This window comes from Mycobacterium sp. OTB74, assembly GCF_029892685.1.
Taxonomy (GTDB): Bacteria; Actinomycetota; Actinomycetes; order Mycobacteriales; family Mycobacteriaceae; genus Mycobacterium.
On record NZ_JARXVD010000001.1, the window covers coordinates 286,001 to 514,975 of the forward strand.

Genomic DNA, 228,975 nt, shown 5'->3' on the forward strand with positions numbered 1-228,975 from the left:
TCTGTTCTTCCCGACGCGCGCAAGGGGCTGTCGCGACGCTGCCGGGCGGGTTACAAGCCGATGCTAAACCCGTCAAAGCGATCGGGGGCTGACTCTGTGAAGGTCTGTCCCGCTGGTCGGTACCCTCATACTTCGTGGACCTCGACCGTCAAGCCAACATAGCCGCCCTCGACAGCACTCTGACCACCGTCGAACGGGTGCTCGATGTCGACGGTCTGCGCGCCCGTATCGCCAAACTCGAAGAAGAGGCATCCGACCCGCAGCTGTGGGACGACCAGGCCAACGCGCAGAAGGTCACCAGCAGCCTGTCGCATGCCCAGGGTGAGCTGCGCCGCGTCGAAGAACTGCGGCAACGCGTCGAGGACCTGCCGGTGCTCTACGAACTGGCTGATGAAGAAGAGGGCGACGCCAAGTCCGAAGCCGTCTCTGATGCCGACGCCGAACTGGCCAGGCTGCGTGAAGACATCGAGGCACTCGAGGTGCGCACCCTGCTGTCGGGCGAGTACGACGAGCGCGAGGCCGTGGTCACCATCCGATCCGGCGCCGGTGGCGTCGACGCCGCGGACTGGGCCGAGATGCTGATGCGGATGTACATCCGCTGGGCGGAGAAGCACGGTTACCCGGTCGAGGTGTTCGACACGTCCTACGCCGAAGAAGCCGGCATCAAGAGCGCGACGTTCGCGGTGCATGCGCCGTTCGCCTACGGCACGTTGTCGGTCGAGCAGGGCACGCACCGGCTGGTACGGATCAGCCCGTTCGACAACCAGAGCCGTCGGCAGACCTCATTCGCGGACGTCGAGGTGCTGCCGGTGGTGGAGACGACCGACTCCATCGACATTCCCGAAGGCGACATCCGGGTTGACGTCTACCGGTCGAGTGGTCCGGGTGGGCAGTCGGTGAACACCACCGACTCCGCCGTCCGGCTGACCCACATTCCGACGGGTATCGTCGTCACCTGTCAGAACGAGAAATCGCAGCTACAGAACAAGGTTTCGGCGATGCGGGTGCTCAGCGCCAAGCTGCTGGAACGTAAGCGCCAGGAGGAGCGCGCCGAGATGGACGCACTCAAAGGCGACGGCGGCAGTTCCTGGGGCAATCAGATGCGCTCCTATGTGTTGCACCCCTATCAAATGGTGAAGGATTTGCGCACCGAGTACGAGGTCGGAAACCCCGCAGCAGTGCTCGACGGCGAGATCGACGGCTTCTTGGAAGCCGGAATCCGTTGGCGCAACAGGAAAGATGAATAGCATCTATCAAGCAGCGTCGGAACAGGCGCAATCGTTCGGCTGGTGGGCCCAGAGTTGGCACAGCTTCTGGCGGGGCTCGATCGGCGAGTGGATCATCACTCGCGGTCTGCGGATCGTGATGCTGGTGATCGCCGCGATGCTGATCGCCCGATTCGTGAATTGGGGTGCACACCGGATCACCAGCCGGATCGACGAGCGGTTCCAGGAGAGCGACGCGCTGGTGCGTTCGGAGACCACCAAGCACCGTCAGGCCGTGGCCTCGGTGATCTCATGGGTGACCATCGCGCTGGTCTCGGTGATCGTGCTGGTCGATATCACCGAGATCCTGGCGGTCCCGATCGGTTCGCTGGTGGCGCCGGCGGCGGTGCTGGGTGCGGCCTTCGGTTTCGGTGCCCAGCGCATCGTGCAGGACCTGTTGGCGGGCTTCTTCATCATCACCGAGAAGCAGTACGGCTTCGGTGACTTGGTGGCGCTGACCGTCGGTGGTATCGCCGCCCCCGCCGAGGGCACTGTCGAGGACGTCACGCTGCGGGTCACCACGCTGCGCTCCAGCGACGGCGAGGTCTACACCATCCCGAACGGGCAGATCGTCAAGACCGTCAACCTGTCCAAGGACTGGGCCCGCGCGGTGGTCGACATCCCAGTGCCCGCCACCGCGGATCTGGCGAAGGTCAACGACGTGCTGCATGTGGTGTGCGACCGAGCGATGGCGGACCGGCAAATGCGCCCGCTGCTGCTCGACCAGCCACAACTGATGGGTGTGGAGTCCATCGAGCTGGACACCGTGAACCTACGGATGGTCGCCCGGACCTTGCCGGGTAAGCAGTTCGAGGTCGGCCGCCGGCTGCGGGTCATGGTCGTTGCTGCGTTGAGTCGGGTCGGCATCGCCAGCCCGGAACACGATGGGCCAGGCGTAGAGGCCATGGTGCATCCGGCCACTGCGGTCGGAGCCGAGGAGCAGACACAGGGCGCCGGGCGGAGCGCAGATGGCTAATACGTCGCAATTCCGCGCGCAGCTCAAGGCCGGCGAGCACCGCGGCTGGCCCGCGTACCTGTTCGGCGGCCGGGTACGGACCTCGACGATCGGCTTGATCATCGTCTTCTTCGCGGCCTACTGGCTGCACCAGACCTACGCGCCACCGCCTCCGCCGCCTCCACCTGCAGTGGTGCCGCCCGGTTTCGTCCCGGACCCCGCCTACACCTGGGTGCCGCGCACCGACGTGCCGACCACCACGCACCGGCCGACGCCGACCACGACGACCGAGACCACCGAGACGACAGAGACTCCGACAACGACGAGCGAGACACCGACGACGACGTCGGTCACCCCAACGACCACGACCGCGTCAGAGCCGCCGACCACAACGGTGATCACCCCGCCGGGATTGCCACCGATCACGCTGCCGGTGTTCCCGGGCCTGGCGCCGCCGCCCGGCCCGGTGACGACAACCGTCGTCGGGCCCGGAGCGACGCCGACACCGGGCCCGCCGCACTAGCTTGAGCCCGGGGTACTCCGGCGTCCCGCTAGACTGGCGTGCCGTGATGATCACCCTCGACCACGTGAGCAAGAACTACAAGTCCTCGGCGCGCCCTGCGTTGGACAACATCTCGCTCAAGATCGACAAAGGTGAATTCGTCTTCTTGATCGGGCCGTCGGGGTCGGGGAAATCGACGTTCATGCGGCTGCTACTAGCCGAGGAGCACCCGTCCTCGGGCGACATCTGGGTTTCCAAGTTCCATGTGAACAAGCTGTCGAACCGGCACATCCCGAGCCTGCGTCAGGTGTTGGGTTGCGTGTTCCAGGACTTCCGGCTGCTGCAGCAGAAGACGGTCTTCGAGAACGTCGCGTTCGCCCTCGAGGTGATCGGCAAGCGGCCGGACACCATCAACCGGGTGGTGCCCGACGTGCTGGAGATGGTCGGCCTGTCCGGCAAGGCCAACCGGTTGCCCGGTGAGTTGTCCGGCGGTGAGCAGCAGCGAGTGGCGATCGCCCGTGCCTTCGTCAACCGGCCGCTGGTGCTGTTGGCCGATGAGCCCACCGGAAACCTGGACCCGGAGACAAGTAGCGACATCATGGACCTGCTGGAGCGGATCAACCGCACCGGCACGACGGTGTTGATGGCTACCCACGACCACCACATCGTCGACTCGATGCGTCAGCGCGTCATCGAGCTTGAACTCGGCCGCCTGATCCGCGATGAGCAGCGCGGTGTTTACGGAATGGATCGCTAAGTGCGCTTCGGCTTTCTCGTCAGCGAAGTCCTGCAGGGGTTTCGCCGCAACGTCACCATGACGGTCGCCATGATTCTGACGACCGCCATCTCCATAGGCCTGTTCGGCGGCGGCCTACTAGTTGTCCGGCTTGCCGACAGTTCCAAGAAGATTTATTTGGACCGGGTGGAGAGCCAGGTCTTCCTTACCAGTGACATCTCGGCGAACGATGCCAACTGTGACGGCGATCTGTGTAAATCGCTGCGCAAGGTGATCGACGACCGCAAGGACGTCCGGTCGGTGACTTTCCTGAACCGCGACCAGGCCTACGACGACGCCATCACAAAAATCCCGCAGTTCAAGGATTTCGCGAGTAAGGACGCGTTTCCGGCGTCGTTCATCGTCAAGCTCAACAATCCCGAGCAGCACAAAGACTTTGACCAGGCCATGCGCGGCCGCCCGGGCGTGCTCAACGTGCTCAACCAGAAGGACCTCGTCGACCGGTTGTTCGCGATACTCAACGGCTTGAGCAGCGTTGCCTTCGCCGTGGCGTCGGTTCAGGCTATCGCCGCGACCCTGCTGATAGCCAACATGGTCCTGGTCGCCGCCCGCACCAGGCGCACAGAGATCAGCATCATGCGATTGGTGGGTGCAAGTCGTTGGTACACCCAGCTGCCATTCTTGGTGGAGGCGATGCTGGCGGCAATCATCGGTGTGGTGATCGCCGTCGTCGGGCTGATCGTGGTTCGGGCACTGTTCCTGGAGAAGGCGCTCGACCAGTTCTACCGGGCCAACCTGATCGCCCGAATCGACTACATGGACATCCTGTATATCGCGCCGTGGCTGTTGTTGGTGGGCATGGGTATTGCCGGTATCACCGGTTACATCACCCTGCGCCTGTACGTTCGGCGATAGCCGAGGGAAGAGCAACGTGGCCAACAAGAAGGGTGCCGAGAAGGACAAGTCGGGCAACAACCAGGTTGTCGCGACGAATCGCAAAGCACGGCACAACTATTCGATCATCGACACCTACGAAGCGGGTATCGCACTGGTCGGCACCGAGGTGAAGAGTCTGCGCGAGGGCCTGGCGTCGCTGGCCGATGCGTTTGCCACCGTGGACGACGGCGAGGTCTGGCTGCGCAACCTGCACATCGCCGAGTACCACCACGGCACCTGGACCAATCACGCCCCGCGGCGCAATCGCAAATTGTTGTTGCACCGCAAGCAGATCGACATGCTGGTCGGCAAACTGCGGGACGGCAACTTCACCCTGGTGCCGCTGAAACTGTATTTCTCCGACGGCAAGGTCAAGGTCGAGTTGGCGTTGGCGCGCGGTAAGGAAGCGCGAGACAAACGCCAGGACCTGGCCAAGCGCGATGCCCAGCGTGAGGTGGTACGCGAATTGGGCCGGCGCGCCAAAGGCATGCGCTGACGGGGGTTCTGCTGGCGCTGTTGTCAGCCTTCGGCTACGGCATCAGCGATTTCGTGGGCGGTATCGCCTCGCGGCGAGTGGCCTCACTGCGCGTGGTGCTCATCTCGTACCCCGTGGCCATGGCGCGCTGGTGACCCGGAACTTTGTTGCCTCGCGGGGTTTTCCGCTGAAGATGGCGTTGACCGCCGCAAACGTGGCGATGCTGTTGGCCTTGCAGGCGTCGATGTTGTCGCTCGCGAGCGTGCTGATCTCGTTGTACCCAGCAGCGACCGTCGCATTGGCCATGGTGGTGCTCAAGGAACGCGTGACCGCGTGGCAGGTCGTGGGAATGGTGCTGGCCTTGGGCGCCGTCGCGATGATCGCTGCTGGGTAGTTATTGCTCGCTAGGGAACTAGAGCTGGTTGATCCGGATCAAGTTGCCGGCGGGATCACGAAATGCGCAGTCGCGCACGCCGTAGTCCTGGTCGGTGGGTTCCTGCAGGACCTCGGCGCCCGTGGCTTCGAGTCGGGCGAACAGGGCGTCCAGGTCATCGGTGGCCAGGGTGACGGCGCCGTAGGACCCCTTGGCAATCAGGTCCAGGATGACGCGGCGCTCGTCGTCGGTGACGCCGGGGTCTGCGGCGGGCGGGTGCAGCACGATCGACGTGCCGGGCTGCCCGGGCGGCCCGACGGTGATCCAGCGCATGTCTTGGTAGCCAACGTCTTTGCGGACCTCGAACCCGAGCGCATCGCGGTAGAACTTCAGCGCGGCATCGGCGTCGGTGTGTGGCAGGAACGTGTAGTGAATCGAAATGTCCATATCGGCAACGCTAGTGGCCGTCAGTGTGGCGGCGCTTCTTGATTCCTGATCGGTCTGGTCACCTGCTTGGCAAGGCATGGTGGTATCCCCGCCGCCGCCTGGGAGTGGTCCCGGCGGTAGACGCTGGGCGCCACTCCGACCAGTTCGGTGAAGCGGGTGCTGAAGGTGCCCAGCGACGAAAAGCCAACCGCGAAACAGACATCCGTGACGCTGAGGTCGCCGCGGCGCAGCAGCGTCATGGCTCGTTCGATGCGTCGGGTCATCAGGTAGGAGTACGGCGATTCGCCGTAGACGCGCTTGAATTCACGGCTCAGGTGGCCGGCGGACATGTGTGCGCCACGGGCCAAGGCGTCGACGTTGAGCGGTTTGGCGTACTCTCGGTCGATCCGGTCGCGAACCTTGCGTAGCGTCACGATGTCTCGGAGTCGTTGCGCCTCGGCCGGATCGTCTGCCATGGCGTCATCGTCGCACGCCGGTCATGAACCGCTTCGCAGATTCTCTAGCGCGCAGCGGTTCGCCGCCGTACGGTCAGTACAGTGAGCAGCTCAACGCGCCCCGTCACTGTCCTGGAAAAATCCGACGTTCTGCCCGGTTTATTCGGAGTATGGGACGACTTGGACCGAGTGTTATCCACCATTTCTGACGCCGAGCTGCTGACGACGCAGACCGAGTTACCCGGTTGGCGGGTAAGGGATGTCGTGGCGCACATCATCGGAACCGAGCTGCTGCTCAAGGGCGAATCGGTGCCGGAGGTCGATATCGACGTCTCCAAGCTGGACCACGTGCACAACCCCGTCGGTGTGATGAACGAGTGCTGGATCCGCGAGTTGGGTGAGCTCTCCGGGGCCGATCTGTTGGAGAAGTTCCGCAGTGTCACCGATGAACGTCGCGCCGAGCTGACGGCCATGTCGGATGAGGAGTGGAACGCCCCGACCATGACGCCCGCCGGCCAGGACAGCACCGGCCGATTCATGCGGATCCGGACGTTCGACTGTTGGATGCACGAACAGGACATCCGAGAAGTGGTTGCGCGGCCGGCTTCCGACGCTGCGCTGCAGACACCGGCTTCGCAGCTGTCGCTCGACGAGATCGAGGCGAGCATGGGGTTCGTGGTCGCCAGGCGTGGGGGAGCGCCGAGTGGTTCCCGGGTGGCATTCGAACTGACCGGACCGTTGGAGCGAACCATCCGGGTGGCCGTCGACGGCAAAGCGGCCGTGGTGTCGGACTTCGGCAACGCAGAACCGACTGCGACCATCAGGCTGGACGGCTGGCAGTTCACCCGCTTGTGCGGTGGACGTCCGATGGGTGCGGTGCGGCCGATCGACATCGAGTACACCGGTGACGCGCAGCTGGGGCAGCGGATCATCGAGCACCTCGGTTACGTCATCTGACCTGGCCAGATGACGCGCGCCGATACTCGGTGGAACTTGTCGGTGGCAACTCCTATTATGGAGAGTCCTGCCGATGGTCGGCAGGGGTGAGCGAAGTTCACAGACAAGGGGCTGAACGGTTTCGACTTCGCGCATCGAATCAAGGGAAGCGTGCCGGTGCAGGCAAGAGACCACCGTAAGCGTCGTTGTAACCAATTAAGCGCCGATTCTCATCAGCGCGACTACGCCCTCGCTGCCTAAGTAGCGACTGCGTGTCTGTCAGACCGGGAGTGCCCTCGGCCCGGACCCTGGCATCGACTAGAGGGACCCACCCACGGGTTCGGTCGCGGGACCCGTGGGGACATCAAACAGCGACTGGGATCGTCATCTCGGCTAGTTTGCGTGACCGGGAGATCCAAGTAGAGGCATAGCGAACTGCGCACGGAGAAGTCTTGAGGGAATGCCGTAGGACCCGGGTTCGATTCCCGGCAGCTCCACCAGTAAAGGCTCAGGCCAGGGAAAAGTTTCCCGAGCCTGAGCCTTTTTATATCAACACAAACAGAAGAATGGATGTGAACCTGGCGCGACCTCGTCGCGAGTATCTGCGTGCTACCGGGGGGCCGTCGGCGTTGATGCTCCGTACATCTCGTTGATCAGACCTTTGGCGATGAGTGTGGCCGGTGCGCGACCATCGGCGGTCGGGTCGAGGTTTGCCCAGACTACGATCGTCACTTTGTTTTGGGGGTCGGCGCCGGCGAAGGTATTGAAGCCTGGAACTTCACCGGTATGTCCATACAGCGCACCGTATTTCGCGATCGCAAGTCCGTATTGCGGCGCATCAGGTTGTGTCAGATCGGTCGATTGCAGGCTGGCTATCCGCTGGGCTTGCATGTCGGGATCGATTAGTTTCCCGTCGGCCAACGCCTCAACCCAGGCAGCCAGGTCCTGCGCGGTGGAGATGCCGGCACCGGCCGCCCAGGCCCATGATGGGTTCAGGGATGTTTGATCATTGGGTTGCAATGTCCCGGCCTTTGCTGCTGCCTGCATATCGGGAGGTACGGCGGCTGGTGACCCCATTGTCAGCACGTTGTTGCCATACATGTATCCCTGGGGATGTGGGTCTGGGATGGCGTTTGAGGTCCTGGCTGGGAATAGCGTGTCTTTGAGCCCGAATGGGGTGAACAACCTATCGTGGAACGCCTGTGACAGCGGCTTAGCGTCAAGTTTCTCGGCGATGAGCCCTAGCAATATCGTGTTGGTGTTCGAATAGTGGTAGCCCGTTCCGGGTGGGAAGTACGGCTGATGGCTGAAGGCCAGCGTGAGCAGTTCGTCGGGGGTCCACACCTTCTGCGGATTGCTGTCGCCCATTTCGTTTAGTTCGCGTGTCTCGGTGTAGTTATAAAGTCCGCTGCGCATGTTCAACAACTCGGCGATGGTGATGTGGTCACCATTGGGCACATCGGGACGAAATTTCGAGACGGGGTCATCGAGGCTCAGCTTGCCCTCATGGGTCTGCTGCAGGATCACGGTGCCCGTCCACGTCTTGGTGATCGAACCAATCCGAACGTGATCCGCCAACGACACCGGAACTTTGCCACCCACTGTGGTGGTGCCGTACGTCGTGCTGATCTGACCGGCGGGTGAGCGCACCAACGCGACCGCTCCTGGGACGAGCATTTCCCGGGCCATCGACGCGACCCGCATCGCCAACCGCATCTCATCCATGGGTGTAAAGCCAGCGGTCGAGCCGGCCGACGAAGACCGGCTCGGCGACGGCGCTGCGGTGCACGCGCCGACAAGTAAGGCAGCACCAAAAATTGCGGTGACAGTCTGAAGCCGTGGACGTCGAGGCCGGCCGGGTGAAATCAGGGCAGAATTGCTCACTACCGACCTCCTGGGTGTGCGGGCATCCGTCGCTGCGACGCCTCCAGCGGTCCGTCGCGCACGCTACAGGTCTCGTAATTCATCGGGGTGCACTGACTAGACAGAGAAAATGCCTAGACCCATGGCCTGAAATCCGAAGGGGCCCGGCACTCCACAATGTCGAAGGCGGCTGCTGCCGCTGCGCCCCGCAACGCAAATGCCGAAACATGCGGCTACCGAAAGGGCCGATCAGTGATCCTGACCTCGGGTTGCTTTTGTCGTTGCGCTCCGCTGGTCCACGCACGATGTAGACGTAGCGGGCTTGGGCAGTGAGGGTCTCGTTGACCTTGTTGCCCAACTGTTCCGGCACAACCGCTATCTTCATTCAATATTGAACGGGTTGCTGGGCATTCCGGTGGAGTCGTCGATGATGCGCAACGTGATGGCGGCGCCCATAACATCTGTGTTCGTCGTCGACTTATTCCATCTTGTTCCTCAGTCCTGGTGCAATGACCTTGCGTCCGGCGTAGATCGGAGGTTTGCATGGGTGGCTTCGGGGTATTGGGCCTATGGCTGACGCTGGCCGTGACAATCGTCGTGGCGATAGCGACAGCCCTCGGTTTTCTGTGGCTGGCGAAACGTACGTTGGGCAAGGACGTCGACCCGGCGCACAACCCGTCGTTGTCGCCGTTCCTTACAGTCGTAGGTCTTGTATTCGGCGCCTTGCTCGGGTTTACCGTGGTGGTTGCGTGGGAACAATTTTCCTCGGCCGATGCCAACGTCGCGCACGAGGCGTCGACACTGACGACCATGTACCGGCAGACCGTCGCGATGCCGGAGCCGCAGCGGACGCAGCTGCGCCAGCAGCTCCGCAAGTACGCTGAGGCGGTAGCGGGTCCAGAGTGGTCTGCTCAAGAGACCGGTGACCGCGCGGACCATACGGCAAGATCAGCCATCACCAATATTTACCGCCTCTTCGGGAGTCGGCCGGCCGGCGTGTCGAGCCCTGTCGATGGAGAGTTTCTCGGTCAGCTGACCGTGCTGGCCACGGACAGGAATCAGCGTGCCCTAGACCAAAAACCGCGAATTCCGGGACTGTTGTGGGCAGGTCTCATCGTCGGTGGCGCACTAGCCATTGCCATCGCGGGCTTCATCCAGTTCAGAAGCCAACGTGGACACGTAATCTTGACAAGCGGGGTCGCCCTCCTGCTGGGATTGCTGCTATTCATCGTCTACTGGCTTGATCATCCGTTCGGGACCCAAATCGGAGTCACGCCAGCGCCATTCCATCAGGCTATCGAGGTGTTCGACATCATCGACCAAGGGACGTAGCTCCTCCGACTTGGCGAAATCGCTGACGTCACCCACCCCGCGGCGTAATCATCGGAAATGGTGCGCGCGCTTAGGCTGTCACGACCGCATGCAGGGGCTGGCGATCATCTGTCCGATCGCCGGAACCTCGGCCGACGCTCGGGCTCGACTAAAACCTCTGTGACGGTTGGTGACTCAGTTGGCTACCGCCACATTCTGCAAAATTGTTGCGGCAGCAAAACCTCCGCTCGAACACGCGCTCCGACGGTGAGATTGACCTCCCACCTCGGTGGGCTCGAAGGCCCGGTCTTGGGCGGCTAATTCAAGCAGGCAGCGGGCTTTCTTAGGCGAACATGGACGCGCTCGGGGACACTCGCCGCACCGAAACCGGTTGCACCGCAAATGCCGCGCCACTGCACGGGTCAAGACGGTGGTGTATAACCTCGCCGGAAATAGGCTGTGCCAGAAGGCACGACCGATAGTCTCACAGCGAGCGGCCGGACTCAGCACCGATTGAGGAAGCGGAAGAGATGCGCGTAGTTGTCATCGGAGGAGGTCCTGCTGGTGTCACCGCGGCCCTGCACGCGGCCGAGCTGGGCGCCCACGTCACGCTCATCGAGCACGGACGGGTCGGCGGCACCGTGCTCAACAGTGGGCCGGCCCCGGTGCGCACGCTAGCCCGTGCGGCGCGGCTGGTGAGGGATTGGAATTCCTGGGAGATGTTCGGGCTGCGCGGGCCACGGCCTGAGGTCGATATCGCCGCCATCCTGGCGAACGCCGAACGGGTAGCCGACTACGCCTACGAACGTAAACGGATTGCCGACCACATCCGCTCCGGTGGAGTCGACCTCATCGAAGAGGCCGGCGCGGCCCGGTTCATCGACGCACACACGATCGCTGTGGACGATGGCCGTACGTGGACTGCGGATCGGGTGATCATCGCCGTCGGCGGCAAGGCCGGGAGGCTGCCGATACCGGGAGCTGAGCTCGGCCTGACCTACGAAGACCTCCGCGCCCTGACCGCGCTGCCAGATAAGGTCTGCGTGATCGGGGCGGCCGACACGGGCTGCCAACTCACATCGATCCTGGCGGACTTCGGTTGTGAAGTCACGCTTTTCGAGTACGCCTCCCGGATCGTGCAACGAGCCGACATCGATGTCTCGGTCGGGCTCCAACAGGCTTTCGAGGCGCGCGGTATCGACGTCGTCACCGGCGCGGCCGTGCGGCAAATCGAGGCCCTTCAGCCAGGTGTGCGCATCCACTACCGATTCGGCGACGAATCCAGAACGCTCGACGTGGACGCGGCGTTCTTCGCCGTCGGATGGCCCGGCAATGCCGACCTCGTCGACGCGACCGCTGCCGGGCTGGTAACCGAGCGGGGCTACGTGACGGTCGACGCCAGCCAGGCCACGAACGTGCCGCACATCTTCGCTGCCGGCGATGTCGATGGGAACAGCATGGTGGTCAGCAGCGCAATCCTCGAAGGGCGCGTAGCCGCCGAGAACGCGGTGATCGGCACCGGTCGCCGTACCGTCCATGAGATCGTCCCCGGCGGCAGCTTCACCGATCCCGAGTACGGCAGCGTCGGGCTTACCGAAGAGCAGGCCCGCGCTCGCTGCGATTGCACCGTGGCGGTAGCCCGCTACGAGGATCTGCTGCGCCCCGTCGCCGACGGGCAGCCGGAAGGCTTTTGCAAGCTGATCGTCGAGACCGAGGGCCGGCAGATCCTCGGCGCTCACGTGCTCGGTGAGTACTCAGCCGAGGTGATCCAGATGGTCGCGGCTTGCATGGCGGCAGGCATGCGCATCGAGGAAGTCGCCGAACTCCAGTTTGCTTTTCCGACCTTCACCGAGGGCGTCAGTCAGGCAGCCCAAATGGTGGTGAACCAGCTCGGTGTCCGTCCGATGCGTCGGCTCTGGAGCAGCCTTGCGGCGGAGGCTCCAGGCGGTGTCGGTCCGGGGACGGACCCGCAAGGATGAAACGTGGTCGCCGCTAGGTGGGAGAGTCGGCCGGCGGTGGCGTTGGAATCGGCTCGAGCGGGTTGCCCGCCGGGATCGACGAACAATTCTGCGTCGCCGGCTCGTCGGCGAAGCGCTGCTTGATCCAGGCAATCGAATTGAGCAGCCAGATCGGGACGCTCGTGATGTGGCTGAGCGCGTCGTATTGCTCGTAGTGGACAATCGTGCCCTGCGCGCAGTAGTTGCGGGCCAGTGTGCGTACGTCACCGGCGATCATCACTCCGTCACCTTCGCCGATGCCGGGCTGGTCACCAGGAGTCCACTCGAGCTCACCATTGGCGCCTTGGCCGATGAATAACGGGATCGTCGGCGTACCGCCGGTGCCCATGATCAGCTTGTTTGCGACCGCGACGAAGAGTGGCAGGCTTTCGGGAGTCGGGTAATCCGGGCTGGCGAGGTCGGCCCAAGTGAGGCCCCAGTGCTGGCCCAGGACGGTGACGATCGATGCGGTCTGCATGTCGTGGTAAAGCTGCACTCCCATCGGGCTGAGATAGGGCGTGAAATCGACCTCGAACGCCCGGCCGATGCCGACGATCGCCATCGCCATGACACCGGCCCAGAAGTTGGTGCCCTCGATGTAGTGGAGGTTATGGACAGGGTCGACGAGCACGCCGCCCATAGCCGCGCCGATCATGCGCGCGTTGGCGTCGGGCGCGTACGTCGGGGCCAACTCGGCGGCCCACTCGGTGGCGATCGCACCGCCGGAATATCCGAGCAGCGCGACCTTTGCATCGCCCGGAAGCCCGAGGGTGGGCGAGTTGAACGCGGCGCGGACCGAGTCCAGCGTGTTCATCCCGTACTCGGGGCCCGCGCCGAAGTCTGCGCGCTGGCCCTCTGTATCGGGGACGATCACCGTGTAGCCGTCGGCGAGAAAGGGGCCGAAGACCGCCAGCTCGACGTTGGGGACGACTCCGCCGAGTGTCAATCCGCCCGAAATCGCATAGGACGGCTGGTCATTGCGGTCGAGCGAGTCATATGCGGACTGGTACGAGATAACCTTCGTCTTGTCGGCTTGGCTCAGCGGCTGAATGACTGAGGTGACATTGACGGTCGGGTTGCCCGCCTGGCTGGTCGACCGGTAGAGCAGCTGCGTGGCCTTCAGAGACGTTGGGACGCCCAACATGTGGTAAGAGATGCTGCGACTCTGGAGCATGGTTCCCGCGGGGATGCTCGCCAGCGGGGTGCTGCCGGTGTAGGAGTAGAACGGGTCATTTTCCGGCTGCAACGCGGGCACGGGCCTGCTTAGGGCGGTACTCTGATCCGCGTTCCAACCTGATGGCGGCTGTGTTGCAGTCATGGTTTCCCCTAACCGTGAGCGCTTTTGCCTTCCGGGAAACCGTAACAACGGTGACGTTGGACCACTACGCCTTCGAACGTGAGCCTGGCGCATTCAGTGCAGCCTTGGATCCCGGAATTTTGACACCGTCTGGACCAGAGAATGAACCGCGCGTAACGAGCAGGACTGAACCTTTCGGCACTCCACCAGAGATGAAAGCAGGTCAGGGATGAAAATCCCAGACCTGCTTTCGAATATTTCGTTGGGCGTAACCATTTGTCGAGCAGATATTGGCGCTTGCGTTAACGGCCATGCTGACCGCGCTGTGCGCTCGATACAGCTAACACAAGGTTCGTACTTGGTAGCTAGGCGAGTTAGATTGAGGAATGTTTTCTTGCCGCATATGGAGCTCTCAGGCGGATAGTGCGTGGTCAGCCGGTCGTTGGGTGAAGCTCAGCGCTTCGGCACTGTTTGCAGCCAGCGTCCCACTCGTTGCTCCGAGTGCCCCGCCGATTGCGTCAGCCACCGACTGCCCCGACGCCGAGGTCATCTTTGCTCGCGGCACCGATGAGCCGGCTGGCCTCGGTCGTGTCGGCGATGCCTTCGTCGACTCGTTGCGCAAGCAGACCGGCAATATGAACATCCAGACCTACGCGGTGAACTACAAAGCCACCAAGCTGCAGCTACACGGTGGCGACGGAGCCAAAGACACGATTTCCCACATCAAATCCACGGCATCCTCCTGCCCCAACACTCAGATCGTCTTGGGTGGCTACTCGCAGGGCGCGAGCGTGATCGACATCGTGGCCGGCATTCCTCTGGGCGGCATCAAGTGGGGCGATTCGCTGCCGCCTGAGTACGCGAAGAACGTCTCGGCGGTCGCTACCTTCGGCGACGTGGCCACCCGCGCCGACGGATCGCTGCCCGCCCAGAGTGCACTGCTCGGTGCCAAGGCGATCGACCTGTGTAATCCCAACGACCCGATCTGTCACGCGGGCCCGGGCAACGAATGGAGCGGGCACACCGAGGGCTACGTCCCCGTGTACACCACCCAGGCTGCGGCTTTCGCTGCGGCCAAGTTGCTGGCCGGGTCCGGTCAGACGGTGCCCGGGTATGGGCCGTCATTGGGATACAACCCCGCGTCGCCGGGGTACGGCTCCACGTCGCCCGGGTATGGACCCGTGTCGCCTGGGTATGGCTCATCGTCGCCGGCCTATGGGTTGCAGCCACCCGGATCCGGCTCGGTCGCACCGGGGTATGACTCCACGACGCCGGGTTACGGCTTGCAGCCGCCCGGGTACGGTCTGCAGCCGCCCGGGTACGGTCTGCAGCCACCCGGATCTGGCTCGTCGGCACCGGGACCTTCCTCATCGTTCCCCGACTACGGATTGGTCTCAGCGGTCCACTGACGACGTGAAGTAAGGCCGGCGTCACTCGGTTTGCACGGTCATCTCGTTAGCCGCGGGTGAAGCCGTCGGCGAATTCACAAGTAAATCGACCGATATACCCGAGACCGGCGGGCAGATATCTGCATCCGCAAAAATCTGGGAAGGTCAATTTACACAGAGCCCCTCAACGGAAACCCCATTTTTACACTCGACGGCGGATGTGTAGCGTTTGCGAGCTGCACGGTAGTCACCTCGGAGGCGCGGGCGGCCAAATACTCCAACCGCTAACGGCGCTGGGAACCCGCTGTGCTTTTTATGTCAGTGCGCTGAATCTGAATTTTCTGCCGTTGCGGTCAATTTCAATTGTTGGTGAACTACCGTTGACGTAACTTCACCGATTAGGTGAACAACAGGTTCTGCGAAATTGGGAGTGACCATGAACGTGGTCGGTCGTGCAGTACATGAAGTGCGTCAGGCAGTCGGGAAGGTCGCCGAAATGACGACCATGGCGGCGGGCGCTGTTGGCGGCGCCGCAGTCAACGGCGCGGTCGGTGGGGTCGCCGGGGCGGTGTCCGGAATACGGCAGGGAGCCGTCAACGGTAGCCATTCGACTCCGGCGGCAGCCCTGACGCTGGGTGCGCTCGGCGTCGCCGGAGTGGTGGAGTGGCCGATCGTGCTGGTGGGCGGCGGGTCTGCACTGCTGCTGCGGCAGCTGCTCAAGTCGTCGGACGGCGGGGCATCGGGTAACGGCGACAAGCCCGCCAAGGCCAAGCCCGTCGCTGCCAAGGCGGCGCCGAGAGTCGCGACAAAGCCCACGCCTGCGAAGTCCGCGACGGCCCGAGCCACCAAGGCGGCGCCCCCGCGGAAATCCGCGGCCAAGCGACCGTCGACGCGACAACCGCGGCGTAGTACCTAGCCGTGATATCCGCCGCCTCCCTGTCGCGATCGTTGACGTTCCGTGCCGTCGCAATGGGGGTCAACGCGGCGACGGCCGTGACGACGGCGGGGGTATCGCTGGCCACCGCACCCATCCGCGATGGCGCCCGTATTCTCAATCGGGAAATCTCCTCGGCGGCCCTGGGGCGGCGCTGCTGGAGCAACGGCAGCCGGGCCTGGATCGAGGTCCGTGGACTCAGCGACTCTCAGGGTTCTCCCTTAGGCGAAGCAGTGCTTGACGCGGTTCGCGCGCGGCCCGGCGTGACGTTCGCGGCGCTCAACTATCCGGTGTCGCGCGTGGTCGTCAGGATGAATTCCGGCGCCACTTCGCTGCGCACCCTGTGCGACGTCATCGCCGCGGCGGAGAAGGAATGCGCCGAGCCCGAGTCGCGCCGTCGGCCGCAGCCGGTCAGTCTGCCCGGTGACGGGCTGGCCGCGGTACAGCCACTGGCAGCCGTTGCCGCCAATGCCGTGGGTCTGGGTGTCGCGCTGGCCGGGCGTGCGCTGGTATGGACGGGCTTGCCCGCCAGCATCGCCGGTGCGGTGATGGCAGTCGACTATCAACCGAAGGTTCGCGGGCTGCTCGAAGAACGGTTAGGCAGGCCCACTGCCGACACGGTCTTGGCACTGGCGACGGCCGCGGTGTATACCGTGACGCTCGCGCCACCGTCGTTGGCGGTGGATCTTGTGCTGAACATCTTGAGGACGGCCGAGGTCCGTGCCAATGCGCTGACCTGGAATCACAAGGAGCCGGAGCTGTTTCGGCATGCGGAGTCCACGCCGGTGTATGCCCCGTCGAGGCCGGTGCCGCTTCCCGACGGTGTTGTGGAACGCCATGCCAACCGCACCGCGTGGGCGCAGGCACTGGGCGCCGGGGCGCTCGGATTGTTGACAATGAACCCCACTGTCGCCGGTACCGCGGCCATGGTCGCCACGCCGAAAGCTGCACGCATGGCTCGTGAATCGTTCGCCGCCACGCTGAGTCGAGGTTTGGCCGATCACCATGGCGCAGTGGTGCTGGGCCCAGCGGAACTCCGGCGGCTGGACCGCGTCGATGCACTGCTTATCGACCCACGTGTGCTGTGTACGGATCAGTTGCGGTTGACCAGTATTCGCGGTGTCGAGGATCGCGACCGCACGGCCGCATGGGATTACGCGCAACAGCGGTTGGCTGACGACGGCCAAGTCCCCGGCTGGCGGCGAGTCGGGTTGCAACACAACGGTGCTGAGGTGCTGTTGGAGTATGAGCATCACCGGATGGCTTCGGCGGTGGTCGCCGCGGCGCGTCAGTGTGGGCTGACCGTGGTCTCGGTCGACGCTGACGATCTCGGTGAATTCCGTTCGGCTCTGGACGAAATCCTGCCCGTGAACGGATCGATCGATGACGCGCTTGCCCACGCGACGACAACGTTGCAGGAGGGTGGCCACACCGTGGCGGTGGTGTCAACCGCTGCAGTGCACGCACTTTCGTCAGCCGACCTGGCTCTCGGGGTGATGCCGCACAGCGATCGTGACCCGCCACCGTGGTGTGCGCACGTGTTGCTCGACGATCTGACGGCGGTGTGGCGGGTGCTGCACGCCATTCCGGCTGCCCGGACCGCCAGCCGCCGCGGCGTCGAAATAGCCACTGGTGCCTCGGCATTGGGCGCGCTGCTGATGGTTCCCGGGGTCCGCGGCGTCGGTCCGGGCGCGGTGACGACCGGGGCGGCATCTGGCTTGCTGACCGGCTATTGGCTCGCGCGCGGCGCGTTGCGTACCGCCATTCCGGTGCCTGCGCCGGTCTATGAGTGGCATGCGATGTCGGCGGATCAGGTGCGTCGGATGCTGCCGCGATCCGACATCGCCGACCGGTTGCCGACGCCCAACGTCGGAATGATCGCTACCGGCGCTGCATTTGCGCGCTGGGCGACCGGTGTCGCGACGGCCCCGGCACGCGCAGCCTGGCAGTTCGGAGGTGCCGTTCGCGCCGAGCTTGCCGACCCGCTGACCCCGGTGCTGGCGGGCGGTGCCGGTGCGAGCGCCGTGCTGGGATCACCCGTCGATGCCGTGATGGTCGGTTCGGTGGTCGGCGGTAACGCTGTCTTGGCGGCTGTTCAGCGGCTGCACGCAGAGCGTCTGCTCAATCGGTTACTTGCCGAACAGATTCCGCCGGCCCGGGTGATGACTGCCGACCGAGCAGACATGCACAGAGCCGTCACCGTCGCGGCCTCGTTACTGCGCCCCGGCGACCTGATTGAGGTGGGCGCCGACGAGATCGTCCCCGCTGATTGCCGGTTGGTTGAGGCGACCGATCTCGAAGTGGACGAGTCGGCGCTGACCGGCGAGTCGCTGCCGGTGGACAAACAGGTCGCGGCCACACCCGGCGCTGAGCTCGCCGAACGTCAGTGCATGCTGTACGCCGGTACTACGGTGATGACCGGAAAGGCCGTGGCGGTCGTGACCGCCGTCGGCGCCGACACCCAGGCGCGGCGTGCTGCCAGCCTGGTCGCACAGACCGCGCAGTCGGTCGGTTTGCAGCACCAGCTGAGTCAGTTGACCGACAAGGCATGGCCGGTCAGCCTCGTTGGTGGCGCGCTCGTCACCGGGCTGGGGTTGTTGCGGCTTACCGGTATTCGCGAGGCGGTGGCCAGCGGTGTCGCGGTCGCTGTCGCCGCTGTCCCCGAAGGGCTGCCGTTGGTGGCGACACTGGCCCAGCAGGCGTCGGCGCGCCGACTCACCAACGAAGGTGTGCTGGTTCGCAGCCCACGTTCGGTGGAGGCGCTGGGGCGTGTTGAGGTCATCTGCTTCGACAAGACGGGCACGTTGAGCCAGAACCGGCTGCGGGTGACGCAGGTGGTGCCCGCCGCTGAGTCGACGCGGGCAGATCTTCTGTACTGCGCTGCCCGGGCGACACCCATTGCACAGGACGGTGTTCACGTCCATGCGACGGACATGGCTGTCGTGGAGGCGGCAGCTGAATATGCTGCCAATGATCTTCCGGAAGCGTTGGCGCATCTGCCATTCCGACCCGGACGACCGTTCTCGGCATCGGTGGTCGGTGACGAGCTGACCGTCAAAGGGGCGCCGGAGGTGGTGCTCACGGCGTGCCGCGAGGCGGACCCCTCGGGCGAACAGGATGTTGCCGCGTTGGCATCCCGCGGGCTGCGGGTGATCGCGGTGGCGCGCCGTCAGCTGTCGCAGAGTCAGGTGCGAGCGGTGCGTGACGACTCAGACGTCATCGCCGAATTATGCAGTGAGGGATTGAGTTTCGTCGGACTGGTAGGAATCTCGGACGTACCTAGGCCGGATGCGCCGGAACTACTCGCCGAGTTGGTCGGCCAGGGACTTTCAGTGCGGCTGATAACCGGCGATCACCCCATCACCGCTGCTGCGATCGCCACCGAACTGGGTATGTCTGTCACAGCACAGGAGGTTTTGTGTGGGGCGGAGTGGGAAGCATTGTCGCGCAAGGGGCAGGAGGAGGCCGTCGCGACGCGGGTGGTGTTCGCCCGGATGTCGCCCGAAAACAAGGTCCAGGTGGTTCAGACACTCGAACGCATAGGCCACGTGTGCGCCATGGTCGGCGATGGCGCCAACGATGCGGCAGCGATCCGTGCGGCGACCGTCGGCATCGGCGTGGTGGCACACGGCAGCGATCCCGCTCATATGGCGGCCGATGTGGTGTTGGTGGACGGCCGGATTCGCTCGCTGCTGGATGCGCTGGCCGAAGGCCGCCAGCTGTGGCAGCGGGTGCAGTCGGCGGTGGCAGTGCTGCTCGGTGGCAATGCCGGTGAGGTTATGTTCGCGATCATCGGTAGTGCACTGACGGGACGTTCACCGCTGAACGCACGTCAGTTGCTGATGGTGAACATGCTCACCGACGCGCTGCCCGCGGCGGCCCTGGCGGTAAGCCCGCCGCGCGGCCCCACCCCGGCCGATCGGCATGGCTTGGACCAGCAATCACTGTGGCGCACAGTCGGCATTCGTGGGGTGATCACCGCCGGCGCGGCCGTTGTTGCCTGGCTGCTTGCTCGCTTCACCGGGCGGCGGCAACGCGCTTCGACCGTCGCGCTGGTTGCTTTGGTGGCAACCCAATTGGGGCAGACGCTGCTGGATTCGCGTGGCTGGCTGGTGTTGCTCACCGCACTGGGCTCGGTCGGCGTGATGGCGGCACTGATCAGCATCCCCGGAGTCAGCCAGCTACTCGGCTGCACTCCATTGGGGCCGATCGGATGGGCTCAGGCACTCGGTACGGCAGCGATTGCGACGGCGTTGGCCGCGGTCGCGCCCGAGCGGATTGCGCGCTGGACCACCGATGGGCCGGAAGGTGATGATCAGTCGACGGATCAGTCGACGATTTCCAGCAGCCCGAAGCGGAACAACACCGCATACAACTCGCGTAGCGGAACGGTCAGGAGGTCCGCCGCTAACCCGGTCAGCGGGTCGGTGGAGACACCGTCGATCCTCGACACGTCACCCACTGTGACGGTGTGACTCGGCTGGGCGGAAAACCGACAGTAACGGAAAGGCAACTTATGGTTGAAAAGTCAAACACGGCAACCAAGTCGAAGCGGCCCGTTTCGCACCGCGAGGCGGTGGAGAGGGTGCACCGAGCGGAGAGCTTCGCCGTCGAGCTTCCGCTGGTCGGGAGGGTACCCGTGCCGAGGCCGGATCAGCTCGCCTATATGGGAGGTTTGGCCGCACTGGTTGCCCTCGAACTCATCGAGTGGCCGGTGGCTGTGGCGGTCGCGGCAGGTCACCTCCTGGCCAGCAGCCACCACAACAAGGTGCTGGAAGAACTCGGCGAGGCCTTCGAGGCCGTAGAGGAGTAGGCGCTCTCAGAACACGTAGCGAAGGACGCCCAGATCGCTGCGGTCGGCGAGCGACGGCAACCACCCCATCACTTTGATCGAAGCGCGCAATGTCAGGGGCATCTGCTTGACGTAGGGGGAGTGGGTCAACATCAGGCGCTCGGCCAGCTTCAGCCGCGGATGCCAGCGCTCCGGCTCCCGTGGATCGTCAAACGCGGTGCCGCTGGTGATATCGAGATTCAGATCGCGGATGGCACGTACCCGCGGCATCAGGTTGCGAGCGAGCGTGGTGTACCCGTTCATGAGCAACTCGCCGGACGGCGATTGTGCGACCACCCGGTGCACCAGCTGAGCGGACTGCTCAGCGTGCAGGAATGGGAAGAACCCGTCGCCGACCATCGCCACCGGGCGCCCGCCCGGAATGACATCCAGCCAAATGTCACCGGTGGCGTCCGAAGCGACGTCGAGGTGGTGCGCCGCGACCGCCCGTAATGGTGTCAGTCGGCGGCGCAACGCGTGCAGAGCGGGGAAATCGAGGTCGAGCCAGGTTGCTGTCGCCGGTGGATCGACTCGCTGGGCTCGGTCGTCGAGGCCGCTGCCCAGTTCGATCACCACCCCATCGGGGTTGCGGGACAGGAAGTCCCGACAGAGGTCATCGAGCAATCGACCCCGGGTCGCGACGGTGTACGCCTCTTTGTACGGCAGCCCTAGCTCATCCCAATCGACCGCGAGGGTGTCACGCACCATCACCGACCAGGTGTCGCCGAGGATCGGCGTCTTCCACTCGGCGTCCCGCGCCCGCGAGATGACCGGCAGCAGCGCTGATCGTTCCAGCCCGGTGAGAGGAGGCAGTTCGATACAGACCACAAGGCGCCTATCTGGGCGGGCGTGTCAGGGCAGCACTGTGTGCAGCAGCATCACGTTGTATGCCGACCACAGCGACAGATTGAAGTACAGGTCCCGACCGGTCGACCACGGATGTAGGTACGGCGCGTACACACCGCCGGGGAACTGCATGGCGGAGACGACCAGCTGTTGGGGTCCCCACGGACCCTGCGGCGTCGGCGCAGTGCGGAACACGACGTCGGACAGGTTGTTGCAGTACATCAACAGGTACTGCTTGAGATAGGTGTTGTACTGCACCGACATCTCGCCGACCGGGCCGGGGAAGATGGGTGTCGCGGCAGCCGGATTGCCGGGTACCCAGGTCTGGCTGTCGCCGTTCCAGTATTGGTATTTGCTCATGTCCGGCAGGAAGTTCGGGGTGACCCGCGAGACGAAGGCAGAGCCGCTACGTCCTGGCGGGGTCCCGTACGAGTAGATGAACCCGTCATTGCCCTTCAGGAAGGCGCCCTGCTGGAAGTTCTCGTTGCCGGGCTGGTACGGAACTTGTGGCACGTTGTCCGGCGCCATCGGACGCACGCTGGTGGGGTACACGCCCCAGTTCTGGCCGTTGTCGTTGGAGACGGCGACGGCTGAGTAGTTGGCGGTCCACGAACCGGCGTTGTCCCAGCTCTTGATCGACATGAAGCTGGCGTATTGCGTTCTGCCGACCGAGATTCCGGACGTCGGAATGATGCCCTTCTCCGGCTGGGCCCATCGGATGGTCGGGATGACCTGCTTGGCCAGATTGGGTTGCCATTCGGGTGAACCGGAATACGGGTCGCTGACCGATCCGTTGGGCACGCTTATGCCGTGCGAAAGTGCGCGGTCGCTGGTGCGCAACAACGTGTTGTAGCGCCACTGCTGTTTGGCTGCGGTGCAGTAACCGTAGGTATCTCCGAACATCATCATCACCTGGTGATTTGCCGGATCGCCGTTGTCCCACATGATGCCGAGGTCGGTGCCGGAGATGCCGAACCGCTGCAGGGTGCTACCGCCGGCGGCCTGGTCGCCGGTTGTCCAGCCGACCAGTGATGTTGTCCCGGCATCGATTTCAGGTGCCGGTGGCGCGGCAGGCTGGGCTGGAGCGGCCGCCGGTTGGCCTGCTTGTGCTTGCGGCTGAGTGGGGTTGGGTTTTCCGGGGATGACCGCGGCCTGCTGCTTGAGGGTGCCCTGCGCGATGGCGCTGATGATGGACCGGGACAGCTTGCCCAGGTTGGGCAGCGGTGCCCGGTCATTGGCGTTGCTGGGGCGGTGGCCCATTGGGGGAGGCATGGAGGCGTCGGCGTTGGCGCCCTGGCATGGGTCGGCGGCTACGCGTGGCGCGACATCGATTGCCCCGCCGAGAACAACGGCAGCAACCATTGCCACTGAAGCGATTCGAGGACGCGGTGACACGGTCACACCTTTCTGGCAGCGGACCTCACTGAGAATTTCGGCGAGGGACTTTTGTGACCATAGTTTTTACTGAGGTAGATGTGACTATTGGTTCGATGAAAGGTATCGATCTGTAACCGCGTCGCGACTGTTTGCATGCGTGTCGTTATGAAATTGCGGCATTTCTGGATCGCCGCTACGGGTGCCCGATGAGAAGTGTTGACGCTCAACAACATCGGTGACTACAGAGTACGGCCCCGGTCGGATATCCGACCGGGGCCGTAATTGAGGCGGGCTTGTCAGGCGCAGCGCAGCGGGTGGAACATGTCGAAAAGTGGTCCGGCACAAGGGCCTACCCAGTTCGGCGGCGGCGCCCAACCAGCAGGTGGCGCCCAGCCGGCCGGCGGGTACCAACCGGGAGGCGGCATCCATCCAGGTGCGGGATAGCCGTCACGCCAGCCGTCGCCCCATTCTGGGTGGTGCCAGCCGGGGTGCCAGTAATCCTGGCTGATTCCGGCATGGTCGACGCCGGCAACAGCCGGTGCTGCTGATGCGACGGCGGGTAAGGCCAATGCGCCGATGGCGGCTGCGCCGGCCGCTGCCAACCCGAGGTTGCGCAGTGAGAGTGGCGATTTCATGGTGACCCTTCCATATCGTTGCCTATAACGGTTATTGCAGGACTGGTGCAACGCAACTCACGGTAAAAGTCGCAGATAAGAATCACTCCAGTCGCAGCTACAAAGAAGCTGTGAACGAGCGGGTCGAGATATCAATAGCTGCAATCGATCTCAATATCGACGCCAGGCATAGGCAAAACGACGCTAGAGCAGCTAATATTCTCGGGAAAATGAGTCCCTGCGGCAGGTGCAGCCAGCCGCAGCAGGGTGTGCTGCCAGGGCGCATTCGGTGGTCGGCTGCGGGCCTATCTGAGGCGAGTGCAGCGATGCCCCTGACGCCTTAGGGTTGGCCCATGACCGTCGCCGCGCGTGAACGTGCCGCACTCGTTGAAACCCTGCGTTCTGTCGGGCCTGACGCACCTACTCTGTGTGCGGGCTGGACTGCCCGGGACCTGGCCGCACATCTGGTGGTCCGGGAACGGCGACTCGATGCCGCACCCGGCATCCTGGTGCCACAGTTGGCCGGCTACACCGCCAAGGTGCAGGCCCAAGTGACTTCATCCACCCAGTGGCAGGAACTGGTGGATACGGTCGCCGCCGGCCCGCCGCTGTATTCGCCGTTCAAGTTGCTCGACCCGTTGATCAACGTGGGCGAGATGTTCATCCACAACGAGGATGTCCGCCGGGCGCAGTCGAACTGGGAACCGAGGGTTCTCGACGACGAAACGGTGTCTGCACTCGCCCGACAGGTGTCGAACATGGCGAGGATGACGATGAGGAAGCCACCGGCGCAGGTGGTGCTGGCTACGACCTCGGGAAAGATGTTGGCCACGGTCGGGCACGGCACGCCGGTGACAGTTTCGGGTGACCCCGGGGAACTACTGCTGTTCGCTGCTGGGCGTGAACCGGCACGAGTCAGCTTCACCGGTGATGACGGGGCCGTCAACGACGTGCTTCGCAGCCACCGGGGAATCTGACGCCGGGGAATCTGACAGGGTCTGCGTCAGAAGTTGTTGCAGGTGTAGGTCACCTGGGTGATCAGCCCGCTGTACTGCGCTGCCAGCGGGCTGGCCTCGGCCTGCTGGATCATCTGCCGGCGGGCCTCGGGCCCGGCGGCGATCAGCTGGCGCAGCCAGGCGGTGGCGAACGCATTGGCCTGGAATGCGTTAGCGGCGGCCGGGTCCTGGGCGTTCAGTGCGCCCATCACCTGGGGGTAAGTACAGGTCGAGTTGACGATCGCGTTCACGTCGGGCACTGCCGACGCGAGTCCGCCGCTAGCCATCAACGCCACCAGCGCTCCGCTGGCGCCGACGATCATCCGGGCTGCCAAGGCCATATGCGGTTCCTCTCAAGAGCTGCACCATGCGAACGCTGCACCATGCGAACTAAGTCTGTTGGGTCAACGGTATCAGTCGATACGAAGTACTGGCCGTCGACAGGTCTGCCTTGCGCCCTGTCGACGTACAGACAATTCGCAGTAACAGATCAGCTTTCGCGATGTCAGCCGGCGGTACCGTGGCGGCCAAGACTGGTGAGAGTTGAGGAGCTGGACATGGACGTCGACACCGTCGACCGGCAGTACGCCGCGCTGCAGCAACAGGCTCAGCAGACTGCGTCGCTGATCCAGGCGTTGGCCAGCAAACTATCTGCAGCCGCCGCGGCGGGGGATGTCAACGCGCGAGAGTGGCAGCTGGACCTCAGGGAGATCGCATTAGCGGTCCGCGACGAGGAGGGCGCCACCGGGGCGGTGTTCCAAGCCATTCACGCGCTGGTCGACAACCATGTCCAGGCTGCGCCCGAACCCCAGTACCAGCAACCGGCGTATCAGCCGCCGGCTCCTCAGTATCAGCAGCCGGCCTACGCCCAGCCGCAGTACCAACCGCAGTACGAGCCCCAGTACCAGGCTCAACCGGCCGGCGGCACGCTGCAACGATTCCTGGGCGGCAACTTCGGTCAGGCGATCGTGCGGGGCGCCGGCTTCGGTATCGGCGACGACATCGTCAACAGCATCTTCGACAGGCTCTGAACCGCCGGAAGCGTGTTCGGGCGTCGTTGGTTGGCCGCCGGCTGCCCGGCAGTTCAGCTGCGACGGGCCTGCCGGAACGGGATGTCACGGTCGATCTCTGGTTCCTTCGCTAGCCCCAGCACTCGCTCGCCGATGATGTTGCGCTGAATCTGGTCGGTTCCACCGCCGATCGAGGTGAAGAAGGCGTTGAGCGTCAGGAAGTTGATGTCATCGGCCTCGGGGTTGTCGGGTCCGGCCAGCAGTGCCTGCGCACCGATGATCTCGGTCTTCAGCCGAGCTTCGGAGTGCAGGATGCCCGACATGGCCAGCTTGCCGAGCGACATGATCGAACTCGACGTGCCTTGGGCAGTAGCCGCTTTCGCGCGGGCGTTGTTGAGCCTGTTGAGCTCGCGCAGGGCCAGCACCGTGGCCAGCGATTGCCGGATGGCTGGGTCGTCCAGCCTCCCGTGCTCGCGGGCGAGTTCGATCAGACTGTCGGCCTTCGACTTATTGCGTGAGGACCGTCCACCGTCGCCCATGATGGACCGCTCGTACGCCAGCGCCGTTTGCAACACCCGCCAACCGTTGCCCTCGCCGCCGATCAGATTGGCGTTCGGCACCTCGGCATCGGTGATGAACACCTCGTTGAAGTGCGATTCGCCGGTGATCTGTACCAACGGCCGGACCTCGATGCCGGGCTGACGCATCGGGATCAGAAAGAAGCTGAGCCCCTTGTGTTTTGGCACGTCCCAATCGGTTCGGGCGATCAGCAGTGCGTACTCGGAGGTCTGAGCGCCGGACGTCCAGACCTTCTGCCCGTTGACAACCCAGCGATCGCCATCGCGTACCGCGGTCGTCCGCACCGCCGCCAGATCCGAACCCGCCCCAGGTTCGCTGTAGAGCAGGCAGGCGCGCGCTCGTTCGGTCAGAAAATCATGCAGCACAGCGGTTTTGAGCTCATCGGTGCCGAACTTCAATACCGTGTTGGCCGGGATGCTGTACTTGTCCTGCCGCGCACCGGGTGCCTTCATCGCAGAGAATTCCTTGGCGATGATGGCGGCCAGATCATTCGGATAGCCGCGGCCGAACCATTCAGTGGGATACGTCGGGGCCGCGTATCCGGCGTCCACGACCCGCTCCAACCAGGCGATGCGCTCCGGTGAACTCACCCACGGATCAACGGTTTTCGGTAGTCCGGTCCAGTTATGGGCCAGCCACTCACGGACTTCGGTGCGCAACTGCTCGGCGCTCGGCGTGGTCTCGGGCGTGGTCACTGTCAGGCTTCCTTTGAGGTCAGGTAACGCTCGCGGTGTGCGGCCGCTCCGCCGAACAATTGCATGGCAGTGCGGGCTCGACGCAGATACAGATGCGCGGGGTGTTCCCAGGTGAAGGCGATGCCGCCGTGCATCTGTACCGCCTGCATGGCGGCGGTCTGGAATGCCTCGGCACAGGCGAAGCCGGCGAGAGCGACGGCACCACTGGCGGTTTCGGGGTTGACGGCCAACTGGTCCGCGGCGTGTTCGGAGGCCGATGTCGCCGATTCGACTTCCAGCAGCAGGTCGGCGGCCATGTGCTTGAGCGCTTGGAAGCTGCCGATCGGCCGGCCGAACTGGATTCGGGTCTTGAGGTATTCGACGGTGATGTCGAAGATCTGTCGCGCGCCGCCGACTTGCTCGCCGGCCAGCGCGACCACCGCAAAGTCAAGGGCATGTTGGACGGCCGGCCACCCACCGGTGCCGATGCGCCGGGCCGGAGTGTTCTCGAAGCTGTACGTCGAAAGCGGCACCGTCGGGTCGAAAACCGTTGCCGCCGTGCGGGTGAAGCCTGCGGCATCCGGGGCGACCTCGAAGACTCCGTAGCCGTCGGGTGTGCAGGCGACGACCAGGATCACGTCGGCGACCTGCCCGTGGGTGACGAAGCAGGCCCTGCCGCTGAGCGTCCCGTCGGCTGCAGCGTGCACGTCGATACCGTCGGGAGCCCAGGTTCCCCGCGGCCCGGTGAATGCGACGGTGCCGATCGATGAGCCGTCGGCCAGGCCCGGCAGCAGCCGCTGTTTGTCCTCCTCGGTACCGGCGGCCTGGATGAGTGTGACGGCTGCGACGGCACTGGAGATGAACGGTGACGGCAGTAGTGCGGCCCCGATTTCCTGTGCGACGGCTTCCATTTCGAGCGGGCCGAGGCCCGCGCCGCCGAGGTCGGCCTCGACAAGCATGCCTGCGACGCCTTGTTCGGCGAGTTGTCGCCAGAGCGCGGGATCGAAGTCGTCGGCGCTGTCCATTACTCGTCGGACGTCCTGCTCGGTGCATCCTGCCTGCAGTAGCTCGCGGACCGCCGTTCGGAGCTCGGTTCGTTCCGCAGCGCTGATCGCCATGCTGGACCGCCTAGTCGCTCGAAGGTGTATTTCTGGCGATTCTGGCACTCGGCGGTGGCCGGTTACCGAGGCGGTCTATAGATAGGCAAAGCTATCCTAACTATCTGCGCTATGGTTACTCCTGAAATGACCGAGATTGATCAGGCACCGGTGTTGCCGCGCGAGTTGACGGAGCTGTCGGCGCAGGTACGCGCCGTGGGCGAGCCGCCGACGCCACGGCTGAGCGAACCGTACGGCCTTCGCCGCGCCGACCCTGAGCGAGATGCCGCGCTGCTGTCCGAGTGGATGAACCGCCCACATCTGGCGCAGGCGTGGGAATGTGACTGGCCCACCGAGCGGTGGCAACGGCATCTTCGGGCACAGATCGAGGGCACCTACTCCCGGCCGTTCATCGTGACCCTGGACGGGCAGGACTTCGGGTACATCGAACTATATTGGGCAGCGAAAGATTCGATAGCCACTCGGTACGACGCCGATCCGTACGACGTCGGATTGCACGCCGCCATCGTCGACACCGAACACCTCAACCGTGGCACCGCACCGGCAGTGCTGGCACAGTTGATGGTCAGTCTCTTCAGCGCCGAGTCGCTGTGCCGGCGCATCATGATCGACCCCGACCACCGCAATGTGCAGGCCCGCCGCGCCGCTGAGCGGTCGGGCTTTGTATTCCTGGGCGAGCACGACATGGCGAACCGACGCATGGCGCTGTACGCCTTCCTCCGTCCGGATGTCTGATCTGACGGTCAGGTGAAGCGGCCCAGCGTGGTACCGCCATCGCGGTCGCCGCCGTCGACCGAAATCAGTGCGGGTACGCGCTCACAGGTAACTGTTCCGTACTCCGAGGTGATCTCGTCGACGATGTCGAATGCCGCGGCGATGTTGGCCGGGGTATCGACCACGATGGTCGTCACCGGAACCTGCCTTCCGACTTGGAAGAGCTTGTCGCCGTGGGGTTCTCGGCCGTCGCGGAAACCCCAGATGGCGCGCAGCACGGTGACGCCGCGGCTCCGCGGGATGGCGTGAAGGCGCCGGACGATCTCGCGGTGTACGGGTTTGCCGTCGTGCAGTGTGTCCTCGGTCGTGTGGATCATCAGTTTCTGCCACAGCGCCGCGCCGTCTTCGTCGTGCGTAGGAACTGCTCCGGGGCGGGTCAGCAGCCTGCCACCGAGCTTGCACAACTCGACCCGCTCGACCGTCACCAGCGCGCCGGGCAGCAAGTCTGTCAGTTGTGGCAGCACCGCGCTCGCCCGCTGGTGATCACCGACCGCGATGATCATCACCGGGACCTCGATGTTGCGGCTGAAGAACCGGGCCCTTTCCCGCCGGCCGCCGACGGTGCCGTCAACGCCGAGATAGGCTGCTGCACAGGAAAATCCACTGTCGTGCAGCAAGTCGCACACGGCGATGTGGGCGGGCCTTCCATCGAGCCGGAGTTGCCGGGCCAGGTATATGCTGAGCTTGGCCGTCTCCGGAACTGTTGCCGCGGTGGCCAATTGGGCGCGTTCGAGGGTTATCAGCCCGTGCGAGGTCAGGGCGGCGGCCCGTTGTGCCAGCCCCGCGATCTTCTCGGCCTCATCCACCGCGGCAACAGCCACCGGCAGATCCTCCGACTGGCTGAGCGATTGGTCGGTGCGAAGTCGGTGCCGCGGACCGAAACCGGCGATCCCGCGTAACACCACACTGGTGGCCACTTGCTCCGCAGCGTATAGGTCGAGCAGTTCGTCCGCCACGAAGCGGCCGTCTCGCTGCTGACGCTCACCGAAATACGTTGTCAGTTTGAGGTAGTCCTTGACATGGTTATCGGGCACAGGCCGCTCCCATCCACAGCCCCAGGGCCGCGGCGGCCAGACCCAGCGCCACGCTCACTGCGAGGTTCGCGAATGCGAACAAGACCTGCCGCTCCTCGCCCAAGCGCTGGGTTTCCAGCATCCATGTCGAGAACGTCGTGTATGCACCGACGAACGCCGTGCCGGCCAACAGGGCGGCGGTCGGATTCAGCGCCAGCCCGCCGAGGAAACCGAGAAGCCAAGCACCACTGATGTTTACCGCCATGGTCCCGAAGGGGAAGGCGCTGCCGGCATGCTTGGCCACCGTGCGGTCGACCAGGAATCGCAGCACCGAACCGACACCACCGATGACGGCAACACCCAACCAGTTCACTGCCGTCATGCGCGTACCCGCACCCGGCGCACCAGCACCGTTGCCAGATACATCGCCGCCAGACCGGCGGCGATGCTGGCCAACGTGTATCCGGCGGCCAGTCCGTATGCGCCGTGCTGCAGCATCCTGACGGTCTCAACGTGCATGGTGCTGAACGTGGTCAGACCCCCGCAGATGCCGGTACCCAGGAACGGTCGGCGGTAGCTCGACACCGGAAGCCGCTCAAGCAGCCGGGTGTTGAAGTAGCCCAGCATGAATGCGCCGACGATGTTGACGGTAAACGTAGGCCAGGGCCATTGCTGCGGATGAGGCGCGGCGAGTACAGCCAGCAGGGCACGCGCTACGGTGCCGATGGCACCTCCGGCGAACACGGCGGCCAATTCGCGGTTGTCGTGGCCGAACATGAGGCAAAACTATCGTGTCCGGTTTTCGACACACCGGCACCCGGCCGCAATCGGTAGCACAATCGACGCCATGGCGCCCAACCCCCGAGCCGGACAACCCGCGCAACCTTCGGACCTCATCGACGTCGCGCAGGTGGTCACCGCGTATTACACGGTGGTACCGGATCCCGACAACGTCGACCAGCAAGTGGTGTTCGGCACGTCGGGCCATCGCGGGTCCAGCCTCGATGCGGCGTTCAACGAAGCGCACATCCTGGCCACCACCCAGGCCATTGCCGAATACCGTGCAGGGCAGGGCACCACGGGGCCGCTGTTCATCGGTCGCGATACCCACGCCTTGTCGGAGCCGGCCTGGGTATCGGCGCTGGAGGTGCTGGCCGCCAACGACGTGGTGGTGATGATCGATGCCGCCGATCGTTACACCCCGACACCCGCGGTCAGCCACGCCATCCTGACGTTCAATCAGGGCCGGGGCAGCGGTGGTCCGTCCTCCTCGCGTGCGGGTGATCTGGCTGATGGCATCGTGGTCACCCCGTCGCACAACCCGCCGCGGGACGGTGGCTTCAAATACAACCCACCCAATGGCGGCCCGGCCGACACCGACGCCACCGGCGCAATTGCCAAGCGTGCCAACGAGATTCTGCGTGGCGGTTTGCAGGCCGTGAAGCGGATGCCGTTGGCGCGGGCGCTGGGTACCACGCAGCGCCACGACTATCTCAATGCCTACATCGATGACCTGCCGAATGTTGTTGACCTGCACGCTATTCAGGCCGAAGGAGTGCGCATCGGCGCCGATCCGCTCGGTGGGGCCAGCGTCGACTATTGGGGCGCCATCGCCGAGCGGTACAAGCTGAATCTGACTGTGGTGAACCCGCTGGTCGATGCCACGTGGCGGTTCATGACCCTGGACACCGACGGCAAAATCCGGATGGACTGCAGCTCACCGAACGCGATGGCATCGCTCATCGCCAATCGCGAGCGCTACCAGATCGCCACCGGCAACGATGCCGACTCCGACCGGCACGGCATCGTCACCCCGGACGGTGGGCTGATGAACCCCAACCACTACCTGGCAGTGGCTATCGACTACCTGTACACCCATCGGCCGTCCTGGCCTGGGGAGACAGCGGTCGGCAAAACCGCGGTCAGCAGCTCGATCATCGACCGCGTCGTGGCGGGGTTGGGCCGCGAGCTCGTCGAGGTGCCGGTCGGATTCAAGTGGTTCGTCGACGGATTGGTCAGTGGCTCAATCGGGTTCGGTGGCGAGGAAAGCGCCGGGGCTTCATTCCTGCGGACCGACGGCACCACCTGGACCACCGACAAGGACGGAATCATCCTGGCCTTGCTGGCTTCGGAGATCCTGGCCGTCACCGGTTCCACGCCCTCGCAGCGGTACGCCGAGCTGGCAGAAAAATACGGTGCCCCGACGTATGCGCGCATCGATGCCCCGGCCACCCGGGAGCAGAAGGCGCGGCTGGCGAAGCTGTCCGCTGATCAGGTCACCGCGACTGAACTGGCGGGGGAGCCCATCACGGCAAAGCTCACCACGGCACCCGGTAACAACGCACCACTCGGCGGGCTGAAGGTGACGACCGCCAACGCGTGGTTCGCGGCGCGCCCGTCGGGCACTGAAGACGTCTACAAAATTTATGCCGAGTCGTTCAACGGTCCCGAGCACCTGGCACAGGTGCAGGAAGCTGCTCGTGAGGTGGTGAATACAGTGATCGCGTGAGTGCGATCACAGAAGACGGTCGTTCGGCCCCCGTTCGGCTTCCCACCGAGATCTGGGTGCTTGCCGGCGCCAACGTCGTCATCGCCCTGGGTTACGGCGTGGTGGCGCCGGTGCTTCCGCAGTACGCACGCAACTTCGGCGTCAGCATCAGTGCGGCCACGTTCGTCATCACCGCGTTCTCCCTGATGCGACTGATCTTCGCCCCGCCAAGCGGCATGCTGGTTCAGCGGTTGGGGGAGCGGCGGGTGTATTTGAGCGGCCTGCTGATCGTCGCGTTGTCGACGCTGGCCTGCACCTTCTCCGAGAGCTATTGGCAACTGCTGGTGTTCCGCTCGCTCGGCGGCGCCGGTTCGGCGATGTTCACGGTGTCCTCACTGGGCTTGATGATCCGGATCTCACCGCCCGATGCCCGTGGCCGGGTGTCCGGGTTGTTCTCCAGTGCCTTTCTGATCGGCGGTGTCGGCGGGCCGGTGCTGGGCAGCGTCACCGCCGGCTTCGGATTGGCGGTGCCTTTCGCTATCTACGGGGCGGCCCTGCTGGTCGCTGCGGGCGTGGTCCTGGTGAGCCTGCGAAATTCGGCACTGGCCGCGCCCGAAGAGGCGACCGGGCCGGTGGTATCGGTGCGCACCGCACTGCGCAACCGGGCATACCAGGCCGCGCTGTTCTCGAACTTCGCATCGGGCTGGGCAGCCCTGGGCGTGCGGGTGGCTCTGGTGCCGTTGTTCCTGGTCGACGTGCTGCACCGCGGCATCGGGATGGCGGGCCTGGTGCTGGCGACCTTTGCGGTGGGCAACGTGTGTGCGGTGATCCCTAGCGGGCACCTGTCCGACCGGGTCGGCCGGCGCATGCTGCTGATCGTCGGCCTGACGGTTTCGGCGGTCACTACGGTGCTCTTGGGGTTGACCACCTCGTTGCCGCTGTTCTTGGTCGTCGCCTTCGTCACCGGCGTGGCGTCGGGCATCTTCATTTCCCCGCAACAGGCCGCGGTGGCCGACATCATCGGCAACAAGGCCCGGGGCGGGACCGCGGTGGCAACCTTCCAGATGATGGCTGACCTGGGGGTGATCGTTGGATCGATGGCGTCCGGCCAGATCGCTCAGCATCTGTCGTTCAGGACCGCCTTCATGGTCAGCGGAGCGATCCTGCTGGTAGCGGCATTGGGCTGGCTGATAGCCCCGGAAACCAGGGTCTCTGAGGATGAGGAGGACACGCCGATCTGCCCACTCGGCCACGAACCGGTCGAAGGGTCGCTGTAACCGGCTCTATCCGAGACCGTGACCAGCGATTTTGTTCCTGTGGGGCCATTGGTGTAGCTTCGACAGGCACCACTTGAGGGGCTATGGCGCAGCTGGTAGCGCACCACACTGGCAGTGTGGGGGTCAGGGGTTCGAGTCCCCTTAGCTCCACCAGACCGGTCTTACTCGAACCGTTGGCCAAAAAAATGCCAGCGAGTCCGGGTGGGACCGCTTTGTTGTTCTTGGTCGTATTTGAAGAGGCGAAATCCGTTGCCTTGCTCGTTTCTGCGGCGACAGCCACCATCGCCTGCTTCGCCTCGGCGAATAATGGCTTGAGTTCGTTGTGGACGACCTCACAATCGTCGATGTACAGCTTTTCGAAGAACGTGTCGTTGAGATTGGCGCGAATCTGACGGTTTCCGTTCAGGTAGAGCTGGTGGATGTCCGTGACGAGGCGAAGGGCATCTCGCAGGACGCCTGCCCCAATCGATAGGTGGTCGGAAGACGTCGTGAGTCCGGCCTCGACGCGGGCGCGGCCAATCTTGATCTCATTGAGTTTGGCCCGGATCTTCGCGACCGGCATTGTGCCGTCGGCGGCGAGGTCGATGAGTCGGGCTTCTTTCTCGTTGAGTTCGTTCATTCGTCGATTCAGCGCAGCGTGCGCCTCTCGCTCGCTGCCTTGTGCGTCGGTGAGTGCGGCGTCGAGTTTTTCCTGACATTCGGTGACGAACTCTTCGCCCGGTTGAAACGTGAAGTAGTGGTCGATGACGGCCTGCTCGACCCTCGCGACGGCGATGTGTGGCAGATCGCAGAGGGTGGCCTCGGGGGAGAGCCTGTCGAACCACTGCCAGAACGGTACCGACATCGCTGACACCCTCAGCTCCCGCGATCTGCTGATCCAGGACATTGCTGCGCTGGACAGCGCCGACCGGCGGGCAATCGCTCTGCAGTACTTAACCTTTGAGCAATTGGTGCTGGACTCTGACGCGGAGCTGCTCGATCGTGGGGTGCGGGGGACTGCGCTCTATCGGCTGGAGTTGCCGCCGCGTCTGGCCCGCGACCGCAAGCCAGGTCACGGTGGCTACGACTACTTCATCCACATGCGCGACGCCAGTCGTCCCGAACGTGAGTTCGTCGAATGGGTCGATCCCGAAATCGGAAAGCAGCGCCATGCCGAGCTTTGTCAGGCGTGGGCGTTCGGCATCAGCTTGGATGAGTGGTTATCGATCGAGCAGGAAGGCTGATCTGTAGGGGAGGGTGTCTCCTCCAGTAGGCCCCAGCCCATCTATGGTGTATACCTGCCATTGGCCATGAGGGGCTCAACGCTTCTCTCAACGACCATTTTCTCGGGGGTTCTCATTGGGCAACGTGCTTAAGGCTGCATCGATTACTTGTCGATCGCGTCGCCTCGCTTTTCTGGCCAGCATTATGGTGCTAATTGTGTGTGTAAGTTTGCAAACCATGCCTAAAGCGCAAGCTGAAACACGACTGCAGGTGCAATGGACGAGAATCGGAATATTCCCGCAGAGTGCGCCAGCAATGGGCTCAGGCCAGGTTGGAGCGGCACTTGCTGATGGGGACTGGGCGACTGTTGTTTGTGAAGCGCAAGGCCAGGCCGTCGGGAATGGCGACAAAGTAATAGACATATGGGATCGATTAGGCAATGGCGCATGGTTGCCTAACGCATTTCTGAAGACGAATGCTGACGGATGGACACCGGGCATTCCTCGATGTAGCGATTTTCTAAATCGAGCCGCTGTGGCGGCGCCGGATCGTGCGGCTAATCCTGGCGACGTCCAGAAGGCGGTCTCGTCTCCTTGTGGAGAATATGTTGAGTCGTGGCACTGGATGAACCAGGGGGGCGTGAAACGGCTGGCAGTAACTCCCACGACGTGTGGGTTCTTTACAGCTTTCGCTAACGTCCAAGCGTCGTTTGATGAGATGTATCACAAGGCCAATCTCAACTGGGGCGGGGATCAGTACTGGAGTGCGTGGAATCAATGGGCGTGCCATGCAAGTTTCTGGTGGTCAAAAATGCGCACTGAATGGCACCTTGAACCCAGTCGGCCGAATGTTGGGTTCTGGCCGACGGTTTTCGCTGAATGCAACCCATGATATATTAGGAATATTGATGAGTATTCCCCCAATTCTGCCGTTGCTGGCGATAATTGTATTTATTATCACTGTTCATTCGCGCAAGCGTCAGAGGCGAAAGCTGATTACGTCACTAGCGTGCGCCGGACTTATTATCGCTATTTTCTCAATTGTCGCTATCAACGCAGTTGCTGAGTCCAGAGATCGCGATCCAAATATCCACGGTCTATCTCTTTCGGGCATAATTTTGATGTTCTTGTTCGTAGTCAGCAGCCGTAATTTCCTTGCGGAGCCGCAAGAGTTAACGTGTAGTTTTTTGTTCTGCCCTGTTCGACACTCCCCCTTCCAATCCTGGCGCCCGAGTTCTGGCAACGCTCGCCGGCACCTTTTCCATGGCGTAGTCGAGGAACGTCTCCAGGTCGCCCATGGCCACGTCGGCATCATTAGGGAGTTCGATCCGCACCCGCTTCTCCCGCCATATGGTTTGCGTTCTCTAAATCAGAAAGCAGTAACGGGCAGGTGACCCGCTGCGTAAGCCCGGGCCGTGGTGTCGGGGCCAGCTCGTACCCTCATCTTCATGACTTACCCCGACGGCATGAATCGAGCGGCCCGCCGGAGAGCCGCCAGGGAAGCCCGCCGCAACGGCACACCGGTCCCGGCGCGACCGGCCCAGCAGCCGGCGCTTCGCCGCGAGCCAGGCTTCATGACGATCGAGCACGGACCCGACCGCAAGAACATCTCTTGCCGGAAGATCACCGAGACGGTGGTGGACCGGTCCGCCGACACAGTCACGCTCAACTCCATAGCGGTTGAGGACACGATCCACCCCGTTGCGCTTGCGTTCGAGCCTCCATACATCGACCTGACCGCGGACGGTGGCGCCAAGGGGTTCCGGTACGTGTGGGAGAAGCTCACCTACGCCTTCGCCCTTCCGGACCCGGCCGTGTTTCCCGCGCTGCCCGACCTGGACAACACCGACCGGGCAGCCCTCACCTCCTACGTGGCAGGGTGTCGCAAACTCGCCGGTTACAGCGCAATGGCACACGGTGGCGGATTCAAGATGCAGAGCACCAACGGGAACTGGACCGTCACGCCGGACTTCCCCGATGACGAGCTGGTCGTAGCGGCCGCTGCACGGTTCCGCCAGCTGAACAACCAGGGTGAGCCCACCGCATTCACCACCGCCTCGGATCTCGTCATCAAGGCGGCGAAGGCCCACGATGTTGCCCTGGTGCCGGTGGTGGCCGCGTGGCGGAAGGCCCGCGCTGCACTCCTGAACCGGACGATCGCCACAATCATCTGCGACATGGCTCTCAAGAAACCGCGGCCCGACGACTTCCCAATCAGCTGCCAGAACCTTCGCCCCGAGGACTTGTTCAACACCTACTTCTACGGGGACTTCCTCCATGTCGGGGACAATGCCGGCGACCTCATCGACATCAACTCCGATGACGGGAACGCGGCCTATCACATGTTCGGGTTCCTCACCTCGATGTCGGCGCTTGCGCACTTGTACTTCGGGTTCTCGGTGCTCGTCGAGCACGCGCTGGGGACCGCGGCGGCGACGGTGGAATAGCCGTGGCCCTGCAACTCGTCGACCTCCGCCGCGGGCCCACCGACGGTCGCTGGTGGGCGACGCCGTTCGACTGGGACGTCGCCTACGAGAACGAACACTGGTGGAACCGACAGCTCGGAGAGGACCCCTGGTTAGTCCAGGTGCTGGAGAACGGCGTCGAGGTGGCGCGGGTCGAACTCGATGACCCGGGTGGTATCAATCCGGCTTACCGGGAGGTAACGGAGCTTGGAGACGAGCGCCTGGAGATCCAGTTCATCGAGGTGGCTACCGCCGCGCGAGGCCGCGGTGTCGGACCGCGGGTGGTGCACGCACTCGCCGAGCGCCACCGGGGCCGGCGATTGTTCGCGTACAGCGAGGCCGACCGATTCTGGACGCAGCTCGGATGGGAGCCGTTTTACGACCCGAGTCCGGGGCCTGCAGGTCGCACTCTGTTCATCCAGCCCGCGCAGTGATGTTGGCGTCCCAAGTGATCACGGTTGCGTCGTGTCACCGCCGGGTTCGACGTACCAGCGCGGCTCTTGATCTGGTTGGAGCATCAAGGAATTCGTGCGTACCGCACGCCGTCACCGAACGGTGAAGATTAAGCACGGCAATCAGACTCTGACCGCCGCCGACCCCTGCCCGAGGACCTACGCGCAGCCCTTATGAAGATCCGCGCTGTCGGCGCGCACTAATTTGAGCCAAGTCGGACTAACGCGGATTGTTGGTCATTTCAATTACGCTGCTAACCGTGTTAGAGCGCCTTTCCTTTGAGGTTGGAAAGGTTGCATTGACCTGCATGGATAGCCAAGAAGTCGTGTATAACTGAAAACGATTATCAATAATATGGGGGAATCTCGCCTGTGGCTCTGAAGAAATCCGACCTCTACAGCTCACTCTGGAAGTCCTGCGACGAGCTACGTGGCGGCATGGATGCCAGCCAGTACAAGGACTACATCCTGACGATGTTGTTCGTGAAGTACGTCTCGGACAAAGCCAAGGCCGATCCGGACAGTCTGATCGACGTCCCCAAGGGCGGCTCGTTCGATGACATGCTCGCCGCCAAGGGCGATAAGGAGATCGGCGATCGGTTCAACAAAATCATCGCCGCGCTGGCCGAGGCGAACGGCCTGCAGAAGGTCATCGACCTGGCCGACTTCAACGACGAGGAGAAGCTTGGCAAGGGCAAGGAGATGCAGGACCGGCTGTCTGCACTCGTGACCATCTTCGCCGACCTCGACTTCCGCGGCTCACGGGCTGAGGGCGATGACCTGCTTGGCGACGCCTACGAGTACCTGATGCGCCACTTCGCGACCGAGTCGGGCAAGAGCAAGGGGCAGTTCTATACGCCGGCTGAGGTATCGCGGATCCTGGCCAAGGTTGTCGGCATCAGGGATGAGACACGCCCAGAAACAGCACATAACCACCTGTGGATCGGGCTCGCTTCTCCTCAAGGCAGCTGATGAAGCGCCCCGCGGCATCACCATCTATGGGCAAGAAAAGGACAACGCCACCTGGGCTCTGTCCAAGATGAACATGATCCTGCATGGCAATGAGGTTGCCGACATTCGCAAGGGCGACACCATCACCAGTCCGCAGTTCACCAAGAACGACCAGCTGCAGACGTTCGACTTCGCAGTGATGAACCCGCCCTTTTCGGTCAAGTCGTGGACCAACGGGCTAGACAAAGAGTACGGCCGCTTCGAGTTTGGCCGCCCGCCCGAGAAGAACGGCGACTACGCCTTCTTGCTGCATGTCATCAAGTCGCTGAAAAGTACCGGCAAGGCGGCCGTCATCTTGCCGCACGGCGTGCTGTTTCGCGGTGGCGCCGAAGCGACCATTCGCAAGGAACTGCTCAAGCGGGGCTACATCAAGGGCATCATCGGCCTGCCGCCGAACCTCTTCTACGGCACCGGCATCCCGGCTTGCATCGTGGTCATCGACAAGGAGAACGCCGCCGGTCGCACGGGCGTGTTCATGATCGACGCCTCGAAAGGCTTCATAAAGGACGGGCCAAAGAACCGTCTCCGCAGCCAGGACATCCACAAGATCGTCGACGTCTTCACCAAACAGACTGACATCGAGCGTTACTCGCGCATGGTGCCGCTCAAAGAGATCGCCGACGCGAAGAGCGACTACAACCTCAACATCCCGCGCTACATTGACTCGTCAGAGCCCGAAGACCTGCAGGACCTCAGCGCCCATCTGCACGGCGGCATCCCCGACCATGACCTCGACGCGCTCGACGCCTACTGGCAGGCCTTCCCGAGTCTGCGCACCACATTGTTCACCCCGAATCGCCCCGGCTACAGCGATCTCGCCGTCGATATCGCGAGCGTTCAGCAGAAGGTGCTCGACTCTGCCAAGTTCAAGACGTTTGCGGCCAAAGTTGATGCAGTAGTTGACGAGTGGTTTGCCGCTCACCGGCCACAATGGGCCGCGATCGACCAAGACACCAAACCAACCGAGTTGATTGGTGGGATCGGCGAGGATCTTCTCGCGCGGTTCAAGTCGATACCGCTGCTAGACGAGTACGACGTGTACGAGCAGCTGATGACGTACTGGCACGGCGTCATGCACGACGACGTCTTCCTCATCATGAATGACGGCTGGCTCGATGCAGCCAAGCCGCGTAAGACCATTGAAGACAAAGACCGCAAGCTCACTGAGACACCCGACCTCGTCGTTGGCTCTGGCCGTAGCGCCGCCAAGTACAAGATGGATCTGATCCCGCCGTCGCTGATGGTGTCCACGTACTACTACGACACCGCTGAGGAGATCAACAAGCTGACGGCCGCCGCGGAGGAAGCCACGCGCGCTGTCGAGGAGTACGTCGAGGAACACGCTGTCGAGGACGGCTTACTGGTCGAGGCAATGGATGGCGACAAGATTAGCAAGGCGCTCGCCTCGGCACGGCTGAAAGTGGCCAAGAAAGAAGGCACGGACCCTGACGAGATCAGGGCACTTGAGCATCTGATCGGCCTTTACGACGCTGAGGCCGAGGCCAAGAAGGCCGTCAAAGAACTCCAGGCGGAACTAGACGAGACAGTGCTGAAGGAGTACGGCAACCTTACTGCGGATGACGTGAAATCGCTTGTACTCCACGAGAAGTGGTATCGCGCAATCTCCGCCGGCATTAACAATGAGGTCGCTTCCCTTACGCATGAGCTCGTGGCACGAATTCGGGAGCTGGGTCAGCGCTACGCCGAAAGGGTCAGCGATCTCAATGCGGAAATGGTCCAGATTGAGGCACGAGTTGCCGCGCATCTAGCTGACATGGGAGTGGAGGCATGACGTCCACGATCCCCTCCGATTGGCGCGTCGAACCGCTAGCGGCGGTATCCGAGCGAATCATGGTTGGGATCGCAAGCGCAGCCACTCATGCCTATAGGTCGACCGGTGTCCCGATGCTTCGCAATCAAAACATCAAGTCGGGCCGCCTCGATGACTCTGATGTGCTCTTCATCGATCCCGGATACGAAAAGGGATTCCGTAGCAAGCGACTACAGCCGGGTGACCTAATAACTGCCCGAACTGGTTACCCAGGAGCAACCTGTGTTGTGCCGAAGCATTACGAAGCTGCACAGAGCTTTACGACTCTTATCACGCGGCCGAACTCAAAGCTGGTCGACAGCGACTACCTCTGCTACTACATCAATTCCGAACAGGGACAATCCTTCGTCACGCAGAGCCAGATCGGAGGGGCTCAGCAAAATATCAACGCTGGCGCATTTCGGCTAATGCCCATTTGGTTACCTCCGCTCGATGAGCAACGAGCAATCGCCGACGCACTCATCGATGTCGACAGTCTAATCACCACCCTCGAGCGCCGAATCGTCAAGATGGAGGATATCAAGCAGGGCGTAGTGCAGCAGCTCCTCACCGGCAGAACTCGCCTACCAGGATTCACTCAGCCGTGGATTCAGGCATCGCTCGGATCGCTCGGCAGCTTTCTCAAGGGCCGCGGCGTTAAGCGCGAAGACGTCCGCGACAGTGGAATTCCGTGCATCCGTTACGGAGAGCTCTATACCGAATTCGACGATTATACCTCTGCTGCAAAATCTTTCGTTGAGCCAGGCGTGGCAGCGGCGGCGGTACCGTTGCGATGTGGCGACCTACTCTTTGCCGGCTCAGGGGAAACTCGTGACGAAATTGGCAAGTGCGTGGCTTACATTGGCCCTATTCCTGCCGTTGCCGGCGGCGACATCGTCATCTTGAGGGGTTCCGAATTCAATCCTACGTACCTCGCGCTGCTCGCCAACACACCTGAAGTCGCCAATCAAAAGTCTCGTGCGGGGCAAGGGGATGCTGTTGTGCATATCAGTAGCCGTGCGCTCGCTGCTATTCAGGTGGCCCTCCCGCCTCGGCCAGAACAGGACGCAATCGCGAGGGTCATCGTCGACACCGACCACGACATTCGATCGCTCGGAAGCCGAGTACATAAGGCCCGTGCGGTGAAGGATGGCATGATGCAACAGCTTCTCAGCGGCCGCACGCGCCTGCCAGTCAACGAGGCAGCATCATGAGCAGCATCACTCCACACTACCGGTCGATCAAGGAACTGCTGCAGACCCGCTCGTTCGCGATCGATGAGTATCAGCGCGAATACAAGTGGGAGCGCAAGAACATCGAGGAACTGCTCTCTGACCTCCAAGCGAAGTTCGAAACATTCTATCGGGATGGCGATTCCCCGAAAGCGGCGAGTACTTACGGGGATTACTTCCTCGGCTCGATCATTGTCACGAAGCGCGGGAACAAGAGCTACCTCGTCGATGGCCAGCAGCGGGTGACCTCGCTGACGCTGCTGCTCATTTACCTTTATCGCGAAGCGAAGGCCCAAGGCCTCGACGTCACATCGACTATCGAACCGTTGATCTTCTCCGATGACTACGGGGAGCGAAAGTTCAACCTCGACATCCCCGAACGAGTCCCTGTCATACGAGCACTCTTCAACGGCGACGACTACAACGCAGACGGCAAAGAGGAGTCGATTCAGACGATTGTCGCGCGGTATCGGGACATCCAGGGCCTCGACTTGGTCGCCGAACTCGATGGTGGGCTTGCGACTTTCATCTACTGGCTCATCGGTAATGTGGGGCTCATCGAGATCGCGACCGAGACGGACGCACATGCGTACTCGATCTTCGAGACGATGAACGACCGCGGTAAGCCACTGAGCCCGGTTGACATGCTCAAGGCGTACCTGCTTGGCCCTATCGAGGACAGCGCGGAGCGGGCTGAAGCGAATCGCATCTGGAAGAAGACCGTCTTCGACCTGATTTCGTGGAAGTCGGAAACAGACATCGAGCGTGATGCCACCTTCATGAAGGCGTGGCTGCGCGCGAAGTACGCCGATACGATCCGCGAACGCAGAGCTGGTGCGGCCGATAAGGATTGGGAGCTGATCGGCACGACCTTCCACCGTTGGTTGCGAGATAACGCTGAGCGCGTCGGCGCCGGTGATTCGTCCAATAACCTCCGGCTGATGACGACGGAGTTCCCCTTTTTCGCCAGGGCCTATCGCCGGATTCTCGATGCGTCACGCGCGTATACACCTGGTCTGGAGCCGGTTTTCTACAACGCAAACAACGACTTCACCTGGCAAAGCACCGTACTGCTCGCCCCGCTCAACGTCGGTGACGATGATGAGACGGTTCGCCGAAAGCTGGCGGCAACCGCAACCTATCTCGATATCTGGGTGATGCGCCGGACGGTCAACTACATCAGGGTTGGTTATTCGAGCGTCAGCTATGCCATGTGGACGCTCTGCCGCGATATCAGGGGCAAGTCTCTGCCGGATCTCATCGACACCTTGCGCGCCAAACTAGATCAGGACGCGACCGATGTCTCGTTTGAGGGTAGTGCAAGTCGTGGTCGGCATGGCATCTCGGAACTGGGGCTCAACCAGTTTAGTCGCCGCTATATCTATCATCTGCTGGCGCGCCTGACGTCATACACCGAGTTGAACTCCGGTAAGCCGGACCTCTTCGACCGGTACGTCGACCGCACCGTCAAGAATCCGGCCGATATTGAACACATCTGGGCAGACAACTACGAGCGCTATGCCGACGAATGCCCGACACGTCAGGATTTCGACGAATGGCGGAATCATATTGGCGGGTTATTGCTGCTGCCGGCTGATGTCAACCGCAGCTATCAGGCCAAGCCATTTGACGAGAAGGCGCCGCACTACGCGAAGCAGAATCTCTATGCCGCAAGCCTGACTGAGGCGGCGTATCAGCATCAGCCGCAGTTCAAGTCATTCGTTGACACCGCAGGTCTTCCATTCCGCGCCTATACCAAGTTCGGCAAAGCCGAGCAGCAAGAGCGCCGCACGCTGGTACTCGCACTCGCGAACAAGGTCTGGTCGCCGGAGCGGCTGGAGGAATACCGGCCATGAGCACCGTCGGTCAGCTCGAACGGAGGACCCAGGACCGCGTCGTGGGGCTCTTTCGAGACTCTCTCGGCTTTGACTACCTCGGCAACTGGGAGACTCGTGGAGGCTCAAACGTCGAAGTCGACCTGCTGACCCAGAATCTTCGTGCCCGTGGCTACAGCGACAGCCTGATCAATAAGGCGATCGACAAACTGAAAAGTGATGCCTCGCTGGGCGGTGGACGTGATCTGTACGAGGCTAACCGCGATGTGTACGGCCTGCTGCGCTACGGCGTCAAGGTCAAGGCCGGCGTGGGCGAACACTATGAGACCGTTTGGTTGATCGACTGGTCGACGCCGGAAGCGAATCACTTCGCCGTCGCCGAGGAAGTGACGATCGCTGGGAACCACAGTAAGCGGCCCGATCTGGTGCTCTATGTCAACGGCATCGCGTTGGGCACGGTCGAGCTGAAGCGCTCGAAAGTTGCCGTCACTGAAGGCATCCGTCAAACGATCGGCAATCAGAAAGCCGACTTCATCCGACCCTTCTTCACCACCGTGCAACTCGTGTTCGCAGGTAATGACGTTGAAGGTCTGCGCTACGCGGTCATCGATACGTCCGAGAAGTACTGGCTGTCGTGGCGCGAGGAATCGGACATTGCCGAGCCGCTCGACCGGGGACTGACACAGCTGTGCTCCAAGAGGCGGCTTCTGGAGCTGGTGCACGACTTCATGGTGTTCGACGCCGGGGTCAAGAAGACGGCTAGGCACAACCAGTACTTCGGTGTCAAAGCCGCGCAAGAACGCATCGCTAAGCGTGAGGGCGGCGTCATCTGGCACACCCAAGGCTCAGGCAAGTCGCTGACTATGGTGTGGCTGGCCAAATGGATTCGCGAGCACCAAGACGATGCCCGGGTTCTCCTGATTACCGACCGTACTGAGCTCGATGAGCAGATTGAGAAGGTGTTCGGGGGTGTCGACGAAACGATCTACCGCACCAAGTCTGGTGCAGACATGCTTGGCACTCTAAACAAGAGCGCTCCGTGGCTGATCTGTTCCCTCATCCACAAGTTTCGTGCATCCGAGGAGGAGTCAGCTCGCGACGAAGAGGAGACCGACTTCATCACCGAGTTGAACTCCAATATCCCGAAAGACTTTTCGGCTAAAGGCAACCTCTTCGTCTTCATCGACGAGGCGCACCGCACACAGTCGGGCAAGATGCACGACGCAATGAAGCAGCTGCTTCCCGGTGCGATGTTCATCGGCTTTACCGGCACACCGCTGCTCAAGGCTGATAAAGCCACCAGCATCGAGACGTTCGGCAGCTTCATCCACACCTACAAGTTTGACGAAGCCGTTCAGGACGGCGTGGTGCTCGATCTGCGCTACGAAGCCCGCAACATCGATCAGGACCTCACTTCACCCGAGAAGGTCGACCAGTGGTTCGAGGCCAAAACCAAGGGCATGACCGATCTGTCGAAGGCGGAACTGAAGAAGCGTTGGGGCACCATGCAAAAGGTCGTCAGCGCCGAGCCGCGCTCCCGGCAGATCGTCAATGACATCCTGCTCGACATGGACACCAAGCCGCGCCTGATGGACAGCCGCGGCAACGCCATGCTCGTGGGATCGAGCATTTATCAGGCCTGCAAGTTCTATGAACTGTTCTGCCAGGCGGGATTCAAGGGCAAGTGCGCCATCGTCACTAGTTATGCCCCGCAGCCGGGAGACATCTCGAAAGAGGACTCCGGCCACGGCGCGACCGAGAAGCTGCGCCAGTACGACATCTACCGCCGGATGCTGGCTGACCACTTCGGTGAGTCCGAGGACGCCGCCATGAGCAAGGTCGAACAGTTCGAGAAGGACGTCAAAGATAAGTTCATCAACGACCCGGGTCAGATGCGCCTGCTGATCGTGGTCGACAAGCTCCTGACCGGTTTCGACGCCCCGAGCGCGACGTACTTGTACATCGACAAGAAGATGCAGGATCACGGTCTGTTTCAAGCGATCTGCCGCGTCAACCGGCTCGATGGCGACGACAAGGACTATGGCTACATTGTCGACTATCGCGACCTCTTCAACTCGTTGGAATCCGCGATCACGGATTACACCAGCGGCGCGCTCGAAGGCTACGAGAAAGAAGATATCGATGGCTTGCTCACGGACCGTCTTGAGGGAGCGCGCGAGGATCTTGACGAGGCGTTAGAGGTCATTCGTGCCCTGTGCGAGCCGGTCGCCCCGCCCAAAGACACCCTGCAGTATCAGCAGTTCTTCTGCGCCATGGAGCAAGGCAACAGTGAACAGCTGAAGGCCAACGAGCCCAAGCGCGTCGAACTGTATAAGGCTGTCGCCGCGTTGACGCGAACATACGGAAATCTTGCGAACGAAATGGCTGCCGCGGGCTACTCCGATGCAGAAGCTGCTGCGATCAAAGCTGAAGTCGCCCACTACGCGGCCGTGCGTGACGAGGTCAAGCTTGGCGCCGGTGAGGATGTCGACTTCAAGCAATACGAAGCTGGCATGCGGCACCTCCTGGACACTTACATCAACGCCCACGCGTCGGAGACAGTGTCTAACTTCGAGAACACCAGCCTGATTCAGCTGATTCTGCAGAAGGGCGCTGGCGCGATCGACAAGCTGCCCGAAGGAATCAAGAAGGACCCCGAGGCAGTTTCCGAAACCATCGTCAATAACATGCGCAAGCTCATCATCGATGAGCACGCCACCAACCCGAAGTACTACGACAAAATGTCGGAGCTGCTCGATGCCCTGATCGAACAACGGCGCAAAGAGGCACTCGACTACAAGGACTACCTGGCACAGATGCTCGAGCAGGCGGCGAAACTTGCCAAGGGCGAGTCTGACACTACCTATCCCGAGTGGGCAGACAACGGTGCGCGAAGGGCCTTAATCGACTTTGCCTTCCCGGACCCCGCCATCGCGATCCAGGTCGATACCGCGATACTCACCAGCAAGCCGCACGACTGGATCGGCAACCCCCTCAAGGAAAAGGTAGTCAAACGGGCCATGCGCAAGGCCCTCCCCCCAGACTTCGACAGACTCGATGAACTTTTCGAACTGGTGAAGGCACGGCATGAGTACCAGTAGCCCCTACCTCACCGTCAGCGGGATCGACGTCGACGTCATCTACAAAGACATCAAGAATCTGCATATTGGTGTCTATCCACCACTGGGACGTGTCCGTGTCGCTGCTCCAATCAAATTCGACGACGACAATGTTCGGCTGGCTATCATCCGACGGCTGCCGTGGATCAAGCGGCAACGTGAGAAACTTCAGGCGGCTGAGCGCCAGTCCGAACGTGAGATGGTCACTGGCGAATCACATTACGTCTGGGGTGTCCGACACAGGCTGAAAGTGATCGAGCGGGCCGGACGACCGCACGTGGAAGTCGATGGTGACCGGATTCTTCTCTACATCGCAGAAGGATCCGATAGTGACAGCCGGCGCAAGCTGCTCGATCAGTGGTATCGGCATCAACTCCGCGCCGCAATCCCCGACCTCATCGCCAAGTGGGAGCCCATCCTCGGTGTCACAGTGCCCCGGTGGAGCATTCGGCGCATGAAGACCAAGTGGGGATCGTGCAACCGGGAGAGTCACCACATCTGGTTCAACGTCGAACTCGCCAAGAAGCACCCAGAGTGTCTTGAATACATCATCGTTCATGAAATGGTGCACTACCTCGAACGTAATCATGGCGATCGATTCACCAGTCTGATGGACGGGTTCATGCTCGATTGGCGATCGCGCCGCGACCGACTTAACGACGCACCCCTCGCCGATGAGGTTTGGAGTGAGGGAGTATGACGACGGCGCGCGGATGGCTCGACGAGCTAACAACGTATTACACGCCGTCGTCAATTCAGTTCGACGCGGCGCGAGGCCACCGTGCCGCAATCGAAGTTCGTCTCGACACGTTCCTTGGCGTCCATGAGATGTTCGAAATCGGTTCTCTGAAGCACGGGACGGGCGTGTGGCTTTATAGCGACGCCGATTACCTCGTGTCTCTCAAAGGCATTCGGCCCGAATCGCCTTGGACAATGTTGAATAAGGTCAAAGAGCAGCTGCAGGCCAGATTCACGAGCACCACTATCGTCATCCGTCGCCGGCTGTGGTGTGCAAGTTCTCGGACGGCGACGTTGAGGTGGTACCAGGCTATCCGGCCACCAGTGGTTACTGGATCGCTAATCCTGCCGATGGATGGATGCTCACTCATCCGAAGGACCACAACAAATACGTCACCGATATCAACACTAAGCACAACGGTGCGGTGAAGAAGCTAGCTCGGCAAGTCAAGGTCTGGAAGTATCTTCGGAACGTGCCAGTCTCCTCCTGCTACCTCGAGATGCGAACCGCGAAGCATATGGAAGGAGAGTCGGCGTATTCACCGCTCTGGGACTTGTATCTGACCCTCAAGAAGATGCACGATGTCGAACTAGCCGCAATGAACGACCCGACCGGACTGGGCTCACGATTCGGGGCATGCTCATCAGAGTCAAATCGGCTGGATGCCATATCAAAGCTCGACGCTGCCGTGAATCGCGCGCGGAAGGCAAAGGACTACGACCAGGACGGGTATCACGTGCGGGCAGTCGAGCAGTTGAAGCTGCTGTTTAACAAGTGAGTACACGAAGATGACTGCCTCACCTGAATATCTACCGCCCTCAAGTACCACGATTCAGTCGCGGCAGAACGATGCTGATGCCCTCCGGTTGCTGATCGCGCAGCGGCGACTCTATCGACGAGCTAAGCGCTGGCTGTCGTTGCGATGGGTTGGCATGGTGGTGATCGGAATTGGTGCACCAGTTGCGTCCATCTTGTGGCCATCGTTGGCAGTCGTATCAGGCGCGGTCGCCGGCCTGTGGCTATTCCTCGGACGAACACTACTGGTCTTTGTGCAAGGCACTGTGACAACGAAGGCGGCATCGGTTCAGGAGCAGTTCGACTTCTATGTCTTCCAGATGCCAGATAACGCGCAACGTTCGACGTTGCCTTCGCTCGAAGACATCGCGAAGGTTGCCGGACCTGATGGTCAGATCCGGGCTGAAGCCGAGAAGGAAAAACTGCTCGATTGGTACCCGATTGATTCAGGTGACGATGGTGCCATCTCTGTCGCCGTCTCACAGCGTGCAAATGCCTCGTATACGGACGGCTTACTGCGCACCACGGCGATCGTGTGGGCAGTGGCCACAGTGGTTTGGGTTGTAACTCTGATTGTTGTGAGTATCGTTCTAAAGCTTTCGCTTTCTGGGTTCCTCCTAGGGGTCGCGCTTCCAGTACTTCCCGCGTTCCTCGATGTTGTCCAAGACGTCGCTGGCGTCTGGCGCTCTGCCGCCGCGCGGCGCGATCTAGCGCAGGTAATCGAAGCGCGAATAACTGGAACTGACGGAAGAATCGACGGTCAAGACTTGCTCGTGTGGCAGGAGCGGCTTTTCGATCTTCGGCGGACTGCGCCAGAGGTACCTGACCTTCTCTACAAGATCCGCAGGAAGGTCAATGAGCGTGCAATGCATTCTGCTGCGCGTCAGGTGTCTTCGCGAGCGAAACGGGAAGACAGCTAATGGCTCTCACTACCACGAAGGCTTTTGAGGAGTTCAAAGAAAAGCTAGTTCTCACTGATTTGCAGAAGGAGGCCGTCAAGGGCCGACAGAGCAAGACGACGGAATACCTTGAGGATGCATTTCCACCATCGAGTGACCTGCCCCTCAAGACAACGTACTTGATGGGATCAGCGGGCCGCGACACAATTATCCGTCCACTCGACGACGTCGACGTATTGGCGATCTTCACTAACAAGGACGACATTTTCGATCGCCTCTACCGGTACGACTCCCAGAAGTTCCTGTATCGAGTTCGCGATGCCCTGAACACATACCGGGTGGAAGTGGTCGGAGCCAGAGGTCAAGCGGTCCGCCTGTTCTACAAAGCCGCACCGCACGTTGACATAGCACCGGTCTTCAAGTGGTCCGGCGGCGGTTACGCCCTTCCCAATGGTTCCGGGGGCTGGCTGACGACTGATCCCTACTCCCATCACGATTGGATCGCTCAACGACAGAAGGACTTGAACTATCGCCTGAAGCCGATGGTTCGAATGCTGAAGCGGTGGAACAACGTACACAGCAAGTATTTCAGAGGCTTTCACCTGGAGGTCGTGACGGCGACGGTTTTCTCAAGTCTTGGCAGTGATTCGCGCGACGCATGCGAGAAGTTCTTCCAGTGGGCTCAGTACAACTTGACAGTGATGGATCCCGCCGGGCACGGTGGCGACCTGTCTTCGTACTTGACGTCGGCCGGACGAACTGCGCTGCTGCTGAATCTTGAGAGCGCGCGAGGACGCGCCGCGAAGGCAAATGCAGCGGAGGCGAGCGGAGACCACAAGGAAGCTATTCGGCTTTGGCGCGTTGTATTCGGCGATGAATTCCCAACCTATGGCTGAGTGCTGCGCCGCGCCGCCGGGTGACAGTTGGCTGATCTCAGGCCCGCCCGACTCAAGGTTCGCCGCGAGGCGATGGAGAACCGACGTCTCGTCCGTGCGTATCTCGCAGCTTCACTCTCCGCTTCCTAAGCGCCCGCCAGACAGTGCCGTGGTCGACGCCGAGCTGCCTGCCGATGGTGGCGAGCGATTGCCCCGTTCTGTAGAGACGGATAGCGTCGTCGATCTGCTCACTGGTGAGACTCTGCCGGCGGATCGGTATCCCGGCTTCGCGAAGTACCTTGATGACACTGTTCTTGTTAAGACCGTAGGTGGCACCAATAGCCGTTGAGGGCTCACCAGAGCGGTACAAAGCGACGATTTCGGCCCGAATCTGGTCGTTGAGGCGCTGATCGAGCTTGAAGGGCCTGACGACCTCAGGGAAGCGATCGGACCGGCAGGCAACCCTCCCATCTGGGGTTATAAGGCCATCGGAACACAGTTTTTGAAAGAATTTTGACAGTGCGTCAAGGTTCGAGTAACGCTGCATTACCTCCACCAAGAACTCTCAGCTCAGCGACTGTAAATTTGCATTCGTGGGCTGTGACGTAACATAACCGGGCGTAGCTAACTGCCTCCGGGACTCTCTTTGGTTTCACCTACCGGCCTTCGCGTCGTGAAACGGATCGCGTCACAATTGGTAAGCGCATCCCTCCAGGTCACGACCTGGTTGGGAGCAGCGACGGGTCTCCGACGCCGATCGTGATCTGGGGGGATGCGGCAGAGTCGAGCCAGGTCAGCACAGAGCGCATCTCGTCGCGGCCGATGGCCACACATCCCCAGGTGGGATTCCCGTCGGTTACGTGAAGAAAAATCCCAGACACCTTCCCTGGGATCCGTTGCGGGTTCACCGCGATGTTGACGGCGTAGTCGTAGACGGGGCCGGAGTCGTAGAGGTTCTCCGTGATTGACGACGGACTGCTGGCTGAATGCACGCGGGTGTTGTAAGTCGGAGATTTGGCGTCTTCGTCCCACCAGTCTTGCTTGGTGGCCTGGAAGTAAGGCATCTTGGTGCCGGGATTGGGCTGGCGGCCGAAGGCCTGGTCGAACGTGAACGTTCCCACGGGAGTGCGGTACACGCCGTCAGCGGGGACGCCGACACCGAGTTCGCCTACCTTGGCGGGCGTCGGTCCCAGGAACACCTTCCATTCCTGACCGACCCGCTGGAAGGCGGTGAGGGTTCCTGTTGTCGCGTTCGCTGTGGGCACACCGACGACGATCCACTGCGTGGGCTGGCCGGCGGGGAACGTTGCAGGGTCCGCCGCCGCAGGCACAGCGAGCGGCAGGGCCAGGAGCGCCAATCCAAGTTGCACCGCGACGGTCGCGAGCGTCTTGGGCAGTTTCATAGGCACTCCGAGGTCGAGACTGAGCAATCGCAGCTAACAGTGCGTCAGCGTAACTGAAGCATCCCGGCTTTCATGCACACCTCGTTACGTGTGATCGGTGTGCTGCCCGCACTCGCAATACGCGACAAGCCGCTACAGCCGTCAGCTACGGCTGGGGCGGGTTTTCGTCGTAACGTGGGCTGATGTACCGTGCGCTCGCCGTTGCCGTCATCCTCGCCGGCCTAACATGCCCGACCGCATCCGCGACAACCTGCACCGCGCACGACGGCCTACCGGACCAAACCTGCACACCCGGCGACCGCGACCCCCAAGTCACCCAAGCCAACATCGAGGACACCATCTGCGCCAAAGGCTGGGCCCACTCCGTCCGCCCCGCCAAATCAATAACCGACCCAATCAAACGCGAACGCATGAACGCCTACGGAGCCCCACCACCAGCCGGCGCCTACGAACTCGACCACCTCATCCCACTCGAGCTCGGGGGCGCGTCGACCGTCGCGAACCTGTGGCCGGAGCTCTGGGACGGTCCACTCGGCGCGCACGAGAAAGACCGCCTCGAGGATCGCCTACATGCCTACGTGTGTACCGGCCGCATGACGCTCGCCGACGCGCAGAACGTATTCGCGACCGACTGGGTCAGCGCGTACCGGCAAGCCTTCGGGCCTCAATAGCTATTTGCAGCCGTCGGTATCGGCTATCAGTTGCTGATCCTGGGTTCTAGCCCGCGATGGTAAAGCGCATACCTGTGGCACCACCTGGCCCTGCTGCACATTGAGGACTGCATCATCGACCCTATTGACACGCCCAGGGCACACGTAGGTCATGTCAACGCGTAGCGCACCGATGGTTACCCCTCGATCGAGGCCCTGGGCGACGTAGGTGTTCATCTGCAATTGTGATTTCTTGCAGAGGCCGACCGTCAGGTCGTAGATCGCCTGCATGCTGATGTTCGAGGTTCCGTTTTCCTTCGCGGTCAGGGCCTTACGTCAGGCAGCGGCGTCAATCTCAAAGAACGCCTTGATCCGGTTCCGGTCATCGCCGTGGTGACGATGAGGCAGCCCGTAGCGATGAGAGTGCGGAGCACACAGTAGAGATTACGGTTCGATCTCCTCGGCGTGGCAGGTGGTGAGTTTCCATGACACGACTGGGTTCCAGTCCCCTTAGCTCCACCATGACAGCCATACTCGAAACCTTGTCCGGCCCCAGACCGACAGCACCGATGTGTCCTCGGCGGAACAGCTCGCCGCCGAAGGACACGACGTTTCCATCCAGGCGCGCAGCCACCACAAGAAGGAGTCTTTCGCGAGCTTCGGGGAGTTCGCCGCGCAGGCCGCGAACTGTTAGGGCTCAGGCGAACGCCGGTATCACCTTGTCCGCGAACAGTTGTGCATATTCGATGAAGCGTTCGGCCGGCAATCCCGGTGGGCGCATCATCATGAAGTGCTGCAACGGTATTCGCTGCAGCATCGCCGTGAAGTAGGCGATGGCCTCTGCAGGCGTCATGATCTGCAGGACGCCGCTGAGCTTGAAGCTATCCAAATCCATCGGTTGCCCCATGACGCTGTCCATGCCGAGTGCGTCGTCTTCGTTCATCCACGCCCCGTAGGTGGAGAACACGTGGTGGTAGTACGGAGCCAGCTCGGCCATGGCACGCTCGGGATCCTCGGCGACGGTTACGAACAGCCCTGGAATGCGCATCGCCGCATCGGCCGGGTTCTTCCCGTGCAGACGCAGTTTGTCCAGATAAAGGTCGGCTACCTCGGCGTTCCCGAGGTAGCCGTCGGCAAAGGTCGCGACCCGCTCCAGTGCTCGATCGGTGAATCCGCCGATGTACAGCGGAATGTGCCCACGCGGTGGTGGCATGATCCGCGCATCTTTCACGGTGTAATGCCGCCCGGTGAAGCTGACGGTCTCGCCGGACCAGAGGGCGTGGACGATGTGGAGAAATTCGTCGAAACGGTTGCCGCGCTGGCTGAATCGCTCGCCATACATATCGTATTCGTGGCGGCGGTAACCGATTGCGAGCGCCGCATCGAACCGTCCGTTCGACAGGATGTCCAGGACGGCGCATTCCTCGGCGAAGCGCACCGGGTGATAAAGCGGGCCGAGCGCGAGCCCGGTGCCTATCCGAATCGTCGACGTCCGCGCCGCCATCGCTGCCAACGCAATGTTCGGCGTCGGCATGTACCCGTCATCGGCGGCGTGATGTTCGGGCACCCACGCGCCGCCGAAACCGACGGTCTCGCTCCAGGCGACGATATCGAGCGTCTCGGCGTAGACATCGTGCCACGGCCGGTGCCATTGCTCGGGATTGCGGAAGTCGTAGAGATACCCGAACGTCAGCGTCAACGTGCAGTTCCCGCCAACGATCGGGCCATATCGGCTGCAGTCGCGATGGACTGCAGGACCATCGACCCGAAAGCCTCTGCCACCTCCGGGTTTCCGTCGGCTGAGCTCACGTTGCGAGCGTAGGTTCGCTCCAGCACAATGCCGATCTTGAAGTTGGCCAGCACCAGGTAGTAGTCGAGATTGTCGGTCGGCAGGCCACTGATCCTCTCGTAATGCTCCAGCAGCTCGCTGCGCCGCGGCATGCCCTCCATGGGGAGGTAGAAGTCGGACTTCGGCTCGTCGCCGTCGTAGCCGAGCAGCGCCCAGGCCAGATCGAGCAGCGGATCACCGATGGTGGTCATCTCCCAATCGACCAGTGCCGCAAGGCGAGCCGGCGCCCCATGTGCGTACATGACATTCGCGAACTGATAGTCGCCGTGCATGATGCCCGGGGTGAAGTGGGCGGGCCGGTTGGCCCGCAGCCACTCGGTGGCGACCTCCAACCCAGGCAGCTCGCGGACCTGGAACTCCTTGAGGAACGACAACCAGCGGTCCACCTGACGATCGTGGAACCCCTCGGGATGTCCGAAGCCCTCCAGACCCTGCGCACGCCAATCAACCCGCGCCAATTTCGCTGCGCCCTCGATCAATTGGAAGGCCAGCCCGCTGCGTGCGTCCAGATCGGTGTCGAACGGCGCAGCCCAGCCGCCGTCCATCGGGCTCCACCCGTCGATCTCGGCCATCACATAGAAGGGCTTGCCCAACAACTCACCGGATTCGTCGGCGGCGATCAATTCGGCATGTGGAACGTCGGTACAGGCCAGCGCGCGCACCAGCCGGATCTCCCGCAGCAGTTCGTTCAGGCGGCGTTGGTCGGCGCGATAACCCGGCATCCGCATGACCATCCGGTTGCCGCCGCGTTCGATCAGGTAGAGGACGTTCTGCGAGCCACCCGACAGCTGGGTGAGGTTCGCCAATTCGCCATCGCCGGTGATCTTTTGGCTGTCCAGCCATCGGCTGAGGCGCTCAATATCGATGCCGTAGCTCACGATTGTGCTCCCGTGGCCTTGGTGCCGCGAGGGCTCCAGAACGATAGCTGCCAACTCGTCATGTCCAGGCTGTCGGCCATGGTGATCTTGCCGGCCATGACACCCTCCTGGATCTTGCCCAAAATGGCGTCTACATCACCTTCCATCTCGTAGATGATCGCGTAGCGGTGCACTGGGGCGGTCCCGCCTTCCATGTGATAGATCTGGGCATCCTTGATTTCGTAACGCTGGGCCGACACCATGCCCGGAATAGCGAGCAGGTCGGGAACGTGCACGTTGTCGTACCACTCGTTGAACTCGTCATCGCGACCCTCCAACGGGTTCGAGAAAACGATCTGGATGAATCTGTCTGACATGATGCTCCTGTTTGTGGGGTCAGGTGGTCTGTTCCATTGCGGTGATCCACTGCTCATAGTCGGTTGCCTTGGCGGTCAACAGGTCTCGTCCGAGAGATGAGTCCAGGATGAGGAACTCCTCGGCATCGATTCCGTTGACCAGGCGGTCGGCAACCTGCCGCGGTGTGGCGGCGTTCTGAAATGCGGGATTGTCGGCGGGCACATCGGCCATCAGCATGGGGGTCATCATGGGGCCGGGGCAGAAGCAAGAGACCTTGATGCCCTTGGGGCGGTAGGTGGCCGCCAGCCATTCCGAAAACGACAGCGCCGCATGCTTGGTCACCGAATAGGCCGGCTTGTCGGGATGTAAAGCCAATGCGACGACGGACGCCGTCTGCAGCAGATATCCGTCGCCTCGCTCGAGCATCGACGGCAAGACTTCGCGAACCGCGTAGACATGTGACATCACGTGCAGTCGCCAGCTGAGGTCCCACAGTTGCTCATCAGCGATGCTGGCGTTCTGTTGTGGTCCGGTGTAACCGGCGTTGCTGTACCAGATGTCGATCTCGCCATAGGTTCGCCGTGCCAGCTCGGCCACCGCACGGACATTGTCCTCAATGGTGATGTCGACGGCCAGGCCGACGGTGCCCACGGCGCGGGAAACCCGTTCGACGCCTTCGGGATTGATATCGGTGACAACAACTTTCGCGCCTTCTTCGGTGAATCGGTGGGCAAAGGCCTCGCCGATTCCGCTGCCCGATCCGGTGACGACGACGACCTTGTCGCGAAGTTTCATCAGAACGCCCGCTGTGTCGAAGCTGTTGCCGGACGCAGATCTTTGACCGACTTGACGGTGACGTCCCAGTCACTGGATTGTGCGCGCAGAGCTTTGACGGTTGCCTGCTCACGAGGTACGTGCGCGAACGGGTCGTACTTAAAATGCCGCATGGCGTTGAGGTGGGTGATCTTACTGATCTCATCGTCCGGGACACCGTCCAGCGATTTCATCAGCACTTCGGGCGCCTGTGGCCAGGTGGTGTCGGAATGCGGATAGTCGCATTCCCAGGTTATGTTGTCGATGTTGAGATGGTGCCGTGTCTCGATCCCTACCAGATCGTCGATGAAGCACAGGATGACGTGCTCCTTGAAAATCTCCGACGGCAGCCGATCTCCGAGGTCCATGCCACTCCAGTGGTGGGTGTGCCGGTAGATGTAATCGACGCGTTCGCAGAAGTACGGAAGCCAGCCCGTTCCCCCCTCGGACAGTGCGACCCGTAGCGCAGGAAACTTGCGAAAGACGTTACTCCACAATAGATCTGCGGCGGCAGAGAACAGGCCGACGGGGGACAGGGTGTAGATGAGTTCGATGGGCGCGTCGGGAGAGGTCATCGGCGGAGCCGAGTTCGAGCCGAGGTGGATGCACACCACGGTGCCCACCTCCGCGCACGCCGCCCAGAACGGATCCCAGTGCTCGGAGTAGATGCTGGGCAGTCCCAGGTCATAGGGGCTGGAGGAAAAAGTCACCGCGTGACAGCCTTTCGCGGCGGCGCGCCGGACTTCGGCAGCGCTGCCCTCTGGGTCCCACATCATCGGAAGGGCCAGTGGAATGATCCGGCCGGGATGGGTTCCAGCCCACTCGTCGATGTGCCAGTCGTTGTAGGCACGCACCATCGCGGCGGCCTGGTCCTTGTCCGGGGTGTCCATGAACAGTTGCCCGCAGAACCGGGGGAAGGAGGGGAAGCACATGGATCCGAGTACGCCGTTGGCGTTCATGTCATTGATCCGGGCGTCGATGTCGTAACAGCCCAACCGGATTTCCTCAATGCAGGTCGGTTCCATTCCGAATTCGCTGGGCGGACGGCCTGCCACTGCGTTGAGCGCCGGGTTGAGAATCTCTTGGCCTTCGTAGCGCCACGCCATTGTGCCGTCGTCGCGGCGGACGAATCGGGGGGCTTTATCCTGGTATTTCTTGTGCACCCGGCCATCGAACATATGGGCAGGTTCGATCACGTGGTCATCCACGCTCACCAGAATCAGATCTTCGACGTTCATTGCCCTCCTTCTAGTTGCTCAACCCATCAGGTCGAGCATCAATCTCTCGCTGAATTCGGATTGTTCGGCCCATTCGGCATTGGCCTTGAGGGCTTCGGTCCAGATGGCGGTGGCGCGCGCCGAGTCATGCTCTGCTGCTGCGGCCACGAAGCGTTCGAAGCGGCCTTGCGCCCGGCGATTCGCTTTGGCCACCCACGGCAACCCCTTCACATCGTCGGCGATGGCCGGCTCCACGGCAACGCGGACCCAGTGCAGGATTTCGGCGATCACAGTGAGTGCGGGGTTCTTCACGGCGGAGAACGCAGCTTTTTCTGCTTCCCGGTACGTTGATACGAAACGCACGGTGTCCTCGGTGGTTTCGGACAGCTCGATGTTGATCTGTGCCAGCACCTTGAGTTGTTTGGCCGATATCCGGTTGGCGACCAGCCCCATGATCGAGGGTTCGATGAGTCGTAGGGCCTGGTGGAAATCGGCAAGGGTGGCGCCGCGTGCTTCCAGAACGATGCCGGACAGTTGCGAGGCGACGCGGGTGGTCGGCGTGCGGATGGCGGCGCCCGCCCGGTCGCCGGTGCGCAGGTCGAGCAGATACTCCATCTCCAGGATGCGCAGCGCCTCACGCAGGGTAGGCCGGGAAATGCCGAATTCATCGGCTAATTCGGCCAGCGGTGCCAATCGATCGCCCTCGCTGAGTTGTCCCTCGGCGATGCGTGCTCGGATCTCGGTAGCGACCACCGATGCGCGGCGGGGTGCAGACTCGGCGTTGTCTTGGCGGGCCTGAGCTCGCCACAGCGGTGCGACGTCGATCGGCTGCCTGCTGATATTGCGGCTCACCAGCATCCGGTGGGTGGTGAAAAGGTAATCACTCCAAGTGTTTTGGGCCAGCGCCCCGTCGCCGCGCCGAGCTGCGTCGAGAAATGCGCTGTGGCTCACGATCACCCGTCGGGCGATCTGTTCCGCCGAGGACACATCGGTGCTGTCGATCAGTGAATAGATTTGCCCGGCATAGATGTCGCGGAACACCCCGGCGATGATCGCAAGGGTCCTGTTGCCGGAAAGTTCGATGACGGCCTGGTCGAATGCCGACATCGCGGTGACGAACGACAGGGCGTCGTGAGCTGCCCGCTCGGCGTCGTGCAGAGCGACGAGGGTCTCGATGTCATCGAATCCTGCTTGAGATGCCAGCAATTCGGCTGCGGGTGGTTCGATGACTGTGCGTGCCTCTTCGAGGTGTGCCAGCGTCGTCTTCCGCAACTGCAGCAAGAGCGTCACATATCGGGCCACAGCGTCCAGACCCGGTCGGCGAACCACGGCGCCGCCGCCTCTGCCTCTTTTGATCTCGACGAGTTGCTGCGACTCCAGGATCCGCAGTGCCTCACGTAATGTCTCGCGCGATATTTGGAGCTGTGCGGTGAGCTCCGCCTCGGGCGGTAGCTGCTGGTCGGCCGCGAGTTGACCGGTGAGTATCTGCCGCCGCAGGTCACCGGCCAGCAAGTGGGAGACCTTCTGGGTGTTACGCCGAGGCAGGGCACGCCAGGCGGCACTGCCGCTGTCGGTGGCCAGCGGTGTAACGGCGCCGTGCCTCTGGGGGGCGGAGTAATCGGTCATACCGCAGTCAATACCATTGCTGCGCATTGTGGGTAGACGCCACTGGCGACCACCGCGGTCCGGGCACCGGGAATCTGTCGCTGGTCACATTGACCACGGAGCTGAAGCACGGCCTCGTTCAGGAAGCCGATTCCGTGTAGCCGGCCCTCCGCGAGCTGACCACCGGCGGTGTTGAGTGGGAAATCACCGCCGGGTGCAAGACGGCTGCCATCACCGACCCAGTCGCCGAATTCGCCTCGCCCGCAGGCTCCGAGAGCCTCGATCCACCCCACGGTGACTGGCGTGAAACCGTCGTAGAGTTGCGCGACATCAATATCAGCCATGGTGAGCGAAGATCGCTGCCAGAGTCGCTTGGCGCATTCGAACATGCCGCCGTAGAGGAAGTCGACGTCGAACACCCAGTCCGCGCCGCGTCCGGTGGCATATGTCATCGCGTCGACCAGCACGGCTGGCTGGCGCAGATCCTTCGCGCGTTCGGCCGTGGTGATGACGGTGGCCACCGCCCCGTTCACCGGATAATCGCAGTCGAGCACGCGCAGCGGATCGACCACCATCCGTGAGGACAGATAGTCGTCCATGGTCAACTCATCACGTAGCACAGCTCGCGGGTTCAGCGCGGACCACCGCCGCGCGTTGACGGCGATGTGGCCGAAATCGTCTTCGGGCCTGCGGTATTCGTCCATCCAGCGGCGCTTCTTGAGCGCGAGGTTCACCAGGATCCCACCGAGATAGCCATAGGGAGTGAGGAATTGGTCGCGCCCACCGATTTCGTCGGGGCCGGCTGCGACACCGCCCTGGTGGCCGGCGGCGCGTGTCAGGCAGCGGAAGACGAGCACGGTTTCGCACACACCGGACGCGACGGCCATCACCCCGGCCAGTGGCCCGGCCAAACCCGATGGATTCGAGGCCATGATGTCGGCGAACGCCGCCAGGTCGGGCACGCCCAGTAACCGGGCCATGTCCTGCGCCCCGGGAGATTCCGGTCCGAATTTGTACTCGAACATGCCGTCGATGTCGGTGGTGCGCAATCCGGCGTCCGACAACGCCGCCGTGGCCGCGGCGATCGCAAGCGAATACGGATGTGGCTCGCCTTTGCGGCTCAGTTCGGAGTAGCCGACACCGGCTATGGCGACCGGGCGGGTCAACGATGTCATCGGAGGGCCAACCTGAATTGGGGCAGGGTGACTTTTCCCCGCTGTTCGTAGGTGACTTCGACGGGCATGCCGCACGACAATGTGGTTCCGTCGGGGACGTCGACGAGGTTGGTCAGCAACCGAAGCCCGGGCTGCTCCTCAAGTTCGACGAGTACGACGACGTAGGGGACGGCGTCCACAAACCCGGCGTGTAAAGGTCGTTCAACTGTCGCGTAGGAGTAGATGACGCCGCGGCCACTGAGTTCGGCTTCCTCGAATTCCTGTGCCTGGCAGGCAATGCAGCACACCTCGGGCGGATACTGCAGATTTGAGCATGATGAGCAGCGCTGCAGCACGAGCCGTTGGTCGGCTGCCGCGTTCCAGAAGAACCCGCTGACATCGTCAGGTGCCGGCACCGGTCGACGGTCGGTCGACGAGCTGGCATCCAGCGCAGTCACGGCACTCCTCACTTAGTAGATGCACCCACCTAACCTAAAGGCAATGACATAGTCAACTATTTAATGGTCCTTGGATGCCCGCTGCCTCGGGCCTGTGTGAGCCAGGACCTTGAGTTATCGACCGCTGGTGTCGGAAAGCGACGTCTCGGAGCACCCGGGAATTCAAAAATGTTAGATACCAGTATGTTTCGAACTGGCAGCGGTAGCCTCAGTCGAGGATGATGGCCTGTTCGGGACACGACTGCGCAGCTTCGCGGGCCAGTGCTTCCAGTGTGGCCGGCACCGTTTCGGTCCGGGCGGACGAACTGCCGTCGATGTCACTGAGCTCGAACAGGTCGGGCGCGATCATGGCGCACAGGGTGTGACCCTGGCAGCGATGTGCATCAACCCGAATCCTCACGGCTCTCCCTTCGGTTTGCGGCTCCGAAAAAACCTAACCGCAGACAGACGACCGAGTCAACTATTTTCGTGTTATCGTCGCGTCGCCATTGGGCCGGGGTGCTTGGGCGCCCATATCGAACCCATGCGAACCATGAATGCGGGAGGCATCGATGCCAGTTCAGAACGCAGCCGCAAACCGGCAGTTGCTCATTGACGGTCAATTGGTTGGAGCCGAGAACGGCCGGGTATTCGCGTCGGTCAACCCGGCGAACTGCGAAGTCATCGGCCATGCACCCGATGCATCAGAGGACGACGCGCTCAGCGCCGTGGCTGCGGCTCGGCGGGCGTTCGACACCACGGCATGGTCCACCGATATCGAGCTGCGCAGCCGTTGCCTCCATCAGTTGCACAAAGCCTTGCTGGAACACCGCGAGGAGCTTCGAGACCTGACTATCGCCGAGGTCGGTGCGACCCGGATACTGACCGAAGGCCCACAGCTGGACAATCCGATCAATGTGGTCGATTACTACGCGGACCTGCTCAAAAAGTACGAATTCGTCGAGGATCTCGGCATTGTCGAGAGTAGAGGTCAGCATCATCGCCGCTGGCTGGAAAAGGAAGCCGCCGGTGTTGTCGCGGCGATAATCGCCTACAACTATCCCAACCAACTGGCCCTGGCCAAACTCGCACCCGCGTTGGCGGCCGGCTGCACCGTGGTGCTCAAGGGTGCGCCCGACACCCCGCTCGTCACTCTGGCGATCGGCGAGATTGTTGCCAAGTACACCGATATCCCTGCCGGTGTGGTCAACGTCATCAGCGGTGCCGACCCGCAGGTCGGTGCGGTGCTGACCACCAGCCCGGACGTGGATGTGGTGACCTTCACCGGTTCCACCCCGACTGGCAAGCGAATAATGGCGGCGGCCAGCGGGACGCTCAAGAGGGTGTTCCTCGAACTCGGTGGTAAGTCGGCGATGATCGTGCTCGATGACGCCGACTTCGCAAGTGCGGCAATGATGTCCGCGTTCATGACGACCTCGCACGCTGGCCAGGGCTGTGCCCTGATGACCCGGATGTTGGTGCCGCGTAAACACCATGACGAGATTGTCGGGATGCTCGCGCAGAATTTCGGCATGGTGACCTACGGGGACCCGGCCGATCCGGCCAATTACATGGGCCCGCTGATCACCGATCGCCAGCGCGACAAGGTCGACGCCATGGTGCAGAAGGCGATCGCCGAAGGCGCAACGCTGGTCACCGGCGGTAAAAAGGTGGACCCCGGTTACTTCTACGAGCCCACTCTGCTGACGAATGTCGATCCGCATAGCGACATCGCCCGAGAGGAGGTGTTCGGACCGGTGCTCGTCGTCCTCCCATACGAAGATGATGACGACGCGGTGCGCATCGCCAACGATTCGATCTACGGGCTCTCCGGTGGGGTGTTCGGCACCCAGGACAGAGCGATAGCGGTGGCCCGCAGGATTCGCACCGGCACCCTGTGCGTCAACGGCGGTGACTACTCGGGCCCCGACTGTCCATTCGGCGGCTACAAACAATCCGGTATCGGCCGCGAGCTGGGAGTTGCCGGGCTCGAAGAGTTCCTGGAACGCAAGACCATCGCGGTAGCGGTTCAATGAAGCCACTCAAGGGGTTTCGGGTTTTGGAAGCGGCCATGTACGGGTTCGTCCCGATGGCCGGCGCGGTGTTGGCCGAGTGGGGCGCCGATGTGGTGAAGGTCGAACACGCCGTCACTGGAGACCCGCAGCGCGGACTGCGTCAGATCGGCGCCTTGGTGGTTGATGGTGAGCCGAATCCGAACGTAGACAACGCCAACCGCGGCAAACGCAGCATCGGATTGGATATGTCGGTCTCGGAGGGCCGGGAGGTGCTCTACGATCTGGCCAGGCGAGCGGATGTGTTCCTGACGAGTTTTCTGCCCGAGGCGCGGACGAAGTTCGGTATCGATGTGGACGATATCCGCGCGGTCAACCCGAACATCATCTACGCCAGGGGCAGTGCGCTCGGGCCGCGGGGACCGGAGTCCGACAAAGGCGGCTACGACATGACGGCGTTCTGGTGCCGCGCCGGAGCCGCAGCCACGATCACGCCACCGGAGATCGACGGCATGATCAGCCTGCCGGGTCCGGCATATGGTGACACCATCTCTGGCACCAACCTGGCCGGTGGCGTAGCAGCGGCCCTGCTCCAGCGGGAACGCACTGGCGAACCCGCCGTGGTCGACGTATCCCTCTTGGGCAGCGGCATCTGGGCTATGGGCCATACCATCGCGCTGACCAATCATCTCGATCAGAGGCTTGTGGCCCAGCCGCCTGGTGCGAACCGATCTCCGAACAATCCGTTGGTCGGCCTCTACGCCACGGCAGACGACCGTTACATCTCGTTCGTGATGATGCAGCCGACGAAATTCTGGGCCGACGTGTGTCGGCACATGGATTTGCCTGAGCTGGTTGATGATCCGCGGTTCAGCAGCGCCGAATCCATCGCGGCCCACACCGCAGAGGCGGCCGAGATTCTCGCCAAGACAATGGCCACCCGCACACTTGCACAGTGGTCGCACCGGTTCTCCACATTGTCCGGGCCGTGGGCGCCGGTGCAGGACACCCTCCAAGTCGCCCACGATGTGCAGGTGCGGGCCAACGAATACCTGCTGCGGGCAGGCGAATTGGAGTTGGTTGCCAACCCGGTGCAGTTCGAGCTCGCAGCCCCCGATACCGTCCCGGCGCCGAAATTCGCTGAGCAGACCGACGGGATTCTTGAAGAGCTTGGCCTGGACTGGGACCGGATCATCGAACTCAAGACGCGCGGCGCGGTGACCTGATGACGAACACCCTGCCGATGTCTCCCCACTGGTACGGAGCGCACACACCAGAAGTGTCCGCGATCATCATGGGCCGCAGCGGTGAGACGGTCACGTACGCGCAACTCGATGAGCGGTCGAGCCGATTCGCCAGTGTGCTGCGTCGGCGCGGGCTGCGCGTCGGCGACCACATAGCGCTCCTACTGGCTAACGACCGCGCATTTCTGGAGGTGGCGTGGGCAGCGCAGCGCGCCGGCCTGTACTACACGGCCATCAACAGCCACTTGCGCTGCGCCGAAGTGCAGTACGTTCTCGACGACTGCGGGGCCGCGGCCCTGGTGTCCAGCGCAGACCTGGCTGATGTCGTTGCAGGGCTGGATGTTTCGAAGGTGCCGGTACGCGTCAGCACCCATGGTGAACTTGCAGGATTCGAGCGTTACGAAGATGTGCTGACGGATTCATCGCTGCCGCTGGATAACCAGTGCGAAGGCCGCGAGATGCTCTACTCGTCGGGCACCACCGGATTTCCCAAAGGCGTGCGTAAGCCGCTGCCCGGCACGACGTTCGGGGACCAGAACTCGGTACCCGCGCAGATCGCGCTGACCATGACGACGGGCGGCGACCCGAATGCGGTGTACCTGTGCCCGGCGCCGCTGTACCACTCGGCGCCCCTTGTGGGTTCGATGTCGTGGCAGCGGGTCGGTGGCACTGTTGTGGTGATGGAGAAGTTCGACCCCCGGGAGTGTCTCGAACTCATCGAGCAGTACAGGATCACCGATGCGCAGTTCGTCCCGACGATGTTCGTCAGGATGCTTCGGCTGCCGCAGGAGGTCCGCTCCCGCTATGACCTGTCGAGCATGCGCCGGGTGCTGCACACCGGAGCGCCGTGCCCGGTCAAGGTCAAACAGCAGATGCTCGACTGGTGGGGTCCGATCATCGATGAATACTATTCAGGCACAGAAGATCTTGGTTCCACATTCATCTCAGCTGCGGAATGGCTGGAGCACCCCGGGTCTGTGGGGCGTCCGCTGGACGAATGTCATATCACCGGATCTGACGGTCGGGAACTCGGGCCCGGCGAAGTGGGCTCGGTGTACTTCGCCGGCGGCCGGCCGTTCGAGTACCACAACGACCCTGGCAAGACGGATTCGGTGGCCAACGAAAAGGGATGGCGCACATTGGGTGATGTCGGATATCTGGACGAGGACGGCTATCTCTATCTGACCGACCGCAAGGCTCACATGATCATCTCCGGCGGTGTGAACATCTACCCGCAGGAAGCTGAAGACGTGCTTGCCGGCCACCCTGCGGTGACCGATGTCGCGGTCATCGGGGTTCCGGATGAAGAGATGGGCGAGGCTGTGAAAGCGGTTGTGCAGCTTACTGATCAATCGTGCGTGTCGGAAGCCGAGCTGGTCGACTATTGCCGCGCGCAACTGGCAACGTACAAGTGCCCCAGAACCGTCGAATTCGTCGAGGATCTGCCTCGTGATCCCAACGGCAAGCTCTACAAACGGCTACTGCGCGAAAAGTACTGGGCGGGGCGCCAATCGCGGGTGATCTGAACCGCTGCCTCAATCGACGACGGCTTGCCCTTTGAATTCGGTGATGGGGCGGGCCAACCGTTGTTCCTCGCAGATGTGCTGGAGCCGGTCAAGTGTTTCTTCAAGTCCGGCACCGGATTTGGGCTGCGGCGTAAAGGTGGCCGGGAGTTGACGCATTCCCTGGATGGTTCCGATGGTGTCGTAGTGGACGGTGCGGTCGGGGTCGCAGTGGTAGTCGGGCATCCGGTCCAGCACGCCGGTGAGCATCGACTTGAACACTACGCGCGCGAGGTTCGACCCGATGCACCGGTGCGCGCCCAGACCGAAGGCGAAGTGCCGGTTGTGGGTGCGGTCCAGGACGATCTGATCGGGCCGCTCGAACAGCACGGGATCGCGGTTGGCGAAGGCCCAGGAAATATAGACCCGATCACCCTCTTTGAAGTCGACACCCATCAGCTCGATATCGGTGTCCATCGTTCGTCCGTCACCAGGTGCCGGTGCGTAGAACCGCAGGAATTCCTCAGTCGCCGAATCCAATAGCGTGTCTTGTTCGTTGACCAGCCGTGCCCGCTCGGCGGGATTCTCCGAGAGCCATTCCAATGAATGGGCGGTCAACGCGGTCGTGGTGTCGAACCCGCCGCCGATCAACAGGTTCATCATTCCCAGGAGTTCCATCTCGGGCGGCGCTTCGCCGTCGATTTTCACTCGGGTCAAAGATTCGATGATGCCGGGCCGCGGGTTTTCCCTGATCGCGGCGAGGTTGTTCATCATGTCCATGCCCATTTCCACGTACTGCTGCATGATGCGTGGACGATCGGGCGAATCCGGTTTCGTATAGACGAAGGCATGCGTGGGTTCGCTGTAGATGGCCCAGTTCTGAATGGGGATGCCCAGCATGGCCAGGGTCAGCACGGCCGGCACCACGTTGGCGAGGTCGTCGACGAAATCGATTTCGCCGCTCTCGATTTTCTCGTCAAGGCAGGCGCGCACGACTTCGTCGATCAATGGCTCCCACCGTTTCACCGCTGCCGGTGACAGATACGGGTTGAGCGCGCTGCGATAGGTCCGGTGCTCTTGGCCGTCCATCTCCAGCATTCCGCCGCGTACGCCCGCCGCCTCATCCGGCAGTGGAATAGAGATGCCCTTGTACCCGCGTTTGGTGCCGTCGATGTCATGTTCGTTCGAGATGTGTGGACAGCGGGCCAGTTCGAATACGGCATCGCTGCCGCCGGCCACCCAGTACCCGCCGTACGTGTCATTCCAGGCAACGGGACACCGCTGGTGCATGTCTGCGGCGATATCGCGGAATCGTTCACGGAATTCGGGTGTGTGGCGGTCGAATTCGATCCGCGGCTGCTTACGCTGATCGTTGTCCACGATGTCGTCAATGGTCACGGCGTGCTCCTAGGTTTCGGTTGTGGTACTCACCTGCGCCGTTTACTGGCGGCCGACTTCGAGTTCGTTCCGTCTTGAAGTCCCAGGCCATTCAACTTCGTGCGCAACGGGATACGAGAGTCGTTCGGTGACACTTTTCCACAAATTGATCGTGTATAACAGACCGAGTCAACTATTTTCTGCTGGCTGCCCGAGGGTGGCCGCTGACAACGCACGGCCGGTGCGGGCGAAGGGAAACCAATGAACCTCGAAGGGCGGGTGGCGTTGGTGACGGGTGGTGGTTCGGGTATCGGTCGGGCCACCGCACAACTCCTGGCGTCGCGGGGGATGCGGGTGTGCGTTGTGGATATCGACGAACGTGCTGCCGCAGCGGTTGCCGAGTCGATCGATGGCGTGGGTTTGGGATGTGACGTCTCCGATCCCGAACAGGTCGACGCGACGTTCGTTGAGTGTGCGCGTGAGTTGGGGAGCGTGGATCTGGCCTTTCTCAACGCGGGTATCAGCATTCGCTGGTCAGGAGACATTGCCACGCTCGACATCGCTGACTATCGGCGCTCGGTCGGGGTGAACCTCGACGGCGTGGTGTTCGGTGTGCGCTCGGCTGTCCGGACCATGCGGAACTGCCCAGTCGACATTGAGCGGGCGATCGTGGCGACCGCTTCGTTGGCGGGCATCCTTCCCTGGCATCCGGACGCCGTGTACTCGCTGGGCAAGCATGCGGTGGTCGGCTTCATGCGCGCGATCGCGCCAAATCTGGCTGCGGAAGGCATTGCGGTGCACACCATATGTCCGGGCATAGCCGAAACCGGCTTGCTCGGCGATCGACGTCCGTTGGTGGAAGGCGCCGGGGTGCCGGTGATGGAATCTGACGCAGTCGCCGATGCCGTGCTCGTCGCGGCCACGGCGCCGCCCGATGCCACCGGTTCGACATGGGTCGTGCAACACGGAAAGCCGCCTTGGGCAGTGCAATTCCCCGATGTTCCGGGGCCGGACGGCCGGCTCAACGTGCCGGTGCGCAACAGGGGGATCAGCTCACCGGCGTGAATTCGATGTGCAACTCGGTCAGTCCACGCAGCAGGAATGACGGATCGTACGTATAGCGCCTGGCGTCCGCGGGCCCGTGATGGGTTTCCGAGATCCGAATATCCGCCATCCGCGAAAGAATGCGTTCCAGGCTGACCCGGCCTTCGACGCGGGATAGCGGGGCACCCGGGCAGGTGTGGATACCACGTCCAAACGTCATGTGCTCCCGAACATTTGGCCGTTCCATATCGAATTCGTCGGGGTTGGCGAAGTGCCTGGGGTCGCGGTTGTAGGCGCCCGGCAGAAGCATGACCATGGTTCCGGCTTTGGTCGGCACATCGCCGATCGACGTCGTCTTGCTGGTCAGCCGGAAATGGCTCTTGATGGGAGCTTCCATCCGCAGGGTCTCTTCGAGAAAGTTGGGGATGAGGGCACGGTCGTCGCGCAAACGCTGCTGTAGGTCTGGTCGTTCACCGAGCACCTGCAGCGCAAACGTCAGGAGTTTGGCGGTGGTCTCCTGGCCGGCCGCGAACAAGAAGGTGGCCAGGCGCACCACGTCGGTGAGCTCGGGCGTCGAGCCGTCGGTGTATTTCGCCTGCGCCAGGGAGGTGAGCACGTCGCCGGCCGGCTCACGGCGGCGCTCTTCGATGTACGCGGTGAAGCGGTCCTCCCAGAACTGCAGCGGATTGTGGCTTATCTCTTGGGTTTCCGCCATGTCTTTGTGTGTGCCGGCCATATTGCCGCGGAAGGCATCGTGATCCTCGACCGGCACGCCGAGCAGGTCCGCGATGACGAGCATCGAAATAGGCTGGGCGAACTGCCTGTTGAACTCACACGCGCCGTCGGCGATGAACTCGTCGAGTTGCTGGTCGGCCAGCGCCCACATGAACGCCTCGTTTTCTTTGAGCCGGCGTGGGGTCATCAGCTTGCTCAGCAGGCCGCGTACTCGCGTGTGATCCGGCGGATCTAGGGTTGACATGAAATCGCTGAACGGCATGTCTGAGCGGTGTGCCTTGATCTGTTCGGTGATGTCGTCGCCCGCGGGTTCGAATGGAAGGCCGAGCATGGGGCCGATCACCGCGTTGCATGCCGAGAAATCGGCGGTGTCGCGGTACACCGAGGCGGCTTCTTCGTAGCCGGTGACCGCCATGATGTTCTGGCCGGCATCGAGTTGAACGGGGCAGTGCGAGCGCTGTTGGGCGTAGTAGCTGTACGGGTCGATGACCATGGATGCGTCGGAGAAGAACTTGAGTGTGTCGAATTCCGTCACTGCCGACTCCTGAGACTACGTACGATCGCCGTCACGCGAAGGCTAATCGCAGATAGAAGACCGAGTCAACTATTTACGCTGCAACGCCATGGACTGCGGGGGATCTCGCTCGCGGTCGAGGCATGACGAAGGAGAACCACTTTGCCCTTAACATTTGACGAACGCATCGGTATCGTGCGTGAATTCCTTGACGCCATTGGAGATTTGGACTTCCCGCTGGTCGAGCGCCATCTTGCCGCCGACGCTGTCATGGTGCTGCCGTTCGTGGAGGACGTTCCGGCGGTCCAGGGGCGGTCCGCCATCGCCCAGCAGTTGCGCACCTCGGTTCCGGCGATGTTCGAGCGGATGAACTTCACCTATGACCAGTTCTACGACGTGAAGGGTGAGGGTGAGGGTACCGGTGCCCTGGTCGCGGAGTATCACAGCGAATGCCCGCAGGTGGGAACCGGCAAGCTCTACCGGAACACCTACATCACCGTATTCGGCTTCGAGGGAGGCAAGATCGCCCTGTACAAGGAGTACCTGAATCCGCTCAAGTTCATCGGGTTCACCGACGCCGCGGCAGAGGTGTGAATCCGCCGATCGGTCTTGCGTCACCGAATTGCGCGTCGGTATGGTTCTCACTTAGTCAGTCGACTAAGTGAAGGAGATCGACGGTGACGGTCGCAAGCCGCAGTGATGTCTACTACGACCCTTTCGATCCCGATATCGACGCCGACCCGTACCCGGTCTATCGGCGGTTGCGGGAGGAAGCGCCGCTCTATTACAACGACCGGCACGACTTCTTCGCGGTGAGCCGCTTCGACGATGTCGAGGAGGTGCTGCTGGACCATCGGACCTTCATCTCCGGCCGCGGGGCGATCCTGGATTTCATCCGGGCCAATGTCGAGATGCCGCCCAGCATGTTCATTTTTCAGGATCCGCCCATACACACCAGGTACCGCAAAGTGCTGCACGGCGTCTTCACACCGCGGCGCGTCGCCGAACTCGAAGACAAGGTTCGTGACTTTTGCGCGCGGAGTCTGGATGCGGTGATGGGCACGGGGAAGTTCGACTTCATGACGGATCTGGGCAATCAGGTGCCGATGCGCACCATCGGCATGCTGCTCGGCATTCCTGAGACCGACCAGGAAGCCCACCGCCAGGAGACTGACCGCAGCTTGCGCGCCGAGCGGGGTGAGAGTCTGAAGGTCGAAGAAGGCTTCGCTGATGGTTCGAGCTATGCCGAATACATCGACTGGCGCGCCGAGCACCCCTCGGACGACCTGATGACCGATCTGCTCAACGCGCAGCTCGAAGAGGAAGACGGGTCGTTCCGCCGGCTGACTCGCGACGAAGTCCTTACTTACACGACGCTTTTGTCCAGTGCGGGCGCCGAGACGACGGGCCATCTGATCAGCTGGTCGGGCAAGACGCTGGCCGACTATCCGGATCAGCGTCGCGAGCTCGCCGCGGACCCGTCGTTGATTCCCAACGCCATCGAAGAGGTGCTGCGCCTGGAGTCACCCGCGCAGCAGTTCGCCCGGTATGTCAGCGCTGACACCGAGTTTCACGGCCAGAGCGTGCCCGAGGGCAGTGTCATGCTGTACCTGATCGGCGCCGCCAACCATGACGACCGGCGATTCCCGGACGGTGACCGGTTCGACATCCACCGGCAGAACATCAAGCACCTGTCGTTCAGCCTCGGAGCGCATTACTGCTTGGGTTCGGCGCTGGCGCGCCTGGAGGGCCGCATCGCTCTGGAAGAGATTCTCAAACGGTTCCCCGACTGGGAGATTGACACCGAGAACGCGCGGATGGCCTCGTCACCGGCGCTGCGGGGCTGGGATTCGCTGCCGGCGTTCATCTAGCCACGGAAGTGGGGGATGACCTCCCTCGCGAAAATTTCCATACCCGTTCGGATTTCGTGTGGGGGCATGCCGGGCAATGCCATCGCCGATACAAGGTGCGTCAGTCGCGAGCCCGACCGGAATGTCTCGATTTTCTCGATGACGTCCTGGGGCGTGCCGACCAGTATGTCCTCGCCGAAGAAATCCATCGACTGCCTGCGGGCTATCTCCTCGGCAGAAGGCAACGTGGGCAACGCGGCGTCCGGCGTCCCGTTGGCCTCGGCGGTCCACTGCAGGTAGCCGGAAGCCATGTAAAGCAAAGGTTCTGCTGCGATCTGCCAGGCTTGCTCCCGGGTGGGTGCGACGAAGGTGGGTACGGTGGCCGCCACATGAAATTCGCGCGGATCGCGGCCGGCGGCGCGCAGCGCTTCGTCATAGATGGCGACCGATCCCGGTCCGCCGCTGAGGAAGTGCATACCCATATTGGCGGCTCGCTGGACGGCCTTCGGTGCCGTGCCGCCGACCCACATGGGCGGGTGCGGTCGCTGTAGTGCCGGCGGAGAGATCGCGATATTGCGGAGCGTGGTGTATTTGCCGTCGACCGTGACGGATTCACCGGCCAGTAGCCGTTGGACGATCGGCAGACTTTCGCGCATGCGGCCCGCGCGTTCATTGGCTGGAATGCCCTGATCGTCGAATTCCCCAGGGCGGTAACCCAAACCGATGCCGAGATCGAACCGGCCGCCGGAGATGATGTCCAGTGTCGCGGTGTCCTCGGCAACCCGGACCGGGTTGTGCAGTGGCAGCAGCAACAGGAACGTCCCGATGCGAATCCGCTCGGTGCGTGCGGCGATAGCGGCGCCGATCGGGAACAGCGACGGTGAGTAGCCATCGTCGATGAAATGGTGCTCGGTTAGCCAGGCTTCGTCGAAGCCCAGCCGTTCGGACTCCACGATGAGGTCGAGCTGAGACCGGTAGAACTCGTCCCACGCAACGCCGTCAGGATTCCGAAACGGCCAGAGGAGCCCGAACTGCAGTGTCGTCGACGGTGTTGTGGACAAGGTCATTGGCGATGTCATCGGCGACCTCGACGCCGCCCGCCGCGTCGCTTTCCCTCGAACTGCGCGATCAGTCTCTCCATGACACGGGCCGCATGTCCGTGGCCGAGATTGAGGCCATAGGAGCGTTCTTCACCCATGAACCGGCCCACGCCGTCCATGAACAACATCACCGCTTGGGGTGGCCATTCTTCGGTGTCGACTCCATAGCGGTCCAGAATCTCCGACAGCCCGTCGAACTGAATCCGGCGGAACCGCACCGAAAAATCCTTCATCTCGTCCTTGACGGCCTGGCGGTGATTGCCGAGCGCGAGGAATTCGAGGTTCAATGTGGTGTTGGACTGGTCGCGGATCAGATCCCACAGGGCCCATAGCGGCTGGCCGGAGGCCAGGGCTTCGGCCTGCCGGCCGAGCATCCGAGCCGCGCTGCGACGGAAGACCTCGATGAAGAGGTTGTCCATCGGCCCGAAATAGTAATAGACCAGGCCGGGATTGACCTCGGCCTCGGCTGCCACCCGGCGGGAGGTGACGGCGGCATACCCTTCGGCCAGCATGAGGCGTTCGACGGCGTCGAGCAGCGCTGTACGCGCGTCGGGGTCATCGTCGTTGGTGGGCCGCTGCGGTGCCATCTCTGCAACGTAACCCACGGTCTGGCAGATCATGTCATTCGCGCGCCGGGGTCACCCGGTGCCAGCCCCATCCCGAGCAGCCATCGGGCATGTCGGTCCATCATGACGTCGTACTCGCCGTGCACAGCGTGTGTGGAGATCATCGCGATGTCCTGCGACATTCGGCGCAGGATGTTGTCGGACCGGTATCCGCTGGAACCGTTGCCGTCGACGAGCTCACGTAGAGCGTCCCGGACGGTTCGCAGGATCGTGACGCCGTGCAACCCGTTCCTGGCCTCCTCCTCGAGCGTCTGCGGAATACCGCGCCGAGCGATCTGCAGGGCTTCCTCGGTGGCGGCGTCGCGGATCAGGTGCATGATCCGTGCGGTCTGGTACGCATTGACCCAGCGCATCCGAGCCATCGGCCGTTCGATGCGCGGCGCGCTGTTGATCCCCGACGCCGAAGTCATGCGCTCCCTGGAGATTTCGACCGCGGCATCGAGCGCGCCGACATAGAGCGACGAGATGGCGGTCGTCATCACCGAGAAGGGAAGTCGCATCACCTCTTCCTCGTGGAAGGTGCCCTCGTGGTCGCTGGCCGACATCATCTTGCCGAACGGCAGCGCCCACGTATCCGGGATGACGACGTCCTTCGCGACGATCGTGACGCTGGCGGTCGCGGCCATGGCGGCCACGTCCCAGTCGTCGATGAGTTCGAGTTGATCTCGCGGCACGATCACCCAGGACATGTCGGCATCGACTATGACCGGTACCAGCGCGTGGGAGGCGTGGACGATGCCGGTGGCATAACCCCAGCGACCGTTGACGCGCAGCTTTCCGTCGACCCGTTCGGCCATACCGGGGGAGGACAAGATGGCCGCGCAGCGCACCGATGCCCGGTCGGCGAACAACTCCTCCTGAACCTCGCGTGGATACCGGCACAAAAACCAGTTGTGGAAGTTGTAGAAGCCGGTGACCCACGCCGTCGAAATGTCCGCGGTGGCAATGAGTTCGACTACTTTGTTCAGCTCATGCGGCCCCAGTCCGCAACCGCCCCAGAGCTTGGGCACCACCACCGAGAAGAGGCCCGCGGTCTCCATGTCCTCGACGAGTTGGTCGTCCAGGCGACGGTTGACCTCCATTTGACGTGCGAGGTCGCGGATGCGGGGGACGAACTGCTGTGCCGCGTCCACCACCGCCGTGCCCGAGTCGCCGGGGGCCGAAACCCGATCCGCCACCGTCATAACATCTCCTCGGGTTAGTCGATTGCCTAAACTGGACATTACCGAGAGAGCTGCGCTCGGGGCAAGGGACGTCGATCGGAGATGCGGATGGCAACACTGGCAGGCAAAGTCGCTGTGGTGACGGGTGCCAGCCGGGGGATCGGCAAGGGCATCGCGTTGGCGCTCGGATCGGCGGGCGCCACCGTCTATGTCACCGGGCGCACGGCCGCGGCAGGTATGCATGAGCTGCCGGGCACGGTTGGCGAGACTGCGGCCGAAGTCGACCGGCGCGGCGGCCGGGGCGTGGCTGTCACCGTCGATCACGCCGACGATGAGCAAGTCGCCGCCCTATTTGACAAGGTGCACCGCGAGCACGGTCGGCTCGACATCCTGGTCAACAACGCCTTTGCCCTGCCGGAGGGCTTGACCGACGGGAAGCCCTTCTGGGAGAAGCCCTTCGACTACTGGGGCATGGTCGATGTCGGGGTGCGGTCGAATTACGTCGCCGCTTGTCACGCGGCGCGCATCATGGTCCCGGCCCGTAGCGGACTCATCGTCGCGATCTCCGGATACACCGGTGTGGCCTACACCTACGGCGTAGTGTTCGGTATGTGCAAGACGGCAGCCGACCGGATGGCGCGCGATATGGCCGTCGAGCTTCAGCCGCACAACGTCGCGTCGCTGGCACTGTGGCAGGGTCTGACGTACACCGAACGGGCACAGCGGGTTTTGGCGGCCAACCCCTCGATGGTCAATGCCGCGGTGACCAGTCCCGTGGGCGGCAGTACGCCGGAATTTCCGGGTCGAGTTATTGCCGCGCTCGCCAGCGACCCGAACGTGATGGAACGTTCCGGAGGCACATTCATCACCGCCGAGATCGCGACGGACTACGGCATCACCGATGTGGACGGCAAGATCGTGCAATCCATGCGGGCACAGCGGGGTTCGCCTATCTGGCAACCGATTTCGGCCGGCGGATACTAGCCACCTGTTCCCTGTCTATTCGATGCCCAGCAGACCCTTGCCCATCGCATCGAAGGTTCGGGGATCGACGTAGAGGTGTGCCGCGCCGACGCACATGTCGCGAAAGCAGCGCTGCAGGATGCTCGGATTGCGCAGTCCTGTACTGCCGGAGGCCATGTAGGCGAACTCCACGACGTCCATGCACACCCGCGTCTGGTAGGTCACGGCGCTGACAAGTTCGTGTTGCATCGCCATCGTCATGGGTTCACCGGCGTCGAGACGGCGCACCATGTCCCCGATGGTGTCGTGTACGAGCAGGCGCGCCGAGCGCAGTGCGAGCGTGTTCTCGCTGAACGCACGCTGGAAGACCTGCTCGTCGCGCATGGCGGTGCCGCCGATGCGGGCGCGTCCGGCCATCGCGATCGTCTGGATCTCATCGAGAGCCCGCCTGGCCACACCGAGCGCCCAGCCCGCATGGCCGATGCCCGAGAAGGCCACCGAGCCGAGGTGATACATACCGCCGCCGCAGCGTGGCTGACAATCGAAAAGCCAGAAGGTGCGGCCCTCTTCGACGATTTGTTCACCGATTGTGTAATCGAAGCTGCCGGTGCCCCGTAGCCCCATCACGTCCCAATTGCCGGTGATCTCGACACTGTCGGCCGGCACTACGAACGCCAGCACCAGCGGTATCCCGGCGTCATTGCGCTCGAGGTTGCCGTCCTCATCGCGTATCAGCGCGCCGCCGCCGATCCAGGTCGCACGGGTACAGCCGCTACCGAATTGGAAACGGCCCGACACCTCGAAGCCGCCGTCCACGCGCCGGGCCCGCCCGCGGGACACGAACTGACCGGCGAAGACGGCCTCCGGCCTGCCCTCCAGCATCGGGCGCGCCACAGCGGGATCGAACATCGACGCGAACGCCGTCGCGGTGGCATTTGCCATAAACACCCAGCCGACAGCGCCGTCCTGGTGCGCGACTTCCTCGAACACATCCAGAGCCGTATCGATGTCGGCTTCAAGCCCGCCAAGCTCTTTCGGCAGCAGAAGGTGGTTCAGGCCGCTCTTGGCGAGGGCCTGGATGACGGGCTTCGTCAGCGAGATCTCACGATCGACGGCATCCGCTTCGGCCTCGATCGCCGGGCGCAGTGACCGGGCAACGGACAGTAGATCGTTCATCGAATTCCTTAGGTGAGGTGTCGTCGGAGATGAGCCATCGCTCGGTGGTTACGCCAGCCGCTGCGCGACATAGGAACCGATGCGGGCCAAAGCTTCTCGGCCCTCGGGCAGAAGATCGGCGAAGGCATGCCAGACGTGGATCATGTCGTCCCAGACCTCCAGCGTGACGTCGACTCCCGCGGCTTCCGCGCGCTGCGCGAAACGCCGCGAATCGTCGAGTAGGAGTTCAGCGGTACCCACCTGCACCAGCAGCGGTGGCAGTCCGGTCAGGTCCGCGAACAGCGGTGACACAGTCGGTGTCTTCGGATCGGTTTCGCCCAGGTAGGCCTCGGCCATGAGCGCCAGGACCGAAGCGCGGACCATCGGATCCTCATTGCGCTTGGTTTCGACCGTCGCGCCCGACAGCGTCAGGTCGGTCCACGGGCAGATGCAGATCGCCGCAGCCGGTAACGGGTCGTCGCCGTCGCGCAGCGCGACCAGGGCTGCGAGTACGAGGCCGGCTCCCGAGGAGTCACCGCCCAGCGCGACGTGCTCGGGTGCGTAGCCCGACGAGAGGACGAAGCGGTAGGCCGAGACGGCGTCGTCCACAGCCGCGGGGAAACGATGCTCGGGAGCGAGCCGGTAATCCACGCTGAGCACCCGGGCACGTGCGGCGCGGGCGAGGTGAGAACACAATCCGCGGTTGGCTTCGATAGTGCCGGTTGCGTAGCCGCCGCCATGCAAGTACACGATGGCGCGGCCCGGTTCGCAGTCATCGGGGATGACCCACTCTGCTTGCACGCCACCGGCATTGACCGCTTCCCAGGTAATGTCATCCGGCTTGGGGTACGGGGGCGCGCTGGCGGTGACCTTCCGGATCGTCATCAGATCACCGCTTGCCAACGGGTCGGCCTTGCGCATCATGCCGATCACGCGCTCGAGCTGGGGGCTTGCCATATTGCGTTTACCTCCTTGGAGTTTGGTCAACGGTGCTGGGCGCTGAACTCAGAAAGGCCCGCTCGATCAGTAGTAGGACGGCGTCCAGCTCGGCCTTGGTGCTCGTCTTGGACCCGAATTCCTCGATGATGGCCAGCAGGACCACTGCGTCAATGTCGACGTCGCCGAGCGCTCGAGCGTTGAGCATGGTAGCGATTCTCCTTCGGCCCCAATCGATCACCGCGGCACGCTCGTCGCGCAGCGGTCCTTCGATGGCCTCGATCCACACGTTCACCAGGGGCCCCGTGGTGACGTGTATCTCGGCATACCGGCGTAGCCACGGTCGCAGTGTCACCCGGTCGGGGAGGTCGGGACGCTCGTGCACGACCTCGGAGAGCTGTTGGATGGCCCGCAGGCCGATGACGCAGACGAAGTCGTCGATGTTCTCGAAGTATGTGTAGAACGAACCCCGCGAAACCCCGGCAGCCGTGATGACGTCGTTGATGCGCAGGCCTCGGTACCCACGGTCGGCGATCAGCTGGTTGGCGATCCGAAGGATGGCGCGCAGCGTGCGCTTACCGGGTTGAGCGGCTTGAGCATCGAGGTCGCGGGCACGCTCGAAGATCGCGGTGGCCCCGGGACTGTAATGCAGGGTCGGCGGCTTTATGGCCGACAGGCGCCCATGGACGTTCACATCGGGCAGGGCACCGAACAATGCTCGGTGCGCGACGTCGGCGAGGGCGGCCAGGGTGCGCTCGCGGGTGTAGCACTGCGGTGCTGCGGCGTGCAGGATCGACATCCGGCTCAGCGCGCTGATCACACCGGTGCCGAGGAGTTCAACAATCGGGTCGAGCAGCCGCGGCGGCAGGTCGGTGCCGACCACCCGCGCTTCGAAGGGACCGACGCTGCGACGGGTGATGGCCACAGCACTGTCCACCAACGACGCGTCGCTGGCCGCTGCCGCCCCGAATGCCCGAAGTATCGGTTCGTAGCGGGCCTCGATGCCGGCCAGACGTGAGAAGTAGCCCAGCAGTGCGGCGCGGCCCGACGTATCGGCAGTGATGGGTTCCAAAACCTCGAGCGCGGCGCCCATCTGGTTGGTCACTTGCGTTGCCAGACTGCGGAATAGCTCGTCCTTGCCCGAAAAGTATTGATAGACGGTCACTCGCGAGCAACCGGCGAGTTCAGCGATACGGTCGAGGGAGGCGCGGTCATAGCCGGATTCGCCGAACACCTGCAGGGCGGCGTCCAGAAGGCGCTGATGGGTCCGCAGCCCACGGGTACCCACCGCAGGATCGTCGGCGAACGGTGCCCTACGAATGGGGGTCACCTGTGCCACGTCAACGAACTCCTCGAAGTTGTCGTCATGCGGAGATTTCGACGACCTGGCCGACCCGTGCGAACGCCTGCGTCGCAGTAGGGCCGACTGGCATCAATGATGATTTTTTCTAACAAAAATGTCAATGAGGTAGGCAACAAACCTTAGATGACATGTGATTCGGCAGAATCACGCGTGCCTCCGGCTTACCGCGATGATCAGGCCCTGCTGCGTGGCGGCCGGGCACCACGGCCGTAAGTGATGTCGGCGCGCTCGGCATCCCAGCGATCACGAAAGACGACTTCCGTGTACTGACGCCGACGGACCGGTCCGTGCCGGCCGCGCGGCCAGCCGACGACAATATGTCCGGCCAGGAACCACTGCTCAGGCACGCCGACCGCGTCGCGGATGATGTGCTCCCCGTCGTAGGACGCCCAGCTGGTCAAGCACGCTCCCAGGCCTTGGGAACGAGCGGCGAGGTAGAAGTTCTGAATTGCCGGGTAGATGGAGCCACCCTGGAGGAAGTCCGAGGCGAATTCGTGCTTGAAGGCGGTGAACAAGACGGAGGTGCGCTCGCCCGCGCGGTCGTGCAATTCGTAGATCGCACGGTTGTTGCGCGCTTGGCGGCTGTTGTCGTCGGGTGCGGGGCGGCTCATCCCGTAGACGCTCTCGATGGTGCCGAGCGCCACCTGCGCTGCCTCGGCGACCGCCGCACGTTGCTCGGGACCGGACAGCACGATGAATCGCCATAGCTGTCCGTTGGCGCCGTTGGGTGCCCACGTTGCAGCCTCCAGGCAACGGTTCAGGGTCGCGTCGTCCACTGGGGCATCGGTGAACCGGCGTACCGAGCGCGCAGTCGACAACACTTCCCAGACATCGTTCGTGGAATCAGCCATGCGACAGGTGTACTCGAAACCAGTAGTCATGTGAAGGTTTTCGGCTCTTTAAGCACGGCCAGACTCATTGGTGCCCGTCCTCGTTCAATCTTTCGCGGACGCGCTCCAGGTCTTCCAGCGTTGCGGCGATGGTGCTGCGCAATCGCCTGGTTTCTTGCTCGGCGACCATTCTTTGGTGATCGTGCGGCAGCACGCCATGAAGGAACAGGCCAACGCAGTACCGCGTGTGTCGGTCGACAGCGTCGTCCTGAAGCACCACGCCGCGAGCGCTCGCATTGGCCGGGCCGCCGGGCACGAGGTCGATAAAAGCCTCCGCCGCCAGGGTGGCATCTTGCGACGAGATTGCGCCGGGGCCGAGTCGGCGCCGGAACAGATCGGCGAGATAGGCCAGGGTCGGTTCGGTGCCCTTCTGCACGTTGAACGCGCTGATCTCGGGCATGTGTCCGGAGACGGCGTTGGTCAGCCGCAACAACCGCAGGCCGCCGGGGCGCAGCACGTTGGCCACCAAGATCCGTCCGATCGCCAGTAGCGTCTCCTCGAAATCATCGGTCTCGGCGGCCTGTAGCTGCTCCACCGGCACGATCCAGTCCTCGATGGCGCGGGTGAGTGCAGCCTTGAACAACGTCGTTTTGTCCTCGTAGCGGGCGTAGACGGTGCGCTTGGCCATCCCGGCTGCCGCGGCGATCGCGTCGATGCTGGTGCGCTCGAACCCGTTCTCCAAGAACAGATCCAGTGCCGTGTCGAGCAGCTGCTCATTGCTCAGTGTCGGCCGGCCGGGCCGGCGTTTGCCCGGGTCGGAGTATTCGATCACCATTCGATCTTGCACGCGCTGGTGTCCTCCAAGGCAACCGGCCATTGATTTGACACTTCTATGGTGTCTTTTTAGCACATTTCTCGCCGAATCCCTGACTAAAAGAAACGATATTGGTAACAATTATGCGTGTCTGTCCCGGGCCCCGCAGAGCGTTGCGGCGCTCGCCCCGAACGAACTGGAGAAGTACCCATGAAAGTTGGCATGCATCTGGGTTTTCAGAACCTGCACGGCGTACCCGACGTCGAGAGCTTCAGGCAGGAGGCGAAACTGGCCGTGGAAGCCGAGGCGATGGGCTTCGACTATGTCGGCCCGGTGGAACACCACTTCACCGACTACGGGGCGTGTCCCGATCCGTTTCAGTTGCTCGCCTGGATCGCGGCCAAGACCACGACGATCAACCTGGTCACCGCGGCGGTCATCCTGCCGTGGAACAACCCACTGCGTGTTGTCGAGCAGGCGGTCGAACTGGATATCCTGTCCGAGGGCCGTCTGATCCTGGGCATGGGCCGTGGCGCGGCGCGTCGCGAATTCCGTTCTTTCGGTGTTGAACTCGCTGATTCTCGGGAGATGTTCGACGAAGCGGCGCTCATCATCATGGATGGTGTCGAGACCGGAATCGTGGAAGCCGACACCAAGTGGTACAAGATTCCGCGTACTGAAATCCGCCCGCGACCGTTCAAGTCCTTCAAGGACCGGACGATCATGGTGACCATGTCGCCGAGTTCGGTTGAGGTGGCGGCGAATTACGGCCTGAAGGCGCTGCGCTTCTCGCAGGGGGATTGGCGCAACGCAATTCCGGAGATCACCCAATACCGCGACAGTTTCCAGCAGCTGCACGGGAAGGCTGCGCCGCCATTCATCATCTCCGACTTCGTGTGCTGCTTCAACGACAAGCAGCGGGTTGCCGATTACACTGATAACTACTTCGCGAGGATGTTTTCCACGGTCGCCGACCACTATGAATTCATGAGCGATCACTTCAACGACCTCCCGTCATACGCCGCGTGGACCGCCATGGGTAGGGCCGCGGCAGAGGCCGGTGGACCGGACAAGGCGTACCGCGACTACATCGCGGGCAACATGATCGGAACGCCAGAGGATCTGGTGGAGCACCATCGCATCCGCAAGGAGATGGTCGGCGATTACGAGATGCTGGCCAACTTCAGTTGGGGCGGAATGCCGTACGAGCTGGTGTACGAACAGCTGAAACTGTTCGCGGACAAGGTTCTTCCCGACCTGAAGGACTGAGGATCGCCAAAAGGCTTCGGTCACATCCGATCTCGGTCGAGAGCGGATGTGACGGACGTTAACTACAGCCGAACGCTCGGGGAGCCGACATCGACGACTCCGATGCCGCCATGACTCTGGTAGCCGAGCAGGTCCTGTACAAGTTTGGGCATCTCACGGACAGCCTCGATCGGCGTCGTCATGAAGAAGTTCTCCTTGGTACGCAGCCAGCCCAATGAGAAGCCGAAGTAGAGAGCGCGGCGCATCGCGTTCTCCGTCGTGTTCGGGCCGCCGCCGTGGAGGGTTTTTCCGAGGTAGTAGATGGCCGAACCGGCCGGCATCTCGGCGGCGACCACTTCGTGCTTCTGGGGCTTGCGGTTGGCAGGCCAGAGATGACTCCCCGGGACGACCCGGGTCGCACCGTTGTCCGCGGTGAAGTCCGACAGCGCGTAGAGGACGATCACCTCGAGCTGCTGGGTCTGCGAATCCGGGGCCACATCGCGGGCGGTCGGCATCGGCTCATGAATCCATGCGGCGTCGTCACGATGCAGCATCTGTACTGTCTCGTCGGATCGGATCTCGATCAGCTGGGCGGTGCTCAGCAAGTAATGCAGGCACGCCGGTGAGAGGTAGTGGTCGGCCATCTCAAGCGGGAGCGGTTGCTGCAGCAGTTCGACGAATGACTTCGACTTGCCCGGCAGACCGTCGATCCGGACGGTCTTGTAGCCCATGAAATCCTTCAACCATTCGATATGGTTCGGCGTACCGGGTTGGGCACCCGCGATGATCTGGTCGAACTCGGCGTTCAACGATGTAAGCAACTCAGGTGCTATCGCGTTGGTAACCATGGCGACGCCGTCCCGGTCGATGGCCTCGATCAACGAATCGATCTGAACCTCGGGACCGAATCGCTCGATACGGGGATCAGTCATGGTGGATCCGCCTTTCATGGTCGGTTAAATCAGCGGTCGAGATAGGTGCTGGGATCGGGCGTAAGCCGTTCCGCTGGTCTTACTGTCCCGGGCCATTGGGCCATTTGACCATGCAGCCGGCATCGATTGGAATGCTGGTCCCGGTCATGTATTTCGACGCATCCGATGCGAGGAACAGCACGACCTCGGCCACGTCTTGAGGCTCGATCCATCCAGTGGGCAACGCGTGGTAGAACACCGATGCCATCTGGAAGTCTTCTTTGCTGACCGGGCCCTGAAGGTCGGGACGAAAGACCGCGTAGATCCCGGGGTTGTTCATCAGAGGGGTGTTGCAGTTCGTCGGATGCACCACGTTGACGCGAATTCCACTGGACGCCAAGTGGTTAGCCATCTCTTGGGTGTATCCGACCAGGGCCTGCTTGGACCAGCTGTAGCCTGCACCTCCCGGGCCCATAATGGTCCGCGGATCGTTGGTGGAATTGGTGGTGTTCGGGATCAGAGCCGCCGTTGAGCCGGTGATGATGATCGAACCGCCATTGCCGGCGGACAACAGATGCGGCACGGACACTGCCACGGTGTTCATGACGCCGACGAGGTCGACATCGACCGCGTCTTGGAAGTCCATCGGCTGGGGATCGCCCATCGCCAACGGAAGGATGCCGGCATTGGCCATAACCGTTGTCAGCGGCCCCAGTTCGGCCAGACCTTGATCCAGCGCGGCCGAGAGTTGGTCGCGCTTACGAACGTCGGCTTTGACCGCCACGCAGGTGCGGCCTTCCTTCTCGACCAGGCGCTTGGTCTCGATCAGATCGTCCCAGCTGGCCATGGGGTAGGGGTTGGACTCGATGTCCTCGCAGATGTCGACCGCGATGATGTCGGCGCCTTCGTGGGCCTGGAGGACCGCGTGCGCGCGGCCCTGGCCGCGGCCGGCGCCGGTGATGAACGAGACCTTGCCTGCCATGCGTCCAGTCATGAAATCTCCTGTGGCTAGCGCGAACTGGTGGAATTCACAGGGTGCGGAACATGCCGCCGTCGACGAGTATTTGAGCGCCGTTGATATAGCTCGCGGCATCGCTGGCCAGGAACACACACAGACTGGCCATGTCGTCTGGAACGCCGATCCGTTTCATCGGATTCATCGCTGCCGCCGCGGCTTGTCCCTCCGGTCCCCAAGCCTTTGAGATGTCGGTGTCGAATGCGCCAGGCATGACGAGGTTGGCGCGGACCTTTGGCGCCCATGCCCCGGCCAGGCCCAGGGTGAGTGCATTCAGTCCCGCCTTGGCCATGGCGTAGGGGAGATCCGCGGTATCCGGGCGAAGCGTGCCCGCCGTCGTGACGTTGATGATCGAGCCGCCATCGCCCTCGGCCATGCGTGACCCGAAGAGAACGGCAAGCCGGAACGGTCCGCGGGCATTGACGGCTTGGACCTTGTCGTACAACTCCTGGGTTACGGACGTGAGGCTGTCGTAGACCGGTGACATTCCAGCGTTGTTGATCAGCACGTCGCAGCGGCCGAAATGCTGATAGACGGCCTGCAGCAGTGCGTCGGCGTCTTCCCATTTGCCGACATGGCAGCCCACAGGAAGCGCGCGACGGCCGGTGGCGGCTTCGATCTCCTTGGCGGCGGTCTCGCAGCCTTCCAGCTTGCGGCTGGCGATCACCACATCAGCTCCGGCCATCGCGAAGCCTTCGGCGACCGCGCGTCCGATGCCCCTACTACCGCCCGTGATCACGGCGACCTTGCCGGTCATATCCATCAGCTCGGTCAGGGCCTTCATGGACGCATCCACTCCTGTCGGTTCGATGCACACGAACCTGGCTATGGCGCTCGCACACAATGCATATGGCGACTCCACATTGAGGCTGACGTCCGCTCATCATCAACAAAATCTCTAGGCCAGCTAACAGCAGATAGCAGACCGAGTCAACTATTTGTTTTCGTGCTTTCGGAGTGCTTCGCATCGCCGTGCGGTCAGTCACTGTGTTGCACCCTAGGCATGTGACTAATCGGCGGGAGCTCATTGTGGTGGTGGTCGGCATTGCGCAGTTTGCAAACAGTCATTTTCACCATGCTGTACGGTGGCGCTGTCGGCCGTGGTGTCGCGGCTGAGGTCCGATGAGGAGGAGAGTTGCCATGCGGGTACTACCGACGTTGGAAGAGGTGAGTGCCTTTTTCTGGACCAGCGGCCGGGATGGCAAGCTGCGGTTTCTGCAGTGTCCTGAGTGCGCATATCTGATTCATCCTCCGACCCCGCGCTGTCCGCACTGCTTGGCCGCAGACCCGGTGCCGGCAGAGGTCAGCGGGCGTGGCGTGGTCTACAGCTTCACGGTCAATCACCAACCTTGGGACGGCACCGCTGATCCGTATGTGATTGCTTCCGTTGCGATTGACGAGCAACCCGAGCTGCGGCTCACGACCAATCTCGTTGAGGTCGATCCCGAGTCGGTATGCATCGGAATGCGCGTCGAGGCTCTCTTTCAAGACCATGACCCTGTTTTCCTGCCCGTCTTCCGGCCGGTCGTCGAATGAGCGGGGCGGAACGACGTGCCATCATCTCAGGCATCGGGCAATCCGATGTAGGGCGTCGACTCGGCCGTGGTGGACTGGACCTGACGATCGATGCCGCGCTCGAGGCCATCGCCGATGCCGGCCTCGAAGTCTCCGACATCGACGGGCTGGCAACGTATCCCGGTGGAGTGTCCGCGCCACCCGGGTACGCCGGGCCGGGAACACCGGCTTTGCAGGATGCACTGCGACTGTCCCTGAATTGGCACAGTGGCGGCCCCGAGGGACCGGCGCAGCTTCAGGCCATCGTCAACGCGGTCATGGCAGTCGCGACAGGCTTGGCCCGTCATGTCCTCGTCTACCGAACGGTGACTGAGGCGACTGCTCAGGGGAACGCGCCGAGGGCAGGCCTCGGGGTGGGGACCAGTGGAGTCGGCGGGGACCTTCAGTGGATGTTGCCGTTCCGCGCGTATTCGGCCGCAAACTGGATGGCGATGTATGCGCAGCGCCACAGCCACGAGTTCGGCACCAGCCGAGAGCAATTGGCTCAGATCGCACTCAACGGGCGCGCCAACGCGGCACGTAATCCGCGCGCGGTTTACCGTGAGCCGCTGTCATTGGAACAGTATCTCGCTTCGCGCATGGTTTCTTCGCCGTTCTGTCTCTACGACTGCGACGTTCCGGTTGACGGTTCTACAGCAGTCGTAGTGTCTGGGGCCGAACACGCAACGGCTGTCGACCATCCAGTAGCGCGAGTAGAAGCCGTGGGCACCGCCTTGCGTGGACGTCCGTCGTGGGACCAGTGGGATGACATGACGACCATGGCGGCTCGCGATGCCGCGGCTCACATGTGGTCGCGCACGGAGCTGGGTCCGGACGACGTGGACTTCGCTGAACTCTACGACGGCTTTTCGTTTCTCACCATGGCGTGGCTGGAAGCCCTCGGGTTCTGTGGCCAGGGCGAGAGCGGGCCCTTCATTGAAGGCGGGAAGCGGATATCACTGGACGGCGAACTACCGATCAATACCCACGGAGGGCAGCTATCTGCAGGCAGGCTGCACGGTTTCGGATTCGTTCATGAAGCGGTGTTGCAACTGCGCGGTGAAGCCGGCGAGCGTCAGGTGCGCGGCCGCCCGGAAGTCACGGCGGTGTCCAATGGCGGGGGTCCCCTGGCTGGCTGCATGTTGTTGACGAAGCTCGGCTAGGTCCGTGGTGGAATCCAATGACATTTGTGATCAGTGATTTTGATATGAAGCGCCAATAGCGAAGTGTGGCACCGCACTATGAGCAAGGGATTCGCATGAGTCTGAAAGAAACCATTGCTGAGGGTGTAGCGTGGCTGACACTTGACAGCCCAGAACGACTCAACGCTTTCACAGGCAGTGACTACCGCGATCTTCGTGTTGTCCTCCAGCGGGCACTGGCTGCCCCTTCAGTCCGGGTGATTGTCCTTACCGGCAGCGGACGGGCGTTCTCGGCCGGAGCGGATCGTTCGTTAGTGGACGGAACGGCCTCACCATCAGAGCTGGAGCGCGCGGGAGCCGAGTTTGCCGCCATGCTTGACATCCTTGGTCGCTGCGAAAAGCCAATCATCGCAGCGGTAAATGGATTGGCAGTCGGGATCGGATGCACCATGCTTCTTTATTGCGATCTGGTGCTGATGGGCGAGTCGGCACGATTGCGATTACCGTTCACCGCCCTGGGCATGGTGCCCGAAGCTGGTAGCTCGGCACTGCTGCCGGCACGCGCTCGATGGGCAGACACCGTGTGGGCGATGCTTTCCGGCGAGTGGATCGACGCCCAAACGGCCTATCGCATGGGCATCGCCTGGCAGGTTGTCCCGGAATCCGAGCTGGTCGATTCGGCTGGGAAAGCGGCGTCCACCATCGCGGCGCTTGATCCCGCTGCTGTCGCGGGGACCAAACGGCTACTGATCGCGGGTAGAGCCGATGTGGCGCGCGGTGCGATGGACCGCGAAATCGCTGAAATGGCTGCACTGTTCGGGCATCGGGGCGGTAATTGCGGGTGATCAAGTGTGAGCTCGATCGGGGTTTCCTGTACCAGGGTGGGGTAAAGCCAATGCTGGCCACGCGAAGCGCATGACGTGTTCTCTGGCGGCTCGGCGAGTTCGGCGACGCCCCAGGATCCCGACGGCAGTACTGACCAGTGCCACTATTGTCATGGCGTCCTCATGGGCATTGGGCGAGTGCATGACCCCCGCTCGGTGACCGGCACGTAGCACCTTTACCAAGGGGCGGACCACAACCTGTTGCAGCTCTTTGTGCGCGGCTGAGACGGCTGGAGACGTCCGCGGCCCGAGTGACATGTAGAGCGTAGTTCGGCGAGCCCGTTTCGATTCGTAGAAGACGGCCAGGTATTGATCGAGCCATGTTGTCAGCGCCGTGACAGGATCGCCGGCATGGGCGACAGCGTGTTCTAGCGACCGCCCGACGAGGTCAGCATCGCGACGCATCAGTGCGATGAGAAGAGCCTCTTTCGAGTCGAAATGACGGTAGAACGAACGCGTCGACAGATTCGCTTCCGCGAGAATGTCGGCTACGGCGACCTCGAGGTAATCCCCCTGCGTGATCAGGGTGAGTGCCGCGTTCATGAGAAGCGCTCGCTCGGTTTCGCCGTCCAACTGCCGGGGTCGACCCGGGCGAGAAGACAGCTGTTCACTCGACGGCATATCGCGCCCTAGCCAGCATCTAGATATTGCATACGGCCATTTTCGATACTCTCACGACGTCGCATGCCACTCGGCGGTAGTTAGCTCACCGTCGGGGCTGTCCTCGTGCGACTTGGGGGGCATCATTCATGCATTTTGCCAAACCACCCGTACTTCCTGTGAACGAGGTCTCAAGGTCCGAACTTGGTTCGGAAGCCGTCGCGAGGTCACCACAGGCCACCCATCTGTGCCGCACAGTGCCGGTAAGGCGTTGGCATGCTTGCATCAGAGCAGTTTTTTGTTTGTCGACACGATCGTGGCCGCGCCAATTGTCCCAACGTTGTTAGGCGGTTGGGGTGGCCGGTGGGGGTTTCGGTGACGTGGTGGTGACGTGGTGGGGGTAGACCACTAGCGTGATGCGGCGGGCGGTGCCGGTCGAGCAGACTTCCCGACAGACAGCTGGTTGTGCGGCGGCTGGTGGACCCTGCGCGACCGGGTCGGCGGGGGCGCAAAGTGTGCAGCATATTGTTCGGCCTTCTCAGGTGGGGTTGGGCGCGTCCGGGTGGGGGACTGGGGCACAGTTGGCAGGCCCAATGGTCCCGTCGTTGGCCGGTGTGGTCGGGGATTTCGGTGAAATGCCGGTGGTTGCAGCGGGTTTGGGGGCGCGGCCCGTGCCGTCGGCGGTTGCGTTGCGGGGTGGGCTTCAGCCCAAGTTGGCCGTCGGCGCGGTGGATGATCCGTTGGAGCATGAGGCGGATCGGGTTGCCGAGCAAGTGATGCGTATGCCTGACCCGGGTGGTCATGTGTCGGCGGGGGCTGTCCAGGTCAGCCGCAAGTGCGACGGGTGTCGGGAGGAGGAAGAGAAAGAGGAGAAGAAGGAAAACCCCGTGCAGCTCAAGGCGAGCGTGGCGGCAAGCGGGGCTGTCGGTGGCGAGGCGCCTGAGATCGTGGGTGATGTTGTTGGTTCGTCAGGTCGGCCTCTGGATGAGGGAAGTCAGATGTTTTTCGGGCCGCGCTTTGGGCGTGGTTTCGCCGATATCAGAATCCACACCGATGCGGTGGCTACGGAGTCGGCGCGCAGTGTGGGTGCGTTGGCCTACACTGTGGGGCGTCATATCGTGTTCGGTGCGGGCCAATATGCGCCCAGCACCGGTGCCGGAAAGGCTCTGCTGGCACACGAATTGGCGCACACGGTGCAACAAACCCACCACATCAACACACCACCCGTGGTGTCCCGCCGAGTCGGCGCGGTCACCTGCCCGTCCAATCAATTCGGCGCTCCCGCCGACCCGCGCGCTGACCTCGAGACCGCGGACGCGCGCGCCATCAACCTCGCCACGCAGATGGCCCAAGGGCTAGCTGCCGATGCGCAGGCCGTGCGGGGCGGAATCCCGGACCCGCCGTCGGCGACGCTGCAAGCATTCGAGGACCACTTCGGCTTGCCGATCGCGTCCGGCACCGGCTTCCTCAACCGGATGACGGGCATCGTACGGGCGTCGCGCGAAATAGCGTTAAGTGAAGAGTTGTCGGTGGTTTCGGCCAGGTTCGCCGCCGTGGCGCGCCTGATGGGCCAGGGACTGAATTACCGTTGTCCCGGGAACGCGCCGCTGACACTGCAGGGTTGCACGGCCGGATCCTGTGCTGACGGTGACGCATTCAGCTGCCCCGGCAACAGTTTGGTGGCGCTATGTCAGGGCTTTTGGGCCTTCGACGACACCGGACGCGCACAGGTCCTCATTCATGAGAGTCTGCACATTGCGTTCCCAGGGATTCTCGACGCCACCACCAGAGGACCCGGCCGCAACTTCAACATCTCCGGTTGTTATGAGGCGCTGATTGCTGACCAAACAGGCACCCAGACCGCGACCTGTCCGGACGTTCCCGGCCCTTGAAATCGCACGGTCAGCACAAGCGACACAACACTGTCCAACTGCTGGCCTGGATGCAGGGCGAGCAGCGTCGAGCTGTTGGCGGACGATCCGCTCGGCAGTAGCCGCGAGCGGGCCGACGACGGTTACAGCCGCTGGGCTTCACCGCCACCCACGAGGGCTTCAAGATCGCGCTGTAGCAATCGGTTGCCGGCCAGAAGTCCGGCCCCAGTGAGCCAAATTGCGGTACAGCCAGCAGCGAACACAACGACGTTGCCAACAGGCTCACACCACGGCAAACGTAGTTAGACGGAGAATCGGTTGTTGTAGCGAATCGTCTTGCCGCGCTAGAACGTAGCAGTCAACGGTCCGAGTAGTTGGCACTGGCGCGGTGGTTGGTTGATGCCGGACCAGCCGGCGCAGCCGCGGCCGGTGGCGGTATAGGTTGCGCCGGGATGGTACGGCGTATACACCCGCGCCGGATCATCGCCGTTGCCCTGCATGCACTCAATGGCGTCGCCGTGGCGCTGCACGCAGGCCACACTTTGGCGAGGGCTGGCCGGGAACCCACAGGCCGACGGGCTCACTGACGCGGTCACCATGGTCGCGCCGCCGACTTGGACGATTTCAGGACTTGACAGCGTGTACGAGCACGGTGGCTCCGGTTCGGGATTGGCAAGCGCGACCCCAGAACTGGCGAGCCCAACGGCTACCGCCACGGCCCCCGCCACCGACAGAACCACACCGGTTCGCGCCATGTCTTAATGGTAGTTCACCAGGCGATTCGCGGTGCGAGTTCTCTCTGATCCTTCGATCTTGGGATCGTCACTTACGAAGGAGTTACCAGCCCCAGCGCCACGGCGGCCGATGGTGCCCTCGTAAGTGTTTGAAATCCCCGGCCGGACGACGGCTGCCACCCCGTCACGTCTGGCGGGGTGGCAGCGGTGTCCGCTGTGCTAGAGCCGAACGAATGCGCTTCCTTGAGCGTCCCAGACACCCCATGTACTCAAGTCAGGGTTCCAGACGACCGGAAGGCCTACGGCCCAATCCGGAGCGGGGGGTGCGGGTGGAGTACCCATCGGTGGTACCGCCGGGACCGTCACCCACGCCGGCACAGCGGTGTACGGAACGCGGTCCTGCGGCATCGGCCCGCCGTGCCCAGGGGGTGGGAGATAGCCATGTCCCGCTGGGAGCGGATTGCCAGGCATCCCGGCGTTCGCGCCGAGGTCGGGAACGCCCGGGGTAGGTACGCCGGGGCTGGGAATCGGCGGCGGCATCGGGCTGAACGGATCGGCGTGGGCGAGGCCCGCGCCGAGCCCGAGACCCGCCATGCCGAGCAGGCTTGTGGCGACTGCACGCGCTGCGGTCTTCTTAAAAGTCATGCGTGGAACTCCTTGCGTGTGCTCGTGAATGGCGAAATCGTCCGGCCGCGCGTACCGCCACGGCAGGAGATTCCACGACCCCCGCACACCGCATACCCGAATGCGGAACTGTCAAACCCCTTAGATCGGGGTGAGCGCCGGGCGAACCGCGCTGTCAGCGAGCGCGCAGCGCAACCGAGTTCCCGTGAGCAGACAAATCAGGCCACGGCGGCCGCCGTAGTACGGCCAGGCTGGCTATCACCGCCGACAGTAGACCGGTCAGCACACCCAGGACGGCAATCCGGTTGACATCGACAACGGGCACCCAGGTGGCCTGCCCGTTGTGGATGACGAATACGCCGAGCGGTTTGGTGGTGGCATCGGCGCCTACGCCGTTGACTTTGGCAGTGGGGACGATGGTGGCACCGTCTGGAGTCTGATAGGGCGCAGCGAATACCCGTCCCGCTGCGTCTTGGTCGAGGTGCTCGAGAAACGCTTCTGGATTCTGCATGGTCGTGCCTCCCGCGTGTGGCTGGGTGTCCCGGTTGGACACAACAGGTGGCCACCCGAATAACCTGTTGGCTGCCAGAGTAGGCCCGGTGTCCAGATCGGTGATTTCGTGGCCGTGCGGTCTTTAGAATCCCCGGCTATGCCGAACCTGCGTCGTCGGACTCTGTTGCTTGGTATCGGTGCCTTCGCCGGCAGCGCCGGGGTGTTCGGCGGTAGCCCGGCGGGCGCGCAACCGGCACCGGACACCACATCGGATCTCGCTCTGCTCCGGCGCACATTCGCGTTGGCCGAGGATGCCGGGCGCCGCGGGGGCGCTCCCTATGGCGCGTTGGTGGCTGACGCCGCCGGGACCGTGATCGCCGAACACGGCAACACGTCAGCGGTCGACAATGGTGATCCCACCCAGCACGCCGAACTGATGGTCAGCACATCTGCGTGGCGCGCACTGGGTGACGATGGCATGAATCGGGCGACGTTGTACGCCAGCACCGAGCCATGCACCATGTGTGCTGGCGCGGCGTACTGGTCCGGCATCGGCACGGTGGTCTATGGGCTTTCGAACCTGCGGCTCTTCGAATTCTCCCACGACCAGCCTGGACGGACGTCGTTCGCCCTGCCATGCCGTGACGTGCTGCTGCACGGCCAGCGACCCATCACAGTCGTCGGCCCATTGCTGGAAGACGAAGCGGCGCAGGTCCACCAGGGCTACTGGCACTGACTTGCGCCCGGCATCGTGGCTACTGTCTGTGCTGCGCTGCGGTCAGGTCGTAGTACGTCACTCCGTCGACGGTGGCGGCGGTGAAATTCTGCTTGACCCAATCGGCGATCTTGGTGCCTTCGGTCGGCGATCGATCAGGTTGTGGCGCAGCACCTTCACCCGGAGCGCCGGGTCCTGCGCCCTTCGGCTGCCCGCCCGGACCGTGAGACGCGATGTAGTAGTGAATCTGGCCCTTGGCGACGTATTCCTGGAACTGTGCCAACGTCGGCGAGGGGTCACTACCGATGAACCCGCCGACCGGCATGACCGGATTACCCGATGCCAACTGGTAGTCGGCGGCCCCGTTTGATCCATTGGTCGCCGCGGCCCAGGTGTAACTGCCTGAGTTCTTGAGCAACTGCACCAGGCTGGCGCTCGGTGCTTTATCGAAATCCTTTGGCGGGCCGGGGAAATGCTGCCCGGGAAGCTGCGGGCCCGCCGTCACGATGCCGCCATTGTGCGGGGTTGCGACTGTTTGGACGCAGTAGGCCAACGGCCCCGCCAGGGTCGCTGCAGCGGCCAATCCGGCCGCCCAGTACGCGAACCGGGCGTCACGCAACGCGCCGAGAACCGGCAGCCCGGTGGCGACAATGCCGACCACCAGGATCACCCACCGCAACCAGGGCACGAAATCCGGTGTGCGACCGAGTAATACCCAGGACCAGATAGCGGTCAGGGCGACTGTCCCGGCCAGTGCCAGTGCAACCCAATTCGTCGAGCGCCGCTGCCACATCACACTGGCACCGATGCCGACCAATGCGGCGATCGCCGGCGACAGCGCCATGGTGTAGTAGTCGTGGTACATGCCGGACATGAAGCTGAATACCGCGCCGGTACCCAGCAACCAGCCGCCCCACGCCAGGTACTGCGCGCGTCGAAGATCAGTACGGGATGCCCTGCCGCACAGGATGATTCCTACGACCAAGAAGATCAATGCGGCAGGCAGCAGCCACGAGATCTGAGCCCCTGATTCACCGGTGAACTGTCGGATGATGCTGGGATCGGAACTGAATGGGAAGCCGTGTTTGCCACTCGGCGGTGTGGGGGCTCCTGGCGGCGGTGCAGGGAATCCGCCGTGATCGCTGCTCAGCCGCGATATTCCGTTGTAGCCAAAGGTCAGGTTGAGGAAGCTGTTGTCGGTCGAACCGCCGACGTAGGGCCGGTTGGCCGCGGGTGTCAACTCCACCAGAGCAACCCACCAGCCGCCCGCCACCACCATGGACGCCAGTGCGGCCAACAGCTGGAGCAGTCGGGTACGCAGGCGCGGCGGGCCCGCGATCAGGTAGGTCAGCGCCAGGCTTGGAACAACCAACATCACCTGCAATTGCTTTGTCAGAAAACCGAATCCGACCAGGGCGCCGCACAGCGTCAGCCATCGGGTGCGACCGTCCTCGACCGCACGCAGCAGGGCCCCGACGGCGCCGATCATGAGCAGCACGAGCAGCGCATCGGGGTTGTCGTAACGGAACATCAGGGTGGCGACCGGCGTGAGTGCTAGTGCAGTACCGGCGATCAACCCTGCGCCTGGGCCGAACTGGCGTCGCACGATCATGTACAGCAATGCCACCGAGGCGACCCCGATCAGCACCTGCGGCAGCAGTATCGACCAGGTATTGACGCCGAAGATTCTGGCGCTGATCTCCATTGGCCACAACGATGCAGGCGGCTTGTCCACGGTGATGGAGTTGGCGGCGTCCGAGGAACCGAACAGGAATGCCTTCCAGCTTTTGGTTCCGGCCTGCACGGCGGCGGCATAAAAGGCGTTGGCCCAGCCCATTCGGCTCAGTGTCACAGTCCAGAAGGCGGCGGTCGCCACCAGCAGCGCGGCCAGCCCCGGGCGTGCCCAGCGTGGGTCGGCGGGTGCCGGATCGGCCGCAGCGGTTTCCACGTCTTGCGTCGGACGCTCGGTCAGGTTCTGCAACATGTGTTTCATGATCTGTGAATTACCTGGGCCGAAAATTGGCTGAACCTTAGTCAAACCTATGAATGGTGGCTGGCGGGCGGTTTCGTCTTGACGAGAGAAGGTCGAGCAAACCTGCAGTTAGATGGTCGGAAACACGGCGTGGCCCGAGCATTTTCTGCGATGGCAGGCACCGATTGACAAGGGATCAGGTCGGTGGGGCGGTTACGGTACTGCCATGGTGAACTTCGCCCTTCGCTCCTGCGGTCTGCGCGGCCACGCCACGTTTGCACCGGATGAGCCCGAACTGGCTGCACGGCTGCATGTGCAGACTCCGGTCGGGGAGGCATGGCGTTGCTTGCGCTGCGAGACGTTTGTGGTCGGCCCGCCCAGAGGTCATGGGCCCGCCGAATCGGCCCCGGAGGTTCCGCGTGGCCGCCTGTTGCGCGATCGGGTGCTGATGCGGCTGCTGGCCGTCGAACGGGTGTTTCGTGCCATCGTGTTGTTCCTCCTGGCTTATGGGGTGATCAAGGTGCGGGCGAGCCGGGAGCATCTCCAAGACACTTTCAAGAAGGACCTGCCTTTGCTTCGCCCACTTGCCGACCAGCTCGGTTGGAACATGGACAGCTCCAAGATCATCCGGCACATCAACGACGCCTTTACCTTGTCGCCGACGACAATGTTGTGGATCGCTGCCGGCTTTGCGCTCTACGCCACAATCGAACTGGTTGAAGCCGTTGGACTGTGGGGCATGTGGCGCTGGGGTGAATACTTCGCGGTGGTGGCGACCGGGGTGTTCTTGCCGCTGGAGATCTATGAGCTGACCGAGAAGGTGACGGTGCTTCGCCTCGGCGCGTTCCTGATCAACGTCGCCGCCGTCGTCTGGTTGTTGTGGAGTAAGCGCCTGTTCGGCCTCAACGGAGGTGGCAAGGCTTATCACGAGGAACATCAGACCGAGAGTCTGCTGAGCGTCGAGCGAGCCGGTGTCGCGATGGCCGCTGAGCCCCCTGGCTAGCTGAAGTGGGTCTGAAGCTGTTCGCGCAGAGCCTGTTTGGCGATCTTGCCGTTGGTGGTCAGGGGGAGCGCCTCGACGAACAGCACGTGCCGCGGACGCTTGAACGCCGCAATATGGTTTCGAACGTGGGAGATGAGGCTGTCGGCTTCGGGGTGGGCACCAGGACGTGGCACCACCACGGCGCAGATCGCTTCACCCCAGTAGTCGTCGGGAACCCCAACAACGGCAACTTGATCCACGTCCCGGTGGCTGGACAGCACGTCCTCGACTTCCCGTGAAGATACGTTTTCCCCGCCGGTGATGATGATGTCCTTCAGGCGGTCGGAAACTATCAACCTGCCGCCATCGTCGATTCGCCCGACATCGCCGGTATGCAGCCAACCGTCCTCGGTTGCCGGCGTGTTCGGCCAGTAAGCCACCGCAACTTGCGCTCCGCGGACCAGAATTTCGCCATCGGATGCGATTCGGATCTGCACCTCGGAGTGCGGCCGGCCGGCCGTGGCCAAAGCAGCGGAGTCCCCAGCTGCACCCAGACGATGTTCTTCTGGGCCGAGAAACGTGATGTTGCCACCGGTTTCGGTCATCCCATAGCCCTGATGGAATCCGACGTCGAGGCGATCGAGCGCGCGGCGCAGGAGATCGGCGGGAATCGCGGAAGATCCGTAGGCGATGTCGCGCAGCGTCGGCAGTTCGATACCGGTCGCGTCCAGATGGGCCAGCAGGCTGTGCAGCATCGTCGGGGCCAGCGAGCATGACGTCACCTGATGGGCGTTGACCGCGGCGGCGAATGACTCTGGCCGATAGGTCGCGACTGGCAGCACCGTCGACTGAGCACCGTGATGCACCAGCATGTTGTAGCCGGCGATGTGGCACATCGGGAACGGTAGGAGGTAGACCCCACCGGGCCGCACCGAACGTCCGGCAATGGTGCCGTGTACCGCGGTGGCAATCGAACGGTGGCTGTGCACAACGCCTTTCGGCGTACCCGTGGAGCCGCTGGTGAACAGTAGCCAGGCCGGGCTATCGGGGTCGGGTTGGTCCGCGACCGGATGGTCATGCTGGGCGTCAACCCATTGCTGATCGTCAAAACCGATGGCGCCGGGCCGGCCGAGAGCATCCAGAAAACGCCGGTCACCCAGCACCATCGCAGGCGTCACGGTGGCCAGTTGTGCGCGCTGTTCGTCGGTGCTGAGCCGTTGATTGATCAGCACCAGGATGCGCCCGGCACGCGGCACCGCGTAATAGAGCAGTGCGTAGTTCGGGCTGTTGTCGGCGATTACCGCTATCCGATCGCCGAGCCGAGTGTGTGCGGCAACCCAGCCCGCGACGGCGCCGATCGCTCGATCGAACTGGGCGAATGTGGTGACTGTGCCATCCTCTGCGATGATCGCGGGCCGATCGGGCACTGTGGCAGCTGCGGCGGACACCAGCTCGTGAATACGGTTGGGGCGCACCGTCATACCGCAGATCAGCGTTTCTTCTTGGTGACGCCGCGCAGCAAGGTGTCTCGCACAAGTAGATGAGCATCCCGGACGCCTAGGTCGTGCAGGATGTTCTCCGGAACCCAGCCGACACCGATGACGGAGCGCGCGAGCATCTCGTTCGAGGAACCGTCGACGGCGATATCACCGGACTTGATTCCTTCTGCCAGTAGTGTTTTCATCTCCCGGACCCGAGTAGCGAACAACCAACCGGGGTTTGCGGTGTTCGGCGGCGACTGTCGCATCCAGGCCAGTTGTATCCGGAACTCGTCGCCGAAGTGAGCCAGGGCATTGGTGTTAATCCAGCTCAGCGCATCGATTTTCGCGGTCGCGGTGGCTTCCGTCGCTAATACGTTGACCCACCCGGTCGCGACCTTCTCGCCGAACGACTGCATGATGGACATCAGCAGTTCCTCTTTGGAGCCGATCAGCCGGTACACCGTGCCGGTACCCATCTCGGCGGCTGCCGCGATATCTCGCACCGTGGTGCCCTCATAGCCCCGCCTGCCGAACTCGGCCTTGGCCACCGCCCGGATGTGCGCGGACTTGTCGTCGGGGGCTGATTCGGCGTCGTCATGCCACGAGCGCACCAATGTGTCAGCAGCCAGGAAGGCCGCTGAGCGGTCCAGCTCTCGATCGGTCAGTGGCCGGGCGGAGATACCCTCCAGCATGATCCGGCACAGGAGCCTGGCCACCCGGTCGGTGCGGGCGTTGTGTCGCAAGACATCCAGACCAACCTGCAGCATGGTCTGACAGATCCGGTCGGCCAGCACAGCCAGATCAACGTCGGCGCGCAGGTACCCGCTCCATTTGGCGGCACGCAGCGTTTGGAGCATCGCCTCCAGGATCGCCGTCGGCCGCTGCTGGGCCAGCGCCTCCAATTCGGGCTTGGCACTTGGCCCCTCGTAGAACGACATCTGTAGTGCCGCTCGGTTGGCGACGGCGCAGGACGCAATCGCGACACCGAGTTCGGCTATCCGGTCGAAGGGCGGACGCGGATCGGGTTCATCGATCCGGGCCAGGGTGCGCGCAGCGATGGCATCGAGCTCGGCGTGGTAGCGGCGCAACAGCTCGACCAGGATGGCTTCTTTGGATTCGAAATGGTGGTACAGGCTGCCCGGCAGGATGCCGGCGGCGGCCGCGATGTCCTGCAACGAGGTGCGTAGTCCGGAGGTTGCGATCAACGATGCCGCGGTCTGCAGAATTTCGGTGCGACGGGTGCCCTCATCGAAGGCATGGCCGGCCTCGCCACCCACCACCACACCTCCCATGAACCGGTCAGACATCGCGCTCACGGTACCAATGGATCGTGGTCAACCTGTGATGCCGAGCCGCTGGCACACTCCGAACACCTCTTCGTATATGGACCCGGGCACGGTGTAGGGCTCCAGTGCAGCGATCTGATCCATCTGGGCGGCGACGTCATCGGCGGTCGGATTGCTGTCCGGTTGGGACAGCCAACCGTCGGCCAGGCCGGTGAATACCCGGGCGAACCGGCCGCCGCAGGCCGAGTAGTTGTGGTGGGTGACCTCGCATGACCTGCTGGCCAGGTAGACCACCAGCGGCGTCACCAATTCGGGCCGGATCGCACCGAAGAACCCGGATTCGTCGAGGGCTTTGGGGTCACCCAGTGTTTCGGTGACCATTCGCGACACGCCGAATGGCAGCACGGTATTGGCCAGGATTCCGTGCTGTGCGCCCTCCAGCGCGATCACGTTGGTAAGGCCGATCAGTCCGGACTTGGCTGCTGCATAGTGCGCCTCGAGGTGCTGCCCGAACGCTCCGGCCGACGAGGCGATGAATACGAACCGGCCGTAACCCTGCTCTTTCATCACCCGGAAAGCGGCTTGGCTGACGAAGAATCCGCCGTCCAGGTGGGTGGCCAGCATTCGGCGCCACTGCTCGGCGCTGAGCTCGTCGAACGGCACGCTGGTGAAGATGCCGGCATTGCTGACCACCGCGTCGAGCCGGCCGAAGCGCTCCACAGCGGCGGCGACGATCGCCTGGCCACCCTCGGGGGTGTCCACCGAGTCCTGTGATGCCACCGCGGTGCCGCCGGCGGCGACGATCTCGTCCGCCACATGTTGGGCGACGCTGGTGTCGCTGCCCTCGCCGTGCATCGAGCCGCCGATGTCGTTGACCACCACAGCGGCCCCGCGGCGAGCGAATTCCAGCGCATACAACCGACCCAGACCACGTCCGGCGCCGGTGACCACCACGACCTGATCGGCGAAGTCGATCATCACACCCCCTTGTTGACTGCGGTTGGCACGGACCCTACGGTGGAACAGATATTTGGTCAACGTTGACGAAGCTCAAGGGGACGCGCTGAGAATGGTCGATGCGGTCGATGTCCCGGATGGCGACGGCGAAAACCGCAGTCGGCCAGAACGACTCGCGATGCTGGCGTCTGCGCTGGCCGGGCGCACGGTGGCAACTGCAGACGGTGTGCCCGGGGAACCCTCCTGGACTGACGGGGTGACGATCTTCCTGGATCCCGAGGCTCTCCCGGCGGCCCAGCTCGAATCACTCGTCGTCCAGGCGTCCCTGCTGGCCGGCGGTGCCCTGGAGCCCACGATCATGCGTAGGCTTTCCCGGCGGCCGGCGCTGACGAGGCGTTACCTTGCTGTCGAGGGGCGGCGGGCACTGGCCTCCAACGCCGCGCTGCTGCCTCCGGCGGTGCGGCCCTTCCTGGCACGGCACCGTAGTCATCCCGAAATTGCAACGCCGGCAGAGTCTTTGGCTGTCGCAGCTGAATCGCGGTCGATCGCCGATCCACCACCGAGCTTCGGTGCCATCCGGGTACAGGCGCTGCTGAAACACGCCGAGCACTCGGCACACGGTTCGCGGCTGCCCCGGGTTAGCACAAGCCAGATGAATGACAGTGCTGCATTGGATCCGGACCCTTCCAATACCGGTGCCGACCCGCTGTCCAGCCCGGTCGGTGCGGGTGGAGCCATCGGCAAATTGCTCGGACGGTTGACCAGTGGGGTGCGCCGGATCGGCGGCGGAGGCGAGCCCAATGGTGGCGGTCAAGGACTACACACCGGCCGGGTCAATGGCGCCGGCGGGGTAGTGGCTACCGCTGCGACCCGGACCCGGTCAGGCGCTGCGCCAGGTGACGGGCAGTCCGGCGAATTGCGTTATCCGGAATGGGATCTGCACCGCGCCGGCTACAAGGCCAACTGGTGCACTGTCATCGAGCAGGAACCGGCGCAGGAATCTCATTCCATGCTGGCGCCGCCGCCAGAGACCCATCAGCTGCGTCGGGCGCTGATCAGGTTGGGTGTCGGCCTGCAACGGTGCGGCCGACAGCGCCAGGGCGATGACATCGACATCGACGCGGCTATCGAGTCCAGAGTGCAGGTCCTGGCAGGCGCGGCCGCTGATCAGGACGTGTATGTGGACTTCTTGCGCCGGAAACGAGAGCTGGCAGTGCTACTGCTGCTCGATGTATCCGGCTCGGCCAAAGAACCCGGCAGTGGTGGACGCCCGGTGCACGAGCACCAATGTGCCACGGCTGCTGTGCTGGCGCAGACCTTGCACGAGCTGGGAGACCGGGTGGCGCTGTACACCTTCTGCTCGCAGGGCCGGTCGTCGGTATACGTGACGCCGCTCAAACGGTTCGACGAGCACATGGGTGGCAACGTGTTGGGCCGGCTCGGCGCGCTGGTGCCGGGGGGATATTCCCGACTGGGTGCCGCCATCAGGCACGGGGCGGCCGTCATGACTGACACCGCCGGCAGTAGCCGCCGACTGCTGGTCGTGATCACCGACGGCTTGGCGTATGACCACGGCTACGAACGTGATTACGGTGCCGCCGATGCCCGCCGGGCGCTGGCCGAGGCACGGCGCGAGGGCATCGGTTGCCTGTGCCTGACCGTCGGTGCCGGTACGGACACGGCGGAGTTGCGGCGGGTGTTCGGCAGCACTGCACATGCGTCGATTCCCGGTGTCGGTGATCTGAGCAGCGTGCTCGGACCGTTGTTCCGGTCGGCGCTTGGATCAGCCGATCTGCGCAACCGGATTTCACGCCGACCAAAGGCGGGCGCCAATGCTTGAACCTAATATCTGTTCCGCGTTACCATGCGTGCGTCGATCGGCCCGCGGTGCGAGCTGCGGGGCACGGGATCGGTATCCGAATCTGAATCCGAGGACACAATGGACTTAGCCGGAGGCGCCCCTACGTTGACCATGCCATCGTCGACATCGCGCCCCTACTACGTATCGGTCGGACCGGAGGAAGCTGTTTTCAAAGCGGCCTTCCGGCAAGGACTGTCGGTCCTGCTGAAAGGTCCGACCGGGTGCGGCAAGACCCGCTTCGTCGAGGCCATGGCGCATGATCTAGGACGGCCGCTGATCAGCGTGGCCTGCCATGACGACCTCACCACGGCTGATTTGGTGGGCCGGTTCCTGTTGCGAGGTGGGGAGACCGAGTGGGTGGACGGGCCGCTGACCCGGGCGGTCCGGGAAGGCGCCATCTGCTATCTCGACGAGGTGGTGGAGGCGCGTCAGGACACCACCGTGGTGTTGCATCCACTCGGTGATCACCGCAGGCAGCTGCCCATCGAACGGCTGGGTATCACGCTGGACGCGGCACCTGGATTCTGTCTGGTGGTGTCCTACAACCCCGGTTATCAGAGCGTGCTCAAGGACCTGAAGGACTCGACGCGCCAGCGCATGGTTGCCATCGAATTCAGCTATCCGGCGCCTGATATCGAGCAGCGCATCGTGGCCACGGAGGCCGGGGTGTCAACGGCGGTGGCCGCTGAACTGGTGCAGTTCGGTCAGGTGGTGCGGCGACTGGAGAACAGCGGGCTGCGGGAGGTCGCCTCGACCCGGGTGCTGATCGCAGCCGGGCGGCTCATGGTGGAGGGGCTGTCGGCGCGTGAAGCCGCCCGAGCGGCCATCGCCGGCCCACTGACGGACGATCCCGTGGTTGCCCAGGGACTGTTCACCATGATCGACACATATTTGGCTCAATAATGTTGAGGGCAAATGATTGACCGCGCCGGGTCACGCTGGTTAGTGTCGGAACAAAAGTTAGGTTAACTGTCGGATCGCCATTGCGGCTCAGGTCGCTCACCGACAGTGAAGGTGCGATTTCCCATACTCACCGACGGAGGTCGAATGTCCTACGAAAGCAGTGCAGAACCGATCAAGATCGGTTACCTGATGGATTTCCGGCTGCCGGAGAACTATCCGCAGGAGCTGCGCGACGACCTGACCCGGCCCTTTGATCTGGTGTTCAAAAGGGGCGTCGAGCAGGGCGTGATCGATCGGCCCATCGAGATCATCTATCGCGAGGTGGAGGGCCTGCCGAAAGGCTCGGTGAAGGCCGTCATCGATGCCTATCAAGAACTCTGCGACGAGGGCTGTTTAGCGGTCATCGGTCCGCACATTACCGACAACGCGGTACCGACCGCCGAGGCCATCGCCGAGCGCTTCAAGGTGCCGGCGGTCAGCGTCACCGGTTCGGACGAACCGCTCAGCGAGTGGTTCTTCTCCTTCCCGCAGGGCTCCATGACCGACGAGCCGATCTTCTGGGCCGACCTGCTGGCCAAAGGCGGCCACACCGAGGTCGGCGTCATCAAGGAGAAGTCTCTGGTCGGCGAGAGCTACGCGAACAATTTCCGGGAAGCGTGCAAACACAAGGGGATTCGGATCACCGCAGAGGTATCCGTCGCCCAGACCGCTCAGGATGTCGGTGCTGCTGTGCAGACGTTGCATGAGGCGAAAGTCGACGCACTGGTGCACTGCGGGTTCGGGTTCGGCATCGTGTTCGTCAACCCCGCATTGGAGGCGCTGGGCTGGAACCCCCCGAAGTTCTGTGGCACCGCATTTCAGAACGCCTGGATCAACCCGATCATGTGGAACGCCTTCATGGGTTGGGTTGGCGTCGACCAGTACGACGAGGCAAACAAGGTCGGGCAGGACTTCCTCGACGACTATCAGACCGAGTACGGCCGCCGTCCGGAATGGTGTGTCGCCGTGGTCAACCGCGACATCGCGGCCACCCTGCTACGGGCGCTCGCAGACGCTCACCCGTTGAGTCCGCGTGGCGTCAAAGAGGCGCTCGAGCGGGTCAAGATGCTGCCGGCCGCCTCCGGTGCGCCAGGCACCCGGGTGTCTTTCGGCAACTGGACCCGCAGAGCTTGGATGGGAGCGGGCTATCTGGTGGCCAGAAAACTTGATCCCGACGGCGTCAATTCGCACCTGGTCGATCGATTCGGGGAGGCCTGACCATGTCCGTCACTGAAGACGAAAAGACCAGCAATACCACAAAAAAGCCGCCGATCGCGGCCATCTGTTGGATCGTCGCGGCGCTGGTGCTGCTGGGGCTGATCGCCTACCACGCCCGCCGTGGTGCCGTCTCGCCACGCATCCGCAATCCCGAGGTGACCGGGGCGCCACGGCCAGTGGACTTCCTGTTCGGGTTCACCCACTGGATCGACCTGTGGCAGATCTTCACCATCTTCACCGTGCCGGCCCTGATCATCGCTTGCATCATCGCCTGGCGCCGAAACCCGGGCAGTCCCATCGTGATGATGGCGGTGGTCACCACCGCTATTGTCTGGCAGGACCCGTACATGAACTGGTCCCCATATGCCGTATACAACCCCCAGTTGTGGCACTGGCCGGAGGACTGGCCGTGGGTTTCGTTGTCGCCCACCGTCGAACCGTTCGTGGTGATCGGTTACGTCATGTTCCAGTTCGGTCCGTACTTCCCGTCGGTGTGGATCCTGCGCAAGCTGCAGGCCCGTCGCCCGGCCGACGCTTTCGTGTCGCGTCATCCGCTGATCTGCCTGGCCGGGCTCATCTTCGTCATCGGATTCCTGTTCGACATGATGCTGGAACTGACGCTGGTACGCACCGGGCTGTACATCTACTCGCAGGTGATCCCGTTCGGGTCCATCTTCGTCGGCAGCACCTTCCAATTCCCGCTGATCTGGGAATCCGTGATGGTCACGTTCGTGATGATCCCGGCGGGCCTGTTGGTCTATCGCGACGACACCGGCAAGACGGTGGCCGAGAAACTCGCCCGGCGTGCGCGATTGTTCCCCAACAGGCCGCACTTGGGCACCTTCATCGTGATGTTCGTGTTCGTCAATGTCGCCTATTTCTGCTACGGCGCGGGCTACACGCTCATCAGAATGTCCGGAGCGGCCACCTCGGTCGCTTGCCCGTGGCCCTATCCCGAGGCGAAAATCTATGACCCACAGGGGTATTACGAAAAGAATGGAAAGCCTGGTCCCTATTCGGTGGGAATCATGTCCACGTTCATGAGCGGCCAACCGGACGGCCGTCCGAATGTTTCACTGCCAGCCGAGGGCGGCCGCTGTGCGCACTGAGCCGGGGGCGGCTGCTGCGGGTGCTGAGCCGCGCAGCGTCGTGATCACCGGTGCGTCTCGGGGATTGGGGTTCGCATCGGCTGTCCACCTGTATCGACACGGCTGGCAGGTGGTGGCCGCCATGCGGTCGGTCGACGACGGTCTGGCGCGGCTCCGGGCGGCGACAGGAGCTACCGCGGACGACAGCCGGCTCATCGGGGTGCAATTGGATCTGCAGGACTCCGACTCGATCGCGGCGGCCGCCAAGAGCATCCAGGAGGCCGTAGGCGCACCGCACGCGGTCGTCAACAACGCCGGTATCTCCGCCGCGGGCATGGTGGAAGAAAGCCCGATGGAGTTGTGGCACAGGATGTTTGCCACCCATCTCTTTGGCCCGGTGGAGCTGACCAAGGCGTTGTTGCCGGGGATGCGGGCAGCGGGGCGGGGACGGGTGGTGCTGACGTCCAGTGCCGGTGGCGTTCGTGGAATGCCGACCACGGCAGCGTATTCGTCGGTGAAGGGTGCGCTGGAACGCTGGGGCGAGGCCATGGCGAGTGAGATTGCACCGTTCGGACTCGGTGTGACCATCTTGGTGACCGGCACGTATGACACCGACATGATCACCGATGCCGGCACCACGGACGATCGGGATTTCACCGGTCCCTACGCCCGCCACCACGCGACGATCGACGGCCGCGGGCGGATGGCCATCAAGATCGCCCGCCCGCCTGCGGTATTCGCTGCCGGCCTGGCCAAGGCACTCGAATCCGACAAACCGTTCGTCAAGGTGGCGGTCGGCCCGGACGCCCGAATGCTGTTGGGAATCAACAGGGTTCTGCCGGCTGCCGCTATGCATCAGATGATCAGGCTGGTGATGGGACTGCCCAAACACGGCGCGCTGCGAACCAACGGAGGAAACCATGCCTGACACCTATGAGTCGCGGATGATGATCGACGGCAAGCTCGTCGACGGTCAGAACGGCACCTTCGTCAACATCAACCCGGCCACCGAGGAGGCGATCGGCGAGGTCGCCGACGCGTCGGCCGATGACATGCGTCGAGCGATCGATGCCGCCCGTCGGGCGTTCGACGAGACCGACTGGTCCACCAATCACCAGTTCCGCAAGCGGTGTCTGTTGCAACTGCAGGACGCGATCGAGTCCGAAAAGGAGGCGCTGCGTGAAGAACTCATCGCCGAGGCCGGATGTCCCCGCGCCATCACATTCGGTCCTCAGCTCGATGCACCGCTGTCCGATGGGCTCCGCCATCCAGCGGCCCTGATCGACAGCTACAACTGGGACACTGATCTGGGCGAAACCTTTGTCGCACTTACCGGTATGCAGACCACACGTCGGGTGTGGCGGGAGCCAGTGGGTGTGGTCGGTGCCATCGTGCCGTGGAACTTCCCGTTCGAGGTCAGCATCCACAAGTTGGGCCAGGCTCTCGGCGCGGGTAACACCGTGGTGCTCAAACCCGCACCGGACACCCCGTTCAATGCCACCAGGCTGGGTCGACTGATCGCCGAAAGGACCGACATCCCTGCGGGTGTGGTCAATGTGGTGACCGCCTCTGACCATATGGTGGGGGAGGAACTCACCCTCTCGCCGAAGGTGGATCTGATCTCGTTCACCGGATCGACGGTCGTCGGGAAGCGAATCATGGAGAAGGGCGCCGCCACCATGAAGCGGCTGTTCCTTGAGCTGGGTGGTAAGTCAGCCACCATCGTGCTTGACGACGCCGATTTCAACACGGCCTGCCTCATCGGCATCGCACCATGCATGCACGCCGGCCAAGGCTGCGCCAACCCGACCCGGATGCTATTGCCACGGTCGCGGTACGACGAAGGCGTGGCCATCCTCAAGGGCATCTACGACAACGTCGCGCCGGGTGATCCGCAGGACGGCGGAACACTCTGTGGTCCAGTCATTTCCGCCAAACAGCGCGACCGGGTGCGCGGTTACATCCAGAAGGGCATCGACGAGGGTGCGACCATGCTTGCCGGCGGTCTGGATGTGCCGGACGGGCTGGAACGTGGGTTCTTTGTCAAGCCAACGTTGTTCGTCGACGTCGACAACTCTATGACCATCGCGCAGGAGGAGATCTTCGGGCCGGTACTGACGGTCATTCCGTACGACGACGAGGACGATGCCGTGCGGATCGCCAATGATAGTCAGTACGGTCTGGCCGGCAACGTCATGGCCGGAACTCTCGAGCGCGCGCTGTCGGTGGCAAAACGGTTGCGGGCCGGATTCATTGGGCTCAACGGCGCAACCGGTTACGGAGCGGATGTGCCGTTCGGTGGTTACAAGGCCAGCGGCGTGGGTCGGCAGAACGGCACTGCCGGGTTCGACCAGTACACCGAGATAAAGTCCGTCGCTTACCCGGCCTGACCACGAAAGGACCAGCTGTGCAACTGTTTGACGACCTCGAGGATTTCGGCGCTTTCGACGACGTGGTGTCCGGCAACGTCCGTGACCCATACACGGAATTGGCCCGGATCCGCAGAGAAGAGCCGATCCAGCGCATCGACATGTCGGTGATGCCCGGTGAAGAAGGCAAGCCGGTGTTCATCGTGTATCGGCACGAGGACATCATCGAGATGCTGCGGGACAACGAGACCTATTCCTCGGCCATCGTCATTCAGGCGTTCGGTGATGTGCTGGGCCATCAGGTGATGCTCGGTATGGACGAACCCGAGCATGGCCGGCATCGCGCCCTAGTAGCGAAGGCGTTCTCGCAGAAGGCCATGGCCCGCTGGGAGGACGAGCTGATCAGCAAGGTCGGAAACGAGCTGATCGATCAGTTCGTCAGCCGCGGCTCGGCGGACCTGGTCAAGGAATTCACCTTCAACTATCCGGCTCGGATCATCTCTCGCTTGCTCGGCTTGCCACAGGAGGACTATCCGCAGTTTCAGCGATGGTCCATCTCGCTGCTGAGCTTCACGATGAACCCAGAGCGCGGCAAGGAAGCTTCGATAGCACTCAGGGACTACTTCGCCCCGATCCTTGCGGCCCGTCGGACCGAGCCTCAGGACGATCTGATCAGCAGTCTGGCGGTGGCCGAGATCGACGGCGAGCGGCTCAGTGACGAGGAGATTTATTCGTTCCTGCGGCTGCTGCTGCCTGCCGGCATCGAGACCACCTACCGTTCGCTGAGCAGCATGTTGTTCGCGTTGTTGACCCATCCGGAGCAACTGGCCGCGATCCGTGCCGATCGCTCGTTGATCCCGCAGGCCATCGAAGAGGCGGTGCGCTGGGAGGCGCCGCTTCTGACCATCACGCGGCAGACCACACGCGACACGGTGTTGGGCGGGGTGCCCATTCCGGCTGGTTGCTCGGTGATGCCGATGTTGGGCTCGGCCAACCGTCAGGACGACCGCTACCCAGATCCGGATGCGTTCGACATCTTCCGCGAGGCGCGCACCCCGATCTCCTGGGGTCACGGTGTACACGTATGTCTCGGAATGCATTTGGCGCGACTGGAGATGCGCACCGCGATCAACCTGCTTCTGGACCGGCTACCGAACCTGCGTCTGGACCCGGATGCCGGGGATCTGTACGTGCGCGGCCAGGTGTTCCGGTCTCCTGCGGCGTTGCCTGTGCTATTCGACCCGGTGGCGGAGTGACGGACTTGCGCTTCGATGACCGGGTCGCGGTGGTCACCGGGGCCGGCCGCGGTATCGGTCGCTGCCACGCAATGCTGTTGGCGGCCAAGGGTGCTCGGGTAGTGGTGGCGGACTACGGCGCAGATATCGACGGTGCTGGGGCGTCCCGGGGCCCGGCCGACGATGTGGTGGCCGAGATCCTGGCAGCCGGCGGGGAGGCGCTGGCCTGCTATGGCTCGGTGGCTGAGGAAGCAAGTGCGGCAGGCATTGTCGAAGCCGCCATGGACAGCTATGGCCGACTCGACGTTGTGGTGAACAACGCCGGCATCCACGACCCTGGACTGTTCACCGAACTGACCGTCGATCAGTACCGGGCGATGCTGGACGTGCACTTTTTCGGCACGCTGTATATGTGCCGGGCGGCGTGGCCGCAATTCGCCCGCGCCGGCTACGGGCGCGTCGTCAATACGGTGTCCGAGGCCATGCTGGGTGGTATCGCCGAACTGTCGAGCTATGGTTCGGCCAAAGGGGCGGTTCTCGGTCTCACGCGCAATCTGGCCACCGAGGGTCCGGCTCTCGGGATTCGGGTGAATGCCGTTGCACCACGGGCGTATACCAGGATGTCGGCGTCGCACTCGGAAAAGCTGTCGGAGCAGATGACGATCCCGGCGGATGTCATGGAACAGATCAATGCCAGCATGCCGCCGGAGATGTGTGCCCCCGCTGCGGCTTACCTTGCGCATGAATCGTGTGCAGTCAACGGTGAGATTCTGCGGACCGGTATGGGTTCAGTGGCCCGAATCGCCTTGGTGCAGTCCCAGGGACTGGTCAAGGAATCGCTCACCGCCGAAGACATCGCGGACAACATCGGCATGGTGATGGACCTGAACCACTCGTTTCCGGTGGAACTTCCGGGCTAAGGAGAGAACGTGACCGACTTCGACACCATTGATTTCTTCAGCGACCCATCGCTGGTGCCCGATCCCTACAGTTATTTCGACCACCTGCGTCACCGGTGCCCGGTGTTGCCCGGTACGCCCGAGGGAGTCATCTCGATCACGGGGCACGCCGAAGCGCTTGCGGCCTACAAGGATCCTGCGCTGTCCTCGGCCAACGCCGTGGTCGGGCCGTTCGCGCCGCTGCCGTTCGAACCCGAAGGCGACGACATCAGTGCGCTGCTGGAGCAGCATCGCGCCCAGATCCCGATGAGCGAGCACGTCGTCACCATGGACGCACCTGAGCACGGGCGCACGCGCGGATTGCTGAACAAGCTGCTGACGCCGAAAAGACTCAGTGAAAATGAGGATTTCATGTGGCGGCTGGCTGACCGGCAGCTCGATGAGTTCGTCGACAAGGGCCAATGCGAGTTCATGGAGGCCTACGCCAAGCCGTTCTCGATGTTGGTCATCGCCGATCTGCTGGGGGTGCCGTCCGAAGACCATGCCAAGTTCCGGGCGGTACTGGCCGACCAGATCGTTGGTTCGCTCGATGACGAACTTGCCCACAACCCGCTCATGTGGCTCGATGACAGGTTCCGGACCTACATCACCGAGCGGCGGGCCGAGCCGCGTGGTGACGTACTCACCGAGCTCGCGCAGGCCAAGTACGAAGACGGCTCGACACCGGACGTGGAACTCGTCGTCAAACTCGCAACGTTCCTGTTCGCGGCGGGTCAGGAGACCACCACCAAACTACTCAGTGCCGCGATGCGGGTGATCGGCGAGCAGCCAGAGATTCAGGATGCACTTCGCCAGGACCGCAAGTTGATCCCGGCCTTCCTCGAAGAAACTCTGCGGATGGAAAGCCCGGTGAAGAGCCATTTCCGGCTGGCGTCCCGTAGCACCACCATCGGCGAATGCCCGGTGCCCGCGGGTTCAACCGTCATGTTGATCCCCGGCGCTAGCAACCGCGATCCACGAAAATTCGAGGACCCCAACACTTTCCGAGTTGATAGACCGAACGTGCGCGAGCATGTGGCATTCGGCCGAGGCGCGCACTCGTGCCCTGGCGCGCCGCTGGCCCGCACCGAGGGCCGGATTTCGATGAACCGGATTCTGGATCGGATGACCGATATCCGGATCAACGAGTCCGAACACGGCCCGGCCGACGCGCGGCGTTATACCTATGAGCCGACCTTTGTGATGCGCGGTCTGACCGACCTGCACATCGAGTTCACGTCGGTGTGACGGATATGGGCGCGGTGATCATGCTCGGCACGTTGTTCGGGCTGATCGTCCTGATTTTCGGGCTGGTCTGGTACTTCGATCCGGAAGCACGCACCCGGTGAACACCGGGCTGTCCCCGTTGCTGCTGTGCGCGGTGGCATTCGGCTGGCTCGGCGGCCTGTCGTTTGCGGTGGCTGGGGTATACCTCAGTATCCGGCAGCGTCGGTTGCATCCCCTTCTGCTGCTGTGTATTTCAGCGATCTCCTTCTCCTGGATCGAGGCCCCGTATGACTGGGCGATGTACGCGCAGTTCCCGCCGGCGCTGCCCCGCATGCCGTCGTGGTGGCCGCTCAACATGACCTGGGGCGGTCTTCCTTCGTCGGTGCCGGTCGGTTACATGTCCTATTTCGTGTTGCCGGCGGTGGTCGGTGCCGGACTCGGTACGTGGTTGAGTGCGCGGTTGCACTGGCGGCGTCCATTCGCCCTGTTGTCGTCCGGTTTGGTAGTCGGGTTCTGCTGGGCGTTGTTCTTCAACGCCTTCATCGGAGCCCGCGTCGGGGTCTTCCACTACGGCTACGTGATCCCCGGGCTGGCTCTGTTCGAGGGCAGCAAGTATCAGTACCCCATCTACGATGCGCTGGCGATGGGTGTGCAGATGATGGTCTTCACCTACTTGCTGGGGCGCACAGATGACCAGGGCCGCAACGTCATAGAGATGTGGGCCGACAAGTACTCGAAGTCCCGGCTGCAGTCGACCTTGCTTTCCATAGTGGCCGCTGTCGTGCTCGGAAATCTCTTGTACGGAGCGGTTTTTGCGCCCCACCTCGCCACCAAGCTCGGCGGCTGGGTTACTGCCGGACCAACCGAACAGCTGTACGCAGGGGTGCCGAACCAGCCCCGGTGAATCAACCACTCAACGATCGGAGGACACATGACAGGAAAGCTCGAAGGCAAAGTCGCATTCATCACCGGCGCCGCGCGTGGACAGGGTCGCGCGCATGCCGTCGCCATGGCCAAAGAAGGCGCTGACATCATTGCGCTCGATATCTGCCGCAATATCGATTCCAATCCATATCCCCTTGCCACGCAGGATGATCTGGCGGAGACCGAACGCATGATCAAGGGCCTCGGTCGCCGGGTCGTCGCACGTGTCGCCGATGTGCGCGAACGCCACGAGATCCGGGAGGCGGTCGAAGCGGGGCTCGCTGATCTGGGCCGGATCGACATCGTGGTTGCGAACGCCGGCATTCTGCCGATGGCCATGGGAAAGCCCGATCCGATGCAATTCGTCGACGCCTCCGACGTCGACCTGTTGGGCGTAATGAACACCGTCGCGGTGACCATTCCGCACCTGCCAGACGGGGCTTCGATCATCGTCACAGGGTCGACAGCAGGAATGATCCGGGGCACCACCGACAACCCGAACATGGGCCCCGGCGGTGCTGGCTACGGCTGGAGCAAGCGCATCGTGATGGAGTACGTCGACGAGATGTGTCTGCACCTGGCGCCCAGGATGATTCGCGTCAACGCCATCCACCCGACCAACTGCAATACCCACCTGTTGCAGAACGACGGCATGTACAGCATGTTCCGGCCTGACCTGACCAACGAGGGCAAGAAGGCCACCCGCGAGGACGCCGAGCCGCTGTTCACCATCTTCCAGGCCATGCCCATCCCGTACATCGAGCCCGAGGACATGGCGAACCTGGGGGTGTTCCTGGCCAGCGACGACAGTCGTTACATCACGGGCCAGCACATTCGGGTGGATGGCGGTTCATTGTTGAAGTGGCCCAACGGTCCCGGCCGCTGAGCACCCATCAGCGGGGCGCCGTCTGCCTCAACTCACAGCGCGGCGCCGGTAATTCGACGGCGTCTCGCCGCAGAACTGGGTGAAGCACCGGGTGAATGCGCTCAGGCTGTCGAACCCGACCGCGGTCGCGGTGGCCTGAACGGATTGTTCGGGCGAGGTCAGCAGCGCCATTCCGCGCAGCATGCGGGCGTTGAGAAGGTATGTGCGCCAGGATAATCCGATCTGATCGTGGAAAAGCCGGCGCAGCGTCCGCTCTGAGACCGAGACGGTGCGGCTGACGTCTTCGGCAGTCACCGAGTCCAGATGCTCTTTGGTGTAGGTCATGGCGGCCGCCACGATCGGATGCTCCGAGGTCGGAAGGCTCAGTGGCGCTTCATGATCCAGCGCTTCTGTGACCAGGTGAGCCAGGGTTCGGAAGAACCCGTCGGACACCTTCTCATCGTCGGCGGTTCCTTGGCCTCGGTCGATGGGCCAGCGCAACGCATAGATCATCATTTCGCGGATCAGCGGCGACACTGCGATGATCCGGGCCCGGTCCGCTCGGTCTGGGATCAGTTCGGGATCGAACATCACCGCGACGGTCTTCACATCCGGGTTCATCACGGCCTGATGTTGCAGGCCGGCTGGAATCCAGGCGGCCTGCTGCGGCGGCAGTAGGTAGTGTGCGGCGTCGGTTTCGACCTCGACCAGGCCGTGCAGCGCGTACTCGATCTGGTGCACTTCGTGGCTGTGCCAGCCGGTGATCAACCCTGAACCCTCGTACAGGTAGCTGCCCGCGAGCGCCTGGCCGCCGCGGCGCAGCTCGATCACCGGCCGGTCAGGCAACTTGGCCGAAGGAGTCAAACCTCTGTCCGAAAGTGCAGAGACGGTCACGCTTGTAGACGGTACTACTTGAGGTATGCAGACCGACGACCTGATCCTGGTGAGCATTGACGACCACGTCGTAGAGCCTCCCGACATGTTCCTCAACCATGTGCCAGAGAAGTACAAGCCCGAGGCGCCGATCGTGGTGACCGATGAAAAGGGCGTCGATCAGTGGATGTACCAGGGCCGTCCGCAGGGCGTCAGCGGCCTCAACGCCGTGGTGTCGTGGCCTGCAGAGGAGTGGGGTCGTGACCCCGCCGGCTTCGCCGAGATGCGCCCCGGCGTCTACGACGTGCACGAGCGCGTCCGCGACATGAATCGCAACGGCATCCTCGCCTCGATGTGCTTCCCGACCTTCACCGGCTTCTCCGCGCGCCACCTCAACATGACGCGCGAGGACGTAACGCTGGTGATGGTGTCGGCCTACAACGACTGGCACATCGACGAGTGGGCGGGCAGCTACCCGGATCGATTCATTCCGATCGCCATCCTGCCGACCTGGAATCCCGAGGGGATGTGCAAGGAGATCCGCCGAGTCGCCGCCAAGGGGTGTCGCGCGGTCACCATGCCCGAGCTGCCGCACCTCGAGGGTCTGCCGAGCTACCACGACGAGGATTACTGGGGTCCGGTGTTCCGGACGCTGTCTGAGGAGAACGTGGTGATGTGTCTGCACATCGGCACCGGCTTCGGGGCTATCAGCATGGCGCCTAACGCGCCGATCGACAACATGATCATCCTGGCTACTCAGGTTTCGGCGATGTGTGCCCAGGACCTGCTGTGGGGCCCGGCGATGCGCAACTACCCGGACCTGAAGTTCGCCTTCTCCGAAGGTGGAATCGGTTGGATTCCTTTCTATTTGGATCGCAGCGACCGGCACTACACCAACCAGAAGTGGCTGCGCCGGGACTTCGGTGACAAGCTGCCCTCGGACGTGTTCCGCGAGCACTCGCTGGCGTGCTACGTGACCGACAAGACCTCGCTGAAGCTGCGTCACGAGATCGGTATCGACATCATCGCCTGGGAGTGCGACTACCCGCACTCGGACTGCTTCTGGCCCGACGCTCCCGAGCAGGTGCTGGCCGAGCTGAATGCCGCTGGCGCAAGCGATTCCGACATCAACAAAATCACCTGGCAGAACGCCTGCAACTTCTTCTCGTGGGATCCGTTCGCCCGCACGCCGCGCGAGCAGGCCAACGTCAAGGCGCTGCGCGCCAAGGGTGCCGACGTCGACACCACCATCCGCCCGCGTGCGGAATGGGCCCGGATGTACAAGCAGAAGAACCTGAGCCGCGCCTGATCGCATCGGGCCGAACGGAGTGATCGGAAGCCCCGTTCTTGTGGGTGGCACTAGGGCCACGCAGGAACGGGGCCGGCCGATCCCATGCGCGGCGTCGGGCTCTGTTGGGCGCTGACGCGCCTCGGCGCGAAAAACATTGGTCACTTTGTTTGCGCTGGTCACGGTAGGTAACTGGCGTCACATCCAGTGCCGATTCTTGTCGGTGATTCGAACTAGTGTTCGAGTATGACCATCGACCGGGCCGCGATCGAGGAGGCCTACGCCGAACTCGAAACCCTGCACGCGCGGCTCGCCGCCTTCGACTACACCGGGCTCTCCGTCCCGGACCTGCTGGAGTTGCAGTCCCGCCGCGAAACCCTGGCGTCCTCGGTGCCTGTGGTCGACCACCAGATTCTGGCCGCGCTGCAGGCCCAGACCACCCCGACAGCGATCGGCGCCAAAAACTGGGCTGACGTCCTCGCCATCCGGCTACGGATCAGCCGCGAGGAGGCCCGTCGTCGGGTCCGCGATGCGGAGAACCTCGGCCCACGGATAGGGCTGACCGGCGAGCCACTGCCGGCGCTATGGGAGCACGCGGCCGCGGCGCAGGCCGATGGCGAGATCAACACCGACCACGTCAAAGCAATCGGTCACTTCCTCACCAACCTGCCCAACTGGGTCGACCCCACCACCGCCGTCCAATGTGAACAGACCCTGATCGCCGGGGCCCGGCATCAAACCCCCGAAGAACTCCGCCAAGCCGCCAACCAACTGCGCTACCTGCTCGATCAGGACGGCCCCGAACCCGACGACCGTGAACGCGCCCGCCGCCGCGGCGTCACAATCGCCAAACAACAACCCGACGGGATGTCCCGCATCGAGGGCTGGCTCGACCCACAAGCCCGCGCCACGCTCGATGCCGTCCTAGCCAAATGGGCCGCCCCCGGCATGGCCAACCCCAACGACCCCACACCCTGCACCACCGGCACCCCGAGCCAAGCCCAGATCGACGGCGACACCCGAAGCGGGGCCCAACGCAACCACGACGCCCTCACACTGCTCGCCCGTCACGCCCTCACCTCGGGACAGCTGGGGGAACACAACGGGCTGCCAGTCTCGGTGATCATCACCACCACCCTGCAAGAACTGCAGGCGGGCGCCGGGATCGCGGTCACCGCCACCGGCACCAAACTCCCTATCGGCGACTTGATCCGGATGGCCACCCACGCCCACCACTACCTCGCGATCTTCGACAAACACACTGCGGTGCCGCTGTATCTCGGACGGACCCGCCGCACCGCCTCACCGGGACAGCGGTTGATGCTGTTCGCCCGCGACCGTGGCTGCACCCGCCCCGGCTGCACCGAGCCGGCCGACCGTTGCCAAGCCCACCACGCCACCTGCGACTGGCAACACGGCGGCACCACCGACATCACCGACCTCACGCTTGCTTGCGGCCCCGACAACCGGCTCGCCGACGCCGGCGGCTGGCACACCACCATGAAAAACGGCCGCGCCCACTGGACCCCACCACCACTACTCGACGTCGGCCAACCCCGCACCAACCAATACCACCACCCGAGCCTGTACCCACCCGAAAACGAAGGCGACGAAACAAACAGTCCGGCAACATAATTCACCGGAACTCGGGCAGCAACTGTGGTTGGTCAGTTGCCGGCGTCAGCTCGTCAATACCAGCGAAACCATGGTGTCGAGGCGGGCGAGTGCGGTCTCGTAGTCCAGCGCCTCCGTCTGGGTCTGCACGAGCGCGCCCCAGAAGATGGTTTCCAATGTGGTGACGACCTCAGGCCAGGCGCCGGTGCCCAGCGCCGCGGTAACCCGACGGTGCATCTCAGCGCCGATCCGGGAACGGACATGCGCGACCGGATCGTCTGGGCTGAGCAGCGCCCGCGTGCAGGCTGCGGCGAGTCGCGGTTCGTCGGTGAGGATTCGCATCGCGGAGGCCAGTTGTTCGACGACGCGCCGGTGGTCGGGCAACAACGGATCGATAGTCAGCGGAAGCTCTGATAGCTGCTTCAAGTAGCGCTCGGCGAGGGCGGCGTCGTTGGGCGGGCTGGACGCGAGCAAACCCGATGGCTTGGCGCACGTGTACGCAGCCGTCGTTCTGGACATGTGTCCAGAGTAGCGACGGCGGGGGTAGGCTGGCAATAGTTCCCCAAAAAGCCGGTGTAACTGGTTATTTACTGTTCGCGCCAGGGTTACGGCAATGGTCCTGTCTGTAAATCCAATGTGTTCACCTAGGTATAGTGGACAAGTGTCCAGTATGGTGCGATACCGCGGAAGGGAGACCCATGACCTACGTCATCACGCAAAACTGCTGCAAGGACGCCAGCTGTGTTCCAGTGTGTCCAGTCGACTGCATTCGTCCTGTCGCTGTGGACGGTGCGGGCGACGCGGCGACAATGCTGTTCATCGACCCAGATACCTGCATCGACTGCGGAGCGTGCTTCGACGAATGTCCGGTCGACGCGATCTACTACGACGAGGACCTTCCTCCGCACCTGGAGCGTTTCAAGGACCTCAATGCCGACTACTTCGCCCAGTACCCCCTGCAGCGCGACTACACCCCGGAGCCGGCGTCTCGCCCGGGTGTTGCTCATGGTGCGCTGAGGGTGGCGATCGTCGGGGCCGGTCCGGCGGCCTGTTATACCGCGGCCGAGTTGGTCGACATCGATGGCGTGGAAGTTGAAGTGTTCGAACGACTCCCAACTCCATTCGGGTTGATTCGGGCCGGCGTGGCGCCAGATCACCAGCACACCAAGGCCGTGACGGGAATCTTCGAATCCACGCTGGCAAGCGATCGGCTCGGCTTCCATCTGAATGTCGAAGTGGGCAAAGATATTTCGCACGACGAACTGATGTCTGCCCATCACGCCGTCGTCTACGCGGTCGGGGCCCCGGACGGTAAAACGCCCGGCCTGCCCGGTGAGCAGCTAGCGGGATGCCACCCTGCCGCGGACTTTGTCGGTTGGTACAACGGACACCCCGACCACGCCGGGCACCACTTCGATCTGACCGGTCGTCGTGCGGTGATAGTCGGCAACGGCAACGTCGCACTGGACGTCGCCCGCGTCTTGCTGCTGGGGCCACAGGCACTGTCCGACACCGATATCGCCACGCACACCCTGGATGCGTTGGAGTACAGCACTATTGACGAAGTAGTGGTCTTGGCCCGTCGTGGGCTGGCCGACGCTGCCTTCTCGGTGGGGGAGTTCCTGGCGCTCGGTCATCTGCCGGGCGTCGACGTGATCATCGAGGGTGAACCGCTCGATGCGCCCGCTGATTGCGAATCGAACCATGACGCCGAGACCGCACACAAGATCGACCTGGCGCACGAGTACGCGCGACGCGAAACTACCCCCGGCAACAAGCGGATCGTATTCAAATTTCATTCGACGCCCGCGGAAGTACTCGGAACCGACCATGTCGTTGCCCTGCGACTGGACGCTGGCGAGCAGCTCGACACGTCAATGGTGTTGTGGTCCATCGGATATCGAGGGGTTCCAATCGACGGCATCCCGTTCGATGCCGCCAGCGGCGTGGTGCCCAACGAGCAGGGCCGCGTCGTCGACGCCTGCGGTGGGCCGGTTCCGGGCGTGTATGTCACCGGATGGGCCAAGCGCGGGCCGCGCGGCGTGATCGGAACCAACCGGGTGTGTGCCGAGCAGACTGTCGCAGCGCTATGGGACGACTACACCGCCGGCAAGCTGGACCGCCCTGTAGCCCAACGGGAATCGCTGCGCACCTTGCTTACCGAACGTGGAGTGACAGCCGTCGACTGGGAAGGCTGGCGGGCCATCGACACCGCTGAACGGGCTCGCGGTGCCGAGGCCGGCCGGCCTCGGGTGAAGCTGATTGCGCGGGACGTGCTGGTCAGTGCCGCTCGCGGGTGAGCTTGGCGTACCGGGTCACGTGGTAGTCGGTTGAGCCGTACTCGTACTGAACGGCGGTGAGCCGCTTGAAGTAATGGCCGATGGCGAGTTCTTCGGTCATGCCCATGCCGCCGTGCAACTGAACCGCATTCTGGCCGATGAACCGCGCGGCCCGGCCAATGGTCGCCTTGGCTGCCGAAACGGCCCAGGCGCGGGTGTGCGCGTCTGCGGTGAGGTTCAACGTCGCAAGGTACACCGCCGACACGGACTGCTCGAGTTCCATGTGCATGTCGACCATGCGATGCTGCAGCGCCTGGAAACTGCCGATGGGCTGGCCGAACTGCTGACGTTGCTTGGCGTATTCGACGGTGTCCGCCAGCACCTTTCGCATGTTCCCGACCGCCTCGGCGCACACGGCTGCGGCGCCCTGGTCACGGGCCTGCGCGATCGACGGCCACGCCTGGCCCTCGGCTCCCAGCAACGCGCCGCCGGGCAACCGCAGCCCCTGCAACTCGATATCCGCGGCACGCCGGTCGTCGACGGTCCGGTAGCCGTGCATGGCCAGCCCGGGTGCGGTGGCGTCAGCCAGGAACAACGAGATGCCGCTGTCGGTCCGTGCAGTGATCAGCAGGTGAGTTGCCAGAGGGGCGTTGACCACCATGATCTTGCTGCCGATGAGGATCCAGTCGTCGCCCTCCCGAGTGGCGGTGGTCTGGACAATCTTCCACCGGTCGCCGGATTGTGCTTCCGCTGCGGCGATCGCGACAACGGCTGTGCCCGAGGCGATCTTCTCGAGAACCGCGTTGGCTGCTGTGTTGTCGGCACGTAGCAGCAGACCGGCCCCCACCACTGCAGTGTCAACGTAGGGTTCGATGACCAGTGCGTGACCGAGGGCTTCGGCGATCAGCATCACTTCCACCGGTCCGCCGCCGATGCCACCCACCGACTCGGGCAGCGCGGCGCCGAGGATGCCGAGTTCGTCGGCGAATGACTGCCAGATCACTGGCTGCCAACCGGGTCCAGTCTTGGCCGCGGCCCGGCTGGTTTCCAGGTCATAGCGGCTCGACAGGAACTTGGACAAACCGTCCCGCAGCAGTTCCTGTTCGTCCGAAAGCGTGAAGTCCATCTACAGCCCCAGTTCTGCCTTGGCGAGGATATTGCGTTGAATCTCGTTGCTGCCCGCGTAGATTGACCCGGCGCGGTCGTTGAAGTAGCGCAGCGGTGCCACCGCCTGCCATGGCTCACCGCTCACGTAACCGTCTGGGGGAGGCGAGAATTCGGCGACCGGGCCACCAGGTCGGGCGGCATGTGGTTGGTAGGCGCGGCCACGTGGCCCCGCTGCCTCCATGGCCAATTCCGTCAGGGTCTGGCTCAATTCGGTGGACAGCACCTTGAGCATCGACGACGCTGCGCCGGGATGGCCGCCGTCGGATAGCGCCGCCAGCACGCGGTACTCCAATATCTCCAGCACGTCGGTACGGATGCGGGCGTCGGCCAGTTTGCGCGAGAACGCGGCATCGTCGATGAGCAGGCCACCGTCCGGACCAGGTGCGGCAGTGGCCGCTGAGGCGATCTCATCGGCCAGAACCTGTAGGGCCGGTGCGTTAGCGCCGCCGCCCCGCTCGAACTCCAGCAGGTATTTGGCGACGGTCCAGCCGTCATCGATCTGGCCGATCACGTTGGCCTTGGGTACCCGCACCTCATCGAAGAAGACCTGGTTCTGGACTTCTTCGCCGGATGTCATCACCAGCGGGCGAATCTGGATGCCCGGTGTGGTCATGTCGATCAGGATGAATGTGATGCCCTGCTGCTTCTTGCCTGACCGCGTGGTTCGCACCAGCGCGAACATCCAGTTGGCCTCGGTGGCGTGGGTGGTCCAGATCTTGCTGCCGGTGCACACCAGATCGTCGCCGTCGGATACGGCTGCCATCGACAACGCGGCCAGGTCCGAACCGGCTTCGGGTTCAGAGTAGCCCTGGCAGAAGAACACCTCGCCGGTCAGGATGCGCGGCAGGAAATAGGCCTTCTGTTCGTCGGTGCCGAACGCGATGATCGCGTGCGCAACCATACGAATGCCCATGGGGGACAAGGAAGGAGCCCCGGCCAGGGTTGACTCCCTGCTGAAGATGTAGTGCTGTGTCAGACTCCAGTCGCAGCCGCCGTGCTCGACGGGCCAAGCCGGCGCGGCCCAGCCCCGCTCGTGCAGGATGCGTTGCCACTCCAGGCTGGCTTCATGATCGCTGTACACACTGGTCATCAGACGCCCGGCTTGTTGGATGTCCGGTGTCAGGTTGTCCCGTAGAAATACGCGCACCTCGTCGCGGAATTCCAGGTCGCTGGCTGACCAGGTCAGATCCATAAAGCGGTCCCCTCCGTAGCTCGGCCTTGGCGGTAGCTTAGCAGCAAGAGGGTAAACCTAGTTAGCGAAGTGGATGACGTGTCTACCCGGCGATGAGCCAGCGCTCCAGTGCCGGTGAGGGCGGCGACGAATGCGTCCGCGGTCTTGCTCCGGCGGCCGCCCGTACGCATGTAAAGTTGCTCCGAGCAGCGACAACAGACCCGCAGCGGTGGGCCTGTTGTCATTCGCTGGCGAATGGAACTGCAGGGAATTCAGGTTGGACTGGGACGAAGAATTTGATGTGTTGTGCGTCGGCGCCGGTATCGGTGGACTGGCCACTGCCATCGTCGCCGCCGATGCGGACGCGGAGGTGATGGTCGTCGGCGCAGGTCGGTTTGCCGACGGCCGTTGGGACTACCAGCCATCCGCCGGACCCGAGGTTCGCACCTTGGGAAATCTGGTTCGTTCGTGGACCGATGCGGATCGACCCCAAGAGCAACCCCAGGCGCCACCATCAGACGATGAATCCGGCGAGGTCACCCCTGAGGAGGCGACGTCCGACTATTTCGCCGCGTTGATCGAGGAACTGGTGCCCGCAGGCGACCAGGGGACATCCGGTCCGACCAGCGGTGCGGTGCCCTGCCGTCAGATCCGCGAACTGTCGGCCGCTGAATCCAACAGTCGCACCGTGGAAACCTTCATCGGTGAGCGGATCGCCGACTGGGCCCAGGAGTGTCTCGGGTCCGCCGCCGGGGCGGTCTACACCACCGTGCGGGGTTGGACTTCGGAAACGATGAAGGATGTCTGCGGGCAGACGGTCAAGGTTGCACCCGTTGACGCGGTCGAAGCCGGCCCCGGTGTCGCCGTGCGTGATGTCTTCGACCGTCTGATGGGTGCCGCCGCCGATCGAGACATCGCGGTGAGTTCGCAATCGACGTTGCAGTCTTTGGTTTTCGATGGCGGTCGCGTTGTGGGCGCGGTGCTGGACACCCCGGTTGGCCGCAATGCAGTCCGGGTCCGGCACAGTGTGGTCTTCTCACCTGATTTCGCCGATTACGGCGAGGCGGTCGAGGAGCTTCAGGACCCCGCCGGTGAGTATGTGGTAGCTATCGTCGGCTCGCCCGCCAGCCGCTTTGCGCGCGTGGAACTTGTTGCCCAATAACGATTTTCCCTACCGCGCAGTTGTCCGGATGGTATCTGCTAATGCTTGGTCGTACCGGCTGGCGCAGTGCGGGTATTCGGGAGTGCGATGAGTAAACCTCGACCTGGCGTTGTGTGGGCACCCTGGGGCGGGCTACAAGTAATACCGATGGTTTCGGGCCCACATCGGGGCCGGCACGAAAGGAAATGATGTGAAGGTTTTCAGCAATCTGTCCGAGTTCGTTGCGGCCGAGGGCACTCAGCTCGGCCCGACGGAGTGGATGGAGATCACTCAGGATCGGGTGAACTTGTTCGCCGAGGCGACCGACGACCATCAGTGGATTCACGTCGATCCGGAACGTGCGGCGTCGGGACCGTTCGGCGCGACCATTGCGCACGGCTTGCTGACCTTGTCACTGCTGCCGCACTTCACCCACCAGATGTACCGCGTGGACAACGTCAAGCTGGCCATCAACTACGGATACAACAAGGTTCGCTTCATCAATCCCGTCAAGGTCGGCGCCAATGTGCGAGCACGTGCCGAGGTGTCGAAGGTCGACCAGCTCGACGGCGCGGTTCAGGCGACCATGACGGTCACCGTCGAGATCGAGGGCGAGGACAAGCCGGCAGCGGTGGTCGAGTCCATCGTGCGGTTCATCGGCTGAACCGACGTAGCGCAGTACGGGCCCCTCAGCCTCTGGTTCAGCCGCGCTGAGCGGCCTTCACCAGGCCGCCGCCGATGATCAGCCGCTGAATTTCGCTGGTGCCCTCATATAGGCGAAGTAGACGCACGTCCCGGTAGATCCGCTCTACCGGGACGTCGCGCATGTATCCGCTGCCGCCGTGCACCTGAACGGCGAGGTCGGCGACCTTGCCGACCATCTCGGTGCAGAACAGCTTCGCGCTCGACGGTGCCAGGCGACGGTCCTCGCCGCTCACCCATAGCCGCGCGGCCTCGCGCACCAGCGCGCGACCGGCCATCACACCGGTCTGCATATCGGCGAGCATGGCCTGCACCAGTTGGAACTCGCCGATCGGTGTGCCACCCTGGGTGGCCGTAGCGGCATAGGCCACCGACTCGTCGAGGGCGCGCTGCGCCGAGCCCACCGCCAGTGCGGCGATGTGTACCCGGCCGCGGGCCAGTGAGGTCATGGCCGCGCGGTACCCGATGTCCTCGGCACCGCCGACCAGTGCATCGTCGCCGACCCGCACCTCGTCGAAGCTGACATCCGCGGTCCAGGCGCCTTCCTGGCCCATCTTGGCGTCCTTCGCACCCACCTGAACCCCCGCAGTGTCAGCGGGTACCAGGAACACTGCGATGCCCGGGCCGTCGGCGTCCGCGGGCCGGGTCCGGGCGAACACCACGAACAGGTTGGCAGTCGGAGCGTTGGTGATGAACCGCTTCTGGCCGGTGATCACCCAGTCTTGGCCCCCACTGGTTCCCCGGTCGCTTCGCTCCTCCCCTCCGGAATCACGAATTGCCTTGGTACGCAGGCCAGCCGGGTTCGATCCGGCGCCGGGCTCGGTCAGCGCGAACGATGCGACGCAGGCGCCACTTGCGATATCTTCCAGCCAGCGCTTCTTCTGCTCGTCGGTGCCGAACCCGACCAGCACCTGCCCGGCGATGCCGTTGTTGGTGCCGAACATCGAGCGCAATGCCAGGGTGGTGTAGCCCAACTCCATGGCCAGCTCGACGTCCTGCGCCAGGTTCAGGCCGAGCCCGCCCCATTCCTGCGGGATGGCGTAGCCGAACAGACCCATCTCTTTTGCCTGGTCACGGATGTCATTGGGCACCCGGTTGTCATTCATGATCTCCAGCTCCCGCGGCACGACCGCGGTCCGGACGAACTGCCGGGTGGCGTCGAGGATGTCCTGGAAGTCCTGATCGCTGACAGCGGGCGCGCCGGCGGAATCGGCCATGGGATGGGTCTCCTTGTGCAACGCGGGGGAGCTTGTAGTTTGATGCAAGAAATATCATATTTTATGTTTGGTACCGCGACGGGACCAGTTGACCAGGAAGGGGTGGGCAGCCATGGCGTTGCTCGACGGACGCACTGCGGTGATCACCGGTGGAGCGCAGGGCATCGGATACGCGATCGCCGAACGCTTCGTGGCCGAGGGCGCGCGCGTGGTACTCGGTGACCTCAACCTGGAAGCCACCGAGAAGGCCGTCGCCGCCCTGGGGGGTTCTGACGTCGCCAAGGCCGTGCGGTGTGACGTCACTTCCGCAGACGACGTGCAGGGGCTGATCGACGCCGCGGTGGCATTCGGTGGGCTGGACATCATGGTCAACAACGCCGGTATCACCCGCGACGCCACCATGCGCAAGATGACCGAGGAGCAATTCGACCAGGTCATCGACGTGCATCTGAAGGGCTGTTGGAACGGCACCCGGCTGGCCGCCAACGTCATGCGGGAAGCTAAAAGCGGTGCCATCATCAATATTTCGTCGATCTCCGGCAAGGTCGGCCTGATCGGCCAGACCAACTACTCGGCCGCCAAGGCAGGAATCGTGGGCCTGACCAAAGCCGCCGCCAAGGAGGTGGCGCACCTCGGGGTTCGGGTCAACGCGGTGCAGCCCGGCCTGATCCGTTCGGCGATGACCGAGGCCATGCCGCAACGGATTTGGGACCAGAAGCTGGCCGAGATCCCGATGGCCCGCGCTGGTGAACCCGGCGAGGTGGCCTCGGTGGTGACCTTCCTGGCCTCGGACATGTCGTCGTACATGACCGGGTGCGTGCTGGAAATCACTGGCGGGCGGCACATCTGATGCCATCTTCGGACCATACTGCAGTTATTTGCGAACCGATCCGCACTCCGATCGGGCGCTACAGCGGCATGTTCAAAGAGCTCACCGCCGTAGAACTGGGCGTGGCGGCTTTGCAAGGACTCTTGGCGCGCACTGGAATTCCGGTCGATGCGGTCGAGGACGTCATCCTCGGGCACTGCTATCCCTCCATGGAGGCCCCGGCCATCGGCCGGGTGGTGGCGCTGGACGCCGGACTGCCGATCACCGTTCCCGGTATGCAGATCGACCGGCGTTGCGGGTCGGGTCTGCAGGCCGTCATCCAAGCCTGCATGCAGGTGGCTAGTGGCAACAACGACCTTGTGGTTGCGGGCGGTGCCGAGTCGATGAGCAATGTGGTCTTCCATTCCACCGACATGCGATGGGGTGGAGCCCGCGGCGGAATCAAGGTGCACGACGCGCTGGCCCGTGGCCGCAGCACCGCGGGCGGCAAGAATTACCCGGTGCCCGGTGGCATGCTGGAGACCGCGGAGAATCTGCGGCGCCAGTACAACATTGGCCGTGTCGAGCAGGACGAGCTCGCGGTTCGTTCGCACCAGAAGGCCGTCGCTGCACAGAACAGCGGTGTGCTGGCCGACGAGATCGTTCCGGTGACTGTGTCTTCGCGCAGCGGTGAGACTGTGATCGACACCGACGAGCACCCGCGCGCCGACACCACCGTCGAGGCGCTGGCGAAGCTGAAACCCGTTTTGCTCAAAAGTGATCCGGATGCCACCGTGACGGCCGGAAACTCCAGCGGGCAGAACGACGCCGCATCCATGTGCGTCGTCACCACTCAACAGCGGGCTGCCGAACTGGGATTGAAGACACTGGTGCGGATGGTGTCCTGGGGTTCGGCCGGGGTCGCACCCAACATCATGGGTATCGGTCCGGTACCGGCCACCGAGCGGGCGCTGGCGAAAGCCGGTCTTTCCCTTGCTGATATCGATCTGATCGAGCTCAATGAGGCGTTCGCGGCGCAGGCGCTGGCGTGCACCCGCGAGTGGAAATTCACCGACGAGGATTGGGAGCGCACCAACGTGCGCGGGTCGGGCATCTCGCTCGGGCACCCGGTCGGCGCGACCGGCGGCCGGATGCTGGCCACGCTGGCCCGCGAGCTGGAACTGCGCGACGCCCGCTACGGGTTGGAAACCATGTGCATCGGTGGCGGTCAGGGCCTGGCCGCTGTGTTTGAACGGATCGAGAAATGACCAGACTCGCCCAGACTGCCGGGCTGACCGATGTTCAGCGCGAAATCGTCTCCACAGTGCGCGAATTCGTGGACAAGGAGATCATCCCGAACGCTCAGGAGCTGGAGCATTCGGATACCTACCCGCAGCACATCGTTGACAAGATGAAGGACTTGGGCCTGTTCGGCCTGATGATCCCCGAGGAGTACGGCGGCCTCGGTGAATCGCTGCTGACCTACGCGCTGTGCGTGGAGGAACTGGCCCGGGGCTGGATGAGCATCTCGGGCGTCATCAATACCCACTTCATCGTGGCCTACATGATCCGTCAGCACGGCACCGACGAGCAGAAACAGAAGTACCTGCCGCGGATGGCCACCGGCGACGTACGCGGCGCATTCTCGATGTCCGAGCCTGAACTCGGCTCGGATGTTGCGGCGATCCGCACCAAAGGTGTGCGTGACGCGGACGGCGGATACACCATCACCGGCCAAAAGATGTGGCTCACCAATGGTGGCAGCTCGACTCTTGTTGCCGCGCTGGTGAAAACCGATGAGGGCGCCAATAAGCCGCATCGCAACCTGACCGCGTTCCTGGTGGAGAAGCCGACCGGGTTCGGTGAGGTCGCCCCCGGCCTGACCATCCCCGGCAAGATCGACAAAATGGGCTACAAGGGCATCGACACCACTGAGCTCATCTTCGACGGATATCAGGCCAGCGCCGATGATGTGCTGGGCGGCAAGCCTGGGCAGGGCTTCTTCCAGATGATGGACGGCATCGAGGTCGGCCGGGTCAACGTCTCGGCCCGCGCCTGCGGCGTCGGTATTCGGGCCTTCGAGCTTGCGGTGCGGTACGCGCAGCAACGCGAGACCTTCGGCAAGCCGATCGCCGACCACCAGGCCATTGCGTTCCAGCTTGCTGAGATGGCGACGAAAGTCGAAGCGGCGCATCTGATGATGGTCAATGCCGCCAGACTCAAGGATTCCGGTGAACGCAACGACGTAGCTGCCGGCATGGCCAAGTATCTGGCCAGTGAGTTCTGCGCCGAAGTCACCCAGCAGAGCTTCCGGATTCATGGCGGCTACGGCTACTCCAAGGAGTATGAGATCGAGCGCCTGATGCGCGACGCGCCGTTCCTGTTGATCGGCGAAGGCACCAGCGAAATTCAGAAGACCATCATCAGCAAGAACCTGCTGCATGAGTACCGCATCTGAGCCGGAATTCGCTGCACCCACGCAACTTTCGGATGACGTTGCGCGGTTCGTCAGGCGCCGGATCTTCAACGGGACGTTTCTGGCGGGGGAGTACCTGCGGCTCGACCAACTGGCCACCGAGTTGGGTGTGAGCGTCACTCCAGTGCGCGAGGCCCTACTGAATCTGCGGGCCGAAGGCCTGCTGGTGCAGCATCCGCGCCGCGGGTTCATGGTGCTGGAGGTGACGGCGGGGGACCTGTCCGATGTGGCCATGGTTCAGGCTTTCGTCGGTGGTGAGCTGGCGGCGCGGGCAGCGGAGAACATCACAGCTGAGCAGATCGAAGAGCTCGTCGGCATTCAGGAGTCCTTGGAGCAGGCCTACCAGCACACCGACGTCGACCGGATGGTGCGGCTCAACCACGAGTTCCATCGGTTGATCAACGTGGTCGCCGATTCACCCAAGCTGACCCAATTCATGTCTGGGGTAACGCGTTACGCACCTGAGTCGGTGTTTCCGACGTTGGAGGGCTGGCCCGAGTTGTCGATTCGGGATCATCGCCGGGTGATCAGCGCGTTGAAGAAAGGCGATGTCGAGGCCGCCCGGGCGGCCATGGCCAAGCACTTCACGGTGGGAGTTGAGCCCATGACCGCGCATCTGGCTGAACGGGGCGTCATCCGCGACGACACCTGACCGAATCTGACAACTGTCAGAAATCGTTGACGGCTGTCAGAACCGGGTGTAGCGTCCGGCAGGTCAAGGAGGTGCGGATGAGTCGAACCTTGCCGCGGACTGCCGTGATCGGCGCCGGCATCAGTGGCCTCACTGCGGGCAAGATGCTCAAGGATTACGGCGTTCCGTATACGACGTTCGAGAGCTCTGATCGCATCGGCGGCAACTGGGCGTTCGGCAATCCGAACGGCCATAGCAGTGCCTACCGGTCTCTGCACATCGACACCTCGCGACAGAGGCTGTGCTTCAAGGATTTTCCTATGCCGGAGCACTATCCGGCGTTCCCTCATCATTCGGAGATCAAGGCTTATCTCGATGATTACGCCGCAGCATTCGGGCTGCTGGACAACATCGAATTCGGTAACGGCGTACTACACGCATCGCGCGGCGACGACGGCGGCTGGGACATCGTCGACCAGTCCGGCGACACCCGCCAGTTCGACTTGCTGGTGGTGGCCAACGGACACCACTGGGATCCGCGGTGGCCGGATTTCCAGGGGACCTTCAGCGGCACTGCGATCCATTCGCACCAATACATCGACCCGCGAACTCCGTTGGACCTCTACGGAAAACGGATCCTGATCGTCGGCCTGGGGAACAGCGCCGCAGATATCGCGGTCGAACTGTCGTCGCGGGCGTTGGACAACACGGTGACCCTCTCGACTCGCTCCAGCGGATGGATTGTGCCCAAGTACATTGCCGGCCGGCCGGGGGACACCCTGTGGCGGACCACTCCGTACCTGCCGCTGTCCTGGCAGCGCAAGGCAATTCAGCTGACTGCACCGGTGATGGGCATCGACCCGCAGTTGTACGGCCTGCCCGCCGCCAACCACAAGCTCTTCGAAGCGCATCCGACTCAATCGGTGGAACTGCCGCTGCGGCTGGGCTCGGGTGATGTGACGCCGAAGCCCAATGTGTCGCGCCTTGATGGGCAGACCGTCTGGTTCGAGGACGGCAGCAGCGACGACTTCGACGTCATCGTCTACGCCACCGGCTATAACATCACCTTCCCGTTCTTCGATCCGGAATTCATCAGCGCACCGGACAACCACATCCGGTTGTACAAGCGAATGTTCCTGCCGGGCATCGAGGATTTGGCGTTTGTCGGATTCGCCCAGTCGGTACCGACGCTTTTTCCGTTCGTCGAATGCCAGTCCCGGCTGCTCGCGGCGTACGCCATCGGCCGGTATGCATTGCCGTCGATGGCCGAGATGCAGCGCGTGATCGACGCTGACGAGCAGTTGTACACCGGTCACTGCACAGACCGGGCCCGGCACACCCAGCAGGTCGACTACTTCCACTACGAACACCAGATGCGGACCCGCGAAATTCCCGCGGGAATCAAGCGCGCGGCGGCTTTGGCGTGAGGTCACGGACCGACCGGCGCCCCACCCAACGCAGCGATCACCGTCGCGAGGCCATCCTCGACGCACTCGACCGCTGGCTGCAGCAGAGCGAGCTGGAAACGGTCAACATAGCCGAGATTGCTCGCGAGGCCGGAGTCGGTCGTTCGGCGTTCTACTTCTATTTCGAGAACAAGGCCGCCGCGGTCGCCGCGCTCACCGAGCGAATGATCGACGAAACCTTCGCTGTTCAAGATGTTTTCGTCTCGTCCGCCGCGCCACCCACCGAACGGATCGGTGCGATGCTCGATGGCTTGCTGGACACCTGGCAGCGGCATCGGCACGTGTTCCGGGCGATGCTCGATGCGCGCGGTGCCAGTCCAGTCATCCGAGAGATCTGGGACAGTGCGCGGGAATCATTCGTCAGTTCGATCGCTGACATGATCCGTGCCGATCGCGCTGCCGGCCGAGCCCGCGACGGAGTTGATGCCACCGTCCTGGCCATGCTGCTGCTGGAGTTCAACGATCGGCTTCTGGAGCGGCTGTCGTGGGGCGGCCCGTTGACTCAGAAGCAATTACGTGAGGGTGCTGCCGACATTTGGCTGGCCACGATCTACGGGAGTGAATGAGGATGCAGGACATATCGTTTGACTCCGACGGAGTACGTTGCAGCGCTTGGCTTTTCCCGGCCGAATCAGATGGTCCGGACCAACCAGTGCTGGTGATGGCACACGGATTCGGTGGCACCAAGGACTCCGGGCTGGCGCCATTCGCGAAGCGGATGGCCGCAGCCGGCATAAATGTGTTTGCCTTTGATTATCGCGGGTTCGGCGCATCCGAAGGTAGTCCGCGCCAGACGATTTCCGTCAAGAACCAACTGCGCGACTACCACTGCGCTATCGATGCGGTGAAGGCTCTGCCCGGTGTCGACAAGCAACGAGTCGGGCTTTGGGGCGCATCGATGTCCGGCGGCCACGTGCTCAATGTTGCCGCTGCGCGCGATGACATCGCTGCAGTCATTGCGATGACGCCCTTGACCAGTGGCGTCGCGGCCGGCCGGGCCTCGGCGGGATCGCGCGGTGTGCTGACAGCCGCATCCTGGACGGCTCGTGGACTCGCCAGTCGCATCGCGGTGGCCCGAGGCGGCAGCCCCACCATGATGCCGTTGGTCGCGCGTCCCGGCGAACCCGGCGCCCTGGCATTGGAAGGCGCATACGAGAGCTATCTCGCCATAGCTGGACCCACCTGGCGTAACGAGGTCGACGCGGCAGTCGGTATCGAACTCGGGGGAATGCGGACAGCTCAGTCCGCCAAAGCATTACGCAGCAAGTGCCTCATCCAGATCGCCGATTTTGACCGGTTCGTGCCGGCTTCGTCGGTTGCCAAGACCGCCATCGCCGCTCGCGCTCAGGTGCACCACTACCCGTGCGATCACTTCGACGTGTGGCCCGGTCATGATTGGTTCGAGAAGGCTGTCGACGACCAGGCGGCGTTTCTGACCAGAGTGTTCAGCGGGACATGACGCTTGTGATCTACTCGTACAGCGCCGCAACTTCGTCGGGTATGACCTTCATGGCGGCATTGCGCGGCAGCACATCGACCACCGCGATGGCTACCGGTACGTGATGGCTGGGCAGCGCCTCGCGCACCAGGTCCTGTAAGTCGGCCTCAGTGGGTTTGTTTGCACCGCTGCGCAATTCGACGGCTGCGAACGGAACCTGACCCAAGCGGCGGTCCGGGACTCCAACAACGCAGGCGTCCAGCACTGCGGGGTGGGTCAGCAGGGTGCGTCGGACTGTCTCCGGCAGGATCTTGAAGCCACCACGATTGATCGCACCATCGGACCTACCGTGGATGGTCAGGAAGCCGTCGGTGTCCACCGAGGCGACATCGGTGGTGCGGATCCAGTCCGGACCCATCACCTCGACCCGCGCCTCCAACAGCCCTGGTGAGCCAACCGGCAGTTCGTCGCCCGACTCGGGATCGACGATCCGCACCTGCACACCGGGCAGCGGCAGGCCCGAACTGTCGGGTTTGGACGCACCGTACTGGCGATACAGATCCGGAGTCCAGGAACACACTGAACCGGCGAATTCAGTTGCGCCGTAGGCCCACAGCACCGGGATGCCGAATCGTCGCTCGAATTCCGCGCGGGTCGCAGGTTCCAGCGGTCCCGAACCACCGACGATGAACTCCAGCGACGACAGGTCTGCTGCGGTCACATCGGGTGCATCCAGCAGCATCCGGACGATCGCAGGCTGAACACCGCTGCGCCGGATCCGGTATGTGCGCACCGCGCTCACCCAGTCTGCGACGGTGAACCGCTCCAGCAGCACCATCCGCTTGCCGACGAACGGCGCCGCCAGAAGTTGGCACAGGCCGACACTGCCGAATGGCCAGAACACCACGTCCGGCGGACCATCCGGGTCCGGCGGCGATGCGTGGGTGATGCTGTTGACCGTATGCTGCAGCACCGCCGTAGGAATCGGAATCCGTTTGGGTGCCCCGGTTGTGCCGCTGGTCAGGATGTGCACTCCGGGTTGTGCCAGCGCTGCGTCGGGGCGTCCTTCGGCAATGCGTTCCACCACACAACGAATTTCGTCGAGCGACAGAGAAATCGCAGCAGACCGGGCAGCTTTCGCGGCTGTCACCGTCGGTTCGGTCCAGTCCTGCTGGTCGGCGATCACAGCCGGCAACTGCAATCGAGTGATGTCGGCGGCGATCGCGGCGGGGGACTGGTACGAGTAAATCATCACCACGGGCCGGGCCGATGCGATGAATCCGAGGATGGCCGCCGCGTGCGGGACCCTGTTTCGCACCACCACACCGATCGGATCGCCAGGATGGATTCCGTTGCGGTGCAGCAGTTCTTCGATGTCCCGGTGCATCGCCGCGATCTCGTTGCCGGAGTACCACCGTCCGTCGAACTCGATGAATGGCTGATGACCGTAGCCCGCCAGACCCGCGGCGAGTCTGGCGGCGAACTCCTCGGCACCGGTCATGGTCAGTAGGACGTGGAGCCCTGGTCGACCGGGATCTTCGCTGCGGTGATGTTGCGGGACTCATCGCTGGCCAGCCAGCAGACGGTATCGGCGATGTCCTCCGGCTCGGCGATCCAGGTCGGCAGGAACGGGGTCAGCATGTTCGCCAGCGCCGGATTGCTCTCTGTCACATGGCCGATGGCTGTGACCATGTCACCGGTACCCATGTCGGTGTTTACCGGGCCAGGGTGCACGCTGTTGACCCGGATCGCATGCTTACCCAGCTCCGCGGCGAAGGCCTTCGCCATGCCGGTCACCGCATGCTTGCTGGTGGTGTAGTGCACCATGAACGGCTGCAACTTGATGCCGGCGGCCGAGCTGATCAGGATTACAGAGCCGCCCCGACCACCGTCGATGATGTGCTGCGCGCCGGCCATGACGGCATTCCAGGTCCCGGTGACGTTGATGTCCATGACGTCTTTGAATGACTGCGGGGTGATCTCATGCCACACCTGCGGAGCTGACACACCGGCGTTGGCCACAATGATGTCCAACCGGCCGAACTGCGCGACACCGTTGTCGACCACCGCCTGCAGACATTCCAGGTCGCGGGTGTCGGCAATGGCCGAGTGGATGCGGCGGCCTGCTGCCTCCACCAACTTCACGGTTTCGGCCAGGTCTTCTGCGGTGGCCGGGTTGTAGGGGACGCATTCAGGCAACTTGTCACAGATGTCCACCGCGATGATGTCGGCGCCCTCGCGTGCCATCCGTAGTGCATGTGCCCGTCCCTGGCCGCGGGCGGCGCCGGTGATGAAGGCGACGCGGTCGGTCAGTCGGCTCATATCTTCTCCTTGGATCCTGTTGTTTGTAAAAGCATTTCACGTAGCGCAGTGGTACTGACCTTGCCGGTCCCGCCACGCGGTATCGCCTGGTCGTCGTCCAGCACCAGCCACACCGTCGGGACCTTGAACGAACTGAGTACACCCCGAGCCGCCGTTCGCAGCTGCTCTGGGTCGACGGTGCCGACCACGGCGGCACCGACTCGGTTCCCCTGTGGTCCGGGAACATTCGTCACGAACGCGGCTTGTACCCCGGTGACACCGCGCAGCGCTTGCTGAACTTCGCTGGGGTAGACGGTGGCGCCACTGACCTTGAACATGTCGTCGCAGCGACCGTGGTAGAACAGGAAGCCCTGTTCGTCGAGGCGCCCCAGATCACCAGTGGGATAGTAACCGTCGGCTGTGAACACCTCTTCACGGGTGCGGCGGCAGATGCCTCGCAGGACATGCGGGCCGCGGATCTGGATCACGCCGGTCTGGCCTTCCGGCAGCGGTCGGCCGGTTTCGGTGTCGACGATGCGTACGTCCATCCCGGGAAACGGTTGCCCGCAACTGCCCCAAGCAGATTCGGGCATATCGGTGTCGGCGGGATAGCCGCAGTATGGGCCGAAGGATTCGGTCATCCCGAACAGGTTCGCCCGCGTCCCGGGCCGTGAGCGCTGTTCGGCCGGCAGCAGGGCTTCCAAGCTGCCCGGACGCAGCGAGGACAGATCGGCGCCGATCGAGTTCCGTTGACGGGCCAATGCTTCGGCCTGATCAGGCCAGCCGCGGAACAAGGTGACGCGCTCGCGCTCCAGCAGTTTCAGGGTGGTAGCGGGCTGCGGGGCCGGCTCAGTCACCAGGGTGGCACCGGCCAGCAGTGCCGACAGCACCCCGGCGCCGAAGCCACCGACCCAGAAGAACGGCATCGGCAGGTACAGCCGAGTATCGGAGTCGATGCACCGCGGCACCAGACTGGAGCGGACTGCAGCCAATGCGTTGCCGTGGGAGTGCATGACGCCCTTCGGTATTCCGCTGCTGCCGGAGGTGAACATGATGAGCAGCAGATCGCTGGGAGTCACCGATGCTCCCATCGCGGACACCAGGCTGCGGGTGGTTTCGTCGGCAGAGGTGGCCATGAGATCGGCGGGCGTGCAGACCCGCCGAAGTGCCGGCAGAGCCGTATCCTGTTGGCGGGGTAGCCCATCCAGGTAGCGGTGCCCGCGGAACTCCTCGACCGAGATCAGCAGTTGCACCGACGCAACCTTGAGTTGTGCCGCCAGTTCGTTCGGGGTCAGTAGCGTGCTCAACGGCACCAGCAGCGCACCGATCCGGGTGACCGCCAACGCGATCTGCACCCACTGCACGCTGTTCGGCATGATGAGCCCGACTCGGGTGCCCTTACCGACGCCCATGTGCACCAGGACTGCCGCGAGCTTAGTTGTGGTCGAATCCAGTTCGCGGTAGGTGACTCGGCTGTCCGGATCGACGACGGCGACCTTCTCCGGCTCCTCGCCGGCGCGCAGGGTGAGCAGTGCCTCGATGGTGTCGGTCACGTGAAGTGCTCCTGCAGTCGCAGCCGGTCGACCTTGCCGCTGGACAACAGCGCGATGTCCGCCTCCGGAACCTCGACGAACCGGCGCGGAATCTTGAACGACGACAGCTCTTTTGCCAACGCTTGTCGGGTCGCTGTTTCGTCGAACTGCTGGCCATCGCGCGGTGCCACCACCGCTCCGACCAGTTGGCCGCGGACCGGGTCCGGGACTCCGACCACGTACGCGGTCAACCCGCTGACCCGGGCTATGGCATTTTCCACCTCGACGGGAGACACGTTGGCGCCGGCGGTCTTGATCATCGCGGTGCTGCGACCGAGGAAGTACAGGAACCCGTCGAGATCGGCGCAGACGGTGTCGCCGGTGTGGAACCAGCCGTCGGGGTCGAATGACTCTTCGCGGCTGCGGCGGTGATATCGCTGCATCAGATATGGCCCCCGGAAGCACAATTCGCCGGGATCACCCGCGATGACGGTCTCGCCGTCGGGCTTGATCACCTTGACCTCGAACCCGGGCGCCGGTTTTCCGAACGATCCACGGCGGGTCTCGGGTTGGTCGGACTCATCAGCGCTGAGCAGCACGGTGCCGCCGGCTTCGGTCAGACCAAGCATGTTGTGCCGTAGCTCCGGATCGGCCGGGCGGCACTCCGTGGCCATGATCGGGTACAGATTGCCGCGGCGCATCGACGACAGGTCACGTGCGGGAAAGCTGGGATGATCGACCAGCCTGGCCACAGTTGCCGCGAATCCGTTTGTGACGGTAGGGCTCTCACGTTCCAGCAGATCCAGGGTGCGCGCCGGGTCGGTGGCATTGGAGCACACCAGGGTGCCACCGGAAAGAAGAGTGGCCAGCAGAGCGAAGGCAAAACCGCCGACCCAAAAGAACGGTGAATTGCAGAACAGTACGTCTTGGGCGGACAGTCCGCGGATCTCGTTGAGGTTGCGCTGATGGCCGATCATGCTGCCGTGCGTGTGAATGACGCCCTTAGGTGCGGCGGTTGAGCCTGAGGTGTAGATGATGGCCAGCGGATCGCATGGGTCGACATCGGCTTCCAGCGCGGTGAGCAGTGATTCGTCGACGCTAGCTGCAAGTTCGTCGAGTTGGTCCAGATCGAAAACCATCTGCCGAAGCTGCGGCACCGTGCGATTTGTGCACGTAATTGTGCGCTCAGCCCCGGAAATCGTGCACAAATCGCGGCCCAGAGCCTCGGTGAGGCGGGTCCGGTAGTCGTGGGAGCGATAGGCCGGGGTGGCCAGCAAGATGTGGACCTCGCTGTCGGCGAGCTGCTGACGAAGTTCCGGCGCGGTGGCGAAAGTCGTGAATGGCACCACCACCGCGCCGATCCGGGCCGCGGCGAGCATGGTGACGACGAACGAGGTTCCGTTGGGGAAGAGCAATCCGACGTGGGTGCCTTTATCGGCACCCATCGCTACCAGGCCGCGGGCCAGCACGGCGGAGTGCCGTTCGGCATCGGTGTAGCTGATCCGCTCGTCATCGCAGATGAGAAGCGGACGCGACGCCCGGGTGCGGGCCTGATCGGCCAGCACCGCCGCGACGGTATCGGTCATGGGGCGCCATTCGAGTCGAAATGGCTGCGCACGGCACTCAGGTCGGCCTTTCCCGAGGGGGTGCGCGGGATGGCCTCGACGATCGAGATGGCAGTGGGAATCTCGTACGGGGCCAGCCGATTACGGAGGTAGCCCGTCAGCTCGTCGGCAGTGACCGCAGCGCGGACTTCCACCATTGCGACCGGCGTTTCACCCAGTCGTGCGTCGGCTCGGCCGACCACGGCAGCGCCCTGCACGTCGGGATGGCTCTCCAGCGCAGTTCGAACATCGTCGGGCATCACCTTGAAGCCGCCTCGTACGATGGCCTGGTCTGCTCGACCCAGAATCCACAAGAAGCCATCGGGGTCGATGCGGGCCAGGTCGGTGGTGCGCAACCATCCGGTGTTTGGCCCCAACTGTCCAGGCTTGACCTCCAGCAAGCCGGGTTGATCGGCTGCCAGCACCGTGCCGTCCTCGTCGACCACACGCAGTTGAGCACCCAGGCTGGCGCGTCCGACGCTGCCGCGCTTGGCATTCCAGTACTTCTGGTGATCTGCGTAGCTCCAGCCGGCCACGCCACCACCGAATTCGGTTGCGGCATAAGAGGTCAGTACCGGGATACCGAATTTGGTCGTGAAGGCCTCGGCGTCTTCGGCGGACAGCGGTGCAGTGCCGGAGGTGACGACCCGGACGCCGGCCAGATCGTCGGCGGTCAGATCAGAGTGCAGCACCGTGCGCAGAGCTGCGGGGACCAACGAGACGGCTTTGGGGCGGTGGGTGCGCACGGCGGCGGCCCAGCGTTGTAGTTCGAACTTCGGCAGGAGAACGAAAGACCGCGCCTCACAGATGTTCTGTAGCACTCGGTAGATGCCGCCGATGTGCACCAGCGGGGCGTTGACGATGGCCACCCCATGCCGTGCCGTGGTGGGCTCAGGTCCGAGCACGCTGTGCGCCAACATGTCGTAGGTCAGGTCGATGCGCTTCGGTGGACCGGTGGTGCCGCTGGTCAGCATGCGCACCGCGACGCCGGGCCGGTTGTCGTGAGCTACGACAGGGCCTGTGGCGGTGGGAGATTGGGCGAGGTTGCCGATGGTGATGACGGTGGTCGCCGGAGCCGGGGTGACGTAGGCGGCGATATCGTCCGCTTCGCCGATGATCGCAGGCAACTGCAGGCCGGCCAGGTCGGCCTTGATCCGGTCGTCGCCCCGAGCCGGGTTGATCACCACCAGCGTCGCTCCAGCCAGCAGCACGCCCAGCGCCGTGGCCACATGCTGGGGTCGGTTGCGCAGCAGAACCCCCACCTGGGGGGCATCGTCGCCGAGCAACGCCTTGATCTGCCGGGCGTAGTCGCCGAGCGCGCCCCAGCTGACCCACTGGCCATCGAATTCGATTGCCGGAGCCGCTGGTTGGAGGTCCAACACCGCGGCGATCCGATCAGACAGCCGGTGCGGCATCACCGGATCCTCGGGTTCTGTTTGGGCGCCGGCGGCCGTGACACGATGTCGGCCTGGCCGATCGGGTTGCCCAAGCGGGTGTAGATCAGGCCTTGGTCCAGTGCTGCGCGGTATGGCTTGTCCAGTGATTCCCAGATGGCTTTGACCGTGCCCTGGGTTGCTGACGGCGGATGCGCAGCGATCATCGTGGCGATCTCATGGGCACGGGACCACAGCTCGGCGGCGGGAACGACTTCGGTCACCAGACCGATGCGCAGTGCGGTCTGCGCACCGACCCGTTCACTGTTGCCGCTCAGGGCGATTCGGAGAGTCTCGCCCAATCCGATCTTGCGCATCAGCCCGATCGGTTCCAGCGCGCTGACCAGACCAGCGCTGACGTGCGAATCGAAAAACGTTGCGTCATCAGAGCACAGCACCACGTCGGCCTCGTTGACGAAGTAGAACGCACCAGCGGTGCACATGCCTTGCACTGCGCAGACCACCGGCTTGAACATTTTCTGCCACTTGGGGCTGAGTGCCTCGCCCGGGTCCTCGTGGTTCCAGATGTTGTCGGGCTGGCCGTAGGACTCCTTGACATCAAGGCCGGCGCTGAATGCGCGGTCACCGGCGGCGCGCAGCACCACCGCATGCACGGTGTCGTCGAATTTGACTGCGCGCCACACCCGCACCATCTCTTCGCACATGGTGCGGTTGAACGCATTCAGCCGTTCGGGGCGGTTCAGCGTGATGGTGGCGACGTGTGCGTCGGCGTCGACGTCCAGCAGCAGCGTCTCGAAGGTCTCGGTCATTTACATTGCCAGTTCGGTGCGCGCTTCTCCATGAAGGCCAGCGGTCCTTCGTTCGCGTCGTCGGTGCGGACGACGCGCTCGCGGAACGCCTCGGCAAGAATCTCGGCTTCGTGCAATGGGAGGTCGAGGGTCTTGTGGATGGCCAGCCGGGTGCCCCGAACAGCAAGGGGGGCATTGGAATTGACGATGTCGGCAATCTCGTGGATGCGCTCGAGCAGACGGTCGTGCTCGACGACCTCGGTGATCATGCCCAATTCGTAAGCGCGCTCCGCGCTCATCCGTTCGTGCTTGCCCATGATCGCCATCCGCAGGGCTACCGACCGCGGCAGCACCCGGGCCAGTCGGACCACTTCGCGGCCGGCCACGAGGCCGATGGACACGTGCGGATCGAAGAACGTGGCGCGGTCAGAGGCGATGACGATGTCGCCGGTGGTGACCCAGTCCAGGCCTGCTCCACAACAGATTCCGTTGATCGCGGCCAGTACCGGCTTGGCCATCCGGCGAAATGGCGGGGTGCCCTCCTGCGGTGCTTCCCACTGGTCATAGGTGGACAGGTACGGGCGTTCGTAGATGACCCGGCCGTCTTCGGGAATTTCGCCGACGTCGGCGCCAGTGCAGAAGGCGCGTCCGGTGCCGGTGACGATGACGGTCCAGACATTGTCGTCGTTCTCGGCTTCGGCGTAGGCCGCGCGCAACTCGCCGACCATGTGCGGGCTCAGCGCGTTGAGTGCCTCGGGCCGGTTGAGCGTGATGGTGGCCTTGTGCCCGTCCACCTCGTAGCCGATGTTGTCGTAGCTTGCTGCGGTCATCTGTACTTCTTTCTGGAAGGTCATCGGCCGGTGAATCCGGGATCGCGGCGGTCTCGGAAGGCTGCCAGGCCCTCCTTGAAATCGGTTGTTCGACAGGATAATTCGAGGTTGTAGAGCTCCTGGTTCATGGTCTGAGCCAGGGGAGCGTGCTGACCGAATGCCAATCCTTGTTTGGCCAGACCCAATGCCACGGTCGGGCCGTTCGCCAGGGTGTCGAGCAGGTTCTCGGTGGCGTCGTCGAGGTCGGCCGCGCTGACGGCTTGGTGCACCATGCCCCAGTCCGCGGCTGCGGCGCCACCGACCTTCTCGCCGAGCAGCAGCATCCGGCGGGCCCGAGCGACACCGACCAAGCGGGGCAGCAGCCAGCTTGCGCCGGAGTCCGGACTGAATCCGCGGGCGATGAAAGGTTCCCAGAACACGGCGTCGTCGGCAGCAATCGTGAAGTCGGCTGCCAAGGCCAAATTGCAGCCCAGACCAACGGCCCACCCGCGTACCGAGCACACCACCGGCAACGCGATTCCGGCGATGAGTTCGACGATGCGGTGGCTGGTTTGGGGAATCCGGCGGACCAGGTCGCCGGTGCGGGGGCGGGTGCCGGCGGAGTTGGTGGACACCCAGTCGGCGCCGGAGCAGAAGTTGTCGCCGGCTCCGGTGATGTGCACGGCGCGCAGGGTGTCATCGGTGGCGGCTTCGGTGAGGGTAGTGACGAACTGGTCGATCATCCTGTGGTTCAACGAATTGCGGTGGCTCGGTCGATTCATGACCAGACGCAGGACCGCCCCGTCGCGATCGATCTCAACCGAGCCTTCCGGGCTGTTGGCGACCGCCGGATCGGTCTGTTCGGTCACGTTGATCCCGCCTCTCCAGAACTATATGGTTAACCCTACAGTAGGCATAACGATTACTGTGTCGGACACAAGCTAGCAAGTAGTTCGGGTGGCCGGGAAGGGCGGTAGATGAGTGCGCATGACTGGCGAGCGAGAAGCGGAGCAGATCCCGCATGAGGGACCAGCGAGAAGCGGAGCAGATCCCGCATGAGGGACCAGCGAGAAGCGGAGCGGATCGCGCATGAGTGACGCTCCGCGATTTGGTGAGAAACCGCTGGCGCAGACCGTGGCAGCGGCCGCGGCAATGCGCCGACTGACCGGGCTGTTGATGGTGCAGGAACACGACCATCCGGCCGTGACCGAGATGCTGGCGGGGTTCGCGCGTTGGGAAGCCCAATTGGCCGCCACCGCGCCGGCTGATCCGGCGCCGCGCATCGGCGACCGTCCCGATGACGACCGTCGGTTGTACCTGGACCACGCATTCGATGTGGGGTCGTACAACGCGTGTTTCCCCGAGTATCGGTTTGACCGTATCGACGGCGATACCGCCTCAGGCGAAGTCAATTTCCCGTTGGCATACGAGGGGCCGCCCGGGCTGGTGCACGGTGGCTTCCTCGGCGTGTTCTTCGATTGCGTTATCCAGCAACATAATTGCGCAACATGCCTGTCCGGCAAGACCCGTTCGTTGCAGGTCAAGTATCGCCGGCCAACGCCGCTGCTGACCGACCTGCGCTTCGAGATCGTGCGCACCGAAGGCGAGCGTGGATTGACGTCCACGGCGCGGTTGCTCGACGGCGACGAAGTGTTGGTCATCGGCACCGCCGAAACCGTTGCGCTGCCACCGGAAAATCTCACCGGTTCGAATTTTGGCCTGCGTCGGCCGACAGATGAGGAGAAGCAACTGTGAAGAGCACTGACGAGCGGGTGTTGTTCGAACTGGACCCGGAGGGTCGGATCGCCACCATCACGTTCAACAACCCGGCTCAGCGCAATTCGTATGACGCGACAATGCGCGATGCCGTTTCCCGATATCTGGACATTGCCGCCGAGGACGACGACATCACCGTGGTGCTGCTGCGGGGTGCGGAAGGGGTATTCAGCACTGGCGCCGACATGAATAACGCGTACGGCTGGTATGGCGATGAGCGCTCGCGCGAAGAGCAGACGGCAGGAGCCAGAGAGTCGTCAGAATCGAAACGTCGCCCCAGTCAACGGCGTCGACTTACGGTGGACCGCAAGACTTTTGGCTTCTATCACAACTTCATGGGCTTCCCGAAGGTCACCGTAGGGGAGATCAGTGGCTATGCGCTCGGTGGTGGTTTCGAGATGGCGTTGATGACCGATATCTCGGTGATTGCCCGCGATACCCGCATCGGCATGCCGGCCACCCGGTTCCTCGGGCCCGCGCTGGGCAGCTTGCACATGTTCTTCCATCGACTCGGTCCGGTGCTGGCCCGACGGTTGCTGCTCACCGGCGACATCGTTGAAGCGTCGACGGTTGAGCACCTCGGGGTGTTCACCGAGACCTGCGCCCCCGAGGAGGTCACTGGACGGGCCTGGTACTGGGCGCAGAAGGCCTCGCGGATGCCGGCCGACGGCGTCGTGATCGCCAAGGAGGCCTTTCGGCTGGTCGAACAGAGCCAGGCCTATCAAGGCGAGGAAGTGGCCAGCTACCTGTTCCACGCCTACGGCACCAACCTGCAGTTCTCACCGGGCGAGTTCAACTTCGTCAAGACCCGCGCACAACATGGCACCAAGGAGGCATTCCGGCTGCGTGACCAGCACTTCAATGTTCCGGAGCCCAAGGCCTCAGAATAGGAGTGACCTGGATCACGGCCCCTACTGGAAACGATACATTATCTGCTATTTTTGTAACGTCGTGAACGATGAGGTCCACTACCACGCTGCGCTTTGCAGCCCGACATTTTGAGGTATTGAGAACATGCTGACGCCAGTCATCGTCGGTGCCGTCCGGACGGCGATCGGCCGTTCATTCAAGGGCACCCTCGTCAACACCCCACCGGAAACCCTGATCACCGCAATCCTGCCCGAGGTGATCCGTCGCGCCGGTATCGATCCGGCCGATATCGACGACATCATCTTCGCCGAATCTCATTACGGCGGTGGCGATCTGGCGCGTTACGCCGCCGACGCCTCCGGTTTGAAGCACGTTCCCGGCCAGTCGGTCAACCGGCACTGCGCGGGCAGCCTCACCGCGATCGGCAACGCCTCGGCCCAGATCGGTTCGGGCATGGAGCGCGTCCTGATCGCCGGTGGTGTGCAGTCGCTGTCGATGACGCCGCTGACCAACTGGCGTATCCCTGGTCCCGAGCTGAAGTTCGAGGAGCGCTGGATGCCGCCGACTCACGTCGAGACGCCCGACGCCCCGACCAAGGACATGTCGATCACCGTGGGTTGGAACACCGCCCAGTCGGCCGGGATCACCCGCGAGGAATTGGACGCCTGGGCTGCGCGGTCGCACCAGCGCGCCGTCGCTGCTCAGGATGCCGGCAAGTTCGTCGATGAGATCCTGCCGCTGAAGATCAGCATGTTCGACGGCTCGGTCGTCGAGTTCGCGGTCGATGAGCACCCGCGTCGCGACACCACCCTGGAGAAGCTGGCCGGCCTGAAGGTCCTGCACCCGGAGATCGAAGGCTTCTCCATCACCGCCGGCAACAGCAGCGGCACCAACGATGCCTGCGCCGCGGTCGCGCTGACCGAGGCCGGTTACGCCGCCGACAAGGGCCTGAACGTGATGGCCAAGGTTCGGTCGTGGGGTTCGGTTGGCGTGGACCCGCGTGACACCGGTCTCGGTGGCGTGGAGGTCATCGGCAAGGTGCTCGACCGTGCCGGCCTCAAGCCATCTGACGTGGCGCTGTGGGAGATCAACGAGGCGTTCGCCTCGGTGCCGATCGCCGCGGTCAAGAAGTACGGGATCGACGAGGAACTGGTGAACTTCTCCGGCAGTGGTTGCAGCCTGGGTCACCCGATCGCTGCTTCTGGTGCCCGCATGGTGACCACTCTGGTTTACGAGCTGCAGCGTCGCGGCGGTGGCATCGGTGTTGCTGCCATGTGCGCGGGTGGCGGCCAGGGTGGCGGCGTCGTCGTCGAGGTCTAACAGCGGCTTTCGGTCCCCGCGATGACTCTGCGGCTGAGCGCGCCTAAGTTCGGGTGGTAGGCGCGCTCAGTGCGGAGTCACGCGGGGATCAATGCATTGATTACGCCGACTTGCTTTTCTGCATCAGCTGCTCGGCGTGACCGAGGATGCACTCCAGGCCGTATTCGAAGTTGTGGTTGTCGGCCGCGCCGATCCGATGCGCCTCATCGGTGACCTTCGCCAGCAGCGGTGTGGCCTCCGGGTCGATCACCAGTGTCTCTTCGAAATCGCCCGGGCCTCCGTCGGCCGCCCGGTTCTTTTCATACAACCGATGCAGCACAACAGATCCGCGAACATGAACCGACACAGCCGAATACGTGTTGAAGGCATCTTCGGCGGACAGTCCGGCCTCGACCAGCCCTCTGATCGCCCGTTCCACCTCCTGCACACCCAGGCGCGCGGCGCGCGGGCTCAAAGCCGATCGGATCAGGATCAGGTCACACAGAATCGGGTTGCCCATGAACGCTTTTCGCATGGTCCGGGCATGGATGGCCAAGGTTTCCCGCCAGTCGTCGGCCTCCACATACGGTGTGGCAACGGCAAATTCGCGCAAAGCGCGGTCGGTCATGGCATTGAGCAGGTCGTCCTTTTTGCGGAAGTACCAGTAGATGCTGGTGACGCCAACGCCAAGGTGCTTACCCAACAGCGGCATGCTCAGGTTGTCGATCGAAACCTGTTCGGCGAGTTCGAATGCACCCTTGATGATGTCGTCGGGGTTGATGGATCCCCGCTCGCGCCGCTGACGCTTTTCAGCGGTGGGTTGCTTTGCCACTGAGGCACCTCCATCGAATTTCGGTCGCTGCCGCCTGTGCATGAATGGCCGTCAACCTTACCGGTTGCTATACAGCCAGCCATATCCATCCATCTACTGTAACCCGTATAGTAAGGTTTTCTAGCAACGTGGAACCGAACTGAAGGGCAGACGTGTCGGACGAAATCCTGACCGAGCGCCGTGGGCGCACCCTGGTCATCACAATCAATCGGCCGGATCAGCGCAACGCCGTGAATCTGGCGGTCGCGCAGGGGCTGGCGGACGCGATGGACGAACTTGACGGCGACCCGGCTCTGTCGGTGGCGGTGCTTACCGGAGCAGGCGGGAACTTCTGTGCCGGCATGGACCTCAAGGCTTTTGCTAAGGGCGAGTTCCCCATGGTCGAAGGGCGCGGCATGGGCTTCACCGAGCGTCCGCCGCGCAAGCCACTCATCGCAGCCGTGGAAGGCTTCGCACTTGCCGGTGGCACTGAAATTGTGCTGGCCACCGACCTGGTGGTCGCGGCCAAGGATGCAAAGTTCGGCATCCCTGAGGTCAAGCGCGGTCTGGTCGCCGGCGGCGGCGGTCTTTTGCGACTGCCCAAGAAGATTCCGTTCCAGAAGGCGCTGGAACTGGCGCTCACCGGTGAGAGCTTCACCGCTGAGCAGGGTGCGCAGTGGGGCTTCATCAACGTGCTGACCGAGAACGGCGGGGCTCTGGAGGGTGCGCTCGCACTCGCTGACCGGATTACCGCCAATGGTCCACTGGCAGTGGCGGTTACCAAAGAGATTCTGGTCAAGGGTGCTGAGTGGAGCACCGACGAGATGTGGAAGAAGCAGATGGAATTGATGGGTCCGGTCTTCGGGTCCAACGATGCCAAAGAGGGCGCCATCGCTTTCGCGGAGAAGCGGGATCCGGTCTGGACCGGATCCTGACCCACAATGGATCTGGGGTTCGACGGCGCTAAAGCTGTCGTGGTCGGCGGTGGCCGGGGAATGGGCTTGGCCACCGCCCGCTGTTTGGCCGAGGACGGTGCGCGAATTGCGATCGTCGGTCGGTCTGCCGCGGTATTGGAAAGTGCTGCAGCAGAATTGACGGACTGCGGGAGTCCTGAGGCATTCGGTATCGCAGTCGACGTGACCGATGGCGACGCCGTTGATGCCATGTTCAATCAGTTGAGCCAGCGATGGGACGGCGAGCTCAACGTGCTCATCAATACCGTTGGGCCCGGAGCCGCGGGAACCTTTGAGCAGCTCACCGACGATCAGTGGCGGGCGGCGGTCGACGAGGGTGTGATGAGCATGGTGCACTGCGTTCGGTCCGCAATTCCGTTGTTGCGCAAGGCGCAGTGGGCGCGCGTTGTGAACTTCTCCGCGCACTCCACGCAACGGCAGAGCATCATGCTGCCGGCCTACACCGCGGCCAAGGCCATGGTGAACAGCATTTCGAAGAACCTGTCGTTACTGCTGGCCAAAGACGAGATCATGGTCAATGTGGTGTCGCCCGGCAGCATTTCGTCAGAGGCACTGCTGGGCTGGGCGGACAGCGTGGGTGTCGATGGCAGCGACCCGTACCAGCTGATGGCCGCCATCGACAAGCACTTCGGGCATCCAGCGCACCTGCCGCGCGCCGGGCTGCCCAGCGAAATCGGGCCGGTGGCAGCATTTTTGGCGTCGCGTCGTAACTCCTACATGACGGGTGCCAACGTGAACGTCGACGGTGGGTCGGACTTCATCTAGAGAAGGGCGCGCATGGCTACTGCAACAGAGGCGAGAGACTGGGCGCGCGCGGCATTGCGCGGTATCGGCGATTCGCTCTACACCCCGTTCAGTGGCGCCGATGGTGACGAGATCGACTGGGATGCCTACCGGACGTTGGTGCGGTATTGCGTCGGCGAACTCGGGCATCCCATGTTGTGGTGTACCAGTGGGGTGGCCGAATTCTGGTCGCTGACCGCAGGCGAGCGCAAAAAGCTTCTAGAGGTGGCTATAACCGAAGCGCGGGCCATCAATCCCGATGTGGTGATCCAGGCGTGCACTGCGGCGATGTCGGCCAAAGACTGCCTCGACTTGACCCTGCATGCTCAAGACACCGGTGCAGACATCGTCTACATCCAGACTCCGATGATGGAAACCCACGGCGGGGCAGGGGTTTTGCGCTTCTTCAAGTACATCGCCGAGCGCACCGACATCGCCTTGGGCATGTTCAACTCGCCGTCGTCGGGCTACGTGCTCACCCCGGTCGAAGGCGCGCAGATCTACGCAGAGATACCAGCGGTGTGCGCCACCAAGGAAGGCGCGTTCCGCCCCTCGGCCAGCCGCCAACTGCATGACCTGGCGCCGGGTCTGGTGATCTGGGAGTGCGACAAGACGGTCTACCGGGCCGGCTGGCTGCGTGACGGCATCGTCTGCCCGGCTCAGCTGGGCACCACCGGCTACCTATTCGAGACGCCCGACAAGCGGTTGGGTTCGCAATACTGGGACCTGGTGGTGGCAGGCAAGCTGATCGAAGCCATGGACTTCGCGCGGGACAGTGGGCTGGATCGGTTCGACGCCGACATGGGCGCAGTGTTCACCTGCTATCCCGGGCGTGCGGACTATTTCACCCACTGGGGTGGCGCGTTCAAATTCGCTGCGGCACAGCTCGGTCTGCCGATCGGTGATTATCCGAATTCGCGACCACCGCAGGCCGAGCTGCCCGACGATGCCAAAGACCGGATCCGACTGGCTTATCAGCGCCTCGGATTGACGTCCTGAACTTACCCGCGGAGATGCTGTTTTGGCCGGTCCGGGCACTTGCGAGAGCCGATACTGATAGGTATACAGTAAGAGCACACAGTTGGTCCGGAAGTCGGACCCGACAGAAGGTTGGGCGAGGATGAGCGCAGAAGCGCCTGTCGACGAAGCAGTCTTGTACGAGGTCACCGACAGTGGCGTCGCAGTCATCACCCTCAACCGCCCCGAGCGGTTGAATACCTGGGGTCCGGACATCTCGGCAGGTGTGTACGCCGCATTCGACCGCGCGGAGGCCGACGAACAGGTGCGGGTGGTGGTGTTCACGGGCAACGGCCGGGGCTTCTGCGCTGGCGCCTACATGGGCACCATGGCCGCCATCGGCGAGAGCATCAGCGCGGACACCGACGTCAGCAAGCTTGTCGGAGAACGGCATCCGCATTTCCTGACCGCATTGACCAAGCCTGTCGTTGCCGCGATCAACGGTGCGTGCGTCGGCATCGGGCTGACCCATGCGCTGATGTGCGATGTGCGCTTTGCCGCAGCCGGTGCGAAATTCGCCACGGCTTTCCCGCGCCGCGGGCTGATCGCCGAATACGGAATCACCTGGATCCTCCCGCGGCTCGCCGGTTGGGGAGCGTCGGCAGATCTGCTGCTCAGTGGCCGCACGTTCCTCGCTGAGGAGGCGCTTGCGCTCGGCCTGGTGAAAGAGGTTGTGGCACCGGAGAATCTGTTGACCCGGGCCCTGGAGTACGCCGAGGACTTGGCCGTCAACTGCTCACCGGCATCGATGGCCGTCATCAAGGAGCAGCTGTACGGTGACGCGCTCGACGGCGTTACCGAGGTCAGTGATCGCGCCGAGAAGCTTATGCACGAATCCATGGTGCGGCCCGACTTGGTGGAGGGCATCACCGCGTTTCTGGAGAAGCGACCGCCGAACTTCCCGCCCCTGAAAGTGAAAGGTTGATCAGATGACCGCCGCACCCGAACGGCTGCCATATTTGGCCGTCGACGTCGACAACCACTACTACGAACCGATTGACGCGTTCACTCGGCATCTGCCCAAGCAATTCAAAACCCGCGGCGTGCAAATGGTTCAGGACGGCAAGCGCACACTGGCGATGATGGGGGAGAAGGTCAACCACTTCATCCCCAACCCCACATTTGACCCGATCATCGAACCGGGTTGCCTCGACCTGCTTTTCCGCGGCGAGATTCCCGAGGGTGTCGACCCTGCGTCACTGATGAAGGTGGACCGGCTCTCCGAGCATCCCGAGTACCAGAACCGCGATGCCCGGGTGAAGGTGCTGGATCGGCAGCGCCTCGAAACCGTGTTCATGCTGCCGACTTTCGCGTGCGGCGTGGAGGAGGGCCTGAAGCACGATATCGAGGCCACCATGGCGTCGGTTCATGCTTTCAACCTGTGGCTCGATGAAGACTGGGGCTTCGATCGGCCCGACGGCCGCTTCGTGTCGGCGCCCATCATTTCGCTCGCTGACCCTGAAAAGGCCGTTGAGGAAGTCGAATTCGTGATCAGCCGCGGTGCCAAGCTGGTGTGTGTGCGGCCTGCTCCGGTGCCGGGTGTGGCCAAGCCACGTTCACTGGGAGATCCGCTGCACGACCCGGTCTGGGCACGGCTGGCCGAGGCGGGTGTCGGGGTGGTCTTCCACCTGTCCGACTCGGGTTACATGGCGGTACCGGCGTTGTGGGGCGGTAGCGGCGTGTTCAAGGGGTTCGGCAAGCGCGATCCGCTGGACATGGTGATCATGGACGACCGCGCGATCCACGACACCATGGCCTCGATGATCGTGCACCAGGTGTTCACCCGGCACCCCAAGCTCAAGGTCGTCAGCATCGAAAACGGTTCGTACTTCGTCTATCGGCTGATCAAGCGACTCAAGAAGGCTGCCAACAACGCGCCCTACCACTTCAAGGAAGACCCGGTGGAGCAGCTGCGCAACAACGTCTGGATCGCCCCGTACTACGAGGACGACGTGAAGCTGCTCGCCGACACCATCGGCGTGGACAAGATCCTGTTCGGCTCGGACTGGCCGCACGGAGAGGGTCTGGCCGATCCGACCACCTTCACCGCCGACATCCCGCAGTTCCCCGAGTTCAGTCACGAGGACACGCGGATGGTCATGCGCGACAACGCACTGACCCTGCTTGGGGATCCGGATCGGGTCGCGCCTGGTGCACAACATCTGAGCGCGTCGGTCTAGTCGCTGTGGCCGAATGGACCATCGGGGCCGTCCTCGATGCGATCGCCGAAGCGGTACCCGATCGCGAGATGACGGTGTGCGGTGACAGGCGAACCACCTTCGCCCAGGGTGCGGACCTGACCCGGCGACTTGCCAACTATCTGGCGTCGCGCGGGTTGGGCGCGCACCGCGAACGTGCAGAACTCGATCGGTGGCAGTGCGGGCAGGACAGGGTCGCGCTGTTGATGCACAACGACCTCTATCCAGAGATGATCGTTGGTTGCCTCAAAGCGCGCACCGTGCCGTTCAACGTCAACTACTACTACTCGCCCGGCGAGGTTGCCGATCTGCTGGCGTATCTACGTCCGCGGGCGGTGATCTATCACCGGTCACTGGGCGCGAAGTTCGCCGATGTTCTCCAAGCGGATGTGCTGATCTCCGTGGACGACGGTGAGGGGGCTGAGCTCGCGGGCTCAGTGTCCCTGGATGACGCTCTGGCACAAGGTGATACCGGTGCTGCACCGGTCGGCTCGCCCGATGATCTGCTGATGGTCTGTACCGGTGGCACCACCGGCCGGCCCAAGGGCGTGATGTGGCGCCAAGGCGACATCTACGTGTCGTCCATGAACGGCGCCGATCATGATGAGGTCTCGGAGATCCATACAAAGGTTGCCAACGCCGGAGCGCCCTGGTTCGCGGTGTCTCCGTTGATGCACGCCGCCGGAATGTGGACGGCGTTCTCCGGTCTGCTGTCGGGGCAGACGGTGGTGCTGCACGACACCAAGCCCAAGTTCGACCCGCGCACGGTCCTGGAGACCGCCGAGCGCGAGAAGATCGGCCTGATGACCATGGTCGGGGATGCGTACGCCGCCCCGATTGTCGAGGAACTGGACCGACGGTCGTACGACCTGTCCTCGATGTTCGCCATCGGCACCGGCGGCGCGGCCACCAACCCGAAACATCAACGCGCACTGCTCGAACACATTCCGCAGATCACCGTCATCAATGGCTTCGGTTCGTCGGAGACCGGCAACATGGGCTTCGGCCACACGCAGCGCCAGACTCCGACCGCTGACACGTTTCAGCTACGGGCCGGTGCGCTTGTTCTCGCTGAGGACTACTCGCGGTTCCTGCAACCCGGTGACCCCGAGGTGGGCTGGGTGGCCCGTAACGGCCGAATCCCGTTGGGGTACTTCGAGGATGAGGCGGCGACGGCGAAGACGTTCCCTGACGTCGGCGGTGAGCGAGTGGTGGTCTCGGGTGACCGCGCTGTGCTGGAGGCAGACGGCACACTACGGCTGCACGGCCGGGATTCGTTGGTGGTCAACACCGGTGGCGAAAAGGTGTTCGTCGAAGAGGTCGAAGAGGCCTTGCGCGCACATCCACTCGTGGTCGACGCACTGGCCGTCGGTCGGCCCAGCGAGCGCTGGGGTGAAGAGCTGGTGGCGCTGGTGGCGGTGCGCAGTGACGTGAGCGGCCAGACTCTGCGAGAGCACTGCGCCACCCGGTTGGCCCGGTTCAAGCTGCCCAAGGATGTGCTGTTCGTGGCGGAGATTCGCCGGCTCGGAAACGGCAAAGCCGATTACCGCTGGGCCAAAAAACTCGCGGTGGGAGAGGTACGAGTGTGACGACCAAGGTAATTGACTGTCTGGCCAACGTGCACTTCGGCGAGACCGCGAATCAGCCGACCTTCATGAAGAAGGTGCGCGACGACTACTTCAAGGGCCCGAAGTCGTTGTACGACCAGATCGAGCTACCCGAGTTGCTCGACGAGATGGATGCGCACGGCGTGCAGCGGGCCATCCTGATGGACAACCTGACCAAGCCGTCGGTGACCGCACGCAAGTTCGTCGAGGCCGAACCGGAGCGATTCGCACTGGCGGTCGGCGGGGTCAATCTGCTGCGGCCCATCCCGTCGCTGCGGGAGCTGACCGCGATGGTCAGTGACCTGCCAGTGGCGTATGCCGTTGTCGGACCGAGCTTCTGGGGTGACGGACAGTACCCGCCCAGTGACGCCGTGTACTACCCGCTGTACACCAAGTGCGCCGAGTTGGAGCTGCCGCTGTGTGTGAACACTGGGCTGCCCGGACCGCCCATCCCCGGTGAGGTGCAGAACCCGATCCATCTGGATCGGGTATGTGTCCGGTTCCCCGAGCTCAAGCTCTGCATGATTCACGGCGCAGATCCCTGGTGGGACATAGCAATCCGAATGCTGATCAAGTATCAGAACCTCAGGCTGATGACCTCGGCCTGGTCGCCCAAGCGGCTACCGGAATCGCTGTTGCACTACATGCGCACGCGCGGCCCGAACAAGATCATCTTCGCCTCGGACTTCCCGGTGCTGCGGATGAGCCGGGTGGTGCCGGAGGCGCTGGCTCTGGATCTGCCCGCCGACGTGCTCGAGAACTACCTTTACAACAACGCCGCGGAATTCTTCTTCGGCGAGGGACAGGAGAACTGACGATGGACCGCTATGAACTGCGGCGGCTGGACTACAGCCTGACCGAGGACCACACCGATCTGCAGGCCGCGTATCGGCAGTTCTTCAAGACCCACTGCGACATCGAAACCGTACGGGCCGCCGAGCCGGCCGGATTCGACAAGAGTCTGTGGGAACGACTGTGCGCCATGGGCGCAACCACAATGGGCCTGCCCGAGTCCGTCGGCGGCGACGGCGCTACCCTGGTCGACCTCACCCTGGTGGCCGAGGAACTGGGCCGGACGCTGGCACCGGTGCCGTGGATCGACCACGTGGTGGGCTCGCGGCTGCTGGCCCGGCTGGGCGCACTGGACTCAGCTGAGATCGTCGCCGGAACCCAGATTGTCGCGATCGACCCGCAGCAGGTGAGCCCGAGCGGTCCGCGGCTGATTCCGGCCGGGGCCATCGCCGACCACGTCGTCGTCCGCGACGGTGAGGGAGATGGCGCCGTCGTGCTGCTCACCTTCGCCAGCCGGCCGGCCAAAGTCGACAACATCGGCAAGCTGCCCATGGCGTGGGTTGATCCTGCGCTCGCCGACAGTCGCACGGTCCTGGCCACCGGTGACCAGGCACTTGCGGAATACCAACGGGCACTGGATGAATGGCGGCTCCTGACGGCGTCGGCACTGGTCGGCCTGGTCGAGGAGACCATGACCATCGCCGCTGAATTCGCCAAGACCCGTTACACGCTGGGCGTTCCCATCTCGACGCTGCAAGGCATTTCGCATCCGTTGGCCAATATCGCGATCACCGTGCAGGGCGGCCGCGGACTGTGCCGGCGGGCCGCCTGGTTCCTGGACAACGAACCCGACGAACGGCCGGAGTTGGCACCCTCGGCCTTCGTGTTCATGGCCGAAGAAGCCTCCAAGGCTGCCACCATGGCCGTACACATCCAGGGCGGTCTGGGGGTTTCCGCGGAGGCCGCAGCGACGGCGTACCTGGTACGGGCCCGAGGTTGGGCACTGGCCGGCGGAGATCCGGGCGCCACCGCAATCCACATCGGGCGGATTGTGGCTGACCGGGAAAGCCGCTCGGCGGCAAGCGTTTAAGGAGACTGGACAATGGATTTTTCTCAAGTCGAACTGTCCGCCGAGGACGCCAAATTCGCGACCGAGGTACGCACCTTCCTGAGTGAACTGGTCACCGAGGACGTGATTCAGCACGATCGCGATACCGGTGACAATTTTCATGAAGGCGTGCACCTGGCCCTGGGTGCTGCGGGATACCTTGAGGCGGAATGGAAACCGGAAAACGACGGCGGCTTCAGCCGGGTGCGGCGGCGCATCTGGGAGTTGGAGAAGCGTCGTGCCGAGGTGCCGTGGGTGACGTGGGGAACGACGTCGATGATCGCCCGGTCGGTGGCCAAGTTCGCGTCCCCGGAGATCCGTCACGACGTCATGCGCGGCGTCTTCGACGGCACCGTGCGGATGTGCCTGGGCTACACCGAACCCGAAGGTGGGTCAGATGTGGCGACCTGCAAGACCCGGGCTGTGCGCGACGGCGATGACTGGGTGATCAACGGCTCGAAGATGTTCACCACCGGCGCGCACAACTGCAAGTACGTCTATCTGATCACCAACACCGATCCGGAGGCGCCAAAGCACAAGAGCCTGACCATGTTTCTGGTGCCGCTGGACACGCCTGGCATCGAGATTCAGGGAATCCGCACCGTCGATGGGGACCGCACCAACATCGTCTATTACAGCGATGTGCGAGTCCCCGACAAATACCGACTCGGTGACGTCAACGGCGGCTGGGCGGTGGTACGCGAGCCGCTGGACGCCGAGCATGGTGCAGTTGCTGCCGCGCCGGACGGACTGGCCGACGTGGCGATCATGATGCATCAGGCCGGTTTCATGATCGAGGCGGCCGACAACGTCGCCGCCATCGTGGGACGGCCGGACGGCAGTGGCCGCAGGCCGATCGACGATGCGTCGGTGGCACTTCGATTGGGCCGCAGCGTAGCCCGGATGGAGGTGTCGATCTCCACACCGAGCATCTTCGGCCGGGTGGCCATGGCGCAGACCATGCGTGATATTGCGCCTGAGCTGATGGACATCGCCGGCCCGGTCGCCGCGCTGCCGATCGGAGCCGACGGCGGATACGACGACCGCAGTGAGTATGTCTACCGGTTTGCCCCGCTGGTCGGAATCTACGGCGGCACCCTGGAGGTGTTTCGCAACATGATCGCCCAGCATGCCCTGGGACTGGGCAAGCCCAACTATTCAGCGCCCGCCGCCAAGCGCGCATCCTGACCGTCACCGCCGAGCTGGGGGCACGCCCCCAGTTCGGGCTAGGTGGCGGACTGCAGTTCGTCAGCCTCCCGCTCCAGGTATGAGCGTCGCGAGGACTCACCCATGAAGACGTACACCAGCAACGAGATCAGCGCGCAGCCGGCCACGTAGTAGAAGAACCACGGTTCATGGCCGATGTGCTTGAGCCACAACGCAATGTATTCGGTGGTGCCGCCGAAGACGGCTACCGTGAGCGCGTACGGGAAGCCGACGCCCAGGGCGCGGATGCGTGCCGGGAACAACTCGGCCTTCACCACCGCGTTGATCGAGGTGTACCCGGACACGATGATCAATCCGAGCATCATCAGGCCGAACGCCGGCAGCGGGGTGTGGGTGTGCGCCACCGCGGTCAGCAGCGGCACGCTGAACAGCGTTGCGCAGACACCGAATCCGATCAGCAGTGGCCGTCGGCCGATCCGATCGGACAGGGCGCCGAAGGCCGGCTGCAACAGTACGAAGACGACCAATGCCACGAAGTTGATCCACGACACCTGTTCTTTCGGCAGGCCCGCGGTGTTGATCATGAACTTCTGCATGTAAGTGGTGAAGGTGTAGAACGCAATGGTGCCGCCCAGCGTCAGGCCCACGACGGTCAGGCACTCGCGCGGATAATGCAGCAGAGCTTTCAGGCTGCCGCGCTGGTCGCTGACCGACTCTGCCGTTGAGGCGGCCTTGAAGTTCTCCGACTCGTCCATGGTGCGGCGCAGCCACATAACGGTCAGCGCGGCCACTGCACCGGTTACGAACGCGATACGCCAACCCCACGTATGCATCTGTGCCGGGGTGAGAAAAAGCTGCAGGATGATCTGCACACCGAGGGCGAGCAGTTGGCCGCTGGTGAGCGTGACGTACTGGAACGAGGAGTAGAACCCACGCCGGTGCGGGGTGGCCACCTCGCTCAAATATGTTGCAGAAGTGCCGTATTCGCCACCGAGCGACAAACCCTGCACGAGTCGGGCGGTGACCAACAGGACCGGAGCCAGCGTGCCGATTTGCGCGTACCCGGGCAAGGCCGCGATACAGAGCGACCCGATGCCCATCAGGGTGACCGACAGTGTCAACGACGCCCGGCGGCCGAACTTGTCGGCGTAGCGACCGAACAGCCAGCCGCCGAGCGGGCGAACCAGATACCCGACAGCGAATATGCCTGCCGTGTTGAGCAATTGCGCGGTCTGATTACCCGACGGGAAGAACACGCTGGCGAAATAGACGCTGAATGCCGCGTAGGTGTACCAGTCGTACCATTCGATCAGATTGCCCAGTGATCCGCGGATGACGTTGCCGGCCACCGACCTGGTGGGCTTATCGACAATGGTCGGCTGCGCTGGCTCCATTGTGTCCGCTTCCTGTCAAATGGCTGTGCGTCCTTCCGTCATTGTTGCAGAGTCCAGCGGATCGAAGCGGAACACTGCGAGTCTGCCTGCCAGCGCCTCGAATTCGTCGGGCGTGCCATCGACGACCAGCCCTGAATTCTGCGCGTATTTGACGCCGACAGGCACATGCTCCGGAAACGCCCGCAGCACCGGACGTGCTTGCGTGGGCGTCAGCTCGGTGATCTTGATCGGTCGAGTCTTGCGTCCGCGGGTGAGCGTGCCCGTGCCGGCTGCCCGGGCGTTGAGCGCCCACTGTGCACCGGGGTAGCCGGCCACGACATAAAGGCCGTCTTCGAACATGAACGGTGTCATCGGGGTTCGACGTGGAGTGCCCGTCTTACGGCCGGGCACCGTCAACACCATGGCGGGGCCGACGGGGATGCCGAGCTTCTGTACGGCGATCACGATCTTGTTCATGGGCTTGAGGTAACGCGGTGGTCGGGGATCGGACATGTCAGTTCTCCTTGGCGATGTTGGCGGGAGTGGCGATGGGTGAGGCACCAAACGCGGCGCGGTGCTGGCGTACCCACTGGCTGAAGGTGGTGGCAGGACGGCCGAGGATGCGTTCGACCTCGTCGGTGACAACTGCCGGGGTGCCGACGGTTTCGGCGAGCAGCGCGGCGTAGGCGGCACCGAATTCGGGTGGGAAGCCCAGCGCTGTGAAACGCTGCCGGACCAGGTCGATCGGTATCTCCTGATAGTGCAGTGGACGCCCGAGTTCCTGGCCGATGATGGCGACCAGTTCGGTGTTGGTCATGGACTGCGGCCCGGTCAGCTCGATCTTGCGGCCCACCAGATCGTCGGTCAGCAGGGCGTGTGCGGCGACTCCCGCGATATCGTCTTCGACGATGGGCGCGCTGGCCGCCGATGCGTAGGGACCGGCCACCACGTTGCCGGCCTGCAGCTGGCCGGCCCACATGCCGACGAAATTGGTGGCGAACAACGACGGCCGCAGACTGACCCACTGCAGACCGGAATCGACGGCGTACTGCTCGGCTTCCTTGTTCCGGTCGCCCCGGAATCGTGAGGGCTGGCGGGAGAAGTCGTCGTCGGCGTTGATGGCCGACAGCGCCACCAATTTTGTGGCGCCTGCTCGACGGGCAGCCTCGACGGTCCAGGCCAGGTCGGACCCGAGTGCCCGGGAGTTGAGAAACACCGCCGTCACCCCGTCCAGTGCCTCGGCGACCGAGGACACCACGTCGACGTCGGCAGGTAGGCCTGCGGACGCTGGATTGCGCGAGAGGGCGCGGACTTTCGCGTCGGCCTGGCGCAGCAGGGCAACGAGTGGACGGCCGACGTTTCCCGTCGCTCCGGTGATCAGAATGGTCATGATGTGTACCTCCGTGTCGCTGTGGACTGTGTGGCCCTGAACCAAGGACGAGACGCGGGCCGGAGAAGTTACCGAGGCGATCGATTGCCAGGTGCGGTAACTTTTAGCGGTACCGGATCGTCGTTAACTCATGACCGAATTCACGCAGGCCTGGCGCAGCCACCACCCGTATCTGGTCAACCTGGCGTACCAGATGCTGGGTGACGTCGGCGATGCCGAAGACGTTGCGCAGGAAGCATTTCTACGGCTCTCACGCACCGCGCCCGGGGAGATCGACGATGTGCGCGGCTGGTTGACCACTGTTGCCGGGCGGCTCTGTCTGGACGTGGTGCGTTCGGCCCGGGTGCGCCGCGAGCGGCCGTCCGACCTTCAAGAAGGCACGGTTCCAGCGGTGCCGTCGAATGAACCCGATCCGGCCGACCGCGTCACCCTCGACGACGAGGTTTCCGGTGCACTGCTGCAGGTGCTGCACCGGCTCAGTCCCGGCGAACGGGTTGCGTTCATCCTGCACGACGTATTCCAGGTGCCGTTCGATTCGATCGCCGACACGGTTGGGCGCCCGGTCGGGACCTGCCGGCAGCTGGCTCGACGGGCACGAGCGAAGTTTTCCGGTACTGAGCCACGCTTGAACGAGGTTGAGGTGGCCGAGCACCGACTCGTCATGGAGAAGTTCATCACCGCGTGCGCTGACGGCGATGTGCGTGCCCTGGCAGCCGTGCTCGATCCCACAGTGTGGGGTGTCGGCACAGTGCTGAGCGAGCCGCCGATGCCGCCGATCGTCAACCACGGACAGAACGCTGTCGCCGAGAACTTGATGTTCTATCTCGGGCCGGGCGTCACCTTGGTTGCCGGACCACTCGGTGCGCCGGTGCTGCTGGCCTACGAGCAACGGCAGTTGTTTGCGGTGGTGGTGTTGACCATCCGCGACGGGCTGGTCGCGAAGATCGAGGCCACCGCGGATCCGGCCGCTCGCGTGAGCGAGTGAATCCGCAACCGGCCCAACCACTCAGCACGCGGCGCTGCAGATCGTCCGGGTAGGTCAGACGGCCGATAAGGCGGGCGGTTCTGCCGCTGCTGGATCGGGATTGGCCAGTGGCAGACCCATGAACCGCCGGGCGTTGTCACCCATGAAGTCGTACGTGCGTCGGGTGTCCATGCCCTCGGCGTACTTCCAGAACCCGTTGGGTTCAGCCAGACCCTCGGGGTGCGGGTAGTCCGAGCCGAACATGACTTTGTCCCAGCCGACGGTCGTCACGACATCCGATACGCAGCCCTCCCAAAATGGGCTGACCCAGATGTTGCGCCGGAACACCTCGTGCGGGTGCTCGGGGAAGTTCTGCGGCATCTTCTTGTACAGGTCCGCAAAATCGTGGAACAGCGGCGTGATCCACGAGCTACCGTTCTCCACGCTGGCGATCCGTAGCTTCGGGAATCGGGTGAGGGTGCCGTGGCAGATCAGGCTGGTGATCATGTCCGCAATCTCGCGATGGCCCAGCACCATCCAGCGGAATGCACTCTGCGCCATGAAATTCTGGGTGTGCGGTGGCTCCCAGGAGTTGACGTAGCTGTCCAGTGGGGGATAGCTGGCGTGCAGCACAATCGGCAGACCGGCAGCCTCGACATCGCGCCAGAACGGATCGAACTCAGGCAGCGCCGGTGAGCGCCAGCCGTGCAGACCGTTGACGGGGCCCGGTTTGATCAGAGCCACCTTGGCGCCGTTGGCCAGGATGAATTCCAACTCGCGTTGTGCGGCATCGACTTCGGAGAGGTTGATGATCGGCGTGCAGAACAAGCGGTCGGCATAGGCATAGGTCCAGTGCTCGGCCATCCAGACGTTCAGGGCGTGGATGATGGCCAGGGTCAATTCCGGATCGTCGGCGCTGGAGTGTTCGATCAGGCTGGCCAGGGTCGGGTAGTTCAATGCCTCGACAACGCCTTGGCGGTCGAGTTCTGCGATGCGGTCTTGTGGGTTGCGGGTGGCTTCGGGGGCCGGGATCGCCTTGCCCTGCATCTCGCGCAGCGTCAGGCCCTCGGTGTTCTCGCCGGCGAAGAACTTCTCGTGTGCACCCGGGGCGGCGACGCGCTCGAAGGTGGGGTTCGGGATGAAGTCGGATACCTTGCCGTTGATCAGGATTCGCGTCTGCCGGCCGATCTGGGCGAATTGGACAGCGTGGCGGTACTTTTCGGGTAGGTACTTGGTCAGCGCCTCAGGCGTCTCGTACATGTGTTGGTCGGCGTCGAAAATCGGCGCGCCGCGGAACTGCTCAGTCATGTGTGGGTTTCCCTTTCTTCCGCGAGCAGTCCCCAGAGGGAGGTGCCCCCAGCTTATGTACGTAAATTCCGGCGTGTCGGGTACATAAACGTCTTCTCGCGCAATGGAAATCAGCGCGTCAATACCATGGCGCCGGCAGTGCCGGGGGCGCCGTAGAGTTGGGCGAAACCGACTTTCGGCTCGCCGGGGACTTGCCGGTCACCGGCCTCGCCGCGCAACTGCCGCACCAGCTCATGGATTTGCCGCAGGCCCGAGGCGCCGATCGGTTCGCCGTTGGCGATCAGCCCGCCGTCGGTATTGACTGGAAGTGACCCCCCGATTTCGGTGGCGCCTTCGGCCAGCAGCTTCTCCTGGTCGCCGTCGGCACAGAAGCCGCACTCGGCCATGTGGATGATCTCGGCCCCTGCGTCGGTGTCCTGCAACTGCACTACGTCGACGTCTTCCGGTGCGACACCGGCCCTTTCGAATGCGGCCTTGGCTGCGTAGACCGTGGGTGCGACATCCTCGACCACGGGGGCAAAGGTGGTGTTCACCTCGTATGCGCCGTAGCGGCGGGTGCGGACCTCGACCGAGCGCAGATAGATCGGCTTGTCGGTGTAGCGGTGCGCGATGTCGGCCCGGCACATCACCACCGCAGCCGCGCCTTCGTCGGGTGCGCAGAACATGAACTGGGTCAGCGGGTAGTTCAGCATGGTGGAGTTGAGGATGTCGTCCTCGCTGATCGGCTTGCGCCGGAAGGCATTCGGATTGAGCACGCCGTTACGGAAGTTCTTGGCAGCCACCCGGGCCAGGGTCCGGTGTGAGATGCCGTGCTCGTGCAGGTAGCGGTTGGCCTTCATGCCGAAGAACTGAGTGGTCAGGTACTGGCCGTTCTCGGCGTACCAGGACGGCATGCCGACCAGCGACGGGTCTTCGGTGAACGCACCACGCGGATGCTTGTCCATGCCGACAGCGATACCGATGTCATAGTCGCCCAACCGGATTCCGTCGGCGCATGCCTTCGCCGCACTGGCGGCGGTGGCGCACGCGTTGAACACGTTGGTGAACGGGATTCCGCTCAGGCCCACCATGCCGACGATGGCGTCGGGGTTGGCCACGGTCCAGCTGCCTCCCGAGGCTGCCTGGATGTCGCCCCACTGCACGCCGGCGTCGGCCACGGCGGCGTTGATGGCGTCGACACCCATCGCCATGGCAGTTTTGCCCTCGAACCGGCCGAATGGATGGATGCCGACACCGATGATTGCTACGTCGTTGGTCATGACTGTCCTCTCAGGTCTCAGGCGATCGCGCCGGCGTCTTTGAGCTCGGCGATGTGGTCCCAGTCCATGCCGATCTCCATGAGCACCAACTCGGTGTGCTCGGAGGCCTGCGGGGCGCGGGTGGTGACCAGTGGCTCGTGGTTGAACTGCACCGGGCCGCGCACCACCTTGAACGGTGCGCCGCCGTCGCCGGCCTCGACCTCGACGACCATGTCGTTGGCCAGAGCCTGCTCATCTGTGGCCAGATCGACCAGGCTCTGGAAGGGCGCCCACTGGCCCTTCATGGTCTTCAGGTGTTGACGCCAGTACTCGAACGGCTTGGCACCAATCGCCGCGGCGATGAGTTCCACTCCGGCAGAGGCGTTCTCGATCAGCGGCATCACATCGGAGAACCGCGGATCATCGGCGAGTTCGGGCAGGCCCAAGTGTTCCCAGGTGTCGCGAATGTAACCGGTCGGGCTGACGATGCACAGGTTGATGGTGCCGCCGTCGGAGGTCCGGTAGTTGGCCATGAACGGGTTGACCGAGGTGACGTCGTCGGGCATCAGCGAGCGCATGGTCTCGCCCGTCTCCATGCCCTGCGTCACGCTGGCGCCGGCGGCCCACCACGCGGTGGACAGCAATGACACGTCGAGCTCACACGTCTCGCCGGTGCGCTCGCGGTGGAACAGCGCCGCCGAGATGCCGCCGGCGATGTTCATCCCGCCGACCGAGTCGCCGAACGCCGGGATGCCCTGAGACAGTGCCCCATCAATGGCTTCGGGGGTCAGGGCGTGGCCGATTCCGCTGCGGGTCCAAAACGCAGTGCCGTCGAAACCACCGGTGTCACGTTCAGGGCCCTTGTCGCCATAGGCGCTGCCGCGGGCGTAGATGATGTTCGGGTTGACCGCACGGATGTGCTCGACGTCGAACCTGTTCTTCTGCCGCTGCGCCGGCATGTAGTTGGTCAGGAAGACGTCCGCAGTCTTGGCCAGTTCGTAGAGCACTTCCTGGCCGCCCGGCGTGGAAACATCGATGCCGACGCTGCGCTTGCCGCGATTGGGATGCTCGATGAGTGGGTGCCGGTTGGGGTCGAGTTGGAAGCCACCCATGTTGATGAACCCACGCTGGGTGTCACCGCGGACCGGGTGTTCGACCTTGATCACGTCCGCGCCCCAGTCGGCCAGGATGGCGCCCGCGGCTGGGACGAACGTGAACTGGGCGACCTCGAGGACGCGGACGCCCTGCATCACCTTGATCATGGTGCGTTCTCCTGACGTTGGCGGCCGGTTGGACTATAGCCTCCCACGCACTTTACTGTAACCGTTACAGTTGTACCGGAGGTAATCGTGGAATCACAGGCTGAAGGCAGTGTCGAACTAGGGCGCCGGGCCGGCAAGCGGGCCGAGAAGCGCATGTTGGTCGATGGTGAACTGGTCACCGCGACCGGCGACGCTGAGTTTGACAATGTCAGTCCTGCAACGGGTTTGGTCATCGGAACGGCATCGGCGGCGACGGCCGAGGACATGAGCCGGGCGATCGCGGCGGCGCGGCGGGCGTTCGATGACACCGACTGGTCGACCAATCGCGAGTTGCGCAAACGCTGTCTGGCTCAACTTCAGGCGGCCATCGAAAGCGAGCGCGATGAACTGCGTGAGGAGCTGATCGCGGAGGTCGGTTGCCCCGACATGACAATCGCCAGTGCCCAGCTGGACTGGCCGCTGGCCGACGCACTGCGTTATCCGGCTGGTCTGATCGACAGCTACGAATGGGAGCGGCGCCTGGATGGCGGCGGGCTGTTCGGCGACCGCAACGCGCGCACCGTGGTCAAGGAACCTGTCGGGGTCGTCGGGGCGATCACGCCGTCGAACTTCCCGATCGAGGTGATTCTCAATAAGCTCGGTCCTGCGCTGGCGGCGGGAAATACCGTGGTGCTCAAGCCCGATCCACACACGCCGTGGAATGCGACACGACTGGGCCGGCTGGTGGCCGAGCGCACCGACTTCCCGGCCGGTGTGCTCAATGTGGTGACGACACCGGACAACGGCGTGGCGCAGCTGCTGGCCACCGACCCTCGGGTCGACATGATCTCGTTCACCGGCTCGACCGCCGTCGGCAAGCAGCTGATCCGTCTGGGTGCGGACACTATGAAGCGCACTTTCCTTGAGCTCGGCGGAAAGTCGGCGCTGATCGTCACCGACGACGCCAACCCGGCGCGCATCATGGCCGGGGCGGTCGGGGTGTGTGTCCACGCCGGACAGGCGTGTGCTTCGACCACCCGGCTCTTGGTGCACCGCTCGCTGTACGAGGACGCGGTGCGGGACGTCACCGCAGCATTCCAGATGGTGCCGGTCGGTGACCCGGCGTTGGCCGGCACGCTCGTCGGTCCGGTGATCAGCGCCGCGCAGCAGCAGCGCGTCCTCGACGCCTGCGCTCAAGCCCGACGCGACGGCGCTGAGATCACCACCGGCGGTGGACCTTTCGAGGCATTGGCTCCCGAGCTGGCCGGCGGATTCTATGTCCAGCCGACGGTCATCACCGGGGTCGACAACAGCGCAGCCATCGCCCAGCACGAGGTGTTCGGTCCGGTGCTGGTGATACTTCCGTTCGACGATGACGATGAGGCCGTACGGATCGCCAATGACAGCGCCTTCGGGTTGGCCGGCGCGGTCATGAGCGGTTCGGCCGAGCGAGGTATGAGCATCGCGCGGCGCGTTCGCACGGGTGCCATCGGGGTCAACGGCGGCATGTTCTACGGCGCCGACGCACCCTTCGGTGGCTACAAGAGCAGTGGACTGGGACGCCAGTGTGGCATCGAGGGATTCGGACAGTACCTGGAGACCAAGACGATCGGCTGGCGGCTGCCCCGTAGCTAGGGGGCGCGCCGGCCGTGTTGCGCCCAAACGGACAAACCGGCCGCGAAGTGCCTGTAGAACAGGCCTTTTCGTCGATCTCGGCGGACGGGTCAGGAACCTTGAGCAGCGCGGAACGTCACTGGCAGGGTCTTGGGCGACCGGAACGGTTGGCCGAAAATATGCGGATCGTCGGCGGCCAGCTCGATGTCGGTGACGCGGTCGAGCAGGCATTCGAGTGCGACCCGGGTCTCCATGCGGGCCAGGTGCAGGCCCAGACACGTGTGCTCGCCGGCGGCGAAGGTGATGTGCGGCAACCGATCCCGGAAGATGTCAAACTGTTCGGAATTGTCCCAACGGTTTTCGTCCCGGTTGGCCGACCCGATACAGACATCGATCACCGAACCCGCCGGAATGTCGATGCCGTCGAGTTCGGTGTCCTGGGTGGCCGAGCGTTGCACCGTGGTCAGCGGCGTCTCGTAGCGCAGGCCCTCTTCGATTGCCGGCGCGATCAATTCTTGGTCATCCTGCACGGCACGCAGTTGGTCGGGGTGGGCCAGCAGCAGGTAGAGCAAATTGCCTGAGGACCGGTAAGTGGTTTCCAGCCCGGCGGGCAGCAGCAGCCGAAGGAACGAGAAGATGGCCTCATCGGACAGTCGTTCACCGTCGATCTCCGCGGTGACCAGGTCACCGATGATGTCCTCGGTCGGTGTGACCCGGCGCTGCTCGATCTGGGCCAGGAAGTAGTCCTTGAGTGCTGCGGAGGCTTCGAACGCGCGTTGGTATTTGACGGTGTAATTGATGAGTTCCACTGCGCGCCTGCGGAACATCGGCAGGTCTTCGGCCGGCAGTCCGAGCAGCGTAGCGATCACCCGGGTGGGGAACTCGAAGGTGAACTCGGCGATCAGGTCGGCGCTGCCGCGGTCGATGAACTCGTCGATCAGGGCGTTGCAGATGGGCCGCACGATCTCCGGTTCCCAGCGGGCAAGCGATTTCGATTTGAATGCCGCCGACACCAGATTGCGGTGGTCGCGGTGTGTCTTGCCCTCCATGGCCAGGATGGTGGGCCCGATGAACAGCCCGATGGTGCTGTCGTAGATCCGCGAATCGAAGAGCTTGCCGTTGCGGAACACGGTATTGACCGCATTGAACGAGACCGCCGCATACAGCTCCTTCGGGCGGAACGCGTCGGGTGTCTGGGACCAGTCCATCACCGAATCCCGCACCACGCCGCCTTGCCGGCGCAGCGAAGCGAAGAACGGATAGGGGTCGCGGAGCAGGTCGGTGGTGTCGGGCACGTGGACTCCAGCTGCATCGGGATTTGTACTGTAAAGATTACAGTATGTGCTCTAGTGTTACCGTCTAGTGCCACCGGATGGCTGACTACGAGATAGGGGGTGGGCACCGTGCTGGACATCCTGGCCAGCCAGCGGGCTGCCTTCCTCGGCGCCGGCCCACCCAGCGCCGCGGTGCGTCGAGACCGGATCGACCGACTGCTGGCGATGGTGCTCGAACACACCGGTGATTTCGTCGACGCCACCGCGGCGGACTATGGCAGCCGATCCAAGTCGGCGGCGCTGTTCGCCGAGATCTATGGCATGATCGCTGTGATCGAACACACCAGAAAGCATGTGCCGCAATGGATGCGCACGGCCAAGCTGATGCGAGTCTCAGGCCGGTTCGGGCTCCGTGCCGAGGTGCAGCCCTCGCCGCTGGGCGTGGTCGGAATCATCGGACCCTGGAACTTCCCGGTACAACTGACGGTGCTGCCGGCATCGGCGGCCTTCGCGGCGGGCAACCGGGTGATGATCAAGATGTCCGAGATCACCGCGCACACCGCCGAGCTGATGGCAGCAGTGGCACCGAAATACTTCGACGCCGACGAGTTGGCCATCATCACCGGCGGCCCGGATGTAGCGGCAAAATTCAGTGCGCTGCCACTGGACCACATCTTCTTCACCGGATCGCCATCGGTCGGGTCGCTGGTTGCCGGTGCTGCCGCCAAGAACCTGGTCCCGGTGACGCTGGAACTCGGCGGCAAAAACCCGGTGGTGGTGGCACCTGACACCGACATCGCCTGGGCGGCCTCGCGGATCGCACAAGGCCGGATGGTCAATGGCGGGCAGGTGTGTGTCTGCCCTGACTACGTATTCGTGCCGCAGCGCAAAGTCGACGAATTCGCCGATCAGTTGATGACGACTTGGCGCTCGATGTTCCCGACCATCGCCGGCAATGTCGACTACTGCGCGTCGGTCAACGAGGCCAACTTTCAGCGGGTACGCGGACTGATCGACGATGCGAAAGAAAAAGGGGCGCGGGTCGATTCGGTCGTGCCGGCCGGAGAGTTGGCGGCCGATCCGGTATCGCGCAAGATAGCGCCCACGGTCATTCGAGACGTCGATGACCGGATGAAGGTGGCCGACGAAGAGGTCTTCGGCCCGGTGCTCGCCGTGCGGGGCTACGATCAACTCTCTGACGTCGTCGACTATGTCAACGGCCGACCGGCGCCGCTGGTGGCCTACTGGTTCGGCGCCGACGGCAACGACTTCCGCCACTTCGTCAGCCATACCCGCAGCGGGGGAGTTGCCCGCAACGACTTTGCCGCACATATGATTCCATCCGCGGCACCATTCGGCGGGGTGGGACGCAGTGGCACCGGTGCCTACCACGGCAAGGCTGGATTCGATGCCTTCAGTCACCACCGCACGGTCGTCGGCAGTGATCTGCCGTTCTCGGTGACCAACCAGGCTGCCGCGCCGTTCACCACCTCGATGCGAATCTCAGCCGACCTGGCGCTGCGGATGGCGCGTGCCCGGACCCGGCGGCGTCTCAAGAAAGGGCTGAAATGACCTCAGTGACTGTGCCATTGGTGTTTGATCCGTTCTCAGAGGAGTTCTTCGTCAGCCCGTACGAGACATACCGGCGGATGCGTGAAGAAGCTCCGGTCTATTACAGCGAGAAGTACGACTTCTTCGCGCTGACCCGGCATGAGGATGTGGCCGCGGCGTTCAAAGACTTCGAAACGTATTCCTCGGCCTACGGTGTGGACCTTGGGCAGGTACGCAAAGGTCATGTCACCGAGCACGGTTCGATCATCGCGATGGATCCGCCGGCGCACCGCCGGATGCGCAGTCTGCTCAATAAGGTGTTCACGCCGCGGGCCATCGAGGCGCAACGCGAGTTGGTGATCGAGATGGTGGACAAGCATCTCGGTGCCGTCGACCCGACGGGGTTCGACTTCGTCCAGGACTTTTCGGCGCTGTTCCCCGTCGACGTGATGACCAGCATGCAAGGGGTTCCCGAACAGGACCGCCAGCAGATCCGGCTCTGGATCGATGAGTTCCTGCACCGCGAGCCCGGCGAGGTCGAGATGTCCGAGTCCGGTCAGAAGGCCGCCGTGGACATGGCGATCTACTACTTCCGGCTGATCAAGAAGCGTCGCGAGGATCTGGGCGATGATTTGCTCAGCAAGTTGATCACCGCGGAGATCGAACGGGAATCCGGCGAGATGGAACCGCTCGAAAATATCGAGATAACCGAATTTGCAACCCTTTTGGGTGGAGCCGGTGCGGAGACCGTGACCAAGCTGATCGGCAATGCGGCGGTGGTATTCGCGCAGAACCCGGACCAGTGGGAAATCCTGCAGAAAGACCGCAGCAAGATTCCGCTGGCTGTCGAAGAGTTGCTGCGCTACGAGGCGCCGGCCCAGTACAACGTGCGGTGCTCGCTGCGGGAGGTGACTCTTCATGGGGCCACCATTCCGGCTGGCAAGCCGGTGTTCCTGGTGGGTGGGTCAGCCAACCGGGACCCGCAAGCCTGGATTGATCCGGACCGGTTCGACATCGACCGCGACCGGACGCAGTCGCAGAACCTCGGCCTCGGCTACGGCATCCACAGTTGCCTGGGGGCCGCGCTGGCGCGCATGGAAAGTGCTGTGGCGCTGGAGAAGATGCTCGACTTCATGCCGCGCTACGAGGTCGATTGGGACGGCTGCCGACGGGTTAACATGCAGAACGTGGCCGGCTGGAAGAACGTGCCGGTGCGGGTGCTGAAGTAGGCCGTAACCGCTCGGCGCGCGCGTAGGCTCATGCCATGATCGAAAAACTGTTGGACATGCCGTCGGGAGTGATCGGCATCCGCGTTTCGGGTCGGGTCAGTGGCGACGACATCCGCGGGTTCAAGCCCGTGATGGCCGAGCTCGGTAGTACCGGCGAGCTGCGGATCGTGGAGGTGATCGACTCCGACTACGAGGGTTTCGGTCCCGGCGGGTTGGTCGAAGACCTCAAGATGGGGTTCGGCATGTTGTTCGAGCGCTACTCCGATTTCAAGCGCATCGCGGTGGTGTCGGACAAGCCGTGGGTGGCCCACACCCTCAATGCGGTGGGCTGGATGGTTCCCGGAGACCTTCAGATCTTCGGCCTCGATGAGTTGGATCGAGCAAAAGAGTGGGCAGCAGGCTGAGCTTCGGCTTCTCCTGCGGCACATACGAATTCAGGTCGTCAACTTTCCTTGACGAGCAAGGAAAGTTGACGACCTGGAAATCTGAGGGCGAACGCCGCCTAGCCCTGGATGGCCTGCTCCTTGGCCCAGCGGTAGTCCGCCTTGCCCGCCGGACTCCGGACGATCACCGGCCGGAACACGACGGCCTTGGGCAGCTTGTACCGGGCGATCGACTGCGAGGCGTGCTCGACCAACTCGGCCGCCTCCACTGCCTTGCCTTCGGCCAGCGCCACCACGGCCACCACTTCATTGCCCCAGCGCTCACTGGGCCGTCCGGCCACCACCACGTCGACCACTGCGGGATGGGACGCGAGTGCGGACTCCACCTCTTCGGCGAAGATCTTCTCGCCGCCGGAGTTGATGGTCACCGAGTCCCGCCCCAGCAGCTCGATGACCCCACCGTCCAGCAGCCGCGCCCGGTCACCGGGGACCGCGTAGCGAATCCCGCCGATCGACGGGAATGTCTTGGCAGTTTTGGCGGCGTCGCCCTTGTACCCGAGCGGCACATAGCCTTCCTGAGCCAGCCAGCCGTTGCCTTTGTGACCTGGCTCGAGCAGCGTGTCGAACTCTTCGGACACCACCCGGGTATCCGGGCCGGCGGTGAAGGTGCCGCTGGACACCGATCCGGCGGTCGAGATGTGCGACATCTGGGCGCCGGTCTCCGACGACCCGACGCCGTCGACCACGATCGCATTCGGAAGTGCTTTCACCAGTCGGGCTTTCACCGACGGCGTGAACAGCGCGCCGCCGTTGGCGATGACACTCAAGGTCGACACGTCCACCGTGCCCGCCTCCAGGCCCTTCTCGATCTCGGTGACCAGCGGCCGGGCCATCGCGTCACCGACCACGGTGGCGATCGCAACCTTCTCGCGTTCGATCGTCGAAACGATGTCCTGGGCGTCGAACGACTCGACCGTCGAGGCGAAGATAATGGTCTGGCCGCTGTTCAGGCCCGTCATGGCGCCCCATTGGGCGGCGCCGTGGATCAGCGGCGGCAGGATCATCATGCGCAACTCGCCGCTGGCGGCGACCCGGTCGACGATCTCCTGGACCGAAGAGGACGGCTCGCCGGTCATCATGTTTCGACCGCCGAACGAGGTCATGAAGATGTCGTGCTGGCGCCACAGCACACCCTTGGGCATGCCGGTGGTGCCGCCGGTGTACAGCACGTAGAGGTCGTCGGGCGACGGCTTCACCGGCGGCGGCGGGACATCGGCATTGACGATGGTCTCGTAGTCGACCGCTCCGGGCAGCAGCTCGTTGCCCGAGCCGTCCGCGATCTGGATCAACACCGTCAGATTGGGCAGGTCCGGCAGCACCTCGGCCAGCGTCGGGGCGAACGCGGCGTGGTAAATCAGCGCCTTGGCGCCGGCGTCGTTCAGCAGGTACTGCAGCTCGGCCTTGACGTAGCGGTAGTTGACGTTGAACGGCGCAACACGAGCCCGGAACGCGCCGAGCAGCGACTCGATGAACTCGGTGCCGTTGTAGGCATAGATGCCGACCAGGTCCTGGCCGACCTCGTGCCCGGCCAGCAAGTCGCGCTCGGTGTGGCAGCCCAGACCCTGCGAGTGCAGGTAGGCGGCCAGCCGGTTTGCCCTGGTCAAAACGTCGGAGTAGGTGTAGCGGCGGTCGCCCTGGATCACCAGGGGACGGTCGGGAATTGCGGCAGCGACGGCGTCGGCGACGTCAGAAACCGTGAAGAGCACGCTTCTCCTAAGGATGGTGGGGCCGAAACTGGACAGCAGTCCACTGGACTCACTTACTACCACGCCGACCAAAACGCTCAGCGCCAGGCTTCCATCAGGCGGTCAGTGGATATCACGGTAGCCAGCAGGGACAGTGTGTTGCCGATAATCGCGTCGGCGTAGTCAGCCGGGATGCCGGCGACCGCGTCACGGGGCAGCACCACCCGGTACCCGGCGTTGACGGCATCCATCACCAGATTGGTGATCGCCACGTTGACCGATACCCCGACCGCGACAATGGTGGTGACGCCCAGGTTGCGCAGGATCGCGTCCAGGTCGGTGCCGCCCATGGGGCCCAGGCCGTGCCAGCGGTACAGCATCAGGTCGCTTGGTTCGGGACCGAGTTCGGGAAGCAGGGTGGCGCCCGGACTGCCGGGTGAGACGTCGACGTCGCTGCGGCCGATGGCGAACAGCTTGGCGTTGTGGTTGGACCCGAGGCCATCGGGCCGGCGCTGAACAAGGCAGTGCACGACATGGGCACCGGCCGCGCGCGCGGCCGGTAACAGTCGTGCGATATTCGGCAGGGCCTGCCTGCGGGCTTCGTCAGCCAGCGCTTTGAGCCCCGCGTCGGGCCCCATCACCGCACCTTGGCATTCCTGCGTGACGATCGCGGTGTGTCCGGGTGCGACCAATTCGGTCAGATCGGGTTTCACGCTGACGGCACCGTCGGGGGTACCTCGTAGAACCGCGTTGCCCATTTGCGCATGGCCATATAGGGTTTCGCGTCGATCTTCGCCAGCGGTGGATGCTCGACGTACTTCTGGTAGCGCCAGATGTCGCAGTCCTCCCACACCGTTTTGAGGTACTGCTTCTCCACCTTCTTGCGGACGTGCTCCGGTGGAACATCGTCACCCGCTGCTGTGCCGTCTTCCTTGGGCCACCAGATGGAATAGAACATGTCCGACACCTCGTCGTCGACGGGTGTACATGCGAAGATCAGTCGATGGTTTGACGACCCTTCGAAAGCGCTCATCGCAAATCCGAGCCCGGAGAAATGGCTGTGGATGCGCAGGGCCATCTGGTCGGGGTCGTCGCTACGGGCGTCGGGCCAGCCGGTCAGGAATCGCCATTCCTCGTCGACGTGCTCCCAGTGCAGGCACACCGGGGTGACGGTCGCGCCGTGCACATAGCGGAAATGTGAACTGTCCGGGCCGTTTTCGGCGACGATCTGCGGGTGCACCGGGATAGCGTCGGCCCGGCTGGAGAACTCGGGGTAGGGCCGGTAGTAGTGGTCGGGGTCGGTATCGAACTGCGGGAACTTGTGGAAGATGTCCGGCAATTCCCATTGCGGCGGTTCGCCATTGGGCTGGTACCACATGAAGACGCAGCCGTACTGTTCTTTGACCGGGTAAGTGCGCAGCCGCAACGCCTTGTTCGGCCGGTCGGGCTGATAGGGGATGTAGCGGTTGGTGCCGTCGGGACCCCAGCGCCAGCCGTGGAACGGGCACTCGATGCAGTCACCGACCACCTTGCCGCCGTGCCCGATGTGTGCGCCCAGGTGCTTACAGTGCGCTTCGAGCAGGTGCAGGTCGCCGTTCTCGTCGCGGTAGGCGGCCATGTCCTCGCCGAAGAACCGCAGTGCCTTGGTCTGGCCGATCTCGAATTCGGCTGACCAGCCGATCATGAACCAGCCGGTAACTTTCCAGGTGAAGGGTACTTTCATGCCCAGTTCGCCCATCTGCTCAAATGCGCCGTGAGGAGTTACGGAAGACATTACAGTAGTAGCTTCTGGATAGGCGACAGGGAGGTCCCGGTAGTGCTCGACGACATCGAGGCGATCAAGCAACTCAAGGCTCGATACTGCAGGTTTCTGGATACCAAGGACATCGACTCCTGGCGGGCGTTGTTCGCGCCGGACGTGGTGGTGAAGCTCGATACGGCGGTCTCCACGGGAGGTGCCGATCCGCAGACCTTGCCGCCGCTGCACGGGTTCGAGGCCTTCTTTCCGGTCGTCTGGGGTGGTGTCGAACATGCCGCGACAGTGCATCACTGCCACACCCCGGAGATCGAGCTGACCTCGGCAACCACCGCCACGGGTATCTGGGCCATGGAGGACATGCTGTTTTTCGAGGGGGGCGGTGAGCTGCACGGTGCCGGCCACTACCACGAGACCTACGAAAAGCGCGATGGCACATGGGTTATCACCAGCTTGCACCTGACCCGGACGCTACAGAAGTTCGCGAATCCGTGAAGCCTGACTTCGACGTCATCGTCATCGGCGCCGGATTCTCCGGACTATATGCACTGCACCGCCTGCGTGAACTGGGACTGCGGGTTCGGGTGCTGGAAAAGGCCGAAAATGTCGGTGGCACTTGGTTGTTCAACAGGTACCCCGGTGCGCGCTGCGACATCGAGAGCATCGAGTACTCCTACAGCTTCTCCGAAGCGATACAGCAGGAGTGGGTGTGGACCGAGTCGATGCCGGCGCAGGCCGAGATCGAGGCCTACCTGAACTTCGTCGCGGATCGCCTGGACCTGCGACGCGACATCGCCTTTGGCGTCGAGGTCACGGCGATGGATTTCTCCGCTGCTGACGCAGAGTGGACGCTGACCACACGCGATGGGGAGTCGATTACAGCGTCGTTCGTTGTCGCCGCGACCGGAATCCTTTCCGTGCCACTGCAGCCCGATATCCCGGGTTTGGACAGCTTCGCCGGACAGACGCTGTACAGCAGCCGGTGGCCCGCCGAGGGCGTCGATCTAACAGGCAAGCGGGTTGGCATCATCGGCACTGGATCCACCGGGGTGCAGATGATCCCGGTGCTCGCGCAGCAGGTGTCGCAGCTGTACGTGTTCCAGCGGTCGGCTGCTTTCACGCTGCCTTGGCAGGTACATCGATTCGAGCCCGGAGAATTGGATGAGCTGAAGGCGTCATATCCGGAAATCCGTGCCGCACAACGGGAACACCCGGTAGGCGCGGCGCGACTGTCGGCCTTCTCGGTGCTGCTCGACATGCTGGTCAGTCCGCCCATCAAGACCGCAACCCGTGCCGAACAGGTTCGCGCGATCGATGAACGCGGCATCATGGGTGCGCTCAACTGGGGCGACGTGTTCTTCGACATCGAAGCCAACCGGATGGCGACGTCGTTGTACGGCGAGGCCATCGCCCGCATCGTCGACGACCCGGAGACCGCCGCGGCATTGGTGCCCACCCATCCTTTTGCGTGCAAGCGGCCGATCATCGACCAGGGCTACTTCGAGACGTTCAACCGTGACAACGTGACGTTGGTCGACCTGCGCAAGGACCCGCTGCGCTCGGTGACGTCGGCCGGAATCGCCACGTCGGGTGCGGAATTCGAGCTCGACGTCCTCATCTGCGCCACCGGCTTCGACGCGATGACGGGCGCGCTGACTGCCATTGATGTCCGCGGCCGCGACGGCCTGGTGCTGCGGGACTTCTGGGCCACCGAAGGTCCGTTGTCGTACCTGGGTTTGGCGGTCGCCGGATTTCCCAACCTGTTCACCGTACAGGGTCCGGGAAGTCCTTCGGCTGCAACCAATTTTGTGGCCGCAATGGAACAGCACATCGAGTGGATCGCGACGACCTTCGGTTACCTGCGCGAACGTGGGCTACGGGTGATCGAGGCCGAAGCCGACGCCCAGCGCGAATGGATGGAGCATTCAACGTCACTGGTTGCTCCGACCGTGCTGACGCACCCGTCGTGCAACTCCTGGTACAACGGCGCCAACGTGCCGGGCAAGAAGCGGATGTACCTGGGGTACACCGCGGGGATACCGGAGTACCGGCGCCGCTGCGACGAGATCGCCGCAGGCGGGTACCTGGGATTCCGCCTTACGTAGCCGGAATTGCGCTGCGCCACTGAGTCAGAGTGCGGTAGAGATCGGCGACGGCTTTGCGGCGATCTCGTTGAGCACGGTGATGTTGTGGCGGACATCGCGGCTCTCACGCGCGGCGACTGCGTCGACCGCGGCCTTTGTGATGCCGACCAGGCTGGGCGGGTCGAGAATGAGGCCGCCCTGTTCGGCGACACCGAAGTCACGGATCCGGATGGTCAGGGGCCGTACGAATCCCGGTTCGAACGCCAGAATCTGGGCGAATCTCCAGGCGTCATCGCGAAATTGGATGATCGCCTCGTTGATCAGGAAGATTTCGTTGTTCGAAAGGACCGAGTAGATCTCGGCCAGTGCCGGGGACAGGTCGTTGATGTCGCCGACGATGCCGTTGATCTGGCTCGCCAGAACGGCATTGATCCGGTCGAAGTCAGTTTTGAGGGCACTGGTTTTGGTGTCGATGGTCTGAGCGGCTATCCCGAGGTCCAAGCCGATATGCGCGTTCACCCCGGCAAGCATGTGTTGCAACATGATTGGCTGTTCGTTGGCGGCAGCGTCGAAGGTGACCTGCCAGGATTTCGTCGGCTTGGCGAATTGTCCGGGCTGGGCGTATCCGTTGAAAGCGTCGAAGTAGCGGTTGGCGAATGCCACATCGAGTTGCGTCATTCGGGGTCCGTTCTCGAACTGCCCGTCGGCAATCGCGGCCTTGACCGCTATGGTGATCCGTTTGTAAAGGGCGGCAAAGTAACCGAGCCTGCTGGATTCGACTATCGCCCAATCGATGATCGCGTTGATCTGCGCGATGACCTCGTCCAATGTGGTCGCGGGTTGAAGTGTGGGCGCCGGCATGGTTCAGTCCGCGTCGACGTGCATGGTCTGGAACCCGTCGGCCGCCGCCAGCGGTGCCGGCCGGTAGAACGGGTCTTCTTTCACGCGGGTCAGCGCGGTCGACGCGACGTATTCGTTCGGGTGATCGGTGACGCCGATGGCCCGGACGTAGGGCCGTGACAACCGGTAGAAGCGGGTCCGCGAGTTGTGCAGCTTACCCAGCGCTTTCGGCTCAATGCTGGTGTAGGCGTCGACATTTGGCGCGGTGTCTTCTGAATCCGGAGTTGCGGGAGGACCCACTGTGAATGCGTCGGGTTTGAATTCCAAGCCGCAGCTGCGGGCCCGGTCGACCATCCAACTCAGTGAGATATCACTGAGTTGATGATGGGAATATCCGCCGCCGATGTCGCAGTGGACGCCGGAGAACCAGACCTGCTCCAGACGCTGGCCGGCAGGAGCGCCGGCGGGTTGCGTCCAGAGGGTGGGGCGGAAGGGGGCGCGTTGTTCGTCGATGGCCAGGGCCTGGAAGGCGGACCCGACCTTGGAACTGAGGTTCGTGTCGTGGAACTGCCAGCGCCGGTTGAACCAGTTGATCAGCCGCCAGCCTGACAGGGGAATCCCCAGGGCGCCAACGGTGTCCCAGACGCCGATGAAGTGGATCGGCGGCTCATACGAATACGACTGCCGGAACAGCGTCGCCTCGATGCCGCGTGGTTCGGTGGTCGGGTTGCTGCTGCGGTAGAGCTTGTACGCGTCTTCGATCCGGTCGGCATGCTCACGGTGCAGGATGCCGCAATTGCGGATGAATCCCGCGGTGCTGCGGGCGGTGAAGGCGCCGCGGCTGAAGCCGAACAGAAACAGTTGATCTCCGGGTTCATACGTGGCGACGATGTACCGGTACGCGGAGATGACATCCCGCGACAGTCCGACGCCGAAGGCGCCGCCGGTGAATTTATCGGAGCGGGTGGTGCCCACTCCGCTGTGGTAGTACGTCGCTTGCTCGACACCGTCGCTGCCGCGGTCCGCTACGGCCAGGGCGACCTTGCAGACGTTGGTCGGCGCGGACTGTCCGTGCCGCTTCTGATCGGGGGTATTCCAGGTGCCATCGCAGCACACCACAATTCGCTTCGACATCAGCATTTCCTCCTGTGCGCCGGGCTGATGGCCATGCAGGGATTCTGTGCGAAGTTCGCGGGTTTGTATCGAGTAGTCGACTACCCGACTTTGCTGCCGCGGCTGGTCAGCTACCCGCCTCAGAGCTGCGAATACACAGTGATTGCACAGAGCCGACACCGTGACTGCACAGTGCTGGCAACGTGACTGCACAGGGGCAACGCTCTGACTAGGACGATGGCGCTTTCCGCGTCAGTGCGGCCGTCCATAGGTAGCCACAATTCGGTTCCGGGCCTGGCACAGCATGACGCCCAGATCCGGCGGATTGTTGACCACCACCCATTGGAAGGCGACGCCGAACAGCGCCGCGGTGATATCGGTGGCGGCGGCGTCGATACCGACATCCGCACGGACAGAGCCGTCCGTGATGCCTTTCCGCAGCCCGGCGATGATCTTGGTGATGCCGGATTCGAGTTGCTCCTGCATTCGGCCGCGCAGTGGCGAGGTGGACTTGACCGCCTCGAAGGTGCCGACGAACATCGCCCGGAGCAGTTCGGGATCGCGCTGGTAGACCTCCTGAACCCGGTCCAGGTGTGCGAGTACCTGGTGCAGGCCGGAGTCGTTGGGATCGGGATCGGGGTTGAGATCGCCGGCATAGGTCTGCAGGAAGGCGTCGAGGATGGCGTCCTTGCTACCGAATCGGGCGTGCACCATGGCCCGGCTGTACCCGGCGCGGCGGCCGATCTCGGCCGCCGTTGTCGCTTCCCAGCCCTTCTCAACGATCAGGTCGGCGGCAGCTTGCAGTAGCCGGCGTCCGGACTGCTCAAGGCGTTCCGGTTGGGTGAGTCGTTTTGCCGGTGAAGGCACCGTTGCATATTAGACGGTCGACAACTAACTTAGTTGTCCAGTGTCAAATATCTCGACGTGGAGGTAGCCGCTTGGTGAACGTTCCGGCGATCCCGTCCGGGATCGACGACATCACCCCACAATGGCTGACTGCCGCACTGGGGTCGTCGGGTGCGCAGGTAAACGCGGTACGAGCTGAGCAGATTGCCCAGGACTCCGGGTTTTCCTCGCTGCTCTACCGCCTGCATCTGGTCGGTGACGGCGTGCCGTCGACATTGATCGTCAAGCTGCCCGCACAGTCGGAGGCTCGCGGCGCGATGGAATTGCTCGGTGGTTATCGCCGCGAATTGGCGTTCTACCGCGACGTCGCCGGGCGGGCCCCGATCGAGGTTCCGGACGTGTTCTGCGCACGTGGTGCCGATGACAGCGCCGACTTCGTGCTCCTGATGGAGGATCTGGCGGGCTGGGACAATGCGGATCACCTGGTGGGGCTGACCCTGGCGCAGGTCCGGACATGCATCGCGGCGCTGGCCGGACTGCATACCTGGACGGCAGATGACGCTGTGCTGCAACAGTTCCCGAGCCTCGATACCCCCACCGTCCGGGATCTGTTGGTGCCCGCATTCGGTCCTGGCTGGCAGGTGTACCGGGAGAAGTCCGGCACCTCCGTTTCGGCCGCGGTCCAGAAGTTCGCCGAGCACTTCACCGGCCACGCACCGGCGGCTTTGGCGGCACTGACCGAGCGAAACCAGTTGCTGCACGGTGACATCCGCGCAGACAACATGTTCTTCCGGGGTGATCGAATGAAGGTGGTGGACTTCCAATTCGCCGCCCGCGGAAGTGGCGCAGCGGACATTGCCTACCTGGTCAGCCAGGGGCTACCCGTTGGGGTTCGGCGGGGGCAGGACGAGGTGTTGGTGCGTGAATACCTAGCCCAATTGAAAACCTGCGACTACACCTTCGATGATGCCTGGCGGCACTACCGATTTGGCGCCGCGTTCCTCATGGTGTTGCCGGTCATCACGCTGATCGGCTGGGACGCGCTGCCGGAGCGGTCACGACAGCTGTGTCTGACCCTGGTGGACCGCGCAGTGGCGTGTGTCGAGGAGATCGGCGCTTTGGAGGTATTCGGATGACTCGCACAGCCCGTGAGGTGGTCGAGCTCTACAACCTGGTGGTGTGGAACAAGCGAGATTTCGTCCTGGCCGAAGAACTGTTGGGCGACACGGTAATCCGGCATGACGTCGGTGAGGCGAAGGTTCTCACCCATCAGGAAGCCGTCGCTCGCGTGGTCGACACCTGGGCGATGTTCGAGACGGTTCGATTCGATCTGAATCTTGTGGTCGCCGACCCCGACGGCGAGCACGTGGCCATCGTGTACGAGTCGCCGATGGTGCTCAAAGACGGCACAGAGATGACCGTCAGCAGTATGGAAATCTTCCGGGTGGTCGACGGCAGGATCACCGAAGTCTGGAATTGCGGCTATAAGCAAGGAGTTTGGGCATGAGGGCGTTGGACGAGTTGGGCTACTACCTGCTGGCCGGAGCCGGGGGAGAAGGCCCGGCAACCCTGATGGACGAGGCGCGACGTGGTGAAGAGCTGGGCTTCGGCACGGCGTTCATCTCCGAGCGGTGGAACGTCAAGGAGGCATCGTCGTTGTCGGGGGCGGCCTGTGCGGTGACCAGTCGTATGCAGATCGCCACTGCGGCAACCAATCACAACACCCGTCATCCGCTGATCACCGGGTCCTGGGCCACCACCATGCACAAACTGTCCGGCGGACGGTTCACCCTGGGCATCGGCCGCGGCATCGCCGCCATCTATGGGGCATTCGGTATCCCGTCGGTAACCACCGCCCAGATGGAGGACTTCGCGCAGGTGATGCGCCGGCTGTGGCACGGCGAGGTGATCTTCAATCATGACGGACCGATCGGCAAGTATCCGATCCTGTTCTTGGATCCGGACTTTCGCGAGGACATCAGGCTCGCGATCGTAGCCTTCGGACCGCAGACCCTGGAACTCGGTGGCCGCGAGTTCGATGATGTCATCCTGCACACCTACTTCACGCCGGAGACGCTGCAGCGCGCGGTAAAGACGGTCAAGGACTCGGCCGAAAAAGCCGGTCGGGATCCAGCCAGCGTGCGGGTGTGGTCGTGCTTTGCCACTGTGGGTGATCACCTGCCCGAGGAACTGCGCCTGAAGAAGACCGTCGCCCGGCTGGCCACCTACCTGCAGGGCTACGGCGATCTGCTGGTGCAGACCAATGACTGGGATCCTGCTGTGCTGCAACGCTTCCGCGCGGACTCGGTGGTGCAGTCGGTCGCCGGCGGCATCGACCACAAGGCCACTGCCGAGCAGATCGAACACATCGCGACGCTGATTCCCGACGAGTGGCTGGAGCCGTCAGCCACCGGCTCGGCGCAGCAATGCGTGGACCGGATTCGCAAGGAATTCGACTACGGGGCGGACGCATTGATCATGCACGGTGCGACGCCCGACGAGCTGGAGCCGATCGTCACGGCGTACCGGGCCGTCTGCCCTTAGGCGTGCGGTTCGCTCGCGGAAAGCCTCGTTCAGTCGTCCAATCGGTGGACTGAGCGCTAGCGTTGTCTGGGTAAGGCCATCCCGGGGCCGGCGGTGGCCACACGCATGTGCTGACGACACCGTGAGTGAGGACAAGCACCGATGCCTACCGTTGCCGACCACATCATCACCACACTGCAGATCAGCGGCGTCGACCGAGTGTTCGGTTTGCCCGGTGACAGTCTCAATGGGTTCACCGACGCGATCCGCCGGGCCGACGGCTTCGCCTGGGAGCACGTGCGGCACGAGGAATCCGCTGCATTCGCTGCCGCGGGCTTCGCCGCGGTGACGGGTCAGCTGGCAGTGTGCGCCGGCAGTTGCGGGCCCGGAAACCTGCACCTCATCAACGGCCTGTTCGATGCGCAGCGCAGTCGGGTTCCGGTGCTGGCCATCGCCGCGCACATTCCCGCCGCCGAGATCGGGTCACAGTACTTTCAAGAAACCCACCCGCAAGAACTGTTCCGCGAGTGCAGCGTCTACTGCGAAATGGCCGGCACTCCCGAGACGGCCTTGCGAGTGCTGCAGATGGCGATGCGTGCGGCGATTCAGGAACAAGGCGTGGCGGTGGTCGTCATCCCCGGTGAAGTTCTCCTGCACCGGGCGCACGATGCGGCCCGCATCCGTCCGGTGCTGCCGGCCCGGACCATCGCGCGGCCCGATGATGCCTCGCTGACAGCCGCGGCCGCGATCCTCAACCAGGGGTCAAGAATCACGATCCTCGCCGGTGCCGGTGTTGCCGGCGCACATGAGCAACTGGTTGAGCTGGCGGGGACGCTCAAGGCACCGATCGTGCATGCGTTGCGCGGCAAGGAGTTTGTCGAGTACGACAATCCGTACGACGTCGGCATGACCGGGCTGCTGGGATTCGCTTCCGGCTACAAAGCCATCAAGGAAGCTGACGTGCTGCTGATGTTGGGCACCGATTTTCCCTACCAACAGTTCTATCCGGACGATGCCACCGTCATCCAGGTCGACATCCGGGGCAGCCACCTGGGCCGACGCACTCCGATCGACCTGGGACTGGTGGGGACGGTACAAGACACCCTGATCGCGCTACACCCCATGCTGGCGCCGAAAACGGACCGGATCCATCTCGACCGCGCGCTCAACCACTACCGCCGCACCCGCGAGCGTCTTGACTCGCTTGCTGTCAACGACCGTGATCGCACCCCGATCCGTCCCGAATATGTTGCCGGACTGGTCAATCGGCTTGCTGCCGATGACGCCGTGTTCACCGTCGACGTGGGTTCGCCGGTGGTATGGGCGGCTCGCTACCTGACCATGAACGGCCGTCGCCGCCTGATCGGTTCCTTCAACCACGGCACCATGGCCTGCGCGCTGCCCTTGGCTCTCGGGGCACAAACGGTCGATCGCCGCTGTCAAGTCGTCGCGCTCGCCGGCGACGGCGGCCTGACCATGCTGTTCGGTGAGCTGATCACGTTGGTGCAGAACCGATTACCGGTCAAGCTGATCGTGTTCAACAACTCGTCGTTGAACTTCGTGGAACTGGAGATGAAAGCTGCGGGCATCGTCACATTCGGAACCGACCTGCATAATCCCAATTTCGCTGCGGTTGCCCAAGCCTGCGGGTTGTTCACTCGCCGGGTCGAACAACCGGCGCAACTTGAGTCCGCGATCGCCGAGGTGCTCCAACACGATGGTCCTGCGCTGGTCGACGTGGTGACGGCACGCAACGAACTGACCATCCCGCCGGCCATCACCGCCGAACAAGCAAAGGGGTTCTCCCTGTACGCCATCCGTACTCTGCTTGCCGGACACTCCGATGAACTGCTGGACCTGATGACCACCAACGTGGCCCGCAGGATCCTGGACTGAGCTATGACCTCGAAGTCGTCGTCAGGTCCTCCAGTGCGCCGCCCAGAGTCGACTCCTGTAGCGGCACCTGAGTGCGTGCGGCCAGCGGAATGACCTGTTCAACAACACGTTTGAGGTAGGGCCAAGCCCGCTCGGGCGCGAGCCCACCGCACAGCGGTGAGAGGTTCAGCATCTCACCGCCGGCCATCATGGCGGCCGCCTCGGCCACCGTGAATATCCGGTGCGACTGAGAGGTCTGCCGCAACTGGTCGACGGTCTCGGCCGACGAGATGCCTGCGGACGTGTTGTTGTCCGGATTCCACTCGGAGTAGCAGCGGGCATCGTGAAGCAGGTGGGGGCCAACCTCTTGCCAGGCTTGGTCCAGGTCTTCGGCGACGAAGCAGACTGAAGGTGTGTCACGAGGCGGAAGCAGCGTCGTGCCCAGTTCGTGTCCGTGCTCGCGGCACGACCGCTCGTACTCTTCTTGCATGCCGTTGACATTGGCCTGTGCGAGCAGGCTCAGGCCGTATCGACCCGCCCGCCGCGCCGCCGCCAAACTCCCTCCGCCCCACATCAGTAACGGTCCACCCGGGGTGAACGGCCTCGGAGTGACCTCGATTCGACGGCCATCTAGCTCAACAACTTCTCCGGCAAGGAGCTGACGCAGGATGCGAACATTCTCGTCTGCGATGCGTCCGCGTTGGCGGATGTCCTTGCCGAACTGCTCGAATTCTGTTGGGCGGTAACCCAGACCCAATGTGAACGACGCGCGACCCCGGCTGATGATGTCCACCACGGCCATTTCCTCTGCCAGGCGGACCGGGTCGTAGAGGGGAAGCAGGACCACGGCATTGATGGCCAGTGCGCTGGTCCTCGCAGCGATCGCCGAGGACAGGATCAGCGGCGTCGGCAGGTAGCCGTCCGGGCTGGCGTGGTGCTCGCATACCAATGCCGCCAGGCAGCCGTTGTTTTCAGCCCAGGCACTCATGTCGAGCGCGGCCTGATACAGCTCGGCTGCCGGGGCGCCGAAGTCCGGCGCCCGCATATCGAACCTCATAGAGAACATGACGTTTCCTAACTGGGCCAATCCATCCGTCGTCGCGTCGAAGCAAATCACATTCGCGGCCGAGTGGGTGCGGTTATCGAATAGCCAACGCGGACCCTGATCCTCAGGGCATGATCGCCGTCCGCGACACGGGTGCGGCCGCCTCCTGCCGAGACGACAACCCACGCTGCAGCCCGATCAGCAGCGCGTTGCGGGTCTCCACCGGCGAGATCAACTCGTCGAACCCGAGGTGACCGGCCGACCGGATCGAGGCTTCCAACTCCATGTTCTTGAGTACCTCGGTGAAGTCCTCACCAGCGTGCGAGGCCCGGCTCATCGCAGCCGCGCTCATCGCACCCATCGTCGCGCCCGGGTAGGCGAATGTGGCTACCTGATCGTCAAAACCCAACAGCGACATGACCATTGACCCGAAGCCGAATGCCTTGCGCAGCGTCAGATGCAGCTTCACTGTGGTGGCGGTGGTCTGTGCCGCGAACATCCGGGCGCCGCTGCGCAATACGCCGGTGCGCTCGGAGCGGCTGCCGGGCAGCATGCCCGGGTTGTCGGCGAGGAACACGATGGGCAGATGGAACGAGTCCGCGACCGTGATGAAATGCGCGGCTTTATCTGCGGCGTCGGCATCGATTGAGCCGGCCAGCACCCTCGGCTGGTTCGCCACCACCGCCACCGGATGCCCACCCAGGTGGGCCAGTGCACAGATGATCGCCGGCCCGAACTTGGGCTGCACCTCGAACCAATCCGGGCTGTCGAACACCACGTCCAGCACGGCGCGCATGTCGTAAACCCTGCGGTTGTCCCGGGAGACGATGTCGAGGAGTTCCGGGGTCGGCCGCGCTGCGGTGTCGTCAGCAGACTCGAGGCTCGACGGATACGACCATGCGCTGGAAGGGAAGTAGGAAAGATAGCGCCGGATCTCGTCGAGCACGGCAGTGTCGTCGTCGGCGTAGTTGTGGATCACCCCGCTGGCCAGCGCCACGCCTGGGCCGCCCAGCTCTTCCTTCGTAATATCTTCTCCGGTCGACTCTTTCACCACGGGCGGGCCGGCGGTGAAGATCGCACCATCGTTGCTCATGATGGAGAAGTCGCACACCGGCGCCACCAACGCACCGTGGCCGGCGGACGGGCCCAGCACTGCGGAGATGGTCGGCACCTTGCCCGAACAGCGGGCCTGGGCCAGCAGGTCGGTGGGGGTGCGGCCGTAGTGCTCGCCGCTGGGTCGGAAGCCAGCGCCCTCCAACAGCATCACCAGTGGCACCTTGTTGCGCTGTGCCAGTTCGGCCAGTCGGTATCGCTTGGCGTTACCGCCGGGGCCGATGCTGCCGGCCAGGGTGGTGAAGTCCTCGGCCCCGAGCATGACGGGCCGTCCGTCGATAAGCCCGGACCCGGCGACGATGCCGTCGGCTGCGATGTCGCCGCCCACCAAAGTGCCCAACTCGCAGAATGATCCGGGATCGAGCAGATGATCGATGCGGGCCCGGGCATCGAGCTTGCCCTTGCCGTGGTGCTTGGCCACCCGCTCAGGACCGCCCATGGCCCGCGACCGCTGCCGTCTCGCGGCAAGGTCGTCGAGGGTGTCCTGCCAGCCCTGCGCGTTACTCATCGGTCGGTCCCATCTGTATCGAGCCGTTGACCCTACTGAATTGCTTACTGTAGCGTCTGCGGTCATGCTTGCTGCCACTGCGTCGAAGCTCAAGATCGACGGGGGTATCTCCAGTGACCTGCGACGTGCTCCGCAGATCGCACGTGATCTGGAGCGCGAGGGTTTCGACGGTTGCTGGACCGGCGAAATCAACCACGATCCGTTCCTGCCCATGCTGCTGGCGGCCGAGCACAGCGAGCACCTGGATATTGGCACCAGCATTGCGGTGGCCTTTGCCCGCAGCCCGATGACGTTGGCCAACCTGGGCTGGGACCTGCAGGCATATTCGCAAGGCCGGTTCATCCTGGGTCTGGGCACCCAGATACAGCCGCACATTGAGAAGCGGTTCAGCATGCCGTGGTCGCACCCGGTGCGGCGGATGCGTGAATACATCCTTGCGCTGCACGCGATCTGGGATTGTTGGCAGAACGGCACCAAACTGAACTTCGACGGCGAGTTCTACACCCACCGGCTGATGACACCGATGTTCACCCCTGAACCGCATCCCCACGGCACGCCGGTGATCTTCCTTGCCGCTGTCGGGGAGCGGATGACCGAGATGTGCGGGGAAGCCGCCGACGGACTGCTGGCTCATGCCTTCACCACTCGTCGCTACCTCGACGAGGTCACCATCCCGACGCTGCAACGCGGACTCGAGCGGTCGGGGCGGACCCGGGAAGATTTTGCTGTGGCCTGTCCGGTCTTCGTCGTGACCGGCACCGACGAAGACTCGATGGCCACATCGGCCAGGGCCACCCGTAAGCAGATCGCGTTCTACGCCTCGACGCCGGCCTACCGTCCGGTGCTCGAACTGCATGGGTGGGGCGAGCTGCAGACCGAGCTGCGGCAACTGTCGCTGGACGGTCGTTGGGACGAGATGGGCACGCTGATCGACGAGGACATCCTTGCCGCATTCGCAGTGGTGGCACCGGCGGAGTCGTTGGCCGCTGCACTCCGGGAGCGCTGCGCGGGTGCGATCGATCGCGTGATGCCAGCCTTTCCGTCCGTGCTGTCGCGGGAAGTCGTGACAGAAGTCTTAGCCGAGCTCCGTCAGTAAGGGGACACCTGTGAGCACACGCGTCATCGACGAGGCCGCCAGCGTTCTGGCCACCCCGTCGGCGTACACCGATGAGACCAAATTCCATGCCGCACTGGCACATCTGCGCGCCGATGCGCCGGTGTCCTGGGTCGAGGTGCCGGGCTACAAGCCGTTCTGGGCGATCACCAAGTATGCCGACATCATGGACATCGAGCGGGCCAACACCGTGTTCACCAACTCGCCGCGCCCGGTCCTGGTCACCGCCGAGTCCGACGAAATCCAGGCCAGCATGGGGATCAGCACCCTGATCCACATGGACGATCCACAGCACCGGGTGGTGCGGGCCATCGGCGCCGACTGGTTCCGGCCAAAGGCCATGCGGGCCTTGAAGTTACGAGTGGACGAGCTGGCCAAGATTTTCGTCGACAAGATGGTAGAGGTCGGGCCGGAGTGCGACTTCGTGCAACAGGTCGCGGTGAATTACCCGCTGTACGTGATCATGTCGCTGCTGGGCGTGCCGGAACACGATTTCGCGTCGATGCTCAAATGGACCCAGGAGCTGTTCGGAGCCGACGACGACGAATACAAGCGCGGTGCCAGCCAGGAAGACCAGGTTGCCACCATGATCGAAATGTTCCAGTACTTCACCGCGCTGACCGCGTCGCGGCGGGAGAATCCGACCGATGATCTGGCGTCGGCCATCGCCAATGCAAAGGTCGATGGTGAGCCGCTGTCGGACATCGAAACCGTCTCGTACTACATGATTGTCGCCGCCGCCGGCCACGACACCACCAGCGCGACCATCTCCGGTGGGCTGCTGGCGCTGCTGGAGAATCCGGACCAGCTGGCGCGGCTGCGGGCTGAGCCCGAGCTGATGCCGTTGGCGGTCGAGGAGATGATCCGCTGGGTCACCCCGGTGAAAGCCTTCATGCGGACGGCAACAGAGGACACAATCGTGCGCGGTGTTCCGATCGCCGCGGGGGAGTCGGTGCTGCTGTCATACCCGTCGGGCAACCGCGACGAGGACGTCTTCGACGATGCGTTCCGGTTCGACGTCGGTCGAGAACCCAACAAGCACGTGGCATTTGGCTACGGCGTGCACTTCTGTTTGGGTGCGGCACTGGCCCGGATGGAGATCAACAGTTTCTTCACCGAACTGCTGCCGCGGTTGGAGTCCGTCGAATTCGCCGGTCGGCCCGAACACGTCGCGACGACCTTCGTCGGTGGGCTCAAGCACCTGCCGATCCGTTACCGGCTGAGCTAGCAGCAACGTCCCTGCGGGTTGAGCTCAGCCGCCCGGTACCGGGCCTTCCAGTAGTCTCGCTCGGACAGCGCCGGCTTGTCGGGGTGCGTCCGTTCGTGGTGCTCCAGATAGTGGGCGAAGTCGTTGTCGCCCATCAATGTTGAACAGTACCAACGGATTTGGCGTGCAAACCCGGTAACGCGTCCCATTGCTTCTGCACCTCCTTCTCGGCTGCAGTAGCGATCAGGCCGCGTGGTGCGAATCGTCGTGACGGCACCGGTTCGTCTTCGGTCAGCGGTCGGCCACCGCCGCGGATGGCCTGCACCACGGCGACGACGCCCACCAGAACCACGATCAACACCAAGACCGCGAACAGCACCGACAGGCTGCCCTGGATGAAGGTGTTCCGGATGACGGCTTCGATCTGGTGCGGGTTCTTGGCCGAGCCGAATGCTGCCTTACCGGCCGCCTTGGCTGCTACGTACTGTGAATGCTGTTGCCAGTAACCAATTTTGGGATTGTGAGAGAAAATCTTCTGCCACGATGCGGTCAGCGTGACAGCGACGTCCCACAGCAGCGGCAGCGCCGGAATCCACGCCCACTTCAGCAGGCCTTTCTTGACCACCACGACCGTAACAACCGTCAGGCCGATGGCCGCCAACAGCTGATTGGCAATGCCGAACAGCGGGAACAGCGTGTTGATCCCGCCGAGCGGATCGGTGACGCCCATCAATAGGATGCTGCCCCACCCGGCGACGACGATCGCGCTGCAGGCCCAAGCGCCCACGCGCCAGCTCGGATTGCGCAACTTGTGCAGTGGCCCACCGAGATTGCCCAACGCGTCGGAAAGCATGAAGCGCGCCACGCGGGTGCCGGCATCGACTGTAGTGAGGATGAACAGCGCCTCGAACATGATCGCGAAGTGGTACCAGAAGGCACGCATCCCGGCGCCGCCGAACACACGTTGCAGTACCTCGGACATCCCGAACGCCAGCGTCGGTGCGCCACCGGTACGCGAAATGATCGAGTGCTCACCGACTCCCGTGGCTGCATCGGTGATCTGCTGCGCGGTGATCGGCGCACCGGACAACCCCAGGCCGTTAGCATATGTGGCCGCGGTAGCGGCGGTGGTGCCGGTAGCAGCGGTGGGGGAGTTGATCACGAAATAGAGGTGCTGGTTGAGGATCGCTGCGGTGATGAGCGCCATGATCGCCACGAAAGATTCGGTCAGCATGCCGCCGTAGCCGATGAGCCGCATCTGGCCCTCTTTCTCCAGCAGCTTCGGCGTGGTGCCGGACGAGATCAGCGCATGAAATCCTGAAAGCGCTCCGCAGGCAATGGTGATGAACAGGAACGGGAACAGTCCGCCGGCGAACACCGGGCCGTCGGCGCGGGTTGCGAACTGTGACACCGCGGGCGCTTCCATCACCGGGCGGGCGATCAGGATGCCGATGGCCAGCAGTGTGATGGTGCCGACCTTCATGAACGTCGACAGGTAGTCGCGCGGCGCGAGCAGGAACCACACCGGAAGCACCGAAGCGGCCAGACCGTAGCCGATGATGCACCACGAGAGCGTCACCTTGGACAGCGTGAACCAGTCTGCGCCCCAGGATGTTTGGGCGACCCAGCCGCCGCCGATCACCGATAGCAGCAACAGTGCAACGCCGATCAGCGATACCTCCGAGATCCGGCCGGGCCGCAGGAACCGTAGATACAGACCCATGAAGATGGCGATCGGGATGGTCATGGCGATGGAGAACACGCCCCACGGGCTTTCCGCCAGCGCGTTGACCACGACCAGTGCCAGCACCGCCAGCAGGATCACCATGATCGCCAGCACCGCAAGGATTGCTGCGGCGCCACCGAAGCCGCCGAGCTCGTCGCGCACCATCTGGCCGAGGGACCGACCGCGTCGTCGGGTCGAAACGACCAGCACCAGGTAGTCCTGCACGCAGCCGGCCAGGACCGCGCCGACGATGATCCAGATGGTGCCGGGCAGGTAGCCCATCTGGGTCGCCAGCACCGGACCGACCAGCGGTCCGGCTCCGGCGATGGCGGCGAAGTGGTGGCCGAACAGCACCCGCCGGTCGGTGGGCAGGTAGTCGGTGCCGTTCTCGAAAATCTCTGCGGGAGTTGCATGGTCGTCGCGCGGGCGTACGATTTTGAGCTCGATCAGCCGGGCGTAGAACCGGTACCCGATGACGTAGGTGCACAGCGCCGCGATGACGAACCACACCGCGTTGACATTCTCGCCGCGGGCGAATGCGACGACGGCCCATGCCGCCGCACCCAAAACCGCAATGAGGCCGAAGATCAGCTTGTGCCGAAGCGTGATCGGGGAGCGGTCGATTATCGCGACCGGTGGCAGATCCGGGTCGGTGCGCACATAGGTGATGTCACCGGTGGTCTCCTCGATGCGATCCGCCAGTGGGGCATCCGGTGTTGCCACGGTCTCTCCTCGCTCGCCCAGTGTCATACGCGTTGTCTGTGATCTTTTCATCGAGCCAAACCGCGCGGCATCGAATCCCGGTTTCCGAAACCTGACCGCGCAACGCGATCACGGCCGGGCAGCGAGCTCGAGCATTCGCAGGAGTCCATGACATGCATGAGTATGTGCCAGGGTTGCTCATAGGCATCTCGTTCGGCGAGCATGCTCCGAACCTCGGCAAGATCGTCGCTGAGGTCGCCGACCGTGTGTCCAGGTTCACGCAACAAATCGAAGGCATCTTCGACTTGTAGATGCCAGTACCAGTCGGGTCGCATCACGACTTCGTCGCCGAAGTGATCGACGAATTGGTCGAGGGCTAGGCCAACCGCCGCGCGCAACTCGTCGATCCGCAGTATCTCATCCGCCATTCGTGCATCGTGGCGGGCGTATCGGGGTCAGGTGAGGAAGGTGCGCACCGTGTCGATATCGTCGGCGGCCTTGTCGTCCCGATAACGCAGCACCCGGGCAAAACGCAGTGCGACGCCACCCGGGTAACGGCTCGATCCCTGGACGCCGTCGAAGGCGATCTCCACCACCTGCTCGGGCCGCAGCCGCACCACATATCCGTCAGTCGGACCGTCGGCCAGTTCGGTGAAGCGCCGGGTCTGCCAGTCCAGCATCTCGTCGGTCATGCCCTTGAATGTCTTACCCAGCATCACGTACCCGCCTGTCGCCGGGTCGCGGGCGCCCAGGTGGATGTTTGACAGCTTGCCGGTGCGTCGCCCAGAACCCCATTCGACTGCGAGCACCACCAGGTCAAGGGTGTGCACCGGTTTGATCTTCAGCCAGCCGGCGCCGCGCCGGCCCGCCTCATACGGTGCGTTCGGGTTCTTGGCCATCACGCCTTCATGTCCGGCAGCCAGCGTTTGGTCCAGGAAGTGCTGGGCCGCAACAGGATCCGCGGTTACGGTGCGCGCGACCCGGAGCTGTTCGGGGACTACCTGGTCCAGCATTGCCTGGCGATGGGTCAGCGGCTGATCCAGCAGGTCGGTGCCGTCCCGGTGCAGGATGTCGAAGAAGAACACCGAAAGCGGTTGGGTCAGGTCGCCGGCGCGCTTTCCGATCCGGGAGGCGGTGACCTGGAATCGGTGTGGGCGACCGTCGGGGCGCATGGCCACGGCTTCGGCGTCCGCGATCAGGTCGGTGACGGGGAGGCCCAGCACGGCATCCACCACGTCGGGGACCCTGGACGTGATGTTCTCGAGGCTGCGGGTGTAGATGGTTACCGCGCTGCCGGCCCGATGAATCTGCAGCCGAACGCCATCGAGCTTGGTATCGAATATTGCTGCGCCGCCCAGTTTTTCGAGGGCGTCGGCGACATCGGTGGCAGTTTGGGCGAGCATCGGGCCCACCGGTTGGCCGACGGTGAGGCTGAATCTTCCGAGCCCATCGGCTCCTTCGGACATCGCTGCGGCGGCGACCGCAGCCAGGTCGCCGCCAAGCATCGCGGCTCGCCGTACGTCGGAGGCCGGGAGGCCGGTAGCGCGCGCGACGGCATCGGCCATGACCCCGGCCAGCGCGCCTTGGCGCAGTCCGCCGCTGAGCAGCCGACGTAGAAAGGTCTGCTCGATGTTGGTGGCCGCTGCGAACAGCGCCTGCAGCAGCTCAGCTCGTTTGGCGGTGGAGCCCGGTCCGGACAGTGCCTTGATCGCCGACAGTGCGGCGTCGACCTCGGTGACGGTCTGTTTGGGATCCGAGGTAGGTGGCGGCAACGAGCGCAGCGATGCCCACCCGACACCAATCTGACGCTGCGGGAGCTCGCCGGACAACCAGTCGACGACGATCCCGATGGCGGCCGGATCGTCGGCTGCGGTGCCGAGCAGTGCCGCGATCCGGTTTATCTTCGTCGACCGCGCAGCTGCTGCGCCGACCTCGGCGGAGGCTGTGGCCACGTCGTTGAGCAGCATGTGCTCAGCGTGTCATCAGGGTCCGACATAGTCAGGAGTTCGGCAACCTCAGCCGCTTCTGACCGGAGCCGGGCGCGCGACGCGCCGTCCCGTCCAGTGTTGTGGTGTCCGGTCCCGTGTCGTACGGTCAACCTAGTTGATTAGCCGTTCTAGAAGAATTTCCCTACCGTCGGCGTCTGTCGCAGGACCCTGAAAGGGACACGTTTGCAGAGGGCTTCGATCGGGCGCCGACTCAGCCAACGCTGGATGCTCTTAGTGGCGGTGTTGGTCATTGCGCTGGCCGGATTCACTGTCTTTCGGCTGCACGGCATCTTCGCTTCGCAGGACGTCACGTCTACACCCAGCGGCTCGGGCAACGACATCGTTCCGTTCAACCCGAAGCATGTGGTCCTGCAAGTCTTCGGCCCGCCGGGGACGGTGGCAACCATCACCTATCTGGATGTCAACGCCCAACCCCAGCGCGTCGACGGTGCCAAGCTGCCCTGGGCCTACGACACAACCACCACTCAGCCAGCGGTTTTCGTGAACGTCCAAGCGCAGGGCAACGGCGACTGGATCGGTTGCCGGATCAAGATCGACGATGAAGTCAAGGACGAGAAGACGGTGCACACGTTGAACGCCTATACCTCCTGCTTGGACAAGTCCGGATGAGCAGCCACCGGATTCCAGACCTCATCAGACGGATGTCGGTGGTGATCGCACTGTTCTGGCTGGGCCTGGCAGTGGTGACCAACGTGTTCGTGCCCCAGTTGGAGACCGTCGCTCAATCTCACAACGTATCGCTGAGTCCGCAGGACGCGCCCTCGCTGCAGGCCAGCAAACGCATCGGCAAGGTCTTCCAGGAGTTCGACTCCGACAGTTCGGCCATGATCGTGCTGGAGGGGGACAAGCCGCTCGGTGCCGACGCACACCATTACTACGACGGCTTGGTGCAGAAGCTTCTCGCCGACACCAAGCATGTCGAACACATCGACAATTTCTGGGGCGATCCGTTGACGGCGGCCGGCTCACAGAGCGCCGACGGCAAGGCTGCGCTGGTGCAGGTGTACCTCGCCGGCAACCAGGGCGAGTCGCTGGCCAATGAATCCGTCGATGCGGTGCGCGACATCGTCAACCACACACCGCCGCCGCCGGGAGTGCGGGCCTATGTCACAGGTGCTGCACCCCTGGTCACCGATCAGTTCGAGGTGGGTCGTCACGGCACCTTGAAAACCACCCTGATCACCCTGGGGGTGATTGCGGTGATGCTGTTCTCGCTCTACCGCCGCTTCACCACGGTGCTCTTCGTGATTTTCACGGTGATGATCGAGTTGACCGCGTCCCGTGGAGTCGTCGCCGTGCTTGCCAACGCCGGGATCATCAAACTGTCGACGTACTCGACCAACCTGCTGACGCTTTTGGTCATCGCCGCGGGCACCGATTATGCGATCTTCCTGCTCGGCCGGTTTCACGAAGCGCGTTATGCGGGTCAGGACCGCGTCTCGGCGTTCAACACGATGTACCACGGCACCGCGCACATCATCTTGGGATCGGGCCTGACCATCGCCGGTGCCGTGATGTGTCTGACCTTCACCCGGCTGCCGTACTTCCAGAGCCTCGGCGTTCCCGCCGGTACCGGCGTTCTGGTCGCGGTGGTGGCGGCGCTGACCCTGGCACCGGCGTTGCTATGCATCGGCCGTCACTTCGGCCTGTTCGAACCTGTCCGTCGGCTGCAGACTCAGGGCTGGCGGCGCATCGGCACAGCGATCGTGCGCTGGCCCGGGCCCATCTTGGTGGTGACCGTCGCCATCGCCCTCATCGGTCTGATCGCATTGCCCGCATATGAGACAAGTTATGACGCCCGCCCCTACATGCCCGCCAGCGCGCCGGCCAATGTCGGTTACGCCGCCGCCGAACGGCACTTTTCGCAAGCCCGGCTGAATCCCGAGCTGTTGATGATCGAAGCCGATCACGATCTGCGGAATTCCACCGACATGATCCTGCTGGAACGGGTTGCCAAAGCGGTCTTCCACACCGACGGCATTGCTCAGGTGCAAGCGATAACCCGGCCGCTGGGTACGCCGTTGGACCACACGTCGATACCGTTCCAGATCAGTGCGGGCAACTCGTCTCAGATCAACAACTTGCCGTTTCAGCAGGCGCGCGGAGCCGATCTGCTCAAACAGGTCGACGTGATCAACAACTCGATCAACATTCTGCGGCAGCAGTACAAGCTGCAGCAGCAGTCCGGCCAGATAACCGATGAACAGGCCAAAGCCTTCCAGCAGACCGTCGCGACGGCGAACGACCTGCGTGACAAGATCGCCAACTTCGACGACTTCTTCCGGCCGCTGCGAAACTACTTCTATTGGGAGCCACACTGTTTCAACATCCCGGCTTGCGCCGCGTTGCGGTCGGTCTTCGACGCGCTGGACGGCATCGATGCGCTGGCCGATGAACTGGGCAGCGTCTCGGGGAGCATCACCAAGCTCGATGAATTGCAGCCCAAGCTGCTCGCGCTGATTCCACCGCAGATCGCAACCCAGGAGAAAAACCGAGACCTGACGCTGACGAACTACGCCACCACGTCGGGCATCAATGACCAGACTCAGGCAGCTCTGCAGAACGCCACCGCGCTCGGGCAGGCGTATGACGCCTCGAAAACCGATGACTCCTTCTATCTGCCGCCGGAGGCATTCACCAACCCCGAATTCGTCCGCGGGATGAAGCTTTTCATGTCGCCGGACGGCAAAGCCGCTCGGATGATCATCACGCACGACGGCGATCCCGCAACGCCAGAAGGCATTTCGCACATCGACAAGATCAGGCACGCGGCGCAGCAGGCCGTCAAGGGCACCCCGTTGGCAGGATCCAGGATCTATCTGGCCGGAACTGCGGCCACGTACAAGGACATCGCCGACGGCGCCAGATACGACCTCATGATCGCCGGTATCGCCGCGCTCAGCCTGATTCTGCTGGTGATGATGTTCATTACCCGAAGCATCGTCGCGGCCATCGTCATCGTCGGAACCGTGGCGCTGTCCTTGGGCGCATCGTTCGGGCTTTCGGTGCTGATTTGGCAGGACATTCTCGGCATCCAGTTGTTCTGGATCGTGTTGGCATTGGCCGTCATCCTGTTGCTGGCTGTGGGCTCGGACTACAACCTGCTGCTGATCTCCCGGTTCAAGGAGGAGATCGGCGCCGGCCTGAACACCGGCATCATCCGGGCGATGGCCGGCTCCGGCGCGGTAGTGACGGCGGCCGGCCTGGTGTTCGCGGCCACCATGGCGTCGTTCGTGTTCGCCGATTTGCGGATTCTGGGTCAGATCGGGACGACGATCGCGCTCGGCCTGCTCTTCGACACGTTGATCGTCCGTTCGTTCATGACGCCGGCCATCGCAGCCCTGCTCGGTCGGTGGTTCTGGTGGCCGCTGCGGGTGCGGCCCCGCCCCGCAAGCCAGATGCTGCAACCCTATGGATCACGCGCATCGGTTCGACAGCTCCTGCTGTGGGAAGACGGTGACCCTGTCGCCGGGTCGTCGGTACATTCTGGTTCGTGACGATCGGGAATCCGAAGATGCTCGGTAGCAACAACTTTCGTCAGCGAAACGGCGCTTAGACGGTGATTTCGTCGGCTGTTTGGGACTCCGTCACCGTAGCGTCCTGCAGTTTGTTCTTGAGTCGTGCCACGCGGCGAAGTTGGGCGGCGATGTTCATGGAGGTCAGCATGGGGATCCCGCCGATGAACGTGCGGAAGGACGGGTTGCCGCCGTGCACGTGCAACTCGTAGAGGCAGCCGACCACGTAGAAAAATCCCATGGTGAACAGCACTGCGGGCATGGCGTAGGCGAGCGGTGATCGAGCGTCGGTGACCAGTTCGGTCGCATAGTCGAATTCGTCCTGCGTCAGCGGTTCGCGCTTGCGCACCTTGGCCAGCACGGCTTTGTGCGCGCCCACCTTCTCGCCCATGGCGGCGGGTGCTCGCTTCTCCATGCGACCGATGTACATGAATACGCATGCGGCGAAAACGACTGCCATCAGCCCGGCAAGGATCGTGAGGTCACCCCATATTCCTAGACCCACGGTGCGGCTCCTTTGTTCAGGAAAAACGCTACCTGATCTAAGTATCTCTGGGGTACGCGGCGGGCAAACGCATTCGAGAATCGTCAGGCAGCGCGCACAGTGAACGAGACCGTGTGCCAGCCGGTCGCGCCGTCGGGCATCACGTCGGCCTCTTCTGATGTCTGTACTGCGCCGGTGCCGTCGGTGGCCCGCACGGTGATCCGATGCGTGCCGGGCTGCTGTGCCTGCCATGGCAGGCTCCATAGTCGCCAGGTGTCTTTGGAATAGTTCGCGCCGAGCTGCGCGGGCTGCCAGGGGCCGTCATCGATACGAACCTCGACCGCCTGGACGCCGCGGCGCTGGGCCCACGCCACACCGCCGAACGTCACCGGGCCCGGCGCTACCTCGGCGCCGTCGCGGGGCACGTCGACGCGGGACTCCGTCTTGATCGGCCCTCGCGCCGACCAACCGCGCCCGGTCCAATAGGCCTGAGCCCTGTCAAATCTGGTGAGCTCGAGGTCGACGAGCCATTTGGTGGCCGAGACGTATCCATACAGGCCGGGCACCACCAGCCGGGCGGGGTAGCCGTGCTCTGTGGGCAGCGGTTCGCCGTTCATGGCCACGGCGAGCAGTGAGTCGCGGTCGTCGGTGAGCGCCTCGACCGGGGTTCCCGCGGTGAAACCGTCCACCGACTTGGACAGCACCATGTCGGCATCGGGGTGTACGCCGGCGCGGGCCAGAAGATCGCGCACGCGGTAGCCGGTCCAGTTGGCGTTCGAGATCAGATCGCCGCCTACCGGGTTTGACACACAGGTCAGGGTCACCACCTTGTCGACGGGTTCGAACTGCTTCAGATCATCGAAGCGGTATGTGACTTCACGATCGACCATGCCGTGGATGCGCAACGTCCAGCTCTGCCGGTCGACTTGGGGCACGGTCAGGGCGGTGTCGATTCGGTAGAAGTCGGCGTTCGGCGTGATGAACGGGGGCAGGTCTACCGCGGCAGGTTGTACGGACGGTGGTATCGACGGCGGGGGTGCCGTGGGGGTCGGCGGGACGAACGCATTGCGGTCGCTGGCCACCGATGATGCCAATTGGTTCAGCCTCGTGCCGACGACCCCGGCGGCTGCTCCGGCTGCCAGGAGGCAGACAGCGGTCAGGGTCCGGCGCCGGCCGGGATCGGTGGCGTCGGGAGTGCCGGCATCGGACTCACTGGTTTCGAGCTCGCCGGCATCGGGTTCGGTGGCATCGGGAGTGGTTCGCTCAGGTCCGGGGGTCAGGCGTCGCAGCACGATGATTCCGGCGGCGGCGCCCGCCAGCGAGGGGATGACGTCGACCAGGTGGGTGCCGGTGCGGGTGAGCACTGCGGCAGCGGCCAATATCCCGGCCACGCCGATCGCTACGCTGCCGATCCGTACGTGCTTGGTCTCGAATTGCGCTGCCACCATGGCTATTACCGCGATGACTGCGAGCACCGACACCGATAAGAACAGCTTGTCGTGGGTGCCGAAATTCTGTATCGCCCACTCTTTGACCGGACCCGGCGTCAGGTCGATGACTGCCGATCCGACGGCGGTGCGGGCATCGGCCTCCGGCCCGAACGGAACCGCCAGCAGGGCGGTGACCCCGACGGCGAAGGCTGCGGCTGCCAGCCCGGCCAGGGCGCGATGTGCGGCGAGTGGAACGGCCACATCGCTACAGTACTGCGCCCCTGAATCGAAAGGCTTACCGAAAGTGTGATATCACCTAGGCTAGGTTTACATTTCTAGCCAGATTTGGAAAGGCAGGCACATGGAGATCTCGGGCAAGAAAGCCATCGTCGTGGGCGGGGCATCAGGCTTCGGTAAGGCTACCGCGGAGGCGCTGGCCAAGGCCGGTGCCAGCGTCGCGATCCTGGATCGTCCGCAGTCCGACGGCAAGGCCGTTGCCGAGGAGATCGGCGGCTCGTTCTACGAGGTCGATGTCACGGACTTTGCGGGCACCGAGACCGCGCTGCAGCAGGCCGTCGACGACCTCGGCGCGTTGCACATCATCGTCACCACCGCCGGCGGCGGCATCGGCGAGCGCACCGTCAAGAAGGACGGCCCGCACAGCCTGGAGTCCTTCCAGAAGACCATCGACCTGAACCTGGTCGCGTCGTTCAACATCAGCCGGCTGGCCGCCTGGCAGATGAGCAAGCAGGAGCTGGTCGACGACGAGGCCGAAGAGCGCGGCGTCATCATCAACACCGCATCCATCGCGGCATTCGAAGGTCAGATCGGGCAGATCGCCTACACCGCGTCCAAGGCCGGTATCGCCGGGATGTGTCTGACCATGGCCCGCGACCTGGGCAGCCTGGGCATCCGGGTGCTGGCCATCGCGCCGAGCCTGTTCGCCACGGGTCTGACCAAGGGCATCCCGGACGAGTTCGCCACGATGCTGACCAAGGACGCGGCCTTCCCGAAGCGTCTGGGCAAGCCCGAGGAGTACGCCAAGCTGGTCACCGCCATCGTGGACAACCCGATGCTCAACGGCCAGTGCCTGCGGTTGGACGCCGGGCAGCGGTTCGCCCCGAAGTAAGACCACCCGATCTTCTGGCCCGGAAACGTTCACCCATCGAACGTTTCCGGGCCAGAATCGTTTTCACCATGCAGCCCACCCTGACCAACCGTGACCGTGACGCCGTCCAGAACTGGATCCGAAAACAGGGGATTGGTGAGCAGCTCACCGACGTCGAACCGCTGACCGGCGGCACCCAGAACATCGTGGTGCGGTTGCGGATCGACGGCCGACCGGTGGTGTTGCGTCGCCCGCCCCTGCATCCACGCCCGACCAGTGACAGGACCATGCAGCGTGAAATCGCGGTGCTGCGCACTCTGGCCGGGACGCCGGTGCCGCATCCCGGATTCATCGCCGGGTGTGAGGACCTGTCGGTGACCGGGGTGGTCTTCTACCTCATGGAGGAGGTCGACGGCTTCAACCCGGGCGAGGAACTGTCTGAGGCCTATGCGGCGTCGGCGCAACTGCGCCATGACGTCGGACCGTCATACGCCGCCAGCCTGGCCCAGCTCGGCAGCGTGGCCTGGGAAGGCAGCCCGCTCGACGGGATTCGGAAGCCAGGTTCCTTTGTGGCACGTCAGGTTCCGCAGTTTGTCGGACTACTGCAGAGCTACCGTCATGAGAAGTACGATCCCGAGTCGCTAAGCGGTGTCACGGAGCTGGCGACCTGGCTCACGGACAACCGCCCGCCGGATGGTGAGCCCGGCATCATGCATGGTGACTGCCACCTCAACAACGTGTTGCTGGCCCGCGACCGCCCAGAGTTGGCCGCATTCGTCGACTGGGAAATGTGCACCGTCGGCGATCCGCTGCTGGACTTGGGCTGGATGCTGGTGTGCTGGCCGACGCCGCCGAACAGCATCGTGGTGGGGTCGGCACTGGCTGAAGCGGGGGGACTGGCCACCCGGACGGAACTGCTCGAGGCCTATCTGGCCGCGGGCGGCCGGCGAACCGATCATCTGGACTGGTACATCGCCATGGCCTGTTTCAAACTGGGCATCGTCATCGAAGGGACCTGGTCGAGATACCTTGCCGGGCTGGCCGATCGGGACGCCGGCGAGAAACTGCACGCCTCGGCCGCCGCACTGATCGACTTGGGGGTTCGGGTTACCAAGGGGGGCAATCCGTTCCGCTAACGGTAGGTGTCCCACCCCAATTTGACCGCCACGGCCAACCCCGCTGTTGCAATGGCCAGCCGTAGCGGCGTCGCCGGAGCGTGACGGACCACCACGGGCCCCAGTCGCGAGCCCAGCAGACAACCCGCACCCAATGGCAGTGCCGCAGACCAGTGCACTGGTGCGAATGCGATGAACCCAAGGGCCGCAACACCGTTGGCCATGCCGAGGACGACGTTCTTGGCGGCATTGGCGTGCGCCAACGATTCGCTTCCGGTGTGCAGGAACAAGGCCAGCAGCATCACGCCGGCTGCCGCACCGAAAAACCCTCCGTACAAACAGATCACGAAGATTGCCAGGACGATCAGTTTCGTGCGGTGGCGCCTCGGCGTTCCCGAATCGCGTTGCGGTATCGCGATGGTCAGCGACGACAGCCCAAGCAGGACGGGCACCATGGACTCGAAACCCGATGCGGGGATTGCTAACAGCAGTGCCGCGCCGGCCGCGCCGCCGAGTGCGCCTATCGGTAGCACCCGTCGCAGCCAGGGGCCCGCGTTGGCGAGTTCAGGCAGTGAGCCCCATACCGAACCGACGGCGTTGAACGTCAGTGCGACGGTGTTGGTGACGTTGGCTGTCACGGGCGGCAGGCCGACCACCAACAGCGCCGGGTACGTCGCAACCGAGGCCAGGCCCGCAATGCTGCCAGTGAGACCGCCCGCGATGCCGGCGGCGATCAGAAGTAACGCGTGCTCCCAACCCATCGCGGCACACCATATATGTATATGTGATTTGGGCGCGCTACGTATCGCTCAGCGATACGAAACGCGCCCAAATCACTGTAGGGCGGTTATGCGCGCTTGGTGCGCACCAGGGCGTCGACCGGCTCGGGCGCACCCTCGCGGTTGCGGACCACCCGGTGGGCGATGAACCCGATGACGGTGATGGCCGCGATGAAGATGACTGCGAAGTACTGCAGGAACCATGAGCCGCCGGCCGGATCGTAGACCTCTTCGCGGGGCCAGCCGATGTTGATGACCAACAGGCCACCCATCACCACGGCGACCAGGTTCACCGGCACTGCCCACTTGCCCAGATCCATCACCGGCTTGCCGTAGGACAGCTTGTGGCCGCGCAACCGGTGGATCAGCGCCGGCAGCGTCACCATCAGGTAGGCGATGTAGACGATCACCACGGAAACCGAAGCGATGGCGGCGAATACGCTGGCCTGACCGATGTTCAGTAGCAGCACACCAATGGCCAGCACGCTGACCGCGATACCGGTGAACACCGGGGTGCCGGTGCGCTTGTTGACGGTGGCCAGTGCCTTGCCGAACGGCAGCCGGTTGTCGCGAGCCATGGAGAACATCACCCGCGAGGCCGACGCCTGGATGGCCAGCGTTGCCGAAAACATTGCCACCGCAACCAATCCGAGAAGGGTCTTCCCCAGCGGTGTGCTCAACTGGCTCTGGATCACCCAGGCGATACCGCCGGTGCCCAGGTCGTTGCCAGGGGTGGACGACGACTCGAAGGTCGGCGCAGCCATCAGTGCGGCCAGGATCATCAGCCCGCCGCCGACGAATGACACCAGCAGCGCGTTGACGATGGCCTTGGGGGCGGTCTTGCGCGGGTCTCTGGTCTCCTCGGAAAGCTCTGCGGCGCTGTCGAATCCGTACATCACGTAGGCGGCCATCAGCATCGAGGCCAGGAATGCGCCGATGTAGCCCAGACCGTGGCCGTGACTGCCGTCATTCGCGACGGCGACGGCCGGACTGCGCTGGGCATGAAAGAACATCGCGGCGACGATCAGCACGACGCCGATGATCTCCAGCGTCACCCCGGTGACCGTGATCCGGCCCATCAGCCGCACTCCGGCCGAACTGATGATGGTGCACAACACGATGGTGATGGAGCCCAGAATGATGCCGTTGGTGGCACCGTCGACCGACATGGGGTCGGTATTGGTGCCGACCAGTTGGAATCCGCTCCAGATGGGCGGCAGCACGGTCTGCATCGCGATTGCCAGCGCCGCGACCGACACGATGTAGCCGATGAGCATGAACCACCCGGCGAACCAGCCGACGGTCTCACCGGCCAATCGACGCGACCACTGGTAGATGGCGCCGGCGACCGGGAACTTGCCCGACAACTCGGCGAATACCAGGCACACGCAGAATTGGCACAGGAACACGATTGGCCAGGTCCACGCGAAGGCCGGCCCGCCGAGGGAGAACCCCAGTGGGAAGAAGGCGAAGACCGTGGTCAGAATGGACACGAAGGAGAAGCCCGAGGCGAACGCGGCGTATGAGCCGATGCCGCGGTGCAGTTCCTGCGTGTACCCGAGTTCTTCTAGAGTGGCGGCGTCTTCGCGCGATGACACCGGGCTGTTGACGCTCATCCAATTCTCCTTGACCGGGCAGGAATAACTGTCATGCGATAGGAATATCGGGGTTTGTTGTTGTGGGCATTTCCTCTTTGTGACAACTGTGTGACGCGATTCCCTGGAGGTAAAAATCGTGTGTATGGCCTCCCAGGAGTCCGGCGGCGAACAGTCGGCCGGCATTTACGGCGCAGTTCGACGTATCGATGCCGCTGTCGACGAGGCGACGTTGCGGGCCGGCATCGAGCTCGGACTGCAATCGGTGCGGGACGCGGCGCGTGCCCAGGTGTCGGCCGTCGACATCACAGCCGGCTGGTCACGGGTGCTGCGCGGCAGCATTGCCGCAGCGGTACGACTGACCGCGGTCGACCTACCGTGGACGTGGTTTGTCTCCGGCAGCGTCGCGCGCGGCGAGGCCATGGTTCGGTCCGATGTGGAGACCCTGATCGTGTTGGCCGACAGTGCTGACCAGGATGCCGACCAGCGCCCGGACCACGCCAATGTGCTGGCCCGGGCAGCCGAGGTGCACGCCTTGCTGGAGCGCTGCGGGGTACGTGCGGATGCCAACGGCGTGCTGGCCAGCCGCCGCCGGTTCTGCCGGACCAATGCGAGTTGGTTAGAGGGCATTGCGCGCTGGGCCGCGGATCCTTGGGAGGACCGAGGCGTCGTGATGACGGGCATACTGGCCGACGCGCGCGCGGTAACCGGCCCGTCTGATGACCTGTTGCGTGCGCAGGTGGTGCGGGCGGCCAGGGCCAATTACCCTGTGCGGCAGTATATGTTGCAGGATGCCACCACGCTTCGGGCGGTGTTCCCGTCGCGGCTGCGGATGCTGACCAACCAGTCCGACACGGTCGATCTCAAGCTCGCGGCGTTCGACCCGCTGGTGAAGATTGCGCGGTGGGCAGCACTGTCGGCCGGCTCGACGGCGGTCTCGACACTGGACCGGCTCGATGCGGCAGGTTCAGCGAATGTGCTTGACGACGACGATGTTTCGAGTCTGAAGGATTGCTTTACCTGGCTGCTGCGGTTCCGATGGACGTCGCGCACCGGCGATTCTGTGGTGGTGTCGCAGCTGCCGCCGAAGGACCGCGCCACCCTGCGGAGCGTGGCCCGGGAGGTGGCGGGCGTCAGCCGCAAGCTGACCTACCTCGCCTCGACGTCGGCGTTCCGCTGATGGGTGGCGACGACGATGCGACGGCTCTGGCAGCACACCGCGCCGTCGTGCAGACATTGGCCGTCCACCGCATCGAAGGGTGGCAGCCGCAACCGGTGCACATAGCAGATCTGGGTGCGTTGGCTGCTGGTGACGACCGGTTCGGTGACTATCTGGCTCGTTGGCGTGAGCGGTATCCGCCTGTAGCGGTGCGGCGCAAGTTGTTCCGTCGTGCGGTACCTTACCTGGTGCCTGGAACAACGGTGCTGCGCAACAACTTCGGCATCAATGACGCTGAAGACCTGGCAGCGCTCGAGTACATCGCAACCTCCGGGCGGATGGTGTTGCGGCACCTGAGCCTGACTGTGGCGGAACTGGATTTGCGTGCCATCCACCGCGAGCTGTTCGGCGACGTGTTCTCGTGGGCCGGGGAATACCGCACGGTCGACCTTCGGCGCGGCGACTCGGCTTTTGTCTGGCAGTCTGATGTGGTCGAGGCGATGTCTGAAATTCATTCGGCCGCAGCGATTTTGGCGGACATCGGCGCGCAGTACGACGATCCGCGGCTGGCCTGGGAGCTGAGCCGAATCTACTGCCGCTACAACCAGATTCACCCGTTCCGCGAAGGCAACGGACGTACCGGGATGGTGTTGCTACACGCGCTGGCCGCCCGCTGTGGCCGGGAGTTGGACCTGTCCGAGCTCACCCGATCCGACTGGTATGCCGCAGCCAAGGACAGCATGCCGCTGCACCGGGATGGCCGACCGAGTCACCGGCCGTTTCTGCCGCTGCTGAACAAGGCGATGAAGTCTGCCGAATCTGCCTTGACCGATCTGGTGGGCTGGGACTAGCCTCGGCGACCGTGCATCACATTCTCGTAGTAGCCAGCACCCACAGCGGGGTCTGATCCAGACCGACCCCTCGCTGTGGGTCGGAAGCTACTACCCGTCGGTCACTCCCTTTGTGCAGAGAAGACCGGCTCATGACCTCCACCATCTCGTCATCAAACCTGACCTCGACCTCGCGTTTTGCGGACCTGTTCGACCGCCCGTTGCCGCGCGACCTGCGCGACGACGCCGATTCGATGGGCCACGACGCGTTCATCGACCGGTACGGGCATCAGCATGGGCCGGTGCGCCTTGGCAACTGGGAGGCTCACGGTCGGTCGATCAGCGGCGTCGGTGACTACCGGGCGACGATCGCCGTCGGTAACCGAATTGCCACGTCGACTACGGCGGCGACCGGACCCATCGCGGCACTGACCGCGATGTTGCACGACAGCGGTGTCGCCCTGGAGGCGCTTCGGTTCCATCAGCTGCCTGCGGCAGGTGGCGCCACAGCGACCTTCATCTACGGCACTGATGGCGTGCACGACACCTGGGCGATGGGCTGGGCGCGTGACCCGGTTCAGTCGGCACTGCGTGCGATGGTCGCGTGCGCCAACCGGCTGGCGGCATAGTGCCGGTGAGGCGCCCTAAGAAATAGGTCGCAGCACAATAGGCATGCCGTCCACCGGCACCGCCATGCCGCCGTAGTCGTACCAGGGCTTGTAGCCCCGGCGTGGCAGCTCCAAGCGGTACCGGCGCAGCAGTCGGTGCATGACGGTCTTGATTTCCAGCTGACCGAACACCATGCCGATGCATTTGTGCGCGCCACCGCCGAACGGTGCGAACGCATACCGGTGTTTCTTGTGCTCACTGCGCGGTTCGGCGAAGCGTTCGGGGTCGAAGCGCTCTGGTTCGGTCCATAGCTCGGCCAGCCGGTGGTTGATCCCCGGCCAGGTCACCACATCGGTTCCGGCCGGGATGTAGTAGCCCAGCAGGTCGGTGTCCCGGACCGCTCGCCGGAAGTTGAACGGCAGCGGCGTCTGCATCCGCAGAGACTCGTTGATCACCAGGTCGTAGGTTTCCAGCTTTTCGAGCGCGTCGATGTCCAGCGGTGCATCGCCGATGCGCGCCGATTCGTCGCGGCAGCGGTCCTGCCACTCGGGGTTGGCTGCCAGGTGGTAGGCCATGGTGGTCAGCGTCGATGTCGTGGTGTCGTGCGCGGCCATCATCAGGAAGATCATGTGGGCGACGATCTGGTCGTCGGTGAAACTCCGCCCTTCCTCGTCCTCCGCGTGACAGAGCACGCTGAACATGTCGGAGCCCTCCGCGCTGCGCCGCTCTGCGATGGAACTGGAGAAGTAGTCCTCCAGCGTCTTGCGGGCCTGAATGCCGCGCCACCACGACAGCGGCGGCACCGGCTTGCGCACGATGGCGTTGCCGGCCCGGGTGGTGGTGGTGAAGGCGTTGTTGATGGTGGTGACCAGCTTGCGGTCGGTACCTGCCTCATGGCCCATGAACACCTCGGAGGCGATGTCGAGGGTGAGTTCCTTGACCGCGGGGTGGAAGAGGAATCGGGGGTCGTTGGCCACCCAGTCGTTGGCGAGCACCTTGGTGGCGACCGAATCGATGTGTGACACGTAACCGGCCAGCCGTGAGCGGGTGAATGCTTCCTGCATGATCCGGCGGTGGAACATGTGCTCGTCGAAGTCGAGCAGCATCAGACCGCCATCGAAGAACGGGCCGATGATCGGGTCCCAGGCGCGCTGAGAGAAGTCCTTGTTGCGGTTGGAGAACACCGCCTGGGTGGCATCCGGACCCAGCGCCATCACCGAAGACAGTGCGGGGGTTTGCGCGTAGTACACCGGGCCGTGCTTGCGGTACAGCTGCAGGATGAAGTCCGGGCCGCCGCGGAAGATCTCGATCATGTGGCCGATGATCGGTAGCCCCGAGTCACCCATGACCGGCTTGAGTCCGCTGCCTGCAGGCGGTTCAGCGAGGACGAACTGGTCCCAGTCCCTGTCCTTGAGTCGCTCCTCGATGAGCCCCATTCCGGGTACGGTTACCGGCGTCGGCTTGAGCCGGCGCATTGCCTGGTCAACGAGGTAACGCGGAGTGCTGATGGTCGCCATGTGCCGCTCCCGGTGCAGAAATTGTGGTGGATATCACCACCTGCGGCCATCTTGTCTGTAAAACTTGACGCATGTCAAGTTTTGAATGGGCGTGGCGTCGATGACATGGTGGGCGCCATGAGCGCCGAACCAGAGCCGGCAGGCAAAGGCCGCAGCCGTGGCGACCGTCAACGTGACGCGATCGTCCGAGCGGTCCGCGAACTGCTCGAGGAACGGCCGTTTGCCGAGCTGTCGGTCAGCACCATTAGTGAACGTGCCGGGGTTGCCAGGTCGGGGTTCTACTTCTACTTCGACTCGAAATATGCCGTGCTGGCCCGCATCGTTGCTGAGGCCATGGAGGAACTCGACGCGCTCACCCACAACTTCGCGCCGCGGCAGGCCGACGAGACTCCGGTGGATTTCGCCAAACGGATGGTCGGCAGCGCGGCGAAGGTGTTCGCCACCAATGACCCGATCATGTCGGCATGCACCATCGCGCAGAAGACTGATGCCGAAATCCGGGACTTGATGAACGATTTCGAGGACGCGGTGATCGACAAGATCGTCGGAGTGGTGCAGCAGGACGCCGGAGCCCGGCCGATTTCTTCCGACCTGCCGGCCTTGGTGCGCACCTTGACCGCGACGACAGCCATGACGCTGTCACACGACGCCGCGTTCGTCGGACGCGACGATGATCCGCGGCGTGCTGTCGAGATCATGGAACGGTTGTGGCTCAGCGCGTTGTGGGGTGGTGGCGACCTGCCTGTGTAGGGTCAGCCCATGACGCGTTGGAGCGGCTATGCCGGCAAGCGGTGCTTTGTGACGGGCGCCGCCAGCGGCATCGGACGGGCGACGGCGCTCAAGCTCGCCGAGCAGGGCGCGATTCTGTACCTGACTGACCGCGACGCCGCCGGCTTGGACCGGGTGGTCGCCGACGTTCGATCGCTCGGCGGACACGTGGCCGAGTACCGCGCCCTGGACATCTCCGACTACGAGCAGGTTGCAGCCTTTGCCGCGGACATCCACAGCCGGAACCCTGCGATGGACGTGGTGCTCAACATTGCGGGCGTCTCCGCGTGGGGGACGGTCAGCACGCTGACCCACGCCCATTGGCGTTCCATGGTTGATGTCAATCTGATGGGGCCCATCCACGTCATAGAGACCATGGTGCCGCCGATGGTGGCGGCCGGCAGTGGCGGGCGACTGGTCAATGTGTCGTCGGCGGCGGGCATCGTTGCGCTGCCGTGGCATGCGGCTTACAGCGCGAGCAAGTATGGGCTCCGCGGCCTCAGCGAGGTACTGCGATTCGATCTGGCCAGGCATCGCATCGGGGTCTCGGTGGTAGTGCCTGGCGCGGTGAAAACCCCACTGGTGCAAACGGTTCAGATCGTCGGCGTGGATCGTGACGACCCGAACGTGCGGCGTTGGGTGGACCGGTTCACCGGCCATGCCGTGACACCGGAGAAGGCCGCCGACCAGATTCTGTCCGGAGCGGCCAAGAATCGCTTCCTGATTTACACCTCGTCGGACATCCGCCTGCTGTATCTGTTCAAGCGCGTGGCCTGGCTGCCCTACAGCATGCTGATGGGCAGAGTGAACCTGCTGTTCACCCGAGCACTGCGCCCCAAGCGTGCGGAGGCCAAGAAGGTATTGGGTCCCAAATCCAGCTGATCGATCCCTTTGTGCATCAGCGCTTTCCCCAATCCCAAGCTGGCGCAGTGATCATCGTCTGACCATCGACCTGGGTCTCGCCCCACTGCTTGACCAACTCGACTTCGCTTGCGTCGCAGGCGATGAGCCGCCCGAGCAGCACCGACGAGTGGGTGACCACGACCACTTGGGTGCGGCGTGCGGCGACCGCGATCATGTCCGCGAGTGGGCACACCAGATCGGGGTGCAGCGAAGTTTCCGGCTCGTTGAGCACCATGAGCGCCGGTGGCGCCGTTGTCGACAGGGCAGCGCCCCACAACAGGAATCGCAGTGTGCCGTCGGATAATTCGGCCGCCCGCAAGGGTCGGAGCATGCCGCGCTGGTGCAGTTGCAGCTCGAAAAGTCCATCGCGGGCGGCGACCGACACCTCGGCTCCTTCGAACGCGTCGGCCACCGCTCGGGGTAGATCGTCGAATCCGGATTCCAGAATGGTTTGTACGGCGGCGGCAAGATCGGTGCCGTCATTGCCGAGCACCGGGGTGCGGGTGCCCACTTGGGGCTGACGGGCAGGGGCATGCCGGTCGACTCGGAAGCCGTCGTAGAACCGCCAGTCCCGCAATCGATCCCGAACCGCGTGCAATTCGGGCAGGGCGATCGGGTTGGCGTACTCGGCAAGCACGCTGCGGTAGGCGGGCAGCGAGCGGCTCAATTCATCGAAGCCCCGGCCGGAATCGGAAGCGACCTCGGCGTAATCCCGGGTGCGGCGCACCAGGGTGCTGCTGGGCCGAGGCACGGCGCCGGCGAACACCACCTCCCGCTTGATCTCCGGATCTCGGCCGAACATCGACTTATGTCCCGGGTCCTGTGGTAGACCCAGATCGATGAGGTAGCCGAAATCGGTTGCTGAGAAACCGAGTTCGAGTGACACCGGCCTGGTGCGGGCGGTGCCCTCGCTGACCCCGGTACGGCGTGCACCGCTGGTGTTCTCCGGTCCGGCCCACAGCACCGACTGCAGTCCGCCTTCACGGGCCAGGGAACTGATCACGTCACCGCGTCCGCAATCGGCCAGCAGTCCCAGTGCGCGGTACACCGACGACTTTCCGGTGCCGTTGGCTCCGGTCACGACAGTCAGTGCGGTCAGCGGCAGGACCACCTCTCGCAGCGACCGATACCCCCGGATCGCGATGGTGTTCAGCACGCGGGCATCTCCAACTCGAGTCGCACGCCCAGTAGCCGGATGGGCCGGTCCAGATCGAATTGATGCAACAGGTCCACGGCGGTGGCGATGATGGTGGCCTCCTCGGCGCCGGCGGCCGGCAGCTTCCGAATCTTGGTGCGGGTGAAGAAGGTTTTGGTGCGCACGGTTACAGCCACCCGCGTGACCACCCGGTTCTGCGTGACAATCTCGGCCAGGGTAGCGCGGGCCAGGTCGGTGACCGCCGCCGTCATCTCGGCGACGTCGGTAATGTCCTCGGGGAAGGTCACCACGTGGCTGCGCGATCGGGGAACCCACGGTTCAGTGCTCACCGTGGTATCGCCACCACCCTTGGCCAACAACAGGATCCATAATCCGGTGGATGGGCCGAAGGTCGATGTCAGGACGGTGGCGTCGGTAGCGGCCAGGTCAGCTACCGTGGTGATACCAAGGCCGACAAGCTTTTTCGCGGTCTTGGGGCCGACACCCCAGAGTGCTTCTACCGGTCGGTCGCCCATCAGCGCCATCCAGTTCTCCGCGGTGAGTGCGAAAACCCCGGCCGGCTTGCCGAATCCGGTGGCGACCTTGGCGCGCTGTTTGTTGTCGCTGATCCCGACGCTGCACGACAACCCGGTCTCGGCGGCGATGACGGTACGGATCTGTTCGGCCAGTTCGAACGGATCATCCACCGCTGCTCCGATGTACGCCTCATCCCAACCCCACACCTCGATGGGGTGGCCCAGGTCCCGCAGTAGTCCCATGACCTGTTCGGAGGCTTCGTCGTAGGCTGCCGAATCCGACGGCAGGAAGGTGGCCTGAGGGCACTTGCGTGCCGCCGTGCGCAAGGGCATGCCGGCGTGCACGCCGAATGCCCGGGCCTCGTAGGACGCGCAGGTGACGACCTTTCGGGGCTCGGTCGGATCGCCGTTGCCGCCGACGATCACCGGCAGGCCGACCAGTTCGGGGTGCCTGCGCAGTTCGACCGACGCCAGGAATTGGTCGAGGTCAACATGCAGGACCCAGGTCACCAGCCCGGCCTCAGGTTCCACAAAGCTTGCGCGCCAAGCTTTCCCACGCGTCTCCCTGGGCCTGCAAACTGCGACCGAGGTCGTCGTGCAGGTGGATCACGTAGTCGGCGTCGAGCAGGGCCAGTAGGGCGTCGCTCTGGGCGTCCAGATCGCCGGTGGTGCCTGCGGACTGCAGCAGCATCCGGACGTGAGTGTGCTGCACGGCAGCAGGCGCGTTGTAGCGGGCTTGCGGGTCGCGGGCGGCATCGGACAGTAGCGACCGGTGGTTCCACACGAATTGCAGCCGATCCCGGCCATACGCGCACAGACGCTGCAGCGGCGGTGCCCCGGGACCGAGCGGTGGCGGCCCGAACATGAACGCTCGCTGTTCGGCCTTCTCGTCCTCGTCCAGAAGGATGACCATGAGCCCGGCGCGACTGCCGAACCGGCGGAACAACGTGCCCTTGCCGACGCCGGCCTCGTTCGCGATGTCGTCCATGGTGACGGCGTCGGTGCCACGTTCATCGATTAGTCGGCGGGCGGCATCGAGCAGCAGCAACCGGTTTCGCGCCGCATCGCCGCGTTCGACGGGGGCGGCTTCGGTGATCGGCAGCCCGGTCAGCGCGTCGCTCATATTCGAACTTTAGCTCAGCCGGAACGAATCGGACTGAAGTCCGGTTACTGTGTGCGACGATCGGTTCGCTGGAACCGGCGACACACAAGCTAGGGGAAGAAAATGGCTGAAACGAAAGTCCTGGTCCTGGTTGGCAGTCTGCGGGCCGGCTCGTTGAATCGGCAGCTGGCCGAGGTGGCGGTCGAGTCTGCGCCTGCCAGCGTGACGGTGCGGGTGGCGGACTGGCTCGGTGACCTGCCCTTCTACAACGAGGATGTAGATACTCCGGAAACAGTGCCGGTATCGGTGGTGGAGTTGCGCAAGGTGGCCGCCGAGGCTGATGCAGTGCTGGCAGTGACGCCGGAGTACAACGGCACCATTCCCGCGGTGCTCAAGAACGTCATCGACTGGCTGTCGCGGCCTTACGGCAGCGGTGCGGTCGTCGGTAAGCCGCTCGCGGTGATCGGCACCTCGTTCGGTCAGTACGGCGGCGTGTGGGCGCACGACGAGACCCGCAAGTCGTTCGGTATCGCAGGTGCGGATGTGGTGGACGTCAAGCTGTCACTGCCCGCGCCGAAATTCGACGGCAAGCATCCGCGCGAGACCGCCGAGGTGGTCGAGGGGGTTCGTGATGTGGTGGCCAAGTTGGTGGCGGAAGTCGGCTGAGCCGATAATCGGACGGGGTCGGCTGAGCCGACAGATCGGGCGGGGTCGGCTGAGCCGACAGATCGGGCGGGGTCGGCTGAGCCGACAGATCGGGCGGGGGTCGGCTGAGCCGACAGATTTTGTCCAGTGAGTCGACGGATCGAGGTCGGCGGCGGACACTCGGTGTAACCCGGGCGGCTATCTACGGATTGAGGTGGCTACGGAGTGCCGGGCTGCACCGATGAGACGGGGCCGAGGTGTCCGCACAGCGCGATCCGGTGGACCGACCACCGCTACGCGTGGTGTCGTCGGATTCTTGCTATCCCGACTGGGAGGCCGTCTACCAGGACAACGCCAGGTGGGTGTACCGCACCATCTACGCCCGGGTGGGTAACCAGGCTGACGCCGAGGATCTCACCGCCGAAGTGTTCCTGGCCGCGCTGCGTCCGTTGCGGTTGACCGCCAGTGCCGCCGAGGTGCGGGCTTATCTGCGTAGTACTGCGCGCACCGTGCTGGCCGCGCACTGGCGCGAGACGATGGGTCGGGAGGTCACGGTGATCGAACCCGACACAGCTGCCCCGCCAGAGTCGGAGCAGTCCATCAGCACTGCGCCAGAGCGTGTCGCCGCCGTATTGGGCACTCTGCCGGACAACTACCGACGCATACTTGAGCTGCGATTCCTGCAGACCAAGTCGATACGGGAGTCTGCGGCTGAGCTCGGTGTCAGCGTCGCCAATGCAAAGGTGTTGCAGCACCGGGCATTACGACTGGCGGCGCAGATCAACGAGAAGGGCGAGCCATGAACGCGCGCAGGTTGCGTCGATACCTCGACGATTTGGTGCGCGGGCGCCGGCCGGGTGGCTTCCAGCCCGATGACTTCGATGCCGCGCAGGTGCGCACTGCGATCGACCTGCGCGCGGCCCGGCCCGGCGCGGACGAGCCGCGACCGGAATTCCTCGCGGACCTGCAGCACCGGCTCGCCGCGCAGTTCGACGCTCAGGTCCCGGCCGGCCGGCGGCACGCCAACCGGCGTCAGGTTGTCGTCGGCACATCGGCGGCTGCTGGTGCCGCGGTCGTCGCGGTGGCGGTTGATCGGGCCCTGGTGGGCGGTCGTGGGGCGCCGGCCAAGCCGGACACCGCGAGTGGCGAACTCATCCCGACTTCGGGCACCTGGCAGAAGGTCGCCGACAGCGCCGACGTGTCCGAGGGCACCATGCACCCGTTCGATCTGGGATCGGTAGTGGGATTCGTGCGGCGGGTGGACGGGACAGTGGAGGGTGTTTCCGGCGTCTGCACGCACCAGGGTTGCCGGCTGTGGTTCGACGCACCCGACGATCGGCTGCGGTGTCCGTGCCATTCCACCTCGTTCGCCACGGACGGTCAGGTGCTGACCCATCAATTGCCCATAGCGCCAAAAGCCCTGCCGAAGATCAATGTTCGCGAGGTCGACGGTGTGATCGAAGTCTTGGCGCCGGCCCTTCGCGGCGCGCCGGCGTGACGGTGTAACCCGCCGCCGTATCTCCAAGGGTGAGGGTGCGAAGGCGCACCTCTGCCCGACGACTACGGAGGTACCCGTCGTGTCGCGACGATCCCTGGCTGTGCTTTCCTTCGCAGCCGTGCTGCTGGCGGCGTGCTCATCACAGACGCCGCAAAGCTCAACTGCTACACCTGTTTTCAATCAGCCACCCGGTGCCACCCCGGGTCTGCAGGGGACCGGTTCGGCGCCCGCCATGGGCTCGATGAGCATGCCCACAACCGAACCCCGCAACCCAGAACCGGCCGGGCCCAACTCGGTCAATATCGACAACTTCGCATTCGCGCCGGCAACTCTGACAGTTGCTGTCGGCACGACGGTGACGTGGACCAACCACGATGAGGACCCGCACAACATCGTGGCCGAAGGCGGTCAGTTCCGCTCTCCGGCAATGGGTTCCGGCGCAACATTCAGCTATCTGTTCAGCGAGCCCGGTACTTTCGGCTACGTCTGCGGGATTCACCCGTTCATGCACGGGACCGTGGTGGTGACCCGATGAGCACCGATCCGACGAGCACCGATCAGCGCAAGATGAGCCGACGCCAGCTGATCCGTCACACCGCATGGTTCGGGGCGGCGGTCGGACTGACCGTCGCCGGTGGGGAAGTGCTCTCGCATGTCGCCGGCAGCCCGGCAGGAACGGCGCCGGCCAAACCGACCCTACGATTCGCGCAGGTCAGCGACAGCCACATCGGATTCACCGGCCCCGCCAACACCGATGTCAGCGGCTCGTTCACCCATGCCATCGACACCGTCAACGGTCTGGACTACACGCCGGACTTCGTCATCCACACCGGCGACCTGACTCACCTGGCCACCCCAGCTCAGTTCGATCAGGTCAAGCAGATGCTGACCGGTCTGCGTACACCGCACGTGTTTACCGTTCCCGGCGAACATGATTCGGCCGACGATGGCGGTGCCAAGTACCGTAAGGCGTTCGGGGCGGGAACCCGTGGTGACGGCTGGTACAGCTTCGACATCGCCGGGGTACATGTCATCGCGCTGGTGAACACACTCAACCTCAAGAAGCTCGGCCACCTGGGAGTCGATCAACTGGAATTCGTGGAAAAGGATGTCGCCCCGCTGTCAAGCGATACGCCCGTCGTCGTGTTCAGTCACATTCCGCTGTTCGCCATGTATCCCGACTGGGGTTGGGGCACCGATGACGCCACCCAGGCCCTGAGCTACCTACGGCGGTTCGCTTCGGTGACCTGTCTCAACGGGCATGTGCACCAAGTGTTCTCCAAGACCGACGGCAACATCACATTCCACAGCGGCACCACCACCGCCTATCCGCTGCCACAGCCCGGCCAGGCACCGGCACCGAAGCCGGTGACGCTGCCCGCGGGCAAGCTGCACGACGCGCTCGGTATCCGCGAGGTCAGTTACACCACCGGCCAGCACGCGTTGGCGCTCAAGGAACGGACCTTGTCGTGATGAGTACGGTCAGTCGCTGGGTGATCGCTGTTGCGATGTTGGTGAGCGGTCTGCTGCACGGCTACCTCTACGCACACGGGTACCGACAGATACCGGTGATCGGCGCCGGCTTCCTGGTCCAGGCCTCGGCGTTCTGCGCCGTTGCGGTGCTGCTGGCGGTCGGTGGCCCGCGGTGGTTCTGGTGGGTGTCAGGTGTGCTGTCGGCGGGTGCTCTGGTGGCGTTCGGATTGTCACGGACCGTTGGGTTGTTCGGATTCGTCGAGCGGGGCTTCGAACCGGCACCGTATGCGCTTTTGAGCGTCGTAACCGAAACGGTCGTTGTGCTGATGGTCGGGGTGGCCGCTTGTACTGCAGGTGCTCGACTGGTTCGCCGCCGCGACGACATCAGTCAGGCTTACTCCAGCTGAGCTCAGAGTCTGACTCGTCGCTCACCTCATTCGGAGACCGCAGATTGAGCCTGGTGCCCCGGGGTGAGGTCTTTGACATCGTGGAAGGACACCGGGGCGCGAGGGTCGTCAGAAATATGTCCGTCTTCATTACCGCCGCAACGGCTTCGGCGGCGGCGATCTGCACTTCCTCGGTTCCGTGCGGCTGCGCCACCATGTCGTGGTGAGCGGTGTTCGAACAGTTACTCGCCGACTCGCTGCGCCGGTCTTTAGTGGCTGGCTTTCCAGTGGCTTGGCACATCGGCATACGGCACGCGCACTCAGAACCACACCCGGCGTCCTGCTACCGGCCGGCCAACTGCACCGAGAATCCACAGAACCGCACCGATTACGATCAGAACGACTCCCACCGTATTCAGGATCGACAGTCCCAGAACGTATCCCAGAATGACCAATACGACACCCAAGATGATCATGGCATTTTCCCTTTCAGCAGTGCTGTTGACGTATCCGTCAGAAGCGATGGATTACGGGTACCCGGCCCAAACCACGGCCAAACCCTGGTCTTCCGCAGTGGTTCCCGAAAAGCATTCGGTCAGTACGTGTCTCGGCCTCACCTTCGGCTGGCTGCTCGCGCTGGTCACCTGTTGTGCGCTCAATGATTGCTACGAGACGCAGCGCGATTGGCTTTCTGGATCGCGTTGACGAGCCCTGCTTTGGTCATGGTCGATCTCCCGCGAATCTCAAGTCGGCGCGCAACCTCGAGCAGATACTTCTTGCTCGCTTTGGCGTTGACGCCCTCAGCGGTCGCTCCGTGTGCGTTGGGTCCGCCCGTGGTTGCTCGCTGATCAGAGGGGCCGGGTTGGTCTTTGGCCTCCCAGCGGTCGCCCACTTTTTCGTAGCTGTGTTTCAGCGCGGCATATGCGACGCGGTGGGCACGCTCGCCTTCTCCGTATGTGGCAACCGCTGAATCGTGCACCTTGGCAAAGGTGCGCTGCGCCTTGGGCCCCGAATTCTTTACAGTACTGGGTAATTCGTCCTGTATGGGCCGGCCTTGTTTGGTGGTCTTCGGCATGACGGATACTCCCTCCTTCTGGTGTGCACTGGAGATGGTCGGACGGCGCCCGGAGCGTTGCAATCAATCGGGACCACACCTTCAGAGGCGAGGATTGCCCATCCGCCGCTGCATGAGGTGTTGGTTGTGCACCAGTCTGTTGAGCAGCCACACTGAGCCGACAGTGGCAGCCACAACGGCCGCAATGATCGCGATGGACCCGACGTACAGACGGTCGGAGCTGAGGGCGATGAATCCTGTCAGCAGGCCGAAAAACGCCAAACCATAGGCGATTACAGTCGGCACGATCGTGGTGCGGGCCAAATTCTGGTCGGTCACCGCAACAGGCTCAGACTGGTCAGGTCGTGAATCGTGCATGCTGCCCCCAAACCGTCATCTTTTTCAGCACTCGATTCGGGCATGGGTACAGCCGCCTCCGACCGTCTGTCTGTAGGGACTGGCGGTGAATACCCGGTTAGGTCGGCGCCAAACCGCGCCGCTGATAGTGGAGGTGCAATACCGCTGGACCGCTAGGTGATTCGAGTGGAGTCCCTTGAGGTTTCGGTGATGGGCGATTGGATCGGGTAAGGCGGGTATCAAATCTCCAGCCGACTACGCAGCATCCATGACCCCGCCGGCGTGCCCTGGTGACCCTGTCGTCGCCGCTGACTGGGTGGTTGCGCGAAAACTGCTGTGAGTCAACGCATTTTGGCGATGAATCACCGTGGGCTCCCGATACTGCCCGAAGAATCAAGGAGATGTCAGATGGAAGGCCAGAAGTCCGATCCCGTCGACCATGCGCGTACTACTCGCAAACACGCCGGGGAGTCGATGAAATACGGTGCCAACGGCCTTGGGCTGATTCTCATCGCGATCGGGGTGGTGGCAGTCCTGGTGAGCCTGTCGACGGTTGCCGTCGGTCAGTCACTCGTCGGGGGTGTCGCAGCCTTGGTGGCATTGATTGCGTTTGTGGCCGGAGCGGTATGGCTCGGATCGATGCATCGGCGTGTGCGAGTGATGCAGGACCGGTGCTGCCGAGCATCCCGACGAGCAACAGGAGCCGCCGACCAGCTGACTGCACGTACCCAATGCGCCGACCCGAAAACCGGGCAGAGTTGGCGTATCCAGTGGTGCCATCCGGCATGCCAAACCTGCGGGTTGCTCGTACGCATGTTCGTGGGGCCGGGCGCCGCCGACTGCCGGTCAACCGTGCCCAAGCGGCGCGCCGAGCGCATCTGATCTGCTGCCGGTGGCTTGTTGGCTGGTGGCAGCTATAGCGTGTCGGTCGCCCGGAATTGTCAGTGCCTGGTGATAGACCAGTAGATGTGCCCCAGCACGAACCGCTACACAGCAAAAATGTGATGTGCGACACGCCGCGTGGGAGCGGTGTCGTGGGTGTTCGACCTGGGAATTTCACGAATGTGGTTCAGAACATGTTGTATCTGCTGGCAATGTCGGCCACTAGGTGTAGTGTTTGGAAGACCGACAGGCCCCCACAGATCGAGGGTCGACCGGGGTTGCGAAGTCAGGTGTGAACGGTTTTTCGGCCACATCTGAGGCGCGGTTCAGGTCGGCCGGACATCCGGGAATTTCGGGGGATAGCCGGGCCGCTGAAGGAAGTGACATTTCAGTGGTGAGCAGTACCCGAGTAGTTGCCAGTCAGAGTTAGTCAGCCAACGTCTTGAGAGCCTTCCAGGGGAAGAGGAGTCGAACCGAGATGACCGTCACCGTGTACACCAAGCCGGCATGTGTGCAGTGCAACGCCACCTACAAGGCGCTGGACAAGGCGGGCATCGCCTACCGGAAAATCGACATCAGCGTTGATGACGAAGCCCGGGACTACGTGATGGCGCTCGGCTACCTGCAGGCCCCGGTGGTGGTGGCCGGTGACGAGCACTGGTCAGGCTTCCGTCCGGACCGGATCAAAGCGCTCAGCGGGGCGGCGGTCAGCGCCTAGGGGGTCAATCAGCCAAGGAGAAGTGAGGAGAACGATGAGCAATCTCGTCTACTTCTCCAGCGTGTCGGAGAACACCCACCGCTTCGTGCAGAAGCTGGGCATCCCCGCCATTCGCATTCCATTGCACGGGCGCCTCGATGACGGGGTCATCACCGAGCCGTACGTGCTGGTGCTCCCGACCTATGGCGGCGGGCGAGCCACCCCCGACATCAACGACGGTGGTTATGTACCCAAGCAGGTCATCGCGTTTCTCAACAACGAGCACAACCGCTCATTGATCCGCGGCGTTATTGCCGCTGGCAACAACAACTTTGGTGCCGAGTTCGCTTATGCGGGCAATGTGGTCTCCCGTAAATGCGGGGTGCCGTTCCTGTACCGCTTCGAACTGATGGGGACCCCGGATGACGTGGACGCCGTTCGAGAGGGCCTGGCCAATTTCTGGGAAGAATTCTGGAAGGAACAGACGTGTCACCAACCGTCGCAGCTGCAGAACCAGTAGCCGCCACCTCGCATGCATTGCCGGGGGAGAGCGACTACCACGCGCTCAACGCGATGCTCAATCTGTACGACAAGGACGGCAAGATTCAGTTCGACAAGGATGTGCTGGCCGCACGTGAGTACTTCCTGCAGCACGTCAACCAGAACACGGTCTTCTTCCACAGCCAGGACGAGAAGCTCGACTACCTAATCGAGAAGGAGTACTACGAGCGCGAAGTGCTCGACCAGTACAGCCGCAACTTCGTGAAGAGCCTGCTGGACCGGGCGTACGCCAAGAAGTTCCGCTTCCCGACGTTTTTGGGCGCGTTCAAGTACTACACCAGCTACACGCTGAAGACGTTCGACGGCAAGCGCTACCTGGAGCGCTTCGAGGACCGTGTGGTGATGGTGGCCCTGACGCTGGCCGCCGGTGACACCGACCTGGCCGAGAAGCTGGTCGACGAGATCATCGACGGCCGGTTCCAGCCGGCTACCCCGACGTTCCTCAACTCGGGCAAGAAGCAGCGCGGCGAGCCGGTGAGCTGCTTCCTGCTGCGCATCGAGGACAACATGGAGTCCATCGGGCGCTCCATTAACTCGGCTCTGCAGCTGTCCAAGCGCGGCGGCGGAGTTGCGTTGCTGCTCAGCAACATTCGCGAACACGGCGCGCCGATCAAGAACATCGAGAACCAGTCCTCGGGCGTCATCCCGATCATGAAGCTGCTGGAGGATTCGTTCTCCTACGCCAACCAGCTCGGCGCGCGCCAGGGTGCCGGTGCGGTGTACCTGCACGCGCATCACCCGGACATCTATCGGTTCCTGGATACCAAGCGGGAGAACGCCGACGAGAAGATCCGGATCAAGACGCTGAGCCTCGGCGTGGTGATCCCGGACATCACCTTCGAGCTGGCCAAGAAGAACGACGACATGTACCTGTTCTCGCCCTACGACGTCGAGCGTGTCTACGGCCTGCCGTTCGCCGACATCAACGTCACCGAGAAATACTACGAGATGGTCGACAACGGAGCCATCCGTAAGACCAAGATCAAGGCTCGCGAGTTCTTCCAGACTCTGGCTGAGTTGCAGTTCGAGTCGGGCTACCCGTACATCATGTACGAGGACACCGTGAACCGGGCCAACCCCATCGCGGGCAAGATCACCCACTCGAACCTGTGCTCGGAAATCCTGCAGGTCTCGACGCCGTCGATCTTCAACGACGACCTGTCCTACGCCAAGGTGGGCAAAGACATCTCGTGCAACCTGGGTTCGCTGAACATCGCCAAGACCATGGATTCACCGGACTTCGCGCAGACCATCGAGGTGTCGATCCGCGCGCTGACCGCGGTGAGCGATCAGACCCACATCTGGTCGGTGCCGTCGATTGAGCAGGGCAACAACGATTCTCATGCCATCGGCCTGGGGCAGATGAACCTGCACGGCTACTTGGCCCGGGAACGGATTCACTACGGGTCCGAAGAGGGCATCGACTTCACCGATATCTACTTCTACACGGTGCTCTTCCACGCACTGCGGGCGTCGAATCTCATTGCGATAGAACGTGGTAAGCGTTTCGGCGGGTTCGAGAACTCGAAGTACGCCAGCGGCGAGTTCTTCGACAAGTACACCGAGCAGGTGTGGGAGCCGAAGACCGACAAGGTGCGCCAGATTTTCGCAGACGCCGGCATTCACATTCCGACGCAAGATGATTGGCGCTCGTTGAAGGAGTCCGTGCAGACGCACGGCATCTACAACCAGAACCTTCAGGCCGTCCCGCCGACGGGGTCCATCTCGTACATCAACCACTCGACGTCGTCGATCCATCCGGTGGCGTCGAAGATCGAAATTCGCAAGGAAGGCAAGATCGGCCGGGTTTACTACCCGGCGCCGTACCTGACGAACGACAACCTGGAGTACTACCAGGACGCGTATGAGATCGGCTACGAGAAGATCATCGACACCTACGCCGCTGCGACTCAGCATGTGGACCAAGGGCTTTCGCTGACGCTGTTCTTCAAGGACACCGCGACGACCCGCGACGTCAACAAGGCGCAGATCTACGCGTGGCGCAAGGGCATCAAGACGCTGTACTACATCCGACTGCGGCAGATGGCGCTGGAAGGCACTGAGGTCGAGGGTTGCGTGTCCTGCATGCTCTAGGCACGCGGGTAGTGAACTGAGTGATGCCCAAGCGCGGGAAAGTACGCGCGGAGTCCGACAGCAACGGGGTGCCGTATCTGCGCAGCAGCTCCGGACCACCTCCGTGACAGAACGTAGATGGTCCGGAGCGGAGACGGGTGTGGGGTCGTCCGAATGGCCGATACCCACGACGACACCGTCATGGCAGCGTGATCCCGGTCCGTACGACCCGTATTCCGAAGGGGCTGAACACATGAACTGGGCGAAGAAGGTTGCCACGAGCTGTGCTGGTGTCGCGGCGGTGATCAGCCTCGGTGCCGCGCCGGCCGCGCACGCCGAGACGATGCTCGGTGGCGTCGACGTCAACGCCTGGTGCAAATCGTTTGTGGGCGCGACCGAACTCAGCGGGATCCGGTATGACCCCAGCAACGCCTATTCGTGGCGATGCACCTACCTCGACCTCTCCTGGCGCGACGTTGATATGAACGCTGCGTGCGACCTCCAGTACGGCGGCGGCGCATACTCTCGGCCACTCAACAAACACGATGCACGGTCGTGGCGTTGCTTTCGCGGGTGATCTCGCGCCGGTGATTGCATAGCGCTCGCTTCCGAACCCGCGCTGCGCACCGGCCGCAGGGCTGGTCGTGGCTAGGGTCCGCATGGCTCTCTTTGAGCACGCGGTGCCGAGTCCGAACCCGCCGAGAGTCGCTTTCGGCCGTGGTGCAGCAACAGACGACACCCGGAGGAAATAGACTCAGCTCTCGCGAGCCTGGTCCGCATGCAGTGCCTTCACGCGACGTTGCTCGCGCAACACTTCCTGGTAGCTCTCGCGTTCGATGACCAGCCAATCCGGCTTCTCCTCGAGCAGTTGATTGATCTGCTCGGTGGTGAGCGCCTTCTCGACGCCGCCGCGCGCAAGACCGGCGATAGAGACGCCCAACTTCGCGGCCACGAGGTTCTTCGGGTGGGGTCCGTTCCTGCGGAGGTCCTTGAGCCACTGCGGCGGATCGTCCTGTAGGGCGGCGAGCTCGGCGCGGGTGATCGCGTTCTCCTGGAACTCCGCAGGCGTCGCGGGCAGGTACACGTCCAGCTTCTTGGCCGCCGTGGCGGGTTTCATGGACTGCGCGTTTGGCCTGCTCATGACTTCAGCCTATCGGTAACCTGATGCCGTGACCCCGATCCGCCTCACCCTCGGGTACGTCCCTGGTGGGACGCCCGCCAAGTGGGCTCGGATCTGGGCGGAACGGCACCCCGATACTCCGTTGCAATTGCATGCCGTCGCCGCGGCGGAAGCGGCCGCCGCAGTGCGGGCCGGCACCGTTGACGTGGCGTTGCTCCGACTGCCGGCTGACACGTCCGGGCTGGCCGTCATCCCGCTCTACGAGGAGACGGCGGTGGCCGTGGTGCCGACCGATCACCTTCTCAGCGCCGTCGACGAGATCACCGCTGCGGACCTCGACGGCGAGCCGACGCTGCTGCCACTGGACGACGTCGTCAGCTGGACGGACGCTCCCGGCACCCCGGTCGACCATCGACCCGAAACCACCGAGGACGCAATAGAACTCGTCGCCGCAGGGATGGGCGCACTCATCGTTCCCCAGTCACTGGCCCGGCTGTATCACCGCAAGGACCTCACGTATCGCCCCATCACCGACGCGCCGACCTGCCCTGTGGCGCTTGCCTTCCCGGAAGGGCCGCAGCCGGAGCTGGTCGAGGAGTTCATCGGGATTGTGCGGGGCCGCAAAGCTAGTTCGTCGCGCGGGCAGGCCGAGCCGGCGCCGAAACGCACCGCGCGGGAGAAGACCCTCGCGAAGCAGGCCGCTCGCGCAGCCGCGGGTAAGGTCGCCCGCAAGCCGGGCCGTGCCACGCGCGGTCGACGCTGACGTAAGACGCTGACGCAACTGGTAACACTCGAATTTCTTAGGTCCCAGTAACTGCAGCACGTGTCGAGGACTGTGGTGTGTACACCCTCGAATCCGGCGGCACGCCCCCGTACAAACACAAGTAGCGGCTACGCCAGGTGGCTCAGCCAAGCGATATGCCGCTCCACATGACAACGCTGTTTTCGCAGCCGTGAAGGCCGATCGCGCGACTGACACAGCATCACATTCAAGAACCTCCTTGCATCTGCCGAATCAGCTCGGCAGATGCGAAGCCCGACAGTAGGGAATCGACCATGACCGACTTCGTTGCCTGGCACAACATCGACTCACACACTCTGCAAACGCATTTCAATACCTACTATCCCAAGGGCTATCGCTTCGAATCGTTGTCGATCTACGGTCCGACCAACGCCCCGATGTTTGCGGCAGTGATGGTTAACCGCCCCAATCCCGTTCCGCAGTAGGTGGAATGGGGCTACAACGCGCATGACTATCAAGCGTTCTTCGACAAATATGCAGCCGAGGGTTACGGCCAGGCCCTTCTGTCGGTGACCGGGTCAGCGAGCGACCCGCTGTTTGCCGCAGTGTGGCAACCGATGTCGCCGATACCGCTGACCAGATTCGGATTGACCGCCGATGAGCTGGCCACCATCTATAACGATGCCCGCCTCGACAGCGCCGGCGACGTCTTCGCGTCGACGACAATGCCTCTGTCGCTCGATGTCTACGGGACACCCGGCAACCGTCGATATGCCGTTGTCATGGTGCCGAACGCCGCATCGACGGCGTGGAACGGCGACGGCACCGACGACTCGTCCGCCGACTATCAGACCCGCTTCAACGTGCAGACCTCGGTCGGTGGCCGGCCGTACCTCGTATCACCCACTGGGGACGGCGATTACGCGTCGGTGTTCCGTGACGACCAAATCGGTGATTGGCAGGCTCGTCATGGCCTGACGGCCGCGCAATACCAGCAGACCTTCGACTCGCTGACCGCCAAAGGGCTATATCCGATCGAGGTGCAAGGCGGCGGAGTCGGTGACAGAGTTCGGTTCGCGGCGGTATTCGCCGCTACCAACCGGATCACCCCCCGCGTTTTCAGCGTCGCCGGATCACCCACCTCCACCAAGAACGACCCCTACGACGCCGCGATGCATAACGTGATGACAACCTACGGCATCCGCCACGCTTCGCTTGCCCTGGTGAAGGGCAGCCGGTTGGTACTGGCCCGCGGATACACGTATGCAGAACCGGGATATCCAGCAGCACAACCGATTACCGCCTTCCGGCAGGCAAGCTGCAGCAAAACCGTCACCGCGATTCTCATCCATCAGCTGGTGCACGAGGGCAAACTGAACCTGTCCGACACGGTTCAGAGCATCCTGAACCTCAAGCCGCCCAACGGTACTCCGCTGGCCAAGAACTTCTCCAACATCACCGTTGAACATCTCCTCGACCACAACTCCGGAGTGCCGACAAACGTTGCCGATACGACGATCCTGTCGGCGTTCCTGGGAGCGAAGCTTCCGATCACTCCGGCTCAGTTCAGTTCGTGGCTTGCCGGACAGCCGTTGACGGGGACCCCGGGGTCCGCAGCTGCCTGGCAGTACAACAACTTTGGCTAGATGTTGCTCGGGCAGATCGTGGCCAAGAAGCGCGGAATGTCATTCATCGAAGCTGTGGCGAAGTATGTTGCTAATCCGTTGGCGTTGAAGCGCATCCGGCTATCCGTTGGTCCGCTGAGCGGCCAGGCCCAGGACGAGGCCCGGTACACATGTGTCACGATGCCCGTCGTCCACAGCGTGGTTGACGCCAATCAACGCTTGGTTCCCAACGGGTACGGCAATGCGAACTATGCTGTCGATGGCCCAGCGGGTGAAATCTCGGCGGCTGCGGTCGATATGGCACGCGTCCTCGCCGCGCTGAATCTGCCTGCCGCGGATAACCCGTTACTCAACCCAAACGAGATCAACGCGATGTTCACGGCCGCAACCGCGACCTTCACCAACACACAAGGTCAGGTCCAGGGCAAGCGGGGACACGGCTGGGACTCCTGCAATATGGAATCCGGCGGCGGTTTCTACGCGCAGAAGGGAGGGGAATGGGTGAACAGCCAAAGCTGTATCCGGTACTCGGCCAATGGAATCAGCATGGCAGTTGCATGGGCGCACTGGGAGGTCAATGGCGATTGGTACCCGAACTTCCCAGAGGTGATCAACACCGCTGAAGCAGCGGACTGGGGAACGACGGACCTGTTTCCCAGCTTTGGCATGCCGAAGCTGACGTAGCGACGAATAGCCCGTCTTGCACCAGAAACGCGAAAAAGCTTGCAATAATTAGCTTTTGGGCGCTCAGGTATGGCTGGGGCTCTGGGCCTTCTTGTACAACGACTTCAGCAGCATGTCGCGGAACGTGTGGTTGTCCAACGCTTTCAGGCCGGCGCCGGCAATTGCGGGAATCCCCGCGAGCTTGTTGAAGAAGCGGCCGCGGCGGTACTCCCGGCCCCACGCGGCCTGCATGCGCTGCGCGTAATTCGAGAAATCGTCGGGCCCGTCGTTGGCCAGCGCCGCGATGGCGCATTCGCCTGCGGTCAAACCGGATTCGAGCGCCTTGGAGATGCCGGCACCGGACACGGGCTTGCCGGCACCCAGTGAGTCGCCGACAAACAGCACTCCGGGACGCCACGGCGGCCAGGCCGTGAACCCCATGGGCAATCGCCAGGCGCGCACACTCTTGTTCTTCTTGAGCTCATCGATCGACGGCAGTTCCCATTCGGAGGGCAGGGACTGCAGGAATTCGCCGAGGAACTGAGTCGCGTTGATCGACTGCCAGTTCTTGTAGCTGTTGACGTAACCCAATCCAATGTTGAAGGTGCCGTTGCCCATTGGGAACACCCAGCCGTACCCGGGCAATTGGTCGCCCTGGAACAGCAACTTCAGATAGATGTCCAGGCTGTCCGAGTCGGCCCGGTTGGCCGGCATTTCGGCGCGAATAGCGATGGCCGAGTAGCCGTTACACTCCGAGTCGATCTTGAGGGCTCGTTTGATGGGGGAGTAGGCGCCATCGGCGGCGATCACCGCGTCGCCATGAACCTTTTCGCCGCTCTTGAGGACAACGCCGGTGACGCGGCCCGTCCTGTCCAGTTCGGGCCCGGCTACCTCGGCGCCCTGGCGAATCTCGGCACCGGCCACGCCGGCATGGTCCAGCAGCAAGGTGTCCAGCCGGGTGCGGCTGACGGTGCAGCCATGGTCGGGCATCCCGGGCCGGCGCGGAAACGACAGCTCCCACTCCCGCGGGCTGAACACCGTCACCCGGTTGACCCGATGGAAACTGGCCACCTGTTCTGACAGGCCCATTTTCTGCAGGTAGCTGACACCGCGTGCGGTGAGCCCGTCTCCGCACGGTTTATCGCGAGGGAACACCGCCTTGTCGAGAACGATGACGCTGGCGCCGGTCTGCGCGGCCTGCCATGCGGCCGCGGACCCAGACGGGCCGCCGCCGCAGATGACGAGGTCATATTGCTTAACCATGTAGTCAATTCCCTGTGAGCGGGGCGCTTTCGCGGCCGATCGTACGCGCGCAGCCTGTCCCCGTCCTGTTGGTTGTCGGTGCGCCGCAGTCGCCTGTTCCGAACGTGGTGCGGCACACCATTGGTATGGGCAGGTCAGAACTGGCTGGCCCGGTAGAGTGGCCTGGTGCGCAGGCCATCACTTCCACGTTCCGGCATCCAGGCCGGGGTGAAGGTCCCTGGCGTGCCGAGCGTGAAAGTCCCCTCGGTCACCGTCCAGGTGACGGTCTCGACCGACAACGCCTCCACTCAGAAGGTCGACGCGCGCAGTGAGCGGTGGCGAGAACACCGCAAGAAGGTCCGCGAAGAGATCGTCGACGCTGCTTTCCGGGCCATAGACCGCCTCGGTCCCAACGTGAGCGTGCGGGAGATCGCCGAAGAGGCGGGTACCGCGAAGCCGAAGATCTATCGGCACTTCACCGACAAGTCCGACATGTTCGCTCAGATCGGCGAGCGGATGCGGGACATGTTGTGGGCGGCCATAATTCCGTCGATCGACATTGAGAGTGATTCGACCGGAGACGTCATCGGCCGGGCGGTCGACCACTATGTGGACTTGGTCGACCAGCATCCGAACGTGGTGCGCTTCCTGCTGCAGGGTCGCTTCGCTGATCAGTCCGCCGCAGCGATGACCACGGTCAACCGGGGCCGCGACATCACCCTGGCCATCGCCGCCATGGTCAGCGGCGAACTCAAGGACATGGAACTCGATTCCGCCGTCTTCGAGCTGGCGGCCTTCACACTGTTCGGCGCGGCCGCCTCGGCGACCGACTGGTGGCTGGGCGGCAACGAAGACAGCCCGCGCCGGCTACCCCGCGAGGAGTTCGTCTCGCATATGACCACCATCATGATGGGCGCCATCAACGGCACCGCTGAGTTGCTGGGCGTCGCCTTCGATCCCGAGCTTCCGGTGCACAACGCGGTTCGGCGGCAGAACTCCGCCGATCAGTTGGCGTGAGCTACCTGAGCCTTCCTTATTCACCTAGTGTGACCTGGGGCGTTGACACCTGGGCTGCGCTGCGTCGAGACTGTAAAAGTATCCGGTACCGCCGTTCCCGGGAAAGGGCTGATTCATGACGGTCTCCGAGCAGTCTCGCGACGTTGAGGTTCACAGCCATCCCATCGTCACCCGCGCTCTGATCATCGGGACGGGCTTCTCAGGCCTGGGTATGGGCATCGCCTTGAAAAAGCAGGGCTTCGCAGACACCGATTTCCTGATCCTGGAAAAGGCCGACGAGATCGGCGGTACCTGGCGGGACAACACCTACCCGGGGTGTGCCTGCGACATCCCGTCGCACATGTACTCGTTCTCCTTCGAACCAAAGGCCGACTGGGCTTACATGTGGTCCTTTCAGCCGGAAATCCAGGACTACCTGTTAGGCGTGACGGAAAAGCACGGGCTGCGTCGCAACATCCAGTTCAACACCAAGGTCGACCGCGCGCATTGGGATGAGCAGGAGCGGCGCTGGCACGTCTTCGACACCGAGGGCCGGGAGTACATCGCACAGTTCGTGGTGTCCGGCGCCGGCGGCCTGCACATTCCGTCCATCCCGGCTGTCCCGGGTAGCGACGAATTTGCCGGTGCCACATTCCATTCCGCGCAGTGGGACCACAGCATCGACCTCACCGGCAAGCGCGTCGCGGTGATCGGGACCGGCGCCAGCGCCATCCAGATCGTGCCCGCGATCGTCGACCAGGTCGCTGGGTTGGACCTGTACCAACGGACCCCGGCGTGGGTTATGCCGCGGCCCAACAACGCATTTCCCGATTGGCTGCGCAATATCTTCAGCACCGTGCCGGGCGCCCGCGCACTGATGCGGGCCGGCATCTACTGGATTCACGAGGGCGTCGGATTCGCGATGACCAAGGAGCCGCGGCTGCTCAAAATCGGTGAGCTGCTGGGCAAATGGAATATCAACCGCAGCATCAAAGACCCCGAGCTGCGTCGCAAACTGACCCCGAATTACGTGGCCGGCTGCAAGCGAATCCTGAACTCGGACACCTACTACAGCGGGATTGCCAACCCCAAGACGCAGGTGGTCACCGAGGGCATCGAGCGGATGACCGCGAACGGGATCGTCACCCGCGACGGCGTCGAGCATCCGGTCGATGTGGTGGTCTGGTGCACCGGATTTCACGTCACCGATTCCTACACCTACATCGACATCAAGGGTCAAGCCGGAGAAGACCTGGTCGACCGGTGGAACCGCGAGGGCATGGCCGCCCATCGTGGGATCGCGGTCGCCGGCATGCCGAACCTGTTCTTCCTACTGGGACCGAACACCGCACTTGGGCACAACTCGGTGGTCTTCATGATCGAGTCGCAAATCCGCTACGTGGCCCAGGCAATCGCCGCAGCTGACAAGGCGGGTGCAGCCGCGCTCGCCCCGAGCCGGCGGGTGCAGGACGAGTACAACGCCGAACTCCAGCGCGACCTTGCCGGAACGGTGTGGAGCACCGGCGGCTGCAAGAGCTGGTACACCGACGAACACGGCGTCAACCGCACTCTATGGAGCGGCATGACCTGGCAGTACTGGTTGGCCACCCGCAAGTTCCGGGCGACCGAGTACGAATTCATCCGCTGACCGGCGCGACACGACATGTGGTGTGCGCATCCGCACAGTGGTCCCAGGGGTAGTGTCGATGGTGCCGGTTCGGCAAACACACTTCCAGCTGAAACGAGGTCACGGTGTCTGAAGGTATGAAGCTCATTGACCGGGCCTCGGCGATCAACTGGAACCGCGTTCAAGACGAGAAGGACGCCGAGGTCTGGGACCGCCTGACCGGTAATTTCTGGTTGCCGGAGAAGGTTCCGGTGTCCAATGACATCCCGTCGTGGGGCACCCTGACCGCCGGCGAAAAGCAGCTCACCATGCGGGTTTTCACCGGACTGACCCTGCTGGACACCATCCAGGGCACGGTCGGTGCGGTGAGCTTGATCCCCGATGCGCTCACCCCGCACGAGCAGGCCGTCTACACCAACATCGCGTTCATGGAGTCGGTGCACGCCAAGAGCTACAGCAACATCTTCTCGACGCTGTGCTCGACGGTGGAGATCGACGAGGCGTTCCGCTGGTCGGAGGAGAATCCGAACTTGCAGCGCAAGGCCGAGATCGTGATGAAGTACTACCGGGGTGACGAGCCACTCAAGCGCAAGGTGGCTTCGACCCTGCTGGAGAGCTTCCTGTTCTACTCGGGCTTCTACCTGCCGATGTACTGGTCTTCGCGGGCCAAGCTGACCAACACCGCTGACATGATCCGGTTGATCATTCGCGACGAGGCAGTGCACGGCTACTACATCGGCTACAAGTACCAGCGCGGCCTGGCCGCTGTGGATGAAGCCAAGCGGCAAGAGCTCAAGGACTACACCTATGAGCTGTTGTTCGAGCTCTACGACAACGAGGTGGAGTACACCCAGGACCTGTACGACCAGGTTGGGCTGACCGAGGACGTCAAGAAGTTCTTGCGGTACAACGCAAACAAGGCGCTGATGAACCTCGGTTACGAGGCGCTGTTCCCGCGCGACGAGACCGACGTGAACCCGGCGATCCTTTCGGCACTGTCACCTAATGCCGACGAGAACCACGACTTCTTCTCGGGTTCGGGTTCGTCCTACGTGATCGGCAAGGCCGTCAACACCGAAGACGAGGACTGGGACTTCTGAAGCCGCAGTTCAAGCGTCATTAACTCACTTCGGCCCAATCGTCCGAAGCGCGGCAGCAGAGCAACGGTGTAGCGCGTGCCCGTTGAAACCGCCGACAAGTGAGCGCTTCGGTACGTGATTCCGTTAGGTTGCTGGTGATGATCGCCAACGAGGAGTCTGACTGATATGTGCTTGTCGACCCGTAAGCAACCCACCGGCACGATCGCCGAGGTCCATCTGGGAACCGTGATGGCCGCGGTCAGAGTGCTGAGTCGGTAGGACATGGAGCGCAGTGCGGCCAGGGCGCCCGAACTCACACTGTATTTGGGGACATACACCGATGGGCCTTCCCACGACTGGCGGGCGATGCTCGAGATGGCCCGGGCGATGGATGCGGCCGGGGTGGACCGCCTCGTGGTGTCTGACCATGTCGTGTTCGGTGAGAACTTGGATGCCTACGGCGATCCGTCGATCGGAGGCCAGACGGGCGGGCGGCAGCCGACGGGGCCGGACGGAAGCTGGCTCGAACCACTGACGGTGCTGACGGCGATCGCCGCCACGACGACCCGCATCCGGCTGGGTACCGCGGTACTGCTGGCCGCGTTGCGGCGCCCCGCGGTCCTGGCCAAGCAACTGGCCACCTTGGATGTGTTGTCGGTAGGACGGGTGGACTTGGGGGTCGGAGTCGGTTGGCAGCGTGAAGAATACGAAGCCGTCGGACTGTCGTTCGAGGACCGCGGACGCCTGCTCGACCACACGCTCGAGGTGTGCCAGACGTTATGGACACAGCAGCGGGCGTCCTATCAGTCCCCGGAGTTGACGTTTGACGGCATTCACCAGATGCCCAAGCCGGTGCAGCCCGGAGGTGTGCCGGTGTGGATCAGCGGCACGGTGAACAATGCCGTTGCGCGCAGGATTGCCCGCTTCGGCAGTGGCTGGATTCCGTGGGGCCCGGCATACGCTGACATCGCCAGCTCGGTCGCAGTGATGAAAGACAAAGTGCTCGCGTTCGGCGGCGACCCTACCGATCTGCAAGTTCAGGGCATCGCGCGCGTCGTCAACGGTCGCGATGGATCTATGGACCTCGCGGCAACGGCAGCTGAGATACCAGCGCTCGTCGCGGCCGGGGTCACCGATGTCCGGTTCCCGGCGTCGTTCTCTTTCGATCGCGATGACGCAGTCGAGGTCCTGTCATCCCTCGTCGCGGCTTTTCGCGACGTGACGTGCTGAGGCGCCGTGCCTAATCGCGTAAGCCCGGGCTCATCACCGGCCGTGGCGTCGGGCGGTCGACGGCGTCGGGTTGCGGGCCCGACTTGACGGCCTCCTGAATCTCGGCGCGGCGTTCGTCGATGAGGCGGCCGAATTCGCGTGACAGCAGAGGTCTTTCGGTCAGCAGCGACTGGATTTGATCGTGCTCGATCTGCAGCAGCGTGACTTCGTCAAGTGCGTGCGCGGTGGCGAGGTTGGACTGGTGGGTAAAGGCCGCCACCCCGAGGATGGCGCCCTCGTCGAGGGTACGCACCACAATGGGGGACCCGTCATCGGCGGGCACCGTCAACCGCACCCGACCTGAGACCACCAACCCGATGGTGGCGGGGACCTCGCCGGGTGCCTGGACGATTTCGCCGGTGCTGTATCGGAGAAGGCGTGAGTAGGACATCAGCGAGCGTTGATCGGGGTGGCTCAGCCGGAGCGCGGGGGCTGCGACGGCGCGTAGCGCCTGTTCGAGGCGTTTGGGGGTGGAGTATTCGTCGCCTGCGCCGTCGAGGTGCAGTTTCTCGCGGCGGGCCGCGTACCAGATCCATCGGAGGAACACAGCCTGGGCCGCATTGTCGTCGGCGGGGGATTTCAGCCCGATGGTGGTGCGGTACTGGTTGGCGCCGATGGCCACGGCAGTGGGTTCGACGTCGGGTTTACGTTGCGGCAGCGCAGTGGCCGCCCGGACGAGGGTTGCGCACACCTGATCAGGTGAGTCCGATGCAGCGAAGGTCGTGGTGACCGACGTCGTATGGGTGCCGGGCAGGCGGCTCAGATTGGTGAAGGACGTGCCGGCCAGCACCGAGTTCGGGGTGACTTGCAGGCCCGTGCTGGTTTCGATGTGGACTGCGCGCCAGTTCACCTCTACTACGCGGCCCCGGGCTGCCGTGGTGTCCAGCCAGTCGCCCATCCGGAACGGCTGCTCGAACAACATGAACAGTCCGGACATGATCTGGCCGACGGACTGTTGAAGCAAGAGGCCGATGACCACGGAGCTCACCCCGACTGCGGTGAACACTCCTTTGATGTTGGCTCCCCAGATGTAGCGGCTGATCACCGCCAACCCCACGGCGATCAACATCAGTCGCGCCACGTCGATGAAGATCCGCGGTACGCGGTTTCGCCACGTCCCTTCCGGGGCAGCCGCGAATACGGTGTTGCTCAGGCCGGACAGCACCAGCAATAGGGCCACGAAAACCAGCGCGGTTGCCACGATCCGCAGGGGTACGTCGTCGGCCGGGACGACGGCGACCTTGACCATGACCAGCAGCACAGCCGCCAGCGGCAGCAGATAGGTGCGTAGCAGCATCACGGGTTTGGCCAGCGGGCTTTGTCGACGTACCAGCGCCCGGTGCAATTCGGTCAGCGCTATCAGTGTGGCGGGCAGCCCAATGGCGATGGCTGCCACCCAGGAGAACCAGGTGTAACCCGTCGGGCTCATGGCTTACCGCCGCGCCCCGACAGTTGCCAGATCGGCACCTGCGTGTCGCCGACGGCCAGATGACCGGCGGGTGTGAAGCGATGGGTGTCGCGTACGGCTTCGTAGACTCGCCCAGTGATGTAGATACCTGGTTGGGGGCCACCAGCCTGGACTTGGTAGGCCAAATCGACTGCGCTGCCCCACATGTCGTAGATCATGCTGGTGCCGCCCACCAGACCACTGGTGACGGTGCCGGTGTCGATTCCGGCCCGAAAACGCAGGTGGTAGTCGTTCTCGGTGTTGAAGCGGTCGACGATGCGTTGCATTTCGATGGCGAACGCGACTGTACGGTCGATGTTGTCCAGTCGTGGGACGTTCAGCCCGCAGCTGGCCGTGTACCCGTTGCGCAGGATTCTGACTTGTTCGACGCCGCCCCGCTCGGCGGCGTCGTTGAACTGGCGTACCAATTCGTTGACAACGGTCATGAATTCGTCGGGCGGCAGCTCGTCGGACAGCGTGTCCAATCCATCGATGTCGGCGAAGATCACTGCGACGTCCTGGTGATCCTGACTGGTGTCCTCGCCCCGGCGGTAACGCTCGGCGATCGATTCGGGCATCAGTGACCGCAGCAACTGCGCGTTCTCTTCGCGCTGGCGGCGCAGCAGGTCGTCCTTGATGCCCAGCTGGCGGCTCATGTCATTGAAGGTTCTCGTCAGGTCAGCGAACTCGTCTCTGCCGCGTACCGGTATGGCCGCGTCGTAGTCGCCTCGGCTGACTTTCAGGGCTCCGGCCTCAAGGTTGCGGATAGGCCGGACGAACAACTGAGCCAGCGCCATCGCGGCGAGGCAGTCGAGGATCACGATCACCGTCACGGCCAACCCCAAGGTCCTGGTGAAGACCCGTTCAGGCGCGAACGCCTCGGCGGTGTCGATCTTGGCCACGACCGACCACGTCACATCCGAGCCTATCTGCACAGGTGCGTAGGCCTGCAGTGTTTCGTTCCCGAGGTAGTCGGTGGCGACCTGCACCCCTGACTGGCCACGCTGCGCCGCGTGGGTCACGTCGCTGCCGACCGGCTGCACCAGCGTTGTACCGCCGAGGCGGATTGCCTTCTGAACAACAGTGGCTGGGGTCCCGGCGGCGATGGCTTTCTTTTGGTACAACTCCGGGTTCTCCAGAAACAGCCGAGAATCTGACCGCATGAGACCGTCGGGCCCCGCCAGGTAGGTCTCGCCGGTGGCTCCGAGCCCGTTGTCTTCCCAGCGGCGGTCCAGGGTCATCAGTTTGTTCAGCCCGGTGATCGGGAACTGTAGTGCCAGCACTCCCAGCGTGTGGTTGCCTGCCACCACCGGGGCTGCCATCCACGCGACCGGCCGGTCCCCGGCCGGGTGATATGGCTGAAAGTCGGTGACGGCGACGTACCCGACTTGGTCGCCAACGATCGCCTTGTCGTAGACATGGCGGAGGTTGCTTTGTTCGTAAGGCCCGTTCAGGACGTTGGTTCCCAGGTCCGCCCCCTTGTTCGCCGAATACACGA

213 protein-coding genes, 1 tRNA gene, 1 other RNA gene and 4 pseudogenes (1 of these 219 running past the window's edge) are annotated in these 228,975 nt (G+C 63.4%); 126 read left to right on the plus strand and 93 right to left on the minus strand.

Annotation, left to right across the window (positions count from 1 at the left end; genetic code table 11):
* The first annotated feature begins 134 nt into the window (after positions 1–134).
* The 7 genes and pseudogenes from prfB to M2432_RS01430 all read left to right on the plus strand — a co-directional run.
* Positions 135–1,247, plus strand: a complete 1,113-nt coding sequence (prfB, locus tag M2432_RS01400) for a peptide chain release factor 2 (RefSeq protein WP_280824943.1) — start codon at positions 135–137, stop codon at positions 1,245–1,247.
* Positions 1,240–2,241, plus strand: coding sequence for a mechanosensitive ion channel family protein (locus tag M2432_RS01405; RefSeq protein ID WP_280824944.1), 1,002 nt, complete (start codon positions 1,240–1,242; stop codon positions 2,239–2,241). The genes prfB and M2432_RS01405 overlap by 8 nt, the downstream gene beginning before the upstream one ends.
* Entirely contained in the window at positions 2,234–2,743 is a 510-nt protein-coding gene (locus M2432_RS01410) for a hypothetical protein (protein ID WP_280824945.1), read from the plus strand. The genes M2432_RS01405 and M2432_RS01410 overlap by 8 nt, the downstream gene beginning before the upstream one ends.
* A 46-nt stretch (positions 2,744–2,789) precedes the next feature.
* Positions 2,790–3,479: a cell division ATP-binding protein FtsE gene (ftsE, locus tag M2432_RS01415; protein WP_280825288.1), complete on the plus strand. Its 690-nt coding sequence runs from the start codon at positions 2,790–2,792 to the stop codon at positions 3,477–3,479.
* Positions 3,480–4,373: a permease-like cell division protein FtsX gene (ftsX, locus tag M2432_RS01420; RefSeq protein ID WP_280824946.1), complete on the plus strand. Its 894-nt coding sequence runs from the start codon at positions 3,480–3,482 to the stop codon at positions 4,371–4,373. It abuts the gene before it with no gap.
* A gap of 16 nt (positions 4,374–4,389) precedes the next feature.
* On the plus strand, positions 4,390–4,890 hold the full coding sequence (smpB, locus tag M2432_RS01425) for an SsrA-binding protein SmpB (protein WP_280824947.1): 501 nt from the start codon (positions 4,390–4,392) through the stop codon (positions 4,888–4,890).
* A 157-nt stretch (positions 4,891–5,047) separates the two neighbouring features.
* Positions 5,048–5,263 (plus strand): annotated as a pseudogene (locus tag M2432_RS01430) (EamA family transporter); the annotation flags it as partial.
* A gap of 18 nt (positions 5,264–5,281) precedes the next feature.
* On the opposite strand, the gene M2432_RS01435 reads toward M2432_RS01430, so the two are convergent.
* Together M2432_RS01435 and M2432_RS01440 are read right to left on the minus strand one after the other, a co-directional pair.
* A complete protein-coding gene (locus M2432_RS01435) occupies positions 5,282–5,689 on the minus strand; it encodes a VOC family protein (RefSeq protein ID WP_280824948.1) in 408 nt (135 codons plus the stop codon).
* Positions 5,690–5,709: 20 nt separating this feature from the next.
* Positions 5,710–6,144, minus strand: a complete 435-nt coding sequence (locus M2432_RS01440) for a helix-turn-helix transcriptional regulator (RefSeq protein WP_280824949.1) — start codon at positions 6,142–6,144, stop codon at positions 5,710–5,712.
* A gap of 81 nt (positions 6,145–6,225) precedes the next feature.
* On the opposite strand from M2432_RS01440, the gene M2432_RS01445 reads away from it, so the two are divergent.
* Positions 6,226–7,080 carry a maleylpyruvate isomerase family mycothiol-dependent enzyme gene (locus M2432_RS01445; RefSeq protein WP_280824950.1) on the plus strand — a complete coding sequence of 285 codons (855 nt, stop codon included), beginning with the start codon at positions 6,226–6,228 and terminating at the stop codon, positions 7,078–7,080.
* Between the two features lie 107 nt (positions 7,081–7,187).
* Positions 7,188–7,559: a transfer-messenger RNA gene (gene ssrA, locus M2432_RS01450) on the plus strand.
* A 109-nt stretch (positions 7,560–7,668) separates the two neighbouring features.
* On the opposite strand, the gene M2432_RS01455 is transcribed toward ssrA, so the two are convergent.
* A complete protein-coding gene (locus tag M2432_RS01455; protein ID WP_280825289.1) occupies positions 7,669–8,877 on the minus strand; it encodes a serine hydrolase domain-containing protein in 1,209 nt (402 codons plus the stop codon).
* Between the two features lie 588 nt (positions 8,878–9,465).
* Between M2432_RS01455 and M2432_RS01460 the strand changes: the two genes are divergently transcribed.
* Entirely contained in the window at positions 9,466–10,254 is a 789-nt protein-coding gene (locus M2432_RS01460; protein ID WP_280824951.1) for a DUF4239 domain-containing protein, read from the plus strand.
* Between the two features lie 491 nt (positions 10,255–10,745).
* A complete protein-coding gene (locus M2432_RS01465; RefSeq protein WP_348536290.1) occupies positions 10,746–12,212 on the plus strand; it encodes an NAD(P)/FAD-dependent oxidoreductase in 1,467 nt (488 codons plus the stop codon).
* 13 nt (positions 12,213–12,225) lie between these two features.
* On the opposite strand, the gene M2432_RS01470 is transcribed toward M2432_RS01465, so the two are convergent.
* A complete protein-coding gene (locus tag M2432_RS01470; protein ID WP_280824953.1) occupies positions 12,226–13,485 on the minus strand; it encodes a lipase family protein in 1,260 nt (419 codons plus the stop codon).
* Between the two features lie 428 nt (positions 13,486–13,913).
* Here M2432_RS01470 and M2432_RS01475 point away from each other — a divergent pair, with 428 nt between their 5' ends.
* The 4 genes from M2432_RS01475 (at position 13,914) to M2432_RS01490 (ending at position 20,662) form a co-directional block, all read left to right on the plus strand.
* A complete protein-coding gene (locus tag M2432_RS01475) occupies positions 13,914–14,936 on the plus strand; it encodes a cutinase family protein (RefSeq protein WP_280824954.1) in 1,023 nt (340 codons plus the stop codon).
* Positions 14,937–15,351: 415 nt separating this feature from the next.
* Complete coding sequence (locus M2432_RS01480; RefSeq protein ID WP_280824955.1) at positions 15,352–15,831, plus strand: hypothetical protein; 480 nt, start codon at positions 15,352–15,354, stop codon at positions 15,829–15,831.
* A 32-nt stretch (positions 15,832–15,863) separates the two neighbouring features.
* Positions 15,864–20,324, plus strand: a complete 4,461-nt coding sequence (locus M2432_RS01485; protein ID WP_280825290.1) for a cation-translocating P-type ATPase — start codon at positions 15,864–15,866, stop codon at positions 20,322–20,324.
* Positions 20,325–20,365: 41 nt separating this feature from the next.
* The gene (locus M2432_RS01490; RefSeq protein WP_280824956.1) at positions 20,366–20,662 is read left to right on the plus strand and encodes a hypothetical protein; all 297 of its coding nucleotides are present in this window, start codon (positions 20,366–20,368) and stop codon (positions 20,660–20,662) included.
* A gap of 6 nt (positions 20,663–20,668) precedes the next feature.
* Here M2432_RS01490 and M2432_RS01495 read toward each other — a convergent pair whose 3' ends face one another.
* The 3 genes from M2432_RS01495 to M2432_RS01505 all read right to left on the minus strand — a co-directional run bounded on the left by M2432_RS01495 (position 20,669) and on the right by M2432_RS01505 (position 23,538).
* Entirely contained in the window at positions 20,669–21,508 is an 840-nt protein-coding gene (locus tag M2432_RS01495) for a class I SAM-dependent methyltransferase (RefSeq protein WP_280824957.1), read from the minus strand.
* 24 nt (positions 21,509–21,532) lie between these two features.
* A complete protein-coding gene (locus tag M2432_RS01500) occupies positions 21,533–22,921 on the minus strand; it encodes a DUF4185 domain-containing protein (protein ID WP_280824958.1) in 1,389 nt (462 codons plus the stop codon).
* A 278-nt stretch (positions 22,922–23,199) separates the two neighbouring features.
* Positions 23,200–23,538: a hypothetical protein gene (locus M2432_RS01505; protein ID WP_280824959.1), complete on the minus strand. Its 339-nt coding sequence runs from the start codon at positions 23,536–23,538 to the stop codon at positions 23,200–23,202.
* A 332-nt stretch (positions 23,539–23,870) separates the two neighbouring features.
* On the opposite strand from M2432_RS01505, the gene M2432_RS01510 reads away from it, so the two are divergent.
* Positions 23,871–24,494 carry a TIGR03085 family metal-binding protein gene (locus M2432_RS01510; RefSeq protein WP_280824960.1) on the plus strand — a complete coding sequence of 208 codons (624 nt, stop codon included), beginning with the start codon at positions 23,871–23,873 and terminating at the stop codon, positions 24,492–24,494.
* A 26-nt stretch (positions 24,495–24,520) separates the two neighbouring features.
* Here the strand turns inward: M2432_RS01510 and M2432_RS01515 are convergent, their stop codons facing one another.
* The gene (locus M2432_RS01515; RefSeq protein WP_280824961.1) at positions 24,521–24,853 is read right to left on the minus strand and encodes a hemophore-related protein; all 333 of its coding nucleotides are present in this window, start codon (positions 24,851–24,853) and stop codon (positions 24,521–24,523) included.
* A 216-nt stretch (positions 24,854–25,069) separates the two neighbouring features.
* On the opposite strand from M2432_RS01515, the gene M2432_RS01520 reads away from it, so the two are divergent.
* Positions 25,070–25,543 (plus strand): hypothetical protein, encoded by a 474-nt coding sequence (locus M2432_RS01520; RefSeq protein ID WP_280824962.1) that lies wholly within the window; start codon positions 25,070–25,072, stop codon positions 25,541–25,543.
* 53 nt (positions 25,544–25,596) lie between these two features.
* Here the strand turns inward: M2432_RS01520 and M2432_RS01525 are convergent, their stop codons facing one another.
* Entirely contained in the window at positions 25,597–26,796 is a 1,200-nt protein-coding gene (locus M2432_RS01525; protein ID WP_280824963.1) for an acyl-CoA dehydrogenase family protein, read from the minus strand.
* A gap of 2 nt (positions 26,797–26,798) precedes the next feature.
* Positions 26,799–27,893 carry an acyl-CoA dehydrogenase family protein gene (locus M2432_RS01530; protein ID WP_280824964.1) on the minus strand — a complete coding sequence of 365 codons (1,095 nt, stop codon included), beginning with the start codon at positions 27,891–27,893 and terminating at the stop codon, positions 26,799–26,801.
* A 126-nt stretch (positions 27,894–28,019) separates the two neighbouring features.
* Here M2432_RS01530 and M2432_RS01535 point away from each other — a divergent pair, with 126 nt between their 5' ends.
* Entirely contained in the window at positions 28,020–28,628 is a 609-nt protein-coding gene (locus M2432_RS01535) for a GNAT family N-acetyltransferase (protein ID WP_280824965.1), read from the plus strand.
* A gap of 8 nt (positions 28,629–28,636) precedes the next feature.
* Here M2432_RS01535 and M2432_RS01540 read toward each other — a convergent pair whose 3' ends face one another.
* The 3 genes from M2432_RS01540 to crcB (M2432_RS01550) are packed head-to-tail and all read right to left on the minus strand — an operon-like array spanning position 28,637 to position 30,457.
* Complete coding sequence (locus tag M2432_RS01540) at positions 28,637–29,701, minus strand: DUF190 domain-containing protein (RefSeq protein ID WP_280824966.1); 1,065 nt, start codon at positions 29,699–29,701, stop codon at positions 28,637–28,639.
* Entirely contained in the window at positions 29,691–30,062 is a 372-nt protein-coding gene (crcB, locus tag M2432_RS01545; RefSeq protein WP_280824967.1) for a fluoride efflux transporter CrcB, read from the minus strand. The genes M2432_RS01540 and crcB (M2432_RS01545) overlap by 11 nt, the downstream gene beginning before the upstream one ends.
* A complete protein-coding gene (gene crcB, locus M2432_RS01550; RefSeq protein WP_280824968.1) occupies positions 30,059–30,457 on the minus strand; it encodes a fluoride efflux transporter CrcB in 399 nt (132 codons plus the stop codon). Before crcB (M2432_RS01550) ends, crcB (M2432_RS01545) begins: the two co-directional genes overlap by 4 nt.
* 70 nt (positions 30,458–30,527) lie before the next feature.
* Between crcB (M2432_RS01550) and pgm the strand changes: the two genes are divergently transcribed.
* The 17 genes and pseudogenes from pgm (at position 30,528) to M2432_RS01635 (ending at position 49,900) form a co-directional block, all read left to right on the plus strand.
* Positions 30,528–32,189: a phosphoglucomutase (alpha-D-glucose-1,6-bisphosphate-dependent) gene (pgm, locus tag M2432_RS01555; RefSeq protein WP_280824969.1), complete on the plus strand. Its 1,662-nt coding sequence runs from the start codon at positions 30,528–30,530 to the stop codon at positions 32,187–32,189.
* Positions 32,186–33,445 (plus strand): MFS transporter, encoded by a 1,260-nt coding sequence (locus M2432_RS01560; protein ID WP_280824970.1) that lies wholly within the window; start codon positions 32,186–32,188, stop codon positions 33,443–33,445. Before pgm ends, M2432_RS01560 begins: the two co-directional genes overlap by 4 nt.
* A 77-nt stretch (positions 33,446–33,522) precedes the next feature.
* Positions 33,523–33,598: transfer RNA gene (locus M2432_RS01565), tRNA-Ala, on the plus strand.
* A gap of 169 nt (positions 33,599–33,767) precedes the next feature.
* A complete protein-coding gene (locus M2432_RS01570; protein ID WP_280824971.1) occupies positions 33,768–33,917 on the plus strand; it encodes a hypothetical protein in 150 nt (49 codons plus the stop codon).
* A gap of 271 nt (positions 33,918–34,188) precedes the next feature.
* Entirely contained in the window at positions 34,189–34,668 is a 480-nt protein-coding gene (locus M2432_RS01575) for a hypothetical protein (RefSeq protein WP_280824972.1), read from the plus strand.
* Positions 34,669–36,095: 1,427 nt separating this feature from the next.
* Positions 36,096–37,094: a hypothetical protein gene (locus M2432_RS01580; RefSeq protein ID WP_280824973.1), complete on the plus strand. Its 999-nt coding sequence runs from the start codon at positions 36,096–36,098 to the stop codon at positions 37,092–37,094.
* Between the two features lie 2 nt (positions 37,095–37,096).
* Positions 37,097–37,546, plus strand: a complete 450-nt coding sequence (locus M2432_RS01585; RefSeq protein WP_280824974.1) for a GNAT family N-acetyltransferase — start codon at positions 37,097–37,099, stop codon at positions 37,544–37,546.
* A 70-nt stretch (positions 37,547–37,616) separates the two neighbouring features.
* Positions 37,617–37,768: pseudogene (locus M2432_RS01590) on the plus strand (IS1634 family transposase); the annotation flags it as partial.
* A 168-nt stretch (positions 37,769–37,936) separates the two neighbouring features.
* Positions 37,937–38,536 (plus strand): type I restriction-modification system subunit M N-terminal domain-containing protein, encoded by a 600-nt coding sequence (locus M2432_RS01595; protein WP_280824975.1) that lies wholly within the window; start codon positions 37,937–37,939, stop codon positions 38,534–38,536.
* Positions 38,469–40,367, plus strand: coding sequence for an N-6 DNA methylase (locus M2432_RS01600; RefSeq protein ID WP_280824976.1), 1,899 nt, complete (start codon positions 38,469–38,471; stop codon positions 40,365–40,367). Before M2432_RS01595 ends, M2432_RS01600 begins: the two co-directional genes overlap by 68 nt.
* Entirely contained in the window at positions 40,364–41,599 is a 1,236-nt protein-coding gene (locus tag M2432_RS01605) for a restriction endonuclease subunit S (RefSeq protein ID WP_280824977.1), read from the plus strand. The genes M2432_RS01600 and M2432_RS01605 overlap by 4 nt, the downstream gene beginning before the upstream one ends.
* A complete protein-coding gene (locus M2432_RS01610) occupies positions 41,596–43,473 on the plus strand; it encodes a DUF262 domain-containing protein (RefSeq protein WP_280824978.1) in 1,878 nt (625 codons plus the stop codon). Before M2432_RS01605 ends, M2432_RS01610 begins: the two co-directional genes overlap by 4 nt.
* A complete protein-coding gene (locus tag M2432_RS01615) occupies positions 43,470–46,553 on the plus strand; it encodes a type I restriction endonuclease subunit R (protein WP_280824979.1) in 3,084 nt (1,027 codons plus the stop codon). The genes M2432_RS01610 and M2432_RS01615 overlap by 4 nt, the downstream gene beginning before the upstream one ends.
* Positions 46,540–47,271: a SprT family zinc-dependent metalloprotease gene (locus M2432_RS01620; protein ID WP_280824980.1), complete on the plus strand. Its 732-nt coding sequence runs from the start codon at positions 46,540–46,542 to the stop codon at positions 47,269–47,271. The genes M2432_RS01615 and M2432_RS01620 overlap by 14 nt, the downstream gene beginning before the upstream one ends.
* Before the next feature lie 304 nt (positions 47,272–47,575).
* Positions 47,576–48,088, plus strand: coding sequence for a hypothetical protein (locus tag M2432_RS01625; protein WP_280824981.1), 513 nt, complete (start codon positions 47,576–47,578; stop codon positions 48,086–48,088).
* A 10-nt stretch (positions 48,089–48,098) separates the two neighbouring features.
* Positions 48,099–49,025 carry an S-4TM family putative pore-forming effector gene (locus M2432_RS01630; protein WP_280824982.1) on the plus strand — a complete coding sequence of 309 codons (927 nt, stop codon included), beginning with the start codon at positions 48,099–48,101 and terminating at the stop codon, positions 49,023–49,025.
* The gene (locus M2432_RS01635) at positions 49,025–49,900 is read left to right on the plus strand and encodes a hypothetical protein (protein WP_280824983.1); all 876 of its coding nucleotides are present in this window, start codon (positions 49,025–49,027) and stop codon (positions 49,898–49,900) included. Before M2432_RS01630 ends, M2432_RS01635 begins: the two co-directional genes overlap by 1 nt.
* A gap of 52 nt (positions 49,901–49,952) precedes the next feature.
* On the opposite strand, the gene M2432_RS01640 is transcribed toward M2432_RS01635, so the two are convergent.
* Together M2432_RS01640 and M2432_RS01645 are read right to left on the minus strand one after the other, a co-directional pair.
* Entirely contained in the window at positions 49,953–50,426 is a 474-nt protein-coding gene (locus tag M2432_RS01640) for a helix-turn-helix domain-containing protein (protein WP_280824984.1), read from the minus strand.
* 169 nt (positions 50,427–50,595) lie between these two features.
* Entirely contained in the window at positions 50,596–51,282 is a 687-nt protein-coding gene (locus M2432_RS01645) for a L,D-transpeptidase family protein (protein ID WP_280824985.1), read from the minus strand.
* Between the two features lie 182 nt (positions 51,283–51,464).
* On the opposite strand from M2432_RS01645, the gene M2432_RS01650 reads away from it, so the two are divergent.
* A complete protein-coding gene (locus tag M2432_RS01650) occupies positions 51,465–51,953 on the plus strand; it encodes a hypothetical protein (RefSeq protein ID WP_280824986.1) in 489 nt (162 codons plus the stop codon).
* A 676-nt stretch (positions 51,954–52,629) separates the two neighbouring features.
* On the opposite strand, the gene M2432_RS01655 is transcribed toward M2432_RS01650, so the two are convergent.
* The 9 genes from M2432_RS01655 to M2432_RS01695 form a co-directional block, all read right to left on the minus strand.
* Positions 52,630–53,631, minus strand: coding sequence for an LLM class flavin-dependent oxidoreductase (locus M2432_RS01655; RefSeq protein ID WP_280824987.1), 1,002 nt, complete (start codon positions 53,629–53,631; stop codon positions 52,630–52,632).
* Positions 53,628–54,659 carry a phosphotransferase family protein gene (locus M2432_RS01660; RefSeq protein WP_280824988.1) on the minus strand — a complete coding sequence of 344 codons (1,032 nt, stop codon included), beginning with the start codon at positions 54,657–54,659 and terminating at the stop codon, positions 53,628–53,630. The genes M2432_RS01655 and M2432_RS01660 overlap by 4 nt, the downstream gene beginning before the upstream one ends.
* Positions 54,656–55,015, minus strand: coding sequence for a DUF4286 family protein (locus M2432_RS01665; RefSeq protein WP_280824989.1), 360 nt, complete (start codon positions 55,013–55,015; stop codon positions 54,656–54,658). Before M2432_RS01665 ends, M2432_RS01660 begins: the two co-directional genes overlap by 4 nt.
* Before the next feature lie 19 nt (positions 55,016–55,034).
* Positions 55,035–55,790, minus strand: coding sequence for an SDR family oxidoreductase (locus M2432_RS01670; protein ID WP_280824990.1), 756 nt, complete (start codon positions 55,788–55,790; stop codon positions 55,035–55,037).
* Positions 55,790–57,046, minus strand: a complete 1,257-nt coding sequence (locus tag M2432_RS01675) for an amidohydrolase family protein (protein ID WP_280824991.1) — start codon at positions 57,044–57,046, stop codon at positions 55,790–55,792. The genes M2432_RS01670 and M2432_RS01675 overlap by 1 nt, the downstream gene beginning before the upstream one ends.
* Positions 57,047–57,064: 18 nt before the next feature.
* Positions 57,065–58,651 (minus strand): GntR family transcriptional regulator, encoded by a 1,587-nt coding sequence (locus M2432_RS01680; protein ID WP_280824992.1) that lies wholly within the window; start codon positions 58,649–58,651, stop codon positions 57,065–57,067.
* The gene (locus M2432_RS01685) at positions 58,648–59,805 is read right to left on the minus strand and encodes a thiolase family protein (RefSeq protein WP_280824993.1); all 1,158 of its coding nucleotides are present in this window, start codon (positions 59,803–59,805) and stop codon (positions 58,648–58,650) included. Before M2432_RS01685 ends, M2432_RS01680 begins: the two co-directional genes overlap by 4 nt.
* Positions 59,802–60,242 carry an OB-fold domain-containing protein gene (locus M2432_RS01690; RefSeq protein ID WP_280824994.1) on the minus strand — a complete coding sequence of 147 codons (441 nt, stop codon included), beginning with the start codon at positions 60,240–60,242 and terminating at the stop codon, positions 59,802–59,804. The genes M2432_RS01685 and M2432_RS01690 overlap by 4 nt, the downstream gene beginning before the upstream one ends.
* 208 nt (positions 60,243–60,450) lie before the next feature.
* Positions 60,451–60,642, minus strand: a complete 192-nt coding sequence (locus tag M2432_RS01695) for a ferredoxin (protein WP_280824995.1) — start codon at positions 60,640–60,642, stop codon at positions 60,451–60,453.
* Between the two features lie 151 nt (positions 60,643–60,793).
* Between M2432_RS01695 and M2432_RS01700 the strand changes: the two genes are divergently transcribed.
* Genes M2432_RS01700 through M2432_RS01710 form a run of 3 tightly spaced genes read left to right on the plus strand, consistent with a single transcriptional unit; the run spans position 60,794 to position 65,003 of the window.
* Positions 60,794–62,257, plus strand: coding sequence for an aldehyde dehydrogenase family protein (locus M2432_RS01700; protein ID WP_280824996.1), 1,464 nt, complete (start codon positions 60,794–60,796; stop codon positions 62,255–62,257).
* Complete coding sequence (locus tag M2432_RS01705; protein ID WP_280824997.1) at positions 62,254–63,459, plus strand: CoA transferase; 1,206 nt, start codon at positions 62,254–62,256, stop codon at positions 63,457–63,459. The genes M2432_RS01700 and M2432_RS01705 overlap by 4 nt, the downstream gene beginning before the upstream one ends.
* Positions 63,459–65,003 carry an acyl-CoA synthetase gene (locus M2432_RS01710; protein ID WP_280824998.1) on the plus strand — a complete coding sequence of 515 codons (1,545 nt, stop codon included), beginning with the start codon at positions 63,459–63,461 and terminating at the stop codon, positions 65,001–65,003. The genes M2432_RS01705 and M2432_RS01710 overlap by 1 nt, the downstream gene beginning before the upstream one ends.
* Before the next feature lie 9 nt (positions 65,004–65,012).
* Here M2432_RS01710 and M2432_RS01715 read toward each other — a convergent pair whose 3' ends face one another.
* Positions 65,013–66,377, minus strand: coding sequence for a cytochrome P450 (locus M2432_RS01715; protein WP_280824999.1), 1,365 nt, complete (start codon positions 66,375–66,377; stop codon positions 65,013–65,015).
* A gap of 240 nt (positions 66,378–66,617) precedes the next feature.
* Between M2432_RS01715 and M2432_RS01720 the strand changes: the two genes are divergently transcribed.
* Positions 66,618–67,421, plus strand: a complete 804-nt coding sequence (locus M2432_RS01720; RefSeq protein ID WP_280825000.1) for an SDR family NAD(P)-dependent oxidoreductase — start codon at positions 66,618–66,620, stop codon at positions 67,419–67,421.
* On the opposite strand, the gene M2432_RS01725 is transcribed toward M2432_RS01720, so the two are convergent.
* Positions 67,405–68,670, minus strand: coding sequence for a cytochrome P450 (locus M2432_RS01725; RefSeq protein WP_280825001.1), 1,266 nt, complete (start codon positions 68,668–68,670; stop codon positions 67,405–67,407). The two genes, M2432_RS01720 and M2432_RS01725, sit on opposite strands and share 17 nt — an antisense overlap.
* 141 nt (positions 68,671–68,811) lie before the next feature.
* Between M2432_RS01725 and M2432_RS01730 the strand changes: the two genes are divergently transcribed.
* Positions 68,812–69,243 carry a nuclear transport factor 2 family protein gene (locus M2432_RS01730; RefSeq protein WP_280825002.1) on the plus strand — a complete coding sequence of 144 codons (432 nt, stop codon included), beginning with the start codon at positions 68,812–68,814 and terminating at the stop codon, positions 69,241–69,243.
* Between the two features lie 83 nt (positions 69,244–69,326).
* Complete coding sequence (locus M2432_RS01735; protein ID WP_280825003.1) at positions 69,327–70,520, plus strand: cytochrome P450; 1,194 nt, start codon at positions 69,327–69,329, stop codon at positions 70,518–70,520.
* On the opposite strand, the gene M2432_RS01740 is transcribed toward M2432_RS01735, so the two are convergent.
* The 3 genes from M2432_RS01740 to M2432_RS01750 are packed head-to-tail and all read right to left on the minus strand — an operon-like array spanning position 70,517 to position 73,409.
* Positions 70,517–71,578: an LLM class flavin-dependent oxidoreductase gene (locus tag M2432_RS01740; protein WP_280825004.1), complete on the minus strand. Its 1,062-nt coding sequence runs from the start codon at positions 71,576–71,578 to the stop codon at positions 70,517–70,519. The two genes, M2432_RS01735 and M2432_RS01740, sit on opposite strands and share 4 nt — an antisense overlap.
* Entirely contained in the window at positions 71,575–72,186 is a 612-nt protein-coding gene (locus tag M2432_RS01745) for a TetR/AcrR family transcriptional regulator (protein WP_280825005.1), read from the minus strand. Before M2432_RS01745 ends, M2432_RS01740 begins: the two co-directional genes overlap by 4 nt.
* Before the next feature lie 29 nt (positions 72,187–72,215).
* Positions 72,216–73,409 (minus strand): acyl-CoA dehydrogenase family protein, encoded by a 1,194-nt coding sequence (locus M2432_RS01750; protein ID WP_280825006.1) that lies wholly within the window; start codon positions 73,407–73,409, stop codon positions 72,216–72,218.
* Positions 73,410–73,496: 87 nt separating this feature from the next.
* Between M2432_RS01750 and M2432_RS01755 the strand changes: the two genes are divergently transcribed.
* A complete protein-coding gene (locus M2432_RS01755) occupies positions 73,497–74,372 on the plus strand; it encodes an SDR family NAD(P)-dependent oxidoreductase (RefSeq protein WP_280825007.1) in 876 nt (291 codons plus the stop codon).
* A 15-nt stretch (positions 74,373–74,387) separates the two neighbouring features.
* Here M2432_RS01755 and M2432_RS01760 read toward each other — a convergent pair whose 3' ends face one another.
* The 5 genes from M2432_RS01760 to M2432_RS01780 form a co-directional block, all read right to left on the minus strand.
* Positions 74,388–75,527, minus strand: coding sequence for an acyl-CoA dehydrogenase family protein (locus M2432_RS01760; RefSeq protein ID WP_280825008.1), 1,140 nt, complete (start codon positions 75,525–75,527; stop codon positions 74,388–74,390).
* A gap of 48 nt (positions 75,528–75,575) precedes the next feature.
* On the minus strand, positions 75,576–76,463 hold the full coding sequence (locus M2432_RS01765) for an alpha/beta hydrolase (RefSeq protein ID WP_280825009.1): 888 nt from the start codon (positions 76,461–76,463) through the stop codon (positions 75,576–75,578).
* A 7-nt stretch (positions 76,464–76,470) separates the two neighbouring features.
* Entirely contained in the window at positions 76,471–77,781 is a 1,311-nt protein-coding gene (locus tag M2432_RS01770; RefSeq protein WP_280825010.1) for a TetR/AcrR family transcriptional regulator, read from the minus strand.
* A 197-nt stretch (positions 77,782–77,978) separates the two neighbouring features.
* The gene (locus M2432_RS01775) at positions 77,979–78,656 is read right to left on the minus strand and encodes a nitroreductase family protein (protein WP_280825011.1); all 678 of its coding nucleotides are present in this window, start codon (positions 78,654–78,656) and stop codon (positions 77,979–77,981) included.
* A 64-nt stretch (positions 78,657–78,720) separates the two neighbouring features.
* Complete coding sequence (locus M2432_RS01780; RefSeq protein ID WP_280825012.1) at positions 78,721–79,482, minus strand: TetR/AcrR family transcriptional regulator; 762 nt, start codon at positions 79,480–79,482, stop codon at positions 78,721–78,723.
* 177 nt (positions 79,483–79,659) lie between these two features.
* On the opposite strand from M2432_RS01780, the gene M2432_RS01785 reads away from it, so the two are divergent.
* The gene (locus tag M2432_RS01785; protein ID WP_280825013.1) at positions 79,660–80,718 is read left to right on the plus strand and encodes an LLM class flavin-dependent oxidoreductase; all 1,059 of its coding nucleotides are present in this window, start codon (positions 79,660–79,662) and stop codon (positions 80,716–80,718) included.
* Positions 80,719–80,780: 62 nt separating this feature from the next.
* On the opposite strand, the gene M2432_RS01790 is transcribed toward M2432_RS01785, so the two are convergent.
* The 3 genes from M2432_RS01790 to M2432_RS01800 all read right to left on the minus strand — a co-directional run bounded on the left by M2432_RS01790 (position 80,781) and on the right by M2432_RS01800 (position 83,407).
* Positions 80,781–81,629, minus strand: a complete 849-nt coding sequence (locus tag M2432_RS01790) for a phytanoyl-CoA dioxygenase family protein (RefSeq protein ID WP_280825014.1) — start codon at positions 81,627–81,629, stop codon at positions 80,781–80,783.
* 79 nt (positions 81,630–81,708) lie between these two features.
* Complete coding sequence (locus M2432_RS01795) at positions 81,709–82,602, minus strand: mycofactocin-coupled SDR family oxidoreductase (RefSeq protein WP_280825015.1); 894 nt, start codon at positions 82,600–82,602, stop codon at positions 81,709–81,711.
* 34 nt (positions 82,603–82,636) lie between these two features.
* Positions 82,637–83,407: a glucose 1-dehydrogenase gene (locus M2432_RS01800; protein WP_280825016.1), complete on the minus strand. Its 771-nt coding sequence runs from the start codon at positions 83,405–83,407 to the stop codon at positions 82,637–82,639.
* Between the two features lie 356 nt (positions 83,408–83,763).
* Between M2432_RS01800 and M2432_RS01805 the strand changes: the two genes are divergently transcribed.
* The 3 genes from M2432_RS01805 (at position 83,764) to M2432_RS01815 (ending at position 86,164) form a co-directional block, all read left to right on the plus strand.
* On the plus strand, positions 83,764–84,159 hold the full coding sequence (locus M2432_RS01805; RefSeq protein ID WP_280825017.1) for an OB-fold domain-containing protein: 396 nt from the start codon (positions 83,764–83,766) through the stop codon (positions 84,157–84,159).
* Positions 84,156–85,340, plus strand: a complete 1,185-nt coding sequence (locus M2432_RS01810; protein ID WP_280825018.1) for a thiolase family protein — start codon at positions 84,156–84,158, stop codon at positions 85,338–85,340. Before M2432_RS01805 ends, M2432_RS01810 begins: the two co-directional genes overlap by 4 nt.
* Before the next feature lie 95 nt (positions 85,341–85,435).
* A complete protein-coding gene (locus tag M2432_RS01815) occupies positions 85,436–86,164 on the plus strand; it encodes an enoyl-CoA hydratase-related protein (protein WP_280825019.1) in 729 nt (242 codons plus the stop codon).
* On the opposite strand, the gene M2432_RS01820 is transcribed toward M2432_RS01815, so the two are convergent.
* Complete coding sequence (locus tag M2432_RS01820) at positions 86,165–86,746, minus strand: TetR/AcrR family transcriptional regulator (RefSeq protein WP_280825020.1); 582 nt, start codon at positions 86,744–86,746, stop codon at positions 86,165–86,167.
* Positions 86,747–87,396: 650 nt separating this feature from the next.
* Between M2432_RS01820 and M2432_RS01825 the strand changes: the two genes are divergently transcribed.
* The gene (locus tag M2432_RS01825; protein WP_280825021.1) at positions 87,397–88,695 is read left to right on the plus strand and encodes a DUF4157 domain-containing protein; all 1,299 of its coding nucleotides are present in this window, start codon (positions 87,397–87,399) and stop codon (positions 88,693–88,695) included.
* 323 nt (positions 88,696–89,018) lie between these two features.
* Here the strand turns inward: M2432_RS01825 and M2432_RS01830 are convergent, their stop codons facing one another.
* From M2432_RS01830 to M2432_RS01840, 3 genes are all read right to left on the minus strand, one after another.
* Positions 89,019–89,429 (minus strand): hypothetical protein, encoded by a 411-nt coding sequence (locus M2432_RS01830; RefSeq protein WP_280825022.1) that lies wholly within the window; start codon positions 89,427–89,429, stop codon positions 89,019–89,021.
* Between the two features lie 198 nt (positions 89,430–89,627).
* Complete coding sequence (locus M2432_RS01835) at positions 89,628–90,053, minus strand: hypothetical protein (RefSeq protein WP_280825023.1); 426 nt, start codon at positions 90,051–90,053, stop codon at positions 89,628–89,630.
* Positions 90,054–90,207: 154 nt separating this feature from the next.
* Positions 90,208–90,543, minus strand: coding sequence for a GerW family sporulation protein (locus tag M2432_RS01840; RefSeq protein ID WP_280825024.1), 336 nt, complete (start codon positions 90,541–90,543; stop codon positions 90,208–90,210).
* A gap of 138 nt (positions 90,544–90,681) precedes the next feature.
* Between M2432_RS01840 and M2432_RS01845 the strand changes: the two genes are divergently transcribed.
* On the plus strand, positions 90,682–91,260 hold the full coding sequence (locus tag M2432_RS01845) for a nucleoside deaminase (protein ID WP_280825025.1): 579 nt from the start codon (positions 90,682–90,684) through the stop codon (positions 91,258–91,260).
* A 19-nt stretch (positions 91,261–91,279) separates the two neighbouring features.
* Here M2432_RS01845 and M2432_RS01850 read toward each other — a convergent pair whose 3' ends face one another.
* Complete coding sequence (locus M2432_RS01850; RefSeq protein WP_280825026.1) at positions 91,280–93,232, minus strand: glycosyltransferase family 39 protein; 1,953 nt, start codon at positions 93,230–93,232, stop codon at positions 91,280–91,282.
* Positions 93,233–93,437: 205 nt separating this feature from the next.
* Between M2432_RS01850 and M2432_RS01855 the strand changes: the two genes are divergently transcribed.
* Positions 93,438–94,214: a DUF2127 domain-containing protein gene (locus tag M2432_RS01855; RefSeq protein WP_280825027.1), complete on the plus strand. Its 777-nt coding sequence runs from the start codon at positions 93,438–93,440 to the stop codon at positions 94,212–94,214.
* On the opposite strand, the gene M2432_RS01860 is transcribed toward M2432_RS01855, so the two are convergent.
* From M2432_RS01860 to M2432_RS01870, 3 genes are read right to left on the minus strand one after another with little or no spacing between them, the layout of a single operon-like run.
* Positions 94,211–95,674, minus strand: coding sequence for an AMP-binding protein (locus M2432_RS01860; RefSeq protein WP_280825028.1), 1,464 nt, complete (start codon positions 95,672–95,674; stop codon positions 94,211–94,213). The two genes, M2432_RS01855 and M2432_RS01860, sit on opposite strands and share 4 nt — an antisense overlap.
* 8 nt (positions 95,675–95,682) lie before the next feature.
* Positions 95,683–96,981, minus strand: a complete 1,299-nt coding sequence (locus M2432_RS01865) for a TetR/AcrR family transcriptional regulator (protein WP_280825029.1) — start codon at positions 96,979–96,981, stop codon at positions 95,683–95,685.
* A 27-nt stretch (positions 96,982–97,008) separates the two neighbouring features.
* Complete coding sequence (locus M2432_RS01870) at positions 97,009–97,938, minus strand: SDR family NAD(P)-dependent oxidoreductase (protein WP_280825030.1); 930 nt, start codon at positions 97,936–97,938, stop codon at positions 97,009–97,011.
* A gap of 91 nt (positions 97,939–98,029) precedes the next feature.
* Here M2432_RS01870 and M2432_RS01875 point away from each other — a divergent pair, with 91 nt between their 5' ends.
* From M2432_RS01875 to M2432_RS01925, 11 genes are all read left to right on the plus strand, one after another.
* Positions 98,030–99,757 carry a VWA domain-containing protein gene (locus M2432_RS01875; protein ID WP_280825031.1) on the plus strand — a complete coding sequence of 576 codons (1,728 nt, stop codon included), beginning with the start codon at positions 98,030–98,032 and terminating at the stop codon, positions 99,755–99,757.
* A gap of 99 nt (positions 99,758–99,856) precedes the next feature.
* Positions 99,857–100,681, plus strand: coding sequence for a CbbQ/NirQ/NorQ/GpvN family protein (locus M2432_RS01880; protein WP_280825032.1), 825 nt, complete (start codon positions 99,857–99,859; stop codon positions 100,679–100,681).
* Positions 100,682–100,825: 144 nt separating this feature from the next.
* Positions 100,826–101,938 (plus strand): ABC transporter substrate-binding protein, encoded by a 1,113-nt coding sequence (locus M2432_RS01885; protein ID WP_280825033.1) that lies wholly within the window; start codon positions 100,826–100,828, stop codon positions 101,936–101,938.
* A 2-nt stretch (positions 101,939–101,940) separates the two neighbouring features.
* A complete protein-coding gene (locus tag M2432_RS01890; RefSeq protein ID WP_280825034.1) occupies positions 101,941–103,047 on the plus strand; it encodes a spirocyclase AveC family protein in 1,107 nt (368 codons plus the stop codon).
* The gene (locus tag M2432_RS01895) at positions 103,037–103,954 is read left to right on the plus strand and encodes an SDR family oxidoreductase (protein WP_280825035.1); all 918 of its coding nucleotides are present in this window, start codon (positions 103,037–103,039) and stop codon (positions 103,952–103,954) included. The genes M2432_RS01890 and M2432_RS01895 overlap by 11 nt, the downstream gene beginning before the upstream one ends.
* Entirely contained in the window at positions 103,947–105,416 is a 1,470-nt protein-coding gene (locus M2432_RS01900) for an aldehyde dehydrogenase family protein (RefSeq protein WP_280825036.1), read from the plus strand. Before M2432_RS01895 ends, M2432_RS01900 begins: the two co-directional genes overlap by 8 nt.
* 17 nt (positions 105,417–105,433) lie before the next feature.
* Complete coding sequence (locus M2432_RS01905) at positions 105,434–106,651, plus strand: cytochrome P450 (protein WP_280825037.1); 1,218 nt, start codon at positions 105,434–105,436, stop codon at positions 106,649–106,651.
* Positions 106,648–107,550 (plus strand): SDR family NAD(P)-dependent oxidoreductase, encoded by a 903-nt coding sequence (locus M2432_RS01910; RefSeq protein WP_280825038.1) that lies wholly within the window; start codon positions 106,648–106,650, stop codon positions 107,548–107,550. Before M2432_RS01905 ends, M2432_RS01910 begins: the two co-directional genes overlap by 4 nt.
* A 9-nt stretch (positions 107,551–107,559) precedes the next feature.
* Positions 107,560–108,816, plus strand: coding sequence for a cytochrome P450 (locus M2432_RS01915; RefSeq protein WP_280825039.1), 1,257 nt, complete (start codon positions 107,560–107,562; stop codon positions 108,814–108,816).
* 97 nt (positions 108,817–108,913) lie between these two features.
* Positions 108,914–109,699, plus strand: coding sequence for a spirocyclase AveC family protein (locus M2432_RS01920; RefSeq protein WP_280825040.1), 786 nt, complete (start codon positions 108,914–108,916; stop codon positions 109,697–109,699).
* A 27-nt stretch (positions 109,700–109,726) separates the two neighbouring features.
* Positions 109,727–110,605, plus strand: coding sequence for a mycofactocin-coupled SDR family oxidoreductase (locus tag M2432_RS01925; RefSeq protein WP_280825041.1), 879 nt, complete (start codon positions 109,727–109,729; stop codon positions 110,603–110,605).
* A 27-nt stretch (positions 110,606–110,632) separates the two neighbouring features.
* Here M2432_RS01925 and M2432_RS01930 read toward each other — a convergent pair whose 3' ends face one another.
* Positions 110,633–111,478 (minus strand): helix-turn-helix transcriptional regulator, encoded by an 846-nt coding sequence (locus M2432_RS01930; RefSeq protein WP_280825042.1) that lies wholly within the window; start codon positions 111,476–111,478, stop codon positions 110,633–110,635.
* A gap of 25 nt (positions 111,479–111,503) precedes the next feature.
* Here M2432_RS01930 and M2432_RS01935 point away from each other — a divergent pair, with 25 nt between their 5' ends.
* Together M2432_RS01935 and M2432_RS01940 are read left to right on the plus strand one after the other, a co-directional pair.
* Entirely contained in the window at positions 111,504–112,766 is a 1,263-nt protein-coding gene (locus tag M2432_RS01935) for an amidohydrolase family protein (RefSeq protein ID WP_280825043.1), read from the plus strand.
* Between the two features lie 225 nt (positions 112,767–112,991).
* Positions 112,992–114,380: an HNH endonuclease signature motif containing protein gene (locus M2432_RS01940; protein WP_280825044.1), complete on the plus strand. Its 1,389-nt coding sequence runs from the start codon at positions 112,992–112,994 to the stop codon at positions 114,378–114,380.
* A 45-nt stretch (positions 114,381–114,425) separates the two neighbouring features.
* Here M2432_RS01940 and M2432_RS01945 read toward each other — a convergent pair whose 3' ends face one another.
* A complete protein-coding gene (locus tag M2432_RS01945) occupies positions 114,426–114,878 on the minus strand; it encodes a TetR family transcriptional regulator (RefSeq protein WP_280825045.1) in 453 nt (150 codons plus the stop codon).
* A 179-nt stretch (positions 114,879–115,057) separates the two neighbouring features.
* On the opposite strand from M2432_RS01945, the gene M2432_RS01950 reads away from it, so the two are divergent.
* Positions 115,058–116,659, plus strand: coding sequence for an FAD-dependent oxidoreductase (locus M2432_RS01950; protein WP_280825046.1), 1,602 nt, complete (start codon positions 115,058–115,060; stop codon positions 116,657–116,659).
* Here M2432_RS01950 and M2432_RS01955 read toward each other — a convergent pair.
* Positions 116,640–117,764: an acyl-CoA dehydrogenase family protein gene (locus M2432_RS01955; RefSeq protein ID WP_280825047.1), complete on the minus strand. Its 1,125-nt coding sequence runs from the start codon at positions 117,762–117,764 to the stop codon at positions 116,640–116,642. The two genes, M2432_RS01950 and M2432_RS01955, sit on opposite strands and share 20 nt — an antisense overlap.
* Entirely contained in the window at positions 117,765–118,997 is a 1,233-nt protein-coding gene (locus M2432_RS01960) for an acyl-CoA dehydrogenase family protein (protein ID WP_280825048.1), read from the minus strand.
* 256 nt (positions 118,998–119,253) lie between these two features.
* Between M2432_RS01960 and M2432_RS01965 the strand changes: the two genes are divergently transcribed.
* Together M2432_RS01965 and M2432_RS01970 are read left to right on the plus strand one after the other, a co-directional pair.
* Positions 119,254–120,138, plus strand: coding sequence for a hypothetical protein (locus M2432_RS01965; RefSeq protein ID WP_280825049.1), 885 nt, complete (start codon positions 119,254–119,256; stop codon positions 120,136–120,138).
* 190 nt (positions 120,139–120,328) lie between these two features.
* Positions 120,329–120,781, plus strand: a complete 453-nt coding sequence (locus M2432_RS01970; RefSeq protein ID WP_280825050.1) for a MaoC family dehydratase — start codon at positions 120,329–120,331, stop codon at positions 120,779–120,781.
* A 37-nt stretch (positions 120,782–120,818) separates the two neighbouring features.
* On the opposite strand, the gene M2432_RS01975 is transcribed toward M2432_RS01970, so the two are convergent.
* Positions 120,819–122,036 carry an acyl-CoA dehydrogenase family protein gene (locus M2432_RS01975; protein WP_280825051.1) on the minus strand — a complete coding sequence of 406 codons (1,218 nt, stop codon included), beginning with the start codon at positions 122,034–122,036 and terminating at the stop codon, positions 120,819–120,821.
* A gap of 112 nt (positions 122,037–122,148) precedes the next feature.
* Here M2432_RS01975 and fabG point away from each other — a divergent pair, with 112 nt between their 5' ends.
* The 7 genes from fabG (at position 122,149) to M2432_RS02010 (ending at position 128,876) form a co-directional block, all read left to right on the plus strand.
* Entirely contained in the window at positions 122,149–122,886 is a 738-nt protein-coding gene (fabG, locus tag M2432_RS01980) for a 3-oxoacyl-ACP reductase FabG (RefSeq protein WP_280825052.1), read from the plus strand.
* Complete coding sequence (locus M2432_RS01985; RefSeq protein ID WP_280825053.1) at positions 122,886–124,112, plus strand: acetyl-CoA C-acetyltransferase; 1,227 nt, start codon at positions 122,886–122,888, stop codon at positions 124,110–124,112. Before fabG ends, M2432_RS01985 begins: the two co-directional genes overlap by 1 nt.
* Complete coding sequence (locus M2432_RS01990) at positions 124,109–125,302, plus strand: acyl-CoA dehydrogenase family protein (protein ID WP_280825054.1); 1,194 nt, start codon at positions 124,109–124,111, stop codon at positions 125,300–125,302. The genes M2432_RS01985 and M2432_RS01990 overlap by 4 nt, the downstream gene beginning before the upstream one ends.
* Positions 125,286–125,972, plus strand: coding sequence for a GntR family transcriptional regulator (locus tag M2432_RS01995; RefSeq protein ID WP_280825055.1), 687 nt, complete (start codon positions 125,286–125,288; stop codon positions 125,970–125,972). The genes M2432_RS01990 and M2432_RS01995 overlap by 17 nt, the downstream gene beginning before the upstream one ends.
* Before the next feature lie 77 nt (positions 125,973–126,049).
* Positions 126,050–127,378: an NAD(P)-binding domain-containing protein gene (locus M2432_RS02000; RefSeq protein WP_280825056.1), complete on the plus strand. Its 1,329-nt coding sequence runs from the start codon at positions 126,050–126,052 to the stop codon at positions 127,376–127,378.
* Positions 127,375–127,983, plus strand: a complete 609-nt coding sequence (locus tag M2432_RS02005) for a TetR/AcrR family transcriptional regulator (RefSeq protein WP_280825057.1) — start codon at positions 127,375–127,377, stop codon at positions 127,981–127,983. The genes M2432_RS02000 and M2432_RS02005 overlap by 4 nt, the downstream gene beginning before the upstream one ends.
* A complete protein-coding gene (locus M2432_RS02010) occupies positions 127,980–128,876 on the plus strand; it encodes an alpha/beta fold hydrolase (RefSeq protein WP_280825058.1) in 897 nt (298 codons plus the stop codon). Before M2432_RS02005 ends, M2432_RS02010 begins: the two co-directional genes overlap by 4 nt.
* Before the next feature lie 10 nt (positions 128,877–128,886).
* Here the strand turns inward: M2432_RS02010 and M2432_RS02015 are convergent, their stop codons facing one another.
* From M2432_RS02015 to M2432_RS02050, 8 genes are read right to left on the minus strand one after another with little or no spacing between them, the layout of a single operon-like run.
* Positions 128,887–130,356 carry a fatty acid--CoA ligase family protein gene (locus M2432_RS02015; RefSeq protein WP_280825059.1) on the minus strand — a complete coding sequence of 490 codons (1,470 nt, stop codon included), beginning with the start codon at positions 130,354–130,356 and terminating at the stop codon, positions 128,887–128,889.
* Between the two features lie 2 nt (positions 130,357–130,358).
* A complete protein-coding gene (locus M2432_RS02020; RefSeq protein WP_280825060.1) occupies positions 130,359–131,177 on the minus strand; it encodes a mycofactocin-coupled SDR family oxidoreductase in 819 nt (272 codons plus the stop codon).
* Positions 131,174–132,709 (minus strand): class I adenylate-forming enzyme family protein, encoded by a 1,536-nt coding sequence (locus M2432_RS02025; RefSeq protein ID WP_280825061.1) that lies wholly within the window; start codon positions 132,707–132,709, stop codon positions 131,174–131,176. The genes M2432_RS02020 and M2432_RS02025 overlap by 4 nt, the downstream gene beginning before the upstream one ends.
* The gene (locus M2432_RS02030; protein ID WP_280825062.1) at positions 132,706–134,274 is read right to left on the minus strand and encodes a class I adenylate-forming enzyme family protein; all 1,569 of its coding nucleotides are present in this window, start codon (positions 134,272–134,274) and stop codon (positions 132,706–132,708) included. The genes M2432_RS02025 and M2432_RS02030 overlap by 4 nt, the downstream gene beginning before the upstream one ends.
* Positions 134,271–135,707, minus strand: coding sequence for an AMP-binding protein (locus M2432_RS02035; protein ID WP_280825063.1), 1,437 nt, complete (start codon positions 135,705–135,707; stop codon positions 134,271–134,273). The genes M2432_RS02030 and M2432_RS02035 overlap by 4 nt, the downstream gene beginning before the upstream one ends.
* Positions 135,707–136,495 carry an enoyl-CoA hydratase/isomerase family protein gene (locus M2432_RS02040; RefSeq protein ID WP_280825064.1) on the minus strand — a complete coding sequence of 263 codons (789 nt, stop codon included), beginning with the start codon at positions 136,493–136,495 and terminating at the stop codon, positions 135,707–135,709. Before M2432_RS02040 ends, M2432_RS02035 begins: the two co-directional genes overlap by 1 nt.
* Entirely contained in the window at positions 136,492–137,304 is an 813-nt protein-coding gene (locus M2432_RS02045; RefSeq protein ID WP_280825065.1) for an enoyl-CoA hydratase/isomerase family protein, read from the minus strand. Before M2432_RS02045 ends, M2432_RS02040 begins: the two co-directional genes overlap by 4 nt.
* 20 nt (positions 137,305–137,324) lie before the next feature.
* Complete coding sequence (locus M2432_RS02050; protein ID WP_280825066.1) at positions 137,325–138,152, minus strand: enoyl-CoA hydratase-related protein; 828 nt, start codon at positions 138,150–138,152, stop codon at positions 137,325–137,327.
* A 220-nt stretch (positions 138,153–138,372) separates the two neighbouring features.
* Here M2432_RS02050 and M2432_RS02055 point away from each other — a divergent pair, with 220 nt between their 5' ends.
* The 3 genes from M2432_RS02055 (at position 138,373) to M2432_RS02065 (ending at position 141,249) form a co-directional block, all read left to right on the plus strand.
* The gene (locus M2432_RS02055) at positions 138,373–139,038 is read left to right on the plus strand and encodes a hypothetical protein (protein WP_280825067.1); all 666 of its coding nucleotides are present in this window, start codon (positions 138,373–138,375) and stop codon (positions 139,036–139,038) included.
* A complete protein-coding gene (locus tag M2432_RS02060) occupies positions 139,035–139,949 on the plus strand; it encodes an enoyl-CoA hydratase/isomerase family protein (protein WP_280825068.1) in 915 nt (304 codons plus the stop codon). Before M2432_RS02055 ends, M2432_RS02060 begins: the two co-directional genes overlap by 4 nt.
* Before the next feature lie 124 nt (positions 139,950–140,073).
* A complete protein-coding gene (locus M2432_RS02065) occupies positions 140,074–141,249 on the plus strand; it encodes a thiolase family protein (RefSeq protein ID WP_280825069.1) in 1,176 nt (391 codons plus the stop codon).
* 100 nt (positions 141,250–141,349) lie between these two features.
* On the opposite strand, the gene M2432_RS02070 is transcribed toward M2432_RS02065, so the two are convergent.
* Positions 141,350–142,060 carry a TetR/AcrR family transcriptional regulator gene (locus M2432_RS02070; RefSeq protein ID WP_280825070.1) on the minus strand — a complete coding sequence of 237 codons (711 nt, stop codon included), beginning with the start codon at positions 142,058–142,060 and terminating at the stop codon, positions 141,350–141,352.
* 152 nt (positions 142,061–142,212) lie between these two features.
* Between M2432_RS02070 and M2432_RS02075 the strand changes: the two genes are divergently transcribed.
* The 9 genes from M2432_RS02075 to M2432_RS02115 all read left to right on the plus strand — a co-directional run bounded on the left by M2432_RS02075 (position 142,213) and on the right by M2432_RS02115 (position 151,706).
* Positions 142,213–142,974, plus strand: coding sequence for a crotonase/enoyl-CoA hydratase family protein (locus M2432_RS02075; protein WP_280825071.1), 762 nt, complete (start codon positions 142,213–142,215; stop codon positions 142,972–142,974).
* 6 nt (positions 142,975–142,980) lie between these two features.
* On the plus strand, positions 142,981–143,778 hold the full coding sequence (locus M2432_RS02080; protein ID WP_280825072.1) for an SDR family oxidoreductase: 798 nt from the start codon (positions 142,981–142,983) through the stop codon (positions 143,776–143,778).
* A gap of 12 nt (positions 143,779–143,790) precedes the next feature.
* A complete protein-coding gene (locus M2432_RS02085) occupies positions 143,791–144,795 on the plus strand; it encodes a dihydrodipicolinate synthase family protein (protein ID WP_280825073.1) in 1,005 nt (334 codons plus the stop codon).
* A gap of 121 nt (positions 144,796–144,916) precedes the next feature.
* Positions 144,917–145,738 (plus strand): enoyl-CoA hydratase, encoded by an 822-nt coding sequence (locus M2432_RS02090; protein ID WP_280825074.1) that lies wholly within the window; start codon positions 144,917–144,919, stop codon positions 145,736–145,738.
* Positions 145,739–145,742: 4 nt separating this feature from the next.
* On the plus strand, positions 145,743–146,993 hold the full coding sequence (locus tag M2432_RS02095; protein ID WP_280825075.1) for an amidohydrolase family protein: 1,251 nt from the start codon (positions 145,743–145,745) through the stop codon (positions 146,991–146,993).
* A gap of 5 nt (positions 146,994–146,998) precedes the next feature.
* Positions 146,999–148,600 (plus strand): acyl-CoA synthetase, encoded by a 1,602-nt coding sequence (locus tag M2432_RS02100; protein WP_280825076.1) that lies wholly within the window; start codon positions 146,999–147,001, stop codon positions 148,598–148,600.
* Positions 148,597–149,433: an amidohydrolase family protein gene (locus M2432_RS02105; RefSeq protein WP_280825077.1), complete on the plus strand. Its 837-nt coding sequence runs from the start codon at positions 148,597–148,599 to the stop codon at positions 149,431–149,433. Before M2432_RS02100 ends, M2432_RS02105 begins: the two co-directional genes overlap by 4 nt.
* Positions 149,434–149,435: 2 nt before the next feature.
* Positions 149,436–150,500, plus strand: coding sequence for an acyl-CoA dehydrogenase family protein (locus tag M2432_RS02110; protein WP_280825078.1), 1,065 nt, complete (start codon positions 149,436–149,438; stop codon positions 150,498–150,500).
* 12 nt (positions 150,501–150,512) lie between these two features.
* On the plus strand, positions 150,513–151,706 hold the full coding sequence (locus M2432_RS02115) for an acyl-CoA dehydrogenase family protein (protein ID WP_280825079.1): 1,194 nt from the start codon (positions 150,513–150,515) through the stop codon (positions 151,704–151,706).
* A gap of 38 nt (positions 151,707–151,744) precedes the next feature.
* Here the strand turns inward: M2432_RS02115 and M2432_RS02120 are convergent, their stop codons facing one another.
* From M2432_RS02120 to M2432_RS02130, 3 genes are read right to left on the minus strand one after another with little or no spacing between them, the layout of a single operon-like run.
* The gene (locus M2432_RS02120) at positions 151,745–153,079 is read right to left on the minus strand and encodes an MFS transporter (protein WP_280825080.1); all 1,335 of its coding nucleotides are present in this window, start codon (positions 153,077–153,079) and stop codon (positions 151,745–151,747) included.
* Positions 153,080–153,094: 15 nt separating this feature from the next.
* Positions 153,095–153,571, minus strand: a complete 477-nt coding sequence (locus M2432_RS02125) for a nitroreductase family deazaflavin-dependent oxidoreductase (protein WP_280825081.1) — start codon at positions 153,569–153,571, stop codon at positions 153,095–153,097.
* A gap of 1 nt (position 153,572) precedes the next feature.
* The gene (locus M2432_RS02130; RefSeq protein WP_280825082.1) at positions 153,573–154,448 is read right to left on the minus strand and encodes an NAD(P)H-binding protein; all 876 of its coding nucleotides are present in this window, start codon (positions 154,446–154,448) and stop codon (positions 153,573–153,575) included.
* Between the two features lie 130 nt (positions 154,449–154,578).
* Here M2432_RS02130 and sigI point away from each other — a divergent pair, with 130 nt between their 5' ends.
* A complete protein-coding gene (sigI, locus tag M2432_RS02135; RefSeq protein ID WP_280825083.1) occupies positions 154,579–155,433 on the plus strand; it encodes an RNA polymerase sigma factor SigI in 855 nt (284 codons plus the stop codon).
* 54 nt (positions 155,434–155,487) lie between these two features.
* Here the strand turns inward: sigI and M2432_RS02140 are convergent, their stop codons facing one another.
* From M2432_RS02140 to M2432_RS02150, 3 genes are all read right to left on the minus strand, one after another.
* Positions 155,488–156,720 carry an amidohydrolase family protein gene (locus M2432_RS02140; protein ID WP_280825084.1) on the minus strand — a complete coding sequence of 411 codons (1,233 nt, stop codon included), beginning with the start codon at positions 156,718–156,720 and terminating at the stop codon, positions 155,488–155,490.
* 110 nt (positions 156,721–156,830) lie between these two features.
* The gene (locus tag M2432_RS02145) at positions 156,831–157,979 is read right to left on the minus strand and encodes a thiolase family protein (protein ID WP_280825085.1); all 1,149 of its coding nucleotides are present in this window, start codon (positions 157,977–157,979) and stop codon (positions 156,831–156,833) included.
* Between the two features lie 17 nt (positions 157,980–157,996).
* Positions 157,997–159,208, minus strand: a complete 1,212-nt coding sequence (locus tag M2432_RS02150) for a CoA transferase (RefSeq protein ID WP_280825291.1) — start codon at positions 159,206–159,208, stop codon at positions 157,997–157,999.
* 165 nt (positions 159,209–159,373) lie between these two features.
* Here M2432_RS02150 and M2432_RS02155 point away from each other — a divergent pair, with 165 nt between their 5' ends.
* Positions 159,374–160,834, plus strand: coding sequence for an aldehyde dehydrogenase family protein (locus M2432_RS02155; RefSeq protein ID WP_280825292.1), 1,461 nt, complete (start codon positions 159,374–159,376; stop codon positions 160,832–160,834).
* Between the two features lie 89 nt (positions 160,835–160,923).
* On the opposite strand, the gene M2432_RS02160 is transcribed toward M2432_RS02155, so the two are convergent.
* A complete protein-coding gene (locus tag M2432_RS02160; RefSeq protein ID WP_280825086.1) occupies positions 160,924–162,108 on the minus strand; it encodes a cytochrome P450 in 1,185 nt (394 codons plus the stop codon).
* A 117-nt stretch (positions 162,109–162,225) separates the two neighbouring features.
* Between M2432_RS02160 and M2432_RS02165 the strand changes: the two genes are divergently transcribed.
* Genes M2432_RS02165 through M2432_RS02175 form a run of 3 tightly spaced genes read left to right on the plus strand, consistent with a single transcriptional unit; the run spans position 162,226 to position 165,271 of the window.
* The gene (locus tag M2432_RS02165; protein WP_280825293.1) at positions 162,226–163,659 is read left to right on the plus strand and encodes an aldehyde dehydrogenase family protein; all 1,434 of its coding nucleotides are present in this window, start codon (positions 162,226–162,228) and stop codon (positions 163,657–163,659) included.
* A 5-nt stretch (positions 163,660–163,664) separates the two neighbouring features.
* Positions 163,665–164,867, plus strand: coding sequence for a cytochrome P450 (locus M2432_RS02170; protein ID WP_280825294.1), 1,203 nt, complete (start codon positions 163,665–163,667; stop codon positions 164,865–164,867).
* Positions 164,868–164,902: 35 nt separating this feature from the next.
* Positions 164,903–165,271, plus strand: a complete 369-nt coding sequence (locus M2432_RS02175; protein WP_280825087.1) for an STAS/SEC14 domain-containing protein — start codon at positions 164,903–164,905, stop codon at positions 165,269–165,271.
* 98 nt (positions 165,272–165,369) lie between these two features.
* On the opposite strand, the gene M2432_RS02180 is transcribed toward M2432_RS02175, so the two are convergent.
* The 3 genes from M2432_RS02180 to M2432_RS02190 all read right to left on the minus strand — a co-directional run bounded on the left by M2432_RS02180 (position 165,370) and on the right by M2432_RS02190 (position 168,718).
* Positions 165,370–167,016 carry an acyl-CoA synthetase gene (locus tag M2432_RS02180; protein ID WP_280825088.1) on the minus strand — a complete coding sequence of 549 codons (1,647 nt, stop codon included), beginning with the start codon at positions 167,014–167,016 and terminating at the stop codon, positions 165,370–165,372.
* A 77-nt stretch (positions 167,017–167,093) separates the two neighbouring features.
* Complete coding sequence (locus M2432_RS02185; RefSeq protein WP_280825089.1) at positions 167,094–167,753, minus strand: cysteine hydrolase; 660 nt, start codon at positions 167,751–167,753, stop codon at positions 167,094–167,096.
* Entirely contained in the window at positions 167,705–168,718 is a 1,014-nt protein-coding gene (locus M2432_RS02190) for a Rieske 2Fe-2S domain-containing protein (protein WP_280825090.1), read from the minus strand. The genes M2432_RS02185 and M2432_RS02190 overlap by 49 nt, the downstream gene beginning before the upstream one ends.
* A 93-nt stretch (positions 168,719–168,811) precedes the next feature.
* On the opposite strand from M2432_RS02190, the gene M2432_RS02195 reads away from it, so the two are divergent.
* Together M2432_RS02195 and M2432_RS02200 are read left to right on the plus strand one after the other, a co-directional pair.
* Positions 168,812–169,246: a nuclear transport factor 2 family protein gene (locus M2432_RS02195; protein ID WP_280825091.1), complete on the plus strand. Its 435-nt coding sequence runs from the start codon at positions 168,812–168,814 to the stop codon at positions 169,244–169,246.
* The gene (locus M2432_RS02200) at positions 169,189–170,856 is read left to right on the plus strand and encodes an NAD(P)/FAD-dependent oxidoreductase (RefSeq protein WP_280825092.1); all 1,668 of its coding nucleotides are present in this window, start codon (positions 169,189–169,191) and stop codon (positions 170,854–170,856) included. The genes M2432_RS02195 and M2432_RS02200 overlap by 58 nt, the downstream gene beginning before the upstream one ends.
* Positions 170,857–170,880: 24 nt before the next feature.
* On the opposite strand, the gene M2432_RS02205 is transcribed toward M2432_RS02200, so the two are convergent.
* The 3 genes from M2432_RS02205 to M2432_RS02215 form a co-directional block, all read right to left on the minus strand.
* Positions 170,881–171,696 carry a DUF5995 family protein gene (locus M2432_RS02205; RefSeq protein ID WP_280825093.1) on the minus strand — a complete coding sequence of 272 codons (816 nt, stop codon included), beginning with the start codon at positions 171,694–171,696 and terminating at the stop codon, positions 170,881–170,883.
* 3 nt (positions 171,697–171,699) lie between these two features.
* The gene (locus M2432_RS02210; protein WP_280825094.1) at positions 171,700–172,809 is read right to left on the minus strand and encodes a DUF2235 domain-containing protein; all 1,110 of its coding nucleotides are present in this window, start codon (positions 172,807–172,809) and stop codon (positions 171,700–171,702) included.
* A 231-nt stretch (positions 172,810–173,040) separates the two neighbouring features.
* Positions 173,041–173,655, minus strand: a complete 615-nt coding sequence (locus M2432_RS02215) for a TetR/AcrR family transcriptional regulator (RefSeq protein ID WP_280825095.1) — start codon at positions 173,653–173,655, stop codon at positions 173,041–173,043.
* A 71-nt stretch (positions 173,656–173,726) separates the two neighbouring features.
* Here M2432_RS02215 and M2432_RS02220 point away from each other — a divergent pair, with 71 nt between their 5' ends.
* The 4 genes from M2432_RS02220 (at position 173,727) to poxB (ending at position 178,053) form a co-directional block, all read left to right on the plus strand.
* Positions 173,727–174,770 carry a phosphotransferase gene (locus M2432_RS02220; RefSeq protein ID WP_280825096.1) on the plus strand — a complete coding sequence of 348 codons (1,044 nt, stop codon included), beginning with the start codon at positions 173,727–173,729 and terminating at the stop codon, positions 174,768–174,770.
* Positions 174,767–175,141 carry a nuclear transport factor 2 family protein gene (locus tag M2432_RS02225; protein WP_280825097.1) on the plus strand — a complete coding sequence of 125 codons (375 nt, stop codon included), beginning with the start codon at positions 174,767–174,769 and terminating at the stop codon, positions 175,139–175,141. Before M2432_RS02220 ends, M2432_RS02225 begins: the two co-directional genes overlap by 4 nt.
* A complete protein-coding gene (locus tag M2432_RS02230; RefSeq protein ID WP_280825098.1) occupies positions 175,132–176,178 on the plus strand; it encodes a TIGR03857 family LLM class F420-dependent oxidoreductase in 1,047 nt (348 codons plus the stop codon). The genes M2432_RS02225 and M2432_RS02230 overlap by 10 nt, the downstream gene beginning before the upstream one ends.
* Before the next feature lie 141 nt (positions 176,179–176,319).
* Entirely contained in the window at positions 176,320–178,053 is a 1,734-nt protein-coding gene (gene poxB, locus M2432_RS02235; RefSeq protein ID WP_280825099.1) for a ubiquinone-dependent pyruvate dehydrogenase, read from the plus strand.
* 1 nt (position 178,054) lies between these two features.
* On the opposite strand, the gene M2432_RS02240 is transcribed toward poxB, so the two are convergent.
* A complete protein-coding gene (locus M2432_RS02240) occupies positions 178,055–179,098 on the minus strand; it encodes an LLM class flavin-dependent oxidoreductase (protein ID WP_280825100.1) in 1,044 nt (347 codons plus the stop codon).
* 103 nt (positions 179,099–179,201) lie between these two features.
* The gene (locus M2432_RS02245) at positions 179,202–180,698 is read right to left on the minus strand and encodes a carboxyl transferase domain-containing protein (RefSeq protein WP_280825101.1); all 1,497 of its coding nucleotides are present in this window, start codon (positions 180,696–180,698) and stop codon (positions 179,202–179,204) included.
* A gap of 64 nt (positions 180,699–180,762) precedes the next feature.
* Here M2432_RS02245 and M2432_RS02250 point away from each other — a divergent pair, with 64 nt between their 5' ends.
* The gene (locus M2432_RS02250; RefSeq protein WP_280825102.1) at positions 180,763–181,794 is read left to right on the plus strand and encodes an LLM class F420-dependent oxidoreductase; all 1,032 of its coding nucleotides are present in this window, start codon (positions 180,763–180,765) and stop codon (positions 181,792–181,794) included.
* Between the two features lie 10 nt (positions 181,795–181,804).
* Positions 181,805–183,040, plus strand: a complete 1,236-nt coding sequence (locus M2432_RS02255; RefSeq protein WP_280825103.1) for a cytochrome P450 — start codon at positions 181,805–181,807, stop codon at positions 183,038–183,040.
* On the opposite strand, the gene M2432_RS02260 is transcribed toward M2432_RS02255, so the two are convergent.
* From M2432_RS02260 to M2432_RS02275, 4 genes are read right to left on the minus strand one after another with little or no spacing between them, the layout of a single operon-like run.
* Positions 183,037–183,174 (minus strand): YbdD/YjiX family protein, encoded by a 138-nt coding sequence (locus tag M2432_RS02260; protein ID WP_348536286.1) that lies wholly within the window; start codon positions 183,172–183,174, stop codon positions 183,037–183,039. The two genes, M2432_RS02255 and M2432_RS02260, sit on opposite strands and share 4 nt — an antisense overlap.
* Entirely contained in the window at positions 183,174–185,468 is a 2,295-nt protein-coding gene (locus tag M2432_RS02265) for a carbon starvation CstA family protein (protein WP_280825105.1), read from the minus strand. The genes M2432_RS02260 and M2432_RS02265 overlap by 1 nt, the downstream gene beginning before the upstream one ends.
* A gap of 47 nt (positions 185,469–185,515) precedes the next feature.
* A complete protein-coding gene (locus tag M2432_RS02270; RefSeq protein ID WP_280825106.1) occupies positions 185,516–185,875 on the minus strand; it encodes a hypothetical protein in 360 nt (119 codons plus the stop codon).
* Positions 185,876–185,902: 27 nt separating this feature from the next.
* Complete coding sequence (locus tag M2432_RS02275; protein WP_280825107.1) at positions 185,903–187,414, minus strand: ATP-dependent DNA ligase; 1,512 nt, start codon at positions 187,412–187,414, stop codon at positions 185,903–185,905.
* A 246-nt stretch (positions 187,415–187,660) separates the two neighbouring features.
* Here M2432_RS02275 and M2432_RS02280 point away from each other — a divergent pair, with 246 nt between their 5' ends.
* Together M2432_RS02280 and M2432_RS02285 are read left to right on the plus strand one after the other, a co-directional pair.
* Entirely contained in the window at positions 187,661–188,065 is a 405-nt protein-coding gene (locus tag M2432_RS02280; protein ID WP_280825108.1) for an MmpS family transport accessory protein, read from the plus strand.
* Positions 188,062–190,953 carry an MMPL family transporter gene (locus tag M2432_RS02285; protein ID WP_280825109.1) on the plus strand — a complete coding sequence of 964 codons (2,892 nt, stop codon included), beginning with the start codon at positions 188,062–188,064 and terminating at the stop codon, positions 190,951–190,953. The genes M2432_RS02280 and M2432_RS02285 overlap by 4 nt, the downstream gene beginning before the upstream one ends.
* A 55-nt stretch (positions 190,954–191,008) precedes the next feature.
* On the opposite strand, the gene M2432_RS02290 is transcribed toward M2432_RS02285, so the two are convergent.
* Positions 191,009–191,476, minus strand: coding sequence for a hypothetical protein (locus tag M2432_RS02290; protein WP_280825110.1), 468 nt, complete (start codon positions 191,474–191,476; stop codon positions 191,009–191,011).
* 83 nt (positions 191,477–191,559) lie between these two features.
* Positions 191,560–193,146, minus strand: coding sequence for a molybdopterin-dependent oxidoreductase (locus M2432_RS02295; protein ID WP_280825111.1), 1,587 nt, complete (start codon positions 193,144–193,146; stop codon positions 191,560–191,562).
* 100 nt (positions 193,147–193,246) lie between these two features.
* Here M2432_RS02295 and M2432_RS02300 point away from each other — a divergent pair, with 100 nt between their 5' ends.
* Complete coding sequence (locus M2432_RS02300; protein ID WP_280825112.1) at positions 193,247–194,014, plus strand: SDR family NAD(P)-dependent oxidoreductase; 768 nt, start codon at positions 193,247–193,249, stop codon at positions 194,012–194,014.
* Between the two features lie 68 nt (positions 194,015–194,082).
* A complete protein-coding gene (locus M2432_RS02305) occupies positions 194,083–195,129 on the plus strand; it encodes a phosphotransferase family protein (protein WP_280825113.1) in 1,047 nt (348 codons plus the stop codon).
* Here M2432_RS02305 and M2432_RS02310 read toward each other — a convergent pair.
* Both M2432_RS02310 and M2432_RS02315 read right to left on the minus strand, forming a co-directional pair.
* Positions 195,126–195,869, minus strand: a complete 744-nt coding sequence (locus M2432_RS02310; protein WP_280825114.1) for a sulfite exporter TauE/SafE family protein — start codon at positions 195,867–195,869, stop codon at positions 195,126–195,128. The two genes, M2432_RS02305 and M2432_RS02310, sit on opposite strands and share 4 nt — an antisense overlap.
* Positions 195,870–195,955: 86 nt before the next feature.
* On the minus strand, positions 195,956–197,503 hold the full coding sequence (locus M2432_RS02315; protein WP_280825115.1) for an amino acid permease: 1,548 nt from the start codon (positions 197,501–197,503) through the stop codon (positions 195,956–195,958).
* 124 nt (positions 197,504–197,627) lie between these two features.
* Here M2432_RS02315 and M2432_RS02320 point away from each other — a divergent pair, with 124 nt between their 5' ends.
* The 3 genes from M2432_RS02320 (at position 197,628) to M2432_RS02330 (ending at position 200,100) form a co-directional block, all read left to right on the plus strand.
* Positions 197,628–198,662 carry a putative nucleotidyltransferase substrate binding domain-containing protein gene (locus M2432_RS02320; RefSeq protein ID WP_280825116.1) on the plus strand — a complete coding sequence of 345 codons (1,035 nt, stop codon included), beginning with the start codon at positions 197,628–197,630 and terminating at the stop codon, positions 198,660–198,662.
* Positions 198,662–199,492 (plus strand): Fic family protein, encoded by an 831-nt coding sequence (locus M2432_RS02325; protein WP_280825117.1) that lies wholly within the window; start codon positions 198,662–198,664, stop codon positions 199,490–199,492. The genes M2432_RS02320 and M2432_RS02325 overlap by 1 nt, the downstream gene beginning before the upstream one ends.
* Before the next feature lie 131 nt (positions 199,493–199,623).
* Positions 199,624–200,100 (plus strand): homocitrate synthase, encoded by a 477-nt coding sequence (locus M2432_RS02330; RefSeq protein WP_280825118.1) that lies wholly within the window; start codon positions 199,624–199,626, stop codon positions 200,098–200,100.
* A gap of 15 nt (positions 200,101–200,115) precedes the next feature.
* Here the strand turns inward: M2432_RS02330 and M2432_RS02335 are convergent, their stop codons facing one another.
* Entirely contained in the window at positions 200,116–201,597 is a 1,482-nt protein-coding gene (locus tag M2432_RS02335) for a cytochrome P450 (protein ID WP_280825119.1), read from the minus strand.
* Positions 201,598–201,714: 117 nt separating this feature from the next.
* Here M2432_RS02335 and M2432_RS02340 point away from each other — a divergent pair, with 117 nt between their 5' ends.
* Together M2432_RS02340 and M2432_RS02345 are read left to right on the plus strand one after the other, a co-directional pair.
* Entirely contained in the window at positions 201,715–202,347 is a 633-nt protein-coding gene (locus M2432_RS02340; protein WP_280825120.1) for a TetR/AcrR family transcriptional regulator, read from the plus strand.
* Positions 202,348–202,356: 9 nt separating this feature from the next.
* Positions 202,357–203,247, plus strand: a complete 891-nt coding sequence (locus tag M2432_RS02345; protein WP_280825121.1) for an SDR family oxidoreductase — start codon at positions 202,357–202,359, stop codon at positions 203,245–203,247.
* A 16-nt stretch (positions 203,248–203,263) separates the two neighbouring features.
* On the opposite strand, the gene M2432_RS02350 is transcribed toward M2432_RS02345, so the two are convergent.
* From M2432_RS02350 to M2432_RS02360, 3 genes are read right to left on the minus strand one after another with little or no spacing between them, the layout of a single operon-like run.
* Positions 203,264–204,424, minus strand: a complete 1,161-nt coding sequence (locus M2432_RS02350) for an AAA family ATPase (RefSeq protein ID WP_280825122.1) — start codon at positions 204,422–204,424, stop codon at positions 203,264–203,266.
* On the minus strand, positions 204,418–205,452 hold the full coding sequence (locus tag M2432_RS02355; protein WP_280825295.1) for a DNA polymerase IV: 1,035 nt from the start codon (positions 205,450–205,452) through the stop codon (positions 204,418–204,420). Before M2432_RS02355 ends, M2432_RS02350 begins: the two co-directional genes overlap by 7 nt.
* Positions 205,453–205,459: 7 nt before the next feature.
* On the minus strand, positions 205,460–206,062 hold the full coding sequence (locus tag M2432_RS02360; protein WP_280825123.1) for a helix-turn-helix domain-containing protein: 603 nt from the start codon (positions 206,060–206,062) through the stop codon (positions 205,460–205,462).
* A gap of 102 nt (positions 206,063–206,164) precedes the next feature.
* Between M2432_RS02360 and M2432_RS02365 the strand changes: the two genes are divergently transcribed.
* The 6 genes from M2432_RS02365 to M2432_RS02390 all read left to right on the plus strand — a co-directional run bounded on the left by M2432_RS02365 (position 206,165) and on the right by M2432_RS02390 (position 210,064).
* The gene (locus M2432_RS02365) at positions 206,165–206,707 is read left to right on the plus strand and encodes an NAD(P)H-dependent oxidoreductase (protein WP_280825124.1); all 543 of its coding nucleotides are present in this window, start codon (positions 206,165–206,167) and stop codon (positions 206,705–206,707) included.
* 236 nt (positions 206,708–206,943) lie between these two features.
* Positions 206,944–207,489, plus strand: a complete 546-nt coding sequence (locus tag M2432_RS02370; RefSeq protein WP_280825125.1) for a sigma-70 family RNA polymerase sigma factor — start codon at positions 206,944–206,946, stop codon at positions 207,487–207,489.
* Positions 207,486–208,184, plus strand: a complete 699-nt coding sequence (locus M2432_RS02375; protein ID WP_280825126.1) for a Rieske (2Fe-2S) protein — start codon at positions 207,486–207,488, stop codon at positions 208,182–208,184. The genes M2432_RS02370 and M2432_RS02375 overlap by 4 nt, the downstream gene beginning before the upstream one ends.
* A 79-nt stretch (positions 208,185–208,263) precedes the next feature.
* On the plus strand, positions 208,264–208,719 hold the full coding sequence (locus M2432_RS02380) for a cupredoxin family copper-binding protein (protein WP_280825127.1): 456 nt from the start codon (positions 208,264–208,266) through the stop codon (positions 208,717–208,719).
* Positions 208,720–208,751: 32 nt separating this feature from the next.
* Positions 208,752–209,657, plus strand: coding sequence for a metallophosphoesterase (locus M2432_RS02385; RefSeq protein WP_280825296.1), 906 nt, complete (start codon positions 208,752–208,754; stop codon positions 209,655–209,657).
* Positions 209,657–210,064, plus strand: a complete 408-nt coding sequence (locus M2432_RS02390) for a hypothetical protein (RefSeq protein ID WP_280825128.1) — start codon at positions 209,657–209,659, stop codon at positions 210,062–210,064. The genes M2432_RS02385 and M2432_RS02390 overlap by 1 nt, the downstream gene beginning before the upstream one ends.
* 299 nt (positions 210,065–210,363) lie before the next feature.
* On the opposite strand, the gene M2432_RS02395 is transcribed toward M2432_RS02390, so the two are convergent.
* The 3 genes from M2432_RS02395 to M2432_RS02405 form a co-directional block, all read right to left on the minus strand.
* Positions 210,364–210,519: a hypothetical protein gene (locus M2432_RS02395; RefSeq protein ID WP_280825129.1), complete on the minus strand. Its 156-nt coding sequence runs from the start codon at positions 210,517–210,519 to the stop codon at positions 210,364–210,366.
* 179 nt (positions 210,520–210,698) lie between these two features.
* The gene (locus tag M2432_RS02400) at positions 210,699–211,118 is read right to left on the minus strand and encodes a ChaB family protein (protein WP_280825130.1); all 420 of its coding nucleotides are present in this window, start codon (positions 211,116–211,118) and stop codon (positions 210,699–210,701) included.
* Positions 211,119–211,199: 81 nt separating this feature from the next.
* Positions 211,200–211,436: a hypothetical protein gene (locus M2432_RS02405; protein WP_280825131.1), complete on the minus strand. Its 237-nt coding sequence runs from the start codon at positions 211,434–211,436 to the stop codon at positions 211,200–211,202.
* Positions 211,437–211,862: 426 nt separating this feature from the next.
* Here M2432_RS02405 and M2432_RS02410 point away from each other — a divergent pair, with 426 nt between their 5' ends.
* From M2432_RS02410 to M2432_RS02430, 5 genes are all read left to right on the plus strand, one after another.
* Positions 211,863–212,336 (plus strand): hypothetical protein, encoded by a 474-nt coding sequence (locus M2432_RS02410; protein ID WP_280825132.1) that lies wholly within the window; start codon positions 211,863–211,865, stop codon positions 212,334–212,336.
* Between the two features lie 478 nt (positions 212,337–212,814).
* Positions 212,815–213,054 carry a glutaredoxin-like protein NrdH gene (gene nrdH / locus M2432_RS02415; protein ID WP_280825133.1) on the plus strand — a complete coding sequence of 80 codons (240 nt, stop codon included), beginning with the start codon at positions 212,815–212,817 and terminating at the stop codon, positions 213,052–213,054.
* Between the two features lie 34 nt (positions 213,055–213,088).
* Positions 213,089–213,553, plus strand: a complete 465-nt coding sequence (nrdI, locus tag M2432_RS02420) for a class Ib ribonucleoside-diphosphate reductase assembly flavoprotein NrdI (protein ID WP_280825134.1) — start codon at positions 213,089–213,091, stop codon at positions 213,551–213,553.
* A gap of 17 nt (positions 213,554–213,570) precedes the next feature.
* Entirely contained in the window at positions 213,571–215,688 is a 2,118-nt protein-coding gene (nrdE, locus tag M2432_RS02425) for a class 1b ribonucleoside-diphosphate reductase subunit alpha (protein ID WP_280825297.1), read from the plus strand.
* A gap of 139 nt (positions 215,689–215,827) precedes the next feature.
* Complete coding sequence (locus M2432_RS02430; protein ID WP_280825135.1) at positions 215,828–216,244, plus strand: hypothetical protein; 417 nt, start codon at positions 215,828–215,830, stop codon at positions 216,242–216,244.
* 177 nt (positions 216,245–216,421) lie between these two features.
* Here the strand turns inward: M2432_RS02430 and M2432_RS02435 are convergent, their stop codons facing one another.
* Positions 216,422–216,808, minus strand: a complete 387-nt coding sequence (locus M2432_RS02435) for a DUF5997 family protein (protein WP_280825136.1) — start codon at positions 216,806–216,808, stop codon at positions 216,422–216,424.
* A gap of 28 nt (positions 216,809–216,836) precedes the next feature.
* Here M2432_RS02435 and M2432_RS02440 point away from each other — a divergent pair, with 28 nt between their 5' ends.
* From M2432_RS02440 to M2432_RS02450, 3 genes and pseudogenes are all read left to right on the plus strand, one after another.
* The gene (locus M2432_RS02440) at positions 216,837–217,550 is read left to right on the plus strand and encodes a LysR family substrate-binding domain-containing protein (protein ID WP_280825137.1); all 714 of its coding nucleotides are present in this window, start codon (positions 216,837–216,839) and stop codon (positions 217,548–217,550) included.
* A gap of 293 nt (positions 217,551–217,843) precedes the next feature.
* Complete coding sequence (locus M2432_RS02445; protein WP_280825138.1) at positions 217,844–218,014, plus strand: hypothetical protein; 171 nt, start codon at positions 217,844–217,846, stop codon at positions 218,012–218,014.
* Positions 218,015–219,838: pseudogene (locus M2432_RS02450) on the plus strand (serine hydrolase).
* Between the two features lie 63 nt (positions 219,839–219,901).
* On the opposite strand, the gene M2432_RS02455 reads toward M2432_RS02450, so the two are convergent.
* A complete protein-coding gene (locus M2432_RS02455) occupies positions 219,902–221,080 on the minus strand; it encodes a geranylgeranyl reductase family protein (protein WP_280825139.1) in 1,179 nt (392 codons plus the stop codon).
* 258 nt (positions 221,081–221,338) lie between these two features.
* Between M2432_RS02455 and M2432_RS02460 the strand changes: the two genes are divergently transcribed.
* The 5 genes and pseudogenes from M2432_RS02460 (at position 221,339) to M2432_RS02475 (ending at position 225,991) form a co-directional block, all read left to right on the plus strand.
* The gene (locus tag M2432_RS02460; protein WP_280825298.1) at positions 221,339–222,076 is read left to right on the plus strand and encodes a TetR/AcrR family transcriptional regulator; all 738 of its coding nucleotides are present in this window, start codon (positions 221,339–221,341) and stop codon (positions 222,074–222,076) included.
* A 115-nt stretch (positions 222,077–222,191) separates the two neighbouring features.
* On the plus strand, positions 222,192–223,703 hold the full coding sequence (locus M2432_RS02465; protein ID WP_280825140.1) for an NAD(P)/FAD-dependent oxidoreductase: 1,512 nt from the start codon (positions 222,192–222,194) through the stop codon (positions 223,701–223,703).
* Positions 223,704–223,807: 104 nt separating this feature from the next.
* Positions 223,808–224,782: a class 1b ribonucleoside-diphosphate reductase subunit beta gene (gene nrdF / locus M2432_RS02470; RefSeq protein ID WP_280825141.1), complete on the plus strand. Its 975-nt coding sequence runs from the start codon at positions 223,808–223,810 to the stop codon at positions 224,780–224,782.
* A gap of 165 nt (positions 224,783–224,947) precedes the next feature.
* Positions 224,948–225,028, plus strand: a pseudogene (locus tag M2432_RS27945) (molybdenum-binding protein); the annotation flags it as partial.
* A 15-nt stretch (positions 225,029–225,043) separates the two neighbouring features.
* Entirely contained in the window at positions 225,044–225,991 is a 948-nt protein-coding gene (locus tag M2432_RS02475) for a TIGR03619 family F420-dependent LLM class oxidoreductase (protein ID WP_280825142.1), read from the plus strand.
* 10 nt (positions 225,992–226,001) lie between these two features.
* Here M2432_RS02475 and M2432_RS02480 read toward each other — a convergent pair whose 3' ends face one another.
* Both M2432_RS02480 and M2432_RS02485 read right to left on the minus strand, forming a co-directional pair.
* Positions 226,002–227,459 carry a mechanosensitive ion channel family protein gene (locus M2432_RS02480; RefSeq protein WP_280825143.1) on the minus strand — a complete coding sequence of 486 codons (1,458 nt, stop codon included), beginning with the start codon at positions 227,457–227,459 and terminating at the stop codon, positions 226,002–226,004.
* Positions 227,456–228,975: the 3' portion of an adenylate/guanylate cyclase domain-containing protein gene (locus M2432_RS02485; RefSeq protein ID WP_280825144.1), read on the minus strand. Its footprint extends 655 nt past the window's final position; only the last 1,520 of its 2,175 coding nucleotides appear in the window; the start codon falls outside the window, past its right edge — the gene reads right to left on this strand; its stop codon occupies positions 227,456–227,458. The genes M2432_RS02480 and M2432_RS02485 overlap by 4 nt, the downstream gene beginning before the upstream one ends.

Excerpts from the sequence above, each read along its gene's own strand:
- M2432_RS01405 (WP_280824944.1), top strand. The coding sequence starts at position 1,240 with ATGAATAGCATCTATCAAGCAGCGTCGGAACAGGCGCAATCGTTCGGC.
- M2432_RS01410 (WP_280824945.1), top strand. The coding sequence starts at position 2,234 with ATGGCTAATACGTCGCAATTCCGCGCGCAGCTCAAGGCCGGCGAGCAC.
- ftsE (WP_280825288.1), top strand. The coding sequence starts at position 2,790 with ATGATCACCCTCGACCACGTGAGCAAGAACTACAAGTCCTCGGCGCGC.
- M2432_RS01435 (WP_280824948.1), bottom strand. The coding sequence starts at position 5,689 with ATGGACATTTCGATTCACTACACGTTCCTGCCACACACCGACGCCGAT.
- M2432_RS01440 (WP_280824949.1), bottom strand. The coding sequence starts at position 6,144 with ATGGCAGACGATCCGGCCGAGGCGCAACGACTCCGAGACATCGTGACG.
- M2432_RS01460 (WP_280824951.1), top strand. The coding sequence starts at position 9,466 with ATGGGTGGCTTCGGGGTATTGGGCCTATGGCTGACGCTGGCCGTGACA.
- M2432_RS01475 (WP_280824954.1), top strand. The coding sequence starts at position 13,914 with ATGTTTTCTTGCCGCATATGGAGCTCTCAGGCGGATAGTGCGTGGTCA.
- M2432_RS01480 (WP_280824955.1), top strand. The coding sequence starts at position 15,352 with ATGAACGTGGTCGGTCGTGCAGTACATGAAGTGCGTCAGGCAGTCGGG.
- M2432_RS01490 (WP_280824956.1), top strand. The coding sequence starts at position 20,366 with ATGGTTGAAAAGTCAAACACGGCAACCAAGTCGAAGCGGCCCGTTTCG.
- M2432_RS01505 (WP_280824959.1), bottom strand. The coding sequence starts at position 23,538 with ATGAAATCGCCACTCTCACTGCGCAACCTCGGGTTGGCAGCGGCCGGC.
- M2432_RS01510 (WP_280824960.1), top strand. The coding sequence starts at position 23,871 with ATGACCGTCGCCGCGCGTGAACGTGCCGCACTCGTTGAAACCCTGCGT.
- M2432_RS01515 (WP_280824961.1), bottom strand. The coding sequence starts at position 24,853 with ATGGCCTTGGCAGCCCGGATGATCGTCGGCGCCAGCGGAGCGCTGGTG.
- M2432_RS01520 (WP_280824962.1), top strand. The coding sequence starts at position 25,070 with ATGGACGTCGACACCGTCGACCGGCAGTACGCCGCGCTGCAGCAACAG.
- M2432_RS01530 (WP_280824964.1), bottom strand. The coding sequence starts at position 27,893 with ATGGCGATCAGCGCTGCGGAACGAACCGAGCTCCGAACGGCGGTCCGC.
- M2432_RS01535 (WP_280824965.1), top strand. The coding sequence starts at position 28,020 with ATGACCGAGATTGATCAGGCACCGGTGTTGCCGCGCGAGTTGACGGAG.
- crcB (WP_280824967.1), bottom strand. The coding sequence starts at position 30,062 with ATGACGGCAGTGAACTGGTTGGGTGTTGCCGTCATCGGTGGTGTCGGT.
- crcB (WP_280824968.1), bottom strand. The coding sequence starts at position 30,457 with ATGTTCGGCCACGACAACCGCGAATTGGCCGCCGTGTTCGCCGGAGGT.
- pgm (WP_280824969.1), top strand. The coding sequence starts at position 30,528 with ATGGCGCCCAACCCCCGAGCCGGACAACCCGCGCAACCTTCGGACCTC.
- M2432_RS01575 (WP_280824972.1), top strand. The coding sequence starts at position 34,189 with ATGACGGCCTGCTCGACCCTCGCGACGGCGATGTGTGGCAGATCGCAG.
- M2432_RS01580 (WP_280824973.1), top strand. The coding sequence starts at position 36,096 with ATGACTTACCCCGACGGCATGAATCGAGCGGCCCGCCGGAGAGCCGCC.
- M2432_RS01600 (WP_280824976.1), top strand. The coding sequence starts at position 38,469 with ATGAGACACGCCCAGAAACAGCACATAACCACCTGTGGATCGGGCTCG.
- M2432_RS01605 (WP_280824977.1), top strand. The coding sequence starts at position 40,364 with ATGACGTCCACGATCCCCTCCGATTGGCGCGTCGAACCGCTAGCGGCG.
- M2432_RS01610 (WP_280824978.1), top strand. The coding sequence starts at position 41,596 with ATGAGCAGCATCACTCCACACTACCGGTCGATCAAGGAACTGCTGCAG.
- M2432_RS01615 (WP_280824979.1), top strand. The coding sequence starts at position 43,470 with ATGAGCACCGTCGGTCAGCTCGAACGGAGGACCCAGGACCGCGTCGTG.
- M2432_RS01620 (WP_280824980.1), top strand. The coding sequence starts at position 46,540 with ATGAGTACCAGTAGCCCCTACCTCACCGTCAGCGGGATCGACGTCGAC.
- M2432_RS01630 (WP_280824982.1), top strand. The coding sequence starts at position 48,099 with ATGACTGCCTCACCTGAATATCTACCGCCCTCAAGTACCACGATTCAG.
- M2432_RS01635 (WP_280824983.1), top strand. The coding sequence starts at position 49,025 with ATGGCTCTCACTACCACGAAGGCTTTTGAGGAGTTCAAAGAAAAGCTA.
- M2432_RS01640 (WP_280824984.1), bottom strand. The coding sequence starts at position 50,426 with ATGCAGCGTTACTCGAACCTTGACGCACTGTCAAAATTCTTTCAAAAA.
- M2432_RS01645 (WP_280824985.1), bottom strand. The coding sequence starts at position 51,282 with ATGAAACTGCCCAAGACGCTCGCGACCGTCGCGGTGCAACTTGGATTG.
- M2432_RS01650 (WP_280824986.1), top strand. The coding sequence starts at position 51,465 with ATGTACCGTGCGCTCGCCGTTGCCGTCATCCTCGCCGGCCTAACATGC.
- M2432_RS01665 (WP_280824989.1), bottom strand. The coding sequence starts at position 55,015 with ATGTCAGACAGATTCATCCAGATCGTTTTCTCGAACCCGTTGGAGGGT.
- M2432_RS01670 (WP_280824990.1), bottom strand. The coding sequence starts at position 55,790 with ATGAAACTTCGCGACAAGGTCGTCGTCGTCACCGGATCGGGCAGCGGA.
- M2432_RS01675 (WP_280824991.1), bottom strand. The coding sequence starts at position 57,046 with ATGAACGTCGAAGATCTGATTCTGGTGAGCGTGGATGACCACGTGATC.
- M2432_RS01680 (WP_280824992.1), bottom strand. The coding sequence starts at position 58,651 with ATGACCGATTACTCCGCCCCCCAGAGGCACGGCGCCGTTACACCGCTG.
- M2432_RS01685 (WP_280824993.1), bottom strand. The coding sequence starts at position 59,805 with ATGACATCGTTGACCCGCCCGGTCGCCATAGCCGGTGTCGGCTACTCC.
- M2432_RS01700 (WP_280824996.1), top strand. The coding sequence starts at position 60,794 with ATGCCAGTTCAGAACGCAGCCGCAAACCGGCAGTTGCTCATTGACGGT.
- M2432_RS01705 (WP_280824997.1), top strand. The coding sequence starts at position 62,254 with ATGAAGCCACTCAAGGGGTTTCGGGTTTTGGAAGCGGCCATGTACGGG.
- M2432_RS01710 (WP_280824998.1), top strand. The coding sequence starts at position 63,459 with ATGACGAACACCCTGCCGATGTCTCCCCACTGGTACGGAGCGCACACA.
- M2432_RS01720 (WP_280825000.1), top strand. The coding sequence starts at position 66,618 with ATGAACCTCGAAGGGCGGGTGGCGTTGGTGACGGGTGGTGGTTCGGGT.
- M2432_RS01740 (WP_280825004.1), bottom strand. The coding sequence starts at position 71,578 with ATGACATCGCCAATGACCTTGTCCACAACACCGTCGACGACACTGCAG.
- M2432_RS01745 (WP_280825005.1), bottom strand. The coding sequence starts at position 72,186 with ATGGCACCGCAGCGGCCCACCAACGACGATGACCCCGACGCGCGTACA.
- M2432_RS01750 (WP_280825006.1), bottom strand. The coding sequence starts at position 73,409 with ATGACGGTGGCGGATCGGGTTTCGGCCCCCGGCGACTCGGGCACGGCG.
- M2432_RS01755 (WP_280825007.1), top strand. The coding sequence starts at position 73,497 with ATGGCAACACTGGCAGGCAAAGTCGCTGTGGTGACGGGTGCCAGCCGG.
- M2432_RS01760 (WP_280825008.1), bottom strand. The coding sequence starts at position 75,527 with ATGAACGATCTACTGTCCGTTGCCCGGTCACTGCGCCCGGCGATCGAG.
- M2432_RS01765 (WP_280825009.1), bottom strand. The coding sequence starts at position 76,463 with ATGGCAAGCCCCCAGCTCGAGCGCGTGATCGGCATGATGCGCAAGGCC.
- M2432_RS01775 (WP_280825011.1), bottom strand. The coding sequence starts at position 78,656 with ATGGCTGATTCCACGAACGATGTCTGGGAAGTGTTGTCGACTGCGCGC.
- M2432_RS01785 (WP_280825013.1), top strand. The coding sequence starts at position 79,660 with ATGAAAGTTGGCATGCATCTGGGTTTTCAGAACCTGCACGGCGTACCC.
- M2432_RS01790 (WP_280825014.1), bottom strand. The coding sequence starts at position 81,629 with ATGACTGATCCCCGTATCGAGCGATTCGGTCCCGAGGTTCAGATCGAT.
- M2432_RS01795 (WP_280825015.1), bottom strand. The coding sequence starts at position 82,602 with ATGACTGGACGCATGGCAGGCAAGGTCTCGTTCATCACCGGCGCCGGC.
- M2432_RS01800 (WP_280825016.1), bottom strand. The coding sequence starts at position 83,407 with ATGAAGGCCCTGACCGAGCTGATGGATATGACCGGCAAGGTCGCCGTG.
- M2432_RS01805 (WP_280825017.1), top strand. The coding sequence starts at position 83,764 with ATGCGGGTACTACCGACGTTGGAAGAGGTGAGTGCCTTTTTCTGGACC.
- M2432_RS01810 (WP_280825018.1), top strand. The coding sequence starts at position 84,156 with ATGAGCGGGGCGGAACGACGTGCCATCATCTCAGGCATCGGGCAATCC.
- M2432_RS01815 (WP_280825019.1), top strand. The coding sequence starts at position 85,436 with ATGAGTCTGAAAGAAACCATTGCTGAGGGTGTAGCGTGGCTGACACTT.
- M2432_RS01820 (WP_280825020.1), bottom strand. The coding sequence starts at position 86,746 with ATGAACGCGGCACTCACCCTGATCACGCAGGGGGATTACCTCGAGGTC.
- M2432_RS01825 (WP_280825021.1), top strand. The coding sequence starts at position 87,397 with ATGGTCCCGTCGTTGGCCGGTGTGGTCGGGGATTTCGGTGAAATGCCG.
- M2432_RS01830 (WP_280825022.1), bottom strand. The coding sequence starts at position 89,429 with ATGGCGCGAACCGGTGTGGTTCTGTCGGTGGCGGGGGCCGTGGCGGTA.
- M2432_RS01835 (WP_280825023.1), bottom strand. The coding sequence starts at position 90,053 with ATGACTTTTAAGAAGACCGCAGCGCGTGCAGTCGCCACAAGCCTGCTC.
- M2432_RS01840 (WP_280825024.1), bottom strand. The coding sequence starts at position 90,543 with ATGCAGAATCCAGAAGCGTTTCTCGAGCACCTCGACCAAGACGCAGCG.
- M2432_RS01845 (WP_280825025.1), top strand. The coding sequence starts at position 90,682 with ATGCCGAACCTGCGTCGTCGGACTCTGTTGCTTGGTATCGGTGCCTTC.
- M2432_RS01850 (WP_280825026.1), bottom strand. The coding sequence starts at position 93,232 with ATGAAACACATGTTGCAGAACCTGACCGAGCGTCCGACGCAAGACGTG.
- M2432_RS01855 (WP_280825027.1), top strand. The coding sequence starts at position 93,438 with ATGGTGAACTTCGCCCTTCGCTCCTGCGGTCTGCGCGGCCACGCCACG.
- M2432_RS01860 (WP_280825028.1), bottom strand. The coding sequence starts at position 95,674 with ATGACGGTGCGCCCCAACCGTATTCACGAGCTGGTGTCCGCCGCAGCT.
- M2432_RS01865 (WP_280825029.1), bottom strand. The coding sequence starts at position 96,981 with ATGTCTGACCGGTTCATGGGAGGTGTGGTGGTGGGTGGCGAGGCCGGC.
- M2432_RS01870 (WP_280825030.1), bottom strand. The coding sequence starts at position 97,938 with ATGATCGACTTCGCCGATCAGGTCGTGGTGGTCACCGGCGCCGGACGT.
- M2432_RS01875 (WP_280825031.1), top strand. The coding sequence starts at position 98,030 with ATGGTCGATGCGGTCGATGTCCCGGATGGCGACGGCGAAAACCGCAGT.
- M2432_RS01880 (WP_280825032.1), top strand. The coding sequence starts at position 99,857 with ATGGACTTAGCCGGAGGCGCCCCTACGTTGACCATGCCATCGTCGACA.
- M2432_RS01885 (WP_280825033.1), top strand. The coding sequence starts at position 100,826 with ATGTCCTACGAAAGCAGTGCAGAACCGATCAAGATCGGTTACCTGATG.
- M2432_RS01890 (WP_280825034.1), top strand. The coding sequence starts at position 101,941 with ATGTCCGTCACTGAAGACGAAAAGACCAGCAATACCACAAAAAAGCCG.
- M2432_RS01900 (WP_280825036.1), top strand. The coding sequence starts at position 103,947 with ATGCCTGACACCTATGAGTCGCGGATGATGATCGACGGCAAGCTCGTC.
- M2432_RS01925 (WP_280825041.1), top strand. The coding sequence starts at position 109,727 with ATGACAGGAAAGCTCGAAGGCAAAGTCGCATTCATCACCGGCGCCGCG.
- M2432_RS01935 (WP_280825043.1), top strand. The coding sequence starts at position 111,504 with ATGCAGACCGACGACCTGATCCTGGTGAGCATTGACGACCACGTCGTA.
- M2432_RS01940 (WP_280825044.1), top strand. The coding sequence starts at position 112,992 with ATGACCATCGACCGGGCCGCGATCGAGGAGGCCTACGCCGAACTCGAA.
- M2432_RS01945 (WP_280825045.1), bottom strand. The coding sequence starts at position 114,878 with ATGTCCAGAACGACGGCTGCGTACACGTGCGCCAAGCCATCGGGTTTG.
- M2432_RS01950 (WP_280825046.1), top strand. The coding sequence starts at position 115,058 with ATGACCTACGTCATCACGCAAAACTGCTGCAAGGACGCCAGCTGTGTT.
- M2432_RS01955 (WP_280825047.1), bottom strand. The coding sequence starts at position 117,764 with ATGGACTTCACGCTTTCGGACGAACAGGAACTGCTGCGGGACGGTTTG.
- M2432_RS01960 (WP_280825048.1), bottom strand. The coding sequence starts at position 118,997 with ATGGATCTGACCTGGTCAGCCAGCGACCTGGAATTCCGCGACGAGGTG.
- M2432_RS01975 (WP_280825051.1), bottom strand. The coding sequence starts at position 122,036 with ATGGCCGATTCCGCCGGCGCGCCCGCTGTCAGCGATCAGGACTTCCAG.
- fabG (WP_280825052.1), top strand. The coding sequence starts at position 122,149 with ATGGCGTTGCTCGACGGACGCACTGCGGTGATCACCGGTGGAGCGCAG.
- M2432_RS01985 (WP_280825053.1), top strand. The coding sequence starts at position 122,886 with ATGCCATCTTCGGACCATACTGCAGTTATTTGCGAACCGATCCGCACT.
- M2432_RS01990 (WP_280825054.1), top strand. The coding sequence starts at position 124,109 with ATGACCAGACTCGCCCAGACTGCCGGGCTGACCGATGTTCAGCGCGAA.
- M2432_RS01995 (WP_280825055.1), top strand. The coding sequence starts at position 125,286 with ATGAGTACCGCATCTGAGCCGGAATTCGCTGCACCCACGCAACTTTCG.
- M2432_RS02000 (WP_280825056.1), top strand. The coding sequence starts at position 126,050 with ATGAGTCGAACCTTGCCGCGGACTGCCGTGATCGGCGCCGGCATCAGT.
- M2432_RS02010 (WP_280825058.1), top strand. The coding sequence starts at position 127,980 with ATGAGGATGCAGGACATATCGTTTGACTCCGACGGAGTACGTTGCAGC.
- M2432_RS02015 (WP_280825059.1), bottom strand. The coding sequence starts at position 130,356 with ATGACCGGTGCCGAGGAGTTCGCCGCCAGACTCGCCGCGGGTCTGGCG.
- M2432_RS02020 (WP_280825060.1), bottom strand. The coding sequence starts at position 131,177 with ATGAGCCGACTGACCGACCGCGTCGCCTTCATCACCGGCGCCGCCCGC.
- M2432_RS02030 (WP_280825062.1), bottom strand. The coding sequence starts at position 134,274 with ATGACCGATACCGTCGCGGCGGTGCTGGCCGATCAGGCCCGCACCCGG.
- M2432_RS02035 (WP_280825063.1), bottom strand. The coding sequence starts at position 135,707 with ATGCCGCACCGGCTGTCTGATCGGATCGCCGCGGTGTTGGACCTCCAA.
- M2432_RS02040 (WP_280825064.1), bottom strand. The coding sequence starts at position 136,495 with ATGACCGAGACCTTCGAGACGCTGCTGCTGGACGTCGACGCCGACGCA.
- M2432_RS02045 (WP_280825065.1), bottom strand. The coding sequence starts at position 137,304 with ATGACCGCAGCAAGCTACGACAACATCGGCTACGAGGTGGACGGGCAC.
- M2432_RS02055 (WP_280825067.1), top strand. The coding sequence starts at position 138,373 with ATGAGTGACGCTCCGCGATTTGGTGAGAAACCGCTGGCGCAGACCGTG.
- M2432_RS02065 (WP_280825069.1), top strand. The coding sequence starts at position 140,074 with ATGCTGACGCCAGTCATCGTCGGTGCCGTCCGGACGGCGATCGGCCGT.
- M2432_RS02080 (WP_280825072.1), top strand. The coding sequence starts at position 142,981 with ATGGATCTGGGGTTCGACGGCGCTAAAGCTGTCGTGGTCGGCGGTGGC.
- M2432_RS02085 (WP_280825073.1), top strand. The coding sequence starts at position 143,791 with ATGGCTACTGCAACAGAGGCGAGAGACTGGGCGCGCGCGGCATTGCGC.
- M2432_RS02090 (WP_280825074.1), top strand. The coding sequence starts at position 144,917 with ATGAGCGCAGAAGCGCCTGTCGACGAAGCAGTCTTGTACGAGGTCACC.
- M2432_RS02095 (WP_280825075.1), top strand. The coding sequence starts at position 145,743 with ATGACCGCCGCACCCGAACGGCTGCCATATTTGGCCGTCGACGTCGAC.
- M2432_RS02110 (WP_280825078.1), top strand. The coding sequence starts at position 149,436 with ATGGACCGCTATGAACTGCGGCGGCTGGACTACAGCCTGACCGAGGAC.
- M2432_RS02115 (WP_280825079.1), top strand. The coding sequence starts at position 150,513 with ATGGATTTTTCTCAAGTCGAACTGTCCGCCGAGGACGCCAAATTCGCG.
- M2432_RS02120 (WP_280825080.1), bottom strand. The coding sequence starts at position 153,079 with ATGGAGCCAGCGCAGCCGACCATTGTCGATAAGCCCACCAGGTCGGTG.
- M2432_RS02125 (WP_280825081.1), bottom strand. The coding sequence starts at position 153,571 with ATGTCCGATCCCCGACCACCGCGTTACCTCAAGCCCATGAACAAGATC.
- M2432_RS02130 (WP_280825082.1), bottom strand. The coding sequence starts at position 154,448 with ATGACCATTCTGATCACCGGAGCGACGGGAAACGTCGGCCGTCCACTC.
- sigI (WP_280825083.1), top strand. The coding sequence starts at position 154,579 with ATGACCGAATTCACGCAGGCCTGGCGCAGCCACCACCCGTATCTGGTC.
- M2432_RS02140 (WP_280825084.1), bottom strand. The coding sequence starts at position 156,720 with ATGACTGAGCAGTTCCGCGGCGCGCCGATTTTCGACGCCGACCAACAC.
- M2432_RS02145 (WP_280825085.1), bottom strand. The coding sequence starts at position 157,979 with ATGACCAACGACGTAGCAATCATCGGTGTCGGCATCCATCCATTCGGC.
- M2432_RS02150 (WP_280825291.1), bottom strand. The coding sequence starts at position 159,208 with ATGCAGGGCGTCCGCGTCCTCGAGGTCGCCCAGTTCACGTTCGTCCCA.
- M2432_RS02155 (WP_280825292.1), top strand. The coding sequence starts at position 159,374 with ATGTTGGTCGATGGTGAACTGGTCACCGCGACCGGCGACGCTGAGTTT.
- M2432_RS02175 (WP_280825087.1), top strand. The coding sequence starts at position 164,903 with ATGATCGAAAAACTGTTGGACATGCCGTCGGGAGTGATCGGCATCCGC.
- M2432_RS02185 (WP_280825089.1), bottom strand. The coding sequence starts at position 167,753 with ATGGGCAACGCGGTTCTACGAGGTACCCCCGACGGTGCCGTCAGCGTG.
- M2432_RS02190 (WP_280825090.1), bottom strand. The coding sequence starts at position 168,718 with ATGAAAGTACCCTTCACCTGGAAAGTTACCGGCTGGTTCATGATCGGC.
- M2432_RS02200 (WP_280825092.1), top strand. The coding sequence starts at position 169,189 with ATGGGTTATCACCAGCTTGCACCTGACCCGGACGCTACAGAAGTTCGC.
- M2432_RS02205 (WP_280825093.1), bottom strand. The coding sequence starts at position 171,696 with ATGCCGGCGCCCACACTTCAACCCGCGACCACATTGGACGAGGTCATC.
- M2432_RS02210 (WP_280825094.1), bottom strand. The coding sequence starts at position 172,809 with ATGTCGAAGCGAATTGTGGTGTGCTGCGATGGCACCTGGAATACCCCC.
- M2432_RS02225 (WP_280825097.1), top strand. The coding sequence starts at position 174,767 with ATGACTCGCACAGCCCGTGAGGTGGTCGAGCTCTACAACCTGGTGGTG.
- poxB (WP_280825099.1), top strand. The coding sequence starts at position 176,320 with ATGCCTACCGTTGCCGACCACATCATCACCACACTGCAGATCAGCGGC.
- M2432_RS02240 (WP_280825100.1), bottom strand. The coding sequence starts at position 179,098 with ATGTTCTCTATGAGGTTCGATATGCGGGCGCCGGACTTCGGCGCCCCG.
- M2432_RS02245 (WP_280825101.1), bottom strand. The coding sequence starts at position 180,698 with ATGAGTAACGCGCAGGGCTGGCAGGACACCCTCGACGACCTTGCCGCG.
- M2432_RS02250 (WP_280825102.1), top strand. The coding sequence starts at position 180,763 with ATGCTTGCTGCCACTGCGTCGAAGCTCAAGATCGACGGGGGTATCTCC.
- M2432_RS02260 (WP_348536286.1), bottom strand. The coding sequence starts at position 183,174 with ATGGGCGACAACGACTTCGCCCACTATCTGGAGCACCACGAACGGACG.
- M2432_RS02270 (WP_280825106.1), bottom strand. The coding sequence starts at position 185,875 with ATGGCGGATGAGATACTGCGGATCGACGAGTTGCGCGCGGCGGTTGGC.
- M2432_RS02275 (WP_280825107.1), bottom strand. The coding sequence starts at position 187,414 with ATGCTGCTCAACGACGTGGCCACAGCCTCCGCCGAGGTCGGCGCAGCA.
- M2432_RS02280 (WP_280825108.1), top strand. The coding sequence starts at position 187,661 with ATGCTCTTAGTGGCGGTGTTGGTCATTGCGCTGGCCGGATTCACTGTC.
- M2432_RS02285 (WP_280825109.1), top strand. The coding sequence starts at position 188,062 with ATGAGCAGCCACCGGATTCCAGACCTCATCAGACGGATGTCGGTGGTG.
- M2432_RS02300 (WP_280825112.1), top strand. The coding sequence starts at position 193,247 with ATGGAGATCTCGGGCAAGAAAGCCATCGTCGTGGGCGGGGCATCAGGC.
- M2432_RS02305 (WP_280825113.1), top strand. The coding sequence starts at position 194,083 with ATGCAGCCCACCCTGACCAACCGTGACCGTGACGCCGTCCAGAACTGG.
- M2432_RS02310 (WP_280825114.1), bottom strand. The coding sequence starts at position 195,869 with ATGGGTTGGGAGCACGCGTTACTTCTGATCGCCGCCGGCATCGCGGGC.
- M2432_RS02315 (WP_280825115.1), bottom strand. The coding sequence starts at position 197,503 with ATGAGCGTCAACAGCCCGGTGTCATCGCGCGAAGACGCCGCCACTCTA.
- M2432_RS02320 (WP_280825116.1), top strand. The coding sequence starts at position 197,628 with ATGGCCTCCCAGGAGTCCGGCGGCGAACAGTCGGCCGGCATTTACGGC.
- M2432_RS02325 (WP_280825117.1), top strand. The coding sequence starts at position 198,662 with ATGGGTGGCGACGACGATGCGACGGCTCTGGCAGCACACCGCGCCGTC.
- M2432_RS02330 (WP_280825118.1), top strand. The coding sequence starts at position 199,624 with ATGACCTCCACCATCTCGTCATCAAACCTGACCTCGACCTCGCGTTTT.
- M2432_RS02335 (WP_280825119.1), bottom strand. The coding sequence starts at position 201,597 with ATGGCGACCATCAGCACTCCGCGTTACCTCGTTGACCAGGCAATGCGC.
- M2432_RS02340 (WP_280825120.1), top strand. The coding sequence starts at position 201,715 with ATGAGCGCCGAACCAGAGCCGGCAGGCAAAGGCCGCAGCCGTGGCGAC.
- M2432_RS02345 (WP_280825121.1), top strand. The coding sequence starts at position 202,357 with ATGACGCGTTGGAGCGGCTATGCCGGCAAGCGGTGCTTTGTGACGGGC.
- M2432_RS02360 (WP_280825123.1), bottom strand. The coding sequence starts at position 206,062 with ATGAGCGACGCGCTGACCGGGCTGCCGATCACCGAAGCCGCCCCCGTC.
- M2432_RS02365 (WP_280825124.1), top strand. The coding sequence starts at position 206,165 with ATGGCTGAAACGAAAGTCCTGGTCCTGGTTGGCAGTCTGCGGGCCGGC.
- M2432_RS02375 (WP_280825126.1), top strand. The coding sequence starts at position 207,486 with ATGAACGCGCGCAGGTTGCGTCGATACCTCGACGATTTGGTGCGCGGG.
- M2432_RS02385 (WP_280825296.1), top strand. The coding sequence starts at position 208,752 with ATGAGCCGACGCCAGCTGATCCGTCACACCGCATGGTTCGGGGCGGCG.
- M2432_RS02390 (WP_280825128.1), top strand. The coding sequence starts at position 209,657 with ATGAGTACGGTCAGTCGCTGGGTGATCGCTGTTGCGATGTTGGTGAGC.
- M2432_RS02395 (WP_280825129.1), bottom strand. The coding sequence starts at position 210,519 with ATGATCATCTTGGGTGTCGTATTGGTCATTCTGGGATACGTTCTGGGA.
- M2432_RS02400 (WP_280825130.1), bottom strand. The coding sequence starts at position 211,118 with ATGCCGAAGACCACCAAACAAGGCCGGCCCATACAGGACGAATTACCC.
- M2432_RS02410 (WP_280825132.1), top strand. The coding sequence starts at position 211,863 with ATGGAAGGCCAGAAGTCCGATCCCGTCGACCATGCGCGTACTACTCGC.
- nrdH (WP_280825133.1), top strand. The coding sequence starts at position 212,815 with ATGACCGTCACCGTGTACACCAAGCCGGCATGTGTGCAGTGCAACGCC.
- nrdI (WP_280825134.1), top strand. The coding sequence starts at position 213,089 with ATGAGCAATCTCGTCTACTTCTCCAGCGTGTCGGAGAACACCCACCGC.
- M2432_RS02435 (WP_280825136.1), bottom strand. The coding sequence starts at position 216,808 with ATGAGCAGGCCAAACGCGCAGTCCATGAAACCCGCCACGGCGGCCAAG.
- M2432_RS02445 (WP_280825138.1), top strand. The coding sequence starts at position 217,844 with ATGACCGACTTCGTTGCCTGGCACAACATCGACTCACACACTCTGCAA.
- M2432_RS02455 (WP_280825139.1), bottom strand. The coding sequence starts at position 221,080 with ATGGTTAAGCAATATGACCTCGTCATCTGCGGCGGCGGCCCGTCTGGG.
- M2432_RS02465 (WP_280825140.1), top strand. The coding sequence starts at position 222,192 with ATGACGGTCTCCGAGCAGTCTCGCGACGTTGAGGTTCACAGCCATCCC.
- M2432_RS02475 (WP_280825142.1), top strand. The coding sequence starts at position 225,044 with ATGGAGCGCAGTGCGGCCAGGGCGCCCGAACTCACACTGTATTTGGGG.
- M2432_RS02480 (WP_280825143.1), bottom strand. The coding sequence starts at position 227,459 with ATGAGCCCGACGGGTTACACCTGGTTCTCCTGGGTGGCAGCCATCGCC.